General features: G+C 72.3%; 205 protein-coding genes, 3 tRNA genes, 2 pseudogenes and 1 riboswitch (1 of these 211 running past the window's edge). Of the genes and pseudogenes, 125 read left to right on the top strand and 85 right to left on the bottom strand.

Annotated features, from left to right (window positions below):
* Window positions 1-204: 204 nt before the first annotated feature.
* Window positions 205-1,164, bottom strand: a complete 960-nt coding sequence (locus OO54_RS07715; RefSeq protein WP_033202242.1) for a helix-turn-helix transcriptional regulator — start codon at window positions 1,162-1,164, stop codon at window positions 205-207.
* Between the two features lie 62 nt (window positions 1,165-1,226).
* Between OO54_RS07715 and OO54_RS07720 the strand changes: the two genes are divergently transcribed.
* Window positions 1,227-2,759, top strand: a complete 1,533-nt coding sequence (locus OO54_RS07720; protein ID WP_033202103.1) for an MFS transporter — start codon at window positions 1,227-1,229, stop codon at window positions 2,757-2,759.
* Window positions 2,760-2,849: 90 nt separating this feature from the next.
* Here the strand turns inward: OO54_RS07720 and OO54_RS07725 are convergent, their stop codons facing one another.
* The 3 genes from OO54_RS07725 to OO54_RS07735 form a co-directional block, all read right to left on the bottom strand.
* Window positions 2,850-3,692, bottom strand: a complete 843-nt coding sequence (locus tag OO54_RS07725; protein WP_234439625.1) for a DUF6227 family protein — start codon at window positions 3,690-3,692, stop codon at window positions 2,850-2,852.
* A 72-nt stretch (window positions 3,693-3,764) separates the two neighbouring features.
* The gene (locus OO54_RS07730) at window positions 3,765-4,859 is read right to left on the bottom strand and encodes a P1 family peptidase (protein ID WP_051786774.1); all 1,095 of its coding nucleotides are present in this window, start codon (window positions 4,857-4,859) and stop codon (window positions 3,765-3,767) included.
* 66 nt (window positions 4,860-4,925) lie between these two features.
* Window positions 4,926-6,104: a low temperature requirement protein A gene (locus OO54_RS07735; protein ID WP_033202104.1), complete on the bottom strand. Its 1,179-nt coding sequence runs from the start codon at window positions 6,102-6,104 to the stop codon at window positions 4,926-4,928.
* A gap of 50 nt (window positions 6,105-6,154) precedes the next feature.
* On the opposite strand from OO54_RS07735, the gene OO54_RS07740 reads away from it, so the two are divergent.
* From OO54_RS07740 to OO54_RS07785, 10 genes are all read left to right on the top strand, one after another.
* Window positions 6,155-7,780, top strand: coding sequence for a nitrite reductase (NAD(P)H) small subunit (locus tag OO54_RS07740; RefSeq protein ID WP_418953291.1), 1,626 nt, complete (start codon window positions 6,155-6,157; stop codon window positions 7,778-7,780).
* A 147-nt stretch (window positions 7,781-7,927) separates the two neighbouring features.
* Entirely contained in the window at window positions 7,928-9,349 is a 1,422-nt protein-coding gene (locus OO54_RS07745) for an MFS transporter (protein WP_033202105.1), read from the top strand.
* A 158-nt stretch (window positions 9,350-9,507) separates the two neighbouring features.
* The gene (gene pflB, locus OO54_RS07750) at window positions 9,508-11,787 is read left to right on the top strand and encodes a formate C-acetyltransferase (protein WP_106969989.1); all 2,280 of its coding nucleotides are present in this window, start codon (window positions 9,508-9,510) and stop codon (window positions 11,785-11,787) included.
* 103 nt (window positions 11,788-11,890) lie between these two features.
* Window positions 11,891-12,691, top strand: coding sequence for a pyruvate formate-lyase-activating protein (gene pflA, locus OO54_RS07755; protein WP_033202107.1), 801 nt, complete (start codon window positions 11,891-11,893; stop codon window positions 12,689-12,691).
* A gap of 198 nt (window positions 12,692-12,889) precedes the next feature.
* A complete protein-coding gene (locus tag OO54_RS07760) occupies window positions 12,890-13,909 on the top strand; it encodes a protein translocase subunit SecD/SecF (RefSeq protein ID WP_033202246.1) in 1,020 nt (339 codons plus the stop codon).
* Entirely contained in the window at window positions 13,906-16,230 is a 2,325-nt protein-coding gene (locus OO54_RS07765) for a molybdopterin oxidoreductase family protein (protein ID WP_033202108.1), read from the top strand. The genes OO54_RS07760 and OO54_RS07765 overlap by 4 nt, the downstream gene beginning before the upstream one ends.
* Window positions 16,231-16,237: 7 nt before the next feature.
* A complete protein-coding gene (locus OO54_RS07770; protein WP_033202109.1) occupies window positions 16,238-16,837 on the top strand; it encodes a 4Fe-4S dicluster domain-containing protein in 600 nt (199 codons plus the stop codon).
* Complete coding sequence (locus tag OO54_RS07775) at window positions 16,834-17,484, top strand: QcrA and Rieske domain-containing protein (RefSeq protein ID WP_033202110.1); 651 nt, start codon at window positions 16,834-16,836, stop codon at window positions 17,482-17,484. Before OO54_RS07770 ends, OO54_RS07775 begins: the two co-directional genes overlap by 4 nt.
* On the top strand, window positions 17,481-17,912 hold the full coding sequence (locus tag OO54_RS07780; protein WP_033202111.1) for a hypothetical protein: 432 nt from the start codon (window positions 17,481-17,483) through the stop codon (window positions 17,910-17,912). The genes OO54_RS07775 and OO54_RS07780 overlap by 4 nt, the downstream gene beginning before the upstream one ends.
* A 148-nt stretch (window positions 17,913-18,060) precedes the next feature.
* Window positions 18,061-18,282 carry a hypothetical protein gene (locus tag OO54_RS07785; protein WP_033202112.1) on the top strand — a complete coding sequence of 74 codons (222 nt, stop codon included), beginning with the start codon at window positions 18,061-18,063 and terminating at the stop codon, window positions 18,280-18,282.
* 19 nt (window positions 18,283-18,301) lie between these two features.
* On the opposite strand, the gene mscL is transcribed toward OO54_RS07785, so the two are convergent.
* The 6 genes from mscL to OO54_RS07815 all read right to left on the bottom strand — a co-directional run bounded on the left by mscL (window position 18,302) and on the right by OO54_RS07815 (window position 24,116).
* Window positions 18,302-18,832 (bottom strand): large conductance mechanosensitive channel protein MscL, encoded by a 531-nt coding sequence (mscL, locus tag OO54_RS07790; RefSeq protein WP_051786777.1) that lies wholly within the window; start codon window positions 18,830-18,832, stop codon window positions 18,302-18,304.
* A gap of 126 nt (window positions 18,833-18,958) precedes the next feature.
* Entirely contained in the window at window positions 18,959-19,555 is a 597-nt protein-coding gene (locus tag OO54_RS47205; protein ID WP_234439626.1) for a hypothetical protein, read from the bottom strand.
* Between the two features lie 156 nt (window positions 19,556-19,711).
* Window positions 19,712-20,557: an S-methyl-5'-thioadenosine phosphorylase gene (locus tag OO54_RS07800; RefSeq protein WP_017241087.1), complete on the bottom strand. Its 846-nt coding sequence runs from the start codon at window positions 20,555-20,557 to the stop codon at window positions 19,712-19,714.
* Window positions 20,558-20,665: 108 nt separating this feature from the next.
* Window positions 20,666-21,001, bottom strand: a complete 336-nt coding sequence (locus OO54_RS43360; protein ID WP_078905091.1) for an FmdB family zinc ribbon protein — start codon at window positions 20,999-21,001, stop codon at window positions 20,666-20,668.
* A 68-nt stretch (window positions 21,002-21,069) separates the two neighbouring features.
* The gene (locus OO54_RS07810) at window positions 21,070-22,341 is read right to left on the bottom strand and encodes an MFS transporter (protein ID WP_033202113.1); all 1,272 of its coding nucleotides are present in this window, start codon (window positions 22,339-22,341) and stop codon (window positions 21,070-21,072) included.
* Between the two features lie 251 nt (window positions 22,342-22,592).
* Window positions 22,593-24,116: a potassium/proton antiporter gene (locus OO54_RS07815; protein WP_033202114.1), complete on the bottom strand. Its 1,524-nt coding sequence runs from the start codon at window positions 24,114-24,116 to the stop codon at window positions 22,593-22,595.
* A 259-nt stretch (window positions 24,117-24,375) separates the two neighbouring features.
* Here OO54_RS07815 and OO54_RS07820 point away from each other — a divergent pair, with 259 nt between their 5' ends.
* The gene (locus tag OO54_RS07820; protein WP_033202115.1) at window positions 24,376-27,117 is read left to right on the top strand and encodes a penicillin acylase family protein; all 2,742 of its coding nucleotides are present in this window, start codon (window positions 24,376-24,378) and stop codon (window positions 27,115-27,117) included.
* On the opposite strand, the gene OO54_RS07825 is transcribed toward OO54_RS07820, so the two are convergent.
* Window positions 27,118-27,711 (bottom strand): 5-formyltetrahydrofolate cyclo-ligase, encoded by a 594-nt coding sequence (locus tag OO54_RS07825; protein ID WP_033202116.1) that lies wholly within the window; start codon window positions 27,709-27,711, stop codon window positions 27,118-27,120.
* Window positions 27,712-27,814: 103 nt separating this feature from the next.
* On the opposite strand from OO54_RS07825, the gene galU reads away from it, so the two are divergent.
* From galU to OO54_RS07860, 7 genes are all read left to right on the top strand, one after another.
* A complete protein-coding gene (galU, locus tag OO54_RS07830) occupies window positions 27,815-28,726 on the top strand; it encodes a UTP--glucose-1-phosphate uridylyltransferase GalU (RefSeq protein WP_033202117.1) in 912 nt (303 codons plus the stop codon).
* 4 nt (window positions 28,727-28,730) lie between these two features.
* Entirely contained in the window at window positions 28,731-30,095 is a 1,365-nt protein-coding gene (glp, locus tag OO54_RS07835; RefSeq protein ID WP_418953292.1) for a molybdotransferase-like divisome protein Glp, read from the top strand.
* A 58-nt stretch (window positions 30,096-30,153) separates the two neighbouring features.
* Window positions 30,154-30,639, top strand: a complete 486-nt coding sequence (gene moaC, locus OO54_RS07840; RefSeq protein WP_017241095.1) for a cyclic pyranopterin monophosphate synthase MoaC — start codon at window positions 30,154-30,156, stop codon at window positions 30,637-30,639.
* A 116-nt stretch (window positions 30,640-30,755) separates the two neighbouring features.
* Window positions 30,756-31,247, top strand: coding sequence for a MogA/MoaB family molybdenum cofactor biosynthesis protein (locus OO54_RS07845; RefSeq protein WP_033202251.1), 492 nt, complete (start codon window positions 30,756-30,758; stop codon window positions 31,245-31,247).
* Between the two features lie 14 nt (window positions 31,248-31,261).
* Window positions 31,262-31,855 carry a GNAT family N-acetyltransferase gene (locus OO54_RS07850; protein ID WP_026058545.1) on the top strand — a complete coding sequence of 198 codons (594 nt, stop codon included), beginning with the start codon at window positions 31,262-31,264 and terminating at the stop codon, window positions 31,853-31,855.
* A gap of 137 nt (window positions 31,856-31,992) precedes the next feature.
* Window positions 31,993-33,054 (top strand): divisome protein SepX/GlpR, encoded by a 1,062-nt coding sequence (gene sepX / locus OO54_RS07855; RefSeq protein ID WP_033202118.1) that lies wholly within the window; start codon window positions 31,993-31,995, stop codon window positions 33,052-33,054.
* A 96-nt stretch (window positions 33,055-33,150) separates the two neighbouring features.
* Window positions 33,151-33,224, top strand: a tRNA-Ala gene (locus OO54_RS07860).
* 135 nt (window positions 33,225-33,359) lie between these two features.
* On the opposite strand, the gene OO54_RS07865 is transcribed toward OO54_RS07860, so the two are convergent.
* Window positions 33,360-33,836 (bottom strand): GNAT family N-acetyltransferase, encoded by a 477-nt coding sequence (locus tag OO54_RS07865; RefSeq protein WP_033202119.1) that lies wholly within the window; start codon window positions 33,834-33,836, stop codon window positions 33,360-33,362.
* A gap of 50 nt (window positions 33,837-33,886) precedes the next feature.
* Here OO54_RS07865 and OO54_RS07870 point away from each other — a divergent pair, with 50 nt between their 5' ends.
* The 3 genes from OO54_RS07870 to OO54_RS07880 are packed head-to-tail and all read left to right on the top strand — an operon-like array spanning window position 33,887 to window position 37,118.
* Entirely contained in the window at window positions 33,887-34,690 is an 804-nt protein-coding gene (locus tag OO54_RS07870; protein ID WP_033202120.1) for an exodeoxyribonuclease III, read from the top strand.
* A gap of 56 nt (window positions 34,691-34,746) precedes the next feature.
* Complete coding sequence (locus tag OO54_RS07875) at window positions 34,747-35,451, top strand: response regulator transcription factor (RefSeq protein ID WP_026058546.1); 705 nt, start codon at window positions 34,747-34,749, stop codon at window positions 35,449-35,451.
* Complete coding sequence (locus tag OO54_RS07880) at window positions 35,448-37,118, top strand: sensor histidine kinase (RefSeq protein WP_033202121.1); 1,671 nt, start codon at window positions 35,448-35,450, stop codon at window positions 37,116-37,118. Before OO54_RS07875 ends, OO54_RS07880 begins: the two co-directional genes overlap by 4 nt.
* Window positions 37,119-37,374: 256 nt before the next feature.
* Here OO54_RS07880 and OO54_RS07885 read toward each other — a convergent pair whose 3' ends face one another.
* From OO54_RS07885 to OO54_RS07905, 5 genes are all read right to left on the bottom strand, one after another.
* Window positions 37,375-38,616: an ABC transporter permease gene (locus OO54_RS07885; RefSeq protein WP_051786778.1), complete on the bottom strand. Its 1,242-nt coding sequence runs from the start codon at window positions 38,614-38,616 to the stop codon at window positions 37,375-37,377.
* Window positions 38,613-39,329, bottom strand: coding sequence for an ABC transporter ATP-binding protein (locus OO54_RS07890; RefSeq protein ID WP_017241104.1), 717 nt, complete (start codon window positions 39,327-39,329; stop codon window positions 38,613-38,615). The genes OO54_RS07885 and OO54_RS07890 overlap by 4 nt, the downstream gene beginning before the upstream one ends.
* Window positions 39,326-40,795: a peptidoglycan-binding protein gene (locus OO54_RS07895; protein WP_234439627.1), complete on the bottom strand. Its 1,470-nt coding sequence runs from the start codon at window positions 40,793-40,795 to the stop codon at window positions 39,326-39,328. The genes OO54_RS07890 and OO54_RS07895 overlap by 4 nt, the downstream gene beginning before the upstream one ends.
* Before the next feature lie 3 nt (window positions 40,796-40,798).
* A complete protein-coding gene (locus OO54_RS07900) occupies window positions 40,799-41,383 on the bottom strand; it encodes a hypothetical protein (RefSeq protein WP_033202122.1) in 585 nt (194 codons plus the stop codon).
* Window positions 41,384-41,499: 116 nt separating this feature from the next.
* Window positions 41,500-42,120 (bottom strand): MerR family transcriptional regulator, encoded by a 621-nt coding sequence (locus OO54_RS07905; protein ID WP_033202254.1) that lies wholly within the window; start codon window positions 42,118-42,120, stop codon window positions 41,500-41,502.
* A gap of 188 nt (window positions 42,121-42,308) precedes the next feature.
* On the opposite strand from OO54_RS07905, the gene OO54_RS07910 reads away from it, so the two are divergent.
* From OO54_RS07910 to OO54_RS07925, 4 genes are all read left to right on the top strand, one after another.
* Window positions 42,309-43,835, top strand: a complete 1,527-nt coding sequence (locus tag OO54_RS07910; RefSeq protein ID WP_033202123.1) for a flavin-containing monooxygenase — start codon at window positions 42,309-42,311, stop codon at window positions 43,833-43,835.
* Window positions 43,832-44,746, top strand: coding sequence for an alpha/beta fold hydrolase (locus OO54_RS07915; protein WP_051786779.1), 915 nt, complete (start codon window positions 43,832-43,834; stop codon window positions 44,744-44,746). Before OO54_RS07910 ends, OO54_RS07915 begins: the two co-directional genes overlap by 4 nt.
* On the top strand, window positions 44,743-45,633 hold the full coding sequence (locus tag OO54_RS07920) for an SDR family oxidoreductase (protein ID WP_033202124.1): 891 nt from the start codon (window positions 44,743-44,745) through the stop codon (window positions 45,631-45,633). The genes OO54_RS07915 and OO54_RS07920 overlap by 4 nt, the downstream gene beginning before the upstream one ends.
* A gap of 109 nt (window positions 45,634-45,742) precedes the next feature.
* Window positions 45,743-45,928: a hypothetical protein gene (locus tag OO54_RS07925; protein ID WP_033202125.1), complete on the top strand. Its 186-nt coding sequence runs from the start codon at window positions 45,743-45,745 to the stop codon at window positions 45,926-45,928.
* Window positions 45,929-45,997: 69 nt separating this feature from the next.
* On the opposite strand, the gene OO54_RS07930 is transcribed toward OO54_RS07925, so the two are convergent.
* Window positions 45,998-48,148 carry an FG-GAP-like repeat-containing protein gene (locus tag OO54_RS07930; RefSeq protein WP_051786780.1) on the bottom strand — a complete coding sequence of 717 codons (2,151 nt, stop codon included), beginning with the start codon at window positions 48,146-48,148 and terminating at the stop codon, window positions 45,998-46,000.
* A gap of 218 nt (window positions 48,149-48,366) precedes the next feature.
* Here OO54_RS07930 and OO54_RS07935 point away from each other — a divergent pair, with 218 nt between their 5' ends.
* Window positions 48,367-48,855 carry a GNAT family N-acetyltransferase gene (locus OO54_RS07935; RefSeq protein WP_033202126.1) on the top strand — a complete coding sequence of 163 codons (489 nt, stop codon included), beginning with the start codon at window positions 48,367-48,369 and terminating at the stop codon, window positions 48,853-48,855.
* On the opposite strand, the gene OO54_RS07940 is transcribed toward OO54_RS07935, so the two are convergent.
* Entirely contained in the window at window positions 48,852-52,169 is a 3,318-nt protein-coding gene (locus OO54_RS07940) for a S41 family peptidase (RefSeq protein ID WP_033202127.1), read from the bottom strand. The two genes, OO54_RS07935 and OO54_RS07940, sit on opposite strands and share 4 nt — an antisense overlap.
* Window positions 52,170-52,449: 280 nt before the next feature.
* Here OO54_RS07940 and OO54_RS07945 point away from each other — a divergent pair, with 280 nt between their 5' ends.
* Together OO54_RS07945 and OO54_RS07950 are read left to right on the top strand one after the other, a co-directional pair.
* A complete protein-coding gene (locus tag OO54_RS07945) occupies window positions 52,450-53,022 on the top strand; it encodes a TetR/AcrR family transcriptional regulator (protein WP_033202128.1) in 573 nt (190 codons plus the stop codon).
* A gap of 156 nt (window positions 53,023-53,178) precedes the next feature.
* On the top strand, window positions 53,179-55,338 hold the full coding sequence (locus tag OO54_RS07950) for an MMPL family transporter (RefSeq protein WP_033202129.1): 2,160 nt from the start codon (window positions 53,179-53,181) through the stop codon (window positions 55,336-55,338).
* 99 nt (window positions 55,339-55,437) lie between these two features.
* Here the strand turns inward: OO54_RS07950 and OO54_RS07955 are convergent, their stop codons facing one another.
* Window positions 55,438-55,797 (bottom strand): SsgA family sporulation/cell division regulator, encoded by a 360-nt coding sequence (locus OO54_RS07955; protein WP_033202130.1) that lies wholly within the window; start codon window positions 55,795-55,797, stop codon window positions 55,438-55,440.
* 179 nt (window positions 55,798-55,976) lie between these two features.
* Between OO54_RS07955 and OO54_RS07960 the strand changes: the two genes are divergently transcribed.
* The 5 genes from OO54_RS07960 to OO54_RS07980 all read left to right on the top strand — a co-directional run bounded on the left by OO54_RS07960 (window position 55,977) and on the right by OO54_RS07980 (window position 60,361).
* The gene (locus tag OO54_RS07960) at window positions 55,977-57,008 is read left to right on the top strand and encodes an energy-coupling factor ABC transporter permease (RefSeq protein WP_033202131.1); all 1,032 of its coding nucleotides are present in this window, start codon (window positions 55,977-55,979) and stop codon (window positions 57,006-57,008) included.
* 1 nt (window position 57,009) lies between these two features.
* Window positions 57,010-57,771: a cobalt ECF transporter T component CbiQ gene (gene cbiQ, locus OO54_RS07965; protein ID WP_033202132.1), complete on the top strand. Its 762-nt coding sequence runs from the start codon at window positions 57,010-57,012 to the stop codon at window positions 57,769-57,771.
* Window positions 57,768-58,517 (top strand): energy-coupling factor ABC transporter ATP-binding protein, encoded by a 750-nt coding sequence (locus OO54_RS07970; RefSeq protein ID WP_033202133.1) that lies wholly within the window; start codon window positions 57,768-57,770, stop codon window positions 58,515-58,517. Before cbiQ ends, OO54_RS07970 begins: the two co-directional genes overlap by 4 nt.
* 38 nt (window positions 58,518-58,555) lie before the next feature.
* Window positions 58,556-59,773 (top strand): serine hydrolase domain-containing protein, encoded by a 1,218-nt coding sequence (locus OO54_RS07975; RefSeq protein WP_051786781.1) that lies wholly within the window; start codon window positions 58,556-58,558, stop codon window positions 59,771-59,773.
* Window positions 59,774-59,836: 63 nt separating this feature from the next.
* On the top strand, window positions 59,837-60,361 hold the full coding sequence (locus OO54_RS07980; RefSeq protein ID WP_017241116.1) for a YbaK/EbsC family protein: 525 nt from the start codon (window positions 59,837-59,839) through the stop codon (window positions 60,359-60,361).
* A 25-nt stretch (window positions 60,362-60,386) separates the two neighbouring features.
* Here the strand turns inward: OO54_RS07980 and OO54_RS07985 are convergent, their stop codons facing one another.
* Window positions 60,387-61,004: a LysE family translocator gene (locus OO54_RS07985; RefSeq protein WP_017241117.1), complete on the bottom strand. Its 618-nt coding sequence runs from the start codon at window positions 61,002-61,004 to the stop codon at window positions 60,387-60,389.
* Between the two features lie 141 nt (window positions 61,005-61,145).
* Between OO54_RS07985 and OO54_RS07990 the strand changes: the two genes are divergently transcribed.
* The 6 genes from OO54_RS07990 (at window position 61,146) to OO54_RS08015 (ending at window position 64,760) form a co-directional block, all read left to right on the top strand.
* Window positions 61,146-61,928 (top strand): SDR family NAD(P)-dependent oxidoreductase, encoded by a 783-nt coding sequence (locus tag OO54_RS07990; protein ID WP_033202135.1) that lies wholly within the window; start codon window positions 61,146-61,148, stop codon window positions 61,926-61,928.
* A 351-nt stretch (window positions 61,929-62,279) separates the two neighbouring features.
* Window positions 62,280-62,729, top strand: a complete 450-nt coding sequence (locus tag OO54_RS07995; RefSeq protein WP_051786782.1) for a hypothetical protein — start codon at window positions 62,280-62,282, stop codon at window positions 62,727-62,729.
* A 62-nt stretch (window positions 62,730-62,791) separates the two neighbouring features.
* Entirely contained in the window at window positions 62,792-63,418 is a 627-nt protein-coding gene (locus OO54_RS08000; protein WP_033202136.1) for an RNA polymerase sigma factor, read from the top strand.
* The gene (locus OO54_RS08005) at window positions 63,415-63,759 is read left to right on the top strand and encodes a hypothetical protein (protein ID WP_033202137.1); all 345 of its coding nucleotides are present in this window, start codon (window positions 63,415-63,417) and stop codon (window positions 63,757-63,759) included. Before OO54_RS08000 ends, OO54_RS08005 begins: the two co-directional genes overlap by 4 nt.
* A gap of 34 nt (window positions 63,760-63,793) precedes the next feature.
* Window positions 63,794-64,381, top strand: coding sequence for a pyridoxamine 5'-phosphate oxidase family protein (locus OO54_RS08010; protein ID WP_033202138.1), 588 nt, complete (start codon window positions 63,794-63,796; stop codon window positions 64,379-64,381).
* Between the two features lie 133 nt (window positions 64,382-64,514).
* On the top strand, window positions 64,515-64,760 hold the full coding sequence (locus tag OO54_RS08015) for a DUF7848 domain-containing protein (protein WP_033202258.1): 246 nt from the start codon (window positions 64,515-64,517) through the stop codon (window positions 64,758-64,760).
* Window positions 64,761-64,795: 35 nt separating this feature from the next.
* Here OO54_RS08015 and OO54_RS08020 read toward each other — a convergent pair whose 3' ends face one another.
* The 3 genes from OO54_RS08020 to OO54_RS08030 form a co-directional block, all read right to left on the bottom strand.
* Complete coding sequence (locus OO54_RS08020; protein ID WP_033202139.1) at window positions 64,796-65,647, bottom strand: EamA family transporter; 852 nt, start codon at window positions 65,645-65,647, stop codon at window positions 64,796-64,798.
* On the bottom strand, window positions 65,644-66,141 hold the full coding sequence (locus OO54_RS08025) for a YbaK/EbsC family protein (RefSeq protein WP_033202140.1): 498 nt from the start codon (window positions 66,139-66,141) through the stop codon (window positions 65,644-65,646). Before OO54_RS08025 ends, OO54_RS08020 begins: the two co-directional genes overlap by 4 nt.
* 121 nt (window positions 66,142-66,262) lie before the next feature.
* A complete protein-coding gene (locus tag OO54_RS08030; RefSeq protein ID WP_078905095.1) occupies window positions 66,263-67,906 on the bottom strand; it encodes a penicillin-binding transpeptidase domain-containing protein in 1,644 nt (547 codons plus the stop codon).
* 122 nt (window positions 67,907-68,028) lie between these two features.
* Between OO54_RS08030 and OO54_RS08035 the strand changes: the two genes are divergently transcribed.
* Together OO54_RS08035 and OO54_RS08040 are read left to right on the top strand one after the other, a co-directional pair.
* Complete coding sequence (locus OO54_RS08035; RefSeq protein ID WP_033202260.1) at window positions 68,029-68,592, top strand: dihydrofolate reductase family protein; 564 nt, start codon at window positions 68,029-68,031, stop codon at window positions 68,590-68,592.
* Window positions 68,593-68,711: 119 nt separating this feature from the next.
* A complete protein-coding gene (locus OO54_RS08040; protein ID WP_033202141.1) occupies window positions 68,712-70,907 on the top strand; it encodes an FG-GAP-like repeat-containing protein in 2,196 nt (731 codons plus the stop codon).
* Window positions 70,908-70,996: 89 nt separating this feature from the next.
* Here OO54_RS08040 and OO54_RS43370 read toward each other — a convergent pair whose 3' ends face one another.
* From OO54_RS43370 to OO54_RS08050, 3 genes are all read right to left on the bottom strand, one after another.
* Window positions 70,997-71,596, bottom strand: a complete 600-nt coding sequence (locus OO54_RS43370) for an NPCBM/NEW2 domain-containing protein (protein ID WP_157856438.1) — start codon at window positions 71,594-71,596, stop codon at window positions 70,997-70,999.
* 205 nt (window positions 71,597-71,801) lie between these two features.
* Window positions 71,802-72,314, bottom strand: a complete 513-nt coding sequence (locus OO54_RS08045; protein ID WP_053194645.1) for a YcxB family protein — start codon at window positions 72,312-72,314, stop codon at window positions 71,802-71,804.
* A gap of 909 nt (window positions 72,315-73,223) precedes the next feature.
* Window positions 73,224-74,966 (bottom strand): dolichyl-phosphate-mannose--protein mannosyltransferase, encoded by a 1,743-nt coding sequence (locus OO54_RS08050; RefSeq protein WP_033202143.1) that lies wholly within the window; start codon window positions 74,964-74,966, stop codon window positions 73,224-73,226.
* A gap of 52 nt (window positions 74,967-75,018) precedes the next feature.
* Here OO54_RS08050 and rsmI point away from each other — a divergent pair, with 52 nt between their 5' ends.
* The 6 genes from rsmI to OO54_RS08080 all read left to right on the top strand — a co-directional run bounded on the left by rsmI (window position 75,019) and on the right by OO54_RS08080 (window position 80,692).
* Window positions 75,019-75,906 carry a 16S rRNA (cytidine(1402)-2'-O)-methyltransferase gene (rsmI, locus tag OO54_RS08055; protein WP_200146787.1) on the top strand — a complete coding sequence of 296 codons (888 nt, stop codon included), beginning with the start codon at window positions 75,019-75,021 and terminating at the stop codon, window positions 75,904-75,906.
* Window positions 75,907-76,043: 137 nt separating this feature from the next.
* A complete protein-coding gene (locus tag OO54_RS08060; RefSeq protein ID WP_017241129.1) occupies window positions 76,044-76,463 on the top strand; it encodes a hypothetical protein in 420 nt (139 codons plus the stop codon).
* A gap of 41 nt (window positions 76,464-76,504) precedes the next feature.
* A complete protein-coding gene (locus OO54_RS08065) occupies window positions 76,505-77,374 on the top strand; it encodes a TatD family hydrolase (protein WP_033202145.1) in 870 nt (289 codons plus the stop codon).
* 72 nt (window positions 77,375-77,446) lie between these two features.
* On the top strand, window positions 77,447-78,835 hold the full coding sequence (locus OO54_RS08070; protein WP_037944316.1) for a resuscitation-promoting factor: 1,389 nt from the start codon (window positions 77,447-77,449) through the stop codon (window positions 78,833-78,835).
* A gap of 31 nt (window positions 78,836-78,866) precedes the next feature.
* Window positions 78,867-79,739 carry a 16S rRNA (adenine(1518)-N(6)/adenine(1519)-N(6))-dimethyltransferase RsmA gene (gene rsmA, locus OO54_RS08075; RefSeq protein ID WP_033202146.1) on the top strand — a complete coding sequence of 291 codons (873 nt, stop codon included), beginning with the start codon at window positions 78,867-78,869 and terminating at the stop codon, window positions 79,737-79,739.
* A 14-nt stretch (window positions 79,740-79,753) separates the two neighbouring features.
* Window positions 79,754-80,692 carry a 4-(cytidine 5'-diphospho)-2-C-methyl-D-erythritol kinase gene (locus OO54_RS08080; protein ID WP_051786794.1) on the top strand — a complete coding sequence of 313 codons (939 nt, stop codon included), beginning with the start codon at window positions 79,754-79,756 and terminating at the stop codon, window positions 80,690-80,692.
* Here the strand turns inward: OO54_RS08080 and OO54_RS08085 are convergent.
* Complete coding sequence (locus OO54_RS08085; RefSeq protein ID WP_033202147.1) at window positions 80,689-81,663, bottom strand: NHL repeat-containing protein; 975 nt, start codon at window positions 81,661-81,663, stop codon at window positions 80,689-80,691. The genes OO54_RS08080 and OO54_RS08085 overlap by 4 nt on opposite strands.
* Before the next feature lie 239 nt (window positions 81,664-81,902).
* On the opposite strand from OO54_RS08085, the gene OO54_RS08090 reads away from it, so the two are divergent.
* Window positions 81,903-83,195 (top strand): acyltransferase family protein, encoded by a 1,293-nt coding sequence (locus tag OO54_RS08090; protein WP_033202148.1) that lies wholly within the window; start codon window positions 81,903-81,905, stop codon window positions 83,193-83,195.
* Here the strand turns inward: OO54_RS08090 and OO54_RS08095 are convergent.
* Both OO54_RS08095 and OO54_RS08100 read right to left on the bottom strand, forming a co-directional pair.
* Complete coding sequence (locus OO54_RS08095) at window positions 83,182-83,601, bottom strand: PIN domain-containing protein (protein ID WP_033202149.1); 420 nt, start codon at window positions 83,599-83,601, stop codon at window positions 83,182-83,184. The genes OO54_RS08090 and OO54_RS08095 overlap by 14 nt on opposite strands.
* Window positions 83,598-83,870 (bottom strand): hypothetical protein, encoded by a 273-nt coding sequence (locus tag OO54_RS08100; protein WP_033202150.1) that lies wholly within the window; start codon window positions 83,868-83,870, stop codon window positions 83,598-83,600. Before OO54_RS08100 ends, OO54_RS08095 begins: the two co-directional genes overlap by 4 nt.
* A gap of 93 nt (window positions 83,871-83,963) precedes the next feature.
* On the opposite strand from OO54_RS08100, the gene OO54_RS08105 reads away from it, so the two are divergent.
* From OO54_RS08105 to OO54_RS08140, 8 genes are all read left to right on the top strand, one after another.
* Window positions 83,964-85,769 carry an ABC-F family ATP-binding cassette domain-containing protein gene (locus OO54_RS08105; RefSeq protein WP_033202151.1) on the top strand — a complete coding sequence of 602 codons (1,806 nt, stop codon included), beginning with the start codon at window positions 83,964-83,966 and terminating at the stop codon, window positions 85,767-85,769.
* Between the two features lie 112 nt (window positions 85,770-85,881).
* Window positions 85,882-87,735: an outer membrane protein assembly factor BamB family protein gene (locus OO54_RS08110; RefSeq protein WP_033202152.1), complete on the top strand. Its 1,854-nt coding sequence runs from the start codon at window positions 85,882-85,884 to the stop codon at window positions 87,733-87,735.
* Between the two features lie 13 nt (window positions 87,736-87,748).
* Window positions 87,749-89,614 (top strand): outer membrane protein assembly factor BamB family protein, encoded by a 1,866-nt coding sequence (locus OO54_RS08115; RefSeq protein ID WP_033202153.1) that lies wholly within the window; start codon window positions 87,749-87,751, stop codon window positions 89,612-89,614.
* A gap of 161 nt (window positions 89,615-89,775) precedes the next feature.
* Window positions 89,776-90,459 (top strand): helix-turn-helix transcriptional regulator, encoded by a 684-nt coding sequence (locus OO54_RS08120; protein ID WP_017241140.1) that lies wholly within the window; start codon window positions 89,776-89,778, stop codon window positions 90,457-90,459.
* Between the two features lie 134 nt (window positions 90,460-90,593).
* On the top strand, window positions 90,594-91,637 hold the full coding sequence (gene galT / locus OO54_RS08125; RefSeq protein ID WP_033202154.1) for a galactose-1-phosphate uridylyltransferase: 1,044 nt from the start codon (window positions 90,594-90,596) through the stop codon (window positions 91,635-91,637).
* Window positions 91,634-92,629, top strand: coding sequence for a UDP-glucose 4-epimerase GalE (gene galE / locus OO54_RS08130; RefSeq protein ID WP_033202155.1), 996 nt, complete (start codon window positions 91,634-91,636; stop codon window positions 92,627-92,629). Before galT ends, galE begins: the two co-directional genes overlap by 4 nt.
* Window positions 92,626-93,765, top strand: a complete 1,140-nt coding sequence (gene galK, locus OO54_RS08135; RefSeq protein ID WP_017241143.1) for a galactokinase — start codon at window positions 92,626-92,628, stop codon at window positions 93,763-93,765. The genes galE and galK overlap by 4 nt, the downstream gene beginning before the upstream one ends.
* A 226-nt stretch (window positions 93,766-93,991) precedes the next feature.
* A complete protein-coding gene (locus OO54_RS08140; protein WP_078905097.1) occupies window positions 93,992-94,783 on the top strand; it encodes a response regulator transcription factor in 792 nt (263 codons plus the stop codon).
* Here OO54_RS08140 and OO54_RS08145 read toward each other — a convergent pair.
* Window positions 94,742-95,239: a MarR family winged helix-turn-helix transcriptional regulator gene (locus tag OO54_RS08145; RefSeq protein ID WP_024754861.1), complete on the bottom strand. Its 498-nt coding sequence runs from the start codon at window positions 95,237-95,239 to the stop codon at window positions 94,742-94,744. The two genes, OO54_RS08140 and OO54_RS08145, sit on opposite strands and share 42 nt — an antisense overlap.
* A 163-nt stretch (window positions 95,240-95,402) precedes the next feature.
* Here OO54_RS08145 and OO54_RS08150 point away from each other — a divergent pair, with 163 nt between their 5' ends.
* On the top strand, window positions 95,403-96,236 hold the full coding sequence (locus OO54_RS08150) for a trans-aconitate 2-methyltransferase (protein ID WP_033202156.1): 834 nt from the start codon (window positions 95,403-95,405) through the stop codon (window positions 96,234-96,236).
* A gap of 69 nt (window positions 96,237-96,305) precedes the next feature.
* On the opposite strand, the gene OO54_RS08155 is transcribed toward OO54_RS08150, so the two are convergent.
* From OO54_RS08155 to OO54_RS08165, 3 genes are all read right to left on the bottom strand, one after another.
* A complete protein-coding gene (locus OO54_RS08155; protein ID WP_033202157.1) occupies window positions 96,306-98,021 on the bottom strand; it encodes an FG-GAP repeat domain-containing protein in 1,716 nt (571 codons plus the stop codon).
* Window positions 98,022-98,210: 189 nt separating this feature from the next.
* On the bottom strand, window positions 98,211-98,903 hold the full coding sequence (locus OO54_RS08160; protein WP_033202158.1) for a TetR/AcrR family transcriptional regulator: 693 nt from the start codon (window positions 98,901-98,903) through the stop codon (window positions 98,211-98,213).
* A complete protein-coding gene (locus OO54_RS08165) occupies window positions 98,900-99,877 on the bottom strand; it encodes an acyl-CoA desaturase (protein ID WP_399523002.1) in 978 nt (325 codons plus the stop codon). Before OO54_RS08165 ends, OO54_RS08160 begins: the two co-directional genes overlap by 4 nt.
* A 258-nt stretch (window positions 99,878-100,135) precedes the next feature.
* On the opposite strand from OO54_RS08165, the gene ppc reads away from it, so the two are divergent.
* Window positions 100,136-102,865, top strand: a complete 2,730-nt coding sequence (gene ppc, locus OO54_RS08170) for a phosphoenolpyruvate carboxylase (RefSeq protein WP_033202160.1) — start codon at window positions 100,136-100,138, stop codon at window positions 102,863-102,865.
* A 71-nt stretch (window positions 102,866-102,936) separates the two neighbouring features.
* Here ppc and OO54_RS46735 read toward each other — a convergent pair whose 3' ends face one another.
* From OO54_RS46735 to OO54_RS08210, 8 genes are all read right to left on the bottom strand, one after another.
* Window positions 102,937-103,773, bottom strand: coding sequence for an LPXTG cell wall anchor domain-containing protein (locus OO54_RS46735; protein WP_033202161.1), 837 nt, complete (start codon window positions 103,771-103,773; stop codon window positions 102,937-102,939).
* A 126-nt stretch (window positions 103,774-103,899) separates the two neighbouring features.
* Window positions 103,900-104,343 carry a hypothetical protein gene (locus OO54_RS08180; protein ID WP_033202162.1) on the bottom strand — a complete coding sequence of 148 codons (444 nt, stop codon included), beginning with the start codon at window positions 104,341-104,343 and terminating at the stop codon, window positions 103,900-103,902.
* Between the two features lie 165 nt (window positions 104,344-104,508).
* The gene (pth, locus tag OO54_RS08185; RefSeq protein ID WP_017241152.1) at window positions 104,509-105,105 is read right to left on the bottom strand and encodes an aminoacyl-tRNA hydrolase; all 597 of its coding nucleotides are present in this window, start codon (window positions 105,103-105,105) and stop codon (window positions 104,509-104,511) included.
* 114 nt (window positions 105,106-105,219) lie between these two features.
* Window positions 105,220-105,807 (bottom strand): 50S ribosomal protein L25/general stress protein Ctc, encoded by a 588-nt coding sequence (locus tag OO54_RS08190; RefSeq protein WP_033202163.1) that lies wholly within the window; start codon window positions 105,805-105,807, stop codon window positions 105,220-105,222.
* Between the two features lie 256 nt (window positions 105,808-106,063).
* Complete coding sequence (locus tag OO54_RS08195) at window positions 106,064-107,038, bottom strand: ribose-phosphate diphosphokinase (RefSeq protein ID WP_017241154.1); 975 nt, start codon at window positions 107,036-107,038, stop codon at window positions 106,064-106,066.
* A gap of 121 nt (window positions 107,039-107,159) precedes the next feature.
* Window positions 107,160-108,605, bottom strand: a complete 1,446-nt coding sequence (gene glmU, locus OO54_RS08200; RefSeq protein ID WP_033202164.1) for a bifunctional UDP-N-acetylglucosamine diphosphorylase/glucosamine-1-phosphate N-acetyltransferase GlmU — start codon at window positions 108,603-108,605, stop codon at window positions 107,160-107,162.
* Between the two features lie 106 nt (window positions 108,606-108,711).
* A tRNA-Gln gene (locus OO54_RS08205) sits at window positions 108,712-108,785 on the bottom strand.
* 11 nt (window positions 108,786-108,796) lie between these two features.
* Window positions 108,797-109,669 (bottom strand): hypothetical protein, encoded by an 873-nt coding sequence (locus OO54_RS08210; protein ID WP_033202165.1) that lies wholly within the window; start codon window positions 109,667-109,669, stop codon window positions 108,797-108,799.
* A gap of 129 nt (window positions 109,670-109,798) precedes the next feature.
* On the opposite strand from OO54_RS08210, the gene OO54_RS08215 reads away from it, so the two are divergent.
* A complete protein-coding gene (locus tag OO54_RS08215) occupies window positions 109,799-111,130 on the top strand; it encodes a sensor histidine kinase (protein WP_033202264.1) in 1,332 nt (443 codons plus the stop codon).
* Between the two features lie 102 nt (window positions 111,131-111,232).
* On the opposite strand, the gene OO54_RS08220 is transcribed toward OO54_RS08215, so the two are convergent.
* Window positions 111,233-111,724 carry an SUKH-3 domain-containing protein gene (locus OO54_RS08220; protein ID WP_033202166.1) on the bottom strand — a complete coding sequence of 164 codons (492 nt, stop codon included), beginning with the start codon at window positions 111,722-111,724 and terminating at the stop codon, window positions 111,233-111,235.
* Between the two features lie 8 nt (window positions 111,725-111,732).
* On the bottom strand, window positions 111,733-112,245 hold the full coding sequence (locus OO54_RS08225; RefSeq protein WP_033202167.1) for a YwqJ-related putative deaminase: 513 nt from the start codon (window positions 112,243-112,245) through the stop codon (window positions 111,733-111,735).
* Window positions 112,246-112,491: 246 nt separating this feature from the next.
* Between OO54_RS08225 and OO54_RS08230 the strand changes: the two genes are divergently transcribed.
* The 5 genes from OO54_RS08230 to OO54_RS08250 all read left to right on the top strand — a co-directional run bounded on the left by OO54_RS08230 (window position 112,492) and on the right by OO54_RS08250 (window position 120,167).
* Complete coding sequence (locus OO54_RS08230) at window positions 112,492-113,484, top strand: SMI1/KNR4 family protein (protein WP_051786783.1); 993 nt, start codon at window positions 112,492-112,494, stop codon at window positions 113,482-113,484.
* 7 nt (window positions 113,485-113,491) lie between these two features.
* Window positions 113,492-116,191, top strand: a complete 2,700-nt coding sequence (locus OO54_RS08235; RefSeq protein ID WP_033202169.1) for an SUKH-4 family immunity protein — start codon at window positions 113,492-113,494, stop codon at window positions 116,189-116,191.
* 117 nt (window positions 116,192-116,308) lie between these two features.
* Window positions 116,309-117,220, top strand: coding sequence for a coiled-coil domain-containing protein (locus tag OO54_RS08240; protein WP_033202170.1), 912 nt, complete (start codon window positions 116,309-116,311; stop codon window positions 117,218-117,220).
* 137 nt (window positions 117,221-117,357) lie between these two features.
* Complete coding sequence (locus OO54_RS08245; RefSeq protein ID WP_033202171.1) at window positions 117,358-117,735, top strand: VOC family protein; 378 nt, start codon at window positions 117,358-117,360, stop codon at window positions 117,733-117,735.
* 158 nt (window positions 117,736-117,893) lie between these two features.
* A complete protein-coding gene (locus OO54_RS08250; RefSeq protein ID WP_033202172.1) occupies window positions 117,894-120,167 on the top strand; it encodes an FG-GAP repeat domain-containing protein in 2,274 nt (757 codons plus the stop codon).
* Window positions 120,168-120,191: 24 nt separating this feature from the next.
* Here OO54_RS08250 and OO54_RS08255 read toward each other — a convergent pair whose 3' ends face one another.
* Window positions 120,192-121,742, bottom strand: a complete 1,551-nt coding sequence (locus tag OO54_RS08255; protein ID WP_033202173.1) for an MFS transporter — start codon at window positions 121,740-121,742, stop codon at window positions 120,192-120,194.
* A gap of 194 nt (window positions 121,743-121,936) precedes the next feature.
* On the opposite strand from OO54_RS08255, the gene OO54_RS08260 reads away from it, so the two are divergent.
* From OO54_RS08260 to mfd, 3 genes are all read left to right on the top strand, one after another.
* Window positions 121,937-122,725 carry an ABC transporter ATP-binding protein gene (locus tag OO54_RS08260; protein WP_017241165.1) on the top strand — a complete coding sequence of 263 codons (789 nt, stop codon included), beginning with the start codon at window positions 121,937-121,939 and terminating at the stop codon, window positions 122,723-122,725.
* Window positions 122,722-125,295, top strand: a complete 2,574-nt coding sequence (locus OO54_RS08265) for an ABC transporter permease (protein WP_033202174.1) — start codon at window positions 122,722-122,724, stop codon at window positions 125,293-125,295. The genes OO54_RS08260 and OO54_RS08265 overlap by 4 nt, the downstream gene beginning before the upstream one ends.
* A 165-nt stretch (window positions 125,296-125,460) precedes the next feature.
* Window positions 125,461-128,991 (top strand): transcription-repair coupling factor, encoded by a 3,531-nt coding sequence (mfd, locus tag OO54_RS08270; protein ID WP_033202265.1) that lies wholly within the window; start codon window positions 125,461-125,463, stop codon window positions 128,989-128,991.
* Window positions 128,992-129,052: 61 nt separating this feature from the next.
* Here mfd and OO54_RS08275 read toward each other — a convergent pair whose 3' ends face one another.
* Entirely contained in the window at window positions 129,053-130,414 is a 1,362-nt protein-coding gene (locus OO54_RS08275) for an SGNH/GDSL hydrolase family protein (protein ID WP_078905098.1), read from the bottom strand.
* Window positions 130,411-131,001 carry a TetR/AcrR family transcriptional regulator gene (locus OO54_RS08280; RefSeq protein WP_051786784.1) on the bottom strand — a complete coding sequence of 197 codons (591 nt, stop codon included), beginning with the start codon at window positions 130,999-131,001 and terminating at the stop codon, window positions 130,411-130,413. Before OO54_RS08280 ends, OO54_RS08275 begins: the two co-directional genes overlap by 4 nt.
* Window positions 131,002-131,206: 205 nt before the next feature.
* Between OO54_RS08280 and OO54_RS08285 the strand changes: the two genes are divergently transcribed.
* The 4 genes from OO54_RS08285 (at window position 131,207) to OO54_RS48275 (ending at window position 134,665) form a co-directional block, all read left to right on the top strand.
* Complete coding sequence (locus OO54_RS08285) at window positions 131,207-132,055, top strand: SCO6745 family protein (RefSeq protein ID WP_051786796.1); 849 nt, start codon at window positions 131,207-131,209, stop codon at window positions 132,053-132,055.
* 101 nt (window positions 132,056-132,156) lie between these two features.
* A complete protein-coding gene (locus OO54_RS08290) occupies window positions 132,157-132,501 on the top strand; it encodes a hypothetical protein (RefSeq protein WP_399522991.1) in 345 nt (114 codons plus the stop codon).
* Window positions 132,502-132,508: 7 nt separating this feature from the next.
* On the top strand, window positions 132,509-133,282 hold the full coding sequence (locus tag OO54_RS08295; protein ID WP_051786785.1) for an HNH endonuclease family protein: 774 nt from the start codon (window positions 132,509-132,511) through the stop codon (window positions 133,280-133,282).
* Window positions 133,283-133,315: 33 nt separating this feature from the next.
* Entirely contained in the window at window positions 133,316-134,665 is a 1,350-nt protein-coding gene (locus OO54_RS48275; RefSeq protein WP_033202175.1) for a tetratricopeptide repeat protein, read from the top strand.
* Window positions 134,666-134,757: 92 nt separating this feature from the next.
* Here the strand turns inward: OO54_RS48275 and OO54_RS08305 are convergent, their stop codons facing one another.
* The 3 genes from OO54_RS08305 to OO54_RS08315 form a co-directional block, all read right to left on the bottom strand.
* Entirely contained in the window at window positions 134,758-135,357 is a 600-nt protein-coding gene (locus OO54_RS08305) for a DUF6262 family protein (RefSeq protein ID WP_051786786.1), read from the bottom strand.
* Window positions 135,354-137,195: a tyrosine-type recombinase/integrase gene (locus OO54_RS42300; RefSeq protein WP_159391572.1), complete on the bottom strand. Its 1,842-nt coding sequence runs from the start codon at window positions 137,193-137,195 to the stop codon at window positions 135,354-135,356. The genes OO54_RS08305 and OO54_RS42300 overlap by 4 nt, the downstream gene beginning before the upstream one ends.
* 359 nt (window positions 137,196-137,554) lie before the next feature.
* On the bottom strand, window positions 137,555-138,685 hold the full coding sequence (locus OO54_RS08315; RefSeq protein WP_051786788.1) for a tyrosine-type recombinase/integrase: 1,131 nt from the start codon (window positions 138,683-138,685) through the stop codon (window positions 137,555-137,557).
* 123 nt (window positions 138,686-138,808) lie between these two features.
* Between OO54_RS08315 and OO54_RS08320 the strand changes: the two are divergent.
* A pseudogene (locus OO54_RS08320) lies at window positions 138,809-139,249 on the top strand (HNH endonuclease family protein); the annotation flags it as partial.
* 82 nt (window positions 139,250-139,331) lie between these two features.
* Complete coding sequence (locus OO54_RS08325; RefSeq protein WP_033202176.1) at window positions 139,332-140,078, top strand: hypothetical protein; 747 nt, start codon at window positions 139,332-139,334, stop codon at window positions 140,076-140,078.
* A gap of 65 nt (window positions 140,079-140,143) precedes the next feature.
* On the opposite strand, the gene OO54_RS08330 is transcribed toward OO54_RS08325, so the two are convergent.
* Both OO54_RS08330 and OO54_RS08335 read right to left on the bottom strand, forming a co-directional pair.
* On the bottom strand, window positions 140,144-140,908 hold the full coding sequence (locus OO54_RS08330) for a hypothetical protein (protein ID WP_033202177.1): 765 nt from the start codon (window positions 140,906-140,908) through the stop codon (window positions 140,144-140,146).
* 97 nt (window positions 140,909-141,005) lie between these two features.
* Window positions 141,006-141,821 carry a DUF4190 domain-containing protein gene (locus OO54_RS08335; RefSeq protein ID WP_033202178.1) on the bottom strand — a complete coding sequence of 272 codons (816 nt, stop codon included), beginning with the start codon at window positions 141,819-141,821 and terminating at the stop codon, window positions 141,006-141,008.
* Window positions 141,822-142,130: 309 nt separating this feature from the next.
* Here OO54_RS08335 and OO54_RS08340 point away from each other — a divergent pair, with 309 nt between their 5' ends.
* From OO54_RS08340 to OO54_RS08360, 5 genes are all read left to right on the top strand, one after another.
* Window positions 142,131-144,293, top strand: coding sequence for an N-6 DNA methylase (locus OO54_RS08340; RefSeq protein ID WP_037944335.1), 2,163 nt, complete (start codon window positions 142,131-142,133; stop codon window positions 144,291-144,293).
* A 126-nt stretch (window positions 144,294-144,419) separates the two neighbouring features.
* Entirely contained in the window at window positions 144,420-145,010 is a 591-nt protein-coding gene (locus tag OO54_RS08345) for a hypothetical protein (RefSeq protein ID WP_033202179.1), read from the top strand.
* Window positions 145,007-146,635, top strand: coding sequence for a serine/threonine-protein kinase (locus tag OO54_RS08350; RefSeq protein ID WP_033202180.1), 1,629 nt, complete (start codon window positions 145,007-145,009; stop codon window positions 146,633-146,635). The genes OO54_RS08345 and OO54_RS08350 overlap by 4 nt, the downstream gene beginning before the upstream one ends.
* Before the next feature lie 165 nt (window positions 146,636-146,800).
* A complete protein-coding gene (locus tag OO54_RS08355) occupies window positions 146,801-147,190 on the top strand; it encodes an LppU/SCO3897 family protein (RefSeq protein WP_033202181.1) in 390 nt (129 codons plus the stop codon).
* A 351-nt stretch (window positions 147,191-147,541) separates the two neighbouring features.
* Window positions 147,542-148,606, top strand: a complete 1,065-nt coding sequence (locus tag OO54_RS08360; protein WP_051786789.1) for a DNA-binding protein — start codon at window positions 147,542-147,544, stop codon at window positions 148,604-148,606.
* Window positions 148,607-148,633: 27 nt separating this feature from the next.
* Here the strand turns inward: OO54_RS08360 and OO54_RS08365 are convergent, their stop codons facing one another.
* Both OO54_RS08365 and OO54_RS08370 read right to left on the bottom strand, forming a co-directional pair.
* Window positions 148,634-148,840 (bottom strand): DUF397 domain-containing protein, encoded by a 207-nt coding sequence (locus OO54_RS08365; RefSeq protein WP_033202182.1) that lies wholly within the window; start codon window positions 148,838-148,840, stop codon window positions 148,634-148,636.
* Window positions 148,822-149,667: a helix-turn-helix domain-containing protein gene (locus OO54_RS08370; RefSeq protein WP_033202183.1), complete on the bottom strand. Its 846-nt coding sequence runs from the start codon at window positions 149,665-149,667 to the stop codon at window positions 148,822-148,824. The genes OO54_RS08365 and OO54_RS08370 overlap by 19 nt, the downstream gene beginning before the upstream one ends.
* Window positions 149,668-149,812: 145 nt before the next feature.
* Between OO54_RS08370 and OO54_RS08375 the strand changes: the two genes are divergently transcribed.
* On the top strand, window positions 149,813-150,187 hold the full coding sequence (locus OO54_RS08375; protein ID WP_033202184.1) for a hypothetical protein: 375 nt from the start codon (window positions 149,813-149,815) through the stop codon (window positions 150,185-150,187).
* A 78-nt stretch (window positions 150,188-150,265) separates the two neighbouring features.
* Here OO54_RS08375 and OO54_RS08380 read toward each other — a convergent pair whose 3' ends face one another.
* Window positions 150,266-151,024: a TetR/AcrR family transcriptional regulator gene (locus OO54_RS08380; RefSeq protein ID WP_078905100.1), complete on the bottom strand. Its 759-nt coding sequence runs from the start codon at window positions 151,022-151,024 to the stop codon at window positions 150,266-150,268.
* Between the two features lie 95 nt (window positions 151,025-151,119).
* Between OO54_RS08380 and OO54_RS08385 the strand changes: the two genes are divergently transcribed.
* Window positions 151,120-152,211, top strand: coding sequence for an alpha/beta fold hydrolase (locus tag OO54_RS08385; RefSeq protein WP_033202185.1), 1,092 nt, complete (start codon window positions 151,120-151,122; stop codon window positions 152,209-152,211).
* A 41-nt stretch (window positions 152,212-152,252) separates the two neighbouring features.
* A complete protein-coding gene (locus OO54_RS08390; RefSeq protein ID WP_157856439.1) occupies window positions 152,253-152,876 on the top strand; it encodes a hypothetical protein in 624 nt (207 codons plus the stop codon).
* 6 nt (window positions 152,877-152,882) lie between these two features.
* Here OO54_RS08390 and OO54_RS08395 read toward each other — a convergent pair whose 3' ends face one another.
* The 3 genes from OO54_RS08395 to OO54_RS08405 are packed head-to-tail and all read right to left on the bottom strand — an operon-like array spanning window position 152,883 to window position 154,512.
* Entirely contained in the window at window positions 152,883-153,491 is a 609-nt protein-coding gene (locus OO54_RS08395) for a GNAT family N-acetyltransferase (protein ID WP_033202187.1), read from the bottom strand.
* Window positions 153,492-153,550: 59 nt separating this feature from the next.
* Window positions 153,551-154,144: an HAAS signaling domain-containing protein gene (locus tag OO54_RS42305; RefSeq protein WP_051786790.1), complete on the bottom strand. Its 594-nt coding sequence runs from the start codon at window positions 154,142-154,144 to the stop codon at window positions 153,551-153,553.
* On the bottom strand, window positions 154,141-154,512 hold the full coding sequence (locus OO54_RS08405; protein WP_017241188.1) for a PadR family transcriptional regulator: 372 nt from the start codon (window positions 154,510-154,512) through the stop codon (window positions 154,141-154,143). The genes OO54_RS42305 and OO54_RS08405 overlap by 4 nt, the downstream gene beginning before the upstream one ends.
* Window positions 154,513-154,575: 63 nt before the next feature.
* Here OO54_RS08405 and OO54_RS08410 point away from each other — a divergent pair, with 63 nt between their 5' ends.
* The gene (locus OO54_RS08410; protein ID WP_033202188.1) at window positions 154,576-155,313 is read left to right on the top strand and encodes a DUF2625 domain-containing protein; all 738 of its coding nucleotides are present in this window, start codon (window positions 154,576-154,578) and stop codon (window positions 155,311-155,313) included.
* A gap of 116 nt (window positions 155,314-155,429) precedes the next feature.
* On the opposite strand, the gene OO54_RS08415 is transcribed toward OO54_RS08410, so the two are convergent.
* A complete protein-coding gene (locus OO54_RS08415) occupies window positions 155,430-157,709 on the bottom strand; it encodes an MMPL family transporter (protein ID WP_033202279.1) in 2,280 nt (759 codons plus the stop codon).
* A 175-nt stretch (window positions 157,710-157,884) separates the two neighbouring features.
* Between OO54_RS08415 and OO54_RS08420 the strand changes: the two genes are divergently transcribed.
* Window positions 157,885-159,057 (top strand): sensor histidine kinase, encoded by a 1,173-nt coding sequence (locus OO54_RS08420; RefSeq protein WP_033202189.1) that lies wholly within the window; start codon window positions 157,885-157,887, stop codon window positions 159,055-159,057.
* Entirely contained in the window at window positions 159,032-159,694 is a 663-nt protein-coding gene (locus OO54_RS08425; RefSeq protein ID WP_033202190.1) for a response regulator, read from the top strand. Before OO54_RS08420 ends, OO54_RS08425 begins: the two co-directional genes overlap by 26 nt.
* Window positions 159,695-159,707: 13 nt before the next feature.
* Here OO54_RS08425 and OO54_RS08430 read toward each other — a convergent pair whose 3' ends face one another.
* On the bottom strand, window positions 159,708-160,610 hold the full coding sequence (locus OO54_RS08430) for a hypothetical protein (protein WP_033202191.1): 903 nt from the start codon (window positions 160,608-160,610) through the stop codon (window positions 159,708-159,710).
* 4 nt (window positions 160,611-160,614) lie between these two features.
* Window positions 160,615-160,986: a peptidase inhibitor family I36 protein gene (locus OO54_RS08435; protein ID WP_033202192.1), complete on the bottom strand. Its 372-nt coding sequence runs from the start codon at window positions 160,984-160,986 to the stop codon at window positions 160,615-160,617.
* A gap of 247 nt (window positions 160,987-161,233) precedes the next feature.
* Between OO54_RS08435 and OO54_RS08440 the strand changes: the two genes are divergently transcribed.
* Together OO54_RS08440 and OO54_RS08445 are read left to right on the top strand one after the other, a co-directional pair.
* Window positions 161,234-162,247, top strand: a complete 1,014-nt coding sequence (locus tag OO54_RS08440; RefSeq protein WP_033202193.1) for an AraC family transcriptional regulator — start codon at window positions 161,234-161,236, stop codon at window positions 162,245-162,247.
* A 158-nt stretch (window positions 162,248-162,405) separates the two neighbouring features.
* Window positions 162,406-162,930, top strand: a complete 525-nt coding sequence (locus OO54_RS08445; RefSeq protein WP_051786797.1) for a GNAT family N-acetyltransferase — start codon at window positions 162,406-162,408, stop codon at window positions 162,928-162,930.
* Between the two features lie 67 nt (window positions 162,931-162,997).
* Here the strand turns inward: OO54_RS08445 and OO54_RS08450 are convergent, their stop codons facing one another.
* Complete coding sequence (locus tag OO54_RS08450; RefSeq protein WP_033202194.1) at window positions 162,998-165,334, bottom strand: YfhO family protein; 2,337 nt, start codon at window positions 165,332-165,334, stop codon at window positions 162,998-163,000.
* A 126-nt stretch (window positions 165,335-165,460) separates the two neighbouring features.
* On the opposite strand from OO54_RS08450, the gene OO54_RS08455 reads away from it, so the two are divergent.
* The 4 genes from OO54_RS08455 to OO54_RS45755 all read left to right on the top strand — a co-directional run bounded on the left by OO54_RS08455 (window position 165,461) and on the right by OO54_RS45755 (window position 168,397).
* Window positions 165,461-166,444, top strand: coding sequence for a glycosyltransferase family 2 protein (locus OO54_RS08455; RefSeq protein ID WP_033202281.1), 984 nt, complete (start codon window positions 165,461-165,463; stop codon window positions 166,442-166,444).
* A gap of 81 nt (window positions 166,445-166,525) precedes the next feature.
* Entirely contained in the window at window positions 166,526-167,167 is a 642-nt protein-coding gene (locus OO54_RS08460; protein WP_033202195.1) for a SurA N-terminal domain-containing protein, read from the top strand.
* A 19-nt stretch (window positions 167,168-167,186) separates the two neighbouring features.
* Window positions 167,187-168,146: a nucleoside triphosphate pyrophosphohydrolase gene (locus OO54_RS08465; RefSeq protein WP_033202196.1), complete on the top strand. Its 960-nt coding sequence runs from the start codon at window positions 167,187-167,189 to the stop codon at window positions 168,144-168,146.
* Window positions 168,147-168,241: 95 nt separating this feature from the next.
* Complete coding sequence (locus OO54_RS45755) at window positions 168,242-168,397, top strand: hypothetical protein (RefSeq protein WP_157856440.1); 156 nt, start codon at window positions 168,242-168,244, stop codon at window positions 168,395-168,397.
* A 9-nt stretch (window positions 168,398-168,406) separates the two neighbouring features.
* Here OO54_RS45755 and OO54_RS08470 read toward each other — a convergent pair whose 3' ends face one another.
* Window positions 168,407-169,618, bottom strand: a complete 1,212-nt coding sequence (locus OO54_RS08470; RefSeq protein WP_051786791.1) for a globin domain-containing protein — start codon at window positions 169,616-169,618, stop codon at window positions 168,407-168,409.
* Window positions 169,619-169,706: 88 nt separating this feature from the next.
* Here OO54_RS08470 and OO54_RS08475 point away from each other — a divergent pair, with 88 nt between their 5' ends.
* The 9 genes from OO54_RS08475 to OO54_RS08515 all read left to right on the top strand — a co-directional run bounded on the left by OO54_RS08475 (window position 169,707) and on the right by OO54_RS08515 (window position 180,238).
* Window positions 169,707-170,966, top strand: a complete 1,260-nt coding sequence (locus OO54_RS08475) for a cytochrome P450 family protein (RefSeq protein ID WP_051786792.1) — start codon at window positions 169,707-169,709, stop codon at window positions 170,964-170,966.
* Between the two features lie 118 nt (window positions 170,967-171,084).
* On the top strand, window positions 171,085-172,140 hold the full coding sequence (locus OO54_RS08480; RefSeq protein ID WP_033202197.1) for a LysM peptidoglycan-binding domain-containing protein: 1,056 nt from the start codon (window positions 171,085-171,087) through the stop codon (window positions 172,138-172,140).
* Window positions 172,141-172,398: 258 nt separating this feature from the next.
* A riboswitch (cyclic di-AMP (ydaO/yuaA leader) is annotated at window positions 172,399-172,572 on the top strand.
* 3 nt (window positions 172,573-172,575) lie between these two features.
* A complete protein-coding gene (locus OO54_RS08485; protein ID WP_033202198.1) occupies window positions 172,576-173,277 on the top strand; it encodes a LysM peptidoglycan-binding domain-containing protein in 702 nt (233 codons plus the stop codon).
* A gap of 298 nt (window positions 173,278-173,575) precedes the next feature.
* Window positions 173,576-174,862, top strand: a complete 1,287-nt coding sequence (gene eno / locus OO54_RS08490; RefSeq protein ID WP_033202199.1) for a phosphopyruvate hydratase — start codon at window positions 173,576-173,578, stop codon at window positions 174,860-174,862.
* Window positions 174,863-175,020: 158 nt separating this feature from the next.
* On the top strand, window positions 175,021-175,491 hold the full coding sequence (locus OO54_RS08495) for an FtsB family cell division protein (protein WP_017241203.1): 471 nt from the start codon (window positions 175,021-175,023) through the stop codon (window positions 175,489-175,491).
* Window positions 175,492-175,521: 30 nt separating this feature from the next.
* Window positions 175,522-176,067: a DUF501 domain-containing protein gene (locus OO54_RS08500; protein WP_033202200.1), complete on the top strand. Its 546-nt coding sequence runs from the start codon at window positions 175,522-175,524 to the stop codon at window positions 176,065-176,067.
* The gene (locus OO54_RS08505) at window positions 176,064-176,978 is read left to right on the top strand and encodes a Ppx/GppA phosphatase family protein (protein WP_033202201.1); all 915 of its coding nucleotides are present in this window, start codon (window positions 176,064-176,066) and stop codon (window positions 176,976-176,978) included. Before OO54_RS08500 ends, OO54_RS08505 begins: the two co-directional genes overlap by 4 nt.
* A gap of 369 nt (window positions 176,979-177,347) precedes the next feature.
* The gene (locus tag OO54_RS08510) at window positions 177,348-178,733 is read left to right on the top strand and encodes an NAD(P)/FAD-dependent oxidoreductase (RefSeq protein ID WP_017241206.1); all 1,386 of its coding nucleotides are present in this window, start codon (window positions 177,348-177,350) and stop codon (window positions 178,731-178,733) included.
* 206 nt (window positions 178,734-178,939) lie between these two features.
* Window positions 178,940-180,238, top strand: coding sequence for an SAM-dependent methyltransferase (locus OO54_RS08515; protein WP_033202202.1), 1,299 nt, complete (start codon window positions 178,940-178,942; stop codon window positions 180,236-180,238).
* A gap of 63 nt (window positions 180,239-180,301) precedes the next feature.
* Here OO54_RS08515 and OO54_RS08520 read toward each other — a convergent pair whose 3' ends face one another.
* Entirely contained in the window at window positions 180,302-182,833 is a 2,532-nt protein-coding gene (locus OO54_RS08520) for an ABC transporter permease (RefSeq protein WP_033202203.1), read from the bottom strand.
* Window positions 182,834-182,920: 87 nt separating this feature from the next.
* Window positions 182,921-183,691 (bottom strand): ABC transporter ATP-binding protein, encoded by a 771-nt coding sequence (locus OO54_RS08525; protein WP_017241209.1) that lies wholly within the window; start codon window positions 183,689-183,691, stop codon window positions 182,921-182,923.
* A gap of 378 nt (window positions 183,692-184,069) precedes the next feature.
* On the opposite strand from OO54_RS08525, the gene OO54_RS08530 reads away from it, so the two are divergent.
* Window positions 184,070-184,154, top strand: a tRNA-Leu gene (locus tag OO54_RS08530).
* 263 nt (window positions 184,155-184,417) lie between these two features.
* Window positions 184,418-185,317 (top strand): Bax inhibitor-1/YccA family protein, encoded by a 900-nt coding sequence (locus OO54_RS08535; protein ID WP_033202204.1) that lies wholly within the window; start codon window positions 184,418-184,420, stop codon window positions 185,315-185,317.
* A gap of 105 nt (window positions 185,318-185,422) precedes the next feature.
* Here the strand turns inward: OO54_RS08535 and OO54_RS08540 are convergent, their stop codons facing one another.
* Window positions 185,423-185,983: a TetR/AcrR family transcriptional regulator gene (locus OO54_RS08540; RefSeq protein ID WP_033202205.1), complete on the bottom strand. Its 561-nt coding sequence runs from the start codon at window positions 185,981-185,983 to the stop codon at window positions 185,423-185,425.
* Between the two features lie 102 nt (window positions 185,984-186,085).
* Between OO54_RS08540 and OO54_RS08545 the strand changes: the two genes are divergently transcribed.
* Entirely contained in the window at window positions 186,086-186,958 is an 873-nt protein-coding gene (locus tag OO54_RS08545) for an alpha/beta fold hydrolase (RefSeq protein ID WP_033202206.1), read from the top strand.
* A 37-nt stretch (window positions 186,959-186,995) separates the two neighbouring features.
* On the opposite strand, the gene OO54_RS08550 is transcribed toward OO54_RS08545, so the two are convergent.
* On the bottom strand, window positions 186,996-187,226 hold the full coding sequence (locus OO54_RS08550) for a DUF4287 domain-containing protein (protein ID WP_017241213.1): 231 nt from the start codon (window positions 187,224-187,226) through the stop codon (window positions 186,996-186,998).
* Window positions 187,227-187,334: 108 nt separating this feature from the next.
* On the opposite strand from OO54_RS08550, the gene OO54_RS08555 reads away from it, so the two are divergent.
* The gene (locus OO54_RS08555) at window positions 187,335-187,664 is read left to right on the top strand and encodes a hypothetical protein (RefSeq protein ID WP_033202207.1); all 330 of its coding nucleotides are present in this window, start codon (window positions 187,335-187,337) and stop codon (window positions 187,662-187,664) included.
* 13 nt (window positions 187,665-187,677) lie between these two features.
* Here the strand turns inward: OO54_RS08555 and OO54_RS08560 are convergent, their stop codons facing one another.
* The 3 genes and pseudogenes from OO54_RS08560 to OO54_RS08570 all read right to left on the bottom strand — a co-directional run bounded on the left by OO54_RS08560 (window position 187,678) and on the right by OO54_RS08570 (window position 191,098).
* On the bottom strand, window positions 187,678-188,505 hold the full coding sequence (locus tag OO54_RS08560; RefSeq protein WP_033202208.1) for a hypothetical protein: 828 nt from the start codon (window positions 188,503-188,505) through the stop codon (window positions 187,678-187,680).
* 338 nt (window positions 188,506-188,843) lie between these two features.
* Window positions 188,844-189,968: pseudogene (locus OO54_RS08565) on the bottom strand (acetyl-CoA C-acetyltransferase); the annotation flags it as partial.
* A gap of 128 nt (window positions 189,969-190,096) precedes the next feature.
* A complete protein-coding gene (locus OO54_RS08570; protein WP_200146617.1) occupies window positions 190,097-191,098 on the bottom strand; it encodes an SGNH/GDSL hydrolase family protein in 1,002 nt (333 codons plus the stop codon).
* A gap of 103 nt (window positions 191,099-191,201) precedes the next feature.
* Here OO54_RS08570 and OO54_RS08575 point away from each other — a divergent pair, with 103 nt between their 5' ends.
* Window positions 191,202-192,590 (top strand): cystathionine beta-synthase, encoded by a 1,389-nt coding sequence (locus OO54_RS08575; protein WP_033202210.1) that lies wholly within the window; start codon window positions 191,202-191,204, stop codon window positions 192,588-192,590.
* Window positions 192,591-192,918: 328 nt separating this feature from the next.
* The gene (locus tag OO54_RS08580) at window positions 192,919-193,758 is read left to right on the top strand and encodes a MurR/RpiR family transcriptional regulator (protein ID WP_033202211.1); all 840 of its coding nucleotides are present in this window, start codon (window positions 192,919-192,921) and stop codon (window positions 193,756-193,758) included.
* A gap of 19 nt (window positions 193,759-193,777) precedes the next feature.
* Here the strand turns inward: OO54_RS08580 and OO54_RS08585 are convergent, their stop codons facing one another.
* The 6 genes from OO54_RS08585 to OO54_RS08610 all read right to left on the bottom strand — a co-directional run bounded on the left by OO54_RS08585 (window position 193,778) and on the right by OO54_RS08610 (window position 197,822).
* Window positions 193,778-194,149: a hypothetical protein gene (locus OO54_RS08585; RefSeq protein ID WP_033202212.1), complete on the bottom strand. Its 372-nt coding sequence runs from the start codon at window positions 194,147-194,149 to the stop codon at window positions 193,778-193,780.
* Between the two features lie 39 nt (window positions 194,150-194,188).
* Complete coding sequence (locus OO54_RS08590; RefSeq protein ID WP_026058568.1) at window positions 194,189-194,581, bottom strand: roadblock/LC7 domain-containing protein; 393 nt, start codon at window positions 194,579-194,581, stop codon at window positions 194,189-194,191.
* A gap of 41 nt (window positions 194,582-194,622) precedes the next feature.
* Entirely contained in the window at window positions 194,623-195,405 is a 783-nt protein-coding gene (locus tag OO54_RS08595; protein WP_017241222.1) for a hypothetical protein, read from the bottom strand.
* The gene (locus tag OO54_RS08600) at window positions 195,402-195,806 is read right to left on the bottom strand and encodes a roadblock/LC7 domain-containing protein (protein WP_033202213.1); all 405 of its coding nucleotides are present in this window, start codon (window positions 195,804-195,806) and stop codon (window positions 195,402-195,404) included. The genes OO54_RS08595 and OO54_RS08600 overlap by 4 nt, the downstream gene beginning before the upstream one ends.
* A 178-nt stretch (window positions 195,807-195,984) precedes the next feature.
* Window positions 195,985-196,464 (bottom strand): SRPBCC family protein, encoded by a 480-nt coding sequence (locus OO54_RS08605; RefSeq protein ID WP_033202214.1) that lies wholly within the window; start codon window positions 196,462-196,464, stop codon window positions 195,985-195,987.
* A 32-nt stretch (window positions 196,465-196,496) separates the two neighbouring features.
* Complete coding sequence (locus OO54_RS08610) at window positions 196,497-197,822, bottom strand: type III PLP-dependent enzyme domain-containing protein (RefSeq protein WP_033202215.1); 1,326 nt, start codon at window positions 197,820-197,822, stop codon at window positions 196,497-196,499.
* 105 nt (window positions 197,823-197,927) lie between these two features.
* On the opposite strand from OO54_RS08610, the gene hutU reads away from it, so the two are divergent.
* From hutU to OO54_RS08635, 5 genes are all read left to right on the top strand, one after another.
* Complete coding sequence (gene hutU / locus OO54_RS08615; RefSeq protein WP_033202216.1) at window positions 197,928-199,592, top strand: urocanate hydratase; 1,665 nt, start codon at window positions 197,928-197,930, stop codon at window positions 199,590-199,592.
* Window positions 199,593-199,681: 89 nt separating this feature from the next.
* Entirely contained in the window at window positions 199,682-200,878 is a 1,197-nt protein-coding gene (locus OO54_RS08620) for an allantoate amidohydrolase (protein WP_033202285.1), read from the top strand.
* Window positions 200,869-202,227, top strand: coding sequence for a formimidoylglutamate deiminase (locus tag OO54_RS08625; protein WP_033202217.1), 1,359 nt, complete (start codon window positions 200,869-200,871; stop codon window positions 202,225-202,227). The genes OO54_RS08620 and OO54_RS08625 overlap by 10 nt, the downstream gene beginning before the upstream one ends.
* A 26-nt stretch (window positions 202,228-202,253) precedes the next feature.
* Window positions 202,254-203,501: an imidazolonepropionase gene (gene hutI / locus OO54_RS08630; protein WP_033202218.1), complete on the top strand. Its 1,248-nt coding sequence runs from the start codon at window positions 202,254-202,256 to the stop codon at window positions 203,499-203,501.
* Between the two features lie 100 nt (window positions 203,502-203,601).
* Window positions 203,602-204,336, top strand: a complete 735-nt coding sequence (locus OO54_RS08635) for a hypothetical protein (RefSeq protein ID WP_033202219.1) — start codon at window positions 203,602-203,604, stop codon at window positions 204,334-204,336.
* A 3-nt stretch (window positions 204,337-204,339) separates the two neighbouring features.
* Here OO54_RS08635 and OO54_RS08640 read toward each other — a convergent pair whose 3' ends face one another.
* The 5 genes from OO54_RS08640 to OO54_RS44955 form a co-directional block, all read right to left on the bottom strand.
* Window positions 204,340-204,972 carry a phosphotransferase gene (locus OO54_RS08640; RefSeq protein ID WP_033202220.1) on the bottom strand — a complete coding sequence of 211 codons (633 nt, stop codon included), beginning with the start codon at window positions 204,970-204,972 and terminating at the stop codon, window positions 204,340-204,342.
* Between the two features lie 207 nt (window positions 204,973-205,179).
* A complete protein-coding gene (locus OO54_RS08645) occupies window positions 205,180-205,614 on the bottom strand; it encodes a Cif family virulence factor (protein ID WP_157856441.1) in 435 nt (144 codons plus the stop codon).
* 18 nt (window positions 205,615-205,632) lie between these two features.
* On the bottom strand, window positions 205,633-206,718 hold the full coding sequence (locus OO54_RS08650; protein WP_157856442.1) for an amidase domain-containing protein: 1,086 nt from the start codon (window positions 206,716-206,718) through the stop codon (window positions 205,633-205,635).
* Window positions 206,719-206,992: 274 nt separating this feature from the next.
* The gene (locus OO54_RS47215) at window positions 206,993-207,556 is read right to left on the bottom strand and encodes a proprotein convertase P-domain-containing protein (protein ID WP_159391571.1); all 564 of its coding nucleotides are present in this window, start codon (window positions 207,554-207,556) and stop codon (window positions 206,993-206,995) included.
* Entirely contained in the window at window positions 207,501-207,959 is a 459-nt protein-coding gene (locus OO54_RS44955; RefSeq protein ID WP_106969990.1) for a S8 family serine peptidase, read from the bottom strand. Before OO54_RS44955 ends, OO54_RS47215 begins: the two co-directional genes overlap by 56 nt.
* A gap of 53 nt (window positions 207,960-208,012) precedes the next feature.
* Here OO54_RS44955 and OO54_RS44960 point away from each other — a divergent pair, with 53 nt between their 5' ends.
* From OO54_RS44960 to OO54_RS08690, 7 genes are all read left to right on the top strand, one after another.
* Window positions 208,013-208,231: a hypothetical protein gene (locus OO54_RS44960; protein ID WP_157856444.1), complete on the top strand. Its 219-nt coding sequence runs from the start codon at window positions 208,013-208,015 to the stop codon at window positions 208,229-208,231.
* Window positions 208,232-208,789: 558 nt separating this feature from the next.
* On the top strand, window positions 208,790-209,881 hold the full coding sequence (locus OO54_RS08665; protein ID WP_033202225.1) for a GNAT family N-acetyltransferase: 1,092 nt from the start codon (window positions 208,790-208,792) through the stop codon (window positions 209,879-209,881).
* A 118-nt stretch (window positions 209,882-209,999) separates the two neighbouring features.
* Complete coding sequence (locus OO54_RS08670) at window positions 210,000-211,328, top strand: glycosyltransferase family 2 protein (protein WP_033202226.1); 1,329 nt, start codon at window positions 210,000-210,002, stop codon at window positions 211,326-211,328.
* Window positions 211,325-212,134, top strand: coding sequence for a polysaccharide deacetylase family protein (locus tag OO54_RS08675; protein WP_033202227.1), 810 nt, complete (start codon window positions 211,325-211,327; stop codon window positions 212,132-212,134). The genes OO54_RS08670 and OO54_RS08675 overlap by 4 nt, the downstream gene beginning before the upstream one ends.
* The gene (locus tag OO54_RS08680; protein ID WP_078905102.1) at window positions 212,131-214,047 is read left to right on the top strand and encodes a hypothetical protein; all 1,917 of its coding nucleotides are present in this window, start codon (window positions 212,131-212,133) and stop codon (window positions 214,045-214,047) included. The genes OO54_RS08675 and OO54_RS08680 overlap by 4 nt, the downstream gene beginning before the upstream one ends.
* The gene (locus OO54_RS08685) at window positions 214,044-214,466 is read left to right on the top strand and encodes a hypothetical protein (RefSeq protein ID WP_033202228.1); all 423 of its coding nucleotides are present in this window, start codon (window positions 214,044-214,046) and stop codon (window positions 214,464-214,466) included. The genes OO54_RS08680 and OO54_RS08685 overlap by 4 nt, the downstream gene beginning before the upstream one ends.
* Complete coding sequence (locus tag OO54_RS08690; protein WP_200146616.1) at window positions 214,463-215,524, top strand: glycoside hydrolase family 26 protein; 1,062 nt, start codon at window positions 214,463-214,465, stop codon at window positions 215,522-215,524. The genes OO54_RS08685 and OO54_RS08690 overlap by 4 nt, the downstream gene beginning before the upstream one ends.
* A 16-nt stretch (window positions 215,525-215,540) precedes the next feature.
* Here OO54_RS08690 and OO54_RS08695 read toward each other — a convergent pair whose 3' ends face one another.
* From OO54_RS08695 to OO54_RS08705, 3 genes are all read right to left on the bottom strand, one after another.
* Complete coding sequence (locus OO54_RS08695; RefSeq protein ID WP_033202229.1) at window positions 215,541-217,688, bottom strand: lipopolysaccharide biosynthesis protein; 2,148 nt, start codon at window positions 217,686-217,688, stop codon at window positions 215,541-215,543.
* Window positions 217,685-218,845 (bottom strand): DegT/DnrJ/EryC1/StrS family aminotransferase, encoded by a 1,161-nt coding sequence (locus OO54_RS08700; RefSeq protein WP_033202288.1) that lies wholly within the window; start codon window positions 218,843-218,845, stop codon window positions 217,685-217,687. Before OO54_RS08700 ends, OO54_RS08695 begins: the two co-directional genes overlap by 4 nt.
* 224 nt (window positions 218,846-219,069) lie before the next feature.
* Window positions 219,070-219,948, bottom strand: a complete 879-nt coding sequence (locus tag OO54_RS08705; protein ID WP_033202230.1) for an RNA polymerase sigma factor SigF — start codon at window positions 219,946-219,948, stop codon at window positions 219,070-219,072.
* A gap of 223 nt (window positions 219,949-220,171) precedes the next feature.
* On the opposite strand from OO54_RS08705, the gene OO54_RS08710 reads away from it, so the two are divergent.
* From OO54_RS08710 to OO54_RS08735, 6 genes are all read left to right on the top strand, one after another.
* Entirely contained in the window at window positions 220,172-220,543 is a 372-nt protein-coding gene (locus OO54_RS08710; protein WP_033202231.1) for an STAS domain-containing protein, read from the top strand.
* 93 nt (window positions 220,544-220,636) lie between these two features.
* Window positions 220,637-221,056 carry an ATP-binding protein gene (locus tag OO54_RS08715; RefSeq protein WP_033202232.1) on the top strand — a complete coding sequence of 140 codons (420 nt, stop codon included), beginning with the start codon at window positions 220,637-220,639 and terminating at the stop codon, window positions 221,054-221,056.
* Between the two features lie 155 nt (window positions 221,057-221,211).
* A complete protein-coding gene (locus OO54_RS08720; protein ID WP_033202289.1) occupies window positions 221,212-221,892 on the top strand; it encodes a hypothetical protein in 681 nt (226 codons plus the stop codon).
* A complete protein-coding gene (locus tag OO54_RS08725) occupies window positions 221,892-222,737 on the top strand; it encodes a COG1361 family protein (RefSeq protein WP_033202233.1) in 846 nt (281 codons plus the stop codon). The genes OO54_RS08720 and OO54_RS08725 overlap by 1 nt, the downstream gene beginning before the upstream one ends.
* Window positions 222,734-223,795, top strand: a complete 1,062-nt coding sequence (locus OO54_RS08730; protein ID WP_033202234.1) for a hypothetical protein — start codon at window positions 222,734-222,736, stop codon at window positions 223,793-223,795. The genes OO54_RS08725 and OO54_RS08730 overlap by 4 nt, the downstream gene beginning before the upstream one ends.
* Window positions 223,796-223,809: 14 nt before the next feature.
* Window positions 223,810-225,309 carry a hypothetical protein gene (locus OO54_RS08735; protein ID WP_033202235.1) on the top strand — a complete coding sequence of 500 codons (1,500 nt, stop codon included), beginning with the start codon at window positions 223,810-223,812 and terminating at the stop codon, window positions 225,307-225,309.
* 84 nt (window positions 225,310-225,393) lie between these two features.
* Here the strand turns inward: OO54_RS08735 and OO54_RS08740 are convergent, their stop codons facing one another.
* The gene (locus tag OO54_RS08740; RefSeq protein WP_033202236.1) at window positions 225,394-226,914 is read right to left on the bottom strand and encodes a peptide MFS transporter; all 1,521 of its coding nucleotides are present in this window, start codon (window positions 226,912-226,914) and stop codon (window positions 225,394-225,396) included.
* Window positions 226,915-227,343: 429 nt separating this feature from the next.
* Here OO54_RS08740 and OO54_RS08745 point away from each other — a divergent pair, with 429 nt between their 5' ends.
* Window positions 227,344-227,534, top strand: the 5' portion of a protein-coding gene (locus tag OO54_RS08745; RefSeq protein ID WP_026058575.1) for a response regulator transcription factor. Its footprint extends 487 nt past the window's final position; only the first 191 of its 678 coding nucleotides appear in the window; it begins with the start codon at window positions 227,344-227,346; its stop codon lies beyond the right edge, outside the window.

The following is a 227,534-nucleotide window of genomic DNA, read 5'->3' on the forward strand; positions in this document are numbered from 1 at the left end:
GCACCGGGTGCGGGTTCAGGCGCGGAAGCCTGGGCCCGGCAAGGGGCGCCGTCCGTTGTGCCCACCCGTTCCGCCCCAGCGGAACGATTGCCCACAACGAGGCGGGGCGCAGGAGCGGGGGTGGGCACCGCCACAGCGGAACGAATGCCCACAAGGCGGGGGCGTGGGCTCACAGCGCGGGGCGCGGGCCCACCGCGTGGGGCGTTAGGGGGAGGTGGCGGTGGAGAGGCGGGTGGAGAGGGTTTGGATGTAGGTGATGAGGGGCGGGGGGCCGTGGACGGTGAAGTCGACGTCGAGGAGGGCGAGGCGGAGGGCGAGCCAGTCGACGGAGTCGGGGACACGCGCGCGCAGCCGGCAGCGTTCGGGACCGGCGGCCGTCGGCACGAGGTGCGCGGGAAGGCGGGCGGCCACGACCTCGGCCGGGGCGGCGAACTCGACGTCCAGGTCGACCTCGCCGTGCGCCCGGGCCATCGACCGGGCCATGTAGGTGGCGGCGTCGCCTGCGGGCAGCTCGCGCGGGGTGAAGCGCGCGCCGGTGGCGAACGGCTCGCTCACCCGGTCGACGCGGAAGGTCCGCCAGTCCTCGCGCCCGAGGTCGTAGGCGACGAGGTACCAGCGGCGCCCGGTGGAGACGAGCCGGTACGGCTCGACGAGGCGTTTCGTCTCGGTGCCGTCCCCGGCCCGGTAGCCGAACCGCAGCCGCTCGTGGCCGGTCACGGTGCCCGCGAGGGTGGTGAGGGTGGCGGGTGTGACGGTGACGCCGTCGCCCCTGACCAGGGGGATCGTCGCGTTCTGGAGGGTGGAGACGCGGTGCCGGAGCCGGGTGGGCAGGACCTGTTCCAGCTTCGCCAGGGCCCGTACGGAGGCCTCCTCGACGCCTTCGATGGCGTGCCCGGCTCCGGCCCGCAGGCCGACGGCGATCGCGACTGCCTCCTCGTCGTCGAGGAGCAGCGGCGGCATGGCCGTACCGGCGACGAGACGGTAGCCGCCGACCGCGCCGAGGGTCGCTTCGACGGGGTAGCCGAGGTCACGGAGGCGGTCGATGTCCCGGCGGATGGTGCGCGGGGAGACCGAGAGCCGTTCGGCGAGTTCGCTTCCGGGCCACTCGCGCGGGGTCTGGAGGAGCGAGAGCAGATTCAGGAGTCGTACCGGGGTGTCCGTCATGTCTTCCAGGATGCGGCTCATCTAGGACATCATTTGACCTAGATGGCTTCTATCTTCTTCCTATGAGTTCACACGACGCCGTCACGGATGCGGCCCCCACCGACACGGGTGACAAGCGGCGCTGGATAGCGCTCGCCATCGTCATGACAGCCGCCTTCATGGATCTGGTCGACGCCACGATCGTCAACATCGCGATCCCCAGCATCGAGCGGGACCTCGGCGCCACCTTCGGGGCCATCCAGTGGATCACCGCCGGGTACGCGCTCGCCTTCGCGGCCGGTCTGATCACCGGCGGCCGGCTCGGCGACATCTTCGGCCGCAAGCGCCTCTTCCTCCTCGGCACCGCCGGCTTCACGCTCGCCTCGGCGCTCTGCGGTTTCGCGGCCAACCAGGAGATGCTGGTCGGCTCCCGCCTCCTCCAGGGCGCGGCGGCCGCGATGATGGTGCCGCAGGTCCTGTCGATCATCCACGTCACGTTCCCGGCGCACGAGCGCGGCAAGGTCTTCGGGATGTTCGGCGCGATCATCGGTCTCGGCGCGGTCTCCGGCCCGCTGCTCGGCGCGCTGCTCACCCAGTGGAACATCGCGGGCCTGGAGTGGCGGCCGATCTTCCTGATCAACCTGCCGGTCGGCATCGCCGGCCTGCTCCTCGGCCGGAAGTTCATCACCGAGTCGAAGGCGCCGAAGGCGCTCCGGCTGGACATCGTCGGCATGCTCCTGGTGACGGCGGCGCTGCTCATGCTGATCTACCCGCTGACGCGCGGCCGTGAGCTGGACTGGCCGCTGTGGGGCCACCTGATGATGGCCGGCAGCCTGGCCGTCTTCGCGGCCTTCGTCGCGTACGAGAAGTACAAGACGAAGAAGGACGGCTCGCCGCTCGTCGAGCTGTCGCTGTTCAAGGTGAAGAGCTTCGCCGCCGGCATCGCGGTGCAGCTGACCTTCGGTGTCGTGCTCGGCATCTTCTTCCTGGTCTGGACGCTGTACATGCAGATCGGGCTCGGCTGGAGCCCGCTGAAGGCGGGCCTGACCGGGGTGCCGTTCTCCATCGCCGTCTCGACGGCCGCCGGGCTCTCGGTGCAGAAGCTGGTGCCGCGCTTCGGCCGCAAGGTCCTCCAGGCCGGCGCGCTGACGATGATCGCGGGCATCCTGCTCTACTTCTTCGAGGCGGGCCGGTACGGGACCGGGATCCACTCCTGGCAGATGATCGCCCCGCTGGTGGTCATGGGCCTCGGCATGGGCCTGATCGTGGCCCCGCTGACGGACGCCGTGCTCTCCGAGGTGCCGCGCGAGCACGCCGGCTCGGCCTCGGGCCTGATCAACACGACCGGCCAGATGGGCAACGCCCTCGGACTCGGCCTCGTCTCGGTCGTCTTCTTCGGTGTGGTCGACGACCATCACATCCAGGCCCCGACCGAGGTGGGCGCGGCCTTCACGGACGCCTTCCAGAACTCCCTCGGCTGGGCGGCCGGCGTACTCGCCGCGATCTTCCTCGTGATGTTCGCGCTCCCCGCGAAGCCCAAGCAGCACCTTGAGGGCGGCGACGGGGACGAGGACGCCCCCGAATCCGTCGAGAAGGAGCCGGCGCTCACGCACTGAGCCCTCGGTCTGCGATGGAGAGGCCCCGGCCCCGGGATTCGTCCCGGGGCCGGGGCCTCCCTCTGTGTGCGAGCGGCCGGCGGTGCCGGGTCAGCGGACGCGGGAGCGGTGCCGCATCGCTTCGCGGGCCGCGTCCTCGGAGTCGTACACCTCGCACATGTGGCGGCCGTCGGGGGTCGCGGTGTGCTCGACCTCCCAGAGGCTGACCTCGCTGCCGTCGAGCAGCAGGAACTGGTGCTCGTAGAGGGTGAAGCCGGCGTCTCGGCCGCCCTCGATCGGGCAGTGGCGTCCGAAGGCCTGGGTGATGTGGTGGGCGAAGGCCAGGCGGAGACGGCGGACCGTGGGCTCGCCCGGCCGGTCCGCGTTCTCCGCGCGCCGCAGGACGCGGCGCGCGTGGTCGGCGGAGTTGTCCGGCACGTACATCCGGGGCTGGGCCGGTATCGGGCGGGCGAGCAGGGCGCTCAGCAGCTCCAGGTCGTCGTCATCGTCGAGGGCGCGGCCGTTTGAGCGCTCGACGGTCCAGCCGGGCAGCGGTCCGGTCGGCAGCCGGGACGCGGCGAGCCGGGCCTCCGCCTCCTCCGCGTACAGCTCGTGCTGGAAGGCGCCGTCCCGGCCGGTGTTGTGCACGAGCTCCCAGAGGCTGAGCGCGCTTCCGTCGGGCAGCAGATACGTGTGGCGGTGGGTGGTGCGGTGCAGCGACGCGCTGTGGTGCGAGGAGTGCAGCGCGCTGGAGTGCGCGAGCGCCGAACCGAGGCGCTCGACGGTCGAGTCGGGCAGGTCGAAGGAGTTGAGCGCCCGGCCGAGGAGGCGCTCAAGGTGCGTCTCGGTCGTCTCGAAGGGATCGTGAGGATCCTGCGGATCGTTCAAGAGGGTCTCCAGGCCGTCGCCGCATGTCACTTGGTGCTTGCTTAACGTAGTCCCTGGGTCTGACATCGTGTCCGGGGTTCGGGAAAACGAAGGGCCCGCCCGGGAAGTTCCCGCCCGTCCTCCTCAACTCCCTTGGGCTTACCGGAAGTACGCGTCTGTGTCAGGTCCGTACAGCTCGCGGTACGACGGGAAGTCGCCGCCCGGCCCGCGCAGCCCGCCCGGGGCGGCGAGGACGGCGCGGACGATCGCCCGGGTCACCAGGTCCGCGCCCGCGGCCAGGATCTCGTTCAGGGCGAGCGGACCCGGCGCCTCCGGCAGCTCCCGCGCCCCGGTCGCGACCGCGAAGACCGTGTCCCCGTCGTTCATCAGGTGCACCGGACGCACCGCGCGCGCGATCCCGTCGTGCGCCGTGCCCGCGACCTTCCGCGCCTGGGCCCGGGTCAGCACCGCGTCCGTCGCGACGACGGCGAGCGTGGTGTTCAGCGGCGGCGGCGCGGACGCCTTCCGCGCCTCCGCGAGCCGCCGCCCGGCCGCCTCGTGGACCGAGGTCTCCGGGAAGACGAGCGGGCCCGCCGCGAAGTAGGCGCCGTAGGGGACGCCGTTCGTCGGGTCGACCGCCGCACCCACCGCGTTCACCACCACCAGCGCGCCCACCGTGATCCCCGACTCCAGGACCGCGCTCGCCGTCCCCACCCCGCCCCGCAGGCCGCCGACCACGACCCCGGTGCCCGCGCCGACCGCGCCCGTCTCCACGCGCGCGTGGTCCCCGCTCGCGTCGGCCGCCTCCACCGCCGCCCGGCCCGTCGCCGCGTCCGGCCGGGCCGCGAAGTCGCCGCCACGCCCCAGGTCGAAGACGCACGCCGCCGGCACCACCGGCACCACGTGCGCCGGGTCTGGTCCCACCCGCACCCCGCGGTGCCGCTCCTCCAGCCAGGCCATCACCCCGGCCGCGGAGTCGAGCCCGTACGCGCTCCCGCCCGTGAGCACCACCGCGTCGATCCGCTGCACCACGTTCCGGGGGTCCAGCGCGTCCGTCTCCCGCGTGCCGGGGCCCCCGCCCCGTACGTCCACGGCCGCGACCATCCCGCCCGCCGGCGCGAGCACCACCGTCGTACCGCTCAGCGCCCCGGGCCCGGCCACGCGCGCGTGGCCCACCCGCAGACCGCTCACATCCGTGATCGCGTCCTGCCGGGACGTTCCTTCGGGACGGGACGCTCCTTCGGGATCTGTCATGTCCCCTACCTACCACGCGCTGTGCGCGGGCGCGGCCCGAAGGCGGCGGGCCCCGCCCGTCGGCCCTCAGCCGGCAGGCGTCGCCCGGGTCGCCGGGTTGCGGGCCGTCAGGGTCACGCCGATCGCGACCGTCGCAGCGGCGACGAGTCCGGCGCAGAGGACCGCCCAGCGGCCGGCGAACGAGCACATGAGGACGGCGAACGCCGACACCGGGAGGACCAGCTGCTGGGCGATGCCGACCTTGAAGTAGCGGGCGTGGAGGAGCCACACGGACAGCAGGAACACGGCCGACGGGATGGTGACCGAGGCCGAGGCGGCGAGCGTGGAGATGTGCGCCTTGCCCACGGACTGCTCGACGGCGATCTCGAGGCCCGCGCCGACGGCTGCGGCCGAGGTGAAGATCACGTAGTGGCCGTAGCCCCAGAGGAAGCCCTGGCGGCTGGAGGTCAGCCGGGAGTGGGCGGGCACGACGAAGTAGATCCACCAGGCGGCGAAGACGAGCAGCAGACCGCCGGCGGCGATCGGCAGCAGCTCGCCGAGCGCGTCGTTCTCGACGACGCCCGACTTCACGGCCACGGTCGCCGCGGCGACGGTCTCGCCGAGCACGATGATGGTGAACAGGCCGTACCGCTCGGCGATGTGGTGCGGGTGCCAGGTGCTGGGGGCGTCCTTCTCCGCGTACACGGGCACGGCCATCTCGACGAGCGCCATGGCCAGGAAGACCCACGGCCGGGCCGGCTCCGGCGCGAGGACCAGGGCGAGCCAGCCCACCTGGCAGGCGAGGACCCCGCCCGCGTACCGCCGGCACATCGTCCGCTCGGCGGGGTCCACGGCGTGGTGCGCCGCACGCAGCCACTGCGACGCCAGCGCCACGCGCATGACCAGGTAGCCGAGGTACACGATGAGGAAGTCGTGCTCCTCCGCGGCGCGGGAGATCCCCGCGGCGAGCACGAGCACACCGGCGATCTGGACCAGCGTCACGACGCGGTACAGCACGTCGTCGTTGTCGTACGCCGACGCGAACCACGTGAAGTTCATCCACGCCCACCAGATCGCGAAGAACACCATCGCGTAGTTGGCGATCCCCTCGCCCGCGTGGCCCTCGGCGACCGCGTGCACGAGCTCCGCCCCCGCCTGCGCGACGGCGACGACGAAGCACAGGTCGAAGAACAGCTCCAGGGGCGTGGCGGCCCGATGGGACTCCTCACGGGAGCGCGCGGTGAGAGGCAGAAACGGTTGTGTCATGCGCCCCAGCACAGCAGAGCGGGCCGCCCGCCCGCTCGCATGCCACGCGGGTGCGGGGTGGCGGGGCCGCCTCCGCGTACCGAGCGGCGACCAGGCCCGCCAGGCGCGGGCTCGTCGCGCCCGGCTACCGGAGGGCGGAGACGGTCGCGGATCGGCTCGCGGGCTCGGGCGCCACGGTGTTCACGGGCGCCGACACGTCCACGAAGCTGAAGCTGCTCGGCGCGGACGTGGCGTCGTTCGGCGACCCGTTCGGGGAGGGACGGCAGGCCACCGAGATCGTGTTCTCGGACGGGCGGGAGGGCGTCTACAAGAAGCTGCCGCTCGGTCCGGAGGGGCGGCTCCTCGGCGGCATCCTGGTCGGCGACGCCGAGGCGTACGGCTCCCTCAGGCCGCACGCGGGACGGCCGCTCCCGGCGCCTCCCGAGTCGTTCCTGCTGCCGGCGAGCGGTGGTGCCGAGCCGCCGGGTGCGGATGCGCCGCCGGACGACGCCGTCGTCTGCTCCCGCCGCAACGTGACGAAGGGCGCGGTGGCCGGGGCGATCGCGGAGCACGGCCTGACCGACGTCGGCGGGATCAAGCGCCGCACGAAGGCGGGCACGGGCCGCGGCGGCTGTGTGAACACCCTCCAGGCCGTCCTGGACTCGGCGGGCGTGGAGCGGGCGCACGGCCTGTGCGGGCACTTCCCCGACCTGTCCCGGCCCGAGGTCTACGCCCTGGTCAAGGCCGAACGGATCCGCTCCTTCACCGAGTTGGCGGAGCGGTACGGCTCCGGCGGATCCGGCGGCACCGGCTGCACCGGCGGCTTCGGTGGCACCGTCTGCAAGCCGGTCGTCGCGAACGTCCTGGGCACCCTCGCGCCCGAGCTCGGCCTCCGGCACGTACTGGAGGGCGAGCAGGCCGCGCTCCAGGACTCCAACGACCTCTTCCTGGCCAACCTCCGGAAGGACGGCACCTATTCGGTGGTGCCGCGCGTGCCGGGCGGTGAGACCACCGCCGAGCAGCTGATCGTGATCGGCGAGGTGGCCAGGGACCACGGCCTCTACAGCAAGATCACCGGCGGTCGGCGGATCGACCTGTTCGGCGCGCGGAAGGAGGAACTGCCGGTCATCTGGCGGCGGCTGACCGACGCGGGCATCGACCGCTTCCTCATGTACTACGTACGGACCGGGGAGCGGCTCGAACGCACCTCGGCGTGGCTGGAGCGGCTCGACGGTGGCCTCGGCCACCTGCGCGAGGTCCTGACCGACGACTCCCCCGGGATCTGCGCCGAGCTCGAAGCGCAGAGGGAGCGGCACGTCTCCGCCTATCGGGACGAGTGGCGGGCCGTCCTCGACGACCCGGCGGCCCTGGCCCGCTTCGAGCCGCACGTGGCGGGCGTGGAGTTCCTGGAGCCGGGGCGTGGGCGGGCCGCCGTCCTCGACGACGGCACCGAGGCGGCGCTGTTCCGGGACGGGGACGGCGGGGTGTACGCGGTGGGCAACCGGGACCCGTTCTCCGGCGCCGACGTCATCGCGAACGGGATCATGGGCACCCGGGACGGGGTGCCGGTGGTGGCGTCCCCCATGCACAAGCAGGAGTTCGACCTGCGGACCGGGGTCTGCCTCGACGACCCCGAGGTGTCCCTGCCGGTGCTCCCGGTGCTCCCGGTGCTCCCGGTCCCTCCGGCACGCCGCTGACGGGACCTACGCCCCCTCCGACGGGCCGACCTACGCCCGCCCGTCCGGCGACCATCGGCACTCACGTACCCCTTGTGCCGCGGCGCAGCCTGGAAGGGCAAGGAAAGCCCCGCAGAGTCAGGGCCCCCGAAACATCAGGGAAGCGCCATGAGTTCCGTAGCCCAGGACAGCAGAACGGCCGGCCGGCCACCCGCCTCGTACGACACGGAGCAGTACCGCCCCGGCAAGCCGATCACCGACTGGGAGCCCGAGAACGAGCTCTTCTGGAAGTCCATCGGCAGGAAGGTCGCCACCCGCAACCTGTGGATCGCGGTGCCGGCGCTGCTGGTGGCCTTCGTGGTCTGGCAGGTGTGGTCGGTCACCGCGACCAACCTGAAGGACGTCGGCTTCGGCTTCTCCACCTCCCAGCTGTTCTGGCTGACGGCCATTCCCGGCCTGACCGGCGGCACGGCCCGGATCCTCTACACGTTCCTCGGCCCGATGGTCGGCCAGCGCCGCTTCACCGCCCTGTCGACCGCGGTGCTGGTCGTGCCGCTGATCTGGCTCGGCATCGCGATCCAGGACCCGACGACGCCGTACGCGGTGATGGTCGCCATCGCTGCCCTCTGCGGCATCGGCGGCGCGAACTTCGCGTCCTCCCTCGCCAACATCGGCTTCTTCTTCCCCAAGGCGAAGAAGGGCAGCGCGACCGGCATCAACGGCGGTCTCGGCAACCTGGGCGTCTCCGTCGTCCAGCTGCTGACCCCGATCGTCATCACCTGGTCGACCATCGCGATCGGCTCGGCCCAGCACAAGGCCGACGGCACCCCCGTCCACCTGCAGAACGCCGCCTTCCTCTGGGTCCCGGTGCTGCTGGTCCTCGCCGCGGTCGCCTGGTTCGGCCAGAACGACCTGAAGGTCGCCTCCACCCCGTTCAGCCGGCAGAAGATCATCTTCAAGCGCAAGCACAACTGGCTGATGACCTGGCTGTACGTCGGCACCTTCGGCTCCTTCATCGGCTTCGCGGCCGCCCTGCCGATGCTGATCAAGACCACGTTCCCGGACTACTCGATCGCCACCTACGCCTGGATGGGCCCCGCCGTGGGCGCCCTGGCACGCTGGGGCGGCGGCTGGATCGCCGACAAGTGGGGCGGCGCGCGGGTCACGATCCTGTCCTTCGTGGGCATGGCCGTCGCGATCGTCGGCGTGATCGATTTCCTGCCCTCCGGCGGCGACGGCGGTTCCTTCCACGGCTTCTTCTTCTGCTTCCTCGCCGCGTTCTTCTTCTCCGGAATCGGCAACGGCTCGACCTTCCGCCAGATCCCCGTCATCTTCCGCGGCACCCACCTCAAGGGGCTCCGGGAAGGCACCCCGGAGCACGCGAAGGCGCTGAAGCAGGCGGAGATGGAGTCCGGCGCCGTCACCGGCTTCACCTCGGCCATCGCGGCCTACGGCTTCTTCTTCATCCCGGCCCTCTTCGGCTCGGTGGCCGTGACCAGCGCGATGTGGGGATTCGTCGCCTTCTACGTCAGCTGCATGGTCGTGACCTGGTGGTTCTACGCCCGCAAGAACGCCGAGGCACCCAGCTGAACCGACCCCCGAGCAAAGGCCCCGCCACGGCGGGGCCTTTCCGCATGCCCGGAGCGGGACCTTGGGCCATCGACCGGTGACCAATGCCGACCGAGACGATCGATCAAAAGGAGTGAGATGGAGGGGCAACGACGCGATCGAATGATTCGAAGAAGGCGGTGCGGGCAGTGACTGCGACCCCTGCTGAAGCAACGGTGAACGGGCGGGCCTGGGAGGGCTTCAAGGGCGGGCTGTGGCGCGACGCCATCGACGTCCGCGACTTCATCCAGCAGAACTACACGCCGTACGAGGGCGACGACTCCTTCCTTGCCGGCCCCACCGAGCGGACCACCGCCGTGTGGAAGGCGATCACGGACAAGTTCCCCGAGGAGCGCGCCAAGGGCGTCCACGACGTCGCGTACGACGTCCCCTCGACCATCACCGCCCACGCCCCCGGCTACATCGACCGCGACAAGGACCTCATCGTCGGCCTGCAGACCGACGCCCCGCTGAAGCGCGCGATCATGCCGTACGGCGGCTGGCGGATGGTCGCCGGCGCCCTGGAGACCTACGGCTACCCGGTCTCCTCGGACCTCGAGAAGGTCTTCACCGAGTACCGCAAGACCCACAACGCCGGCGTCTTCGACGCGTACACCCCCGAGATCCGCGCCGCCCGCAAGGCCGGCGTCGTCACCGGCCTCCCCGACGCCTACGGCCGCGGCCGCATCATCGGCGACTACCGCCGCGTCGCCCTCTACGGCGTCGACCGGCTCGTCGAGGTGAAGAAGGAGGAGAAGGCGGAGCTGGACGCCCTCCCCGCCGGGAACCGCTCCCTGGAGGAGACCATCCGCCTGCGCGAGGAGCTCTCCGAGCAGATCCGCGCCCTAGGCGAACTCAAGGCGATGGCCGCCTCCTACGGCCACGACGTCTCCGGCCCCGCCGCCACCGGCCGCGAGGCGATCCAGTGGCTGTACTTCGCCTACCTCGCCGCCGTGAAGGAGCAGAACGGCGCCGCGATGTCCCTCGGCCGCACCTCCACCTTCCTCGACGTCTACCTCCAGCGCGACATCGAGGCCGGACTCCTCACCGAGGAGCAGGCCCAGGAGCTCGTCGACGACTTCATCATCAAGCTCCGCATCGTCCGCTTCCTGCGCACCCCCGAGTACGACGAGCTGTTCTCCGGGGACCCCACCTGGGTCACCGAGTCCATCGCCGGCATGGGCGAGGACGGCCGCCCGCTCGTCACGAAGACCTCCTTCCGCTACCTCCAGACCCTCTACGACCTCGGCCCGGCCCCCGAGCCGAACATGACGGTCTTCTGGTCGCCGCGGCTGCCCCAGGGCTTCAAGGAGTTCTGCGCCCGGGTCTCCATCGACACCTCCTCCGTGCAGTACGAGTCGGACGAGCTGATGCGCCCCCGCTTCGGCGACGACACCGCCATCGCCTGCTGCGTCTCCGCGATGCCCGTCGGCAAGCAGATGCAGTTCTTCGGCGCCCGCGTGAACCTCGCCAAGACCCTCCTCTACGCGATCAACGGCGGCCGCGACGAGAAGTCCGGCGCCCAGGTCGGCCCGGCCACCGGAGCCCTGACCTCCGAGGTCCTCGACTACGACGAGGTCATGGCCCGGTTCGACGAGCAGATGGAATGGCTCGCGAGCGTCTACGTCCACGCCCTGAACGTCATCCACTACATGCACGACCGGTACGCCTACGAGCGCGTCGAGATGGCGCTCCACGACCGCGACGTGCGCCGCACCATGGCCTGCGGCATCGCCGGCCTCTCCGTCGCCGCCGACTCCCTCTCCGCCGTCAAGTACGCCAAGGTCACCCCGGTCCGGGACGAGACCGGCCTCGCCACCGACTACGTCGTCGAGGGCGACTACCCGGCGTACGGCAACAACGACGAGCGGGTCGACGAGATCGCCGTCCGGCTGGTCGAGGAGTTCATGCGCAAGGTCCGCAGGCACCCCACCTACCGGAACGCCGAGCACACCCAGTCCGTCCTGACCATCACCTCCAACGTCGTCTACGGCAAGAAGACCGGCAACACCCCCGACGGGCGCCGCGCCGGCGAGCCCTTCTCGCCGGGCGCCAACCCGATGAACGGACGCGACACCCACGGCTACGTCGCCTCGGCGCTCTCGGTCGCCAAGCTCCCGTACGAGGACGCCGAGGACGGCATCTCGCTGACCAACACCGTCACCCCCGACGGCCTGGGCCGCACCCCCGAGGAGCGGATCAGGAACCTCGCGGGCGTCCTCGACGGCTACATGGCGAGCGACGGCTTCCACATGAACGTCAACGTCCTCAACCGCGACGTCCTCATGGACGCCATGGAGCACCCGGAGAACCACCCGCAGCTGACCATCCGGGTCTCCGGATACGCGGTCAACTTCGTCCGGCTCACCCGCGAACAGCAGCTCGACGTCCTCAACCGGACGTTCCACGGCTCCCTCTGAGCCCCTGACCCGCGCGGCCCCGGGCCCTTGCCTCTTCCACCCTCACCGGGGCACCGGGGCCGCGCGCCCCCTCTCTCCCCACTCCTTGCCGGGAGGCGCTGACATGACCACACTCCTCGGACCCGACGTCCCGGTCCGGCCCGCCACCCCGGCCGCGGCGGCGACCCGGCGGCCCTCCGAGGGCTCGGTCCACTCCTGGGACCTGTCCACCGGCGTCGACGGCCCCGGCACCCGCTTCGTCACCTTCCTCTCCGGCTGCCCCCTCACCTGTCTCTACTGCCACAACCCCGACACCTGGAAGATGCGCAACGGCAAGCGGACCTCCGCAGACGACGTGATCGCCGAAGCGGCCAAGTACGTGCGCTTCATCTCCGCCTCCGGCGGCGGCGCCACGATCTCCGGCGGCGAACCGCTCCTCCAGCCCGTCTTCACCGGCGAGCTCCTGCACCGGATGAAGCACGAACTCGGCCTCCACACGGCCCTCGACACCTCGGGCTTCCTGGGCGTCCGCGCCACCGACGCCCTGCTGCGCGACACCGACCTGGTCCTTCTCGACATCAAGTCCTGGGACCCGGACACGTACAAGAAGGTCACCGGCCGGCCACTGCCGCCGACCCTGGACTTCGCCCGCCGCCTCGCCGGCCTCGGCCAGGAGGTCCACGTCCGCTTCGTGCTCGTCCCGGGCCTCACCGACGACCCCGCCGACGTCGAGGGAGTCGCCGCCTTCGCCGCCGGTCTCGGCAACGTCTCCCGCGTGGACATCCTCCCCTTCCACAAGCTCGGCGAAGCGAAGTGGCAGGCACTCGCCATGCCGTTCACCCTGCACGACACCCCGTCCCCCACCCCCGAGCAGGTCGCCGCGGCCCGCGAGGTCTTCCAGGCCCACGGCCTGCACGCCGTCTGAACGACGCCCTCACCCGGTAACCACCCAAAACAGGAAAAAGGGTCCGTACGGTCTTACCGTGGCCGCGTGACCGAGCCACCGCAGACAGTCGAGCCGACACCCGGACCGGGCGATCCGGCCGCCGGCGCCCTCGCCACGGACGGCCCCGCCCCCGGGGAACCACCGGCCGCCGGCCCAACGCCGCAGACCCCCGCCGCCGTGCGCCGCCGCGCGAGCCTCGCGGGGGCCGTCGTCTCCGCGCTCCTCGTCATCGCGATCGTCTTCGGCAGCCGGCTGCTCCGCGACTTCGACTCGGCCCTCCTGCCCTACGCCGTCGCGACCGTCTTCCTCGCCTTCGGCGTCGCCTACCGCTACACCGTGTGGGTCTCCGCCCCCGGCGCCCGCCGCCTGTTCAAGCAGGGCCGGCGGTCCTTCTTCTCCGCCGCGAACTTCCGCAAGGCGCCCACCGCCCTGCCGAAGATGATCGCCACCTATCTCGGCTTCCAGAAGTTCCTCGGCGCCCGCTCACACGCCCGCTGGGCGGCCCACCAGCTCGTCTTCTGGGGCTGTCTGCTCGCCGCCGCGATCACCTTCCCCCTCACCTGGGGCTGGTTCACCTTCACCTCGTCGACCGGCTCGGGGCCCGGCTACGAGATGCGGATCTGGGGCTTCAAGGTCCTCGGCTTCGACTCGCTGAGCTTCTTCGGCTGGATCATGTTCCACGGCCTGGACATCGCCGCCGTCCTCGTCATCGCGGGCGCCTCCTACTTCCTCTGGCGCCGCATGAAGGACCGCGGAGCCATCACGGGCCAGCGCTTCGCCTACGACCTGGTGCCCCTCATCTGCCTCGTCGTCATCTCGGTGACCGGGCTCCTGCTGACCTTCTCGTCGATCTTCCTGCACGGCGGCGGCTACGAGTTCCTCGCCGTCCTGCACATGGTCTCCGTCGTCTTCACCCTCATCTACATCCCGTTCGGGAAGTTCTTCCACATCGTGCAGCGGCCCGCCGCCGTCGGCATGCAGCTCTTCAAGTACACCTCCCGCCGCAAGGACGAGGCGGTGCTCGCCTGCCGCCGCTGCCACGAGCCCATCGACACCGCCCCCTACGTCGAGAACCTCCAGGGCACCATGCGCGACCTCGACCTCCGCTTCGACACCTGGGCCGAGTACTGCCCCCGCTGCAAGCGCGTCCTCCGCGGCACCGCCTACCTCGACCACGTGAAGAAAGGCTTCAAGTGACCGCGACCGACCCCGCGAGCACCCCCGGCCGGCCGCTGCCTCTCGACCCCTCACTGGCCCCGCCCGGCACCCGCCAGTTCCGGGACGCCGGCGGAATCCCCGCCGACCGCTGGCACGCGGACCAGAACGGGGAGACCCTCGTCCCGACCCACTGCTGCTTCTGCGGCGTCCAGTGCGGCATGTACCTCCGCGTCGACCGCGGCGGCAAGGTCTTCGGCGTCGAACCCCGCAACCACGACATCAACCGCATGCGGCTCTGCCCCAAGGGCATCAACGCCTATCAGCAGGTCAACCACCCCGACCGGCTCACCGCGCCCCTCATGCGCGGCAACCGCGACGAGGAGTTCCGGGAGGTCAGCTGGGACGAGGCGCTCGACCACACCGTCGCCGAGATCCGCCGCATCCAGGGCGAGTACGGCAACGACGCCTTCGGGCTGCTCGGCGGCGCCAGCCTCTTCTCCGAGAAGACCTACCTCGTCGGCAAGTTCGCCCGCATCGCCCTCAAGTCCCGGCACGTCGACTACAACGGCCGCCTCTGCATGGTCTCCGCCGCCGGAGCCAACAAGCTCGCCTTCGGAATCGACCGCGCCGGCAACCCCTTCTCCGACATCCTCCTCACCGACTGCCTGCTCATCGCGGGCTCCAACGTCGGCGAGTGCTTCCCCGTCATGACCCAGTACCTGTGGGGGGCCCGCGACCGGGGCGCCACCCTCATCGTCGTCGACCCGCGCGAGACCGCCGTCGCCCGCACCGCCGACGTCCACGTCGCCCTCAAGCCCGGCACCGACTCCGCCTTCTTCAACGCCGTCCTGAACGTCGTCATCGCCGAAGGCCTCACCGACGAGGCCTACCTCGCCGCCCACACCACCGGCTGGGACGAGGTGAAGAAGACCGTCGCCGACTACCCGCCCTCCCGCTCGGCCGAGATCTGCGGCGTCCCCGAGGAACAGATCGTCCAGGTCGCCCGCATGTTCGCCGGCGCCGGCAAGGCCATGGCCTGGCACGCCCGCGGCGTCGAACACCACTCCCAGGGCGTCGAGAACTGCCTCACCATCATCAACCTGTGCGTCGCCACCGGGAACATCGGCAAGCCCGGCGCCGGCTACGGCACCATCACCGGCCAGGGCAACGGCCAGGGCGGCCGCGAACACGGCCAGAAGTCCGACCTGCTGCCCGGCGGCCGCTCCATCACGAACCCCGAGCACCGCCGCCAGATCTGCGAGATCTGGGGCATCGACGAAGCGGAACTCCCGCTCGCCGGCACCTCCATGATGGAGATGGTCTGGCAGATGCAGCGCAAGGAGATCCGCGGCCTCGTCGGCATCTGCAACAACCCCTTCGTGTCCCTGCCGAACTACGCCACCGTCAAGGACGGCTACGACACCCTCGAGTTCCACGCCCAGTTCGACTTCTTCCTCTCCGAGACCGCCGCCAACGCGCACGTGGTCTTCCCCGTCACCGTCTGGGCCGAGGACGAGGGGGTCATGGCCAACGCCGAGGCCCGGGTCGTCAAGCACAACAAGGCCCAGGAACCCCCCGCCGGCGTCCGCACCGACACCTGGGTCATGTGCGAACTCGCCCGGCGCCTCGGCGCCGGCGACAAGTTCGACTTCCCCGACTCGCGCGCCGTCTTCGAGGAACTCCGGATCGCCTCCGCCGGAACCGTCAACGACTACTACGGCATCACCTACGAACGCCTGGAGGAGACCGGCGGCATCGCCTGGCCCTGCCCGACCACCGAGCACCCCGGCACCCCCCGCCTCTTCGAGGACGGCCGCACCTACCACCCCGACGGCAAGATCCACATGCAGGTCGTCGAATGGCACCCGCCGATGGACCCGTACAGCGAGGAGTACCCCCTCTCGCTCACCACCGGCCGCACCGTCGCCCACTTCCTCTCCGGCAACCAGACCCGCCGGCTCGGCGCCCTCGTCGAACAGACCCCGCGCCCCTGGGTCGAGGTCCACCCCTCCCATGGCTTCCGCAACGGCGACCCCGTCCGCGTCGTCACCCGCCGCGGCAGCGAGGTCTTCCCCGCCCTCGTCACCGAGGCCATCCGCCCCGACACCGTCTTCGTCCCCTACCACTGGCCCGTCCCCACCGCGGCGAACGCCCTCACCATCGACGCCCTCGACCCCCGCTCCAAGATCCCGGAGTACAAGGTCTGCGCCGCCCGCATCGAGCCCGCCGAACGCGTCGACGAGGTCCCCGCGCCGCCCACCGCCCCCGGACACCAGGCCTACCCGGAGACCCAGGTCTCCCGCCTCGACCCGCTGCCCCCCACCTCACCCCAGGGCCGCGGCACCGCGGAGAGGAGCTGACCCGCACATGATGGGCCGCACGATCTTCATCGACCCGGGCCGCTGCATCGGCTGCCAGGCCTGCGTCTCGGCCTGCCGCGAATGCGACTCCCACCGCGGCAAGTCGATGATCCACCTCGACTACCCCGACGAGGGCCACTCCGTCGCCTCCCTCCCCACCGTCTGCATGCACTGCGAGGACCCCGTCGCCCCCTGCGCCGAGGTCTGCCCCGCCGACGCGATCCTCGTGACCGCCGACGGCGTCGTGCAGCAGGCCGACACCACCCGCTGCATCGGCTGCGCCAACTGCGTCAACGCCTGCCCCTTCGGCGTACCCAAGATCGACCTCCAGGCGAAGCTCCAGATGAAGTGCAACCTCTGCTACGACCGCACCGCCTACGGCCTCGCCCCGATGTGCGCCACCGTCTGCCCCACCGGCGCCCTCTTCTACGGGACCCTCGACGAGCTCCGGGCGGAACGCCCCGGCGTCCAGGTCGCCGACTCCTTCACCTTCGGCAGCACCACCGTCGCCACCGGCGTGGCGATGGTCGTCCCCGCCGACAAGGTCCAGTGGCCGGTACCCGGCGGGCTCCCCGTCGTCGAGATCAATGGAAGGGATGTCCGTTGAGCGTCACCGATCCCCAGCCGCCGGCACCGGACGCCCCTGGCGACGCGGCACAGGAGGCGCTCCGCGACCGGATCGCCGCCGACTCGCTCACCACCCGCCGCGACTACCTGCGGATCGTCGCCACCGTCTCCGGCGGCCTGGCCGTCGGCGGCGTCGCCGTCGCCTCCGGCATCCTGCACCGGCACGGCGACAGCGAAGGCGCCCCCGAGGTCAAGAAGATCGCCGACCGGATCGAGCGGGGGGAGTCGCTCGCCTTCCGCTACCCCGGCGAAGAGGACCGGGCGATCGCCGTCCGCATGGAGGACGGCACCCTCGCCGGCTACTCCGCCGTCTGCACCCACCTCGCCTGCGCCGTGCTGTGGCGCAACGACCGGGGCAGCGAGGGCGAGCTGTACTGCCCCTGCCACGAGGGGATCTTCGACGCCCGTACGGGAGAGGTCACCGCCGGGCCGCCGCCCCGGGGCCTGCCCAAGGTGATCCTCGTCGAGCAGGTCGACGGCAGCGTCTGGGCGATCGGCACGGCCCGCTCCGGCGAGAGCGCGCTGGAGGGCTTCTGCCGCCAGAACGGCGACGACCGACCGGGCTGCCCGGGGTTCGGCGCCGGCGGCCCGGGCCTCAAGGCCACGGAGAGGAGCGAGCGGACATGAGCGAGAGCACGTTCCCCCCCGACCCGGAGGCCCCGCGCCCCTCGACGCCGCCCGCCGGTGGCATGGACCCCGAGCCCCCGCGTCCCCCCGCGTACACGCCGGGCAGCGCGCAGCCGCGGCTGAACCGGCCGGTGCACGAGCGCTATCCGCAGATCCGTCCCACCAGCGGTTACGGCGACCCCCGCATCCGGCACACCGGGCCGGGACCGGGGGCGGGCACGGAGCAGGAGCCCGAGCGCTCCTCGAAGCTCTCCGCCCGTCTCGCCCTGGCGCTCACGGTCGTCATCGGTCAGCTCTGGGGGCTGACGATCGTGGTGGACGAGTGGATGGCGGGCGACACCGGCACCGCCTGGTGGGGCACCGGCTTCCTCGTCCTGTCGTTCCTCGTGGTGCTCGGCCTCTGGGCGATCGACCCGAAGGACCGCTGAACCGGGCACCGTTCGGCCGGGGCTCGCGGAGGCGGAGCTCCTGGGGCCGGAGGTCGTTCGGCCGGGGCTCGCGGGGCCGGAGGACCGCCGAGCCGGAGTTCGCAGATCAGGCGGGTGCGGGGCGGGAGAGCAGGCGTACCCTGAGGATATGAGCACCGCCCCCGCCCACGGACCGCGAGACGCGAAGCGGCCCGGCACCGCATCCAGCGCAGAGAACACCTCGAAGCCGGTACTCGTCTTCGACGATCCGCTGGACCAGCAATCCGCGGACGACACGGACCGCGGGTGGGGCGAGCGGCCTCCCGCAGGCGGCGACAGCGCCGCCGACCTCGCGCGCTTCCTCGACGAGAAGCCGCCGCACCACCTCTGAGAACCGGCTGCCGCGCCGGTCAGGAGGTGGAGTGCGCCCCCGCGCCGCCTGCGGTGCCGCCGCCCGTGACCCCGGAGACCGGCGTCGTGTTGTTCAGGGACGGGCCGCGCTGGGCGACGAGGTGGTCGCGGATCTCCTTGAGCACCTCGAGCTCGCTGATCTCCATGGTCTCCGCGACGCCTTCCTTCGCCTTCTCGTGCGCGGCGCGCTTGGCGAGGATCTTGGCCATCGGCAGGACCATCAGGAAGTAGACGACGGCCGCGGTGATCACGAAGCTCAGCACCGCGCTGAGGACCAGGCCCCACTGGAGCTGGATGCCCTGCATCTCGCCGCCGACCACCACGCAGGGGCTCTTGAGGCAGGACGCGTAGCTCTCCAGGTCCTTGGTGCCGAAGGCGCCGACGACCGGGTTGATGATGCCCTTGACAACCGAGTTCACGATGTTCGTGAACGCGGCACCGATGACGACCGCCACTGCCAGGTCGATCACGTTGCCGCGCATCAGGAAGGCCTTGAAGCCTCCCAGCAGACTTTCCTTCTTCTCGGCCACCGAGGTGCCTTTCGTCGCGTGTGATGCCGCGTGTACCGCTGCGTGCGGAGCCATTAGGCCGTGAACGGCGCAGACGAGTCCAATCCGTACACACGGGACGGTGACTTGACAGGCAGTCAGTACGAATCAGCACAGTGTCACCACCAGTTGGGAGGTGACACCGGCACCTGCCAGCGCGGTCGCCGTCGGTCGTGGCACGGACAGGACGACGAGCGCCCCTCCGTCCGAACGAGTCTCGCCCGGTCGCGGGACTTCGGCCACTCGGGCGCCCGTCGCGACCACCCGGGCCTCGCCCCCTTCGCCGAGGCCCGAGTTGGGTGCGGCGATCACGTCGACGCGGTCGCCGGGCCGCAGCAGCCGCACGGTCGCGGCGTCGGCGATCCGCACCGGGGCGGACACCAGGGGCGGGGCCGCCGACGGTCGCGCCCGTGCGGTCGCGGCGGGCCGTGGCGCCTCCGCACCGGAACCCCGGGCCGGTCCGGAACTCCAGCCCGCGCCGGATCCTCCGCCCGGTGCGGGCCCTCCGCCCGATCCGTATCCGCTCGCGACGGCCAGCGCGGCCGCCGCCAGTGCCAGGAGCAGCGCGGGAGCGGGTCGCCCCCGGCGCAGTGCCCTTCGCAGCCGGTGCCGCGTGCCCCGGACCCGTAGCGGCTCGAAGGGCGGCACCGGACACGGCGCGGGGACGGGGGAGGGGGTGGTGGATGTGGTGGAGGTGGTGGCCATGGGGATGGGGTCCGCCTGTTCAAGTGGGGAGCTTCAAGGGGGGAACTTCAGGTGGGGAACGGTTTGCGCCCCCACTCTCCCGGCCCCGCCGCCACCCCGCTCCGGCCTGTGGATCACCCTGCGGCTGTGGACAACCCCCTCACCCGCGCGAGGGGTTCAGGGCAGCTCGATCCCCAGGTCCCACCCGTCGTGCGCGTGGGTGCACAGGCAGTCGCGGTCCACCGTCGCGGGCAGTGCGCCCACCGCGTCGAACAGCACGTCCCGCAGCCGTCCGACGTTCTCGCCGAACACCCGCAGCACCTCCGTGTGGGAGACGCCCTCGCCGGTCTCGGCGCCCGCGTCGAGGTCGGTGACGAGCGCGAGGGAGGTGTAGCAGAGGCCCAGCTCGCGGGCGAGGACGGCCTCGGGGTGGCCGGTCATGCCGACGACGGACCAGCCGGCGGCGGCGTGCCACCGGGACTCGGCGCGGGTGGAGAAGCGGGGGCCCTCGACCACGACCATGGTGCCGCCGTCGACCGGTTCCCAGCCCCGTCCCCGGGCGGCCTTGACCGCGACCCGCCGCCCGTCGGGGCAGTACGGGTCGGCGAAGGTGACGTGGACGACGCGCGGCACGGCCCCGTCGGCCCGCGGCTCCCCGTCGAAGTAGGTCTGCGCCCGGCTCTTCGTACGGTCGACGAGCTGGTCCGGTACGACGAGGGTGCCGGGGCCGTACTCCTCGCGCAGTCCGCCGACCGCGCAGGGTCCGAGGACCTGCCGTACGCCCACGGAGCGCAGCGCCCAGAGGTTGGCCCGGTAGTTGATGCGGTGGGGCGGGACGGTGTGGCCGCGGCCGTGCCGGGGGAGGAAGGCGACCCGCCGGCCGGCGATCTCGCCGAGGAAGAGGGAGTCGCTGGGGCTGCCGTAGGGGGTGTCGACGGACACCTCGGTGACGTCCTCCAGGAAGGAGTAGAAGCCGGAGCCGCCGATCACGCCGATGTCCGCGTACACGTCATGGTTCGCCATGGCGGTCAGCCTAGGGGCGGTCCCGAGGGGTGAGGGATGTGGTGCGGTCTCCGGATGTGCCGAGGGGCCCCGTCGCGCGTGGCGACGGGGCCCCTCGGGGAAGTGAACTCAGGCGGCCGAGCTTCCGGTGCTCGACGAGGACGTCGAGGAGGCGGAAGAGGACGACGACGTCGACGCGGCCGGCTTGGCGTCCGTCGTCGAGGACGAAGAGGACGAAGACGACGGGGTCGAGGACTTCGACGAGGCCGGCGAGCTGCTGGACGACGAGCCGCGGCTGTCGTTCCGGTAGAAGCCGGAGCCCTTGAAGACGATGCCGACGGCCGAGAACACCTTCTTCAGGCGTCCCCTGCAGCTGGGGCACTCGGTCAGCGCGTCATCGGTGAACTTCTGCACCGCCTCGAGGCCTTCGCCGCACTCGGTGCACTGGTACTGGTAGGTCGGCACTTGACTTCCTCCTGGCACTCACACTCATCGAGTGCTAACGACGATCCATAGTGACGTATTCCGTGGGTTCAGTCCACCGCCACCGGCACGCGGTGACCGATGCCACGCGCGGCGACCCGGCTCGACTCGCGCGGCTTCAGCCGCGAGCGGAGGGCGAGGAGCGTGGCCAGGGCGAGCACCGTGCCCGCCATCGGCACCAGGAAACCGCTGCTCGCGCCGTGTGCGTCGGCGAGGCGGCCGGCGACCGTGACGGCCGCGGCCTGGCCGAGCGCGACGGCGCCGGTGAGCCAGGTGAAGGCCTCGGTACGGGCGGAGGCCGGGATCAGGGTCTCGACGATGGTGTAGCCGGTGATGAGGGCCGGGGCGATGCACAGGCCCACGACCAGGCCCAGGGCGCCGAGGAGCAGCACCGAGTGCGCGGTCCACAGCAGGGACGCGGCGACGGTGAGGCCGGCGTAGCCGAGGATCAGGCGGCGGCGGGGGCCGGTCTTCCAGGCGACGGCGCCCATGGCGATGCCCGCGAGCATGTTGCCGGCGGCGAAGATCCCGTACAGCAGGCCGTTGGCACCGGGGTTGCCGATCTCCTCGGTGAAGGCGGTGAGGGAGACCTGCATGCCGCCGAAGACGGAACCGATGCCGAGGAAGGCGACGATCAGGACCCGGACGCCGGGGATGGAGAGGGCGGAGCGGTGCGGCTCGGCGGAGACGGCCGCGGAGACGCCGTACGCGGGCTGGGTGGCGCGCTGGGCGGCGAAGAACAGGCCGCCGACGAGGGTGAGGGCGGCCTCGGCGATCAGGCCGGCGGCCGGGTGGATGCCGGTGCACAGGGCGGTGGCGAGGACGGGGCCGACGACGAAGGTGAACTCGTCCGTGACGGACTCGAAGGCCGCGGCCGTCGGCATCAGCGGGGTGCCGTCGAGCTTGGCGGCCCAGCGGGCCCTGACCATCGGGCCGACCTGGGGCACGGAGGCGCCGGCGGGCACGGCGGCCAGGAACAGCGCCCAGAGCGGGGCGCCGGCCAGGGCGAGGGCCACGAGCAGGGAGACCGAGGCGGTGTGGACGAGGACGCCGGGGACCAGGACGGCGCGCTGGCCGAAGCGGTCGGCGAGCTTGCCGCTCTGCGGCGCGAAGAGCGCCATGGAGACGCCGGTCACGGCGGCGACCGCGCCGGCGCTGCCGAAGGATCCGGTGGTGTGCTGGACGAGCAGGACGATGCCGATGGTCAGCATCGCGAAGGGCTGCCGTGCGGCGAAGCCGGGGAGCAGGAAGGACAGCGCACCGGGAGTGCGCAGGAGCTGCCCGTAGCCGGGCCGCTTGTCCGAGATGACCGTGGACGCCACGGTCCTGGCCTTTCTGCCGCCTGGTAGCGCGCCCCCGCACGGTGGTGCGGGTGTCGCCGAGAGCTGTCCTCATGCGCGTTACTGCGGTAGATACCGGGCCGGCCCCACTGCGGAGGGGCGCCACGGCCGCCATACGGTCGCGCCAGCTCTGCGTCAGGCAGAGTTGGTTCGATCAGGTGTGCCTTCATGGTACAGGGAGGAGCGTCTTCCCGCCTGGGAAAACGCTCCCGCACCTGAATTAATGCCTGGGATTAACCGGGGGTACCGGGGGATTTCCCCTGTGGTCGGTGGAATCGCGTCGCCGTGCCCGCCGGGGTGCCGATCGCCGTCGCGCCGCCCGTGCCGAGCCAGCCGGCGAGTTTGCCGCCCTGGCCGACGGCCCGCAGGCGCCGCTCGGTGGCGTCCCGCACCGGGTCGGTGGTGACGACGAGGAGCTCGTCGTGGCGCCGCAGGACGGTCGCGGGTCCGGGGACGAAGCTCGCCCCGTCCCGTACGACGAGGGTGACGGCGGCTCCGGCCGGAAGGCGCAGTTCGGCGACCTCGACGCCGTGCATCCGGGAGTGCTTCGGGATGGCGACGGAGAGCAGGTGGCCGCGGAGCCGCTCCAGGGGCGCGGACTCGACGCCGAGGTCGGCGGCCTCCGAGGAGTCGCCGAGCTTCAGGGCCTTCGCGAGCCAGGGCAGCGTCGGGCCCTGGACGAGGGTGTAGACGACGACGAGGACGAAGACGATGTTGAAGATCCGCTCGCTGCCCTCGATCTGCGACACCATCGGGATGGTGGCGAGGATGATGGGGACGGCTCCGCGCAGGCCGGCCCAGGACATGAGGGCCTGCTCCTGCCAGGGGATGCGGAACGGCAGCAGGCTGACCAGGACTTCCATGGGCCGCGCGACCACCGTCAGGACCAGGCCGATGACGACGGCGGGCCAGAAGTCGTGGATGAGCTCGTGCGGGGTGACGAGCAGGCCGAGCAGGACGAACATGCCGATCTGGGCGATCCAGCCGAGGCCCTCGGCGAAGCCGCGGTTCGCGGGCGCGTGGGGGAGCTTGGCGTTGCCGAGGACCATGGCGGCCAGGTAGACGGCGAGGAAGCCGGAGCCGTGGGCCAGGGCGCCCGCCGCGTAGGCGACGACGGCGATGGCCATGACGGCGATCGGGTAGAGGCCGGAGGCGGGCAGGGCCACGTGGCGCAGGCCGAAGGAGCCGAGGAAGCCGACGGTCAGGCCGACGGCGACGCCGATGGCGAGTTCCAGGGCGATCGTGCCGACGAGCACGTACCAGTGGTCGACCGGTCCCGCGGTGGAGAAGGCGACGACGAGGATGACGACGGGGGCGTCGTTGAAGCCGGACTCGGCTTCCAGGACGCCGGTGACCCGTGAGGGCAGCGGCACCTTGCGCAGCACGGAGAAGACGGCGGCGGCGTCGGTGGAGGAGACGACGGCGCCGATGATCAGTGCCTGCCGCCAGTCGAGGCCGACGAGGTAGTGCGCGCCGGCGGCGGTGATGCCGACGCTGACGGCGACGCCGACGGTGGAGAGGACGACCGCGGCGGGCAGGGCCGGCTTGATCTCCTTCCACTTCGTGCCGAGGCCACCCTCGGCGAGGATCACGACGAGGGCCGCGTAGCCGATCACCTGGGTCAGCTCGGCGTTGTCGAAGGCGACGTTGCCGATGCCGTCCTGTCCTATGGCGACGCCGATGCCGAGGTAGAGCAGGAGGCTGGGGAGGCCGCTGCGGGACGAGATCCGGACGGCCGCCACCGCGATCAGCAACACGAGCGAGCAGATGAGCAGGAGTTCGTTGAGCTGGTGGACAGTCAGTGGCCGTTCCTTCCCCTCGCGTGCAGCTGGATCGTTCCTCCAGCGGACGACACTTCGTTACCTTACCTAATCTTTAACGTTTTCTTGACGCCCTCTTTGCGCCTCCTCGTTCATCTGTACGGTTCTCTTCCTGACACCGCGTCCGGGCCCCCCGGACGCTGCGCCTAAGGTTGCTCCCGTACTCCAGGACCACCCTGCCCCTCGAAGGACAGCGATGCCCTCCAACACGACCGCGCCCCCCGCCAAGAAGAAAGGGCGGCGTGCCCGCCTGCTCCTCCTCGTCCTGGTCCTCGCACTGGTCGCGGGCATCGGGTTCGGCGGCTACTGGGGCGTCAGCACCGTCCGGGCCTCGTTCCCGCAGACCACCGGCGAGATCCGGCTCGACAAGCTCTCCGGCGAGGTCGAGGTCAAGCGCGACGCGAACGGCGTCCCGCAGATCTACGCGGACAACGAGACGGACCTCTTCCGCGCCCAGGGCTACGTCCAGGCGCAGGACCGGTTCTACGAGATGGACGTCCGCCGGCACGTGACCGCGGGCCGGCTCTCCGAGATGTTCGGCGAGAGCCAGGTCGACACCGACGCCTTCCTGCGCACGCTGGGCTGGCGCCGGGTCGCGCAGCAGGAGTACGACGAGGTCCTGTCGCCGGAGACGAAGAAGTACCTCCAGGCGTACGCGGAAGGCGTCAACGCCTATCTGAAGGACCGCGAGAAGCCCGCGGACATCTCGGTCGAGTACGCGGCCCTGGCCCTGACCAACGACTACGTGATCGAGCCGTGGACCCCGGTCGACTCGGTGGCCTGGCTCAAGGCGATGGCCTGGGACCTGCGCGGCAACATGCAGGACGAGATCGACCGCTCCCTGCTGACCAGCCGGCTGAGCGCGAGCGAGATCAAGCAGCTGTACCCGGAGTACCCGTACGCGCTCCACCAGCCGATCGTCGGCCAGGGCGCCGTCGACGACTCCACCGGGAAGTTCGACCCGAAGGCCGAGGCCGGCGAGGCCGACGGCGCGACCACCGGCGAGACCCCGGGCACGGGCCCCGGCGGCTCCGGCTCCGGTACGCAGTCCCAGCTCGGGGCGCTCTCCGAGGTCCTCGACAGCGTCCCCGCCCTGCTCGGCCCGAACGGCAACGGCATCGGCTCGAACTCCTGGGTCGTCTCCGGGGACCTGACGACCTCCGGCAAGCCGCTGCTCGCCAACGACCCGCACCTCGCGCCCCAGCTGCCGTCCCTCTGGTACCAGATGGGCCTGCACTGCCGCTCGGTCTCGGCGACCTGCCGCTACGACGTCTCGGGCTACACCTTCTCCGGCATGCCCGGTGTGATCATCGGACACAACGACAAGATTGCCTGGGGTCTCACCAACCTCGGCGCCGACGTCACCGACCTCTACCTGGAGAAGATCGGCCCCGACGGCTACCTCGTCGACGGCAAGGTCAAGCCCTTCACCACCCGCGAGGAGACCATCAAGGTCGCCGGCGGCGACGACCGCAAGATCACCGTCCGCTCCACCGAACACGGCCCGCTCGTCTCCGACCGCTCCACCGAACTGGAGACGGTCGGCCAGACCGCCCCCGTCGGCAACTCCGCCCCCGACCGCGGCACCGGCTACGGCGTCTCCCTCCAGTGGACCGCCCTCCAGCCCGGCAGGTCCATGGACGCGATCTTCGCGATCGACCGCGCCAAGGACTTCGACGCCTTCCGGGACGCCGCGAAGAACTTCGAGGTCCCCTCCCAGAACCTGATCTACGCCGACACCGACGGCCACATCGGCTACCAGTCGCCCGGCAAGATCCCGCGCCGCGGCAAGGGCGACGGCACCATCCCGGCGCCGGGCTGGGACTCCTCGTACCGGTGGAAGGGCTACATCCCCTTCGACCAGCTGCCCTACGAGTACGACCCGAAGCGCGGCTACATCGTCACCGCCAACCAGGCCGTCATCGACCAGAAGACCTACCCCGACCTGCTCACCAAGGACTGGGGCTACGGCTCGCGCAGCCAGCGGATCAACGACCTCATCGAGTCGAAGACCAAGGACGGCGGCAAGATCTCGCCGGACGACATGCGGACCATGCAGACCGACAACCGCAGCGAGATCGCGACCCTGCTCAACCCGCTGCTGCTGAAGATCGACATCTCCGACCCGTACGTCCGCGAGGCGCAGAAGCTCCTCGAAGGCTGGGACTACACCCAGGAGCCCGACTCGGCCGCCGCCGCCTACTTCAACGCGGTCTGGCGCAACGTCCTCAAGCTCGCCTTCGGGAACAAGCTGCCCAAGGAGCTGCGCGCCGAGGGCGACTGCATCAACGTCCGCCCGGTCGACGCCACCGGCCCGGTCGACGAGCAGAACAAGCTCGTCCGCGAGTGCGGCGAGCGCGACCCCGACTCGGCGCAGCCGGACGGCGGCGACCGCTGGTACGAGGTGGTCCGCCCGCTCCTCAAGAAGGAGAAGAGCGACTGGTGGGTCACCCCGGGCAACCGCACCGACCAGGCCACCGAGACCCGTGACCAGCTGCTCGCCCGGGCCATGAAGGACGCCCGCTGGGAGCTGACCGCCAAGCTCGGCAAGGACGTCACCACCTGGAGCTGGGGCCGGCTGCACCAGCTGACCCTGCAGAACCAGACCCTCGGCACCGCCGGACCCGGCGTCGTGCAGCAGCTCCTCAACCGCGGCCCGTGGAACCTGGGCGGCGGCGAGGCGGCGGTCGACGCCACCGGCTGGAACGCGGCCGGCGGCTACGAGGTGATCTGGGTGCCGTCGATGCGGATGGTGGTCAACGTCGGCGACTGGGACAAGTCCCGGTGGATCAACCTGACCGGCGCCTCCGGTCACGCCTTCCACTCGAACTACACCGACCAGACGGACGCCTGGGCCAGGGGCGAGCTCCTCGACTGGGCCTACGGCGGTGCGGCGGTCGACGCGGCGACGAAGGACAGGCTGGTCCTCAAGCCCTGATCAGGGCCTGAAGCGGGTGACCCCGGCCGGGGTCACCACCGCGTGGACGGGGTGGTCGTGCGGTTCCTCCGGGACCCGGGCGACCACCTCGTTCGCGTACAGGAGGACCACCAGGGCGGGGTCCTTGCCCGCCCTTGCCAGCCGCGCGAGAACCCGGTCGTACGAGCCGCCGCCCCGCCCGAGCCGCATCCCGCGCGCATCGACCGCGAGGCCCGGCAGCAGGACGGCGTCGGCGGCGCACACGGCCTCGGGGCCGAGTCGGGGCCCGGTCGGCTCCAGGAGGCCGCGGCCGGCCTTGGCCAACGCCTCCCGCCCCTCGTACGCCGCCCAGTCCAGATCGTTGTCCGGGAGCAGGACGGGCAGCAGGACCCGGACCCCGCGCGAGTGGAGCGCGTCGAGCAGCGCGCGCGTGCCCGGCTCGCGGCCCACCGACACGTACGCGGCGACGGTGGACGCCTCCGCGAGTTCGGCCAGTTCCACACCCCGGCGAGCGAGGGATTCGGTCGCGTCCGCAAGGGAATCGGTGCTCAGAGCGGCCCGCTCGGCCAGAAGTCGACTGCGCAGCAGGGTCTTTTCGGACATCTCAGGTGTCATGACGGCCTCATGTGAATGCATGAACTTCTCGTAACTGTCTTTATGTGGAGGAAGTTAACCGAAGCCACATCTTCCTCTCATTCCGAACGACTAAAGTGCACACATGAATCAGTCGCTCCCCAGGCTCGGCCGGATCAGCAAGGCTGTCATCCCCGCCGCGGGCCTCGGCACCCGCTTCCTCCCGGCGACGAAGGCGACGCCCAAGGAGATGCTGCCGGTCGTCGACAAGCCGGCCATCCAGTACGTCGTCGAGGAGGCCGTCGCGGCCGGTCTCTCCGACGTCCTGATGATCACCGGCCGGAACAAGAGGCCCCTGGAGGACCACTTCGACCGGAACTACGAGCTGGAGGAAGCCCTGAGCCGGAAGGGCGACGACGAGCGCCTCTCCAAGGTCCAGGAGTCCAGCGACCTCGCCACCATGCACTACGTGCGCCAGGGCGCCCCGCGCGGCCTCGGCCACGCCGTGCTGTGCGCCGCCCCGCACGTCGGCGACCAGCCCTTCGCCGTCCTCCTCGGCGACGACCTGATCGACCCGCGCGACCCGCTCCTCGCCCGCATGGTCGAGATCCAGGAGCGCGAGGGCGGCAGCGTGATCGCCCTCATGGAGGTCGAGCCCTCGCAGATCCACCTGTACGGCTGCGCCGCGGTCGAGGCCACCGTCGACGCGGACGTGGTGCGGGTGACGGACCTCGTCGAGAAGCCGGAGCCGTCGGAGGCGCCGAGCAACTACGCGATCATCGGCCGCTACGTGCTCGACCCGGCCGTCTTCGAGACGCTGCGGGACACCGAGCCGGGCCGTGGCGGCGAGATCCAGCTGACCGACGCCCTGCAGAAACTCGCCGCCGACGAGAAGATCGGCGGCCCGGTCCACGGCGTCGTGTTCAAGGGGCGCCGCTATGACACCGGTGACCGCGGGGACTATCTGCGTGCCATTGTCAGACTCGCGTGCGAACGTGAAGATCTGGGACCGGACTTCCGGGCCTGGCTCCGGAGATACGTCAGCGAGGAGATGTAGCACCTTGAGCAGCAGCACGGCACCGTCGCCGACCCCCGACGACAGCGCCCACGGTCACGAGGACACGGCGCCGGACCCCTGCGCGGGCCCGGCCCGCGACCTGTGGTCGGTGGACGAGCACCTGGCCGACATCCTCGCGACCGTCGGCCCGCTCGAACCCATCGAGCTGCAACTCCTCGACGCCCAGGGCTGCGTCCTCGTCGAGGACGTCACGGTGCCGGTCGCGCTGCCCCCCTTCGACAACAGCTCCATGGACGGGTACGCGGTCCGGGTCGCCGATGTCACCGGCGCCACCGAGGAGTTCCCCGCCGTCCTCACGGTCGTCGGCGACGTCGCGGCCGGCGACGGCGGACTGCCCACCGTCGGCCCCGGCCAGGCCGCCCGGATCATGACCGGAGCCCCGCTGCCGCCCGGCGCCGAAGCCGTCGTCCCCGTCGAGTGGACCGACGGCGGCACGGGCGGGGGCGCGGCCACCGGCATGCGCGCCGCGAGCGCCGCACCCGAGGGCGCCGCGGGCGAGGTCCGGGTCCACCGGTCCGCCGAGGCCGGCGCCCACGTCCGCAGGGCGGGCAGCGACGTGAAGGCCGGGGAGCTCGCCCTCGCGGCCGGCACCGTCCTGGGGCCGCCGCAGATCGGCCTGCTCGCCGCGATCGGCCGGGGCACCGTGAAGGTCCGCCCCCGCCCCCGGGTCGTCGTCCTCTCCACCGGCAGCGAGCTGGTCCAGCCCGGCGAGCCGCTGGGCGAGGGCCAGATCCACGACTCCAACAGCTTCGCGCTCGCCGCGGCCGCCCGGGACGCCGGCGCGCTCGCCTACCGGGTCGGCGCCGTCGCCGACGACGCCGAATCCCTGCGCGCCACCATCGAGGACCAGCTCATCCGGGCCGACCTCATCGTGACCACGGGCGGGGTGAGCGTCGGCGCGTACGACGTGGTGAAGGAGGCGCTGACCGCCGACGGCCAGGTCGACTTCCGCAAGCTGGCCATGCAGCCCGGCAAGCCGCAGGGCTTCGGCGCGATCGGCACCGAGCAGATCCCGCTCCTCGCCCTGCCGGGCAACCCGGTCTCCTCGTACGTCTCCTTCGAGCTGTTCGTCCGCCCCGCGATCCGCGCCCTGATGGGCGTCGAGGACCTCCACCGGCCCCGCGTCCAAGCCGTCCTCGCCACCGACAAGGCCCTCTCGTCGCCGCCCGGCCGCCGCCAGTTCCTGCGCGGCACCTACGACCCGGCAGCCGGCACCGTCACCCCCGTGGGCGGCGCCGGCTCCCACCTCATCGCCGCCCTCGCCCACGCCGACTGCCTCCTCGTCGTCCCGGAAGGGACGACCGACGTCGAACCGGGCAGCACCCTGGAAGTGGTCCTCCTCGGCTGAGGGGGCGAGGGTGGGGGTACGGTGTCGTCCCCATACAGCGACCGGGAGTGTCACGGCCATGAGCACGCAGCAAGGTCTCACCCACATCGACGAGGCGGGTGCGGCCCGCATGGTCGACGTCTCCGCGAAGGACGTCACGGCCCGCACCGCGCGGGCCAGCGGGAGGGTCCTCGTATCGCCGCGCGTGATCGAGCTGCTGCGGGGCGAGGGCGTTCCGAAGGGGGACGCGCTCGCGACCGCCCGGATCGCCGGGATCATGGGGGCGAAGAAGACCCCCGACCTCATCCCGCTGTGCCACCCGCTCGCGGTCTCCGGCGTGACCCTGGACCTGGCGGTCACCGACGAGGCGGTGGAGATCCTCGCGACGGTGAAGACCACGGACCGCACCGGCGTCGAGATGGAGGCCCTGACGGCGGTCTCGGTGGCCGCTCTGACGGTCGTCGACATGATCAAGGCGGTCGACAAGGGCGCGGTCATCTCCGACGTACGGGTGGAGGAGAAGACGGGCGGCAAGTCGGGCCACTGGACACGGAGCACCTCGTGACGCGCGGGGGCCGGGTGGCGGGCTCGGACGAGAACGGCCACGGCCACGAGCACGGCCATCAGGAGCAGGCGGCCGCGTCGGTTCCGTCCGCGCTCGGCGAGGGGGCCGGCGCCGCTCTGTCCGCGCCCTACTCGGCGCTGGTCGTCACCGCGTCCAATCGGGCGTCCGCCGGGGTCTACGAGGACAAGGGCGGTCCGCTGATCGTCGAGGGCCTGACCGCCATGGGCTTCGCCGTGGACGGTCCGCGGGTCGTCCCGGACGGGGCGCCCGTCGAGGCGGCGCTGCGGGCGGCGGTGGCGGCCGGGTACGACGTGGTCGTCACCACCGGCGGCACGGGCATCTCGCCCACCGACGAGACCCCGGAGGTCACCCGCGGGATCCTCGACCGCGAGATCCCCGGCATCCCGGAGGCGATCCGGGCGTACGGGCGGGAGAAGGTGCCCACGGCGGCGCTCTCGCGCGGTCTCGCCGGGGTCGCGGGCGGCACGCTGATCGTGAATCTGCCGGGGTCCCCGGGGGGCGTGCGGGACGGCCTGGCCGTCCTGGAGCCGCTGCTCCGGCACGCCGTCGACCAGATCCGCGGCGGCGACCACCCGAGACCGTCGTGATCCCGACGTGGCCGGTGATCCTCGTGGACGGGGACGTCGCGCTCCGGCCGATAAGGATGCGCGACCAGCGGGCCTGGCGTGAGGTGAACCGGCGCAACCGGGAGTGGCTGCGGCCCTGGGAGGCGACGGTTCCGCCGCCGCCTCCGGGCGGTCCGGTCGCGCAGCGCCCGACGTACCGTCAGATGGTGCGCCATCTGCGGTCGGAGGCGAACGCGGGCCGGATGCTGCCGTTCGTCATCGAGTATCAGGGGCGGCTCGTCGGGCAGTTGACGGTGGCCGGCATCGCCTGGGGCTCGATGTGCTCCGGGCACGTGGGGTATTGGGTGGACAGCGAGGTGGCCGGGCGCGGGGTGATGCCGACGGCGGTCGCGCTCGCCGTCGACCACTGCTTCCGCGTGGTCGGGCTGCACCGGATGGAGGTGTGCATCCGCCCGGAGAACGGGCCGTCGCGCCGGGTGGTGGAGAAGCTCGGGTTCCGCGAGGAGGGGCTGCGGCCGCGTTATCTCCACATCGACGGTGCCTGGCGCGATCATCTGGTCTTCGCGCTGACGGCGGAGGAGGTGCCGGAGGGGCTGTTGAGGCGCTGGCACCAGGCAAGAATAAAATAAGTGTTCGAATTCAATCGGTAGTTGGCATGCAAACGATCTGAACAATCACAAAAAAGTTCAGTGATATCAGCCAGATCGTGCGACACACCGGGCCAATTGGCCGATGGCCCCGCGCGAACCCCTCTACCGTGTGATGCGTGAGCAGCAGCGGCCTCATCTACGCAGTCATCGTCGGGGCCTGGGCCGCCTACTTGGTGCCGATGTGGCTCCGCAGGCAGGACGAGCTGAACGAAGCCCGTCCGACGGAACGCTTCAGCACCGCCATCCGGCTGCTGTCCGGACGGGCGGGCATGGAGCGCCGGTACGCCAAGGAGCTCAAGGAGCGGGACCGTACGGCGGAGGGCCCGACGCCCGACGTGGACCCGGACGTGGCGACCGAGCATCTGAGCTCGGTCGACGTCCGGGCCTTCTCCGCGCCCGCGGCCAGAACCGAGGCGCGCCTGGAACTCCCGGAGCCCGAACCGGAACCCGCCCCGGCCCCCGGCCCCGTCGCGGGCGCCGCTCAGGCGTCCGCCGCGGCCCGCCCCGCCGCGGGCGCCGCGGGGGCCGCCGCCGAGCGCGCCCGCCGGGGCAAGGTCCTCGCCAGGCGCCGGCGCACCACGACGCTCCTCTTCGCCGCCTTCACGCTCGGCGCGGTCGTCGCGGCCGTCGGCGGCGTCACCTTCCTGTGGGCGCCCGCGGTCCCCGCGCTGCTCCTGAGCGCGTACATCGTGCACCTGCGGGTCCAGGAGCGGCGGCGCTTCGTGTACGTCATGGACCGCCGCCGTGCCGAGGCCGCGGCCGCCCGGCTCAGGGAGAGCCGTCGCCCGGCCCCGACGCCGGAACCCGTTCCCGACCCGGCGCCGTCCCCGCAGGAGGCCGACCGCCGGGCCCTCGTCGAGCAGACCGACCACGCGGAGTGGGTCGACCAGCAGCGCGAGCGCGGGCCCGCCCGCGGCGACAGCTGGGACCCCGTCCCGGTGCCGCTCCCCACCTACGTCACCGCCCCGGTCGCCCCGCGCGCCACCAGCGGCATCGACATCACGGACCCGGAGACCTGGAGCGCCGCCCGCTCCTCCACGGCCGCCGACCCGACCCCCGCCCCCTCCCCGGCCCCCCGCCAGCGCGCCAACCCGTCGCGCCGCACCCGCGACCACGGCCGCACCCCCCTCTTCGACCAGTACGCCGACGACGACCGCCCCCGCGCCGCCAACGAATGACCCCCGCCCGGGGGCCCGCGGCGGCCCCCGGCTGACCTGCGCGGGAACCGATTTTTGTCTCAGCCGGTCGGGATGCTAATGTTTCACACGTCGCAAGGGCCTGTGGCGCAGTCTGGTAGCGCACCTCGTTCGCATCGAGGGGGTCTGGGGTTCAAATCCCCACAGGTCCACAGACACTGAGGATCCCGTCCGATCGCAAGATCGGGCGGGATCCTCTTCGTTGTGGCGCCGGGTGGCGCCCGCGGTGAAAGGGCGGGACGTTCTCGGACGTCCCGCCCTTTCGCGTGCGGTGGGGTGAGGCCGGCTCAGAGGGGCTTCGCGTAGCAACGGCTGTTGGGGTAGTGGCGGTAGTGGCCGAACTTGGGGGCGGGGACGTAGCCGCTGGAGAGGTAGAGGGAGATGGCCTCGGGTTGGGCGGTGCCGGTTTCGAGGACCATGCGGGTGCGGCCGGCGGCGCGGGCGTCGGATTCGAGGGCGGCGAGGATGCGGCGGGCGAGGCCGAGGCCGCGGGCTTCGGGGACGACGTACATGCGCTTGAGCTCGGCGTCGCCGTCGGAGTAGTTCTCGGGGTTGGCGTCCTGGGTGCGCCAGCCGCCGGAGGCGAGGGGGGTGCCGTCCTCGTCGTAGGCGAGGAGGTAGAGGCCGTGGGGCGGGGTGAACATCGCCGCGTCCAGGGGTGTGACATCGCCCTCGTCGCCGTAGCGGACGGCGTACTCGGCCTGGACGGCGTCCTGGAGTTTGACGGCGTCCGGGTGGTCATAGGGCGTGGGCTGGATGTTCATGCGGAATATCGTACATGTATGCACCAGGCGGGTGTCGGTATTCTCCCGGGATGCTCACTGTCACGACCGCGAATGTCAATGGTCTCCGTGCCGCCGCCAAGAAGGGCTTCGTCGAGTGGCTGGCCGGCACCTCGGCCGATGCCGTCTGCCTCCAGGAGGTGCGCGCCGAGGAGGCGCAGCTGCCCGCCGAGGTGCGGGCGCCCGAGGGATGGTTCACCGTCCACGCGCCGGCCGCGGCCAAGGGGCGCGCCGGGGTCTCCCTGTACACACGGCGCGAGCCCGACCGGGTCCGCGTCGGCTTCGGGTCGGAGGAGTTCGACGGCAGCGGCCGCTACGTCGAGGCCGACCTGCCCGGCGTGACCGTCGCCAGCCTCTACCTGCCGTCGGGCGAGGTCGGCACCGAGCGCCAGGACGAGAAGTACCGGTTCATGGGCGAGTTCCTGCCCTACCTCAAGGAGCTCAGGGGGCGGGCCGCCGCCGACGGGCGCGAGGTCGTCGTCTGCGGCGACTGGAACATCGCCCACCGCGAGGCCGACCTCAAGAACTGGAAGTCCAACAAGAAGAACGCCGGCTTCCTGCCCGAGGAGCGGGAGTGGCTGGGGCGGGTCCTCGAGGAGGGCGAGGGCGGTTACGTCGACGTCGTCCGCGCCCTGCACCCCGAGCAGGAGGGCCCCTACTCCTGGTGGTCCTACCGCGGCCGTGCCTTCGACAACGACAGCGGCTGGCGCATCGACTACCAGATCGCCACGCCCGGTCTCGCTGCCAAGGCCGTGAAGGCGTACGTCGAGCGCGCCGCCACCCACGAGGAGCGCTGGAGCGACCACGCACCCGTGACCGCCGTCTACGACCTGTAGCGCCTTTCCGCGCGGTACCGTGCCGGTAAAGGGGCGGAACCGGGTGGGGAGAGTCGTTGAGTGCGCGCATTCTGATCGCCGAGGACGACGAAAAGCAGTCGCGGCTGATTCGGATCTATCTGGAACGAGAAGGAAATACCGTCCAGGTCGTCGCCGATGGGCGGTCCGCATTGGAAAAGGTGCGTTCCGTACGGCCGGATCTCGTCGTCCTCGACGTGATGCTGCCCTTCGTCGACGGCCTCGACGTGTGCCGCATCCTGCGCTCCGAGGGATCGGACGTGCCGATCCTCCTGCTGACCGCGCGCAGCACCGAGGAGGACATGCTCCTCGGCCTCGACCTCGGCGCCGACGACTACCTCACCAAGCCCTACAGTCCGCGCGAACTGACCGCCCGGGTCCGCGCGCTCCTGCGCCGGTCCCGGGCGACCGGCGCCGCCACCCGCGACGCACTGCTGCGGGTCGGCGCCGTGGAGCTCGACACGGCCCGCTTCGAGGTCCGCGTCGCCGGCCGGCCCGTCGCCCTCACCTCCAAGGAGTTCTCCCTCCTGGAGGCCCTCGCCCGCGAACCCGGCCGGGTCTTCTCCCGCGCCCAGATCATCGAGCGGGTCTTCGGCTTCGACAGCGACGTCCTGGAACGCACGGTCGACGCCCATGTGCGCAACCTCCGGCTGAAGCTGGAGCCCGACCCGGCCCGCCCCCGCCACCTGGAGACCGTGTACGGACGCGGCTACCGCCTCTCGGACGGCGGGGCACGGGCGTGAGCTTCCGCCTCCGCGTCCTCGCCCTCGTCCTGCTCGTCGCCGTCGCCGCCACTTCCGCCACCGCCTGGCTCACCCTGCGCCAGGCCGGCAGCCAGGTCCGCGAGTCCGCCGCGGCCGACCGCCAGTCCCTCGCCGCCATCACCGAACAGCTCCGCGCCTACGGCGCGGGCCACGGCACCTGGGACGGCGTCGCCGCCACCGTGCGCGCCCTCGCCGAGAAGACCGGGCAGCGCATCCGGATCGGCACCGACCGGCAGGGCCAGATCGCCGACTCCGACACCCTCCTCGGCCGCGACCCGCGACCCGGCGGCACCGCGCCCGCGCTCCTCGTCGACCCGAGGCACCGCCTGGAGTTCCCCGCGGCCTGGGAGGAGGGATCCATGCGCAAGGTGACGGCCCCCGTGATCGCCCGCTACAACGCCAACGTCACCTACGCCGCCTGCCTCACCCGGGTCGGTCACCGGGTCACCGTCCTGCCCGGCAAGTTCGGCATCCCGCTCTTCCAGGACGGCGGGAAGGCCCCGGGCGGCGTGCCGGGGGCGGCACCGTGCACCGATGCCGCCCCGGGTGCCCCGCGCCCCGCCGACGTCCTCGCGGCCGACGGCTGCCGCGCCCCCCACAAGGCCGACACCCTCGCCTGTCTGCGCCGCGTCTTCACCGAACGGACCGCCGCCGTCGCCCCCCAGCCGCTCACCGTCCGCCTCGGCGCCGTCGACGACGCCGGGCAGAGCCTCGCGGTCGGCCCCGCGATCGGCGTCGCCGCCGGGGTCACCGCCGCCGCCATCGCCTGCGCCCTGCTGCTCAGCCGGACCGTGCTCCGTCCCGTACGCGCCCTCACGGCGGCCTCGCGGGGGCTCGGCGAGGGCGACCTCGGGCGCAGGGTGCCGGCGTCGGGCCGGGACGAGATCGCCGAGCTGGGCCGGTCCTTCAACCGGATGGCCGGCTCCCTCCAGGACAGCGAGGAGCGGCAGCGCCGGCTCGTCGGCGACATCGCCCACGAGCTGCGGACCCCCCTCGCCAATCTGCGCGGCTACCTGGAGGCCCTGCGCGACGGGGTCCTCCAGGCCGACGCCGAGCTGCTCGACTCGCTCCACGAGGAGGTGCTGCTCCAGCAGCGGATCGTGGACGACCTCCAGGACCTCGCGCTCGCCGAGGCGGGCGCCCTCACGTACCACCGCAGGCCCCTGGACGCCCGGGAGCTCGTCGAGGCCTGCCGGACCGCGCACAGTGCCCGGGCGGCGGCCGCCGGGGTGGCCCTCGACGTGGTGGGCGCGGGCCCCGGCACCGTACGGCTGCACGGGGACCCCGACCGGCTGCGGCAGGCGCTGGGCAACCTGGTCGGCAACGCGGTGCGGCACACGGCGCCCGGAGGCGGGGTGCGGCTAGAACTCGCCGAGCGGGACGAGATGGTGCGGATCGCCGTCCGGGACACCGGCGGCGGGATCCCGGCCGCCGATCTGCCCCGGCTCTTCGACCGGTTCTGGCGGGCGGACGCGGCCCGCGGCCGGGCCACCGGTGGCAGCGGCCTCGGCCTCTCGATCGCCCGCCAGATCGTCGCCGACCACCACGGGGCCGTCGAGGTGGCGAGCGAGGTGGGCATCGGCTCGGTCTTCACGATCGTGCTGCCGTCCCCGCGGAATCCGGGGAGTTCCGGGAAAACCGAATAACTCCCGGGGAATCGCCGAGAAGTGTGAATTCGGCAGCATCGCGGAGACGGGCGGATAGCGGATAGCGGATAGCGGATGGCGGGGGAGGGGGAATTCCCGCGGAGCCGGGACAAGGCGCCGGGAAAGGGTCGGAGTAAGGGGTCGGAATAAGGGGCCGGAGTAAGGGCTGGGATACGAGCCGGGAAAGGGTGCCGGGGAATCTGCTTCCGGTGGCGCCGGATTGGCCGGAGTCGGCGCCGCCGGGGCGGGAGGGGCGTCAGGTGCCGGCCAGGGCGACGGTCGGGGCCAGGCGGCTGGCGCGTACTGCTGGATAGAGGCCGGCGAGCATGCCGATGAGGAGGGTGGCGCCCACTCCGGTGGCGGTGGCCCATACCGGGACGACCGTGGGCCAGACCCTGCTGAGGGCGTAGGCCGCGGTGATGAGGGTGCCGAGGACGGTGCCGCCGAGGCCGCCGATGACGGAGAGCAGCAGGGACTCGGTGACGAACTGGGCGCGGATCTGGCCCCGGGTGGCGCCGAGGGCACGGCGGAGCCCGATCTCGGGGCGGCGTTCCAGGACGGAGATCACCATGGTGTTGCCGACCCCGACGCCGCCGACGAGGAGTGCGACCCCGCCGAGGCCGAGCAGCAGACCGGTGAGGGCCGACTCGGTGGCTTCGCGGGCGGCGAGCGCGTCCGAGGGGCGGGAGACCTGGACCTCGGAGGGGCTCTCCGGGTCGGCGGTGGCCGGGAGCACCGCCCGTACCGCCGCGACGGCGCTGTCGTCGGTGCGGACGTACACCGTCGAGGGGTGACCGTCGAACCGCAGGTACGTGCGGGCCGCGGGCCAGCCGACGAGCGCGGCACCGTCCAGTTCGGGAGCGAGCGGTACGGGGTCGAGGACGCCGATCAGGGAGAACCAGTGGTCCCCGATCCGGACCCGGGTCCCCGGGGCGTACACGTCGAGCCGCTGGGCGGCGGTCGCGCCGAGGACGACCGCCGGGTAGCGCGCGGTCGCCGCGTCCAGCCAGCGGCCGCGGTGGAGGCGGCCGCCGACGGCGGGGAGCAGGCCGTCGTCGGCCGCGAGGACGGCGAGGGAGCCGGTCCGGCCGACGGCGATCCGCTCGTTGCGGTAGACGTGGGCCTCGACGGCCCCGGTGGCGGCGACCTCGCGGACCGGCGGCACGCGGCCGATCATGCGGACCGCGTCGGCCGGCAGTTTCGTCTGCTCCCCGCCGAGGGCGGAGCCGGGGGCGACCCGGAGCAGGTTGGTGCCGAGTGCGTCGAGTCGGCGGTCGACCTCCGCCCGGCCCGAGCCGGAGATGCCGACCACCGCGATCATGGCGGCGACGCCGATCGCGATGCCGAGGGCGGAGAGGAAGACGCGCAGCGGGCGGGTGCGCAGGCCGGTGCCGCCGAGCCGGATCACGTCGGCGGGGCGGAGCCGGGCCGGGCGGAGCGGTCCGTCGTCCCGGGCGCCGCGCCTGCCGTGCCTTCCCCTTCGGGGGGCGGGGATCATCCGAGCGCTCCGATCGGGGGTTCGGCGGCGGTGTCGGCGACCACCCGGCCGTCCCGCATCTCGATGCGGCGGGGCAGCGCGGCCGCGATCTCGCGGTCGTGGGTGATGACCACGACGGTGGTGCCCGCCGCGTTCAGCTCGCGCAGGAGCGCCAGGACCGCGGCGCCGGACGCGGAGTCCAGGTTTCCGGTCGGTTCGTCGGCGAGCAGCACCGCCGGTTCGCCGACCACCGCCCGGGCCACCGCGACCCGTTGGCGTTCGCCGCCGGACAGCTGGTGCGGGAGGTGGTGGAGGCGGTGGCCGAGGCCGACGCGGGCCAGGGCCGCGGCCGCGCGGGAGCGGCGGCGGCGCAGCGGGACCCCGGCGTACAGCAGGCCGTCCGCGACCGCGTCGAGGACCGGGACGCCGACCGCCAGGTGGAACTGCTGGAAGACGAAGCCGATCCGCCCGGCCCGCAGCGCGGAGACCTCCCGGTCCGTGAGGGCGGCCACGTCGTGCCCGTCGACCAGGACCGAGCCGGCGGAGGGCCGGTCGAGGCTGCCCATCAGGTTCAGCATGCTGGACTTCCCCGAGCCCGACGGGCCGACGATCGCGACGAGTTCGCCCCGCCGGACCCGCAGCGTCACGTCCCGGACCGCCGGGACCCCGCCGGGGTACGTCTTCGAGACCGCCCGGAACTCGACGACCGGAGTCCCGTTGCCGGTGTCGCTCACTGCGGGATCCTCGCCTTCATGCCCTCGCGGAGAGCCGGGCCGCTCACCTCGACCATGCCGTCGGCGAAGAGGCCCGTCCGGGCGGCGACGAAGCGGCCGTCCGGGGTCTCCAGGCCGTGCCCGCCCTCGGCGAGCGCCACCAGGGCCGCGACCGGGACGGTCAGGACGTTCTCGCGGCGCCTGCCCGTGTACTCGACGGTGACGGGGCCGCTCTCCAGGCGGCCGAGGGCCCCCTGGTCGGGGACGGTGATCGTGACCGGGAGCGTCGGGGGCGTGTTCCCCGCGCCTCCCTCGGGTGCGGTCGCCTGCCTGCCCACCGAGGCGACCTCGCCCCGTACGGGGTTTCCGTCGGGCAGGATGACGGTGACGCCGGTGCCGCGCACGGCCCAGGAGGCCTCCTGCGCCGACGCGTTGACGACGACCTTGCGGGTGGTGCCGGTGTAGGTCAGGGCGTTGTCGCCGGCGGCCGCGCCGAGCCGGACGCCGGGTTGGCCGATGCGGATCCGGCCGGAGGCGTAGACGACGTCGCCGAGGCCGATCCGGCCGGTCTCGGGCACGCCGAGGGCCTTCTGCCAGCGTTTGACGGCCCGTTCGGTGCCGGACGTGAAGTTCTCGTCGACGGTGAAGCCGGTGTAGCCGAGCGCGGCGAGGTTGGACTCGAACTGGAGGACGTCCATGCCCCGGAGCGGCTCCGGGGTGGCGGCCGGGGCGCCGGAGGACGGGGGCGGGGTGGTGTCCGTGCCCGTGCCCGTGCCCGTGCCCGTGTCCATGCCCTTGCCCGTACGCGGGTCCGTGGCGCCGTCCGTGCTCCCGCCCGCCGCGCCGCCGTCCGTGTTTCCTCCGGTGCCGCCCTTGCCGTCTGTGGTGCCCGGGCTCGGGGGTGCCGGGGAGCCGGCCTCCGGGGTGGTGGTGCTCGTCGTCAGGCCCAGTTCGCGGTACATCGGGAGGGTGCCGTAGAGCAGCACCACCGGGCGGTCGTCCACCCGGAGCAGGGTGTCGCCGCGTTCGGCGGTGGCGCCGGCCTCCGGGAGCCAGGTGACGGTGCCGGTGGCCTTCACCGGTGCCGGTATCTCGGCCCCGTACCCCAACGTGCCCTCGACCTTGGTTCGTTCGACCAGGGTGGTGCGGGTGACGGTGATCGTGGAGCCCGTCCGGGGCGGGGCGGTGGGGGCCTCGCCGCCGCCGCCGAGGCCGAGCGCGCCGACGGCGGCGACCGCCGTGACCGCCACGAGGGCGGCGGCGAGGAGGGCCGTACGGCTCCGCCGGCGACCGGGCGCGCGCGGGGGAGCCGTCCCCTCCGGTGGCGGCTCCGCCTCGGCGCCCGCTCCCGGGCCCGGCTGCGGGCCTGCCTTCGTGCTCGCAGCCGGGCCCGCTCCCGTACCCGGCTGCGGGCTCGCCTCCGTGCCCGCTCCCGTGCCCGGATCCGGGGGTGGTGTCGTGCCGGTGTCCGTGAACATCCCGCTCATCGCTCAGCCCTTGCCCGGGCCCTGGTCGACCGGCTGGCCGATGATCGGGGCGCAGGTGCGGGCGGCCTGTTTGGCGGCGGCGGTGGTCGAGTCCCACTGGACGTCGCCGTAGACGTTGCCGTCGGGTGCGGGGTCGGGGAAGTCGGGGGCGCCGTTCTTCTGCATGCAGTCGGCGAAGGCGAACTGCGTCTTGATCTGCTCGGGGGTGAGCTTGGGGGCGAGCCTGCGCTCGATCTCCTCGGGTACCGGAGGGCTGAGCGGGGCACACTTCTCCGAGGCCGTGCGGAAGGTCGGGTTCTTCTTGAGGGCCACGCCGTCGCCGAGGTCGACCTGACCGTTCGCGTCGGGGTCGGGGGCGTCGATGCCGTTCTCGCGCAGGCACTTCACGTAGGCCCTGCGGCCTTCGACGTACGCGGCGACCTCGTCCTTCCCGCTGCCGGACGCCTGGCCGGCGGTCGTGCCGCCGGACGTCGCGCCGTCGCCGGCCGTCGGGATCCTTCCGGCCTCGCCGCCGCCGTCCCCGCAGCCGGTCAGCGCGAACGCCACGACGGCGGCGGCCGCGGCGAGCAGCACCCGGTTGGTCCTCATCGGTTCTCCCGTTCCTCCGGTGGGGCCCGGCCGCGAGTGCGGGGGGCGGACCGACCGTAGGGCGGAGGTCATGAAGAACTTTCGAAGAACCTGTCAGGCGGTCATGAGGCCCGGGATCAGGGGGTGTCGCGCAGGTGGCGGTCGAGGGCCATGGAGAGTTCGGCCTCGACGACGCTCTTGGCGAGCGGGCGGAGCCGCCGGACGTCCTCCTCGCCGGCGTGCGCGCGCAGCAGCTCGGTGAAGAGCTGCGCGAGGGCGTCGGCGTGCTCGCGGACGCGGGCGCCCGCCTTGAGGACCTCGGCGAGGGGGACGCCCTCGCGGACGAGGGCGGCGGAGACGTCGAGGAGGCGGCGGCTGATGTGGATGATCTCCTCGCCGTCGGTGACGAGGTAGCCGAGGTCGAGGGCGGCGGCCAGGTTCTCGGGGGTGACCTCGCCGGCGAAGTGGTCGGCGAGCTCCTCCGGGGTGAGGCGGACGGGCTCCTCCTCGCTGGGGGCGCCGAGGGCGAGGACCTCGCGGACGTTGCGGCCGCTCTCGAAGGCGGTGGTGAGGTCGGCGATGCCGTTGAGGGTGTGGCCGCGCTCCAGGAGGGCGGCGATGGTGCGGAGCCTGGCCAGGTGCTGCTCGTCGTACCAGGCGATGCGGCCTTCGCGGCGGGGCGGCGGGATCAGGCCGCGTTCGCGGTAGAAGCGCAGGGTGCGCACGGTGATGCCGGCGGCGCTCGCCAGCTCCGCCATGCGGTACTCGCGCACGCCGGAGTCCGGGTGCGCGCTGTCGGGTCCTGATCCTTCTGCCACGTCGCCAGCCTATGTTGTACCGCCGGTAACTTTCCCTCGCCGTACCCCTACCGCTCGGTATGCAGCTGCTCTACAGTCCCGATTGTGCCAGTGATTGCTGGCGGAGTGGGCCGGGCGCGGGAGGCGGCATGGCGAAGCACGAGCACGTACGGGTGGCGGTGATCGGATCGGGGTTCGGCGGCCTGGGCGCGGCCGTCCGGCTGCGCCGCGAGGGAATCACCGACTTCGTGGTCCTGGAACGGGCCGACTCCGTGGGCGGCACATGGCGGGACAACAGCTACCCCGGCTGCGCCTGCGACGTACCGTCCCACCTCTACTCCTTCTCCTTCGCACCCAACCCCGACTGGCCCCGGACCTTCTCCGGACAGCGGCACATCCGGGCGTACCTGGAGCACGTCACGGACACCTTCGGCATCCGCCCCCACCTGCGGCTCGGCCACGAGGTGCTCCGGATGGAGTGGGACACCGAGGCGCTGCGCTGGGAGATCGAGACCAGCCGGGGCGCCTTCAGCGCCGACGTCGTCGTCTCCGCCACCGGACCGCTCTCCGACCCCAAGATCCCCGACATCCCGGGGCTCGCCGACTTCCCCGGCAAGGTCTTCCACTCCGCCCAGTGGGACCACGACTACGACCTCACCGGCAAGCGCGTCGCCATGATCGGCACCGGCGCCTCCGCCATCCAGATCGTGCCCGCGATCCAGCCGAAGGTCGGGAAGCTGACCCTCTTCCAGCGCACGCCCCCCTGGGTCATGCGCCGCATGGACCGGGCCATCACCGGACCCGAGCGCTGGCTCCACCGCACCCTGCCCGTCACCGGCACCCTCCGCCGCGGCCTGCTCTGGGGCATCCGCGAACTCCAGGTCGGCGCCTTCACCAAGCACCCCAACGAGCTCGGACTGGTCGAGAAGCTCGCCAAGGCCAACATCGCCAAGTCCGTCAAGGACCCCGTGCTGCGGGCCAAGCTGACCCCCTCGTACCGCATCGGCTGCAAGCGGATCCTGCTCTCCAACACGTACTACCCGGCGGTCGCGCAGCCCAACGTCGACGTCGTCGCCTCCGGCCTCCGCGAGGTCCGCGGCTCGACCCTCGTCGGCGCGGACGGCACCGAGACCGAGGTCGACGCCATCGTCTTCGGCACCGGGTTCCACGTCACCGACATGCCCATCGCCGAGCGGGTCGTCGGCGCCGAGGGACGCACCCTCGCCGAGACGTGGAAGGGCGGCATGGAGGCGCTGCGCGGCGCCACCGCCGCCGGCTTCCCCAACTTCATGACGGTCATCGGCCCCAACACGGGCCTCGGGAACTCCTCGATGATCCTCATGATCGAGTCCCAGCTGAACTACATGGCCGACTACCTGCGCCAGCTGAACGTCCTCGGCGGCCGCGCCGCCCTCGCCGTCCGGCCCTCCGCCGTCGGCGCCTGGAACCGCAAGGTGCAGGCCCGCATGGAGCGGACCGTCTGGAAGTCCGGCGGCTGCGAGAGCTGGTACCTCGACGCCAACGGACGCAACACCACCCTGTGGCCGGGCACCACGGGCGAGTTCCGGCGCGAGACCCGGCAGGTCGACCTCTCCGAGTACGAGGTCATCCGCGCCCCCAGGACCGCACCCGCCGCCAAGGCCCGCACCCCGCGCAAGAAGGAGGCCGCCCAGTGAGCCGCCACCTGACCCCGCTGCCGGAGTCCCGCGCACTCACCGCCGTCTCCGCCGACGGCTCCCGCGTCCACGTCGAGGTGTACGGCCCCGAGGGCGCGCCCGCCGTCGTCCTCGCCCACGGCTGGACCTGCTCGATCGCCTTCTGGGCCGAGCAGATACGGTCCCTCGCCGCCGACCACCGGGTCATCGCCTACGACCAGCGCGGCCACGGCAGGTCCCCCGCGCCCGGTCCCGGCGGCTACTCCACGACGGCGCTCGCCGACGACCTGGAGGCGGTGCTCGCGGCCACCCTCGGCCCCGGCGAGCGGGCCGTCCTCGCGGGCCACTCCATGGGCGGCATGACGATCATGGCCGCAGCCGGGCGCCCCGGCCTCCGGCAGCACGCCGCCGCGGCCCTCCTCTGCTCCACCGGGCCCTCGCGGCTGACCGCCGAGGCCACCGTCGTCCCGCTCGGGCCGGGCGCGCTGCGCAGCCGGCTGACCGCGGCCGTCCTCGGCGCGAAGGCGCCGCTCGGCCCGGTCAACGCCGTCTCGAAGAAGGTCCTCAAGTACGCGACGATGGGACCGGGAGCGGCGCCCGACCGCGTCGAGGCCTGCGCCCGGATCGTCCACGCCTGCCCCCGCGGCGCCCGCCACGGCTGGTCGCAGGTCCTCGCCGGCCTCGACCTGGAACCGGGCGTGCGAGAGCTGCGGCTGCCGGTCGCCGTCCTCGTCGGCACCGCCGACCGGCTCACCCCGGCCGTCCACTCCCGCGCCATGGCCGAGGCACTCCCGCACTGCACGGGCCTCGTCGAACTCCCCGGCATGGGCCACATGACCCCGGTGGAGGCCCCGGAGGCCGTCACCGCACAGATCCGCGAACTGACCCTGACGTACCTGGGCGTCAAGGAGACCGAGGAGGCAGAGGCATGAGCAGGGTGAGCCTGGAAGGACAGGTCGCGGTCGTCACCGGAGGCGCGCGTGGCGTCGGCGAACTCCTCGCCCGCAAGCTCTCCGCGCGCGGCGCGAAGATCGCGCTGGTCGGCCTGGAGCCGGAGCAGCTCAAGGAGGTCGCCGGACGGCTGCACACCGAGGCCGACTGGTGGCACGCCGACGTCACCGACCACGAGGCGATGGCGAAGGTCGCCGCCGAGGTGAAGGAGCGGTTCGGGAAGGTCGACATCGTCGTCGCCAACGCCGGTGTCGCGGCGGGCGGTCCGTTCGTCGAGTCCGACCCGGGCGCCTGGCGGCGGGTCATCGAGGTCAACCTCATCGGCGGCGCCGTCACGGGCCGGGCGTTCCTGCCCGTCCTCATGGAGTCCCGGGGGTACTTCCTCCAGATCGCCTCGCTCGCCGCGCTCACCCCGGCCCCGATGATGACGGCGTACTGCGCCTCCAAGTCGGGCGTGGAGGCCTTCGCGCACAGCCTGCGCGCCGAGGTCGCGTACAAGGGCGTGAAGGTCGGCGTCGGCTACCTCTCCTGGACCGACACGGACATGGTGCGGGGCGCCGACCAGGACGACGTCATGAAGGAGCTGCGGCAGCGGCTGCCGTGGCCGGCGAACCGCACGTACCCGCTCGGCCCGGCCGTCGACCGGATCGTCGCGGGCATCGAGCGGCGCTCCGCCCATGTGTACGCGCAGTGGTGGCTGCGCGGGATGCAGTCGGTACGCGGCTACCTGCCCGGCATGATCGCGACCGTCGGACAGCGCGAGATGCGCCGCTTCGAGCCGCGGCTCGGCTCGGTCTCCAAGGGGCTCGTGGGCGCCGGGGGCGCGGCCGACGAGCAGGAGCGGACGGAGGGGACCGCCGCGCGGTAGCCGTGCGTGACTGATCGAAATGCGTGGAATGTTTGCCCGTGCAAGGCTGGTCGAGGCCGGAGAGGCATACCGCCCCGGCCGTCCCTCACCCGTCTAGGAGTGAATTTCCATGGGTATGCAGGACCAGTTCAAGGACAAGGCGCAGAAGCTCAGCGAGCAGGCCAAGCAGGCCGCGGGCAAGGCGAAGGACCAGGCCTCCCAGCGCGCCTCCCAGGGTCGCGACCGCTCCGAGGAGGAGCCCCGTCGCGCCCAGCAGGAGGCCCAGGACCGCATGGACCAGGACTACGACGCCTGACGTCGCCCGTCCTTGAAGAAGGCGCACCCGGCATCACCGGGTGCGCCTTCGCGTGTGCGTACGGCCTGGTCAGGCGACGCTGTTGTACGGGCCGCCGCCGAAGGTCAGGCCCGCGAGCTGCGCGCCGGACAGCGGGCTCGACCAGTTGCCCGTGCCGCGGTAGAGGTAGGCCTCCGTCGCCTTGAAGCCGACCAGGTCGGGGCGCCCGTCCCGGTTCGCGTCGCCGACGCCGACGAGGTGCTGGTACGCGTTCCAGCCGCCGCCCACCTTCGTGCGGGCGGCGAAGGTGCCGTCGCCCTTGCCGAGGTACTGCCAGAGGACGCCCGTCGTGTCACGGGCGTACAGGTCGCCGGCCGCTCCGCCCGCGACGTTCCCGACGGCGGTCAGCTGGTTGTAGACGCCCCAGCCGTTGCCGATCTTCTTCCGGGGGCCGAAGGGCGCGGTGGCGGAGCCCGTACCCGGGTAGAGGTACAGGTCGCCCGCCTTGTCGGTGGCGACCAGGTCGGCCCGCCCGTCCCCGGTCAGGTCGCTTCCGCCGGCGATCTGGTGGAAGGCCTGCCAGCCGGTGCCGATCTTCGTACGGCCGCCGAAACCGCCGCGTCCGTTGCCCTGGTACAGCCACAGCGCGCCGGACGGCTCCCGCGCGATGACGTCGCCGACGTTCGAGCCCGCGATGTCGCCGGTGGCCTCGATCCGGTCGTAGACCTGCCAGCCCGTGCCGATCAGCTGGTACGGGTCGGCCCACAGCTGCTGGTCGTACCCCGTGTCGGCCCGCCACAGGCGGCCAGAGCCGTCGCGGAGGAGCACGTCGGGGGCGCCGTTGTCGTCGAAGTCGTGCGGCTTGGGCGTGCGGGTCGCCGTGAAGCCGCCGGAGGCGGTGGCGGCCGGGCCGATGCCGTTGAGCGGACGGGCGGTCAGCTGCCAGGTGTAGTCGCCGTTGTACTCGCCCCGCCAGTCGAAGGTCGTGCTCGGCTTGCCCTGCGGGTAGTCGTAGACCGTGTGGGTCTGGCCGGTCCGTGTGTGCCGCATGGTGAGCGTGACCTCGGTCCTGCTCTGCGACAGGTTCCAGGTGAAGAACGCCGTCCCGGCGTTCTTGTCGAGGTCGACCGTGGCGGGGATGTCGTTGCCCGTGATCTCCAGCCGGGTGGGCTCGCCCGTGATCGCCTCCAGGGTGACGACCGGAGTGTCGTTCTCCGTCGCGGTGATCTTGTACATGCCCTCGCCCTGGTCGACGCTGCCGCCGCGCACGTGGAGGCTGCCGTCACCGGCGGTGGCGGACGAGGTCAGGTGGTCGAGCAGCTTCACCGACTTCGTCTCGGCGTCCGGGTTGTACGCGGTGAGGGCGTACTGCGGGCCCGGACCGTAGGAGAAACCACCGGCCTCGCCGTACACGACCCAACCGCCGACCAGGCTCACCTTGAGGTCGTTCGACGGCGCGTCGGCGACCGGGATCTCCTCGACGGCGTCCGTGGCGCGGTTCAGGCGGAAGATCGAGGGTGTGGAGGTGCCGACGCCCGTGGTCCAGGCGACGTGCGTCGCGGAGACGGCCTTGATCTCGGCACCCGCCGGGTGTTCGTGGATCTCCTTGACCTCGTCGGTGGCGAGGTTCAGCAGACCCCACTTCCTCACGCCGTCCACGGTGAACCGGATCAGGGCGTCGTCGGCGGTGCCGGGCGAGACCGTGATCAAGGTGGCGCCGGTGGGCAGGCCGGCGACGGGGACGGTGCCGCCCGCCTTGCTGTGCTTGCGCAGATCGGGGCCCACGGTGGTGAACAGGGCGTCCGCGGCCGAGCCGACGAAGACGGTCGGGGTGGCGGCCAGCGGGTCCCAACCGATCTGGTAGCTCGACATGGTCGTCAGGTCCCGGACGGTGACCATGTTCGTGCCCTTGAGGATCAGGTAGTCGTTGGTCCGGGTCGACCGCAGGTAGGTCGGGCCGGTGTAGCCCTGCCCGCTGTCCTGCCCGTACCAGGCGAAGCGCTTGATGTTGCTGCCGACGGTCTGGGTGAGGAAGCCCTTCACCCCGGCGTCGAGCAGCGTGGAGTTCTTGGGGTACGCGAAGGGGGTCGCGGTGGTCGCCGCCGCGTCGGCAGACTGCGCGGCGGGGGACGCGGGGGCGGCGGTCGCCGGGACGGTCAGCGCGCCCGCGCCGAGGGTGACGGCGAGGACGGTGGTGACGGCGGCGGCGAGGCGCCGCCGGGTCGAGCGGGCGTGAGGCACGTTCGGTTTCCTCCCAGAGCACTGGCGCACCGTGCGCCACACCGGTTCTGACTCACCAGGTGACGAAAAGTTGTGCGAGTGAGTGACTGATTTTCGAGATCGTCCGTGACGGCTGTAGCCCCGGCACCGGTCGTGACCGCCTCGTGGCGTGGTCGCGCCGGGAATCGTGGCGCGTAACTCCCGCGCGTCCGGCGCCGGATCTTCGTACCGTGAGCGCCATGGCCGTACTTGAGCGACTCCGACCCGACCACGCGCCCGCCCTGCTCGCCTTCGAGCGGGAGAACCGGGGGTACTTCGCCGCGTCCGTGCCCGACCGGGGGGACGCGTACTTCGCCGAGTTCGAGGACCGGCACCGGGCGCTGCTCGACGAGCAGGAGACCGGCACGATCCACTTCCACGTCCTCGTGGGGGAGGGCGGGGCGATCCTCGGGCGTTTCAACCTGGTCGACGTCGCCGACGGAGGTGCCGAACTGGGCTACCGGGTGGCCGAGCAGGCCGCCGGGCGCGGTCTCGCGACGGCCGGGGTGCGGGAGGTGTGCCGGCTGGCGCGCGAGGAGTACGGGCTCAGCCGGCTGACCGCCGTCACGACCCTCGACAACGCGGGGTCGAGGGCCGTGCTCGGGCGGGTCGGCTTCGGCGCGGTGGGCAGTGTGACGCTCGCCGGACAGGCCGGTGCCGCCTACGAGCTGGACCTCCTGTCGGTCTAGGCCTCCGGCCGCGGCGGCAGTTTCGGGCGGGAACGGTCGGGGAGGCCCTCGTAGCCGGGAGGACTGGCGGCGGGGGTCTCGTCGAGCAGGGCGAGGGCGACGTGGACGGCGTCGTCGAGCTGGGCGTGCCGGCCCTCGGCCCAGTCGAGGGGGGTGCGGAGGACGGCGAGGTCGGGTTCGACGCCGTGGTTCTCCAGGGACCAGCCGTACTCGGGGAACCAGGCCGCGTTCATCGGGACGGTGATCTGGGTGCCGTCGCCGAGCCGGTGACGGCCGGTCATGCCGACCACCCCGCCCCAGGTGCGCTGCCCGACGACGGGTCCGAGGCCGAGCAGCTTGAACGCGGCGGTGATCATGTCGCCGTCGGACGAGGTGGCCTCGTCGGCGAGGGCGACGACGGGGCCGCGCGGGGCGTTGGAGGCGTACGCGACGGGCTGGGCGTTGCGGGTGAGGTCCCAGCCGAGGATCTTGCGGGTGAGCTTCTCGACGACGAGCTCGCTGATGTTGCCGCCGGCGTTGCCCCGCACGTCGACGATGAGCGCGGGCCGGGAGACCTCCATGCGCAGGTCGCGGTTGAACTGCGCCCAGCCGGAGCCGCCCATGTCGGGGATGTGGAGGTAGCCGCAGCGGCCGCCGCTGACCTTCCTGACGACGGCCCGGCGTTTGGCGACCCAGTCCTGGTAGCGGAGCGGGCGTTCGTCGACGAGCGGGACGACGGCTACGCGGCGGGCCCTGCCCTCGCCCTCGGGGGTGAAGGTGAGCTCGACGGTGGTGCCGCCGGTGCCGGAGAGCAGCGGGTAGGGGCCGGCGACCGGGTCGACGGGCCGGCCGTCGACGTGGGTGAGGACGGCGCCCTCGCGGATGCCGGTGCCGGCCAGCGGGGAGCGGGCCTTGGAGTCGGAGGACTCGCCGGGCAGGATCCGCTTCACCGTCCAGCCGGCCTCGCGGGGCACGAGGTTGGCGCCGAGGAGGCCCATCGGCCGCTGGTAGTGCGGGGGTCCCTCGTTGCGGCGGGCGGGGGTGACGTAGGCGTGCGAGGTGCCGAGTTCGCCCATGACCTCGCGCAGCAGGTCGGCGAACTCGTCGGGGGAGGAGACCCGTTCGACGAGCGGCCGGTACTGGTCGAGGACGGCCTCCCAGTCGACGCCGCCCATTTCGGGCTCCCAGAAGTAGGCGCGGACGATCCGGCCGGCCTCGTCGAAGGCCTGCCGCCACTCGGCGCCGGGGACGACCTCGTGGAGGATGCGCCGCAGGTCCAGGTAGACGGTGGAGTCGCCGTCCCCGGACTCGGTGGCGGGGACCGCCCGCAGCTCGCCCTCGTCGGCGACGACGAGCCGGGTGCCGTCGCCGCTGACCGCGAACCAGTCGAGGTCCTTGGCGAGTTCCGTCTTGCGGGCCTTGGTGATGGTGAAGTGCTCGAGGGTGGGGCGGCCCGAGGTGTCGGCCGGGTTGGCGAAGGTCTCGCCGAGCGCGCCGGAGATGGGCCAGCGCAGCCAGACCAGGCCGCCGCCGTTGACCGGGTGCAGGGCGGAGTACTTGGAGGCGGCGACCGGGAACGGGGTGACGCGGTCGGGGAGTCCCTCGATCTCGACGGTGACCGTGCCGTCCCCGGTGTCCGTCTCGTCGTCGGCGGGGTCGAGGCCGCCGGCCGCCGGCCGCCCGTCGGGGAGCAGCGCGAACGGCGAGGGCGTGGCGGAGGAGAGCGGGACGAGGTAGGGGCGGCAGCCGAGCGGGAACGACAGGTCGCCGGTGTGCACGTCGTACACCGGGTCGAAGCCGCGCCAGGACAGGAAGGCGAGGTAGCGGCCGTCGCGGGTGAAGACCGGGTTCTCGTCCTCGAAGCGTCCGTTGGTGACGTCGACGACGGTACGGGCGCCGGGGCCGGAGATGCGGGCCATCTTGATGGAGCGCAGGGAGCGGCCGATGCCGGGGTGGGACCAGGTGAGCCAGTCGCCGTCGGGGGAGAAGGCGAGGTCGCGTACGGGGCCGTTGACGGACCTGATCAGTTCGGTGACCTCGCCGTTGGACTCCTCGGTGGCGTCGAGGAGGAGGAGCCGGCCGTCGTGGGAGGCGATGGCGAGCCGCTCGCCGTCCGGGTCGGCGATCAGTTCCTCGACCCGGCCGAGATCGCCCGAGGCGAGCCGGCGCGGCGGCCGGTCGCCGCTGGCGCGGGGCAGGTAGGCGACCTCGACGGCGTCCTCGCCCTCGGCGTCGGTGACGTACGCGACCTGGCCGCCGCTGCCGAGCATCTCGGGCAGCCGGACGCGCACGCCCGGCTCGTCGATGATCGTGCGGGCCGGGCCGTCGCGGTGGGTGAGCCAGTACAGGCTGCCGCGTACGGAGACGGCGCTGGCCCGGCCGGTCTCGTCGACGGAGAGCGCGTCGATGTGGTGGGCGGCCGGCACCTGGTAGGCGCGGCGGCCGACGCGCTGGCCGCCGAGCCGGACCTCCAGCTTCCGGGGCCGGGAGTCGGCGGTGAGGGCGTCGACGATCCACAGCTCGCCGGCGCACTGGTAGACGACCCGGCGGCCGTCGCTGGAGGCGTGCCGGGCGTAGAACTCGTCGTGGTCGGTGTGGCGGCGCAGGTCGGTGCCGTCGGGCAGGCAGGAGTAGAGGTTGCCGATGCCCTCGTGGTCGGAGAGGAAGGCGATCCGTCCGTCGACGGCCATGGGGCAGTCGAGGTGGCCGTCGATGTCGGCGAGCAGCCGCTCGCCGTGCAGCCAGAGGCGTCCGGTGGCGCCGCCCAGGTACCGCTTCCAGGCGGCGGGTTCGTGCGGCGGCTTGCCGGTGAGCAGGAGGGTGCGGCGCTCGGCGCCGTTGCCGGCGGCGTCGGTGTGGCCGCAGACGACGGGGTCGTCGGTGACGGCGATGTCGGAGACCGGGCCCCAGGGCATGCGGAGGCCGGGGGAGCCGTCGGTGGGGACGGTGTAGGCCCAGGAGTAGTACGAGAACGGCTGCCCGTGCGAGGAGACGGCGAGGATGTCGGACCGGCCGTCCTTGTCGGGGGGCGTCCAGCCGCAGACCCGGGTGTCCGTCGAGCCCCAGTAGCCGAGCCGCCGGGCGGGCCCGCCGTCGACCGGCACGAGGTGGATCTCGGGGTCGAGGCTGCGCCAGTTCGTGTACGCGATGTGGCGGCCGTCCGGCGAGAAGCGTGGATGGCCGACCCGCGTGCGGTCGACGGTGAGGCGCCAGGCCCGGCCGGGGCGGTCGCCCTCGGGGACGAGCGGGGCGATCCAGAGGTCGTCCTCGGCGACGAAGCACAGCAGGTCGTCGTGGAGGTGCGGAAAACGGAGATACGCGACGTCGTCACTCACCTCCTCATGCTTTCCGCGCTGAGGGGGTCAGGCAACTCGTACGTGTATGCGGGCGTCTTCACCGGGGGGTGTTCGCGTGCAGATCGGGGTGGTTCGCGTGGGGGTCGGGGCGGTCCGGGGGTGGTCCGGTGGGCTCGTGCCGGGCTCGCGGGTGGGTCGGGGGTGGCTCGGATGTGGCTCGGATGTGGTCCAGGACACGTACGAAACGGTTTCGTTTCGCTGACGGGGTGGGTATCTTCGTACTGTACGAAACCGTTTCGTTCGCATCGGAGGCCGTTCCATGGCACGCAGCAGACTCACTCCCGAGCGGGAGTCCGAGCTGTACGCGGCCGTGCTCGACCTCCTCCGCGAGGTCGGCTACGACGCCCTCACCATGGACGCCGTCGCCGCCCGCACCCACTCCAGCAAGGCCACCCTCTACCGCCAGTGGGGGAGCAAGCCCGAGCTGGTCGCCAGGGCGCTCCGCGCCAACAAGCCGGCCGACCTCTCCGAGATCGACACCGGCTCGCTGCGCGGCGACTTCCAGGAGATGGTGGCGCGGACCGACGACTGCCAGATGGAGAAGGACTCCGCGCTGATGCGGGGCCTGGCCCATGCCGTCCACACCAACCCCGAACTGCACCGGGCACTGCGCGAGCTGCTCATCGAACCCGAGATGACCGGCTTCGACGAAGTGCTGAACCGAGCGGTCCGCAGGGGAGAGGTCGACGCCGACAACCCGGCGCTCAAGCTCATCCCGCACATGCTGATCGGTGCGTTCATCGCCCGGCCGCTGATCGACGACCTGCCGGTCGACCACGCGTTCCTCAGTGCGTACGTCGACGCCGTCGTGCTCCCCTCACTCGGCGTCTGATCCACCTTCCCCAGGTGGACCGCACGACCAGCACCACCGGCACCACAGGCACCACCTGCCCCAAAGGCACCACCCGCACCACCTGACATCGCACCGCTCACGACGTCGGGCCGGCTCCCCATGTCCTGTCCCGCCCCACAATGGGAGTACGCCCCCGTGGCAACGTTCCTGTACAAGCTCGGCCGTTCCGCCTTCCGGCGCCGACGGCTCGTCGCCCTCCTCTGGGTGGCCCTGCTCGCGATCGCCGGCGTCGGTGCCGCCACCGCGCCCGCACCCACCTCAGGCTCCTTCTCGATCCCCGGCACCGAGGCCCAGCGCGCCTTCGACCTGCTCGAAGAGCGCTTCCCGGGCGCCGGAGCCGACGGGGCCACCGCCCGTATCGTCTTCAAGGCGCCGGCCGGCCAGAAGGTGACCGACCCGGCCCACAAGGCCGTCGTCGAGGAGACCGTCGCCGCGCTGAAGTCCGGCTCGGACCAGATCGTCTCGGTCGCCGACCCGTACACCGCGCACGCCGTCTCGCAGAACGGCTCCACCGCCTACGTCTCGGTCACCTACAAGGTCAACGCCATGGAGCTGACCAAGGAGACCCGGGAGGCCCTCAAGGCCACCGGCCACAGCGCGCAGGGCAAGGGCCTGACCGTCGAGATCGGCGGCGACGCGCTCCAGAGCCCGCCCGAGCAGGGCGCGAGCGAGGCCATCGGCATCGTCCTCGCGGGCGTCGTGCTCGTCATCACCTTCGGCTCGCTCGTCGCGGCCGGGCTTCCGCTGCTCACCGCGATCATCGGCGTCGGCATCGGCGTCTCGACGGTCAGCGCGCTCGCGAGCGTCCTGGACCTCGGCAGCACCACCTCCATCCTCGCGTCGATGATCGGCCTCGCCGTCGGCATCGACTACGCCCTCTTCATCGTGTCCCGCTACCGCGCGGAGCTCGCCGAGGGCAGGGACAACGAGGAGGCCGCGGGCCGCGCGGTCGGCACGGCCGGCTCCGCCGTCGTCTTCGCCGGACTCACCGTCGTCATCGCCCTGGTCGGCCTGTCCGTCGTCAACATCCCGATGCTGACGAAGATGGGCCTCGCCGCCGCCGGCACGGTCGTGATCGCCGTACTGATCGCGCTCACCCTGATCCCCGCCCTGCTCGGCTTCGCCGGGAACAAGGTCGTCGGCCGCAAGCAGCGCAAGGGCCTGAAGAAGGACGAGGACAAGCCGAACGGGGGCACCCGCTGGGCCCGGTTCGTCATCCGCCGCCCCCTGATGGTGCTGCTCGTCGGCGTCCTCGGCCTCGGCGCGATCGCGCTGCCCGCCTCCTCCCTGGAGATGGGCCTCCCGGACGACGGCGTGAAGCCGACCTCCGCCACCGAGCGCCGGGCGTACGACGCGCTGTCCGACGGCTTCGGCCCCGGCTTCAACGGCCCGCTGCTCGTCGTCGTGGACGGCGACAAGGCCGCCGCGGACAAGGCGGTCTCCACCATCAAGGGCCTGGAGGGTTGGGCCGCGGTCACCCCGCCGACGCCGAACAAGGCCGGCGACGCCGCGATGATCACGGTGGTCCCGAAGGACCGGCCGTCCTCCACCGAGACCGAGAGCCTGGTGCACGACATCCGGGAGGCCACCGGCGACGACGTCCTCGTCACCGGCGCCACCGCGATGAACATCGACTTCTCGCAGAAGATGAACGACGCCCTGGTGCCGTACCTGGCCCTCGTCGTCGGCCTCGCCTTCGTCCTGCTGACGCTGGTCTTCCGCTCGGTCCTCGTCCCGCTGAAGGCGGCCCTCGGCTTCCTGCTCTCGGTGGTCGCGGCCCTCGGCGCGGTCGTCGCGGTCTTCCAGTGGGGCTGGCTCGGCAGCCTCTTCGGGGTCGAGCAGACCGGCCCGATCATGTCGATGATGCCGATCTTCATGGTGGGTGTCGTCTTCGGTCTCGCGATGGACTACGAGGTCTTCCTCGTGACCCGGATGCGCGAGGCGTACGTGCACGGCGAGCGGCCCGGCGAGGCGATCGTGACCGGCTTCCGGCACAGCGCCCGGGTGGTCGTCGCCGCCGCGGTGATCATGATCGCGGTCTTCTCCGGCTTCATCGGCATGGACGACCAGATGGTCAAGATGATCGGCTTCGGCCTGGCCGCCGCCGTCCTCTTCGACGCCTTCGTGGTCCGCATGGCGATCGTCCCGGCCGTCCTGGCGCTCCTCGGCCACAAGGCCTGGTGGCTGCCGAAGTGGCTGGACCGGATCCTGCCGAACGTGGACGTGGAGGGCGAGGGCCTCGCCAGGGCGACCGGCGAGGACGCGGGCGCGAAGCCCGACCTCGTGAAGGTCTGAGGTCCTCGAAGGCCCGAGGCTCGTGAAGGGCTGACGCCAGTGAAGCTCTGACCCCGGGCCTCCGGGCCTCCGGGCCTCCGGATCGAACCCCGTACGCCGTCAGCGTGTCGTCATCGACGCGCCGGCGGCGTACGTGTGCCGGAGGAAGCGCAGCAGGGCCGTGGTGTCGAACTGGACGACGGTGACGCCGTCTTCGGTGTGGAGCTCGACGACCGTCTGGACGCGGCCGCAGGGCCAGACCCCGATGTCGCCGCGGCGGGTCGGGGCGCGCAGGCCGGTCTCCAGGAGGGCGCGGGGGAAGGACCACTCGACGGGGCCGGGGAAGCAGAAGCGGACCGTCGCGGGGGTGAAGGCGGGGTCGTAACGGAGGGACACCGGGACGGGGCGGGAGAGCGGGGCGTCGCTGATGATGCGTCCCTTGGCGTGGTCGTCGACTTCACGGTCGTGCGCGGCGGCCATCGGAGGCTCCTCACGTTTTGTCCTCTTATCGACTAACTGTCCCACTCCTTCCCGAGGGCCGCGCGGGACATGCGTGAACGGCGACAGGTGTGCGCGGGGTCACGTGCGTCCGTACGCCGTCGTTCTGTGACCGATGCGCTCTTGCAAGCTCTTCGCAGGAGCGCTCTATCATTCGGGACGTGCATGTACCTGACGGATTCATCAACGCCCCCGTATCGGCCGCGGCCGGTGTCGTCGCCGCCGGCGCCGTAGCGGTCAGCCTGCGCGGGGCGCGACGGGAACTGGACGAGCGGACCGCGCCGCTCGCCGGCCTCGTCGCGGCCTTCATCTTCGCCGTGCAGATGCTGAACTTCCCGGTCGCGGCCGGGACCAGCGGACACCTGCTCGGCGGCGCGCTCGCCGCGATCCTCGTCGGGCCCTGGACCGGCGTCCTGTGCATAGCCGTCGTCCTGCTGATGCAGGGCATCCTCTTCGCCGACGGCGGCCTCACCGCCCTCGGCGTGAACATCACCGTCATGGGCGTCGTCACCGTCGTCGTCGCCTACGCGCTCTTCCGCGGCCTCGTCCTCGTGCTGCCGCGCACCCGGCGCTCGGTCACCGTGGCGTCCTTCGCCGCCGCGCTCGTCTCCGTACCGGCCGCGGCCGCCGCCTTCACGCTGCTCTACGCCGTCGGCGGCACCACCGACGTACCGCTCTCCAAGGTCCTCACCGCGATGGTCGGCGTCCACGTCCTCATCGGCATCGGCGAGGCCGTCATCACCATGCTGACCGTCGGCGCCGTCGTCGCCGTCCGCCCCGACCTCGTGTACGGCGCCCGCGGCCTCACCGCCCCGCTCAAGCTCCGCGTCGGCGGCGAACTGGTCGACGCCGCACCCGCCGCCCCGGCGACCGCCCCAGCCGGCTCCCCGAAGAAGCTGTGGATCGGCGGCCTGGTCACCGCCCTCGTCCTCGCCGGCTTCGTCTCCTTCTACGCCTCCGCCAGCCCCGACGGCCTGGAGAAGGTCGCCGCCGACAAGGGCATCGACAGCAAGGTCGAGGACCACGCGGCCGCCGACTCCCCGCTCGCCGACTACGGCGTCAAGGGCGTCGAGGCACCCCGCCTCTCCGGCGGACTGGCCGGCGTGATCGGCGTGGGCGCCACCCTCGCCGTCGGCACCGGCGCCTTCTGGGTCGTCCGCCGCCGCCGCACGCACTCCGAAACCGCGGCCTGACATGGGAGCGGGGCACGCCCACAAGCTCTACCGGCACGCGCACTCGCCGGTCCACGAGCTGCCCCCGCACACCAAGCTCGCCGCCGTCCTCGGCTTCGTCGTGGTCGTCGTCTCCACCCCCCGCGAGGCCGTCTGGGCCTTCGGCCTCTACGCCGTGCTCCTCGCGGCCGTGGCGGCGAAGGCCCGCGTCCCGGCCGGCTTCCTGCTGAAGCGGCTGCTCATCGAGATCCCGTTCGTCGCGTTCGCGCTGCTCATGCCGTTCGTCGTGCCCGGCCAGCAGACGACCGTCCTCGGGGTGTCGCTGAGCGTCCCCGGCCTCTGGGGCGCCTGGAACGTCCTCGCCAAGGGCACCCTCGGCGTCGCCGCCTCCGTGCTCCTCGCCTCCACCACCGAACTGCGCGCCCTGCTCCTCGGCCTCCAGCGCCTCAAGCTCCCGCCGCTGCTCGTCCAGATCGCCTCGTTCATGATCCGGTACGGAGACGTCATCACCGACGAGATGCGCCGCATGTCCGTCGCCCGCCGCTCGCGCGGCTTCGAGGCGAAGGGCGTCCGCCACTGGGGCGTCCTCGCCAAGTCCGCCGGCGCCCTCTTCATCCGCTCGTACGAGCGCGGCGAACGCGTCCACCTCGCCATGGTCAGCCGCGGCTACGCGGGCACCATGCCGGTCATCGACGAGGTCACCGCCACCCGCGCCCAGTGGGCCCGAGCCGCCGCGCTCCCGCTCACCGCACTCCTGATCTGCCTCCTCGGACGGACGCTATGACGACCCCTCCCCCCTCCCTCGAAGTCCACGGCCTCGCGTACGCGTACCCCGACGGCCACCAGGCCCTCTTCGGGGTCGACCTGACCGTCGGGCGCGGCGAGCGGGTCGCCCTCCTCGGCCCCAACGGCGCCGGCAAGACCACCCTCGTCCTCCACCTCAACGGCATCCTCACCGGCGGCGCGGGCGGCGTCACCGTCGCCGGACTGCCGGTCGGGAAGAAGCACCTCGCCGAGATCCGGCGCAAGGTCGGCATCGTCTTCCAGGACCCCGACGACCAGCTCTTCATGCCGACCGTCCGCGAGGACGTGGCCTTCGGCCCGGCCGCCGCCGGCGTCCGGGGCGCCGAGCTCGAAGCCGTCGTCCGCAAGGCCCTCGACCGGGTCGGCATGGGCGCGTACGCGGACCGGCCGCCGCACCACCTCTCCTTCGGTCAGCGCCGCCGGGTCGCCGTCGCTACCGTCCTCGCCATGGAGCCGGAGATCCTCGTCCTCGACGAGCCGTCCTCCAACCTGGACCCGGCCTCGCGCCGCGAGCTCGCAGACATCCTCCGCTCCCTCGACGTGACCGTCCTCATGGTCACGCACGACCTGCCGTACGCCCTGGAGCTCTGCCCGCGCGCGGTCGTCCTCAGCGAGGGCGTCATCGCGGCCGACGGCCGCACCGGCGACATCCTCGGCGACGAGGAGCTGATGGCCCGGCACCGCCTGGAGCTGCCGTTCGGCTTCGTGCCCGGCTCCGTCGCCTGACACCCCCGGAATCGGACCTCCGCCTCCCACGTTGCACCATGGGAGCCGGTCGTACGAGAGGAAGAGTGAGTCGGGTGGACGTCCAGGGCACGGTGGCGGCGGGCTGGGAGCCCGTCAGGGACGCCTTCCTGCGCAACTTCGCACAACGCGGCGAGCGCGGCGCGGCCGTCGCCGTCCACCGCGACGGCGTCAAGGTCGTCGACCTGTGGGCCGGGACCAGGGACGCCGACGGCGAGGAGGGCGACGGCCGGGACCCGTGGTCCGAGGACACCGCCCAGGTCGTCCGCTCGGCCACCAAGGGCGTCGCCGCCGCCGTGCCCCTGCTCCTGCACCAGCGCGGCCTGCTCGACCTGGACGCGCCCGTCGCCGCGTACTGGCCCGAGTTCAAGGCGGCCGGCAAGGACCGCGTGACCGTACGGCAGCTGCTCGCGCACCGGGCCGGCGTCCCGGTCGTCGACCACCCGCTCACCCTCGCCGAGGCCATCGACCTCCCGACGGCCACCGCCGCCATCGCCGCCCAGGCCCCCGTCTGGGAGCCCGGCACCGCCCACGGCTACCACGCCCACACCTTCAGCTGGCTGCTCTCCGGCCTCGTCCACCGGGTCACCGGCCGCACCATCGGCCGCTGGGTCGCCGAGGAGATCACCGGCCCCCTCGGCCTCGACCTGTGGATCGGCCTTCCGGAGGCGGAGGCCCACCGGGTCGGCCGCCTCGGCCCCGTCGAGGAGATCGAACCGGCCGACAGCGGCGCCCTCAGGCTCCGCCCCAAGCGCTCCGTCTCCGCGGCGTACAAGGACCCCGGCTCCCTCACCCGGCGCGCCTTCGGCGTCATCGAGCCCGCGCCCGACGAGAACGACCCCGTCTACCGGGCCGCCGAACTCCCCGGATCGGCGGGCGTCGCCACCGCCCGCGCGCTCTCCCGCTTCTACGCCGCCGCCCTCGGCCCCGTCGACGGCGCCGACCGCCTCTTCGCACCGGCCACCCTCACCCTCGCCCGCACCGAGGAGTCCGCCGGCCCGGACGAGGTGCTGCTGGTCTCCACCCGCTTCGGCCTCGGCCACATGCTGCACGGCCCGGCCTGCCCGCTGCTCGGCCCGACCTCCTTCGGCCACCCCGGCCGCGGCGGCTCCCTCGGCTTCGCCGACCCCGACTCCGGGATCGCCTTCGGCTACGTCACCAACGGCATGCGCAAGACGGTCACGGCCGACCCGCGCGCCCAGGCCCTGGTGCGGGCGGTCCGGGCCGCGGCCTCCTGACCCGCCGCGGCGAGTAGGGTCGAGCGCCGGAGCACCACACAAGTCGCAAGGGGAGCAAGGCGCATGACCGCGGACTCGGTGAACACCACGCACGCCACACCCGACACGCACGCCACCTACGAGAAGCTGCTCGCCCTGCTCGACGAGCACGGCGCCGCCTACCGGGTGATCGAGCACGCCCCCGAGGGCGCCACCGAGGCGGTCAGCGCGCTGCGCGGCCACGCGCCCGCCGAGGCGGCCAAGTGCATCATCGCCATGGTGAAGATCGGCAAGAAGGAGAAGCGCTTCGCGCTCGTCGTCGTACCCGGCGACAAGCGCATCGACCTCGCGGCCGTGAAGGCGCTGTACGGCGGCACGTACGTGTCCTTCGCCTCCCCGGAGATCGCCGAGGAGCTCGCGGGCTCCCCGAGCGGCACCATCCTGCCCTTCTCCTTCGACGAGCGCCTCGACCTGTTCGTCGACCCGGACCTGCTGGTCCACGAGGAGTTCTACTTCAACGCGGCACGGCTCGACCGCTCCCTCGCCCTCTCCGCGAAGGACTACCGGGCGATCGCGGAGCCGCGCGTCGAGCGCGTGTCCACCGACTGACCCGGGCCGCGCACCCGTACCGGGATCAGGCGACGGCCGGCGTGAGCGCGAGCACCATGCCGAGCCCGACGAGCACCGTGCCGATCACCTTGTTCAGCACGGCCTGCTTCCGCAACAGCCGCGCCCGCAGGCCCTGGTGGGAGAAGAAGACCGCGGCGAGACCGAACCACACCAGGTGCGCGAACGACATGAACAGGCCGTAGCCGACCTGCTGGAAGACGGGGGTGTCGGCGCTGACGACCTGCGTGTACGTGCTCAGGACGAAGAGCATCGTCTTGGGATTGAGCGCGTTCGTCAGGAAGCCGGTGCGCAGCGCCCCCGCCTTCGACAGGCCGCCGTCGTCCGAAAGGTCGATGTCCACCTCGGACTTGGCGACGAAGGTCTTGTAGCCGATGTACACCAGGTACGCCGCGCCGATCAGCTTCATCGCCGTGAACAGCATCGGCGACCGGCTCACCAGCAGGCCCACGCCCAGCATCGTGTACGTGACGTGGACGAGCACGCCCAGGGCGATCCCGACGGCCGCGAGCACGCCCGCCGTCCGCCCGTACAGATAGCTGTTGCGGACCGTCATGGCGAAGTCCGCGCCGGGGCTGATGACCGCCAGCACCGTGATGACCGCTACGGCGATCAGCTGCCCCATGTTCCCCGTCCCCCCATCCGTCCGCACCCCCGACCGGAGCGGACCCGTGACGCTAGTCGATCACCGGCCCACCGCGCGAGGCCGAGGTGACAGAGTCACGCCCTCTGGTGCGAGCGGCGCGTCCGGTGCTGAGATCGCCCCATGGAGCTCACACGGCGGTTCGAGGGGTACGCGGCACTGGTCACCGGCGCGGCGCGCGGCATCGGCGCGGCCACCGCGCGACGGCTCGCGGCGGAGGGTGCCCGGGTCCTGGTCACGGACCTCGACGAGGAGGAGGCCGTCAGGACGGCCGCGGACGTCCCCGGCGCGGTGGCCGTGCGCTGCGACGTCGGCGACCGGTCGTCGGTGGAGGCGGCCGTCGCGTACGCCGTGGAGACCTTCGGCGGCCTCGACGTCCTCGTCAACAACGCCTTCGCCCCCGTCGTCCCCGACTCCGCCCGCTTCGAGGACGATCCCGACGACGGCTGGGCCGGTCAGCTCGACGTCACGCTCCTCGGTGCCGTCCGCTGCTCCCGCGCCGCCCTCCCGTACCTCGCGGCGGCCGGCGGGCGCGGCGCCGTCGTCACCATCGGATCCGTCAACGCCGAGGCGGACTTCGGCAACCACGCCTACAGCGCCGCCAAGGCCGGCCTCGCCTCCTTCACCCGCACCCTGGCTGGGGACGCCGCCCCGCGCGGTGTGCGCGTCAACCAGATCAACCCGGGCACGATCGCGACCACCGGCTGGGCCGGAAGGGAGGCCGAACTCGCCGCCCTCGCCGACCGCGTCTACCCCCTCGGCCGCGTCGGCGCCCCGGAGGACGTGGCCGCCGCCGTCGCCTTCCTCGCCTCCCGCGACGCCTCCTGGATCACCGGCACGGTCCTCCGCGTCGACGGCGGACTCCTCGCGGTGAACACCCACTTCGCGGAGGTGCTGGGCGACTGAGGCCTCCGGGGCGACCGGGGTCACCTGGGCGACTGAGGCCTCCGGGGGCGACCGGGGTCACCTGGGCGACTGAGGCCTCCGGGGGCGACCGGGGTCACCTGGGCGACTGAGGCCTCCGGGGCGACCGGGGTCACCTGGGCGACTGAGGCCTCCGGGGGCGACCGGGGTCCGAGGGCGGGCGCGGTCTGCGGGCGGGCGCGGTCCTGGGCACCCGGGGACCTCGTCGGCAGCGCCGCCGAAAGAATCCCGTACCGAGGCGCAACCTCGGGAGGTGCCGCACGTCTGGTGGGTTGAAGGCGCCCTTCACCGCACGACCCAGACCGTGTTCCCTCACCACCTCGGGAGAGTCCCATGTCCACCCGCGCCCGGATGAACCTCCGCGCCCGCCCCCGGGTACTCGGCGCCGTCGCCGCCGCCGCCCTCCTCCTCGGCGGCGCCTTCACCGCCCAGGCCGTCGCCGACTCCGCCCCGAAGCCGGCTCCGGCCGCGCCGAAGGCCGTGACGGCTCCCACGCCCGCGACGAGCCCGGCCCGGCCGACCCCGGCCCCGGTCCCGCCGTCGGTCCGGCCGGCCCCGGCCCCGACCAGGCCTTCGGTCGAGCCGGCTTCGACTCCGGCCCCGGTCCCGGCTCCGGCCCGGCCTTCGATCGAGGCGACCCCGGCCCCGGTCCCGCCGTCGGTCCGGCCCACCCCGGAGCCGACCGACCCGCCGGGCCTGCCGACCCCCGCCCCCGTCCCGGCCGGGCCGTCCCGGGAGGCCGCCCCCAAGGTGATCCACCCGGGCGCCGGAAACGCGAAGTAGCAGCACGCGAGGGGCGGGCGGGCGATCCGCCCGCCCGCCCCCGATCCCCTGGAACGAGGCCCATGCAGTACGCGATACCCGCAGCGCCCCCGTCGTGGTGGTCCCGCCTGCTCGCCCGCGTGTCGGGAGCCGAGGACGTGCCGGTGGTCCGGCCGGGCCGGCACCTGCGCGTGCTGCCGGCGGTGCACGAGGACGAACGGCCCCCCACGCTGACCGAGTTGTACCGGGCACGGCGGGTGGACATGGTGCGGCTCGCGCTGTTCCTGGTGGACGACCTGCACACGGCGGAGGACGTCGTCCAGGACGCCTTCGCCTCCGTCTGCCGTACGTACGGGACGTCGCTCGCGGGCCTCGACGACCCCGGGGCGTACCTGCACACCGCCGTCGTCAACGCGGCCCGTTCCGTCCTGCGCCGCCGGCGGACCGCCCGCGCGTACACCCCGCCGCACCAGGGCGCCGGCCCGCCCGTCGACGAGGCCCTGCTGCTCGCCGAGGAGCACCGCCACGTCCTCGACGCGCTGGCCCGGCTCACCCACCGGCAGCGCGAGGTCCTCGTCCTGCGCTACTGGTCCGAACTGACCGAGGTCCAGATCGCCCAGACGCTCGGCCTCTCCCGGGGCACCGTCAAGTCCACCGCGAGCCGCGCCCTCGACGCGCTGGAGAGACTGCTGGAGGCGACGTCACGATGACCGACCACCCCACCACCGAGGCCCGCCTCCGGGCCGCCTTCGTCGCCCGCGCGTCCCTCGTCACGCCCCACGACCTCCGTCCCGCCGCCCCTCCCCGGGGCCGCGCCTGGGGCACCCGCCGGGTGTACGGCCTGGTCCTCGCGACCCTCGGCACGGCCGCCGCCGCGGCGGCGGCCGTCTACTTCCTCGCCCTGACCCCGGGCACCCCCGTGCACCCGGTGCCCGTCCCGCCGGCCCGCACCCCGGCCGTCGGCGAACCCCGACCGGCGACCCCGCCCCCGGGTCCGGCGACCCCTTCGGTCACGCCCCAGGCCGGGGGACCACCGCCGGAAAGTCGTTAGACAGGCGAAGGTTTTGCTTACATAATCCTTAGACATGGGAAAGACTTACGAGCGCATAGACGGCCGGCTGCGCACCTTCATCGAAGAGCAGCCGATTTTCTTCACCGCGACCGCCCCGCTGGACGGCGACGGCACGGTCAATCTCTCCCCCAAGGGGCTCAAGGGCTCCTTCGCGGTGCTCGACGAGCACCGGATCGCCTACCTCGACTTCGCCGGCAGCACCGCGGAGACCGTCGCCCACCTGCGGGAGAACGGCCGGATCACGGTGATGTGGTGCGCCTTCCAGGGACCGCCCAACATCGTCCGCGTGCACGGCCGGGGCGAGCCCGTCTTCCGCGACGACCCGCGCTTCAAGGAACTGCTCGGGCACTTCCCGGACATCGACCCGTCCCTGCACGGCCTGCGCGCGATCATCGTGGTCACGGCCGAACTCGTCCGCGACTCCTGCGGATACGGGGTCCCCTTCATGTCGTACGACGAGGACCGCGACCTGCACGGCAAGCGCTTCGCGCGCGAGGACGACGCCTCCCTCAGCGCCTACTTCGCCAAGAAGGAGCACATCGCCCAGAGCATCGACGGCCTCCCCGGCCTGCCGCTCCCCCTGCCGCCAAGCGACTTCTGAACGACCTCCCCCAGCGCGAAGTGGGGTGTCTGCGGGCGGCTCCCGGCGGGAAAGCTGGTGGGGGCGGAGCTTGCCGTGGAGGGGGAGTCGGATGGGGCATGAGGGGACGGCGGCGACTCGGGTGGCCGGGGTCGTGCCGAGAGGCGGTCGGCGGCCGAAGCTCTGGGCGCTGCGGAGCGACCGTTCCGGCAGCGGGCCGATCACCGAGGCGGAGTGCACCACGTGCCTGGACGGCTCCGGCCCGGCGGACGACGGACGCGGCCCCGCCTTATGGTGCCTGGCCCACGCGCAGGAGACCGGCCATACGGGCTTCCGTCGCATCCGCACCGACTTCTTCCGCGCCTCGTGCGACGGCACGGCGGCCGAGGCCGGCGGCTGACGGGCGGGACCGGCCCACGTCGGCGGCGCGGCGGGTCAGCCCGCGCGCAGCATCAGGCTGATGCCCACCACCATCAGGCCCGCGGCCGCGATCCGAGGGCCGCCGAAGCGCTCCTTGAAGAAGAGGGCGCCGATGGCGGCGCCCACGATGATGGAGGACTCGCGCAGCGCGGCGATCGGGGCGAGCGGGGCCTTCGTCTGGGCCCAGAGGATCAGGCCGTACGCCGCGACGGACAGGGCGGCGCCGAGCAGGCCCCGGGCCGCGTACGGGCGGAGCTGCGGCACCAGGGCGGCGCGGCGGGTCCAGAGGGCGTACGCCGGGATCGCCAGGCCCTCCATGATCATCAGCCAGGCGACGTAGCCGAGCGGGGTGCCGGAGGCGCGGACGCCGACGCCGTCGACGACCGTGTAGAGGGCGATCGACAGACCCGTGGCGCCCGCGGCGAGGAGGGCCGGCCAGTGCGGGCGGGTGTCCTTGCCGCGGATGCCCCAGAGGGCGAGGCCGGTCAGGCCCGCGCAGGCCACGGCCACGCCGAGGAGCTGCCAGCCGCCGGGGACCTCGTCGAGGAACAGGGCCGCCAGGGCGGTCACGACGAGCGGGGCCGACCCGCGCGCGATCGGGTACATCTGGCCGAAGTCGCCCAGCGTGAACGAGCGCATCAACAGGGCGTAGTAGCCGACGTGCAGGAGCGCGGAGGCGATCAGGAACGGCCAGGCGCCGGCCGCCGGCAGCGGCGCGAAGAAGGCCGCGGCCACGCCGATCAGCGCGCCGCCGCCTGAGATCAGCGTGAAGGAGAGCAGCTGGTCCTTGATGCCGTGGGCGATCGCGTTCCAGCTGGCGTGGGTGACGGCGGCGACGAGGACGGCGAGGGTGACGAGCGGGGTCACGCCGAGGGCTCGCGGACGTCGACCAGGGTGCCGCCGGCGTGGGCCACCAGCGTCTTCGGGTCGAGCGCGAAGACCGTGTGCGGGGTGCCCGCCGCCGCCCACACCACGTCGTGTTCGAGGATGCCCCGGTCGGCGAGGACCCGGGTCCGCGTCCGGTGGCCGAAGGGCGGCACGCCCCCGATCGCGTACCCGGTGGTCTCGCGCACCACCTTGGCGTCGGCCCGGGTGACCTTCCCGGCGCCCAGCTCCTCCCGCACCCGCTCGACGTCGACCCGCGACGCCCCGTCCATCAGGACGAGCACCGGCACCCCGTCGGCCGCGAAGATCAGCGACTTCACGATCTCGGCGGCCCGGCAGCCGATGGCGTCGGCGGCCTGCTGGGCGGTGCGGGTCTCGTCCGGGAACCGGCGGATCTCGACGTCGAGGTCCAATTCCCTCAGGGCTGCGGCGAACTGCGGATGCGCGAGGGCGGTGGCGTCGTCAGCGGTCGTCATAACGGCACGCTAGCGGTCGGTGTACGGGGCACGCGACCTGGTTCCGCGTTCCGGACGCCGACCCGCGCCCCCCGCCAACCCGCCTGCCCACCGCCCCGCCCGGCCCGTCGACCGTCGCGGGTCAGCCCGCCTTCAGGACCCGGGCGACCACCGGCCCGGCCGCGTCGCCGCCGTGGCCGCCGGCCTCGACGACCGCGGCGGCCGCGAGGTCGCCGGAGTAGCCGGTGAACCAGCTGTTGGAGGTGGCCTGGTCGCCGACCTCGGCGGAGCCGGTCTTGGCGCCCTTGGGAGAGGGGACGCCGGCCATCACCCCGGTCGCGGTGCCGCGCGGGCTCGTCGCGGCCGCCTTCATCATCCGGAGCAGGCCCGAGGCGACCTCGGGGGAGAGCCGCTCGGCCTTGGCGAACTCGCGGTCGTCGAGCTCCCGCGCCACCAGGTAGGGCTGGAGGAAGCCGCCGTTCTTGACGGTCGCGGAGAGCGAGGCGACGTTCAGGGCGTTCATCGTGATCTTGCCCTGGCCGATGTACGAGGCGGCCGTCTCCACGCCCTGCGACTCCGGCACGCTGCCGTCCGTCGTCGGGATGCCGATCTTCCAGTTCAGGCCGATGCCGAAGGAGCGGCGGGCGGTCTCGCCCAGCGCGGTGTTCTCCTCGTCCTTCTCGCTGAGCGGCTTGACCGCCTTGATGAAGGCGGTGTTGCAGGAGCGGGCGAAGGCGTCGGTCAGCGTGCCGCCGGTGATCTCGAAGTCGTCGAGGTTGTGGAAGGTGTAGCCGTACCAGGGGACGGTGGACGGACACTCGACCCGGCTGCCGGGCCCCGCCAGGCCCCGCTGCATCATCATCGCCGCCGTGACGATCTTCATCGTCGAGCCCGGCGCCTGCTTGCCCCGGAAGGCCGTGTTGAAGCCGCCGGCCGGGCTGTTGGCGACGGCCCGTATCGCGCCGGTGGACGGCTCGATCGCGGCCACCGCCGCCGTGCCGTACGCCTTGACCGCCTTCTCGGCGGCCGCCTGCACGTCGGCGTCGATGGTCGTCTCCAGGACGCCCGGCCTGCCCTTGGTCAGCACCAGGAGGGTGGTGTCGGGAACGGTCGAGCTGCCGGAGTCGATCCAGGTCTCGACGCCGGACGTGCCGCCGGCCTTCGCCCCGTACCGCTCGCGCAGTTCGTCGAGGACCGGCCCGAGCGAGGGGTACTTCTCCGCCGTCAGCTCCTTGCCGTCGCGGTCGACGGCCTTGACGGAGGCGGTCGACGCGACGCCGGTGCGCAGGGTGCCGTCGGTGGTGAGCTTCGGGTGCAGCACCGACGGCAGCCACCTGACCAGCGGCCGGCCAGTGGTCTCGCCGCGGACGACGGTCAGCTCGGACGCGTACGACCAGGGCTTGGAGACGCCCTCGAAGGTGACCGTCGCCGCCACCGTGAACGGCACCTTCGACCCGACCGGCGTCCCCGGCGTGATGGTGGCCTCGGAGACGCTCGCGCCCTCCCGGAAGCCGAGGACGGCGGGGCCCACCGCGACCGGGTCGTTCGTCAGCTGCGCCGCCCGGTCCGACTCGCCGGCCGCCCAGGCCGCCAGGAAGTCCCGCGCGGTCGACGTCACCTCGTCGGCCGTCACCGGTCCCGTCCTCGGTGCGGCGTCGGCCCTCGTACCGATGTCCGATCCGCCGCCCGTGAGGCCGTTCCAGAGGTTGTAGCCCCCGTAACCGACCCCGCTCGCCACCACCGCGAACACGCCTCCGACGATCGCGACCTTGGCCCCACTGCGCATGGCTGCGCCTCCCCTCCCCAGGTGGCCGTCCAGTCAAGCGTGTCCCTTCCGATGTGTCGAGCAACTATCGCCATTCCCGTCACACTTGCCTCAGGGAGCACACCACGGGACGGGTGAACGGCATGAGCGAGACGCGCACCGGCAGCGGCAAGGTGGTCGTGAACAGGGCGATGTCACTGGACGGCTTCGTCGCCGGTCCCGACGACGACATGGACTGGATCATCGACGCCGTGCCGCCCGACGAGCTCGCGGCGAACGCGGCGGCCACCGGCGCCATGCTCGTCGGCCGCCGGACCTACGACGTGGGCGCGCGCATGAAGGCCGAACGCCCCGACAGCACCGACTACCCCTTCGCCGGACCCCTCTTCCTCCTCACCCACCGGCCGCCGGATCCGCCCGACCCGGCGGTCACCGTCCTCACCGGCGACATCGCCCGGGCGGTCGCCACGGCGCGCGCCGCCGCGGGCGGCAAGGACCTGGAGATCCTCGGCTCCGACGTCGCCGCCCAGTGCCTGCGCCGCGGCCTCGTCGACGAACTCCTCGTGTACGTCCTGCCGGTCCTCCTCGGCGACGGCGTCCGCCTCCTGCCCCCGGGCCTCCCCGGCACCGACCTGGAACCGCTCTCCTCCACGCGCTCGGGCGCCGTCACGGTCCTCCGCTTCCGCGTCCGCCGCACAGCGCCCTAAGGCCTGTCGCCGAGCGGCACTTGGGAACACCCGACCCCGAGCCGCACAACCTTTCGCCCTCCAGGAAGTCTTACCCATGAGGCGCATGGTGCGCCTGATGCCTCCGGGAGGAATGACACGTGCCCCTGGCCCGTCCGCCCCGACGCCGGCTCGCCGCCGCCGTCACCACCGTCCTCGCCGTCACCCTCGGCGCGAGCGCGCTGACCGCCCCCGCGCACGCCGTTCCGGTGGCGAGCGGGGTCCTCACGGCGACCCCGGCGACCACCACCGCCGACCCGATCCCGTACCCCGTGAACGGCCGGCTGATGGGAGCCGGGGTGTCCGGCTTCCTCACGGCCGCTCCCGACAACACCCTGACGTGGCGTCGGTACGCGGACGGTTCCGGGCAGACGTACGCGTACCACGCCACCCTGCGGTCGACGAGGACCACCGACTACCTCGTCCGGCGGGAGACGAACAAGATCACGCAGACGAACCTGAGCACGAACGACTCCATGGGGGTCTTCGTCGGGGCGGCGACGACGGACGGTGCGAAGTACGTCGGCTCGGCGGCCGACGCCGTCTTCACGACCGTCGTGACCGAGACGGGCACGGTGCTCCGCAAGCACAGCAGGGCGGTCCCCAGCGCGACGGTGACCGGCCTCCCCTCGGACGCGATCTCCGTCGAGGTCACGCCGGCCACTCCCGAGCACGCCAAGGTCGGCTTCCTCCAGGGCTCGGTGGCCAAGTGGGCCCTGATCGATCTCGCTACCGGCACCGTCGGCGACATCCGCGAGCGGACGTTCGGCTTCGAGGCGGTGTCCGACACGCACACCGCCTGGGCCGTGGGCGAGGCGACGGACCGGCCGCCGCAGGTCTTCGTCGCGGACCTCGCCACCGGCGCCGTCCAGGAGGTCCCGGTCGCCCAAGTGCCCTCGTCGGGCTACTTCCACGTCGCCCTGGTCGGTGACTGGGTCGTGTACGGGCAGATGGGAGGCATGTCCTTCAGCCAGCCCAGCGTGCACGTCCCCCTCACCGCCTACAACTTCGTCACCAAGAAGTCGGTGAAGCTGCTCGACCACGCATGGGGGCTCGCGCCCGCTCCCGACGGCAGCCTCTACGCGCGCGGCGGCATCATCGGGCAGGGCGAGGGCTTGTACCGGGTCGCGGACACGGGCGGCGAGACCCCGGGCGTCGAGAAGGTCGCGACGACCGGCGAGCCCACCGAGCTCGTCGTCACGAACGTCGCCGTTCCCCCGGCGGTCCTCGACCTCGACACGAACGACGGGTTCACCTTCCGGTGGAGCCTGTCCCGGGAGATGGGGAACGCGACGGTCACCGTGCGCCACGTACGCACCGGGAAGACCCAGACCTCCACCCCGTGCTGCGGGACCACGGAGGCGGTGTTCGGCTGGCAGGACAACAACTGGGACGAAGAGGTCCACAACGGCGACTTCACCTGGGAGATCGTCGCCCGTCCGGACAACGGCATCGGACCGGACGCCGTCAGCAAGGGCACCTTCAAGGTCGTCCGCAAGACCGCGCCGCACGACTTCAACGACAACGGCACCCCGGACCTGCTCACCCGGGACTCCGCCGGCCGCCTGTGGCGCACCGACCTCTTCTACCGCCCGATCAACGAGCAGGCGGGCGTCCACGAGGGCGAGCCCAAGGCGCTCCTCGGTTCCGGCTGGAACATCTACGACCGCATCGAGGCCACCGGCGACCTCGGCGGCTCCCCGGCCGGCGACATCCTGGCCCGCGAGAAGACCGGCGTGCTCTGGCTGTACCCGGGCAACGGCGTGGGCTCCTTCGGCACCCGCGTCAAGGTCGGCACCGGCTGGCAGATCTACGACAGGATCGCGGTCGGCAGCGACCTCACCAACGACGGCCGCCCCGACGCCGTCGCCACCGACAGGTCCGGCGGCCTCTGGCTCTACCCCGGCACCGGCAACGCCAACGCCCCCTTCGGAGCCCGCAAGCAGATCGGCACCGGCTGGGGCGTCTACAACGAGCTCGCCGCCGTCGGCAACATCGCCGGCGGCACCGCCGGCGACCTCGTCGCCCGCGACAAGGACGGCGTCCTCTGGCAGTACCTCGGCAAGGGCGACGGCACCTTCGCCCCCCGCACCCGCATCGGCGCCGGCTGGAACGCCTTCGGCGCGCTCATCGGCTCCGGCGACACCGACGGCGACGGCCGCCCCGACCTCATCGGCATCGGCGCGGCCTACTACTCCTCGACCCTCTACAAGGGCACCGGCGACTGGAAGGCCGCCTTCCGCCCCGCCGAGGCGACGTACCTCGAACCGGTCACCTCCTCGGACCTCGTGTTCTGATCCCCCCCCCGCACGACAGAGGGCGCGACCGCCGGTCGCGCCCTCTTCGCTGCCCTGCTGGTTGATGGCGCGGGGCAATTAATTTCGAATTACCTGGTGAGTCTGGCGTCTCCCCAAGCTCCATAAGAATAGTCATTGTAGTACTCACCTGCGGTGAATCGCACTTTCAACTTCAAAGTCTGCATTCCCGACACTTCGAGGTGGACCTTGGCGGGGCTCCCCTTGGCTAGCTCGACTTTACGCAAAGTGCGACCGTCGCCGAGAACTTCAAATGTCAGGCGCCCTCCCGTAGGGGAAGTGTCGGTGACACCGATGGTTGCATCAAAGATTTCCCATTGGCCGCCAAGATTGTACTCGGCCTCATTGGCTGGGAGAGAATTCTTGTCGACTCGGAGGGAAATGCTTTGAGGTAGCGTCTCGCCGCGCAGCTCCACGGATCCCGAGTCCACGCCGTAGGTGGTGCTCAACGGCTCCATGTCGACCAGATATTTCGTCTCCCGCGCTGCCGAAGAGGGCGGGGTTGTGGCTGGTGAGACGGGGTTTGATTCCGTCGACGGAGGGGTTTCGGTGACGGGGTTGGCCTTTGTAGTCGTACCCGGCCCCGGCCCCGGCCCCGGGTCGCACGACCGGAGACCGATGATAATACCCACGATTCCGCCGATGATGGTTACAACGGCGGCAGTCGTCATCAGCCACGAGTGCAGCCGTTGATTCCTTGCCATTCGATAAGTATCTGGGATTTCTTTTGGTTGGCGGGGGACGCAAATGTGCGGGTGTGTCGAAGGTCTGTAGGTCGCGGGCCCCGGGGTTGACCAGGGCTCGCGCCTGAGCGTGCTAGCTACTCCTGTGAGTTGTTGTGAGTATCAGCCAAGTTGTAAATAGCGTCCGCCAGGTCTAGTGGCGGCGACCTACCTGGTTGCTGAGGAAGGTGCTGAAGAGCTCACTCTCATCGGGCCGACCGAACAGACGCTTGGGCACCACCAGCAGGCACGCCTTCCTGCCCCTGCGCCCGACGAGCACATGGAGCCGAGTCGTCTCGCGATAGCGGCTGAGCTCGCGCCACGCCATCTGCCGAGTCTCGTCACTCCGGGACACGGTGATGCCGGTGTCGTCCGCTGTGGTCTGCTTCTCCTCCGAGGCGTGGCCGGCTCGGTAGTACCGAGTGGTCAGCACCCGCACGATCCCCAGCCAGACAGCTATGAAGACCACTGCGACACCAAGAGGCACAGGGCGCACAGAGCCGCCGTCTGCTGAGAGTGACACGCTCTGGAAAGCGATCAATGCCGAACCGACGAAGACGATGAGCCACATCCGTCGAAACAATCCAACGGCTTTGACAGCTTCGTTGAACTCATCGCGGGTCAGTGCACCGGACACGGTGAAGGAGGTCTGGCGTATGTCGCTCACGAGCGCGGAGCCTACCCGTCCGCTCCTGAGCAGCGGGACGTAACGATGGTCTGAGGGCACACTGCGCAGAGTCGCTGTTGCGTCAGGCGCGGGCGGCCGACGCGGTGCGGCTTGTCGCTTGTCTTGTTGTCCGGGCCTTTAGGTGGCACCCGAACGCGCCAACAGGGCCGCTGACCAGGGATGCGACAAGCGACAAGGCAAGCAATCTGACCAGCGCGTTGGGCAGTAGGCAGTAGGCAGTTCCCGTGATGTCGCCGAACCATCCGAGCAACACTGGACAGAGGCGCCTGAGAGTCGTCCGCTGAAGGCGGCCCTTCTAGCTACTCGGTCTCTGCGGCTCGGAGGTCTTCCTGCAGCCGGCCCAGAATCCGCTCCTGCAGGGCTCGTTCCTCCGGAGGCGAGTTGGGGTCAGCGAGCTTCCTTTGAACGTTCTCGATCGCCCGCCGGAACACTGCCGGGTCCCGGCGAGGCATCGGAGCCGATGGCTGCTCGCGGAGGCGGTGCCGTTGGGCGAGCTGTTCGCGGGTGATGTGCCCCTCGCGGAAAGCCTGCTCCCACGTTGCTTCAACGTGATCCTCGTTCGGGTCTTCTTCCCGGAAGTCGAGTTCCCATGAGTCGGGATCGTCGATGGGGCCCGGCGGAGCAAAGGGGTCAGGCTCGTAGGAGAGCCCGTAGTCATAGCTGTGTGGGCCGTAATCGTCCTCGCGCTACCTGTCCATGCCCCGCCCTCCTCGTCATGACAGTCGGGTCGGATCGTACCGGTGGGGTGGCGATGAGACGGCGGTATCGGAGGCCAGGGCGCGGGGCCGTCTGTGGGCCGTCGAGGGGTCGCCAGAGCCCACTCACAGCCATCGACAACAACCAAGAGGGCGCGACCGCCGGTCGCGCCCTCTCGCTGTAATTCCCCCGCTAAACCCAGGTGTCGAGCCACATCCGGTTTCTCCACTGGTCCAGTGGAATGGGGGTGCCGGTGTAGATGGGCCAGAAGTAGATGAAATTCCAGACGATGAGCAGGACGAGGCAGCCGGCGGCCACCGCGCCGAATGTGCGGCGTCTTTCGGATGAGCCTCGGGGGCCGACGAGGGCGCCGATCATCATGGCGACGGCGAGACAGAGGAAGGGCACGAAGACGACGGCGTAGAAATAGAAGATGGTGCGTTCCTGGTAGAGGAACCAGGGGAGCCAGCCGGCCGCGATGCCGCAGGCGATGGCCCCCGCGCGCCAGTCGCGGCGGAAGGCCCAGCGCCAGAGGATGTAGAGGACGGCGAAGCCGGCGGCCCACCAGAGGAGCGGGGTGCCGAGGGCGAGCACCTCCTGGGCGCACTTCTCCTTCGCGGTGACGGGGCAGCCGTTGGTGCCGGGCGCGGGGGACTCGTAGAAGTACGAGACGGGGCGGCCGAGCACGATCCAGGACCAGGGGTTCGACTGGTAGGTGTGCGGCGAGGTCAGGCCGACGTGGAAGGTGTACACCTCGGACTCGTAGTGCCAGAGGCTGCGCAGCCAGTCCGGCAGCCAGCCCCAAATACCGCCGCCCGTCAGCTTGTCGTGGTCGGTGGCCCAGTGGCGGAAGTACCCCTTGTCGGAGGCGAGCCAGCCGCTCCAGGTCGCCAGGTAGGTGGCGAGGGCCACCGGGACGACCGACACGAACGCCGGGACCAGGTCCTTCTTCAGGACGGCGAGGTGCGGGCGGACGGCGCCGGCGGTGCGGCGGCCCGCGACGTCCCACAGGACGGTCATCAGACCGAAGGCGACCATCACGTACAGGCCGTTCCACTTGGTCGCGGCCGCCAGGCCGAGGGAGACGCCCGCCGCGACGCGCCACGGCCGCCAGCCCAGGCGCAGGGACTCCGCGATCTCCGCGTCCGGGCGTAGCACGCCCTCCTCGTCCTCCGGGAGCGCGCCGGCGAGCCGCGACCGGGTCCGGTCGCGGTCCAGGACGAGACAGCCGAAGGCCGCGAGGACGAAGAACATCAGCACCTGGTCGAGGAGCGCGGTGCGGCTCATCACGAAGTGCAGCCCGTCGACGGCCAGCAGCAGGCCGGCCAGGCAGCCCAGGAACGTCGAGCGGAACAGCCGGCGGCCGATCCGGCACAGCATCAGCACCGACAGCGTGCCCAGCAGCGCCACCATGAAGCGCCAGCCGAACGGCTCGAAGCCGAACAGCTTCTCGCCGACGCCGATCACCCACTTGCCCATCGGCGGGTGGACGACGTACCCGGGATCGGTCGGGACGAGGACCGCGCCCGGGTCGGTCAGGATCGTCTTGTCGATGTCCTTCGGCCAGGCGCCCTCGTACCCCTGGTTGATCAGGGCCCAGGAGTCCTTGGCGTAGTACGTCTCGTCGAATATCACCGCGTGCGGCTTGCCCAGGTTCCAGAACCGCAGCAGGCCGGCGACCGCCGTGACCAGCAGCGGACCGCCCCAGGCCATCAGCCGCCAGAGCCGCTCGGCCGGCCCCGGGCCGAGGCCGAGCAGCGACCACACGCGCTCGGAGGGGCGGGTGTACGACGGGACGAGCCGCTCCCGCAGCCCGATGGGTGCGGTGCTTCCGGCGGGCGGCACGTAGCCGAAACGCCGCAGCCGCTGCTGCCACGAAGAGGGCTCTGCCACGGCGTGCCGGCCCTCCAGGGTCTCGGGTGCGGTACTGGTCACCGCGCCATCGTAGGGAACGCGCCTGTGCGCGTCGCCTGTCCGGGCTGGGAGGATGGTGCGTGTGACAGGAACGCTGGTACTCGCAGGGACCCCCATCGGTGACATCGCGGACGCTCCGCCCCGACTCGCCACCGAACTGGAGAACGCGGACATCGTGGCCGCCGAGGACACCCGGAGGCTGCGCGGACTGACCCGGGCGCTGGGCATCCACACCTCGGGCCGGGTCGTCTCCTACTTCGAGGGGAACGAGTCCGCCCGTACGCCGGAGCTGGTCGAGGCGCTGGTCGGCGGCGCCCGCGTGCTCCTCGTGACCGACGCCGGCATGCCGTCCGTCTCGGACCCCGGCTACCGGCTCGTCGCCGCCGCCGTCGAGCAGGACATCAAGGTGACGGCCGTCCCCGGCCCGTCCGCCGTCCTCACCGCGCTCGCCCTCTCCGGTCTGCCCGTCGACCGCTTCTGCTTCGAGGGCTTCCTCCCCCGCAAGGCGGGCGAGCGCCTCGGGCGGCTCCGAGAGGTCGCCGACGAACGCCGCACCCTCGTCTACTTCGAGGCCCCGCACCGGCTCGACGACACCCTCGCCGCCATGGCCGAGGTCTTCGGCGCCGAGCGCCGCGCCGCCGTCTGCCGCGAGCTGACCAAGACCTACGAGGAGGTCAAGCGCGGCCCCCTCGCCGAACTCGCCGCCTGGGCCGCCGAAGGCGTCCGCGGCGAGATCACCGTCGTCGTCGAAGGCGCCCCGGAGACCGGGCCCGCCGAGCTCGACGCCGAGGAGCTGGTGCGCAGGGTGCGGGTGCGCGAGGAGGCGGGGGAGCGCCGCAAGGAGGCCATCGCCGCCGTCGCGGCCGACGCGGGACTTCCCAAGCGGGAGGTGTTCGATGCGGTGGTCGCGGCAAAGAACGCGGACGGGTCGGGCCCCGGAAAAGGTAAAGGACTAATCTGAAAGGCAAAGCCGAACCCGGCGCCGGGACGTTTCCTTGGGCGCTTGGCAAGGGAAGAGCCAAAAGCCTTCCATGGTTCGTCCCGCGCTGATGCGCTCCGGCCCGAAAAGGCGTCCACTGTCAGTGGAGAGGAGCTGGCATGAGCGAGATCACCGGCACCGGCATATCCGTCGCCCATGAGGCGTACGCCTTCGCCTGCATGCGCTGTGGATACGGCTGGGAGCAGGCGTACGACATCGAGCACCACGTCGACGCCGCCGGCCACGAGTTCGTCGTCTACAAGGCCGACGGGGAGCGGGTTCCGTCACCGCTGTCCAGTCCCACGTGCATGAACTGCGGCGGCCACGTCGTCCGGATCATGCGTGCGGGGCAGGTGTCGTCGGTGCTCGACCTGATCGCCGCGACCGAGAGGCACCAGCACGGGGCGCGGGCGACGAAGCCCGTCTCGCCGGCGGGGCCGATCGGGCAGGAACTGACCGAGGACGTCCCCGAGAAGCCGCCGGTGCCGCACCACTGGCACCTGTCGGACCTGCTGCATCCTTTCCGCCACAACAAGTAGCGCCTTGGCGGTGGTGCTCATGGCCCTCGTACGATCGGGCCATGAGTGCCAAGGACGCCCCGCCGCCGCTGCCCGAACCCCTCCTCGTGGAGGTCGCGGACTCGCACACCCACCTGGACATGCAGTCGGGGACCGTCGAGGAGGCGCTGGTGAAGGCCGCCGCCGTCGGCGTGACGACGGTCGTGCAGGTCGGCTGCGACGTGAAGGGCTCCCAGTGGGCCGCGGAGACGGCCGCCGCCCACGAGAACGTGCACGCGGCCGTGGCCCTGCACCCCAACGAGGCGCCCAGGATCGTCCTCGGGGACCCCGACGGCTGGTCGCGGCAGGGTGCCCGTGAGGGCGGCGGCGACGCGGCCCTCGACGACGCGCTCGCCGAGATCGACCGCCTCGCCGCGCTGCCGTACGTGCGCGGCGTCGGCGAGACCGGCCTCGACTTCTTCCGTACGGGACCGGACGGCATCGCCGCGCAGGAGCGTTCCTTCCGCGCCCACATCGAGATCGCCAAGCGGCACGGCAAGGCGCTGGTGATCCACGACCGGGAGGCGCACGCCGACGTGCTGCGTGTCCTGGACGAGGAGGGCGCCCCGGAGCGGACCGTCTTCCACTGCTACTCCGGCGACGCGGCCATGGCCGAGATCTGCGCCGCCAAGGGCTACTACATGTCCTTCGCCGGGAACGTCACCTTCAAGAACGCCCAGCCGCTGCGCGACGCGCTCGCCGTCGCCCCGCTGGAGCTCGTCCTCGTCGAGACCGACGCCCCCTTCCTGACCCCGGCGCCCTTCCGCGGCCGGCCGAACGCCCCCTATCTGATCCCCGTCACCGTCCGGGCGATGGCCCGGGTGCGGGGGATCGGCGAGAACGAGCTCGCGGAGGCGATCGCCGTGAACACGGCCCGCGCCTTCGATTACTGATCCATAACGGTTACGTGTCGTAGTCGGGTCGTTCGGGAGAGTGACGAAGGTCGGGGCTAGGGTCCGGGCCTCGTGAGTACTTCCCAGGGCAGTCACCGAGCCGGGCGGCGGGGCGCGACCCTGTCCGTGCACGAGCAGCCGACCCAGGCGGCACCCCTCGTCATGCCGGAGGCACGGCCGGAGAGCGGCCCGGAGAGCGGGCGCGGGCCCTGGCCCGCGGCGGGTGCGGCGGCCCGTCCGGCGGCCGGTCCCGCGGCGGGTGCGGCGGCCGGTGCGGCGGCAGGGCCCGTGCCCGGCGCCGTCCCGGGGCAGGGCTCCCGGGCCGGTTCCCGGCGGGCGGCCCGGCGCCGCAAGGCGTCCGGGGGAGCCGGTGACGGCCTGCGACGGCTGGTCCCGCAGGCCCTCGTCGTCGCGTTCCTCGCCGGCGGCACCAGCGCCTTCGTCGCCGACGACAAGGCGGTCCGGCTCTCCGTCGACGGCGTTCCGCGCACCCTCCACACCTTCGCGGACGAGGTCGACGAGCTCCTCGCGGACGAGGGCCTGAGCGTCGGACCGCACGACATCGTGGCCCCCGCGCCCGGCGAGGCGCTCGCCAGCGGCGACGAGATCGTCGTCCGGTACGGCCGCCCGGTCGCCCTCACCCTCGACGGGCAGCGCCGCCAGGTATGGACGACCGCGCGGACCGTCGAGGGGGCGCTGCGGCAGCTCGGGGTCCGCGCGGAGGGCGCGTACCTCTCCGTGTCCCGCGCGGCGCCGATCTCCCGGCAGGGCCTGGCCCTCGACGTGCGGACCGAGCGGACGATCACGTTCCTCGCCGACGGGCGCGAGCGGACCGTCCGGACGAACGCCGCCACCGTCCGGGAGGCGCTCGTCGAGGCCGGGATCACCCTGTCGGGCCAGGACACGACGTCCGTGGCGCCCGGCGCGTTCCCGCGCGACGGCCAGACGGTCAACGTGCTGCGGATCACCGGCTCCCGGCAGGTGCGGGAGGAGGCGATCCCGTACGCCGTCGAGCGGGTCCGCGACCCGGAGCTCTTCGCCGGCACCGAGACCGTCGAGCGGCAGGGCGTCCCGGGCGTCCGCCGCGTCACGTACAGCCTCCGCACGGTCAACGGCGTGAGGCAGAGGCCGCGCAGGACCGGCGAGGAGATCGTCCGCGAGCCGGTCAGCCGCAAGGTGCGGATCGGCACCCGGTCGCTGCCCACGTCCGTCGCCGGCGCCGACGGGCTCGACTGGGGCGCGCTCGCCGCCTGCGAGTCCGGCGGTCGCCCGAACGCCGTCGACCCCTCGGGAACGTACGGCGGCCTCTACCAGTTCGACCCCGGCACCTGGCGCTCCCTCGGCGGCAGCGGAGTCGCCCAGAACGCGCCCGCCGCCGAGCAGACGTTCCGGGCGAAGAAGCTCTACGTGTCCCGGGGCGCGAGCCCCTGGCCCCACTGCGGCCGACGGCTGTACCGGTGAGCCGGGTCCACTCCTGGCCTAGGCTGTACCGGTGAGCACCACCACCGGCCCCGAAAGCCCCGACGCCCTCCTCGGCCCCGCCGACATCCGTGAGCTGGCCGCCGCCCTCGGCGTGCGCCCCACGAAGCAGAAGGGCCAGAACTTCGTCATCGACGCCAACACCGTCCGGCGGATCGTCCGCACGGCCGAGGTGCGGCCCGACGACGTGGTCGTGGAGGTGGGTCCCGGACTCGGCTCCCTCACCCTGGCGCTCCTGGAGGCCGCGGACCGGGTGACGGCCGTCGAGATCGACGACGTGCTCGCCGCCGCGCTGCCCGCCACGATCCGGGCCCGCATGCCGGCCCGCGCCGACCGCTTCGCGCTCGTCCACTCCGACGCGATGCACGTCCAGGAGCTGCCGGGCCCGGCGCCGACCGCGCTCGTCGCCAACCTGCCGTACAACGTGGCCGTGCCGGTCCTGCTCCACATGCTGGAGCGGTTCCCGACCATCGAGCGGACCCTCGTCATGGTCCAGGCCGAGGTCGCCGACCGGCTCGCCGCGAAGCCGGGCAACAAGGTGTACGGCGTCCCGTCGGTCAAGGCGAACTGGTACGCCGAGGTGAAGCGGGCCGGCTCCATCGGCCGCAACGTCTTCTGGCCCGCGCCCAACGTCGACTCCGGCCTCGTGTCCCTCGTCCGCCGCACCGAGCCGCTGGCCACCACCGCCTCCCGCCAGGAGGTCTTCGCGGTCGTCGACGCGGCCTTCGCCCAGCGCCGCAAGACCCTCCGCGCCGCCCTCGCCACCTGGGCGGGCTCGCCCGCCGCGGCCGAGGAGGCCCTCGTGAAGGCCGGCATCTCGCCGCAGGCGCGCGGCGAGTCGCTGACGGTCGAGGAGTTCGCCCGGATCGCCGAGGCCAAGGCGTGAGCGGCGGTACGGGCGTGAGCGGCGGTACGGAGGCCGGTCGCGGTACGGAGGCGAGCGGCGGCCCCGTCACCGTGCGCGTCCCCGCCAAGGTGAACGCGCAGCTGGCGGTCGGGGCGGCACGGCCCGACGGCTTCCACGACCTGGCCAACGTCTTCCTCGCCGTCTCGCTGTTCGACGAGGTGACCGCGACGCCCGCCGCCGCGCTGACGATCACGTGCGAGGGCCCGGACGCCGACAAGGTGCCGCTGGACCGCACGAACCTGGCCGCGCGGGCCGCCGAGCTGCTCGCGGCCCGGCACGGCATCTCGCCGGACGTGCACCTGCACATCGCCAAGGACATCCCGGTCGCCGGCGGCATGGCCGGCGGCAGCGCCGACGGCGCGGGCGCGCTGCTCGCGTGCGACGCCCTCTGGGGCCTCGGTTCCTCGCGCGAGGAGCTCCTGGAGATCTGCGCGGAGCTGGGCTCCGACGTGCCGTTCAGCCTCGTGGGCGGGGCGGCGCTCGGCACGGGCCGGGGGGAGAAGCTGACGGAGCTGCCGGTCGGCGGGACGTTCCACTGGGTGTTCGCGGTCGCCGACGGCGGCCTTTCGACGCCGACGGTGTTCCGCGAGTTCGACCGGCTCGCGGAGGGCGTGGAGATCCCCGAGCCGACCGCGTCCCCGGTGCTCCTGGACGCCCTGCGCACCGGCGACACCACCGCCCTCGCGGGCGCCCTCGCCAACGACCTCCAGGCCCCGGCGCTCTCGCTGCGCCCCTCGCTCGCCGCGACCCTCGCGGCCGGCACCGAGGCGGGCGCCCTCGCCGCGCTGGTCTCCGGCTCCGGCCCGACGACCGCCTTCCTCGTGAAGGACGCGGAGGCCGCCGAGACCGTCGCCGCCGCCCTGATCGCCTCGGGCACCTGCCGCACGGCGCGCCCGGCGACCTCCCCGGCACCGGGCGCGTCGGTCCTCTAGCGCTTGTTCTTGGAGATCTTGGCCAGGAGCAGGTTCGGGTCGGGGTCCTCCGTGTTGAAGAAGGCCGCGCTGTTCACGTAGACGGTCTTGGCGCGCACCGCGATCGAGGTCGGGTTGTCGAGCCCGTCCGCCTGGGTGAGCACGGTCTTGTGGGTGCCGTCGGGCCGTACGAGCTCCACCTTGTCGTCCATGATCAGCGCGGCGAGGACCGTGTCGCCGTGTCCGGTGAAGGCGAAGTCGTCGATGAACGTGAGCCCGGTCGCCCGGGTCTCGATCGGGCCGGCGGCGTGGTCGGGACCGTGGCCGATCGGGATGCGCAGCAGCGTGGCCCGGGCGGTGTTGGAGACCCAGACGGCACCGTTGTGGACCTTGAGGCCGTTGGCGCCGAAGGGGATCTCAGCGGTGGGTTCGAGTGCGGCCCCGGTCGCCCAGACGGTGGGCGTGCCGCCGGTCACGGGGAGGCTCCACACCCTGCCGAGGCGCGTGTCGGCGGTGTAGAGGGTGCCGCACTTCTCGTCGAGGGCGAGCCCGTTGGGGAAGGCGTCCGCGGGGAAGAACCCGATCTGCTCCGGCTCGCCGCCGCCGGGTGCGATGCGCCAGACGCCCGTCTCCGCCTTGCCGGTGGTGTAGGTGACGTACAGGGTGCCGTCGTGGGCGCGGGCGATGCCGAGGAGGACGGGCCCGCCGACGGGTGTCTGACCGTCCGGCACCTCGGGCAGGGTGGCGAGGATCGTCGTGTCGCCGTCCTTGGTGACGCGGGCGACCTGGTGGGAGTTGGCGAAGGTGATGTCGGCGGAGCCGTCGGGTTCGAGGGCGATGTTCTCCGCGGTCTGGCCGGCGGCGAAGTCGAAGTGGGCGACGACGCGCGGATCGGACACGGTCGGGTCGCCGCCCGAGGCGGGGCCCGCGGCGATCAGGGCGAGGGCGACGGTTGCGGTGGCGACGGCGACGAGGCGTGGGCGTCTCTTCATGGTCTCTCCTCGGGTGGGGGGTGTGAGAAGAACATGGCGGGCCGTCGGTTCGGGGTGGGGGCAGCCCCGGCCGGGAGGTCGCCCGCGTGGCCGACGGCATGGGCCCGGTTGGCAGCGCGGGGCGCCCGGCCCCGCGGCCCGCGCGCGGTGTCCGGTCGTCGGCCCGGGCCGGTACTCATCCGCCGGGTTGAGTATCCGCGCCCTGACGGGGGACCGGGCGGGCGCGGGACCGTGCGGGCATGGGAATGAGTGCGCGTGAACTCGCGGCCGCGACGCCTGCGACGCGGGACCGGTACGTCGATCTGCTGCGGGTCGCCTCGCTGGGGGTGGTGGTGCTCGGGCACTGGCTGATGGCGGCGGTCACCGGTGACGGGCAGGTGGGGAACCTGCTCGCGGTCGTGCCGGAACTCCAGGTGGTGACCTGGGTGTTCCAGGTGATGCCGGTGTTCTTCTTCGTCGGCGGCTTCTCGCACGCCCTGGCCCACCGGTCGCGTCCGCGGTACGCGGAGTTCCTGCGCGCCCGGCTCCAGCGGCTGCTGCGGCCGACGATGGTGTTCGTCGGGGTGTGGGGGGCCGCCGCGCTCGTGCTCCAGCTCGCCGGGGCCGACGGCGGGCTCGCGGGGGTGGCGCTGCGGCTGGTCACGCAGCCGCTGTGGTTCATCGGGATCTACCTGGCGATGGTGGCGTTCACCCCGCCGCTGCTGCGGGCGCACGAGCGGTGGGGCTGGGGCGCGTTCGGCGCGCTCGCGGGCGGCGCGGTCCTCGTGGACGTGTTGCGGTTCGCGGCGGACGTGCCGTTCGTGGAGTTCCTGAACTTCGCGTTCGTGTGGCTGGCCGTGCACCAGCTCGGCTTCCTGCGCGCCGACGGGATGATCCGCCGCCCGGCGCTCCTCGCGGGTGCGGGCCTGGTCGGGGCCACGGCGCTGGTGGCCCTGGGACCGTATCCGCTGTCGATGGTGGGGATGCCCGGCGAGAAGGTGTCGAACATGGCGCCTCCGACGCTCGCCCTGCTCTGCCACGGCCTGTGGCTGGTCGGCGCGGTCGAGCTCCTGAAGGGGCCGGGGGCGCGGTTCGTCGCGCGGGCCGGGGTGTGGCGGACGGTGGTCGCGGCCAACGGGATCGCGATGACGGCGTTCCTGTGGCACCTGACGGCGATGCTCGGGGTGTACGGGGCGATGCTCGGGCTCGGTGTCGGCCTTCCGGTCCCGGCCTCGGGCGCCTGGTGGGCGCAGGTCCCGCTGCGGTTCGCGGTGGCGGCCCTGCTGACGGCGCTGCTCGTCGCGGTCTTCCGCCGCTTCGAGGCGCCCGCCCCGGCCGCCCCGGCGACCGACGAGGGCGGCCCGCTCGCGGCCCTCGGCATCACCCTCGCGCTCTTCGGCGTCCTGGGCCTGTCCCTGACGGGCTTCGCGGGACTCCTGGAGGGGCACGCGGCGACCCTGATCGCCGTCCCCGTCACGGCGCCGGCGGCCGTGGGTCTCGCGCTCGTGGGGTGGCTGCTGGTGGAGCGGGCCGGGCGGCTCAGATCGCGATGACGGTCGCGCGGCCCCGACAGAGGGCCAGAAGATCCTCCGGGTCCGAGGTCAGCACGGTGACGGGGCCGGGCGCCCCGATGGCCGTCGCGGCGACCATCGCGTCGATCGCGTACTTGTTGCCGTGCAGACCCGCCTCGGCGAGCAGCGCCGCCGCCTGACGGGCGACGGCGTCGGTCACGGGTTCGACGACGAGGCGGGACAGCGTCCACTCCAGGGCGGCCCGGTTGATCCGGGGGTGCATCACCTCCACCAGGGTGGCCGCGCTCGTCACGACCCGCAGGTCTTCGGCGCGGGCCACCGCGAGCCAGTCCGTGACCTGGCGGTCGCGCAGAGCGGCCTTGGCGAGTCCTTCGCCGTCGAGCACCAGGGTCCCGCCGGGGGCGGCCTCGGGACGGGGCGGTGTCACGCCGCACTCGCCTCGCCGGATGCCGCGGTGCCCTGTTCCTCACGTGCACGCCGCAGCTGCTCGCGCTTCGCCTGGATGTCCTCGTCCGTGACCGGCCCGTGCTCGGCCTCGGCGACGGCGATGAGCTCGTTGAGGTTGTCCCGCTCGATCTGGCGGGCGACCGCCGCGGCGACGTACGCCGAAAGACCGGAAGGACCGCCGCGCGCGCGTGCCGCCTCCGCGACGTCCTGCGGCATGCTGATCGAGTACTTCCGAGTGGGCTCGCTCATGCTCCTCATGCTACTGCTGATGCTACCCGTCGGGTGGGGAGAGCCCGGCGACGTACCCTGGGACGTCGATCGATCCCCCGTACAGGAGTCAACGTGGCCGTCAACCTGGTCAATGTCGAGGCAGTCAGCAAGGTGTACGGCACCCGTGCCCTGCTCGACGGCGTCTCGCTCGGCGTCTCCGAAGGGGACCGGATCGGGGTCGTGGGCCGCAACGGCGACGGCAAGACCACCCTCATCCGGATGCTGGCGAAGCTGGAGGAGGCCGACACCGGCCGGATCACCCACAGCGGCGGGCTCCGCCTCGGCGTCCTCACCCAGCACGACTCGCTCGACCCGAAGGCCACCATCCGGCACGAGGTCATCGGCGTCATGGCCGACCACGAGTGGGCCGGCAGCGCCAAGATCCGCGACGTGCTCACCGGGCTCTTCGGCGGCCTGGACCTGCCCGGCTTCGAGAACGGGCTCGACACCGTCATCGGCCCGCTCTCCGGCGGCGAGCGGCGGCGCATCGCGCTCGCCAGGCTCCTCATCGAGGACCAGGACCTCATCGTCCTCGACGAGCCCACCAACCACCTCGACGTCGAGGGCATCTCCTGGCTCGCCCAGCACCTCCAGACGCGCCGCTCGGCGCTCGTCTGCGTCACCCACGACCGCTGGTTCCTCGACCAGGTCTGCACCCGCATGTGGGACGTGCAGCGCGGTGACGTCCACGAGTACGAGGGCGGCTACTCCGACTACGTCTTCGCCCGCGCCGAGCGCGAGCGCCGCGCCGCCACGGAGGAGACCAAGCGGCAGAACCTGATGCGCAAGGAGCTGGCCTGGCTGCGGCGCGGCGCCCCCGCCCGCACCTCCAAGCCGCGCTACCGCATCGAGGCGGCCAACGAGCTGATCGCCGACGTGCCGCCGCCGCGCGACACCAGCGAGCTGATGAAGTTCGCGAACGCCCGCCTCGGCAAGACGGTCTTCGACCTGGAGGACGTGAGCGTCACCGCCGGTCCCAAGGAGCTGCTCAAGCACCTCACCTGGCAGCTCGGCCCCGGCGACCGCGTCGGCCTCGTCGGCGTCAACGGCGCGGGCAAGACCTCACTCCTGCGCGCGCTCGCCGACGCGGCCGTCAGCGAGGGCGAGAAGCAGCCCGCCGCCGGGAGGGTCATCGTCGGCAAGACCGTCCGGCTCGCCTATCTCTCCCAGGACGTCACCGAACTCCCGGGCACCCTGCGCGTCCTGGAGGCCGTGCAGCAGATCCGCGACCGCGTCGACCTGGGCAAGGGCCGCGAGATGACGGCCGGGCAGCTGTGCGAGCAGTTCGGCTTCTCCAAGGAGAAGCAGTGGACGCCGGTCGGCGACCTCTCCGGTGGCGAGCGCCGCCGCCTCCAGCTGCTGCGCCTGCTGATGGACGAGCCCAACGTCCTCTTCCTCGACGAGCCCACCAACGACCTCGACATCGAGACCCTCACCCAGCTGGAGGACCTCCTCGACGGCTGGCCGGGCTCCATGGTCGTCATCTCCCACGACCGGTTCTTCATCGAGCGCACCACCGACAAGACGTTCGCGCTGCTCGGCGACCAGACCCTGCGGATGCTGCCGCGCGGCATCGACGAGTACCTGGAGCGGCGTCAGCGGATGATCGAGGCGTCCGTCCCGGCGCCCGCCGCCGCGCCCGCGCAGGCGAAGCCCGGTGTCTCCGCCGCGGACGCGCGCGCCGCCAAGAAGGAGCTGCAGAAGGTCGAGCGGCAGCTCGACAAGCTCTCCGAGAAGGAGGCGAAGCTGCACGCGCAGATCGCCGACAACGCCACCGATTTCGAGAGGGTCGCGAAGCTCGACGCGGAGCTTCGGGAACTCGCGGGGGAGCGCGAGGAATTGGAGATGCGCTGGCTCGAACTGGCCGAGGACGCATAACGAGGGCATCACAGGCCGGTCCTCCCTTGGGCACAAGGGGCGGACCGGTCGCTTTTGCGCCATCGCGTGAGTGGTAGAAAGAAAACCCGCTCACGTCAAGGGGGAACCGCTGATGACCCAGCCGCCCAGCAACCAACCGCCGGGGGGCTTCGGAGCCCCTCAGGACCCGGCCCAGGGCCCGAACCCGGCCATGCCGCCGGTGCCGCCGGTCCCGCCGCAGGCACCGTCGGCGCCGCAGACCCCGCCGCCCGCCGCGCCGGGTCCGTACGGCCAGCCGGCCCAGCCGGGGTACGGCTACCCGCAGGCGCCGGGCCAGCAGCCGGGTCAGCCCGCCGCGCCGGGTCCGTACGGCCAGCAGCCGGGTCAGCCCGCCGCGCCGGGTCCGTACGGTCAGCAGCCCGGCCCGTACGGTCAGCAGCAGCCCTACGGCTACCCGCAGCAGGGCCAGTCGCAGAACCCTTACGGCGGCTACCCCACCCAGCCGATGTACCAGGGCGCCCCCACCCCGCCGCCCGCCTCCGGCGGAGGTCTCAAGGGCCGGACCGGTCTCGTCGCGGCCGTGGCCGCCGGCGCCGTCCTGGTCGCCGCCGTCACGACCTGGGCCGTCGTCTCCGGCGGGGACGACGAGGGTCCGATCGCCGGACCGACCACCAGCGCCTCCACGTCGGCCGCTCCCAAGCCCACCGAGTCGGTGGACCAGGGCGACGGCTCCGGCGACGGCCGGGACGGCGGCGACGACCTCAACGCGGACCGCAAGCCCGGCGACGCCAAGGTCAGCTGGCTGCTCAAGAACGACGTCGACCTGCCCCGCAACGGCTCCGACGTGTTCGGCCCGTGGATCGTCGGCGACACCGTCGTCAAGGCCATGTACAAGGGCGTCGACGGTTACTCCCTGAGCGACGGCAAGCGCAAGTGGCACGTCGACCTGCCGTTCGAGCTGTGCGCGGCCCCGCCGCAGCCGGCCGCCGACGGCTCGATGGTGTTCGGGTACGCCGAGAGCGCCAAGGACGGCGCCAAGTGCACCGAGCTCCAGAAGATCGACCTGAAGACCGGCAAGGCCGGCTGGAAGAAGGCGGTGCCCAAGGCCACCGGCTTCTTCGCGTTCTCCGACAACACCCTGGCCATCAGCGGCAACACGGTCACCGCGGCCGGCACCAGCAGCGCGTACGGCTTCTCGCTCGCCGACGGCCGGCAGCTCTTCAAGGGCGCCACCACCGGCTGCAAGCCCTTCGCATACGCGGGCGGCAGCAAGCTGATCGCCGCCATGGACTGCCCGTCCGGCAGCACCGGCAAGAAGCTCCAGGCGGTCGGCCAGGTCGACCCCAACACCGGCAAGCCCAGGTTCACCTTCCAGCTGGAGGCGAACTGGGAGGTCGACAAGGTCTACTCGGTGGACCCGCTCGTCGTCTCCGCCACCCAGCGCGAGCAGAAGAAGTGGACCGTCTTCGCGCTCGACGCCAACGGCAAGCTCCGCTCGCAGATCCAGGGCGGCACGGACAAGTTCGCGCCCGACTGCGGCGGCAGCTTCGTCATCTTCGGCAAGAACCTCCAGGGCTGCACCGGAGTCGCCGCCGACGCGAACACCTTCTACATGGCGACCGAGGGCGGCTACGGCAAGACGAACGAGGTCGTCGCCTTCGACCTGCGGACCGGCAAGGCCAAGTGGCGCTCCAAGGCGCCCGAGGGGCGCTCGGTGAAGCCGCTGCGCATGGAGGGCCCCGACGTCCTGATGTACGTGACCCCCTTGTACGACCAGGGCGGCGCCGTCGCCACCCTCGCTCCGACCGGCGGCGCGCCGAAGATCGTGCTCCAGCACCCGGTCTCGGCTTCCGACGTCGAGGGCAGCTTCTACAGCGCGGGGTACGCCTACGGCAGTGGCACCTTCGTGGTGGCGAGCGGCCGTGTGTCGGCGTCCAACGACAAGGACGAGATGCAGGTCAAGACGATGATGGCCTTCAGCAAGTGAGGTACACGGACCGATGACGCAGCCACCCCCGCCCCCGCCGAACCAACCCCCGGATCCCCAGGGCGGCTTCGGCGCCCCGACGCCGGAGCCCGGTTACGGCCACCCGCAGCAGGCACCGCAGCCGGCGCCCGGTTACGGCTACCCGCAGCAGGCACCGCAGCCGGATCCGGGTTACGGCTACCCGCAGGCTCCACAGCAGCCGCCGCAGCAGCCCGACCCGGGCTACGGCTACCCCACGCAGCCGCAGCAGCCGTACGGCTACCCCACGCAGCCCCAACAGCCTCAGCAGCCCCCGCAGTACGGCGCCTACCAGCAGCCGCAGCAGCCTCCGTACGGCTATCCGACCCAGCCCCAGCAGTCCTACGGCGGCTACCAGCAGCCGGCGCCCGCCCCCTCGGCGCCGGGTGGCAGGAAGCTGTCCGCCCAGCTCCAGATCGTCATCGCGGCGGTCGTCGCCGTCGCGGTGATCATCGGCGTGGGCATCTGGTACGCCGGTTCCGACGGTGACGGCAAGGACGAGGCCAAGGGCACCGGCGGCACCTCGCAGGGCACCGACGGCGGCGGTTCCGGCGACACCAAGGGCATCGGCGGGGGCGGCAAGGAGAAGGCGCCCGCGAACACCCAGGCGAAGACGGCCTTCACCGTGCCCGAGCCGAAGGTCCCGGACGTCACGGACGTGTCCGGCTCCTGGACCACGGACAAGGCGTACGTGAAGACGGGCGTCAACTCGGTCGTCGCGTACGACATCGACAAGGGCACGGTCCTGTGGACGCTGCCGCTGACCGGTCAGGTCTGCGGCGCCTCGCGGCACATGACGGCCGACCACAAGGTGCCGATCCTCTTCGAGGCCAGCAAGCGCGTCGCGCCGCGCTACTACCAGCTGTGCACCGAGGTCGGCATGATCGACCTGAACACCGGCAAGCTGCTGTGGTCGACCTCGGTCACCGGCGGCACCGCGGGCGACCAGAAGGTCCGGTTCAGCGAGGTCACGCTCAGCGGCGCGACCGTCGCGGCCGGCGGCACCGACGGCGGCGCCGCCTTCGACGCGGCCAACGGCAACCCGCGCTGGAAGCCGCAGGCCAACGACGAGAACTGCTACGACCTGGGCTACGGCGGCGGCGAGGGCCTCGTCGCGGTCCGCAAGTGCGGTCCGTACGACAGCCAGTACGTGATGGTCCAGAACCTCGACCCGGTCTCGGGCGCCCCGCTCTCGCAGTACAAGATGCCCACCGGCGTGAAGTACGCGTCGGTCGTCTCCACCAAGCCGCTCGTCGTCGCGGCCGACGTCGGCGAGACCGCCGGCGACGGCAGCGGCATCTCGGACTTCTTCTCCCTCGACGAGAAGACCGGCAAGCTCAAGGCGAAGATCACGGCGGACGCGGACCAGTACGGCGCCCGCTGCCGCTCGACGAAGGTCGAGTCCTGCTCCCAGGCGCTCGTCGGCAACGGCCGGCTCTACGTGCCGACCGAGGAGCACGAGGGCAGCACCGGCGAGTACGGCGACGAGACCAACGAGATCATCGCCTTCGACCTGACCACCGGGCGCACCCTGCCCGACAAGGCGGACGCGGGCGACAAGTACACCCTGGTCCCGCTCCGGATGGACGGCGGCAACCTCATCGCGTACAAGGAGCCGCCCTACGACAAGGGCGGCCGGATCGTCTCGATCGACGGCGGCACGATGAAGGAGACGCTGCTCCTGGAGAACCCGGGGGACAAGACGAGCCGCGACATGGAGGGCGAGTTCTCCGTGGACTACTCGGAGATCCTGTACCGCGACGGACGCCTGTTCATGTCCGCCATGATGATCTCCAAGCCCCGGGCGTCCGCCCCGCCGGACGAGAAGAAGTACGTGGCGGTGTCGTACAGCACCCGCTGAACGCGCTGACGTCGTACGGACGTTCGTGAGACGGGTACAGCCCGGCGTGTCGGTTCACTCCGACGCGCCGGGCTGTTTGCACATCGCGCCGGGTGGCGAAGAATTCGGGGTCGAGCGGGCCGGCCGGGGGACGGCGGGCCCGGAGGATGGGGGATGACCGGATGGGCGTACGCCTCGTGGTGGTCGACGACCACCGCCTGCTGGCGGAGGCGCTCGCCTCGGCGCTGAAGCTGCGCGGGCACCGGGTGCTCGCGGCGGGCGCGCCGGTGGCGGCGGCTGCGGAGCTGGTGGTGGGTCGCGGGCCGGAGGTCTGTCTGCTCGGCACGGCCGCGCCGGCCGCGCCGGGCGCCTTCGACGTGGTCGTACGGATCAAACGGGAGCGGCCGCAGGTGGCCGTGGTGGTGCTCGGTCCGGTGCCGTCGCCGCGCGGGATCGCGGCGGCGTTCGCGGCCGGTGCCTCGGGGTACGTCCGGCACGACGAGCGCATCGAGGGCGTCGAGCGCGCCCTGGTGAAGGCCAGGGCGGGGGAGTCGGCGGTGGCGCCGGCGCTGCTCCAGGGTGCCTTCGCGGAGCTGCTGCACCCGTCGGCTCAGCCGGACGACGAGGCGCAGCGGCTGCTGCGGATGCTCACGCAGCGGGAGGTGGAGGTCCTCGTCCGGGTGGCGGAGGGGGAGGACACCCGGCTGATCGCGGCGGGGATGGGGATCGCGCCGAGCACGGCGCGGACGCACGTGCAGCGGGTCCTGATGAAGCTGGGGGTCGGTTCGCGCCTGGAGGCGGCGGCCCTGGCGGCCCGGACGGGGCTGCTCGACCGGGCGGTGCCGGGGCAGCGCGGCCCCTGCTGAGGCTTCCGCCGAGGCGGCTCGTGAGGTGATGCCGGAGGGTCCCGGGGTACGGGGCCCCGCTTCGCCATTGACGTCGATGTTTGAATGTGATTCTTTGTGCGTGGTTCTGTTTGATCCGCCCGAAGGGCACTGCCGTGAAGAAGACCGTCACCACGCTCGCCGACGGGCGCGAGCTGATCTACTACGACACCCGCGACGACACGGTCCGCACCGCCGTCGACCCGCGGCCCCTCACCCCCGTCGTCTCCCGCTCCGAGATCCGGTACGACGAGCTCACCGGCGACCCCGTCGCCGTCGCCTCGCACCGGCAGGCCCGCACCTACCACCCGCCGGCCGACGCCTGCCCGCTGTGCCCCGCCAAGGACGGCCGCGAGAGCGAGGTCCCGGAGGAGAGCTACGAGGTGGTGGTCTTCGAGAACCGCTTCCCCTCCCTCTCCGGCGGCGTCGGCCGCTGCGAGGTCGTCTGCTTCACCGACGACCACACGGTCTCCTTCGCCGACCTCACCGAGGAGCGGGCCCGGCTCGTCCTCGACGCCTGGACCGACCGGACCGCCGCGCTCTCCGCCCTGCCCGGCGTCGAACAGGTCTACTGCTTCGAGAACCGCGGCCGGGAGATCGGCGTCACCCTGCCCCACGCGCACGGCCAGATCTACGCCTTCCCCTACGTGTCCCCCCGGACGGCCGCCATGCGGCGCCGGACCGACGAGCACCGGGCGGCGACCGGCCGGAACCTCTTCGACGACGTCGTCGCCCGCGAGCGGGCCGACGGCGAGCGGGTGGTCCTGGAGACCGAGCACTGGATCGCCTTCGTGCCGTACGCCGCCCACTGGCCGTACGAGGTGCACCTCTACCCCAAGCGGCGGGTGCCCGACCTGCTCGCCCTCGACGAGGCCGCCCGCACAGAGTGCGCACAGGTCTACCTGGAACTCTTGAGGCGCTTCGACCGGCTCTTCGGCCCGGACGAGCCGCCGACGCCCTACATCGCCGCCTGGCACCAGGCGCCGTTCACGGACGAGCGGCGCGAGGACTTCGGACTCCACCTGGAGCTTTTCAGCGTCCGGCGCGCCTCTGGCAAGCTGAAGTTCCTCGCGGGCACCGAGTCCGGCATGGGCGCGTTCATGAACGACGTACGGCCGGAGGACGCGGCCCGACGACTCCGAGAGGTGGCGACCGCATGACCACGACCGCGAAGAGGTACCTGGTGACGGGAGGCGCCGGCTACGTCGGCAGCGTCGTCGCCGCCCACCTCCTGGAACGGGGCCACCGGGTCACCGTCCTCGACGACCTCTCCACCGGCTTCGCCGAAGGGGTCCCGGACGGCGCCGAGTTCGTCGAGGGCCGCATCCAGGACGCGGCGAAGTGGCTCGACGCCTCCTACGACGGCGTGCTGCACTTCGCCGCCTTCTCGCAGGTCGGCGAGTCCGTCGCCAAGCCCGAGAAGTACTGGGAGAACAACGTCGGCGGCACCATGGCCCTGCTCGCGGCCATGCGCGACGCCGGGGTGCGCCGGCTGGTCTTCTCCTCCACCGCCGCGACCTACGGCGAGCCGGAGACCGTGCCGATCACCGAGACCGCGCCCACCTCGCCCACCAGCCCGTACGGCGCGAGCAAGCTGGCCGTCGACCACATGATCGGCGGCGAGTGCGCCGCCCACGGCCTGGCCGCCGTCTCGCTGCGCTACTTCAACGTCGCCGGCGCGTACGGCTCCCTCGGCGAGCGCCACCACCCCGAGTCCCACCTCGTCCCGCTCGTCCTCCAGGTCGCCCTGGGCGAGCGCGAGGCGATCTCGGTGTACGGCGAGGACTACCCGACCCCGGACGGCACCTGCGTCCGCGACTACATCCACGTCGCCGACCTCGCCGAGGCCCATCTCCTGGCGCTCGACGCCATGACGGCGGACTCCGTGCCGGCCGGCGAGCACCTGGTCTGCAACCTCGGCAACGGCAACGGCTTCTCCGTCCGCCAGGTCGTCGAGACCGCGCGCGAGGTCACCGGCCACCCGATCCCCGAGATCACCGCCGCGCGGCGGCCCGGCGACCCGGCCGTCCTGGTCGCCTCCGCCGACGCCGCCCGCGAGCGGCTCGGCTGGACCCCCTCCCGCCCCGACCTGGCCGCCGTCGTCGCCGACGCGTGGGCGTTCGCCCGGCACCGTCGGGAGGGAGGCGCATGAGCGTCGCCGCCGGCTTCGAGGCGCTGTACGGCGCCGCGCCCGACGGGGTGTGGGCCGCCCCCGGGCGGGTCAACCTCATCGGTGAGTACACCGACTTCAACGACGGCTTCGTGCTGCCGCTCGCGCTGCCGCACACCACCGTCGCCGCCGTCTCCCGCCGTGACGACGGCGTCCTGCGGCTGCACTCCGCCGACATCGACGGCGGGATCGTGCAGCTGGAGGTCGACGCCCTGGAGCCGCTGTCCGGCGGCGGCTGGGCCGCCTACCCGGCCGGCGTCGTCTGGGCGCTGCGGGAGGCCGGGCACCCGGTGGCGGGGGCCGACGTGCACCTCACGTCGACCGTGCCGACCGGCGCCGGGCTCTCCTCGTCGGCGGCCCTGGAGGTCGTCACGGCGCTCGCCCTGAACGACCTGTTCGGCCTCGGGCTCTCGCGCCCCGAGCTCGCCCGGATCGCGCAGCGCGCCGAGAACGCCTTCGTCGGCGTCCCCTGCGGCGTCATGGACCAGATGGCCTCCGCCTGCGCGGAGGAGGGCCACGCCCTCCATCTGGACACCCGGGACCTCTCGTACCGTCAGGTCCCCTTCGACCTGGCCCGCGAGGGGCTGCGGCTGCTCGTCGTCGACACCCGGGTGAAGCACGCGCTCGGGGACGGCGCGTACGCGGAGCGGCGCGCCGGGTGTGAAGCGGGTGCGCGGGCGCTCGGGGTGAAGGCCCTGCGCGACGTGAGCGCCGCGCATCTATCCGAATCCCTCGCACTCCTGGGCGACGAGACGATTCTTCGGTACGTCCGGCACGTCGTCACCGACAACGCCCGGGTGGAGCGCGTGATCGCCCTGCTCGACGCCGGGGACACCCGGGCCGTCGGGCCGGTCCTCACCGAGGGGCACGCCTCCCTCCGCGACGACCTGCGGGTCTCCTGCCCGGAGCTCGACCTCGTGGTCGAGGCGGCGAACGCGGCGGGCGCGCTCGGCGCCCGGATGACCGGCGGCGGTTTCGGCGGCTCGGCCGTCGTCCTCGTCGACGCCGACCGGGCGGAAGCGGTCTCGGCCGCCGTCGTCGAGGCCTTCGCCGCGGCCGGACACGCGGTACCCGGGATCTTCCCGGCGGTGCCCTCGGCGGGTGCGCGCCGGCTCTGAACCCGTCCCCGCATCCGTACGAGTTCGCGCAGTTCCGCCAAACGGCCCCCACCGTGACGCCCCGCCCCTACTCTGTTGGGCAGCGCCGGTGGGGGCCGGTGCTGTTCAGGGGTCGAGACCCGTCGGGTACGGCGCCGGGAGCGGGGTAACAGTCACGCACGGCGGCGGCCGGGCGATCGGCGGACCCGCCTCCGGCGCCGTACCGCGCCGGTCCGTTCCTCGATGCATGGGGGTGTCCGTGGCACGTATCCGGGTCCTGGTGGTGGACGACCACCGCATCTTCGCCGAGTCGCTGGCCGCCGCCCTCGCGGCGGAGCCCGACGTCGACGTCGCCGCCGCCGGCAGCGGCCCGGCCGCACTGCGCTGCCTGGACCGCGGCGCCGCGGAGGGGCGCAGGTTCGACGTGCTCCTCGTCGACGCCGAGCTGGGCGCGGGGCCCGCCGCCGGCGCGGCCGCGGCCCACCCCGCCCCGGCCGACCCGGAGGCCGTCGTCGACGGGATCTCCCTGGTCGCGGGCGTGCGCCGGGCCCAGCCCGCCCTGCGTACGGTCGTCCTGGCGGAGAAGGACGACCCGCACCGGGCCGCGCTCGCCCTCCAGGCCGGGGCCTCCGGCTGGGTCGCCAAGGACTGTTCGCTCCAGCGGCTGCTCGCCGTGGTCCGCGGGGTGCTGCGGGACGAGACGCATCTGCCGCCCGCGCTGCTCACGGGCGTCCTGCGGGAGCTGACGGCGGCCCGCAAGCACCGGACGGACAGTGAGCGGCTCGTGGAGTCGCTGACCCCGCGCGAGCGGGAGGTGCTGCGCTGCATGGTGGCGGGCCTGGGCCGAAAGGCCGTCGCGGAGCGGCTGTTCCTCTCCCCGCACACCGTCCGTACGCACATGCAGAACGTGTTGGGGAAGCTGGGCGTGCACTCGACCCTGGCGGCGGTGGCGCTGGCCCGGCGGGCCGGTGTGGGCCCGGCGGAGCCGGCTGCGGCGCTAGCCGGGGACGTTGTCGAACGGGGCGGTCAGCCGGCGTAGCAGGGCGGCCAGTTCGCCGCGCTGGGCGCGGGAGAGCTGGGCGAGGATGGCGCGCTCCTGGGCGAGCAGCCCGGCGAGCGCCTCGTCGGCGCGGTCGCGGCCCTCGGGGGTGAGCCGGACGAGGACCCCGCGTCGGTCGCTGGGGTCGGGCAGCCGTTCGACCAGACCCTTCTTGGTGAGCCGGTCGATGCGGTTGGTCATGGTGCCGGAGGTGACGAGGGTCTGGGTGAGGAGCTGGCCGGGGGACAGCTGGTAGGGCGCGCCGGCCCGGCGGAGCGAGGTGAGGACGTCGAACTCCCAGGGCTCCAGCTGGTGCTCGGAGAAGGCGAGTCGACGGGCGCGGTCGAGGTGCCGGGCGAGCCGTGAGACGCGGCTGAGCACCTCGAGCGGTTCCACGTCGAGGTCGGGGCGCTCGCGGCGCCATGCAGCGACCAGTCGGTCGACCTCGTCCTCCATGACGATCAGTGTAGAGGGTCTGTTGACATAAAGTCTCTTGGGTTCGAGTTTCTCGATATCGAGTATCTTGAAATCAAGATATATTTCCCTGGACTACGGGGAAGGGACCCGGCCGGAACTTCGTTCCGCTTCGGCAACACGTGCCAGCAAGGGGGCTTCGAACATGCATTCCGTGGAATCCGCCGCACCAACCTGGGATCCGCAGCAGTACCTCCGTCACTCCGGCCACCGCACCCGGCCGTTCCTCGACCTGCTCGCCCGAATACCGCACCTGCCGGCCCAGGACCGGCCCGCCCGCATCGCCGACCTCGGCTGCGGTCCCGGCAACGTGACGGCCCTCCTCGCCGACCGGTGGGCCGACGCGCACATCACCGGCTTCGACCTCTCGCCGGAGATGCTGGAACGCGCCGAGAAGGACTGGGCGGGCACCACCCGCGGCGGCGGCTGGCTCGACTTCCGGCCGGCGGACGCCGCCCACTGGACCCCCACCGAGCCCTACGACCTGATCGTCTCCAACGCGGCCCTCCAGTGGGTGCCCAACCACCCCGAGTCCCTCGCCCCCTGGGTCGACGGACTCCACCCCGGCGGCACCCTCGCCTTCCAGGTCCCCGGCAACTTCACCTCACCCAGCCACGCCCTCCTCGGCGAGCTCTGCGAGACCCCCGAGTGGCGCGACCGCCTCGGCGACCAGGGCCGCCGCTTCGTCCACATCCTCGACCCGGCCGAGTACCTCACCAGGCTCACCGACCTCGGCTGCGAGACGGACGTCTGGGAGACCACGTACAGCCAGCTCCTGCAGGGCGAGGACCCCGTCCTCGACTGGGTGAAGGGCACGGCACTGCGGCCCGTCCTCACCACCCTCGGCGACGACCAGGAGGCGATCGACGCCTTCCTCGCCCAGTACCGCGCCCTGCTGCGCGAGGCCTACCCGGCAGGCCCGCACGGCACCGTCTTCCCCTTCCGGCGCATCTTCGCCGTCGCCCGCAAGCAGGGGTGACCGCACCGACGGGGGGACGCACGGGCGCCCCGCACCGGAGTTCCGGTGCGGGGCGCCCGCGTTCCCCTGCTAGAACACGCCGTTGTACGTCTGGAAGCCCGTCCCGATCCGGAAGCGCGGCCCGAACGTGCCGTTGCCGACGCCCAGGTAGCGCCAGAGCTCGCCCGCCGCGTTCACCGCGAGCAGGTCGCCCTTGCCGTCGCTGTTCAGGTCGCCCGGCGCCACGACCCGGGCGTACGTCCAGCCGCTGCCGATCTGCGTCCGCGCCCCGAACGGAGCGGTGGCGGAGCCGGTGCCCCGGTACAGGAACAGCCTGCCGGAGCCGTCCCGGGCGATCACGTCCGGACGGCCGTCGCCCGAGTAGTCGGCCGCGCCGACGATCGCGTTGTAGCCGGCCCAGCCGGTGCCGACCTTGATCCGGGCGTAGAAGCCGGTGCCCTCGCCGTTGCCCCGGTACAGGTACAGGTTGCCGGCGGCGTCCCGGGCCAGCACGTCGCCCCGGCCGTCGCCGTTCAGGTCACCCGCGCCGACGACCCGGTTGTAGACGTGCCAGCCGCTGCCCAGGATCGTGCCGTCGTCGCCGTACAGGTAGCCCTGGACGGTGACCAGGAGGTCGGCGTCGGTGTCCGGACCGAGGGACGAGGCGAAGGAGAGGTTGTAGCTGTTCCAGCCGTTCTCGTCGCTCGCCTGGTACCGCTTGCCGAGCAGGCCGTTGTTGTCGGCGAAGTACCGGTAGATCAGGCCCTGCTTGTCCCGCGCCAGGATCGCGTTCTTGCCGGATCCGGCGATCGCGCCCGAACCGCTGAACTGGTCGACCTGCCGCGCCCCGCGGTCGTAGCTGACCTGCGCGCGGGGGCCGAGACGGCCGTCGCCCAGGCCCAGGTAGCGCCACAGGGTGCCCTGCTGGTCGCGGGCGAGCAGGTCGGCCCGCCCGTCGCCGTCCTGGTCGTCCACGGGCACGATCTGGTTGTACGTGCCCCAGCCCGTGCCGACGGGCACCCGGCCCTTGAACGGGGCCGCCTTGTCGCCCGTGCTGCCGTAGAAGAACAGCTGCCCGCCCAGGGTGCGGCCGATGACGTCACCGCGGCCGTCGCCGTCGTTGTCGCCGAGACCCACGATCTGGTCGTACAGGCCCCAGCCGGTGCCCACCTTCGCCCGCGGCCCGAACGGCGCCGTGAGCGAACCGGTCGCCAGGTACAGGTACAGGTCGCCGTTGTGCTGGCGGCCCATGAGGTCCGCCTTGCCGTCGCCGTTCACGTCACCCGGCGAGAAGACCTTGTTGTAGATCGTCCAGCCGTTGCCCGTCCACTGGTGCCAGCCTTGCGTCGCCGTGGCGTCGGAGAAGAGCTCCAGCTGGCCGTACTTCGAGACGGTCAGCACCTCGGGGCTGCCGTTGCCGTTCAGGTCGCCGATCGGGACGATCTCGTTCTTCAGGACCGAGGAGCCCCCGTAGCCGGTCCACGCCTCGGTCGGCGACACCGCGGTCGACGGCACCGCGTACAGCTCACCGGTCCACTCGCGGTTGAGCAGGTCCGTACGGCCGTCGCCGTCCACGTCGAACCGGGGCGGCACGACCGCCTCGGCCTGGGCCGTACCGGCCTTGGCCGCGCCCGACAGCGCAGGCCAGTCGAGCTTCAGCGCCGTGTGGTCGCGCTGCGGCGTCTCCACGGCCGGCCGCGGCGCGGGCTCGGCGACGGCCGGGGACGCCAGCAGCATGCCGGCGGACAGGGCGAGCGCGGTGCAGGTCGTGACACGACGCGCGCGCCCGAAGAATGCGGAACGCAAAAGATCCCCCCCTGGGGAACGAGAACAGGGCCCGGGGCAGGGATCCGCGACGCGTCCGCACGGCAGTCGGCACGTGCGGAGGGCGGACACCCCCCTCGGATGTGGACCGGAGTGTACTCCTGTTCGAGTATGGGGAAACCACTGGTTTTCCCCGACCCCGTCAGGTCCCCCGGACCCCGGCCCCACCCGTCAGTTCTTGCGGTGCCCTATCAACCGCGGCTTCTGCTCCAGACCGTCCAGACCGTGCCACGCCAGGTTCACCAGGTGCGCCGCGACCTCCGCCTTCTTCGGCTTGCGGACGTCCAGCCACCACTGACCCGTCAGCGCCACGCTGCCCACCAGCGCCTGCGCGTACAGCGGCGCCAGCTTCGGATCGAAACCGCGGGCCTTGAACTCCAGACCCAGGATGTCCTCCACCTGCGTGGCGATGTCGCTGATCAGTGACGCGAACGTGCCCGTCGACTGCGCCACCGGCGAATCCCGCACGAGGATCCGGAAACCGTCCGTGTAGTTCTCGATGTAGTCGAGGAGCGCGAACGCCGCCTGCTCCAGGAGCTCCCGCGGATGCCCGGCCGTCAGCGCACCGGTCACCCCGTCGAGGAGCTGGCGCATCTCCCGGTCGACGACCACCGCGTACAGCCCCTCCTTGCCGCCGAAGTGCTCGTACACCACCGGCTTCGACACCCCGGCCTTCGCCGCGATCTCCTCCACCGACGTGCCCTCGAAGCCCTTCTCGGCGAAGAGCGTGCGACCGATGTCGAGCAACTGCTCCCGGCGCTGCGCGCCCGTCATCCGCACCCGGCGCCCCCGCCGGGGCTTCTGCTCTCCGCCGCTGCTGCCGGTACCGCCGGTCCTGCCCTCGATCGCCACGTCTTCCATCATGCCGCGTCTGCGGACGCGCTCTGGCGGCGGGCTTCGATGCGGGACTTCGCCGGCCAGCGCACGTCGGACGCCCAGCCCAGCTGCTCGAACCAGCGGATCAGCCGCGCACTCGAGTCGATCTGCCCGCGCAGCACCCCGTGCCGGGCCGACGTCGGGTCCGCGTGGTGCAGGTTGTGCCACGACTCGCCGCAGGACAGCACCGCCAGCCACCACACGTTGCCCGAACGGTCACGCGACTTGAACGGACGCTTGCCCACCGCGTGACAGATCGAGTTGATCGACCACGTCACGTGGTGCAGCAGCGACACCCGCACCAGGGAACCCCAGAAGAACGCCGTGAACGCGCCCCACCACGACCACGTCACCAGACCGCCCACCAGCGGCGGGATCGCCAGCGACACCACCGTCCACAGCACGAACTGGCGCGAGATCGCCCGGATCGCCGGGTCCTTGATCAGATCGGGCGCGTACTTGTGCTGCGGCGTCCGCTCCTCGTCGAACATCCAGCCGATGTGCGCCCACCACAGGCCCTTCATCAGCGCCGGAACCGTCTCGCCGAAACGCCACGGCGAATGCGGGTCGCCCTCCGCGTCCGAGAACTTGTGGTGCTTGCGGTGATCCGCGACCCACCGCACCAGCGGCCCCTCCACCGCCAGCGACCCCATGATCGCCAGCGCGATCCGCAGGGGCCGCTTCGCCTTGAACGCGCCGTGCGTGAAGTACCGGTGGAAACCGATCGTGATGCCGTGGCAGCCGACGAAGTACATGACGACCATCAGCCCCAGATCCAGCCAGCTCACCCCCCAGCCCCACGCCAGCGGCACCGCCGCGAGCAGTGCCACGAACGGCACCGCGATGAAGAGCAGCAGCGCGACCTGCTCGGTCGAACCCTTGCGATCGCCGCCGAGCGTGGCGTAGGGCAGGGCCGCGGTGCCGTCGGACGTCTCGGGCGCCGAGGTCATCTCGGGGCTCATGGTCATGGATGTCCCCTGGGGGTGAGGGTGAGAGTGGGGGAATGTACGAGAAAGTACGGATATACACGGCCGAGGCTACGCCTCCGTAACCTACGGCGTCGTAAGTATGGCAGCGCCGTGGCGCGCGGCAAGAGGGCACAACAGGGCCCTGCCCGCCGCCCACCATGTGGACACCTATCCTGGGGGCGTCGGACAGCGCGGTCCGCAAGCCTCCAGAACCCCTCCAGACGTGCTGAAACACTGCAAGGAGCCGCACCTGTGAGCAGTGCCGACCAGACCCCCACCGCCAGCACCGAGCTGCGCGCCGACATCCGCCGACTGGGCGACCTCCTCGGCGAGACCCTCGTCCGCCAGGAGGGCCACGAGCTCCTCGACCTCGTCGAGAAGGTCCGCAGCCTCACCCGCGAGGACGGCGAGGCCGCGGCCGAGCTGCTCCAGGGCGTCGAGCTGGAGACCGCCGCCAAGCTGGTGCGCGCCTTCTCCACCTACTTCCACCTGGCGAACGTCACCGAGCAGGTCCACCGCGGCCGCGAGATGCGCGAGAAGCGCGCCGCCGAGGGCGGGCTCCTCGCCCGCACCGTCGACATGCTCAAGGACGGCGACCCCGAGCACGTACGCGAGACGGTCAAGAACCTCAACGTACGGCCGGTCTTCACCGCCCACCCCACCGAGGCCGCCCGCCGCTCCGTCCTCAACAAGCTGCGCCGCATCGCGGCCCTCCTGGAGACCCCGGTCATCGACGCCGACCGGCGCCGCCACGACCTGCGGCTCGCCGAGAACATCGACCTCATCTGGCAGACAGACGAGCTCCGGGTGGTCCGCCCCGAGCCTGCCGACGAGGCCCGCAACGCCATCTACTACCTCGACGAGCTGCACGCCAACGCCGTCGGCGACGTCCTGGAGGACCTCGCCGCCGAGCTGGAGCGCGTCGGCGTCGAACTGCCCGCCGGCACCCGCCCGCTGACCTTCGGCACCTGGATCGGCGGCGACCGCGACGGCAACCCCAACGTCACCCCCCAGGTGACCTGGGACGTCCTGATCCTCCAGCACGAGCACGGCATCACCGACGCCCTCGAACTCGTCGACTACCTGCGCGGACTGCTCTCCAACTCCATCCGCTACGCCGGAGCCACCCAGGACCTCCTGGACTCCCTCCAGCGCGACCTGGAACTCCTCCCGGAGATCAGCCCCCGCTACAAGCGCCTCAACGCCGAGGAGCCCTACCGGCTCAAGGCCACCTGCATCCGGCAGAAGCTCGTCAACACCCGCGAGCGCCTCGCCACCGGCACCCCGCACGCCGAGGGCCGCGACTACCTCGGCACCGCCGAGCTGATCCGCGACCTCACCCTCATCCAGACCTCGCTGCGCGAGCACCGCGGAGGCCTCTTCGCCGACGGCCGGATGGACCGCACCATCCGCACCCTCTCCGCCTTCGGCCTCCAGCTCGCCACCATGGACGTCCGCGAGCACGCCGACGCCCACCACCACACCCTCGGGCAGCTCTTCGACCGCCTCGGCGAGGAGTCCTGGCGCTACGCCGACATGCCCCGCGACTACCGGCAGAAGCTCCTCGCCAAGGAACTCCGCTCGCGCCGCCCGCTCGCCCCGACCCCGGCCCCGCTGGACGCCGCCGGCGAGAAGACCCTCGGCGTCTTCCACACCATCAAGGAGGCCTTCGAGCGCTTCGGCCCGGAGGTCATCGAGTCGTACATCATCTCGATGTGCCAGGGCGCCGACGACGTCTTCGCCGCCGCCGTCCTCGCCCGCGAGGCCGGACTCATCGACCTGCACGCCGGCTGGGCCAAGATCGGCATCGTGCCGCTCCTGGAGACCACCGACGAGCTCAAGGCCGCCGACGTCATCCTCAACGACATGCTGGCCGACCCCTCCTACCGGCGCCTCGTCTCGCTCCGCGGCGACGTCCAGGAGGTCATGCTCGGCTACTCGGACTCCTCCAAGTTCGGCGGCATCACCACCTCCCAGTGGGAGATCCACCGCGCCCAGCGCAGGCTCCGCGACGTCGCCCACCGCTACGGCGTCCGCCTGCGCCTCTTCCACGGCCGCGGCGGCACCGTGGGCCGCGGTGGCGGCCCCTCGCACGACGCGATCCTCGCCCAGCCCTGGGGCACCCTGGAGGGCGAGATCAAGGTGACCGAGCAGGGCGAGGTCATCTCCGACAAGTACCTGATCCCCTCCCTCGCGCGGGAGAACCTGGAACTGACGGTCGCCGCCACCCTCCAGGCCTCCGCCCTGCACACCTCGCCGCGCCAGTCCGACGACGCCCTCGCCCGCTGGGACGCGGCCATGGACACCGTCTCCGACGCCGCCCACACCGCGTACCGCAAGCTCGTCGAGGACCCCGACCTCCCCGCGTACTTCTTCGCCGCCACCCCCGTCGACCAGCTGGCCGACCTCCACCTGGGCTCCCGCCCCTCGCGCCGCCCCGACTCCGGTGCCGGCCTCGACGGACTGCGGGCCATCCCGTGGGTGTTCGGCTGGACCCAGTCCCGGCAGATCGTCCCCGGCTGGTTCGGCGTCGGCTCCGGCCTCAAGGCCCTGCGCGAGGCCGGCCTCGACGCGGTCCTCGGCGAGATGTACGAGCGCTGGCACTTCTTCCGCAACTTCCTCGCCAACGTCGAGATGACGCTCGCGAAGACGGACCTGCGGATCGCCCGCCACTACGTCGACACCCTCGTCCCCGACGAACTCAAGCACGTCTTCGCCGACATCGAGGCCGAGCACGCGCTCACCGTCGCCGAGGTCCTCAAGATCACCGGCGGCGAGACGCTCCTCGACTCCAACCCGGTCCTCCAGCAGACGTTCGCCATCCGCGACGCCTACCTCGACCCGATCTCCTACCTCCAGGTCGCCCTCCTCGCCCGCCAGCGCGCGGACGCCGAGCACGGCCGGGAACCGGACCCGCTGCTCGCCCGGGCCCTCCTCCTCACGGTGAACGGCGTCGCGGCGGGCCTCCGCAACACCGGCTGACCCCCACCCCGTTCATGACTGTGCCCCCGTCGGAAACGACGGGGGCACAGGCGTGTCCGGCAACGACGCCGTTACTGCTGCGCCTTGCGACGGCGGGTCACCAGGACCGCGCCGGCGGCCGCGAGGGCCAGGGCCGCGGCGGCGATGATGCCGACGGGAGCGCTCGAACCGGTCTCGGCGAGGTTGCCCTCCTCCGAACCGCCCGCGGCGGAGCCGCCGGTGGTCTCACCGGTCGTCGCGCCACCGGTGGTGGAGCCCGACGTGGTGGTGGTCTCGCCCGTGGCGGAACCGCTGGTCGCGGTCGTCTCACCCGTGGTGGTCTCGCCGGTGGTGGTCTCACCCGTGGCGGTGGTCTCGCCCGTGGTGGTCTCACCCGTGGTGGTCTCGCCGGTGGTGGTCTCACCCGTGGTGGTCTCACCCGTGGTGGTCTCGCCGGTCGTGGTCTCACCGGTGGTGGTCTCGCCCGTGGTGGTCTCACCGGTGGTGCCGGTCTCGGCCACGCAGGCGTGGGACAGGTTGAACCAACCCTGCTTGATCACGCCGTCGACGACGGCCGAGGCCGAGGTCAGCTTCGCACCCGGCGCGGAGGCCACGTACGCGTGCTTGGCGTCCGGCGGACCGAACGAGGTGATCTCGATCGGCGAGCCGTTGTCGAAGGTCACCGTCAGCTTGACGAACTCGACGCCCTTGCCGGGGATGACGAAGTGCCAGCCGTCCTTGTCGGCCGGAACGGGCGGGCAGTCCTCACCCTCCTTGGCGAAGTCGGAGGCGCTGATAGCCGGGTTGGTCGGCTGGTGCAGCGGGTACTCGTACGTCTTGGCGTCCGACGCGAAGGCCGCGGGGGCGAGGGTTACGGAGCCCGCCATGGCCGCGACAAGAGCGGCTGCGGGGATGAGGGAGCGTCGCATGTGCAGTCGTCCATCTGTGGAATGAGGGATGCCGTGGGAGGTGGCTGGGGCAGCCTATCCACCGCTTTAAGTCGCGCTTAACCCAGTGGGTCATAACGATTGCGCCAGGAACCCGGCGCAATCCGGTCAGAGCGCAACGAACGCGGCGACCAACACGGCCCCGCCCGCCCCCGCCAGCGACCACGCCGTCCGCGGGAGGCGCAGACCGCCGCCGATGAGGGGCGCCGCGAGGAGGAACGCGCCGCCCAGCGGGAGCCAGGCGTGCAACCCGCCGCCCCAGCCCGTACGTACGCCCTCGTCCGTGCCCGGCTTCACCACCACCGGGATCGTCTCGCCCTTCTCCGCCGCGACCGACCTCGCGATCGTCAGCGTCCGCCGCGTCGACGACGGGTCCTCCGGGGCGAAGGCGCCGCTGCACGTCTCCTCCGTGCAGCCGGTCACCGTCAGCGTCCCGTGCTCGCGGCCCTTGGCGAGCAGGACGTGCTGGGCCGAGTTCCACGAGGCCCACGCTCCCGCGACGACGAGGAGCAGGGCGACGAGGGCCATGGCGGCGTTACGGACGTGCGTCATGACCCGCGATCGTACAGTCGTACGGCCCGACCGCCAGGGGGCGGTCGTACGGCCCGACCGGAAGGGGGTCTCGGGCCGACCGCAAGGGGGTCACGGGCCGACCGTAAGGGGGTCTCGGGCCGCCCGCAGGACCCGACCGTGGCGGGCGGGGCGCCCGGACAGGCCCTACGCGTTGTACGCGGACTGGGCCCGCTCCAGGCCCTCCGCGACCAGACACTCCACCGAGTCCGCCGCCCGGTCCACGAACCAGTCGAGTTCCTTGCGCTCGGTCGAGGAGAAGTCCTTGAGGACGAAGTCCGCGACCTGCATGCGACCCGGCGGACGCCCGATGCCGCAGCGCACGCGGTGGTAGTCCGGACCCATCGCCTTCGTCATCGACTTCAGACCGTTGTGCCCGTTGTCGCCGCCGCCGAGCTTCAGCCGCAGCGTCGCGTAGTCGATGTCCAGCTCGTCGTGGACCGCGACGACGTGCGCCGTCGGCACCTTGTAGAAGTCCCGCAGCGCCGTCACCGGGCCGCCGGACAGGTTCATGTACGACATCGGCTTCGCCAGGATGACGCGGCGGTTGGCGGGCCCCGGAGGCCCCATCCGGCCCTCGACGACCTGCGCCTGGGCCTTCTGCGCCCGCTTGAACGAACCGCGCATCCGCTCGGCGAGCAGGTCCACGACCATGAAGCCGATGTTGTGGCGGTTGGCCGCGTACTCGGGCCCCGGGTTGCCGAGGCCGACGATCAGCCAGGGGGCGTTGGCGTCGTCCGTCATGTCCGTCAGGTCTCCTCGTATCCGTCCACGCGCGTGCGTACTTCCCCGTACAAGAGAAACGGGGTGACGGGCCGCACGGCCCGTCACCCCGTCACGTCAGGCAGAGCCTACGGCTCAGGCCTCGGCGCCCTCGGTGGCCTCGGCCTCGGCGGCCGGCTCCTCGGCCTGCGCGGCCAGGACCTGCAGGACGACGGCGTCGGCGTCGGTCACCAGCGTGGCGCCCTTGGGGAGGGTGATGTCCTTGGCGAGGACGGAGGCGCCGGCCTCCAGGCCCTCCACGGAGACCGTGACGGCCTCGGGGAGGTGGGTGGCCTCGGCCTCGACGGAGAGGGTGCCGAGCACGTGCTCCAGCAGGTTGCCACCGGCGGCGAGCTCGCCCTCGGCCTGAACCGGGATCTCGACCGTGACCTTCTCGCCGCGCTTGACGAGGAGCAGGTCGACGTGGATCAGGAAGCCCTTGATGGCGTCACGCTGGACGGCCTTCGGGATCGCCAGCTCGTTCTTGCCCTCGATGTCCAGGGAGAGCAGGACGTTCGGCGTACGCAGGGCGAGGCCGAGCTCGTGCGCCGGGAGGGTGATGTGGGCCGGCTCCGAGCCGTGGCCGTAGACGACGGCGGGGACCTGGGAGTCGCGGCGGATGGCGCGGGCGGCGCCCTTGCCGAACTCGGTGCGGACGGCAGCGGCGAGCTTGACCTCGGACATGTGCACTCCTCGTAGAAAGGTGACGAACAACGTGGTCACCCGGCCACGACTGGCGATGGCCTGCTACGAAGAGCGCGTCGATAACGGACCGCCGTGGACCCTGTACGGGTACGGCCTCCCTCGCCGAGCAACTACGGCAGTCTACCGGCCCGCCGCCCCGCCACCCAATTGGATCACCCGGCGGCCACCGGAACACGGCGGAGGGCCGCTCCCCCGAACGGGGGAGCGGCCCTCACGCGTCGGCTCTCGCCGTGGCTCAGTGCTCCTCGAAGAGGCTCGTCACCGAACCGTCCTCGAACACCTCGCGCACCGCGCGCGCGATCGTCGGCGCGATCGACAGCACCGTGATCTTGTCCAGCTCCAGGGCGCCCGGAACCGGCAGCGTGTCCGTGAACACGAACTCGCTGACCTTGGAGTTCTTCAGGCGATCGGCGGCCGGACCCGACAGGATGCCGTGCGTGGCCGTCACGATGACGTCCTCGGCGCCGTGCGCGAACAGGGCGTCCGCGGCGGCGCAGATCGTACCGCCGGTGTCGACCATGTCGTCCACCAGGACACAGACGCGGCCCTTCACGTCACCGACGACCTCGTGGACGGTGACCTGGTTGGCGACGTCCTTGTCGCGGCGCTTGTGCACGATCGCCAGCGGGGCGTCGAGACGGTCGCACCAGCGGTCGGCGACCCGCACGCGGCCGGCGTCCGGGGAGACGATCGTCAGCTTGGAGCGGTCGACCTTCGCGCCCACGTAGTCCGCGAGGACCGGGAGGGCGGACAGGTGGTCCACCGGGCCGTCGAAGAAGCCCTGGATCTGGTCGGTGTGCAGGTCCACGGTCAGGATGCGGTCCGCGCCCGAGGTCTTCAGCAGGTCCGCGACCAGACGGGCCGAGATCGGCTCGCGACCGCGGTGCTTCTTGTCCTGACGGGCGTAGCCGTACGACGGGATGATCACGGTGATGCTCCGGGCCGAGGCCCGCTTCAGAGCATCGATCATGATCAGCTGCTCCATGATCCACTTGTTGATCGGAGCCGTGTGGCTCTGGATCAGGAAGCAGTCCGCGCCGCGGGCCGACTCCTGGAAGCGGACGTAGATCTCACCGTTGGCGAAGTCGAACGCCTTGGTGGGAACGAGGCCGACGCCCAGCTGGTGCGCGACCTCCTCGGCCAGCTCGGGGTGGGCGCGGCCGGAGAAGAGCATCAGCTTCTTCTCGCCGGTCGTCTTGATCCCGGTCACAGCACTGTCTCCTCAGACGTGTTCTCTGGCCGCGATCCCGCGCCTGTCGAGCGCATGTGCGAACCAGCCGAATTTGTGTGCACGTATCACGGTACGCCGAGTTCGACGTACCCGTTTCCGGTCAGCTTTCGCCGGCGGACTCCTCCGAGGTGGCCTGAGCGGCCTGCGCGGCAGCGCTGCCGGGCCGCTTCCGGGCCACCCAACCCTCGATATTCCGCTGCTGGCCCCGGGCCACCGCCAGCGAACCCGCCGGCACGTCCTTCGTGATCACGGACCCCGCAGCGGTGTAGGCGCCGTCCCCGATGGTGATGGGAGCCACAAACATGTTGTCCGAACCCGTACGGCAGTGGGATCCGATCGTGGTGTGGTGCTTCGCCTCGCCGTCGTAGTTCACGAAGACGCTCGCCGCGCCGATGTTCGTGAACTCGCCGATCGTCGCGTCACCCACGTACGACAGGTGGGGGACCTTCGTGCCCTCGCCGATCGTCGCGTTCTTCATCTCGACGTACGTGCCGGCCTTGGACTTCTTGCCGAGGTTCGTCCCCGGACGCAGGTACGCGAACGGGCCCACGGACGCGCTCTCGCCGATCACGGCCGAATAGGCGACCGTGTTGTCCACCCGGGCGCCCTTGCCGACCGTGGTGTCCGTCAGGCGCGTGTTCGGGCCGACCACGGCGTCCTCGGCGATGTGTGTCGCGCCGAGCAGCTGCGTACCCGGCAGGATCACCGCGTCCGGCTCGAACGTCACGGTGACGTCCACGAAGACGGTCGCCGGGTCGACCACGGTCACACCGGCGAGCATCGCCCGCTCGACCAGCCGCCGGTTCAGCAGGGCGCGCGCCTCGGCGAGCTGCACCCGGTTGTTGATCCCCAGGATCTCGCGGTGGTCGCCGGCGACGGAGGCGCCCACGCGGTGGCCGGCCTCGCGCAGGATCGACAGCACGTCGGTGAGGTACTCCTCGCCCTGGCTGTTGTCCGTCCGCACCTGGCCCAGCGCCTCGGCGAGCAGCCGGCCGTCGAACGCGAACACGCCCGAGTTGATCTCCCGGATGGCGCGCTGCTCGTCGGACGCGTCCTTGTGCTCGACGATCTCGGTCACCGCGCCCGAGGCGTCACGGACGATGCGCCCGTAGCCCGTGGAGTCCGGGACCTCGGCGGTCAGCACGGTCACCGCGTTGCCGTCGGCGGCGTGCGTGTCGGCCAGCGCCTTCAGGGTCTCCCCGGACAGCAGCGGAGTGTCGCCGCACACGACCACCACGGTCCCGTCGGGCGCCTTCCCCAGCTCCTCCAGCGCCATCCGCACCGCGTGCCCGGTGCCGTTCTGCTCCTCCTGGACGGCGGTGCGGGTCCCCGCGTAGTGCTCCTCCAGGTGGCCCGTCACCTTCTCCCGGGCGTGCCCGACGACCACCACGAGGTGCTCGGGCTCCAGCTCCCGCGCGGCGGACACGACGTGCCCGACGAGCGACCTCCCCGCGATCTCGTGCAGGACCTTGGGAGTCTTCGACTTCATACGGGTGCCCTCACCCGCTGCGAGGACGACGACGGCTGCCGGGCGATTGGCGCTCACGGGAATGCCCTTCGGCTTTGGGTGGTGGACCCACGCAGGATACCGGGGGGCAAGCCCACCGAAATGAGCGCGGGTCCTGACCGTGACGGTCAGGACCCGCGATGCGTGGCTCCCGGAGAAGGATTCGAACCCTCATTCAATGGACCAAAACCATTTGTCCTGCCCTTAGACGATCCGGGATGGTTCGCCCTCTATGTCCGTTCCTCCGTCGAGGGGATCGGGACGGCCCCTACTATGCCGCACCACGCCCCTTCGATGCGACGGTACAGATCGGCGCTCCCGAGAATTCGGATCACCAGGCAGCCGTGATACCCGGCGTCGACGTTCTTGCGGTTGGTCAGAGGGTTGTGGCGTTTGACGGTGGTCTTCCTGAAGGCCGAGGGGTCGGCGCTGACGAGGTCGGCCCAGTATCGCTCGGCCTTGGCGGCGTCCGCTGTCTCGTGAATCATCACGCAGTACCTCCGCCGCTCGGGTTCGATGCCGAGAAGGTCGAGCCAGGCGGCGAAGACCTGGATCATCCCGGGGTCGCTGTTCACGAATGTCACGCGTTCGCGGCGCGCATGCGGCTTGTCCTTCGTCCCTTCCGCCCAGTAGAGACCTACGCCCAGCAGGAAGAGCTCGCGCTCCGACAGCGGCCCGATCGCGGCGGCCGCCGCGCTCTTGGCGGCTTGGCGCACCTCTTCGCGGCGGCGCATGGTCGGTTCCCAGCCCCGTCGAGCGATCTCCGACGCCTCTTCCCTGCTTCGGTTCCGTTCCGGCTTCGGGAGGTCCCGCACCCACAGCGAGATCGAGCTCTTCGAGCAGCCCAGCTCGACCTGGATCCGGTCGTAGGTCATGCCCTGGAGGCGCAGTTCGCGGGCGCGCTCGCGGAGGTCGTCCTTGGCATTGGGGCGTTTCGTCCAGGCCGGCGGGGGCTCGCCTTCGAGGAGACGGTTGAGGATGTCGTTGTTGCCGACGTGGAGGCGGTCCCGGATCTGGCGGCGGCTGAGACCCTCGCGGCGCAGGGCGACGGCCTGCTCCCGCAGGTATTCGAAGTCGGCGTACCTGCTCGTTTCGACTGTCATGCGAACACCATCGTCCGGAATGCGGACGTCCGGGTCGAAAGTTCTGGCGATTCAATAGTTCGAGGGACTGGTGTGCGTGTGGTTGACGTCGGGCGCTTTCGGGAGAGGGGCGCCCGTAGGGTGGTGGGCATGACCACAACGGGGGCAGACCGGGACGCTGGGGGCGTCGGGAGTTGGTGGTGGTGGGGGAGAGGGCGGAGTGTCGTCCTCGACGTGGGGCTGGCGGTGGTGTCGGCGCTGGAGTGCGGGATCGAGGGGGTGGGGTTCGCCGGGAAGGCGGGCCTGCCGGTGCCCGTGGGGGTGGTGTTCGGGCTGATCGTGGGGTCCGTGCTGCTCGTACGGCGGCGGTGGCCCATCGCGGTCGTGCTCGTGTCGATCGCCGTGGCGCCCGCCGAGATGGGCTTCCTGATGGGGATCGTCGGGCTGTACTCGCTCGCCGCCTCCGAGGTGCCCCGCCGGATCACCGCCGTACTGGCGGGCATGTCGACGCTGGCCGTGTTCGTCGTGACCGTGGTGCGGCTGCGGCAGGACGTCGCCCAGGTCGACGACGGTCCGCAGGACTTCGACCCGAGCGGCTGGTACGTGCCGAGCGTGTCGCTCTTCATGACGCTCGGCCTCAACGCGCCGCCCGTGCTCTTCGGCCTCTACATAGGGGCGCGGCGCCGGCTCATGGAGAGCCTGCGGGAACGGGCGGACAGCCTGGAACAGGAGCTGTCGCTGCTCGCGGACCGGGCGGAGCAGCGGGCGCAGTGGGCGCGGCAGGAGGAGCGCACCCGGATCGCGCGGGAGATGCACGACGTGGTGGCGCACCGGGTGTCGCTGATGGTGGTGCACGCGGCGGCCCTGCAGGCGGTGGCGCTGAAGGACCCGCAGAAGGCGGTGCGGAACGCGGCCCTCGTGGGCGACATGGGCCGCCAGGCCCTGACCGAGCTGCGCGAGATGCTGGGCGTCCTCCGCGAGGGGACCGCGCCCGCCGCCCCCGCCGCGGTGCCGCTCGCCGCCGTGGGCCGGGCCGCTGCCGCCGCCGCCGAGGCCGCCGCCGACGACGGGCCCTGCCTGGACGCCCTGGAGGCGCTGTGCGAGCAGTCCCGGCTCGCGGGGGCCGCCGTGGAGCTGCTGGTGATCGGCGATGCGCGCCCGTACGCCTCCGAGGTGGAGCGGACGGCGTACCGCGTCGTCCAGGAGGCGCTCACGAACGTCCACAAGCACGCGGTGGGTGCCGCGGTCGTGGTGCGGCTCGCGCACCGGGGGGCCGAGGTCGCGATGCAGGTGGAGAACGGCCCCTGTCCGTCGGACGTGTCCGTCGCCGACGTACGCCTCCCGAGTGGTGGGAACGGTCTCGTCGGGATGCGGGAGCGGGTGCTGCGCCTCGGCGGGGTGTTCGTCTCGGGGCCCACGGACGCCGGCGGGTTCCGCGTGTCGGCGGTGCTGCCGGTGGCCGTCGAGGAGCCGGCCGCGTAGCCGTCGCGCCCCACGCGCCCCGGGCGTCGCACCCCGGGCCCTTCGGCGTCGCGCCTCGCCCCCGCCTGGGCCCGCACGTGAGCCGGGGGACGGGGGCGGGCCCTAGGGCGCCGTGAGGCGGGTGGGGTGGGCGCCGGTGACGAGGGTGGCGAGGGCGGCGTCGATGTCCTTGCCGAGGTACCAGTCGCCGGCGTGGTCGAGGCTGTAGACGCGGCCTTCGGCGTCCATCGCGAGGACGGCCTGGTGGTCGCCCTCCTCGCCGAGCGGGGCGAGCTCGGTGTCGAGGGCGCGGCCGAGGTCGGCGAGGGTGCGGGAGAGGTGGAGTCCGGCGAGCGGGTCGAAGCGGACCGTCGCGGGCGCTATCTGCCGGCCGTGGCCGGGCGCGGTGATCCGCAGGCCGCCGAACTCGGCCCAGGCCTCGACGGCGGCGGGGAAGACGCTGTGCCGGTGGCCCGCGGGGGAGACGTGGGCGCGCAGGGCGTCGGCCCACTCCTCGGCGAGCTTGATGTCCCAGCGGCCGGGCTGCCAGCCGGCCTCGCGGAGGGCCGCGTCGACGTTGACGGGGAAGCGGGTGGTGCTGAGGTGGTCGGGCATGGGGGCGGTCAGCCGTTCTCGACAGGCGTGGTGGGGTCGACGGCGCGGACGCCGAAGTGGGCGAGCATCGCCGTACAGGAACGACAGGGTGCGGCGTAGCTGCCGTGGAGCGGGTCGCCGTCCTCCCGGATGCGCCGGGCGGTGAGCTTGGCCTGCTTGAGCGAGCGGCGGGCCTCGCCATGGGTGAGTGCTTTGCGCTGGGCGCGCTTGGAGCGGGCGTTCTCGGTGGCGGTCAGGTGCCGGGAGAGCAGGATCGCCTCCGGACATCGGCCGGTGAAGCGTTCCCGCTGGCTGCTGGTGAGGGTGTCCAGGAAGTCCTGGACGAGGGCGTGCAGGACGGGGGGCCGGTCGCCGCGGCCCGCGGTGCACGTGAGGGTCTCGCCGCGCACGGAGAGGGCGGCGCCGACGGTGGGGAGGATTCCGTCGCGACGGTGACGCAGTATGGGCGCGCGTGTGGCCTCGGCGCTGCTGCTCCAGTTGAGGCGTGGGTCACCCTGTGTGGGCGTTGTTGCTGCGTGCATGGTGCTGGTCTTCCCCTCCTGCAATCCCCCGAGTTGCGTGGACAGCCTGCCAAATAGGGAGCCATATGGGGAAGCTGGGGCGCCGAAACGCCGCTTCGGTGTGTCGGAATCATGGTGCGACTGTCATGGCGTCGTGACACTTGGTCACCGTCGGGCGGGGGCCGTTACGGGTCTTGTGGCAGCGCATAGGCTGTGCGGGATCAGTCGGTAGTAGCAGTCAGCGACGCCATGCAGGGGGCAACCGCCATGACGAGTCGGCTCGGGCACACCGCGCCACCGAACGCGGCCTACGCCGGGCAGGTCGTGCACTTCCCGGACCCGGTCCGCGCCTCCCGTCACCCCCGAGGGGTACGGGTGGACGAGCACGGCCACCCGGACTTCTCGCCGTACGCGCGTGCGGCGGTGGAGATCGCCGACCCGCCGGAGGGTTTCGGCGTCGACGAGCTGCGGCTCACGGACTACGTGTCGGCGAACGCGGCGATGGCGGCGACCGGCCACGAGCTGTGGGACACGATCCCGTCGGTGGCGACGCCGCACGGCTGGACCTGGCACCACGTGGCGCGCAGCCGCCGCATGGAGCTCGTGCCGGTCGAGGTGAAGGCGCTGCTGCGCCACCACGGCGGGGTGGCGACGGCGGCCGTCGACCATGCGAAGCGGGGCACGCGGCCGCTGCAGGAGACCCGGCCGGTCCACTTCGGGCTGCCCAAGGGGTCGGTGTCGGTGTCGGAGCAGCAGCTCCAGGGCGTCGAGGAGGACCTCGGTTACCGGCTGCCGGGCGCGTACCGCACCTTTCTGAAGGCGGCGGGCGGCTGCGCCCCGGTGGGTACGGCGCTCGACGCGGAGCTCGGGCTGCTGGTCGACCAGCCGTTCTTCACGGTGCGGGAGGAGGCCGGTCTCAACGACCTCGTCTACGTCAACAAGTGCCTGCGCGACCACCTGACCAAGGACTATCTGGGCGTCGCCTTCGTCCAGGGCGGTCTGATCGCGGTGAAGGTGCGCGGCCAGGCGGTCGGTTCGGTGTGGTTCTGCGCGTACGACGACGCGCGGGACTCCGGCGAGGTCGCGGCCGGCTGGTCGGTGGCCGAGCGCGTGGAGCGGCTGCTGCTGCCCTGCGGCGCGGACTTCGACGCGTTCCTCCAGCGGCTCGCGGGCAACCCCCCGGAGCTGGAGACGGTGGCGAACCTGATGGTGGACGGTGGCTTCGCGCGTGCCGTGCCCGTGGTCCCGGTAGGGGAGTGAACTGGCTGTGGTGACGTTCGCGCAGGCGCAGGAGCGCGCCGAGGAGTGGATCAACGGCGAGCTGCCGTCGTACCAGCACCGAGAGGTGCGGGTGCGGGAGTTCGAGCTCGGGTTCGTGGTGTGGGCGGAGGACCGCGAGGGCGGTCCGACGTCCGACGGCGGCCGCCAGCGGCTCGTGATCGCCCGGGACAGCGGTGAGGCCACGCTGTGGCCCGGTCTGCCGGTGGGCGAGGTGATCCGCCGGTACGAGGAGGAGTACGGCTCCGCCGACGACGTCCCGGCCCAGGCGGCCGTGCCCGCGGCCCGTATCGACCTCAACCAGACGTCGTTCCTGCTGAGTCCGCCCGAGTGGCTACAGGACGCCGCCGACAAGATCGGCATTCCGGCCGGCCCGAACGCCTCTCAGGAGACCGGCGGTTCGTCGGCCCCGGCGGACGACGTCTCGGAGGCGGTGGGCGCTGGGGACGCGGTGTCCTCGGCGTCGGTGGCGTCGTCGGGCGGGGACGGCAGCGAGGGCGTCGGTGTCGGTGTCGGCGCGAGTGTCGGCGCGAGCGCCGGTCCCGGTGCGGGGTCCGGTGCCGTTGCCGGGGATTCCGGTTCCGAGTACGAGCCGACGGCGATGGACGGGGTGCCGGCGGCCGCGCCTTCGGCCCCTCCGTTCGCGCCTCCGGCCCCCGCGCCTCAGGAAGCGCCGGCTCCGCCGGCCGCCCCTCCGGCTCCGCCTGCCGCCGCCCAGGCTGCTCCCTCCGCCCCCGTTCCCGCGCAGGCTCCCTCCGCTCCCACCCCTGCTCCCGCTCCTGCTCCCGCTCCTGTTCCCGCTCCTGTTCCCGCTCCCGCGCCCCTCCCGGCTTCGCCGTCGTTGAGCGGGCCGTGGGTGGACGCGAACGCGAGCTCCGGGGGTGCGGACGGGGCGGTGCCGTTGCCGGCGACCGTGTTCGCGCCGCCGCTGTCGGGGACGGACGACGAGGACACTCCGCCGCCGTTGGTGGGTGCCGACGCGCCGACCGCGTTGATGAAGGGCGGCAGTGCGCTGCCGCCGACCGCCGTGGCTCCCCGGCTCGACCCGTCCGCGCCGCGGCCGGACGCCGCCGCCCCGGCGAACCCGCCGGCCGCGCCGGCGCCGGGCGCTCCGGTGCCTCCGCAGGGCGGGCCCGGTGTGCCGCCGCCTCCGCCCGCGCCTTCGGCGCCGGGTGCGGGGGACATCGCGGACGCGGCGACCAGCAAGGCGACGGTGCCGCCGAAGGCCGGTGGGCGGGGTCCGACGCCGCCTCCGCCGCCCGGTGTGCCGGGTACGCCGGGAGCGTCGTCGGGTGCGGGGGCGTACATCCCCACGCAGTTGGTCTCGCAGCTCGGGCCCGAGGGGCTCCAGCCGCCCGCGCAGCCGGGTCCGCCCGGTCCGCCGCCCGCTCCGGCGCCGCCCGGTCCGCCGACGCCGCCGCAGCCCGTGCACCACGCCGCGACGATGCTGGCGCATCCGAACCAGGGCGGTCCGGGCGCACCGCCGCCGCCTCCGCCGCCGCCGGGCGTGCCGGGTACGCCTCCGGGCGGCATCGCGCATGCCGCGACGATGCTGGCGCACCCCGGTCCGGCCGGTCCGGGGGTGCCGCCGCCGCCCGCTCCGGCGCCGCCGGTGCACGGTGGGCACACGCCGCCGCCGGCGCCCGGTCCGGTACCGGGAGCGCCCGCGGCCGGGGGGCCCGTACCTCCGGCGTACGGCTATCCGCAGCCGGCGGGGCAGCCGACGGTGGGCCCTGGCTACCAGGCGGTGCTGCGGTACCGGGCGCCGGACGGTTCCGAGGCGCAGATCATCCGGCGTTCGGCGCCGGGCACGCCGCATCCGGAGTGGCAGATCCTGCACGAGCTGCGCGCGATGAACGTGCCGCCGCAGCAGGTGCTCGAACTGCACACGGAGCTGGAGTCCTGTGAGCTGCCCGGTGGTTACTGCGCGCGGATGATCCGGGAGACGTGGCCGCAGGCGCGGATCACCAGCATCGCCCCGTACGGCCGTGATCACGCGGGCCGACAGCAGGGCATGCGGCAACTCCTGACGCATCAGGGCGAGTTGCACCAGGTCGCGGACGGTCCGGCGCGGCCCGCGCCGGTGCGGGCGCCGCTGCCGCAGGTGCAGCCGGCGCCGCCGATTCCGCCGGAGGGGATCGCGCAGGAGCTGGCGGGGGCGTTCGGTCCGGGCATCCTCCGTTTCGACCAGCGTGCGGTGTCCCGTCAGGGCGTGCCGGAGCTGGTGGCGCGGACGCTGGTGTGGGCGGGTCTGCCGGCGGACTTCGGTCCGTTCTTCTGGGCGCAGCCGGCCGTGCCGGTGGTGCCGACGCTCGCGGAGCTCGCGGCGCAGCGGCAGGTCCAGGCGGCGACGGACGCGAGTTCGTACCTGGTGCTGGGTTCGGACTTCGGACGGGCGATCTGCGTCCAGTACGGGACCGCGCACATCGTGGCGGTTCCGGTGGAGGCCGGTCCTGGCGGACAGCCGGTGCCGCCGCAGTTCGTGAACACCGGGCTGCCGGAGTTCACGCGCTCGCTGGCCCTGCTGGGCCGGATGTGGCGGCTGCGGTTCGGGCTCAACCCCGAGCAGGCGGGGCGCTGGACGGTCGACTTCCAGGCGCAGCTGGCGATGCTGGACCCGCAGGCGCTGGCGTCGCCGGAGAACTGGTGGTCGGTGCTCCTGGAGCAGATGTGGGACGGCCTCCTGTAGTCGGAGGCAGGCGGAATGTGACGAAAGGCGCTCGACGTGCGTGCACGTTGGGCGCCTTTTGTCCGTTCTGATGGCGCATCCTTGACGTTTGAGGCCATACGGGAAGGGGCGTCAGGGATGGGATTCGCTGTCGGACGGGGCCGGGGGTACCGCCCCGAGCAGGTCGACCGCCAGGTCGCCGCACTCTCCGAAGAGCGCGACGGCGCCTGGGAACGGGCGGCGCGGCTCACCGTACTCGCGAAGGAGATGGAGGCCGAGGCCGCCCGGCTGCGCGCCGCCGTCGAGGCCCTCGCACCCCAGCGCTACGAATCCCTCGGCGACCGGGCCCGCAAGATACTGGAGATGGCCGAGCAGGAGGACGAGGAGCTCGTCCGCGCCGCCGAGGCCGACGCCCAGGCCCTCGCGGAGGCCGCCGAGGCCGCGGGCGCGGAGGCCGCCGAGGCCGCCCGGGCGTACGCGGAGGGCGTCCGGTCCGCGGCCGAGGCCGCCGCGGGCACCACCCTGGAGGCCGCCCGGAAGCAGGCCGCCGAACTGGCCGCCGAGGCCCGCCGCGACACCGACGAGCAGCGGACCGCCGCCCGCGAGGCCTACGAGGAGACCGAGCGCCGCTCCGCCGACCTCCTTGCCGCCCAGCGCACCGAACAGGCTGCGGTACGCGACGAGGCCGACCACGAGGCCGAAACCCGCGCCGCCGGCCTCGACGCCCGCCACGACGAACTCGTCTCCCGTGCCGAGGCCCGCCTCGCCGAGGCCCAGCGCGCCCTCGCCGAGACCGAGGAACGGGCCCGTCACGGCCAGGAGGACGCCGAGGCCCGCGCGGAGGAGCTCCTCGCCGAGGCCCGCATGAAGGTCGAACGCGTCGAGCGCGACACCGAGCGCCTCCTCCGCGAACACGACGAGTCCCGCGACGAGATCCACTCCCACATGGAGCACATCCGCAACTCCCTCGCCACCCTCACCGGCCGCCCCACCGCCCCCGGCGAACCGACCGCACCGGAACGGCCCGACGAGGACGAGGACTTGACGTAAGGGGACGGCCCCGAGCGCGCCCCCTGGGGCCTGCCCGGAAAGTCCCGCCTGGTTCGCGGGGCCCGGGGCGCACGCTCGCACCAGGACCGGCTCCCTGATCGTGCCCGGTCGACCGGGCACCCCTAGGCTGACCGGCCATGCTCATGAAACTGACGGCGGTCACCCTGGACTGCGCCGACCCGATGGCCCTCGCCGCCTTCTACCACCGCGCCACCGGCATCCCCCTCGCCGACCGCTCCGACGACGAGTTCGCCGGCCTCCGCGGCCCGGACGGCGGCCTCTTCCTCGGCTTCCAGCGCGTCGACGACTACCGCCCCCCGACGTGGCCCACCCAGACCGTCCCCCAGCAACTCCACCTCGACTTCGACGTCGACGACCTCGACGCGGCCACCGCCCGACTCGTCGACTGGGGCGCCACCCTGGCTCCCTCGCAGCCCGAAGCCGACCGCTGGCGCGTCCTGCTCGACCCGGCGGGCCACCCCTTCTGCCTGACGGTTCCGCGCCCGCCCTCCTAGGGCCTGCCCGGCGGATCAGGGCCGGACAGGCCCTAGGGGACGTCCTGCCGGTCATGCCGGGGCCGCGGTGGTGTCGCCGATCTTGGTGGTACCGGGGCGGCGGGAGGCGTGACCGGAGGGCCCGTTAACCTCCTGAGTCCAGGGGAGGGAACCCGTACATGCATCACGCACACACCCGCGGCCGCCGTCTCGCGACCGCCGCCGTCACCATCGTCCTCGCCGCCACGGGCGGCACACTCACCACGCTCCCGGCCGCCGCCGCGCCGGTCGCCGCGCAGGAGGACCCGCAGCAGACCACCGTGACGTTCCCGCTCGACGCGGACGTCGTCGGCGCGGGACCGAGCGGATTCCTGTCGAAGACCCGCGGCACCACCCCCGAGTACCGGTGGACGCGGTACGCGGACGGTTCGTCGACCGTGCTGCCCGGGGCCGCCGCCGCCGGAGGCGGCTCGGACCTCGTCGTCACCGGCAACCGGGCCCTGCTGTCCGTCAGTTCGCTGATCCGGATCCACGACGTGTCGAAACCCGCTGTGACGTCCGTGGAGATCGACCTCGACGCGCTCGGCGACTACTCGTACTCGGGCCTGGCCGGCGACACCCTGCTCCTCGGGAAGTACGAGGGCGGTTACCAGGTGCAGTACGCCGCCACGCTCGACGCCGCCGTGCTCGCCGGCGGCACGCCGAAGCTCCGCAAGCTGGTCGGAGGGGCCCTCGTCGACTGCGACGCCGCCGACGAGGCGTGGACGGACACCGCCTCCGCGCTCTACGACTGCCTGATCGGCGAGACACGGATACCCGCCAAGATCCTCGTCGACCTCGCTTCGGGGGCGGATTCCTGGAACGTCCAGGCCAAGGACGAGTGGGCGTGGCACGGCACGGTGTCCGCCACACACGTGGCCTGGCGTGAGGCTCGACCGGGGGGCGACGGGATCGTCGCCCTCAAGCGCGGCACCACCACGCCGCAGTGGATCCCGGACGACGAAGCCGATACCTCCGCCCCGCTCTACCTGGTCGGCGGCTGGCTCGCGACCGGCCAGAAGGCCCACATCAGCGCGTCCACCTTCCTCGACGGCGCGGCGAACCCGATGATGAGGCCCTTCACCGTCCAGTCGATCCAGACCGGCGAGAAGGACACCCTCCTCACCGCGTTCTCCTCCGCCGTCACCGGCCCCGGCGGCACCCTCCTGGTGCGCGGCGGGACCCCCGAGCAGGGCGAGGGCCTCTACCGGATCTCGCCGCGCGCCGACGGCGGGCGGCCGGACGTCGAACTCGTCGCGTCCACCGGGCAGTCGACGGTCGTGACCCTCACCGGCTCCGACACCCCGAAGGCGCTCACCGGCGAGCAGGCCGAGCGCGGGGTCGACTTCAGCTGGGACCTGTCCCGGGCGGACAGCCGGGTTTGGGTGACCCTGACCCACGTGCGCAGCCGCACGACGGTGCGGGACGGGTGGTCCGTCCCGTACGGGGTCACCCCCGGGACGCCGCGCCGGATCACCTGGCATTGGGACGGAAAGAGCCTGGAGGGCGGCCAGGACCTCGGGACGGCCCCCAACGGCGAGTACGAGTGGCAGCTCATCGCGCGCCCGGACGAGGGAATAGGCCCGGAGCTCAAGGCCACCGGCCGTTTCACCGTGACGCGGCCCGTGGGCGCGCACGACTACAACGACGACGGCACCCCGGACCTGTTCGTCCGCTGGGGGGACGGCGAGCTGCGGCGGGTCGGCACGATGCGGACGCGGGCCGGCGACAACGTGGAGGCCACGGGAGGGCTGCCGGTCGGGACCGGGTGGCAGGTCTACGACCGCATGGAGTCCGTCGGGAACATCGCGGGCACCGCGGTGGCCGACACGATCGCCCGGGACAGGAGCGGCGCGCTGTGGCTCTACCAGGGCACCGGCGTCGGGGAGAAGCCGTTCTCGGGGCGTACGAGGATCGGGACCGGCTGGCAGGTCTACGACCAGGTGGCGGGTGGCAGTGACCTGACGAACGACGGGAAGCCCGACCTCCTGGCGACGGACAAGTCCGGCGGGCTGTGGCTGTACCCCGGCACCGGGAACGCCAACGCCCCGCTCTCCGCGCGGAAGAGGATCGGTACCGGCTGGGGGATCTACAACCAGATCACCGCGACCGGCAACCTCGCCGGTGCGCCCGCCGGCGACCTCGTCGCCCGGGACAAGGCCGGTGTCCTCTGGATGTACCTCGGCCTCGGCAACGGCACCTTCGCGCCGCGGGTCAGGCTGGGCGGCGGCTGGAACGCGTACCGGGACATCGTCGGCATCGGTGACGCCGACGGCGACGGGCGTGCGGACCTGCTCGGGGTGAACGACAGCTCGTACCTCTACAGGGGTACGGGGGACTGGCGGGCGCCCTTCAAGGGCGCGGTGCGCAACGGCCTGGTCGAGCCGGGCAACTGGATCGACGCGGCGTTCTGACGGGCCCCGGGCCCTCGCTCCGCCTCACTCCGCGCCCCGTCGCTCCCCCTCCTCCGGCAGGACGGGGAAGCGGCGGGGGGCGAGGGTGAGCAGGACGAGGAGGGCCAGGGCGGCGGCGCCGGCGGCGCCGAGGTAGACGTAGTCGACGGCGGCGTCGACGGCGCGGCGGAGGTGGTCGGTGGCCTCGGCGGTGAGGGAGGCGGGGGCGTCGAGGGCGCGGGCGAGGGAGTCGAGGTCGCCGTCGCCGCCGAGGCGGGAGGCGAGGACGGAGTTGGCGAGGGCGCCGAAGACGGCGGCGCCGATGCTCTGGCCGACCTGGCGGCAGAAGAGGACGGACGCGGTGGTGGTGCCGCGTTCCTCGTACGGGACGGTGGACTGGACGCCGACGATCAGCGGGAGTTGGAAGAGGCCGAGGGTCGCGCCGAGGAGCAGCATGAGGAGCGCGGGCTGCCAGGGCTCGCCGGGGAAGGGCAGGAGCGGGAAGGCGAGGAGGACGAGGAGGGCGCCGGAGATGCCGAGGACGGCGGTGAGGCGGAAGCCGATGCGGGTGTAGACGCGGTTGGAGAGGGCGGCGGAGATGGGCCAGCTGAGGGTCATCACCGAGAGGACGAATCCGGCGGCGATCGGGCCGAGGCCGAGGACCGACTGGGCGTAGGTCGGCAGGAAGACGGTCGGGGCGACCATGAGGAGGCCGAGGGCGCCGAGGGCGAGGTTGACGGCGGATATCGTGCGGCGGCGCCAGACCCAGCCGGGGATGATCGGTTCGGGGGCGCGTCGTTCGACGGCGACGGTCACGGCGGCGAGGACGGCGGATCCGCCGAGGAGGCCCAGGGAGGGTGCGGAGAGCCAGGGCCAGGCGACGCCGCCCTGGACGAGCGCGGTGAGGAGCAGCGCGCCGGTCGCGAAGATGGCGAGGGCTCCGGCCCAGTCGACGCGTACGCGTTCGCGGGGGGCGGTGCGGGCGGGTTCGACGAGGTGGCGGCCGATCAGCCAGAGGGCGAGGAGGCCGACCGGCAGGTTGACGAGGAAGATCCAGCGCCAGTCGGCGTAGCCGGCGAGGAGGCCGCCGGCGGCGGGTCCCGCGACGGAGGACGCGGCCCAGACGGAGGAGAGCTTCGCCTGGATCTTGGGGCGTTCCTTCAGCGGGTACAGGTCGGCGGCGATGGTCTGGATCGTGCCTTGGAGTGCGCCGCCGCCGAAGCCCTGGATCACGCGGAACGCGATGAGCGACGCCATGTTCCAGGCGGCGGCGCACAGCAGCGAGCCGACGACGAACAGGATCACGCCCGCGACGAGGACCGGCTTGCGGCCGAAGGTGTCGCTGAGCTTCCCGTACACGGGCAGCGTGACGGTCACCGCGAGCAGGTAGCCGGAGAACAGCCAGGAGAACACGGCGAGTCCGCCGATGTCGCCGACGATCTGGGGCACGGCCGTGGACACGATCGTCCCGTCGATGGCGGCCAGCCCCATCGTGATCATGAGCGCGGCGACGACGGGCCCCCGTCGCGCGGCGGCCGGGGCGGAGGGCGCGGGCGTCGCTTCGGCTCCGGCCCGGGTCGTCGACGGTTCCGTCACCGCGCACCCTTCCTTTCTTCATACACCTAAATGTCTGAGGGTCAGGGTCTCACTAGGACCAGGGGTGGAGGAACCCCTAGGGGCTTCTCCCCCATAGGGGCCAGGGGTCGTTCGTACCGGCGGAGGAGGTGCGAGGAGGTGGGGGGTTCTTAACTTGAACTTACAAACCAAGCCACTGCTTCAAGGAGACAACCGTGACTTCGGCTGTGACCATCCCCAGGCACGGGGGTACTGGAGGGCGTACGGCCGTTGCTGCGAGGGCGCGGCAGGTGGTGAAGGCGTACGGCTCGGGGGAGACCCGGGTCGTGGCGCTGGACTCCGTCGACGTGGACATCGCCCGCGGCCGGTTCACCGCGATCATGGGCCCGTCGGGGTCGGGGAAGTCGACCCTGATGCACTGCCTCGCCGGGCTGGACACCGTGACGAGCGGGCAGATCTTCCTGGACGAGACCGAGATCACGGGTCTGAAGGACAAGAAGCTGACGCAGCTGCGGCGGGACCGGATCGGCTTCATCTTCCAGGCGTTCAACCTGCTTCCGACGCTGAGCGCGATCGAGAACATCACGCTGCCGATGGACATCGCGGGCCGCAAGCCGGACGCGGAGTGGCTGCGGCGGGTGGTGGACACGGTGGGCCTGTCCGAGCGGCTGAAGCACCGGCCGAACGAGCTGTCCGGCGGTCAGCAGCAGCGCGTGGCGGTGGCTCGGGCGCTGGCCGCCCGCCCGGAGATCATCTTCGGTGACGAGCCGACCGGAAACCTGGACTCGCGGGCCGGCGCGGAGGTGCTCGGCTTCCTGCGGACGTCGGTGGACGAGCTGGGGCAGACGATCGTGATGGTCACCCACGACCCGGTCGCCGCCTCCTACGCGGACCGGGTGCTGTACCTCGCCGACGGGCGGATCGTGGACGAGATGGAGCGGCCGACGGCCGACGCCGTACTCGACCGGATGAAGGACTTCGACGCGCGCGGGCGGACGTCATGAGCGTCCTCAAGACCTCGATGCGCAACTTCTTCGCGCACAAGGGCCGGATGGCGCTCTCCGCCGTCGCCGTCCTGCTGTCCGTCGCGTTCGTCAGCGGCACCCTCGTGTTCACGGACACCATGAACACGACGTTCGACAAGCTGTTCGCGGTGACCGCGTCCGACGTCACCGTCAGCCCGACGAACTCCGACCCGTCGGACGAGACCCCGGACACCGGCCGCCCCGAGTCCCTTCCGGCCTCCCTCGTCGAGAAGGTGCGGAAGGCCGAGGGCGTCAAGGACGCCCAGGGTTCCGTCGCCTCCCTCGCCGTCACCGTCGTCGACGCGCAGGACAAGAACGTCGGACCGACGAGCGGCGCGCCCACCATCGCCGTCAACTGGAGCCCGTACGAGCTGCGTTCGGTGGAGCTCACCGCCGGTCACGAGCCGCGCGGCCCCACCGACGTGGTCGTCGACCGGGACACCGCCGACAAGCACGGCCTGAAGCTCGGCGACGAGCTCCGGACGATCGCCGCCACCGGCGACTTCACCACCACCATCAGCGGCATCGTCGACTTCAAGGTCACCAACCCCGGCGCCACCGTCGTCTACTTCGAGACGGCCGCGGCCCAGCGTGGACTCCTCGGCAAGGAGGGCCTGTTCACGCAGGTCATGGTCGACGCGGAGCCCGGAGTCACGGACGACGCCCTGAAGGCGAACGTCGCCGCCGCGCTCGGCGACGGCTACGACCTGAAGACCGCCGCCGAGGCCGCCGACGCGGGCCGCGAAGACGTCGCGGGCTTCCTCGACGTCATGAAGTACGCGATGCTCGGCTTCGCCGGGATCGCCTTCCTCGTCGGCATCTTCCTCATCGTCAACACCTTCTCGATGCTGGTCGCCCAGCGCACCCGCGAGATCGGCCTCATGCGGGCCATCGGCTCCAGCCGCAAGCAGGTCAACCGTTCCGTCCTCATCGAGGCCCTGCTCCTCGGCGTCGTCGGCTCCGTCGCCGGTGTCGCCGCAGGCGTCGGCCTCGCCATCGGCCTCATGGAACTGATGTCCTCCATGGGCATGGAGCTGTCCACCGACGACCTCACCGTGAAGTGGACGACCCCGGCCGTCGGCCTCGCCCTCGGTGTCCTCGTCACCGTCCTCGCCGCGTACGTCCCCGCCCGCCGGGCCGGGAAGGTCTCCCCGATGGCCGCCCTCCGCGACGCGGGCACCCCCGCGGACGGGAAGGCCGGCCGGGTGCGGGGCGCGATCGGACTGCTCCTCACGGCCGCCGGCGCGGCCGCGCTGTGGACCGCGACCCGCGCGGCGGAGGCCGGACCCGGCTCCCTCTGGCTCGGCCTCGGCATCGTCCTGTCGCTCCTCGGCTTCGTCGTCGTGGGTCCGCTCCTGGCGGGCGGCGTGGTCCGCGCCCTCGGCGTCGTCGTCCTGCGGGTCTTCGGCCCGGTCGGCCGGATGGCCGAGCGCAACGCCCTGCGCAACCCGCGCCGCACCGGCGCCACCGGCGCCGCCCTGATGATCGGCCTCGCGCTCGTCGCCTGCCTCTCGGTGGTCGGCTCCTCCATGGTCGCCTCGGCCACCGAGGAACTCGACCGGTCCGTCGGCGCCGACTTCATCGTGCAGAACGCCACCGGCCAGCCGGTCGTCCCGCAGGCCCAGGCCGCCGTGGAGAAGGTCCCCGGCCTCGACCACGTCACCGAGTACAAGTGGGTCGACGCCACGATCACCGACCCGAAGGGCGGCACCTTCGAGCACGGCCTCGCCGCGACCGACCCGACGTACCCGCAGGACCTGCGCCGCGAGACCGTCGCGGGCCGCCTGACCGACGCGTGGGGCCCGGGCGCCATGTCCGTCGGCAGCGACTACGCGACCGAGCACGGCGTCAAGGTCGGCGACACCCTCACCGTCGCCTTCGCGCACGGCGAGACCGTGCGGCTGAAGGTCGTCGCGATCACCTCCGACGAGTCCAACGTCGACAAGGGCGCCATGTACACGGCCCTCTCGACCGCCTCCGAGGCACTTCCCGCCGACCGGATGCCGCAGTCCGCGCTGCTCCTCGCCTCCGCGCGGGACGGCCAGGACGCCCAGGCCTACCAGGCCCTCAAGGACGCCCTCGCGCCCTACCCGCAGTACAAGGTGAGCAACCAGGCCGACTACAAGGAGGACCTGAAGGACCAGGTCGGCCAGCTGCTCAACATCGTGTACGGGCTCCTCGCCCTGGCGATCGTCGTGGCCGTCCTCGGCGTCGTGAACACCCTCGCCCTCTCCGTGGTCGAGCGGACCCGGGAGATCGGCCTCATGCGGGCCATCGGCCTCTCGCGCCGCCAGCTGCGCCGCATGATCCGCCTGGAGTCGGTGGTCATCGCCCTCTTCGGCGCACTGCTCGGCCTCGGCCTGGGCATGGGCTGGGGCACGGCCGCCCAGAAGCTCCTCGCCCTGGAGGGCCTCGGCGTCCTGGAGATCCCGTGGCCGACGATCCTCACGGTGTTCGTCGGATCGGCCTTCGTGGGCCTGTTCGCGGCCCTGGTCCCGGCTTTCCGGGCCGGCCGGATGAACGTCCTGAACGCCATCGCGAGCGAGTAGCGGACCCGGCTCGAAGCGGTACGGCCCCGGTGGAGCTCCACCGGGGCCGCCCGTGTTTCGGAAGCGACTGTCGGTGCACCGTCGTACGCTGGACACCCCGGCCCGTACGACGTGTCGGGCTGTTCGCGTTGCCCGCCTCCGGCACCCCTCGGGATGGACACCTTCATGAGCCTGCACGGTCTGCTCGATGTCGTCGTCAAGGACGCGGCTCTCGCCGAGGCGGTGAAGGCCGCCGCCGACGGGAACCGTCCGCACGTGGACCTGGTCGGCCCGGCGGCCGCGCGGCCGTTCGCGCTGGCCGCGCTGGCCCGTGACTCGGGCCGGCCGGTGCTCGCGGTGACCGCGACCGGGCGGGAGGCGGAGGACCTGGCGGCCGCGCTGCGGTCGCTGCTCGACCCGGACACGGTCGTCGAGTACCCCTCGTGGGAGACGCTGCCGCACGAGCGGCTCTCGCCGCGTTCGGACACCGTGGGCCGCCGTCTCGCCGTACTGCGCCGCCTCGCCCATCCGCGGGACGACGACCCGGCGGCCGGCCCGGTCAGCGTGGTCGTCGCGCCGATCCGCTCCGTGCTCCAGCCGCAGGTCAAGGGCCTGGGGGACCTGGAGCCCGTGGCGTTGCGGTCCGGGCAGACGGCCGATCTGAACGAGGTCGTCGAGGGCCTGGCGGCCGCCGCGTACTCCCGGGTGGAGCTGGTCGAGAAGCGCGGTGAGTTCGCCGTGCGCGGCGGCATCCTGGACGTCTTCCCGCCGACCGAGGAGCACCCGCTCCGGATCGAGTTCTGGGGCGACGACGTCGAGGAGATCCGCTACTTCAAGGTCGCCGACCAGCGGTCCCTGGAGGTGGCCGAGCACGGTCTGTGGGCGCCGCCCTGCCGGGAGCTGCTGCTGACGGAGGACGTACGGGAGCGGGCGGCGGTGCTGGCCGAGGCCCACCCGGAGCTGGGCGAGCTCCTGAACAAGATCGCCGAGGGCATCGCGGTCGAGGGCATGGAGTCCCTCGCCCCCGTCCTCGTCGACGACATGGAGCTCCTCCTCGACGTGCTGCCGAAGGGCGCCATGGCCGTGGTCTGCGACCCCGAGCGGGTCCGCACCCGGGCGGCGGACCTGGTGGCGACCTCGCAGGAGTTCCTCCAGGCGTCCTGGGCGGCGACCGCCGGTGGCGGCGAGGCCCCGATCGACGTGGGCGCGGCCTCCCTGTGGGGGATCGCGGACGTACGCGACCGGGCGCGGGAGCTGGACATCGCCTGGTGGTCGGTGTCGCCGTTCGCCGCGGACGCGGCCGACACCGACGGCGACACGCTGACCCTCGGGATGCACGCCCCCGAGTCGTACCGCGGCGACACCGCACGCGCGCTCGCCGACACCAAGGGCTGGCTGGCCGACGGCTGGCGCACGGTCTACGTGACGGAGGCGCACGGCCCGGCGTCCCGCACGGTCGAGGTCCTCGGCGGCGAGGGCATTCCCGCCCGCCTCGACGCCGACCTCGCCGAGATCTCCCCGGCCGTCGTGCACGTCTCCACCGGCTCCATCGACTACGGCTTCGTCGACCCGGCCCTGAGGCTGGCCGTGCTCACCGAGACCGACCTGTCCGGCCAGAAGGCCGCCGGCAAGGACGGCCAGCGGATGCCGGCCAAGCGACGCAAGACGATCGACCCGCTGACCCTGGAGGTCGGCGACTACATCGTGCACGAGCAGCACGGCGTCGGCCGTTACGTGGAGATGGTCCAGCGGACCGTGCAGGGCGCCACCCGCGAGTACCTCCTCGTCGAGTACGCCCCCGCCAAGCGCGGCCAGCCCGGCGACCGGCTGTACATCCCGACCGACCAGCTGGAGCAGGTCACCAAGTACGTGGGCGGCGAGGCGCCGACCCTGCACCGGCTCGGCGGCGCGGACTGGACGAAGACGAAGGCGCGGGCGAAGAAGGCCGTCAAGGAGATCGCGGCCGACCTGATCAAGCTGTACTCGGCCCGGATGGCGGCCCCCGGCCACGCCTTCGGCGCGGACACCCCGTGGCAGCGCGAGCTGGAGGACGCCTTCCCGTACGCGGAGACGCCCGACCAGCTGTCCACCATCGCCGAGGTGAAGGAGGACATGGAGAAGACGGTCCCCATGGACCGTCTGATCTGCGGCGACGTCGGCTACGGCAAGACGGAGATCGCGGTGCGGGCGGCCTTCAAGGCCGTGCAGGACGGCAAGCAGGTCGCGGTCCTCGTGCCGACGACGCTGCTCGTGCAGCAGCACTTCGGCACCTTCAGCGAGCGCTACTCCCAGTTCCCGGTGAAGGTGCGGGCGTTGTCCCGCTTCCAGACCGACACCGAGTCGAAGGCGACTCTGGAGGGCCTGCGGGAGGGCTCCGTCGACGTCGTCATCGGTACCCACCGCCTGTTCTCGTCGGAGACGAAGTTCAAGGACCTGGGCCTGGTCATCGTCGACGAGGAGCAGCGCTTCGGCGTCGAGCACAAGGAGCAGCTGAAGAAGCTCCGGGCCAACGTCGACGTGCTGACGATGTCCGCCACCCCGATCCCGCGGACCCTGGAGATGGCGGTGACCGGCATCCGCGAGATGTCGACGATCACCACCCCGCCGGAGGAGCGGCACCCCGTCCTCACCTTCGTCGGCCCCTACGAGGAGAAGCAGATCGGCGCGGCCGTGCGCCGTGAACTCCTGCGCGAGGGGCAGGTCTTCTACATCCACAACCGGGTCGACTCGATCGACCGGGCGGCGGCCCGCCTCCGGGAGATCGTTCCCGAGGCGCGGATCGCGACCGCGCACGGCCAGATGTCGGAGACGGCGCTCGAACAGGTCGTGGTGGACTTCTGGGAGAAGAAGTTCGACGTGCTCGTCTCCACGACGATCGTGGAGTCCGGCATCGACATCTCCAACGCCAACACCCTCATCGTGGAGCGCGGCGACAACTTCGGCCTCTCGCAGCTCCACCAGCTGCGCGGCCGTGTCGGCCGCGGCCGCGAGCGCGGGTACGCGTACTTCCTGTACCCGCCGGAGAAGCCGCTGACCGAGACCGCGCACGAGCGGCTCGCGACGATCGCCCAGCACACCGAGATGGGCGCCGGCATGTACGTGGCCATGAAGGACCTGGAGATCCGCGGCGCGGGCAACCTCCTCGGCGGCGAGCAGTCCGGTCACATCGCGGGCGTCGGCTTCGACCTGTACGTGCGGATGGTCGGCGAGGCGGTCGCGGACTACCGGGCGCAGATGGAGGGCGGCGTGGAGGAGGAGGCGCCCCTGGAGGTGAAGATCGAGCTCCCGGTCGACGCCCACATGCCGCACGACTACGCGCCCGGGGAGCGGCTGCGGCTCCAGGCCTACCGGTCGATCGCCTCCGCCAACTCGGAGGAGGACATCAGGGCCGTGCGCGAGGAGCTGACCGACCGCTACGGCAAGCTGCCCGAGCCCGTCGAGAACCTGCTCCTGGTGGCGGGCCTGCGGATGCTGGCCCGTGCCTGCGGCGTCGGCGAGATCGTCCTCCAGGGCTCCAACATCCGTTTCGCCCCGGTCGAGTTGCGCGAGTCGCAGGAGCTGCGCCTCAAGCGTCTCCACCCGCGCACGGTCATCAAGCCGGCCGTCCACCAGATCCTCGTCCCGCGCCCGACGACGGGCAAGATCGGCGGGAAGCCGGTGGTGGGCCGTGAACTCCTGTCCTGGACCGGGGAGTTCCTGACGACGATCCTGGCTTAGCGGCGGTGTCGCCCGGCCGGTCCGCCGGGCGGGCCGGCCGGGTGGCGGGGCGGCGGGGCGGTCACAGGATGTCGGGGTCGACGGCCTCGGCCATCGCGCGGTAGCCCGCGTCGCTCGGGTGGAGGTGGTCGCCCGAGTCGAAGGCGGGGCGCATGAGGTCGGGGTCGGCCGGGTCGGCGAGGGCGCGGTCGAAGTCGACGTAGGCGTCGTAGGCGCCCGAGGTGCGGACCCAGTGGTTGAAGGCGTCCCGCTGGGCCTCGTTCTCCGGGGTGTCGAAGACGGACGCCTTGATCGGGGTGAGCGTGGCGCCGACGATCCTGAGGCCCTTGGCGCGGGCCTCGCGGATCAGGGCCCGGTGGCCTTCGACGAGTTCGTCCACGGTGACCTCGGGTGCTTCGGGGGTGCCGGGGCCGCCGATGTCGTTGATGCCGGCGAGGACGAGGACGGTGGTGACGCCCGGTTCGGTGAGGACGTCCCGGGCGAAGCGGTCGACGGCGGGGGCGCCGTGCGGGCCGTTGTCGCGGACGACCTTGTTGCCGCTGATGCCGTGGTTGAGGACGGCGCGGGGGCGGCCCGCGGCGGCGAGGCGTTCGGCGAGGGCGTCGGGGTAGCGGCGGTTCGCGTCCCGCGTCGAGCCGACGCCGTCGGTGATGGAGTCGCCGAAGGTGACGAGGCCGTCGCGGCGGGCCCCGTCCCGGCCGCCGGCGACCTCGATGCCGGAGAGCAGGTACCAGGAATCCCCGGCGTCGGTGAAGGCGCTCGCCCGGGTGTCGGCGAGGCGGTCGCCGTCGGCGCGGCGGCCGGTGGCCGCCGCGAAGCGGTGGATCGTGGCGGGGCCGGTCGGCTCGGCCAGGCGGAGGGTGACGGTGACCGTCTCGAACGCGGTGACGGGGAAGACGGCCGCGTCGGTGCGGACGGAGCCGCCCGGGGGGACGGTGACCGTGGGCGCGCCGTGCCCGAAGGTCACCTGCCGTGCCGAGCCCGGCCGGACCGCGCCGCCGCCTGCCGTGCGGGCGACGGTGGCCCCGGCGATGCGGAGGGGGCGGGTGCCGTAGCGGTGGGTGAGTTCGATCCTGAGGGTGCTGCCGCCGGTGGTGACGCGGACGGACTGGCGCAGGGTCTGGTCGGCGAAGCCGTCCGTCGACCAGTTGTCGGGGCCGGGGGGTTGCGGCGAGGCCGCCCAGGCGCCTCGCCATGCCTCGCCGGGTACGGGGGTGGCGGGAGCGGGTGCGGTCGCCAGGGGCCGGTCCGGGGCGCCGTCGGTGCCGCAGGCGTTCAGGGCCGCGGCGGCGGCCAGGGCGACGAGCGCGGTCGTGGCGGTGCGGCCGGGGTGCCGGGCGGGGGCGCGGGCGGGGGCGCGGGCGGGGGCGGGGGCGCGGCTTCCTGAGCGCCCGGGGGAGCCGGGGGTGTGGTGCGTCGTCATCCGTTCCGCTGTTCCGTCTTCGTGCGCGGGAGGTCCGCGCCGAACATCGAGCCGGTCAACGAGCGGAAGACCTCGCCCGGGTCGCGGCCGCCGACGGGGTCGTCCAGGTTGTGGGTGAGGAGCAGGGTCGCGAAGCCGTGGGCGAGGGACCAGGCGGCGATGCCGGCGGTGCGGGCGTCGGGGACGGAGCCCAGGCCGGTGACGCCGGCGCGGAGTTCGGCGGAGGCGCGGTCCTTGGCGGCGAGGAGGGCCGGGTCGTCGGCGCGCAGCAGCTCCGGCTGGAACATGACGGTGAAGTGGGCGGGGTGGTCGACGGCGAACCGTACGTACCGCACGCCGCGTTCGCTGAGCTCGGGTGCGTCGGCGAGGGCGTCGGCGAGCAGGTCGTACCCCTGGGCGGCGATGGCGGTGAGGAGGCCGGTGCGGTCCTTGAAGTGGTGGGCGGGGGCGGCGTGGGAGACCCCGGCGCGGCGGGCGAGGTCGCGCAGGCTCAGCGCCCCGGGGCCCTCGGCGGCGATCACGTCGAGGGCGGCGGCGAGGACGGCCTGCCGCAGGTCGCCGTGGTGGTAGCTGTTCCGGCTCGTCATGGCAGCAGCCTAGCCCGTATCTAGTCATTGACAAGTTGCGGGGGCGGGGGCAATCTAGTCAGTGACAAGTCGATGGTGCGAGGAGGACGTCATGGAACCCGTGAAGCCCCTGGAGACCCGGCCGGCCAAGGCGGCCGGGTCGGTCGACGAGACCGCCGGAGCCGCGTGGACCGCCGAGGTCGTGGAGCCCGGACGCGTACGTCAGATGTGGCATCTGCTCGAACCCCTGCACGCCCTGCTCTACTACGCCCCCGAGGCCTTCGACGAGGCCGCCGCCCTCGGCTACGACACCACCGAGCGCTGGCCCTCCTACTTCGCCTGGCGGGCCGCGCCCCTCGGCGCCCCCGGGGCGGTCCCGGTGACGTCCGCCTTCTACAGCTTCAGCCCCGCCATGGTCGCCCGGTACGTCCCCGCCGTCTGGGAGACCGCCGCCCCGCCGGAGGTGCTCGCCGCCCGGCTGCGGGCCGTCGACCGCACCTACCGGGCCGTCCTCGGCGACGACGTCGTCGAGGGCCCCGAGCTCGCCGAGGCCGCGGCCCTCGCCCGCCGTGCCGCGGAGGCCGTCCGGCCGCTCGGGCTGGGCGGACGCCCGCTCGCCGCCGCCAACACCGGGCTGCCCTGGCCCGACGCCCCGCACCTCGCCCTCTGGCAGGCCGCGACGGTCCTGCGCGAGCACCGCGGCGACGGACACCTCGCCGCCCTCCTCGCCGCCGGGCTCGACCCGGTCGAGGCGCTCGTCTCCTTCGCGGCGATCGGCGCCGCCCCCGAGCCCGTCTTCGAGAGCCGCGGCTGGTCCGCCGCCGACTGGTCGGCCGCCCGCGCCCGCCTGACCGCCCGCGGTCTCCTCGACCCGGCAGGCGCCGCCACCGAGGCCGGCCGCGCCCTGCGCGCCGAGGTCGAACTGCGCACGGACGTCCTGGCCGCCGCGCCCTGGGCCGCCCTCGGACCCGACGCCACCGCCCGGCTCGCGGACCTCCTCGGCGGCCCGTGGCTCGCGGCCATCGGCTCGGGCCTGCTGCCCGCCGAGAACACCCTCGGCATCGGCAAGGTCTGACGCGCCGGCGGAGCCGGACGGGGCGGGCTGCCGGTTCTCCGGACGTGCCCCGTCGGCCGCCGCCCAGGGGGTGCCGGCGAGACACCCCCTAGGATTCCGGGGTGTTCACACAACGGACGTATCGAACGAATCGAAGGACCGCCGCCGCGGTGGTGCTCGCCGCCACCGCGCTCGTCACCACCGCCTGTTCGCCCGGAGCCGGCACCCCGGACGCGGACGGCGGCTCGGGCGGGACGTCGGCCGCGCGGGGTACGGCCCTGGCGGCCGTGGACACCCTCACGGTCAAGGGCCGGGCCCCGAAGGCCGGGTACGAGCGGGAGAAGTTCGGCCGCGCCTGGGCGGACGTCGACGGCAACGGCTGCGGCACCCGCGTTATCTCTATGCTTCGCCGGGTGGCTGAGGAGTTTGCGCAGCTCACACAGGGGATGGTGAGTTGTGCTTACTGAGAGGCACATGAGTCACAAGAGGGTGGCTGGCGCGCGATTCCTCCGTGCGGTGACGGTGGCCACGACTGCCGTGCTTCTTGTGTCGGGATGCGAGGGCCTCGGCGATGACGGCTCCTCCGCGGGGCCCGGACCGACTCCCGACGGGCGGGCGGTCAGCCCGCTCAAGAACCCGGACGGTACGAAGCCAGGGCTCGCGCCGGTGACGACGGTGGAGGACAGGGCCGAGGCCCGCAAGCTCATCGAGGAACTGTCCACGAAGGGGCGGGGGCCGAAGACGGGCTACGACCGCAACAAGTTCGGCTATGCATGGATGGACACGGCCGACGGGGTGCCGCTCGCGAGGAACGGGTGTGACACTCGAAATGATCTCATTCGCCGTGATGGTCAGAAGCTTCGTTTCCGGGCCGGCTCCGACTGCGTCGTGATCGCCATGACGCTGGACGACCCGTACACCGGGACGACCATCGAGTGGCGTAAGCAGCAGGCGTCCGAGGTACAGATAGACCACGTGGTGCCGCTGTCGTACAGCTGGCAGATGGGTTCGTCGCGCTGGCCGAAGAGCAAGCGCGAGCAGCTCGCCAACGACGTGCTCAATCTGATCCCGGTCCAGGGCCGGGCCAACTCGGCCAAGGGCGATTCCGGACCAGCCGCCTGGCTGCCTCCGCACAAGCAGATCAGGTGCTCCTACGCGATCCGCTTCGCACAAGTGGCACTCAAGTACGACCTTGCGGTGACGACGGCGGACAAGGCGACGATGCTGAAGCAGTGCGAAGACCGATAGCGATGTCGGAGGTGGTGGCTAGGGTGCACTGCCGTGGACGCTGCTGATCTTGACTACCGGGCCCGGACGCTGTCCGGCTGCATCCCTCCGCTCCTGGTCACCCGACTCCTTGAGCTGGGTCACACGGAGGAGGTGGAGTTCCAGGCCGGCCGTGGGGAGTGGTCCTGCGCGCGGGAGTGGGCGCGGCTGCTCGGTGACCAAGGTCGGCAGGCCGAGGCGTTGGAGGTGTTTGCTCCATACGTCGCCACGGGCTGGTGGCCGGCCGCCCAGGCCCAGGCGGAGCTGCTGGAGAGCTGGGGGCGGGCACAGGAGGCGATCGCGCTGGCCCGGCCGTACGCGGAGGTCGGAGGGCTCCCGCTGGAGTTCTTCGCGCGGCTGCTGGCCCGGCACGGACGTATGGACGAGGCGGTCACTCGGCTGAGCGCCGGGATCGAGGACCGGCTCCTCGCCACCGCCCTGGTCGACATCGCCGGGGAAGCGGGCCGGGACGAAGACATCGTCGCGCTGCTGGCCGCCCGGATCCCGGACCAGCACCGGTGCGACAGCCCATGGTGCTGCCGAGGCCTCGCCCCCGACACAGCGATCGGGCTGCTTGCCATGATCCGCGAACGTCAGGGCCGCGTCGACGAAGCGATCGCCCTGCTGCACACCCGGCAGCACATCACCTCCGTCAACAATCACGACCAGTTGGCCGGCCTGCTGGCGAGACACGACCGGATCGAGGAGCTGCGTGTCTATGCGGCGTCCGAGCGCTACGGACACGCCGCACAGTGCCTGGCCGACGTGCTGGAGGAACGCGGCGACGTGGAAGGAGCGATCGCCGCCTACCGGACGTTCGGCGGTTCACCGGAAGGCATGTGGCACGTGGCCGTCCCCCTGACCCGGCTCCTGGTCCGGCGCGGCCGCAGCGACGAGGCGATCGAGGTGATGTACATGCTCGCCGACCAGGTCGGCGCAGAGGACTGGATCGTCGACACGCTGTGCACCCTGTACGCCGACCACGGCCGAGCCCAGGACGGCCTGGCCTACCTCGACGCCCTCAAGGCGTGCCGCGGCGGCGAGGAGGAGTGGGACTTTTTCAGGCTGCGGCTTCGACTCATGGCCGACTGCGGTCTGCTCGACGAAGCGATCGAGCAGGCGCGGAGGCACGCCCAGGGCGACACCTCGTACGCGGCCCGGACCATCTCCGGCCTATTGGCCAAGACTGGTCGGGTCGAGGAGGCCGTCGCGGTTCTCGAACCGCACGCCTTCGCCAACCGCGGTTCTCTGGCCGGGCACCTCATCGACCTGGGCCGCGTCAAGGACGCCGTGATGCTCCTTAAGCAGCGCAAATCGGAGCCGGTCGCACCCGTTTGGCCCGGCTCGTTCTCCAATGAGCCCTGATTCTGATCTGACTCCGCGAGATGTCCCGGCGGCTGTCCGGCAAGACGACCCCCCGAGCCGGACAGCCGCAGGGTGTGGCGGTGGAGCGCGGGTTATGAGGACGGTACGGCCCGCATCGCACGGCGGAGCCCGGCTCGTGCGGCGGTGAGATCGTCTTCCGTCTCACGCAGACGGTCCTCCAGGGTGGCGATCCGATTCCTGGCCTCTGACAGTTCCTCATTCAGGGCGGTGTTCCGCTGCTCCAGTCGTTGCACCCGCTGGATCAGCTCGTTCTGGTTCACTCCGTCCAGCTCGGCACCGAGAGACAGCCGAACCCGGTTCAGGAGCTGGTCGCGTTCCCTCTTGAGATCCTTGATCTCTTCGCGTGCCAGGGCGAGGTCCGTCCGCAGCCCGGCAGGGGACACCTGTTGTGCCACCGGAGCGGTGGAGTCCTGACGTACCCGCTCTCGCTGGGAGGCGATGCCCTCCCGAACCGCTCGGTGCACCTGGGGCTGGTTGTAGACGAACCACGTGGACACCGCCGCGTCCCGCGCCACCTGGCTGACGGTGATACGCCGTCCCGAGCGGAGAAGGCCGTCCAGGGCGTCGAGCGCGCGCGTGGTCTTCTCCTCGCTGTCCTTGGCGCGGCTGGCACGCAGGCGCTCGACCCGCGCGTTCCGGTCATTGCTGCTGGAAGCAGCGGCACTCTTCATTCGGGGCTCCGTGCCGTCAGTGCCTGCAAGGGGACGAATGCTGCTGCGGAGCGGGCCTTGCGCAGCTCGCGTGAGGCGGATTCGACGGCGGCCCGCTCCTCGGCGGGCAGCACGTCGAGTTTCCGCCGCATCTCGTCGGCGGACTTTGAGTAGGCGCGGATCTGGTCGTCGAGATTGCGCACGACCCAGTCGGCGGCCTCCATCGCCAGGGCGGCTTCCTTGTCGGCCCGCAGGTCCGCGATCTGCTGTTCCAGGGCGGGGAGGTAGGAGGGATCGGGTCGGTAGAAGTCGCATCCGGCGCACTGGAAACGGATGCGGCAGTGCCCGCCGCCGGCCTTGACGTTGCTCGGCTCGGTGCAGCCGCCGTAGGGAACCCCGACGCTTTCCACCTCGTAGGCGAGGGGATCGTCGAATCCGCGGGCCGCCCCGTGCCGGTCGACGGCGAGTGCCGCGACCGTGCGCACGGCCTCCTGCTTTCGGCTGAGGGAGACCTTGTAGTAGCCCATGGTCACGTCCAGTGAACGGTGGTCCATGAGTTCCCGCAGGACGTCGGGGCGGGTGCCCGCGTCCGCATGCCGCTGGGCGTACGCGTGGCGGAAGCCGTACGGGACGACCTGAGTGCGGTCGTAGGCGAGCGGGGCACCGTTCTCGTCGAGCTGCTCGTCCACGAGATCCGGAATCAGCTCGTCGATCCAGTCGCGGAAGATTCGGTTGCAGAACTGCGCAGCGTTCAGGTGCCCGCGGCGTGGACGATTGCGCTGTCCTGGCGAGGGAAACAGCCACTGTGCGCAGCCCGGTACGGCTGGCAGTGCATCGAGTTCCTTCTGCCAGGTTTCGACCAGCTGGGCGGTGCTCTCCGAGACAGGCAGGCGGCGGCCGTGCCGCCGCCGCTTGTGGTTGTCGTAGATCAGCGTCGGTTTGCCGTCGACGCGCTCCAGGCAGTCGCGGTGCAGGCTGGTGACCTCACCTGGACGGCGTCCGGTGTCCCTGAGGACCGCGTAGACCACCTGGTACATCCGCGCGAAGTCGGCGGCCGTCCAGCCGCCGCTCGCGTATCCCGTCGATGTGCCCAGCAGTCCGAGGTGCGCGTCGAGCTGGGCGATGACGTGCTCGGGGATCGCGCGCCCGAGGTCGTCCTCGGTCACTTCCACGGCGGCGATGCGGTGGAAGCGGGGGTTGAGCGCGAACCCGCCGGGCACGTGGTCCATCATCCCGGCCTGACGGGCGTATTCCAGGAACGTGCGCCAGTGGCGGAGCAGGGCCCTGCGGTGGCTGCTGGAGTAGTCGTGACCGTCCTCGGGACGCTTGGTGATTCGGAACACGTCCACTACGGCGTTCATGTCAGCCATGGCGAGGAGCCTCGGCTCATCCCCGTGGGGGCGGCCTGCCAGCGCGGAGGACGCGATGGTCGCCGCGTAGACGGTCTGCCGTAGGTCCATGACGTTGGGGCGTGCCGTGCGGCCGTACTCCTTGACCAGTTCCCGCAGCCAACGCTGCCGTACCGGACGGAAGTCGATGTCGCCGTGGACAGCGGCATACCTGCGACCGCGCCCTGCCGTCAGCCCGATGAGGGCGCACTCCCATACGTCGCCCGAGGTCGGATCGGTGCCCTCGAACTCGACGCGTGCGCGTCGGACGTGCAGGAGAACACCGTTCAGGATGCCGGAGGCCGCAGCCGGAAGCCCGGAGGGGAAGGAGGGGTCCAGGTCGAGGAGCGAGCCGAGTCCTGCGGGGAGACCGGCCACGATGCGGCGTACCCGCTGGGGGACCAGGCTGATCCCGGCGTCGTCGCGCTGCTGGAGCCCGTACAGGAGCTCCTGGCGGACTGCAGGACTCACATTCGCGAGCGAGAACTGGGAGACGCCCGGCATCGCCCCGTTTGCGGAGGTGTTGGGTCTGCGGCGGGATGAGTCCGGGGTGTGCGTGGTGTCGAAGTCCGTGGGGTTCCCCAGGAGATGTCGGGCTTTCTGGCAGGCGACGCAGCGGGATCCGTTACTCGCCACATGGGTGGCACAAGCGGTCACCGAACAGACGAACACGCTGGTTGTCGGGTTGCCGGGATCGGCAGTGAACAGGGCCTGAACTGGATCCCATTCATCTGTGCGCCAGCCTGAGGGGAAACGTGCCGCGAGCCACGACCGCCACTCCGGACCAACGCGGACGAGGGGAGCGGCAGTGGATCGAACGGGTGCGATGGTCATCGCGGCAACTCCGGCGCGAGGCTTTCAACCGCCGCGACGGCTGCGCGGAGCTCCTCGTCCTGGGCGTGCAGGTACACGGCGGTGCTCGCCGAGGAGGCATGACCCAGAAGGGTCTGTACGACGTCCGGAGCGACTCCGTTACGGATCCAGCGGGTGGCGGCTGTGTGCCGCATCATGTGCGGTCGGGCGGTCAGACCGCAGCGCCTCCCGATCCGTTCGATTACCTGCTTGGTGTTGGAGTACGAGAGGGGGCGTCCCGCGTGGACGCCGACAAGGTTGACGAAGACGTAGTCACAGTCGGCGGAGCCGGCCACCTGTTCACGCTCGGCGAGATGATCGCGATATCGATGCACCCCTTCCGGCGTGAGCGGAACCATGCGAGGGCGCCCGGCCTTGGCCCGCGCCCCGTTGATGTTGTCCTGCCGGGGCCTGACGTGCAGGTGCGCGCCAATGGTCCGGCAGCCGAGGTGCGTGGAATCGGGGAGAAGATGCATGTCCTCACGCCGCAGTCCGAGGGCTTCGCCGATGCGGAGGCCCGCTTCCACAAGGACGGTCAGTAGCAGCCGGTCACGCGCGGTGCGAGCGGCGTCGAGGACTTGATCCATCTGGGTGCCGGTGAGCGTCTGTGGTGCCCGCTCGATCTCCGAGGCCTTCAGGACGCGGGCTTTGACCATCAGATGCTGGCCGCCCTCGCCGGGATCAAAGCCGGCCGGGGCGTGGGCGAGGAAGCGCGGCTCGCTGAGACGCGCGGCGATTTCGTGATCCACGTGCCCCTGGACGGCGCAGAAGCGGAGGAACTCGCACACGGCAGTGAGCGTGGCGTTGACCGTCTTGCCGGATGGAGGCCGCCCATACCGGGTCGGTGTCCGCTCGACGTGGAACTTGAACAGACTCATGTCCCCAAGCCGGACGGTCTTCCAGGCGGTGCCTCGCTCTGCACACCAATTGAGGAAGCGACCGATTCTGGGGACGTACGCGCGCTGTGTCTGCGGTGACCGCCCGGCTCCGCGCAGATACAGGGAGAACTCGCGGGCCTCGGGATGAGGGGCGTAGGTCCCTTCGTCGACCAGGAGCCAGGTGATCTCGCCGGTGGCGGGTGATACAGCCTTCTCTGTGCGTAACGTCACGGGATCTGCGTCCTGTCTCCAATGTCACTCATGTACCTCATGGCATGACTGATAACGGCGAGGGACAGGAAGGGGTTACGGCTGTGCCTCATGTGCATCGCAGTCAGCAGGGGGGTAGAGATAACCCGCGACGACATACTCAAGCGCGACCTGAGCGGCGTCCGCTTCACGGACGGCCGCTGCAAGGTCGCCTCCGGCACGCTCGCCGACGACCCGTACACGGGCGGCACCGTCTCCTATGTCCGGGGCCGCAGCAAGGTCGACATCGACCACGTCGTCGCACTCTCCGACGCCTGGCAGAAGGGCGCGCAGAAGTGGGACGGGGAGACCAGGCGGCGGTTCGCCAACGACCCGCTCAACCTCCTCGCCGTCGACGCCTCCGCCAACCGCCGCAAGTCCGACGGCGACGCGGCCACCTGGCTGCCGCCGAACAAGGCCTACCGCTGCAGGTACGTGGCCCGTCAGGTCGCGGTGAAGAAGAAGTACGGGGTGTGGGTGACGCGGGGGGAGCGGGACGCGATGAAGCGGGTTCTCGACGGCTGCCCGCAGCAGGAACTCCCGTAGAGCGGGGCCCTGTCGGGAAAACCTCGCCAAACAGACTGGAAAGTCGGTTGGTGTAGGAGCCAGTGATCTCTACTCTGGTCGTATGGACCTCAACATATCGACCCTCGCCGAACGCCCCGAGCTCGAAGGGGCGATGTGGTCCATGAAGGACCTGTGGCCCGAGTTCATGATGTACGACCCGGTGGGCTGGGCCAACATGGGCCGGATCGTCCGGGAGTTCCCGGAGTACGTGCTCGTCGCCACCGACACGAAGGGCGCGGTCGTCGCCCGTGGCTTCAGCGTGCCCTTCCGGCTCGACGCGGAGGGCCGCCGCGAGCTGCCCGCCCGCGGCTGGGACGAGGTCCTCAACTGGGCCTTCTCCGACCTGAGGCACGGCCGGGAGGTCGACACCGTCAGCGCGATCGAGATCACCGTTGACCTCGGCTACCTCGGCAAGGGCATCTCGCACCGGATGCTCGCCGCCATGCGGGCCAACGTCGGCCGGCTCGGCTTCGCCGAACTGGTCGCCCCGGTCCGCCCGAACGGCAAGCACCTGGAGGCCGCGACCTCCATCCACGAGTACGCCTTCCGCACCCGCGAGGCCGACGGCCTGCCGCACGACCCGTGGCTCCGCGTGCACGTGCGCGCGGGCGGCGAGATCGAGGCGGTGGCCGCCGCCTCGATGACCGTCTCCGGCTCCGTCGAGCAGTGGCGCGAGTGGACCGGTCTCCCCTTCGACACGGACGGCCCGGTCGAGGTCGAGGGCGCGCTGGTGCCGGTCCACTGTCAGGTCACGCGCGGCTACGCGGTCTATGTCGAGCCCAACGTCTGGGTGCGCCACCGCATCTGACGCACGCGCGGGGCGGGGCCGCTCCCCAGTGGCGGCCCCGCCCCGCGCGTTCCGTTCCGCCCGGTTCAGTCGGTGACGACGACGTCCTTGGCCGCCGGGACCTTGGCCGCGACGGGCCGCCCGTAGTGGGAGAACGTGATCGTCCCGGGCTCCTCGCCGCCCTTCGTGACGATCTTCAGGATGTACGGGGTCCCTTCCGTGGCCACGTAGACCGTGCTCGTCTCGCCGGCGTCGCCCGGCTCCTTCAGCGCCAGTGCCCGGTGGCCGTCGACGGTGGTCTCGTCGCCCTTCGCGATGCCGGTCGCGCCCTGCTCGAACCCGTCGAGCAGCTCGTCCAGGTCGCAGAGCGCCAGCATCCCGTCGGCGTCGGCCTCCTTCGCGGACGACTTCAGCCAGCGGCCCTTGAGCTCCTTGACCATGGCGTCCTGCGCCTCGGGGCCGTCCTCCTTGACCTGCTCCCGCAGGAAGGCCTCGTCGAAGCGCAGGTAGACGTCCTTGTCGTCGGCCTTGATCAGTTCGGCCGTGTTGGTCGCGCCCATGGTCAGCGTGCCGGCGCACTTCCCCTGGGTGTCGAGCGACAGATAGGCCTTCACCGGTTCGACGGGGGACCGGACGTCGACGTCGACGGTCAGCGACTTCGCCGACTTCGTCGCCGCGAACGCCTTGTCGACGACCTCCGACCCCGTCAGCTCCGCGAAGGGCCCCGTCGGCTCCGGGTCGGCCATGAGGTGGCCGCAGGCGGTGGCGCCGGCCGCGACCGCGGCGCACAGGAGTGCGGCGACGGCGGTACGGGCGGTGCGGTGGGTCCGGGGGCGGGTGAGGGCGCGCATGGGGGTGTCTCCGAGGGGTCGTACGGCGGTGGGGGCCCCTGAGGGCCCCCGGTCCTGGTCGTGCGGGCGGTGCCTGGTCGTGTCCGGTCCGGGCCGGTCAGCCGACCTTCAGCTCCCACTGCGAGGCGTCGTAGGTGAAGCCGGGGTTGACCTCGACGGTCAGGTTCTCGGCGTCCTTGGGGGCGTCGAAGGCGACGGTGATGGTGGCCTTCTTGCCGGGCATGATGGTGCCCTCGAAGCCCGCGCCGATCTTGTCGTCGAAGATCCGCTCGGCGGCGACGCCGTCCTTGCCGGCCGTGGCGCTCAGGGACACCAGGGTGGCGTCGAACTTCTCCTTGCCGCCGTTCTCGATGACGACGGTGACCTTGTAGGCCGTGTTGCCCTTGGTGTGGCCGATCGCGTACTCACCCGGGGTGTACGCCTTCGGGTCCGAGACCGTGACCTTGACGTCGTCGTCGTAGACCGAGGTGTCGCCGTCGGCGAGGCCCGCGCCCTTGTCCTTCTTGCCGGCGTCGCCGGCCGGGGCCTTGGAGGCGGAGTCGGCCGGGGCCTTGGGCGACGCGGACGGGTCCTTCGGCGCCGAGTCCTTGACGGCCTTGTCGATCTCGTCGACCGCGTCGCTGACGGCCGTGACCGTGATGACCAGGCCGACGACCGAGAGGACCAGGGCCGCGAGGCCCAGGATCGCGCCGGTGAGGGCCACTCCCTTGTTGTTCGCCTCGCGGCGCTTCACGCGGCCCCTGGCGACGAGGCCCAGGATCAGGGCGATCAGGCCGAGGATGCCCGCCAGCCAGAAGAAGAGCGGGATGAGACCGGAGAGCGTGCCGATGATGCCGAGGATCAGGGCCGCGGTGCCGAGCCCGTTGCGCATGACCTGCGGAGCGGCAGGCGGGACCTGGGTGTCGTACGACATGGGTGTGTCCTCCCGGACGGTGAAGATGTCTGGCGCGATGGGTCAATCACAGCAGAGGCTGTGAACCGAGTCAACACGGTTCACGAAAAACGAGTCCGCTCACGCTGTGAAGTGGTGCAGCCGACGTTCGTCGTTAGGATTGGTGTCACACAAGGACGAGCAGGACGTACAAGCGGCGAACCAGGGGAGATGGGTCACGTGCCGGAGCGCGCAGCGGACGTAGGCGGCGGAGACACGGGCGGCGCGGAGGTGAGCGGCGCGGAGGTGAGCGGGGCAGAGGTGAGCGGCGCGGAGGTGAGCGGCGCGGAGGTGACCGCCGCCGGCATCGCCCGGCTCGCGGGGGTCGGCCGGGCCGCCGTCAGCAACTGGCGCCGTCGCCACCCCGACTTCCCCAAGCCCGTCGGCGGCACGGAGGCGAGCCCGTCCTTCGCCCTCGCCGACGTCGAGCAGTGGCTCCGCGACCAGGGCAAGCTGGCCGAGGTCCCGCTCCGCGAGCGGGTCTGGCAGCAGATCGCCGGCCACCCCGCGGGCGCCGTCACCGCCCTCGTCCACGCCGGCTGCGCCCTCCTCCTCGTACGGGAGCGGTCCGCGGCCTGGCCCTCCCTCGCCGAACTCCCCGACGAGCGGCTCGTCGAGGTGCTGCCCGTCGCCCTGGAGGAGACGCTCGGCGAGCGCCTCGGCCACGCGCGGCCCGTGCCCACCCCCACCAGTTCCGCGCTCGCGGCCTCCGTCCCCCTCCTGCGCGGCGCCGCCGAGCTCGCGGCCGAGACCGGGGTCCGCCCGGCGTTCGAGTTCCTGCTCGGCCGTCACCTCGACGCCAACCCCCGGCAGTACACGCTGACCCCGTCCGGCCCCGCCGCCCTCATGGCGGCGCTCGCCGTCGGCACGGACACCAGCGTGGGCGAGGGCGCAACCACAGGCGCGGGTACGGGCACGAGTACGGCCACAGGCGCGGGTACGGGCACGAGTACGGCCACAGGCGCAGGCACGGTCGACGAAGCCGGCGGCGCCCCCGTCACCGTCCTCGACCCCGCCTGCGGCACCGGCAGCCTGCTCACCGCGGTCGAGCGGCCCGGCGCGTTCTGCGGCCAGGACGCCGACCCCGACCTCGCCGCGCTCACCGCCCTGCGCCTTGCGCTCGCCACCGACGCCGACATCCGCGTCCGGTCCGGCGACAGCCTGCGCGCCGACGCCTTCCCGTCGCTCGCCGCGGACGCCGTCCTCTGCCATCCGCCGTTCAACGAACGCAACTGGGGTCACGACGAACTGGCCTACGACCCGCGCTTCGAGTACGGCTTCCCGGCCCGCACCGAGTCCGAACTCGCCTGGGTCCAGCACGCCCTGGCCCGCCTCCGCCCCGGCGGCACCGCCGTCCTCCTCATGCCGCCCGCCGCCGCCTCCCGCCGCTCGGGCCGCCGGATCCGCGCCGACCTGCTGCGCCGGGGCGCCCTGCGCGCGGTCGTCGCCCTCCCGGCCGGCGCCGCGCCCCCGTACGGCATCCCGCTGCACCTCTGGGTGCTGCGCCGGCCCGTCCCGGGCGAGCGGTCCCCCGCGGAACTCCTCCTCGTCGACACCGCGTCCGAGCACGCGGGCCCCGCGCGGGACGCCCGCGACCGGATCGACTGGCCGTCCGTCCAGACCGCCGTACTGGAGGCGTGGACGCCCTTCGACCGGGACGGGAGCATCGCAGGGACCCCGGGGGCGAGCCGTTCCGTCCCCGTCATCGAGCTCCTCGACGACGACGTCGACCTCGCGCCCGCCCGCCACCTGCCGCCGCCGGCCGCCGCCGAGGGCGCGGCGCAGCTGGCCGGGGTGCGCGAGCGCCTGACGGAGACCCTGCGCCGGACCAGGGAACTGACCCCGCCGCCCGTGACGGACCCGGCCACCGCCGGCGGCGGACCGGTCGGCCGCCCGACGACCACCGTCGGCGAACTGGCCAGGGCCGGGGCCCTGGCCCTGCGCGCCGGCGGCGTGGGCACGACCCCCGCCGCGTCCCCGGTCGCCGTCCTCACCGACCACGACGTCCTGGCCGCCCAGCCGCCGTCGGGCACGCTCCCCGACGGCCCGCCCGAGGAGCCGGTCCTGCTCGCCGCCGGCGACGTCGTCGTCCCCGTCCTGGGCGGCGGCGCGGCCGTCCGGGTCGTCGACGCCTCGGCGGAGGGCGCCGCGCTCGGCCGCAACCTCCAGCTGCTGCGCCCCGACCCGGCGGCCCTCGACCCCTGGTTCCTGGCCGGGTTCCTCCGGGCCACCGCCAACAACCGGCAGGCCAGCAGCTACGCCTCCACCGCGACCCGGCTCGACGTCCGCCGCCTCCAGCTGCCGCGGCTGCCGCTGGCCGAACAGCGCCGGTTCGGGGCCCGGTTCAGGGCCCTCGCCGAGTTCGAGGAGGAGCTGCGGCAGGCGTCCCGGCTGGGCGACCAGCTCGTGCAGGGCCTTTACGACGGCCTGGCGGACGGCACGGTCGCGCCCTGACCCTCCCCTGAGGGGCCGCTTCTCCCGCTCACTTCGACAACGGTTCCGGGATGACCGGAACCGTTGTCCGCATCGGTGTATACGCTCGTCTCCGCACCCCGATCCGTCCGAGCAGGAGCAGCCGAGATGTACGGCCCCCCGCAGGCCCCGCAGCCGCCGAAGAGCCCCGCCTCCGGCGGCCTGATCGCCCTGCGCGTGCTCTTCGCCGCGCTCCCGCTGCTCAGCTGCGGCTTCCTGGCCTGGGCGCCGCTGCTGCGACTCGCGATCGTCACCCGCCGGACACTGGACTGGGTGCTGTGCGGCCTGGCGTTCGTGGCGGGGGCGGCCCTCTTTGCGTACGCCGCGGCCACCGGCGACGAGGAGGGCAGCACTCTGGAGGCCTTCGTCGGCGTCGGCACGATCACGGTCCTCGCGGCCGGCTCGGTCACGTACTACCTGGTCGCCGAGATCCGCCACTTCGAGCGCCGCCGCACGTCCCCGGAGCAGGGGCCCCCGCCGTACCGGCCGCTCGGCCACGTCTACGGCGCCGACGGCTCGGCCGTCACGGTCCCGAGCCCGCTCGGCAGCCCCAACCCGTACACCTGCGCCCCGCCCGAGCCCCCGGTCCAGACCCCCCAGCCGCCCGCCGCGCCGCGGATCGAGCAGGTCCGCGCCGAGCTCGACGAGCTGAGCGACCTGCTCCGCAAGAACGCACCGGAAGGTGAAGACCGCAGGTGAACGGGCGCGTCATCGGAGGGCGTTACGAGCTCGCCACCGTCATCGGCCAGGGCGGCATGGGCCAGGTCTGGACGGCGTACGACGGGCGGCTCGACCGCCGGGTCGCGGTGAAGCTGCTCCGGCCGGCGACGATGACCGGCCCCGCCACGGCGGCCGAGGAACTGCGGCGCCGGTTCGTCCGCGAGTGCCGGGTCACCGCCCACGTCGACCACCCCGGCCTGGTGACCGTGCACGACGCGGGCAGCGACGGCGACGACCTCTACCTCGTCATGCAGTACGTGGAGGGCGCCGACCTCTCCGACCACCTCGCCGAACACGACCCCTACCCGTGGGAGTGGGCCGTCTGCGTCGCCGCGCAGCTGTGCGCGGTGCTCGCCGCCGTGCACGCGGTGCCGATCGTGCACCGCGACCTCAAGCCGCGGAACGTGATGATCCGCCCCGACGGCTCCGTCACCGTCCTCGACCTCGGCGTCGCCTCCGTCCTCGACACGGACACCACCCGTCTCACCCAGACCGGCTCGCCGATCGGCAGCCCGGCCTACATGGCGCCGGAGCAGGCCATGGGCGGCGCCGTCGGCCCGTCCACCGACCTGTACGCGCTCGGCGTCCTGCTCCACGAACTCCTCAGCGGCGACGTGCCGTTCGCCGGCTCCACCGCGCTCGGCGTCCTGCACCGCCACCTGTACGAGCCCCCCGTGCCGATCCGGCAGATCCGCCCCGAGGTCCCCGAGCCCCTCGAAGCCCTCGTCCTTCGCCTCCTCGCCAAGGACCCGCAGGCCCGCCCGTCCGGCGCCCACGAGGTGTACGAGCACCTGCTCCCGCTCCTCCCCGCGCGCGGCGCCCCCACGGGCCCCATGGACCCCACCCGTCCCTTCCTCCGCCCGCACGCCCCTTGGCCGGCCCGCCCGGCGACCGTGCCGGCACCGCCGACCGTGCCCGTGCCGGTCCTCCCGCCCGTCCCCGTACAGGCGCCGACGCCGCCCCCGACCGCACCTCCGGCCGCACCGGCGGACCCCCGCGCCGACCCCCGTCACGACCCCCGGGTCCCGCTCGGCACCGCCACCGCCCCGCGCACGGACCTCGCCGCCGCCGTGGACGAGGTCAAGCGGCTGCTCGGCGAGGGTTCGCTCACCCAGGCGGTGGACCTCCTCGGCGGCATCCTGCCCGCGGCGGCCGCCGAGCACGGCGAGCGCTCGCCCGTCGTCCACATCCTGCGCAAGCAGTACGCCTCGACGCTGATGGACGACGGCCAGTACCGCCGTGCCCTCCCGGAACTCCGCCGGCTCGCGGAGGACCGCGACGCGGAGGCCGGGCCCGCGGACCCCGGGACCCTCCAGTTCCGGTACGACGCCGCCCTGTGCCTGGAGCAGCTGGGCGAGACGGCCGCCGCGCTCGCGGAGTTCCGCGCCGTCCTCCCGTACTACGAGCACGACCTCGCCCGCGCCTTCGACATCCGCCGCCGCGTCGGCCTGCTCCTCCTGGCGACCGGCGAGCACACGGCCGGCCAGGACCAGCTCCAGCGCCTCCTCTTCGACGCCGAGCGCTCCTACGGCCCCTATCACCCGCTTCCGGTCGACTTGCGCCGTGCCCTCGACCACCAGCGGCAGCTGGGACCCCGCCCCTGACGGTCACCCAGTGGCCCCCTGCCGGTCTCCGCAGGGCCTCCTGACGCCCCGCCAGGATCACGACTCCACAACTGATCGGCAAGTGGATCTTCATGATCCTTTTTGCCTGTTTTGGTGCATGTAACGTTCGCGTCTGATCACGCCAACGTCCCCAAGGAATCCCTCATGACGACGCCGTCCGCGCCCCTCACCCCCGAGCAGCAGCCCGCCGCTCCCGCCCCGGCCAAGAAGGGCAGCGCCATCCTCAAGAAGGTCGGCGGCGTCCTCGTCGCGATCGTCGTCGCCCTCGCCGTCAAGTTCGGCCTGCCCTACGTCACGGGCGACGCCCCGGTCCACGCCAAGGCCGGCGAGTGCGTCACCGTGACCGGTGCCGACAACGACCCCAAGGTCGACACGGCGGACTGCTCCTCCGGCAAGGCCGACCTCTTCAAGGTCGTCAAGGTCTACGACGACACCTTCGACCTCGACAAGTGCGGCCAGGAGCTCTCCGCCCTCGCCCAGCAGCTCGAGTCGGACAAGTTCGTCCTCTGCCTCGAAGAGGTCGTCAAGAAGTAACCCCCGCACTCCCGAGAGGGCCGGAACCGACAGGTTCCGGCCCTCTCGCGTTACCCGGACCGGGCCGCGCTCCACCGGGCCGCGCTCCACCGGGTCGCGCGCGGCCGCGACGCGGTCCGCCCGGACGTCTCTTTAAGCACCCAGGGCAAGTACCAAACCCCACCCCACCTGCTGTAAGAGGACACGCTGAGGGGGCGTCACCCACACGAGCGAACTATCCCAACTCGGCTGGATTTCGGGGTGGTTGCCTGGCATATGCTCGCGGCGACTTGAACGGGAAATAGTTCGGCCCCCGCCCGGGACTCGCAATCCCGACGAGGGCCTGACCAACGAGGAAGCAGGAACTTCCCCATGGGTAAGCACAACCTTAGCGCGGCCACGCCCCGCGCGGGCGTCATCCACGCCAACGTCGCCCACACCGCGCACTACACGGTCGTCGGCAACCACCTCGCGCAGCACGAGCACCTCTCGCTCACCGCGATCGGCCTCGCCACCCACATCCAGTCCCTCCCCGCCGGCTCCCCCATCGGCATCAAGCACCTCGCCGACCGCTTCCCCGAGGGCGAGGTCCGCATCGCCTCCGCCCTCCGCGAGCTGGAGTCCCACGGCTACCTCCACCGCCTCCGCGAGCGCCTCCCGAGCGGCCGGATCGTGACGCGGACGATCTCCTGCAACAGGCCGGGGGCGGGAGGGGACTTGAGGGCAGGGCAGGATCAGGGACAGGGCGCGGCCCCGCAGGTGGTGCAGGGCGAGGCCCGGCGCGGGACGCAGGGTGCGGTCCCGCGCGCGGTGCGAGGCCCGATCCCGTACTTGGCGCAGGGTTCGGTGCCGTCCCTGGCCCAAGACCCGGCGGACCGAACCCCCGCCGCTGCCCCATTCGCTGCCGAGGACCCCGCTGCCTCCGTCGTCCCGGACGCGGCCGACGCCCCCGCCGTCCCGTTCGCGGCCGCCGCCCCCGCCGTCCCGTTCGCGGCCGACGCCCCGTCCGTGCAGCCCGTACGCCGAGAGGCGGACCGGCTCCCGGAAGGCCCGGCCGCCGAGTTGCTGCTCGACCTGCGTCGCCATGACCCCCGCATGCTGCTCTCCGCACGGGACGTCCGGTACCTGGCCCCCGCCGTCGACGAGTGGTTCGCGCGGGGCGTGACGCCGGACGCCGTCCGCCGCACCCTCCTCGCCGAGCTTCCCGACCCCCTCAGGCACCCGGCGGGCATCCTCTCCCACCGCCTCGCCCACCTGCTCCCGCCGCCCCTCCCCACACCGGCCCCGGCTCAGGGCACGCGCCCGATCCAGCTCTGCGTCACCTGCGAGAACGTCGCCTTCCGTGCCTGGGAGCCCGGTCAGTGCCCGGACTGCCGCGCGGACGCGGAAGCGGACGCGGCGGCGGTCAGGGAAGCGGGGGACAGCGTCGCCGCGTGACGTCCCGGAATGCCCTGAGCTGATGCCTCAGGCGCCGAGCCGCCCGCCCTTGACTCCGGCGACGAAGGAGGACCAGGCGGCGGGCCCGAAGACGAGCGCGGGGCCGGCGGGGGTCTTGCTGTCGCGGACGGGGACGACGGGGAGGTGGTCGGCGACCTCGACGCACTGGCCGCCGTCCTCGTTGCTGTGGGAGCTCTTGCGCCAGGTGAAGGTGCTCAGATCGACGGCTCGCACGATGCTTCCTCCAACGTCCTCAGGATGAACTTCCGTGAATCCGCCGGGGAAAGGGCCAGATCACGGACGAGATCGTATCGGTGCTGAAGTCGATCGACGGCGGCCGTTTCCTCGACGAACTCGCCGGAGTAGGAGGTCTCGATCCATGCCACCGTTCGGCCGTCCGTCGGCTTCAGGAACATCACATCAGTGTTTGCGAGGCCGTACAGCCCGGCCGCGTGGGGGACCACTTGAACGGCGACGTTTCGGCGGTCACTGATGGTCAGTAGCCACTCCAGTTGCTTCTGCCACTGCGCTCGCACCGGCAGCGGAGTGCGGAGCACCGTCTCAGAGAGGATCGTGCGGAACACGGGAGCGTTCTCCCCTTCCAGCAGGGCTCGTCGTCCGGAGCGTGCCTCGACCTGCCGGGTCAGTTCGTCGCCTTCGAAGCCGCCGCCCCATCCCATCAGGGTGCGCGCGTACGCGTCGGTCTGGAGGAGGCCTGGCAACAAGTAGGGCGCGAAGTGCCACAGGCTGATCGCCTCCGCCTCCAGCGTCATGTACCGCCGGTACCGCTCCTTGAACTGCGTCGGGTCCCCCACCGCCAGCTCCCACAGCGCCAGCAGCATCGTCGCCGTCCCGTAGTACTGGTCCAGTGCCTGGACCACCTCCGGTCCGCCGACCGTCTCGCCCTTCTCCATCTTGGAGAACAGAGACCAGTCCCACCCCAGCGCCTCGCCGAGCTTCCGGAGGCTGAGGCCCCGGTCGGTGCGGAGGAGTTTCAGCTCTTCCGCGAACCTCTTCCTGGGCTCCTGGCTGCGGCCCGTCACCACGCGTCTCGTCGGCATCGCGCGTACTCCCTTGTGGAAGATGTGGAACTACCCGCGCGACCTGGGGAAGTACGGTCCGCCACCGCTCCGGGTTCCCTGTGCCCCGGTCCATTCTCGTAGTGCCGGGATCACAGAGGGTAGTCCACGGAGGGGAGCGGAATCCATGGAACGCGGGGCTTGGGTCTACGACCAAGTGGCGGGTGTGGTCGGTGAGTTCAAGGGAGACGTGGGGCCCTATGTGATGCTGCGGCCGGTCGGGGGCGGCCGTGAGTGGCAGGCTGACCCGGCCGACGTGCGGCCGGCCACGCCGGCCGAGCGGCTGAGCGCCGGGGTGCGCGCCGCCAATGACAGAGCTCGCGTCGGCTGCTCCCCGCAGACGGCGCCGGACCTGAGCCGTCCGCCGGAGCCCGTGGAGCACTGTGTGGCGTGTGCGCTGCTGGTGCGGGAGCGGGCCGAGGCTCGGCGCCGGTTCGACCACAGTGCGGTGACGGATGCCAACGTGCTGCTCAGGCGGCACTTGTGGCAGGACCACCGCTGAAGGGCGTCCCGAGAAGGCCCGGAAGCGTCACGATCGCGTGGCCGGTGCGTGCCTGACTGACGGCTACGGAGCAGCTCGCTAGGGGATCAGGGCCGCCACTCCGTCCAGGATCCGCTCCAGGCCGAAGTCCAGCGGGTCCCCGCCCCGTGGTGCGAAGGCGCCCTCCGCGATGGCCGACGTGAGTGCGGGGAAGCGGTCCGCGTGGCGCTCCAGGACGTCGGCTGTGAGTCGTGCCCACTCTGCGTTCGCCGCCTCGTCGTGGTCCACGTGCTGCTGGGCGATGTTGCGGACATGGCCTACGAGCAGCAGGAACGTGTCGTGCTGCTGGGCGGCCGACAGGCCGGTGCCGGCCATCGCGGCCAATGCCGTCTCCAGCCAACCGAGTTGATGGGGGCCCATGATCTGACGGCGCATGCCGGTGGCCGCAAGGATCCACGGGTGGCGGCTGTACGTGGCCGAGCACTGCCGGGCCCACTCGGTCAGCTGTGGGCGCCAGCCGCCGGGGATGCCCGCGATAGGGGTCGGGGGGCCGATCGCGAGGTCGACCATCAGGTCGAGGAGTTCCGCCTTGCCGGGAACGTACCGGTAGAGCGCCATCGCGGTGACGCCGAACTCCTTGGCGACCCGCGCCAGTGAGACCGCGTCCAGGCCTTCCTCGTCGGCGATGCCCATGGCCGCCTCGGCGATCCGGCCCGCGGTGAGCGAGGGCTTCGGGCCCCGGCTCGGCGGCTCCTGCTCGCCCCAGAGCAGCGCGAAGCTCGCCTTCGCGCCGGGCTGCTTCTCGGTCGGCTTGGTCGACTCCCGCCCGTTCGCCGGCCCGGGCTTCTTCGCGGCCATCCTCGTCTCCCTCGCGTCGCCTGTTGACGACCAACCCTAACTGTTTATAGCGTATAGCCAACTGCTTACGTCATATACAGTTTCGAGGAGTAGTCGTGATCGCCACCATCGTCGCCACCTCTGCCGCCGCACTCCTCGCGGCGCCCACGGCCGGGCTCCTCGGCCACCGGGCCCTGAGGCGCTCCCGCAACGCCTCCCTGATGAAGATCGGCACCCCGAACGGCATCGACGAGCAGGGCTTCGTCCCCATCGGTGGCATCGACCAGTGGATCTCGGTCCGAGGCGAGGACCTGGCCAACCCGGTCGTCCTGGAGCTGCACGGCGGCCCCGGAGCCTCGACCGCGATCTTCGGGCCGCGCACCAGGTCTTGGGAGAAGCACTTCACGATCGTCCGCTGGGACATGCGCGGCTCCCTCAAGACCTTCGGCCGCGGCGGCCCTGAGGGGCAGGGCGAGATGACCTTCGACCGGATCTACGCGGACGCGATCGAGGTCACCGACCACATACGCACCCGCCTGGGCGTCGACAAGGTCGTCCTGCTCGGCCACTCCTACGGCAGCGCCTTCGGCCTGCGACTCGCCCGCGAGTTCCCCGAGCGCTACTCCGCCTACGTCGGCACCGACCAGAACATCCACGACGCCGGCCGCGACGACTCCGTGCACCGGGCCCTGCTCGGCCGGCTGCGTACGACCGGAAAACTCAAGGAACTGGCGGCAGTCGAGGCGCTCGACCCCGATGGGCACCAGTGGACCGCCCGCGAGCGCGCGATGCACGCCAAGCTGCTGGCCACCAGCGACCCGCTGACCCTGGACACGATGAAGAAGGTCGTCATGGGGTCCCTGTGGCTCTCGCCGCTGCACTCGCTGCGCGAGCTGGGGAGCTTCCTCAAGGGCATGACTTTCTCGGAGCGGATCACCGCGGGCACGTCCGGGTTCGACGACTGGGCGGACGGCACGGAGTTCGAGATCCCGTTCTTCCTCTTCCAAGGCGAGAAGGACGTCCTTACGTCGCCGGAGCTCGCCCGTCGCTTCTTCGACGACGTCCAGGCGCCCACCAAGGGCTTCGCGCTGATCGAGGACTGCAGCCATTTCGCGGCGTTCCGGCGGCCGGAACGCTTCCTGGGGCTGCTGCTGGCGCATGTGCGGCCGGTGATCGCCGGCAGGTCGGATGCTGCGGCGGGCATCTAATTCGGAGGAACGGGTGGGTGGGGGCGTGTCAGTGTCGGGGCATGTCCAATGACGTTGCGTATCCGGTATTTCGTAGTGCCGACCGTGGGGAAGCCCTGCGGGTGGCCAGGCAGTTCGTGGAGTACGGCCAGGAGTCGTTCAGTGAGGTGAGGGTGGAGGCCGAGGTGCACACCGTGGACGAGCTGAAACGGCTGGGCGGGGAGCTGCCGGAGGCGTGGGTGATGTGCTGGGACGACAGGAGGGCGCCGGACGTGCCGCCGCCGGGGCTGCCGGACCTGACGCATCCGATCCGGGCCCGGGAGCTGCCCGAGGACCTGAGGGGTGCGGAAGCGTATCTGCCGCTGAGCCTGGAGATCGAGGAGGAGCCCGTCGGCAGCCTTGAGGACGGCTTCGTGGCGGCGGTCGGTGCGTCGCCGGGTGCGGTCAACTGGGAGAGCCTCGAGTGGCCGGAGGTGCCGGAGCGGGACTTCTGCGGGGAGTTCAAGCACGCCGAGGTCACGCTCGTCCTGAACAGCGACTCGCGTGAACTCGACGTGCCGGCCGACACGCACCTGGTCCTCGTGCACGTCCGCCGCCGCAATGGGGACGGTTACGAGGAGGAGCGGGTCCAGTGGCTGGCCGAGCGGTTCGGCCACGGGGTCATCGGCCCGCCGCAGCACGTGTGAAGGGCGTCAGGCCGACCGGGGGTCGCGCTTCATGGCCCACAGGGTCGGGCCGCCGCCCGGGAGGGCGAACTCGTCGACGACGGTGAAGCCGAAGTGCTCGTAGACCGGGAGGTTGTCGGGCTTGGAGGACTCCAGGTAGACGGGCATGCCCGCCGCGTCGGCCTTGGCGAGGCCGGAGCGGAGGAGGGCGGAGCCGTGGCCCTGGCCGCGGGCGGCGGGGTCGGCGCCGATGACGGCGAGGTACCAGTGGGGTTCGGTGGGGCCGTGTTCCGCGGCGGCCATGACGGCCTCGCGGAAGACGGGGGCGCGGTCGCCGAGGATGGCGACGAGTTCCCGGATGGTCTCGTCGTCGGGGACGGCCTTGTCGGCGCCTTCGGGCGAGACCCAGAAGGCGGCGGCCGACTCGGTTCGCTCGCAGACGCCGTGGAGGCCGTACTGGCGGGTGAAGAGGGTGGTGAAGTAGCGGCCGAGGCTCGACTCGCGGGTGGCGGCGTCGGGGAAGAACCACTGCATCATCGGGTCGTCGCCGAAGGCGGAGGCCAGGGTCTGGCCGACCATGCGAGCGTCGTCGATCGTGGCCGTCTTCGGTGTGTTTGCTATGGGCATACGGGTCATTCTGCACCCGTGATGATCTTGGTCGGGGCGGGGGGTGGACCTCCGCGTTCCGGGCCTGGTCAGGCGGCCTGGGGTCGGGCGCGGAGCAGGCGTACGGCCGCCGTGGCCGGAAGGGCGACGGCCAGGGCGAGGATGACGAGCAGTTCCGTCGGGCCGAGGCGGGCCGCCAGGAGGAACGCGCCGAGGAGGGCCACGACCGGCGTCGCGAGGGCGAGCGCGGTCGCCAGGACCTTGGTGCGCCGGTCCCACACGGCGGACGTCCACAGCAGGCCGAGGCCGACGGCGAGGGCGACCAGGCCGGCGAAGTCGAAGGAGAGGATGGCGACCCCGCTGACGCCGAGCAGAACGGCGGTGGCGACGGTCCGCGACGACCGGGACTGCGCCTCGGGTGCGGCGGGGACGGCGGGCGCGGCGGGCGTCACGAGGGTCTCGGGCTCCTCCGCGCGGGCGGCGGCGACGATGGCGGAGGGGCTGCCGAGCCGTTCGAGGGCGGCGCGGACGGTCTCGGGGTCGGGCTCGTCGCCGACGGCGACGGCGAGGTGTTCGCGCAGGTCGGCGAGGAGTTCCTCGCGGCGCCCCGCGGGCAGGAAGGACGCCTCGCGCTCGATCGTGGTCAGGTAGTCGGTCACGAGGGGGTGTTCGGTGCGGGTCATGCGGAGCCTCCGTGGGGTGCGGTCAGGAAGTGGTCGACGCCGTCGCGGAAGCGCGGCCAGCTCTCGGCGAACTCGGTGAGCGCGGTCCTGCCGGGCGCGGTGAGGGTGTAGTAGCGGCGGGCGGGGCCGGTGGCGGACTCGCGCAGCTCGGTGTCGACGAGTCCGTCGCGGCGCAGCCGGGACAGCAGGGGGTAGATCGTCCCCTGGCTGGTGGTCATGACGCTGACGGCGGCCAGTTCGTCGAGGATCTCGACCCCGTAGCGCGGGCCGTCGCGCAACAGGGCGAGTACGCAGTACTCCAGTACGCCCTTGCGCAGCTGACTGGCGACCTTCCCGGTCGCCTCGTTTCTTGCTTCGCCAGGAACCATGTAATGCAAGATACCCCCGACGGTGCCGCCGATCAACGGAGAACCGCGTGGGACGATGCCTGTGTGCGAGAACCGCGTGGACTGAACGAACTGACCGAGGTCGACGAGCCGGCGTGGCCGCTGCTCGAAGCGGAGCTGCGGGCGGCGAAGGTGCCCGTCGAGGTCCTGGACGCCGACCCCGCGAACGCGGCCGCCACGCTCCTCCGGACGCAGGTCACCGTCCGCTCGTACCTCGGCGCGGTCGTGTTCCGCACCGGCGGACTGCTCGTCGACGACGGCTGGATCCGGGTGTACGGCAGCCCCGCCGCCCACAACGACCGGCGCCTGCCCGGCCTCGCCCGCGTCAACGGGTACCCCGCCGACCCCGACGCCGACTGGCGCCCCGCCGGCGGGCTCGTCGTCGCGCACGACGTCCTCGGCGGCACCTTCGTCGTCCAGGGCGGCACGGAGGAGGAGACCGGACTGCCCGGCCGTCCCGGCGAGATGGTCTACTTCGCGCCCGACTCCCTGCGCTGGGACGCGATCGGCGCCGGGTACGGCGCCTGGCTGTCGTGGCTGCTCGACGGCGGCACCGAGGAGTTCTACGAAGGCCTCCGCTGGCCCGGCTGGCGCGACGAGGCCCCCTACCTGACCGGCGGCGAGGGGCTCACCCTCTATCCGCCGCTCTGGTCCGCCGAAGCGCACCAGGACCTGGCCGGGACCAGCCGCGCGGTCGTCCCCCTGGGGGAACTGCTGGGCGTCGCCAAGGAGACGAGCCTGCAACTGGACGGGACCGACCCCGGCTTCCTGGGGGAGCCGTAGTCCCCCAGTGCCTGCCTGTCCGGCGGATCAGGGCCGGGTCCGCGGCGCCTGATCCGCCGGACAGGCCCTAGGCGACGCGCCGAGGTGCCGGACGCCAAGGGCGGGCAGGAGTCGAGTCAACGGTCGACCGGCAGTGGACGCGGGGCCTCACCCGTGGATTCCGCGTCGGTGTCGTCGGTGTCGTCGGTGCCGACCGGGCCGCGGGGAAGCATCCGGTCCAGCCACTTCGGCAGCCACCAGTTGGTCCGGCCGAGGAGCGTCATGGTCGCCGGTACCAGCACCATGCGTACGACCGTGGCGTCGATGAAGATCGCGGTGGCCAGGCCGAGCCCGAACATTTTGGCGGAGGGGTCGTCGGCGACGGCGAAGGACAGGAAGACCGCCACCATGATGAGGGCGGCCGAGGTGATGATCCGGGCGGTGCGCGAGACGCCCTCGACGATCGCCGTGCGGTTGTCGCCGGTGCGCAGGTACTCCTCGCGTACGCGGGAGAGGAGGAACACCTCGTAGTCCATCGACAGGCCGAACAGGATGGCGAAGAGGAACATCGGGATGAACGACACGATCGGAACCGTCGCTTCCAGCCCGATGAGCGCGCCTCCCCAGCCCCACTGGAAGACCGCGACCATGATGCCGTAGGCCGCGCCGATGCTCAGCAGATTCAGCAGTACCGCCTTGAGCGGTACGAGTACCGAGCGGAAGACCAGCATCAGCAGCAGGAACGACATCGCCAGCACGGCGGCGACGAACGCCGGCAGTCGTTGGCTGGTGCGTTGGCCCACATCGGACAGGCTCGCGGCGGCGCCGCCGACGTGGGCCCTGGCCGGGCCGTGCCCGATCGCCGTGGGCAGCACGTCGGCGCGCAGCCGGGCGATGGTGTCGGCCGTGGCCTTGTCCTGAGGGCTGGTGGTCGGGAACACCACGAGGGTCGCGATGCCGGTGGCCCGATCGACGTGCGTCGGCGCGACGGATGCGATGCCCGGATCCGCCGCGACCGCCCCGACGAGCCGGTCCAGCACTCCCGGATCACCGGTGGGGTCCGCGGCGATGACGAGGGGACCGTTGGTGCCCGGGCCGAACCCCTCGGCGACGAGGTCGTAGGCCCGGCGCTCGGTACGGCTCTGGGGCAGTGAGCCGTCGTCGGGCAGGCCGACGCGCAGGCCGAGCACGGGCAGCGTCGCGGTCAGCAGCAGCCCCGCCGCGCCGACCGCGTACGGCACCGGGTGCCGGCTGACGTGCCCGATCCAGCGACGCCACCCGGCGGCGTGGGCGGCGCCTGCCGCCGGGTCCCGCCGCCGTGCGAGTCGGCCCGGCTTCCCGGTCTGCAGAGCCCGGCCGATCCGGCCGGCCCGGGCCAGGCGCGGGCCGGCGGCGCCGAGGAAGGCCGGCAGCAGCGTCACCGACGCGACCACCATGATCAGAACGACGATCGAGACGGCGAGCCCGCCCACCGTCATGAACGGCACGTTCGCGACCGCCAGGCCGAGGATCGACACGACGACGGTTCCGCCGGCGAAGACCACCGGCCGCCCCGCCGTGGCCACCGCTCGTCCGGCCGCCTCGTGCGGATCGAGCCCGCGCGCGAGGTACTCCCGGTGTCTGGCGAGCACGAACAGCGCGTAGTCGATGCCCACTCCGAGCCCGACCATGCTGCCCAGGACCGGTGCGAAGGCGGGGACGTCCGTGACCCCCGCCAGTACCGTCATCGTGGCGACCCCGACGGTCAGTCCGAAGAGCGCCATGCCGATCGGCAGCGCGGCGGCGACGAGCGAACCGAACGCCAGGAACAGGATCGCGGCCGCGGCGACGAGGCCGATCAACTCGCTCACGCCGCCGTCGGGGTCGGAGAAGGCGTAGAAGAGGCTCCCGCCCATCTCGACGCGCAGGGGCAGTTCGGCGCGCAGCCGGTCGCCGAGATCGACGAGGGCGTCGAGGTCTTCGGCCGACAGCCGGCTCTGGTCGGGGTACTGCACCCGGACGACCGCGATCCGCCCGTCGGCCGAGACGAGGCCGCCGCGCACGGCGGTGTCCCCGCCCGCGGCGAGCGCCCCCGCCGGGTCGCTCGTGCCGAGCACGTGCGGCAGCCCCTTCACCTCGGTCTGCAGCCGCGTGAGAGCGGTGCGCGCGCCGTCGTGGTCGAAGAACGTCGCAGCGCCGTCGAGAGGGGTGACGACCACTTGGGCGGTCATCCCCTCCTGGCCGGTGCCGGCCCGCTCGATCAGCTCCGCGGCCCGCTGGGAGTCCAGTCCCGGGGCGGTCATCGAATCCGCGCTCCGCCCGCCGAAGGCGATCGCGGCGAGGACGGCGAGCGTGGCGGCGACCAGCCATGCCGCGATCACCCGCCAGGGATGGCGGGCGGCGCTTGCGCCCAGGCGCAACAGGGCTTTCGAGAGCATCGGGTCCTCCAACCACCTCGTCGGCCGTCCTTGTACGGCCGCCGATGCCGAGGCTCCTCGCCACGGCGCTCCGCGGCATCGGCCCGCGGGCCGCGGATCCGTCGGCCCCGGGGCGGAGCGACACCCCGTACTTTCGGCCGATGCGCGGCACGGCGCCGCGCCTAGGCTGAGAACCGTGCTGCGAGACGATGCGCGAACCCTGTGGACCGAACCCCGGCCGCCCGGCGCGCCCGCCCGGGTGTGGCGGGACTGGGCGCTGCTCGCCGTGGGCCTGGGCAGTGTGCTGCTGGAGGCCGTACTGCGCGAGAACGTCGTGTGGCGGCCGGTGGCGGTGGTGTTCGCCGTATGGCTGTGCCTGCTGTCCTTGTGGCGCCGGACCCGCCCACTGGCGATGGTCACGCTGGCGTTCGGCTCGGTGATCCTGCTCCAGGTGGCCTCGCTCGTCGCTGAGCCGCGCGAGCCGGTCGGCCTGGTCACCGGCCTGGTCGTGCTCGTGCTGGTGTACGCGCTGCTCCGGTGGGGATCGGGACGGGAGATCGTCCTCGGCGGTGCGCTGATCCTCGCGGCCTCCACCCTGGCGACCGTCACGGACGACACACCGGTCGTCGAAAAGGTCGCGGGCTTCGTCTTCCTGCTGCTGCCCGGCGTGGTCGGGACTGCCGTGCGGTTCCGCGTGACTGCTCGCGAGCGGCAGCTGGACCAGGTGCGCTCCCGCGAGCGCGAGCAGCTCGCCCGGGAACTGCACGACACGGTGGCCCACCACGTATCGGCCATGGTGATCATCGCCCAGGCGGGCCGGGTGCTCGCGGCCACCGACCCGACCGCCGCCGTCGAGGCGCTGGACGGAGTCGAGGAGGAAGGGGCGCGCACACTGGAGGAAATGCGCGCCATGGTCGCCGCGCTGCGCGACCGCGGGGTCGGCGCCGAGCTGGCGCCCCCCGCCGGAGTCGCGGATCTGGAGCGCCTGGTACGCACCCCGGGCGGCCGCCTCAGAGTGGACCTGGGACTCGACGGCGAGCTGGACGCGCTGCCCCCGGCCGTGGACGCGGCCGTCTACCGCATCGTGCAGGAGTCGGTGACCAACGCGATGCGCCATGCGGTCGACGCGACCGAGCTCGTCGTCCGGGTCGCCGCGGAACGGCATACCGTACGGGTGAGCGTGCGCGACAACGGCCAACGCACCGGCCGGGGCCGCGACGGATACGGACTTACCGGACTGCGCGAACGCGCGACCCTGCTCGGCGGCACACTACGAGCCGGCCCCGGCGCCGACCAGGGCTGGCATGTCGAAGCCGAGCTGCCCAGAGGGAGGACCGAGAACGGTGCCCATCCGCGTCCTCGTCGCTGACGACCAGACCATCATCCGCACCGGGCTGCGGATCATACTGAACGCCCAGCCCGGCATCGAGGTGATCGGCGAGGCCGCCGACGGAGAGGAATCGGTACACCTGGCCCGCGAACTGCGCCCAGACGTCTGCCTGTTCGACATCCGCATGCCCGTGATCGACGGGCTCGAAGCCACCCGGCTGCTCGCCGGCCCGGGCGTCGCCGACCCGCTGGCCGTGGTCGTCATCACCACGTTCGACCTCGACGAGTACGTCTACGGCGCGCTGCGTGCAGGCGCCCGCGGATTCCTCCTCAAGGACACGGGACCGGACCTCCTGGCGCAGGCCGTACGGTCGGCGTCCGACGGTGAGGCGCTCATCGCGCCCAGCGTCACCGTCCGTCTGCTCCAGGCATTCGCGGACCTGCCCGCCGGCCGGCCCGTGGCCCAGCCGGTCTCCCCCGTCACCGCCCGCGAGGAGCAGGTGCTCCTCGCCGTCGCCCGCGGGCTGACCAACACCGAGATCGCCGACGCGCTGCACATCAGCCTCAGCACGGTGAAGACGCATCTGGCCAGCCTGATGGCCAAACTCGGCGCCCGCAACCGGGTCGAGATCGCGATGTGGGCCTACGAAACGCGCCGTATCCTCCCCGGAACCTGAGCTCGATACGCGCCTAGGACCTGGCCGCCGTGGCGAGTGCCTTCTCCCGCAGGGTGCGCAGCGCGGCGAGCTCGTCCGCGTAGCCCGCGCCGAGGGTCTTCTCGGCGTCGGTCTGGGCCGCCGAGACGACGGCGGTGAGGCCGGTGGCGGCCTGGCAGTCCGCGTCCGCTCGGGAGAGCTTCAGCTCGACGCCGGCGACGGCGTGCAGCTCGGCCTGGTCCTGGCCGGCCTGCCTGAGCCGGCGGTCGACCGTCGCCTGGGGATCGCCGAAGGCCTTCGCGGGGGACCCGGCGTCCTTCATGCAGGCGCTCCAGGAGTCCTGTGCGGCGAGGTACCGGCGGTCGGTCCTGACCCTCTGGACGACCGCGTCGCCCAGGACCTGGAAGGTGTTGAAGAGCCTGTAGTACTCCGGTCCGTAGAGGCGGGACATGGCGTCGCTGACGCAGGAGTCCGCCTGGTGGAAGAACTCCCGCTTCATGGGCATGGCCAGGTTCACCCGGTGGGCGGGGGTGCCGAGCAGGGCGTCCTTCCAGCGCGTGTCCGCCGCCTCGGCGGCGTTGACGTCGACCGGCGGCCGCATGGAGAGCGTGGTGCTCGTGATGCCGTAGCCGTCGTTCACCGCCTGCGCGACGGTGAGCAGTCCGTACGGGTTGGTGTCGGCCAGGTGGTTCCCGGTGGGCAGGGGCTGCGGGCGGTAGGTGAACCCGCGCCGCTTCATGCAGGCGGCGACGAGGTCTTCCTCCGCCGCGTGGAGGGCCGTGAGCTGCGGCCCGGGGTAGTGGGTGACGCCCTGGAAGGGGCGGGGTGCGGGGAGCGGCGCGGGGCCGGGTGCGGCGGTGCCGCCGGACGTCGAGCATCCGGCGGCACCGAGACCCAGAAGCAGCGCCACGGCTGCGGTGCGTCTCCTGGAGGTCATCGACTCAGACCGTGCACCACTCGTTGGAGCCGATGGTGCTCAGGTTGTCGCCGATCCGGTTCCAGCCGGTGCCCCGGTACAGGATCCAGCCCTGGCCCTGGTAGTCGGTCTCCTTGTAGAGCACGACGTTGCAGCTGTTGCCGTTGTTGAAGGCCGCGCCGTTCAGGGCGTACTTGAAGTTCGTGTACCCGGTCAGGTCACGGTTGTCCTGGTAGACCGTCTGCACGGCGCCCTGGTAGTCGGCCTGCCAGTACACGCACAGACCACCGCTGGCACAGCCCGCCGGGGCCGCGTTGGCGGCCGGGGCGACGGCCGCCGCGCCGAGGGCGACGCCGGCCGCCATGCCGAGGGCCGCGAGGGATCGCTTGAAGTTCACGAGGTGCTCTCCGTTTCTCCTGGACCGGGTTCCCGGTACGGCACGAAGCTGTCAGGGGCGGTCAACGGAACCTCAAGTGCCGCTCAACGGTCGCTCAACGCAGGGCTGTTGAAGCGCAGGTCCGGGCCGTTCCGAGGGGGGCGCGGCCGGGTTCGCCGGCGCGCCACGCCGTCCGTGGAAACCGGCGACAAACGCGTTCGCGCCGCTGCATCCTGGCCGCCGACACCAAGATCGACGGGGGCGCGCGATGTGGTCAGTGGTCTCGGCAGGGGAGTTGCCGGCACGGGAACGGTTCGACTGGTTCGAGGACCTGGTCACGCGGGAGGTGATGCCCACCGCGCTCAGCGTCGAGCGGCCCGCCGACTTCCAGGCCGAGGCGGCGGTGCTGGACCTCCGGGACGTCCGCGTCGCACGGTTCGCCTTCTCGCCCCTGCGGTCGCGCCGTACGCCCGCGCTGATCCGGCGCGGCGATCCGGAGCAGTACCAGCTGGGGCTGATCAGGCAGGGCGTCACCGTCCTGTCCCAGCACCGGAACGACTGCAGTGCCGGGGCGGGGGACCTGCTCTTCTGGGACACCTCGCGGCCCTCGGCCGCGGACATGCCCACCGCGTCGGGTCCCGTGCGGCTGACCCTGCTGCAACTCCCGCGTGACGTACTGCCGCTGCGGCCCCAGCGGGTCGACCGGCTGCTGGGCAGCCGGATTCCCGGAGGGCACGGGGTCGGGGCGGTCCTCGCCGCTTTCCTCGACTCCCTCGAAGGGCATGCCGGCCAGTGCGCGCCCGACGACCTGCCCCGGCTCGGCTCCGTCGTCGTCGACCTCGTCGCCGCCTGCCTCGCCCAGAACCTCGACGCCGACGACCAGCTCCCCGCCGAGGCGAGGGCACGGGCGCTGATCCAGCGGATCCACGACTTCGTCGAGACCCATCTCGGCGACCCCGACCTCACCCCGGCCGCCGTCGCCGCCGGCCACCACGTCTCCGTACGCACCCTCCACCAGCTCTTCCGGGCGTACGGCGACGGCGAGACCGTCCAGGCCCGCATCCGGCGCCGCCGCCTGGAGCGGTGCCGCGACGACCTCGCCCGCCCCGAACTCCTCGGCCGTCCCGTGCAGGCCGTCGCCGCGCGGTGGGGCTTCAGCGGCCCGGCGGTCTTCAGCCGCACCTTCCGGGCGGCGTACGGCCTCAGCCCCACCGAGTTCCGCGCGCTGAGCGTCAAGGACGTCCGCGCCGAGCGCACAGCGGGACGGGCGGCGCGTTCCTAGGCTCGTGGCTGTCAGCACGTGCTTCGGGAAGGCGGGGGAGGGACGACAATGACCAGGTACGACGGCCAAGGGGTCTGGGACTTCGACGCGTGAGCCCGGAGGCGGGCGGCGCGCGAGCACGGAACGGGGGACGCGTGAGCACGGAGGAAGGGCGCGGCGTGAGCACGGAGCAGCACGGCATCGGCGCCGTCACGGTGGCGACCGGACGTCTCGACCTCGTCCCCCTCGCCGTCGAGCACGCCGGCGAGATGGCCCGGGTCCTCGCCGACCCCGCGCTGCACGCCTTCATCGGGGGCGACCCGCTGTCCGAGCCCGAGCTGCGCGCCCGGTACGAACGGCTGGTCGCGGGGTCACCCGACCCGGCGGTCGTCTGGTGCAACTGGGTCGTACGGCTCCGCGCCGAGGACCGGTTCGCCGGGACCGTGCAGGCGACGGTCACCGACGGCGGGCGGACCGCCGAGGTCGCATGGGTGACGGGGACGGAGTGGCAGGGGCGCGGGATCGCCCGGGAAGCGGCCGAGGCGCTCGTCGGGCTGCTCCTGGAGCGGGGCGTCCGTACGGTCGTCGCCCACGTCCACCCCGACCACGCGGCCTCCGCCGCCGTCGCCCGCGCGGCCGGCCTCGCGCGGACGGACGAGGTGGACGACGGCGAGATCCGGTGGGAGCTGCGCAACGCTCCCTGAGGGGGGCGCGGTCAGGGCCCCGAGGACCGGGCCGCCCGGGACCGCCCGCCGGTGGAGGTGACCGGCCTCAAGGGCAGCGAGGAGCTGTTCGGGATCGAGGCGCTCGGCGGGTCCTGACCAGCCGGGGGCCGACGACCACGCCCAGGAGCAGCAGCGCCGCCAGCGCCCCCGCCGCGAGGCCCGCCCGCAGGCCCGGGGGCCGGAAGGCGCAGGAGAGGTCGGTGCGGCCGTCGTGGAGGGGGACGGCGAGGAGGCCGCCGTACGAGACGGGGCCGGCGCCCTCGCAGTGCCAGCCCGCGATGCGCGGGACCGCGACGACCGCCGTGCCCGTGGAGCCCGGCGGGAAAGTGGCGCGTATGCCGTCCGGGGTGACGTGGATCGGGGTCGCGGCGCGGGCGCGGAGGGCCGTGACCGCCGTGCGGAGGCGTTCGTGGTCCAGGCAGCCGAGCTCGCCGGGGCCCGGCAGGACCGGCTTCAGGCCGGGGACCCGCTGCACGCCGAGGGAGGTGAGGGCGGCGCGGCGTTTCGGGCCGCCGCCGAGGAGGTGGACCGGCGGCCGGTCGCCGAGGCGGGCCGGGCCCGTGGCGTCGGGGGACCAGAGGAAGACCTCCGTGCCGACCCGGCACGCGCCCGCGTGCGGAGCCTCGTACACCCGGGCGCCGAGCAGGAGTTCCTGGTTGCGGAACGGCGACGGGCCGTAGGCCGGGGGCGGGCCCGGCGGCCGTACCGTCACCAGCGGCAGGCGGACGTCCGTACGGACGACGGCGCCGTCCCGCCAGCGCGCGCCCACGCCGAACAGCGCGTCGGTCACCGGGTTGTCCAGGCTCTGCAGGTTCCGGCCGCGCGAGGTCCAGCCGCCGCCCAGGGCGGCCAGGGTCTCCGTCAGGACGGCGGGGGTGTGGCTGCTGTAGTAGGCGGCGCCCTGGCCGCCCAGGAGCAGCGGGTCGTTGCCCGCGACGCGCGGGAGGCCGGAGTCGGTGCGGTACGCGGGCCAGCCGTCGGCCGCCGCCAGGGCCGCCGCCCGCCGCTCGTGCCCGGGGCCCCACGGCGGATAGTCGTCGAGCCGGACGAGCCGCTCCCGGTCCGCGTACGCCGTCGTGGCCGCCGCCTGGCCCAGCAGGGTGCCGGTCACGAGGAGCGCGGCGAGGAGCCCGTACCGGCCCCGGCGGGGCAGCAGGAGCGCGCCCGCGACCGCCGCCAGACCCGCGCCCGCGAGGAGCAGCGACCAGGAGGTGACGAGAGGGCTCGGCAGCGCCCCCGCCGTGAGCGCGAGGACCACCGCCGCCCCACCGAGGAGCGCGCGCCGGTCCGGGAGGCCGTGGGCGAGACCCGTCCAGGCGGCGAGGACGAGGACCCCGGACAGGACGAAGGTCTGGCGGTACGGGCTGCCGTTCGGGGTGGCGAACACGTGCCAGACGAGATGGGTCGGGCCCCACTGCATCGACAGGGCCACCGCCGCGCACAGGGCTCCCCACGCCCACCGCTCCCGGCCCGGCGCGTCCCGGCGGAAGAGCAGCGCTGCGGCGAGCAGCGGCACCGCCGTGCACACGAAGGCCGCGGGGGTCGCGAAGCCGTACGTCACCGGGAGCAGGCGGGCCAGCACGTCCGTGCCGTCCGCCGCGACGAAGTCCCGGACGACACCCGGGTGGGCGTGCCGGGAGCCCAGGAAGACGGGCACGAGGACGGGGGCGGCGAGGCCGATCCCCAGCCCGGTCGTGAGCGCCGCCCGGCCGAGGGTCCGCACCCGCGGGGAGTCCGTCACCGCGAGGCGGACGAGGAGGACGAGGCCCGCGCCCAGGGTCGCCATGTAGGCCGTGTAGAAGTTCGCGAACCAGCAGGCGGCCACCACCAGGGGGCCGAGGAGGGGGCGGCGGGCCTCCCGGCTCCACTCGCCGACCAGGCAGAGCAGCGGGAAGGCGATCAGGCCGTCCAGCCACATCGGGTTGTACGTGCCCTCGGCGAGCGACCATCCGCACAGCGCGTACGAGGCGCCGAGGACGGACGCCCACCACCAGGCGCCCGGCCCGAGGCGGCGCAGCAGGAACGCCATCGCGGCCGCCGCGGTCGCCGTCTTCAGGACGGTGATCGCGTACACCGCGTACTCGATGTCGGCGCGCGGGAACAGCGCCACCAGCGGGGCGAAGGGGCTCGACAGGTAGGTGCCGTAGTCGGGGAGGAAGCTCGTGCCCCAGCCCGCCTGCCAGTCGAGCAGCGGCCCGCCGTCCGCCCGGCCGTGCAGGAGGTCCCACAGGTGTGCGTGGAACGGCACGAACTGGTTGGCGAGGTCGTTGACGGCCCGGTGGCGCGGGCCGAAGGGGAAGACCCGGGCGACCGCGTCCCCGCCGCAGACGGCGACGGCGGCGAGGAGGGCGGCGAGCGGGCAGGGGCGCTTGGCGTTCGGCATGACAGGTCGAATATGTCAGCGTCCCCGGCGGAAGAGCCGGGGTCGGAGGGCCAGTTCACGCGATGGTCGTCTGCAGGCCACGCACGTGGACCGGCCGGGACACCGCGGTCCGTTGTCGTGGTCCGTGTGCTGCTCTCGATCGTCGTCCCGTGCTTCAACGAGGAGGACGTCCTCGCCCGCTTCCACGACCACGTGACCGTCGAACTCGCCAGACTGGAAGGCGAGTTCGAGATCGTGTACGTGGACGACGGAAGCCGGGACGGGACCCTCCCGCTCCTCCGGGAGCTCGCAGCGGGCGATCCGCGCCGGGTCCGTTACGTCTCCTTCAGCCGCAACTTCGGCAAGGAGGCCGCGATGCTCGCCGGCCTCCGTCACGCGGCCGGCGACGCCGTCGTGATCATGGACGCCGACCTCCAGCACCCACCCGAGCTGGTGCACCGCATGGTCGCCCTCCACGCGGAGGGGTACGACCAGGTCGTCGCCCGCCGCACCCGCGACGGCGACCGCGTCACCCGGACCCTGACCGCCCGCCTCTACTACCGGGCGATCAACCGGCTCGTCGACGTCGAGCTGGTCGACGGCGTCGGCGACTTCCGGCTGCTGTCCCGCCGAACCGTCGACGCGGTCCTCGACCTCGGCGAGTACAACCGCTTCAGCAAGGGGCTGTTCTCCTGGGTCGGCTTCCGCACCACGACCTTCGCGTACGAGAACGCCGTCCGCGAGCAGGGCCGCTCCAAGTGGACCTTCGGCAAGCTCCTCAACTACGGGCTCGACGGCCTCCTCTCCTTCAACAACAAGCCGCTCAGGGCAGCCGTCCACCTCGGGCTCCTCCTCCTCGTCGTCGCCCTCGGCTACGCGGCCTGGATCGTCGGCGACGCCCTCGCCCACGGCGTCGACACCCCCGGCTACGTCACCCTGCTCGTCGCCGTCACCGCCCTCGCCGGCGTCCAGATGGTCATGGTCGGACTGATCGGCGAGTACGTCGGCCGCATCTACTACGAGGTGAAGCGAAGGCCGCACTACCTCCTGAAGGAGACGAGCGGCGACGGGGAACCGGCCGACACCCGGGTGACGGGTGAGTCGTTGTGGGAAACAGTCGCACCGAAGTAGTGGCTCCGGCCCCGGCGACTCCCTACCATCGATCACCGCAAGGTCGTTCAACGTGACGCACGACCAGCCCGGGAGGCTCCTTTGCACCGCCGCACTGCGCTCACCGTCTCCGCCGCGCTCCTCGCCGCGGCCCCACTGCTCACCGCCTGCGGCAGTGACGCCCACCCAGGAGCGGCGGCCGTCGTCGGCGGCGAACGGATCGAGGTCTCCAGCCTCCAGGCGCAGGTGAAGGACGTGCGCGCCGCGCAGGCCTCCTCCGAGCAGTCCGCCGAACTGCTCAAGGCCACCGGCGACCTCGGCCGGCAGAAGCTCAACGCCATGATCATCGACCGGATCATCGAGAAGGTCGCCCGGGACAACGGCGTCACCGCCAGCCGCGCCGAGATCCAGCAGACCCGCACCGCCTACACCCGCGAGAACGGCGGCGAGGAGCGGTTCGAGGCCATCCTGCTCCAGCAGCGGGGCGTGGCGCCCGACCAGATCGACGACTTCGTCCGCCACGAGGTCCTCATGCTCAAGATCGCCGACAAGCTGGGCTTCACCGACACCGCCGAGGGCCAGAAGAAGCGGACCGAGGTCTACTCGGCCGCCTCCAAGGCCCTCGCCATCGACGTGAACCCGCGCTACGGCGCCTGGGACTCCGAGCGCGGCGGGCTGACCGCCGCCACCACGCCCTGGCTCCGGAAGATCAGCCAGGACCCGGCCGTCCAGGCCGGCGCCTGACGTTAGGTAGGTTCGAGGGGTGACTTCTGAGAGCCCCGGCCGCATCGTCCTGCTCACCGCCAGCCACCGCGTGGCGCCCGGAATCCTCTCCTGGCCCGCCTGGCAGGCGCTGCACGGTGCCGACCGGGTGCTCTGCCCCGACGAGGACCACCCCCAGCTGCCGTACCTGCGGGAGGCCGGCGTCGCCGTCGAGCACGTCCGGCCGACCGCCGAGGAGCTCGTGGCGGCCTGCGCCGGGGGCCGGACGGTCCTGCTGCTGCCGTCCGGCGAGGGCGACCGCGCGCTCACCGACGGCCTCGCCCGGCTGGCCGGCTCCGGCCGCCACGCGATGCCCGACCTGGAGCTGCTGCCCGGCTCGTACGACCTGCCCGGCGCCCGCCTCCTCGACCTCGTGCAGATCATGGACCGCATCCGGCGGGCCTGCCCGTGGTCCTCGCAGCAGACCCACAAGGGGCTCGCCAAGTACGGCATCGAGGAGGCGTACGAACTCGTCGAGGCGATCGAGGACGGCGACCGGGACGAACTGCGCGAGGAGCTCGGCGACGTCCTCCTCCAGGTCGTCTTCCACGCCCGGATCGCCGAGGAGGACCCGGAGGAGCCGTTCTCCGTGGACGACGTCGCCGCGACGCTCGTCGAGAAGCTGATCCACCGCCACCCGCACGTCTTCGGGGACGCGACCGCCGAGACGCCCGAGGAGGTCAAGGCGCACTGGCTGCGCACCAAGGCGATCGAGAAGCAGCGCGAGTCCGTCACCGACGGCGTCCCCCTCGGCCAGCCGGGCCTCGCGCTCGCCGCCAAGCTGGCGAGCCGGGTGCGGACGGCCGGCCTCGCCGTGGAGCTCCCGGCGGGCGAGGGCATCGGGTACGAGCTGCTCGCCCTCGCCGCCCGGGCCGAGGCGTCCGGCGTCGACCCGGAGGCCGCGCTGCGGGCGGCGGCGCGGACGTACCGCGAGGCGATCCGCGCGGCCGAGGGGCTGTGACCGGGTCGCCGCGCCGCCGGAGGCCGAGCGCGGCCGAGGGGCTGTGACGGGGGCGACGGCGCCGCCGGAAGCCGGGTGCCGCCGAGGCGCCGGGCGTGACGGCCCTGATGCTGCTGTTCTTCGGGTGGGAGGCCGCGAGTAGGGGCACCCCCGGGTGGCTGCGGATCGACTTCGCGCTGCTCACGCTGCTGATGGCCGTGGAACCGGCGCGGTTCGCCGTGTGGCGCCGGCGCACGCGCGCCCTGCGCTGAGGCCCGGTTTCAGAGGTCGCGAGGGGCGCGGGCGTCCGGGTTGTGCCAGAGGGGGGCGGGCGGGCCCAGGAGGCGTTCGGCGGCGGTGTTGGGGCGGGTGGTGAAGCGGCCCACGGACGGCAGGGTGTCGTGGTGGGTGCGGGCCGGGTCGGTGCCGAGCTCTTCCAGCACCTCGGAGACCTCGGTCACGAAGGCGGGCGGGCCGGCGAGGTACACGTCGTGGGCCGGCCAGTGGACGCAGGCCCGCAGGGCCTGGAGCAGCCGCTCGGTCGCCTGGTCGCGGCGCTGGCGGGGTGCGGCCGCGATGTAGGTGACGCTCAGTCCGGGGAGGCGTTCCTTGAGGAGTTCGGCCTCCCCGCGCGCGTAGAGGTACTCCTTGGCGCGGGCCACGACGAACAGCCGGCCTTCGAGTTCCGGCTCGCCGACGGCGGCCTCCTCCAGGAGGGCCTTCACCGGCGCCCAGCCCGTACCGGCGCATATGTAGGTGCGCAGCCCGCCCGGCGCCGTCCGGGCGGTGAGGCCGCCGCCGGGGGCGCTGAGCCGCAGGACCTCGCCGGGGCCGGTCTCCGTGACGAGCGCCGTGCTCATCGCGCCGCCGGGGATGCGGCTCACGTGCAGGTCGACCGTGCCGTCCGGGCGGGGCGCGTTGCCGAGGGAGTAGGTGCGCCAGACGCGGGGGACGCGCAGCGAGCTGACGCTGACGTACTGGCCGGGCAGGTACGGGAGGGGCCGGCGGGGGCGGAGGGTGAGGACGGCCAGGTCGTCGCCGTACCGCTCGTGGCGGACGACGTCCGCGTCCCACCAGGACGGCTCGCCGGCCGCGGCCGCCTCGTCGGCGCCGGCCAGCATCAGCTCGGAGACCAGGCCGTACGCCTCGGACCAGGCCTTCTCGGCGTCCACCGTCCAGGCGGAACCGGCGGCGTGCGCGAAGGCGGCGAGGAGGCTCTCGCCGACGGCGGCGTACAGCGCGGGCGAGGCGAGGAACTTGCGGTGGTCGCGGCCCAGCTGCCCCAGGTAGGGACCGAGGCCGGGGTCCTCCAGGTGCGTCACCACGTGGGTGAGCGCGGCGAAGAGCCGGTCGCGCTGCGGGAGCATGTCCTGGGGGAACAGCTCGCGCACACCTGGGTTGTTCCAGAACAGGTGCGAATAGAAGAAGGTGACGGCTTGTTCGGCCCGTCTCTCGACGACGGCGAACGTAGCTCTGAGCAGCTGGGGATCCACTGGCAAGAATCTAGGGCACGACCTGTACCCCTTGATCACAGGTTCTCCACGAAAGTTCCTTCCCGGGGTCGCCCTGTACGGTCGTGCCGTGAGTACGCCCCCCGGCCCCGCCCCCGCCCCCGAGCTCTTCACCTGGGAGTTCGCCAGCGATCCGTACCCCGCCTACGCCTGGCTGCGGGAGCACGCGCCCGTGCACCGGACGACGCTGCCCAGCGGGGTCGAGGCCTGGCTCGTGACCCGGTACGCCGACGCCCGGCAGGCCCTCGCCGACCAGCGGCTCTCCAAGAACCCGGCGCACCACGACGAGTCCCCGCACGCGAAGGGGAAGACGGGCATCCCGGGCGAGCGCAAGGCCGAGCTGATGACCCACCTGCTGAACATCGACCCGCCGGACCACACCCGGCTGCGGCGGCTGGTGTCGAAGGCCTTCACCCCGCGCCGGGTCGCCGAGTTCGCGCCGCGCGTGCAGGAGCTGACCGACCGGCTCATCGACTCGTTCGCGGAGAAGGGGTCGGCCGACCTCATCCACGAGTTCGCGTTCCCGCTGCCCATCTACGCGATCTGCGACCTGCTCGGCGTCCCGCCGGAGGACCAGGACGACTTCCGGGACTGGGCGGGGATGATGATCCGCCACGGCGGCGGGCCGCGCGGCGGGGTCGCGCGGTCGGTGAAGAAGATGCGCGGCTACCTGGCGGAGCTGATCCACCGCAAGCGCGAGGAGTCCGGCGAGGACCTCATCTCGGGGCTCATCAAGGCCTCCGACCACGGCGAGCACCTCACCGAGAACGAGGCCGCCGCCATGGCCTTCATCATTCTCTTCGCCGGCTTCGAGACCACCGTGAACCTCATCGGCAACGGGGTCTACCAGCTGCTGCGGCACCCCGGGCAGCGCGAGCGGCTCCAGGGCTCGATCGCGGCGGGGGAGACGGGGCTCCTGGAGACGGGAGTGGAGGAACTGCTGCGGTTCGACGGGCCGGTGGAGATGGCGACCTGGCGGTACGCGACCCGGGCGCTGACCATCGGCGGGCAGGAGATCCCGGCGGGCGACCCGGTGCTCGTCGTGCTCGCCGCCGCGAACCGGGACCCGGAGCGTTTCACGGGGCCGGACGTGCTGGACCTCGCCCGGCGCGACAACCAGCACCTGGGGTACGGGCACGGCATCCACTACTGCCTGGGCGCGCCGCTCGCCCGGCTGGAGGGGCAGACCGCGCTGGCGACCCTGCTGACGCGCCTGCCGGACCTGCGACTTGCCGTCGATCCGGACGAACTCCGGTGGCGCGGTGGGCTCATCATGCGGGGATTGCGCACGCTTCCGGTGGAATTCACCCCTTCCGTACCCCCACAGTGAACTGACGGATCGTCAAAATTGTGATCTTCGCGTGATCGGGGGTCCATCGACTTGTGACGAGCGTTCGAATAGGGCTACCTTCGCCGCAGTCTTCAGCCGTCACGCGAAAGGCGCTTCTATGCGTTCCGGGAACGGACGACACCGTCGCCCCCGTCAGGCCCCCGCCCTCGTCGTCGCCGCCGGTGTCACCGGCTCCGCCATGGCGCTGCCGCTGCTCGCCACGGGATCCGCCTCCGCCGCCGACGCCTCCACCTGGGACCGGGTCGCCGAGTGCGAGTCCGGCGGTCAGTGGAGCGCCAACTTCGGCAACGGGATGTACGGCGGGCTCCAGTTCACCCAGGACAGCTGGGAGCGGAACGGCGGCCTGGCGTACGCGCCCAGCCCCGACCTCGCCAGCCGCGCCCAGCAGATCGCGGTGGCCGAGAAGGCCCTTGCCAAGGGCAGCACCGAGTGGGCCACCTGCGCGCCGATCGCCGGCCTGACGAACGACGGCAAGAGCACCGGCGTCGACCCGGGCCCGACGGCCGTGCCGACGACCCCCACGGGGCCCGTCGCCGAGTCGAACCGGACCGACGGCCTGCCGTCGGCCTCCGCGGGCGCCTTCCGGCCCGCCGGGACGCCGGGAACGGCCACGGCCGCCCCGAGGTCCACGGCGCCCGCCACGCCCTCCGCGCCGGAGACCCCGGACGCCTCCGTCACCCCGGGCACGCCCACCACGCCGGGTACGCCGACGACCCCCGGCGCGCCCGACACGTCCGTTACGCCTGGTGTGCCCGTTTCTCCCGGGGCGACCGAGGGTGACGGGCCGTCGGCCACACCCGGCTCCGGCAAGCACCGGGGCGAGGCCGCTCCGGAGGAAACCGGCAAGCCGGGCAATTCATCGGAATCGGGTCGACACGCGTCGTCCACGGACAAGCCGGTCGACAGCTCCACCGTGACGCCGTCGACTGATGGCGCAAAGGATTCGGGCACAACGGACAGTCAGGGCACTTCGGACGAGTACACCGTGCAGCCCGGCGACAGCCTGTCCGACATCGCGCAGTCGAACGAACTGCCCGGAGGCTGGACGGCGCTCTACGACGCCAACAGACAGACGGTGGGCGCCGATCCGAACCTGATCCTGCCTGGTCAGAGCCTTGAACTGACGGCGGATCCGACGACCGCGGCCGGGTAGTTCGGGGCTGTATGTCCGGTTACGGGCAAGTGAGACATGGGTCTCTTCGCCTCAACTGGCGTGTCCTGTCCGTAACCTTTGCCTCCGTCACCTCTCACCTGCGCAAACGCCCCCCACCGGAGGGCAAGTAGGGGCGATATTTCCGCAATGGGCCTCTTTGAACTTCCGGTGGGTCTGTGTCTACGGTCTTAACCGCTCGCCACCGCGGGCCCCGTCGACCGAAACGCCGAATCCTGCCGTCGGTCGATGGGAACAGTCGTCGCGTAAGCGCCGAAGGCAGGAGTGGGGGACCCAAGGTAAGTGCCGGTCCCGGCCGTTGAGACAGACGGCCGACGACCGGCTTGGGGTGAAGCCGCGTGCAAGGACACGCGGCCGGGCAACTTTCCGGCCCGAACCCGACAGCTCACCTCACAGGCGTCGGTGAGGAGAATCTCCATGCTGTTTTCCGGTAAGGGCAAACACCGTCGTCCCTCCAAGGCCACCCAGGTCGCCACGCTCGTCGGCGTCACCGGTGTCGCCGTCGCCGCCCCGCTGATGACCGCGGGCACCGCGTCGGCCGCCACGGCCTCCGAGTGGGACCGCGTCGCCCAGTGCGAGTCCGGCGGCAACTGGTCCATCAACACCGGCAACGGCTACTACGGCGGCCTGCAGTTCTCGGCCTCCACCTGGGCCGCGTACGGCGGCACCGCCTACGCCCCGACCGCCAACCAGGCGTCGAAGTCCCAGCAGATCACCATCGCCGAGAAGGTCCTCGCGGGCCAGGGCAAGGGCGCGTGGCCGAGCTGCGGCGTGGGCCTCTCCAACACCGCCTACACCGGCGGCACCGAGGCTCCCAAGCGCACGGCCACCGAGCCGACCACCCGCAGCGAGCAGCGCCAGGCCCCGAAGAAGGCCACGGCCACGAAGAAGGCCACCTCCGCCAAGAAGGCCACGGCCCAGAAGACCGTCACCACCCCGGCCGGCGCGAAGGTCAAGAAGGGTGACGGCGAGTACCGCGTCAAGGCCGGCGACACGCTCGGCACCATCGCCCAGGCGCACGGCGTCCAGGGTGGCTGGGAGACGCTCTACGACCTGAACAAGGACGTCGTCGCCGACGCCGACCTCATCTACGTCGGCCAGCAGCTCCACCTCAAGTGAGCCTGACGACCCTCCCGCGGTGACCACCCCGCTCCGGCGCGCCCTCCCCCGTGCGCGCCGGAGCGGGGTTCGTCGTAGAGAGGTCCCGCCCCGCGGAGCCCGTAGAAGGGGCACCCAGCGGTTACTGTCCAGTAGATCTGGGGCCATTCATCCCGAGATGCATGCCCTTGGGTCCTTTTTCGTCCCAGGGTGCGGGCGCCCGGCCGGTCTGAGCCCCCGGGGCGGTTAGGCTCTTGTCGCAAGGCCAAGCGACCTGCATCGACCTTGCGTCACATCCAGCGTCACATCCCAGAAGGAGATGCTCGTGCCGTCCATCGACGTCGTCGTAGCCCGGGAAATCCTGGACTCCCGAGGCAACCCCACGGTCGAGGTCGAGGTCGGCCTCGACGACGGCAGCACCGGCCGTGCTGCTGTTCCGTCCGGCGCCTCCACCGGTGCCTTCGAGGCCATCGAGCTCCGCGACGGTGACCCGAACCGCTACCTCGGCAAGGGTGTCGAGAAGGCCGTCCTCGCCGTCATCGAGCAGATCGGCCCGGAGCTCGTCGGCTACGACGCCACCGAGCAGCGCCTCATCGACCAGGCCATGTTCGACCTGGACGCCACGGAGAACAAGGGTTCGCTCGGCGCCAACGCCATCCTCGGCGTCTCCCTCGCCGTCGCGCACGCCGCCTCCGAGGCCAGCGACCTCCCGCTCTTCCGCTACCTCGGCGGCCCGAACGCGCACCTGCTGCCCGTTCCGATGATGAACATCCTCAACGGTGGGTCGCACGCCGACTCCAACGTGGACATCCAGGAGTTCATGATCGCCCCGATCGGCGCGGAGTCCTTCTCCGAGGCCCTTCGCTGGGGTGCGGAGATCTACCACACGCTCAAGGGCGTGCTGAAGCGCAAGGGCCTCTCCACCGGCCTCGGCGACGAGGGCGGCTTCGCCCCGAACCTCGAGTCGAACCGCGCCGCCCTCGACCTCATCGTCGAGGCCATCAAGGAGGCCGGCTACACCCCGGGCTCCGACGTCGCGCTCGCGCTCGACGTCGCCGCGTCCGAGTTCTACAAGGACGGCAAGTACGAGTTCGAGGGCAAGTCCCGCTCGGCCGCCGAGATGACCGAGTACTACGAGGAGCTCGTCTCCGCGTACCCGATGGTCTCCATCGAGGACCCGCTGTTCGAGGACGACTGGGCCGGCTGGAAGGTCCTCACCGACAAGCTGGGCACCAAGGTCCAGATCGTCGGCGACGACCTCTTCGTCACCAACCCGGAGCGCCTCGCCCGCGGCATCGAGGAGGGCACCGCGAACGCCCTCCTGGTCAAGGTCAACCAGATCGGCTCGCTGACCGAGACCCTGGACGCCGTCGAGCTCGCCCAGCGCAACGGCTTCAAGTGCATGATGTCCCACCGCTCCGGCGAGACCGAGGACGTCACCATCGCCGACCTCGCCGTCGCCGTGAACTGCGGCCAGATCAAGACCGGCGCCCCGGCCCGCTCGGACCGCGTCGCCAAGTACAACCAGCTGCTGCGCATCGAGGAGATCCTCGACGACGCCGCGGTCTACGCCGGCCGCAGCGCCTTCCCGCGCTTCAAGGGCTGACGAGACCCCAGGGGCTGACACCGGCCCCGCAGGGCAGCTTCCGGGCTTTGCATCCGGAGAATTGAACAGGGAGCAAAGGCGTAGCGAAGCGAAGCGTCCCCGCACTCGGTCCCGTACCGTGTGCGGGGACGTACGCATGAACAGGGGAGGCGACAGGCATGGCCGCGAAGGACCGGGACCGGTTCTCGACCGCGACCCGGATCAGGCTGCTCGGCGAGCAGACCGCCGCCCGTGTCTACCGCTCCCAGACCCGCCGTCAGGCCCGCCGCTCCCGGCTCACCGGCCGCGCGGCCTTCCTCGCCCTCGTCGTCTGCTCCCTCGTCGTGGCCCTCGCCTATCCCATGCGGAGCTACGTCTCCCAGCAGGGCGAGATCGCCGATCAGGAGCGCAAGGCCGCCGAGGCCGCCCGACGGGTCGAGGAACTCCGGGACGAGAAGGCCCGCCTCCAGGACCCGGCCTACGTCCGCCGCCTCGCCCGCGAGCACCTGCACTACGTGCTGCCCGGCGAGACCGGCTTCACCGTGAACGACCCCGACGCGGAGCAGCGGCCCCGCGCCGACCAGGGAGCGGCGGACCGCCCCTGGTACGACAACCTCTGGGACGGCGTCGACCACGCCGACCGTCCCTGACCCCTCCTCCGCGACACGAGCAAGGCAGACATGGAAACGCCCCCTCCGCAGACCGAACGCACCGAGCCCACCGAGCGGGACATCGCCGCCTTCGAGCTCCAGCTCGGCCGGCCGCCCCGCGGCCTGCGCGCCATCGCGCACCACTGCCCGTGCGGCAACCCGGACGTCGTCGAGACCGCGCCCCGGCTCCCCGACGGCACCCCGTTCCCGACGACGTACTACCTGACCTGCCCCCGGGCGGCCTCGGCCATCGGCACCCTGGAGGCCAACGGGGTCATGAAGGAGATGCAGGCCCGGCTCGCCACCGACCCGGAGCTCGCCGCCGCCTACCGGGCCGCGCACGAGGACTACATCGCCCGCCGGGACGCCATCGAGGTCCTGGAGGGCTTCCCCAGCGCCGGCGGCATGCCGGACCGGGTCAAGTGCCTGCACGTCCTCGTCGGTCACTCGCTGGCCGCGGGACCGGGCGTGAACCCGTTCGGCGACGAGGCCCTCGCGATGCTGCCCGAGTGGTGGGCCAAGGGCCCCTGCGTGACCCCGTGTGCCGACAAGGACGAGAAGGAGTCGGCGGAATGACCCGGGTCGCCGGAATCGACTGCGGTACGAACTCCATCCGCCTCCTCGTCGCCGACGTCGACCCGGCGACGGGCGACCTCGTCGAGCTGGACCGGCGGATGAAGGTCGTCCGGCTCGGGCAGGGCGTCGACAAGACGGGCCGACTCGCCCCGGAGGCCCTGGAGCGCACCTTCGCGGCCTGCCGCGAGTACGCCGAGGTCATCAGGGGACTGGGTGCCGAGCGGCTCCGCTTCGTCGCCACCTCCGCCTCCCGCGACGCCGAGAACCGCCACGAGTTCGTGAACGGAGTCGTGGAGATCCTGGGCGTGGAGCCCGAGGTGATCACCGGAGACCAGGAGGCCGCGTTCTCCTTCACCGGCGCGACCGGAGAGCTGCACGGCTCGGAGAAGTACCTCGTCTTCGACCTCGGGGGCGGCTCCACCGAGTTCGTCCTCGGCAACAAGACGGTCGAGGCCGCCCGCTCGGTCGACATCGGCTGCGTCCGGCTCACGGAGCGGCACGTCCGCCACGACCCGCCGACCGCCGAGGAGGTCGAGGCGATCCGCGCCGACGTGCGGGCCGCGCTCGACCTGGCCGCCGAGACCGTGCCGATCGACACGGCCGAGGTCCTCGTCGGGCTCGCCGGCACCGTCACCACGGTCGCCGGGATCGTGCACGGGCACACCGAGTACGACTCGGCGAAGATCCACCACGCCCGGATCTCCGCCGAGCAGATCGCCGAGGTGACCGACCGGCTCCTCGCCTCCACCCACGACGAGCGGGCCGCGATCCCCGTCATGCACCCCGGTCGCGTCGACGTGATCATCGCCGGGACCCTCGTCCTGAGGGAGATCGTCGAGCGCGTCGGAGCCCACGAGGTCGTCGTCAGCGAGCACGACATCCTCGATGGGATCGCCCTATCCGTCGCATAGCGGGCACCTATCGAGCCTTCCGGTGACATCTCGTCGGGAAAGTTCGTGAAGTTCTTCACAAGGAAAAGGGTCCTGATGGCGCCCGAGGGGGGTCTTTAGCCCCTCCGAGGGGCGCCTCGGGGCCCTTTCGCAGGTCCGGGGGCTACTTCGCTCGCTGTTTCCATCGTGTGAACGCACCCGGTGGTTCAGCGTTAACGGGCCCTCTCCAGGCCAGTTCACAAGGGGTGAACAACGTTCGCCCTTGCACCTCGGTTCCTTTGCAGCACCATGACATGGATCACGTGGGCGGCGGAGTGTAGCAGAGGTATGCCGAGACCTTGTGAAGGGGCGCACGAGCACCCCCCTCGGAGGGGGTGGATACTCGATGCCATGAGCACCACGGAGCGTCCCAGGATCCTCGTAGTAGGCGGCGGGTACGTAGGCCTGTACGCAGCTCGGCGCATCCTCAAGAAGATGCGCTATGCGGAGGCGACCGTCACGGTCGTCGACCCGCGGTCGTACATGACCTACCAGCCCTTCCTCCCCGAAGCCGCCGCCGGCAGCATCTCGCCGCGTCACGTCGTCGTCCCGTTGCGACGCGTCGTCCGCGGAGCCGAGGTGCTCACCGGCCGGGTCACCACCATCGACCAGGACCGCAAGGTCGCCACGATCGCGCCGCTCGTCGGCGAGGCGTACGAGCTGCCGTTCGACTTCCTGGTCATCGCCATGGGCGCGGTCTCCCGCACCTTCCCGATCCCCGGCCTCGCCGAGCAGGGCATCGGCATGAAGGGCATCGAGGAGGCCATCGGCCTGCGCAACCACGTCCTCGAGCAGCTCGACAAGGCCGACTCGACCACCGACGAGGAGGTCCGCCGCAAGGCGCTGACCTTCGTCTTCGTCGGCGGTGGCTTCGCCGGCGCCGAGACGATCGGCGAGGTCGAGGACATGGCCCGCGACGCCGCGAAGTACTACCAGAACGTGTCGCGCGAGGACATGCGCTTCGTCCTGGTCGACGCGGCCGACAAGATCCTTCCCGAGGTGGGCCCGAAGCTCGGCCTGTACGGCAAGGAGCACCTGGAGTCCCGCGGGATCGAGATCTACCTCGAGACCTCCATGGACTCCTGCGTCGACGGCCACGTCGTGCTGAAGAACGGCCTCGAGGTCGACTCCAACACGATCGTCTGGACCGCCGGCGTGAAGCCGAACCCGGCGCTCTCCCGCTTCGGTCTGCCGCTCGGCCCCCGCGGCCACGTGGACTGCAACGAGAAGCTCCAGATCAACGGCCTCGACTACGCGTGGGCCGCGGGCGACAACGCCCAGGTCCCGGACCTGGCCGCGGTCAAGGCCGGCGTCCCGGTCGAGCGCGCCTGGTGCCCGCCGAACGCCCAGCACGCCCTGCGCCAGGCCAAGGTCCTCGGCGACAACGTCGTGGCCGGCATGCGCGGCTTCCCGCAGAAGGAGTACAGCCACGCCAACAAGGGCGCGGTGGCCGGACTCGGTCTGCACAAGGGCGTCGCCATGATCGTCATGGGCAAGATGAAGATCAAGGTCAAGGGCCGTCTCGCCTGGTACATGCACCGTGGCTACCACGGCATGGCGATGCCGACCTGGAACCGCAAGATCCGCGTCTTCGCCGACTGGACCCTCGGCATGTTCCTCAAGCGCGAGGTCGTCTCGCTCGGCGCCATGGAGACGCCGCGCGAGGAGTTCTACGAGGCCGCCAAGCCCGCCCCCGCGCCGGCCGCCCCGGCCCAGGAGAAGGCCAAGGCCTCGTAAGACCCGCAGCACCGGCAGTACCCGCAGGACCCGCAGGACCAGCAGTACACGCAAGGCCGTAAAAGGGCCGTCCGCCATCCGTGGTGCGGACGGCCCTTCGCGTGTTTTGCCGACTTCTTGCGCTGCGGCGGGACTGCAAACGCCTACGGAGGGTGTTCCCTTGGTGACGAGCATTTCTGGGGCACGAGATCACGGAGGTGTGCACCATGGCCGACGCCGCGTCGCGGCTGACGACCCTCGCCGAGGAACTCCTCGGAGGACCGCTCCCGGTCCGACTGCGAGCCTGGGACGGCAGCGAGGCCGGCCCTGCCGGCGGCCCCGTCCTGATCGTCCGCGACCGCCGCGCCCTGCGGAGAATGATCTGGAAGCCCGGCGAACTGGGCCTGGCCCGCGCCTGGGTGGCCGGGGACCTCGACGTCGAGGGCGACCTGTACGAGGCCCTGGACCGCCTCTCGGGCCTCCTGTGGGAGCGCCCGGAGGAGACCAGGAGCCTGCTCGACTCCGTACGCGATCCCAAGCTGCGTGCCGCCGCCCGCTCCCTCCTGCGGCTCGCCGGCCCGCTGCCGCCGCCGCGGCCCCCGGCCGAGGAGGTGCGCGGACGCAGCGGCAACCGGCACACCCGGCGCCGTGACAAGCAGGCGATCAGCCACCACTACGACGTGGGCAACGACTTCTACGCGCTGGTCCTCGGCCCCTCGATGGTCTACTCGTGCGCCTACTGGACCGAGGGCGGCACCCTGGAGGACGCCCAGCGCGACAAGCTGGACCTCATCGCCCGCAAGCTGAACCTCAAGGAGGGCGACCGGCTCCTCGACGTCGGCTGCGGCTGGGGTTCCATGGCCCTGCACGCCGCCCGCGAGTACGGCGCCCGGGTCGTCGGCGTCACCCTCTCCCGCGAACAGGCCGCCTTCGCCCGCAAGCGGATCGCCGACGAGGGTCTCACCGACCGCGTCGAGATCCGCGTCCAGGACTACCGGGACGTGCCCGACGGCCCGTACGACGCGATCTCCTCGATCGGCATGGCGGAGCACGTCGGCGAGGTGCGGTACCGGGAGTACGCCGACACGCTGTACGGGCTCCTCAGACCCGGCGGGCGGCTCCTCAACCACCAGATCTCCCGCCGCCCCGAACCCGACGAGGCGACCTACGAGATCGACCCCTTCATCGACGCGTACGTCTTCCCCGACGGCGAACTCGCGCCCATGGGCCGCACCCTGTCCACGCTGGAGGACGCCGGCTTCGAGGTCCGGGACGTCGAGGCGATCCGCGAGCACTACGCGCTCACCCTCCGCCGCTGGGTGGCCAACCTGGAGCGCGACTGGCACCGCGCGGTCGGCCTCACCTCGCCCGGCCGGGCGCGCATCTGGCGGCTCTACATGGCCGCCTCGGCCGTCTCCTTCGAACGCAACCGGATCGGCGTCAACCAGTTCCTCGCGGTGAGGACACCGGTCTCCGGGAAGAGCGACACGGCGCTGCGGCCGCGGGTCTGGAACGAGCGGACCTGACGCGGGTACGCGAAAGGGCCGGCCTCCCGGGGTGGGGAGACCGGCCCTTCGCATCGGGTCCGGCTACTCGGCCTTGATGGCGGAGAGCATGTTCAGCTTCGCCGCGCTGCGGGCCGGCCACAGGGAGGCGAGGACGCCGACCAGGGCCGCCAGGACCAGGAAGAGCCCGATCCGGTCCCAGGGCAGGACCAGGGCGTAGCCCGGCAGGCTGTTCTTGAAGGTCTCGCCGATCGCCCAGCCGAGGAAGCTGCCGAGGCCGATGCCGACGACCGCGCCGAACACCGAGATGACCACGGCCTCCAGACGGACCATCCGCTTCACACGGCGCCGGTCGAGACCGATCGCCCGCAGCATGCCGATCTCCTGCTGGCGCTCGAAGACGGACATCGCGAGGGTGTTGACGACACCGAGGACGGCGATGATCAGGGCCATGCCGAGCAGGCCGTACATGATGTTCAGCAGCATGTTGATCGGGCCGCCGAAGGTGTCCCGGATCTCCTTGTGGTCCATGACCTCGATCGCCGGGTTGTCGCCCATGGCCTTCGACAGGGCCTGCTCGTGGGCCGCGCTCGCGCCGCCGTCGGTCGAGACGAAGATCTGGCGGATGTCGGCCTGCTCCTCGTGCGCGGTGACGAGCTCCTTGTCCGCGAGGACCGGCGAGACGAACTCGTTGGACTCGTAGACCGCGCCGACGGTCAGCTTGCCCTTCTGCTTGTCGAGGTACTCGACCGGGACGGTGTCGCCGACCTTCAGGCCGCGCTTCTGGGCGACGCCGTCGTCGATGGCGATCGTGTTCCCGCCGAGGGAGGACAGCGAGCCGTTCACGACGTCCAGCTTGAGGACCTTCTCGATGTCGCCGGGGGTGACACCGGAGACCGAGACGTACGAGCCCTTCAGGTCGAAGGCGCCGGCCTGCTGCGGGGAGACGGCGGTGACGCCGGGAGCCTTCTCCAGGGCGGTGAGCGCCTCCTGGCTCAGGCCGTTGCCGCTGGCCATGGAGACCATGTAGTCGGCCTTGATCTGGTCGGTCGTGACCTTGTCGAGGGCCGTGCCGACGGTGGCGCCGAGCACCGAGAGGCCGGTGACGAGGGTCAGGCCGATGGCGAGCGCGGAGGCGGTGGCGCCGGTGCGGCGCGGGTTGCGGACCGCGTTGAGGCCGGCCAGCTTGCCGGAGACCCCGAAGACGCTCACGAACAGCGGGCGGATCAGGGCGATCACGGGCCGGGACAGCATCGGGATCAGCACGATCACGCCGATGAGGGTGAGGAACGCGCCGCCCGCGATGTACATGCGGCCGTCGTCGCCGCCCTGGTTCGCGCCGAGCACGATCAGCACGACACCGAGCGCGGTGAGCAGGGCGCCGATGGAGTTCCGTACGACGAGCGACTTGGTGCTCGCGGTGGCGTGGACGCTGCTCATGGCGGCGACCGGCGGGATCTTCGCGGCGCGGCGGCCGGGCAGCCAGGCGGCGAACATCGTGATCAGGACGCCGACGGCGAAGGCACTGAGGGCCGGGGTGGCGCCGAGGACCAGGTCGCCGGCCGGGACCTTCATGTCGAAGGCGCTCATGGCCGAGCGGAGCGCGACGGCCAGGCCGATGCCGAGGACGTAGCCGACGGCGGAGGCGACCAGACCGACCAGACCGGCCTCGGCGAGGACGGAGCGGGTGATCTGCTTGCGCGAGGCGCCGACCGCGCGCATCAGGGCCAGTTCCTTGGTGCGCTGCGCGACCAGCATGGTGAAGGTGTTGGAGATCAGGAAGATCCCGACGAAGAGCGCGATGCCCGCGAAGCCCAGGAGGACCTGGTTGAGGGCGCCGAGGCCGGCCTCGATGTCCTTGGCCTGCTGGTCGGCGAGGGCCTGGCCGGTCTGCGCGGAGGCCGCCTTCGGGACGACCTTGAGGACCTCGTCGAGGAGCTTGCCGTCGTCCGCGCCGGGCGCGGCGGTGACGGTCATGCTCCGGAAGAAGCCGGGCTTGAGGTAGAGCTTCTGGGCGACGGAGGTGTCGAAGACGACCAGGCTGCCGCCCGCGTTGACGGCGCCGTCCTCGGTGGTGAAGACACCGGAGAGGGTGTACTCCTTCACCGGGCCGTTGGTGGCGACGCGGACGGTGTCGCCGACCTTGTAGCCGCCCTTGTCGGCGGTGTCCTTGTCGAGCGCGACCTGACCGGCGTCGGCGGGGCCGTTGCCGGTGGTGAAGGCGTACGCGCGGTCCTTGCCGTCCTTGCCGGGGGCGAAGTTGGTGCCCTTGTTCGACCAGCCGCTGCCGATCAGCTTGCCGTTCTTGTCGGGCACGCCCGCGAAGCCGTCGACGCGGGGGGTGACGGAGGCGACCCCGTCGAGCTTCGCGACCTTGTCGACGTCCCGCTGGGAGAGGCCGGGGGCCTTCCGGGCCTCCTCGGGGTTCGGGTACATCTCGACGGCCACGGCGACGTCGTCGTAGCTCTTCGCGGACTGGTTGCGGAAGGCCTGGGAGAGGGTGTCGGTGAAGACGAGGGTGCCGGAGACGAAGGCCACGCCGAGCATCACGGCGAGGACGGTCATCAGCAGCCGCGCCTTGTGCGCGAGGACGTTGCGCAGGGCGGTACGGAACATGGGTGTGTCCTGAACGGAAGGTGGGACGGAGGACGGGGCGGTGGGACGCGCGCCGTACCGGTTCGTGTCCGGTCGCGGCGCCTCGCGTCAGCTCGTACGGCCCTTGGCGTCGAAGGCCTTCATGCGGTCGAGTACGCCGTCCGCCGTCGGGCGCAGCATCTCGTCGACGATCCGGCCGTCCGCGAGGAAGATCACGCGGTCCGCGTAGGAGGCGGCCACCGCGTCGTGGGTGACCATGACGACGGTCTGGCCCAGTTCGCGGACCGAGTTGCGCAGGAAGCCGAGGACCTCGGCGCCGGAGCGGGAGTCCAGGTTTCCGGTCGGCTCGTCGCCGAAGATGATCTCGGGGCGGGAGGCGAGGGCGCGGGCCACGGCCACTCGCTGCTGCTGGCCGCCGGAGAGCTCGCTGGGCCGGTGGCTGAGCCGGGCGGAGAGTCCGAGCATGTCGATGACCTGCTGGACCCACTGCTTGTCGGCCTTGCGGCCCGCGATGTCCATCGGCAGCGTGATGTTCTCCAGGGCCGTCAGCGTCGGCAGCAGGTTGAAGGCCTGGAAGATGAAGCCGATCTTGTCCCGGCGCAGCTGGGTGAGCTGCTTGTCCTTCAGGGTGGACAGTTCCGTCTCGCCGATCCGCACCGAGCCGGAGGAGAAGGAGTCCAGGCCGGCGACGCAGTGCATCAGCGTCGACTTGCCGGAGCCCGAGGGGCCCATGATCGCGGTGAACTCGCCTTGCCGGAAGTCCACGGTGACGTGGTCGAGCGCGACGACCTGGGTCTCGCCCTGGCCGTAGACCTTCGAGAGGTCCATGGCGCGGGCGGCCACCGCGGTGGCGCGGGACACGGTGGGAGAGGTGGTCACGGGGGACTCCTGTCACTGCGGGGGTCGATTCGGGAACCCCTCCATCGTGTCGAGCGTTATGGCGCCGGGCGTCCGCCCACGTGCCCGTTCTCGGGGGCGACTCGAGTCTGACCGGAGGGCCGCTCCGTCCTCCTGAGGTATGACTGCGGCCCTGAGGGGGCCGTTCACGCCGACGTGACAGAAGTGCGGCGACTTTTCGTCATTCCGGGGGGTGCGGCTTTGCGCCTGCGACTCCCGTCACAGTTCGGGGAAAAGGCTCCCACCTGCACTGACGCACCCTCAGACGTCAATAAAATAAGACAACATCGGGCCGATGTTCCGCTGAACGGGGGAAGCGTCCCGATAGGCTCCTGTGCCAACGCGGAGCTTCGCGTGTACGCCCGGATGGTGGAACGCAGACACGGCGAGCTTAAACCTCGCTGGCCTTCGGGCCGTACCGGTTCGAGTCCGGTTCCGGGCACCACCGGGCCCAGGCGGGTGCCTGCGGCCCGGCGGTGTTCTCTCCCGCCGAACCGAGCGCCCTCCTCCCGGCGGTGGAGCGCCTTCCTCCCGCCGGACCGAGTGCCCTCCTACCCCCGGACCGAGCGCCCTCCTCCCGTCGGTCGAGGCCGAACGAGATTCAGGAGTGGCGGAAAAAGATCCTCCCCGAGCACTAGGGAGTTTCTTTTGCCTACGCATTACTCTTGACGCAAGGCCGCGCCGTGCGGTCCGCCATGGAGGAGTGAGATGAGGAGCAGCAACCCGGTCTTCTCGCGACGGGGGTTCAGCCGCGACAACGGCACCGCGGGCTACGGCCAGCAGCCGCAGGCCGGGGGCCCCGCCGTAGGAACCAACCCGTACGCCACCGGTAACCCGTATGCCGAGGGCGCGACGAACCCGTACGCGACCAACCCGTACGCGCCGCAGGACACCCAGTTGGGTGCTCCGCAGCAGACGCGCGGCAACGTGATGACGATCGACGACGTCGTGAGCCGTACGGCCATGACGCTCGGCACGGTCGTGCTCACCGCCGTCCTGTCCTGGCTGCTGCTGCCGGTCGACCCGGCGAACCTCGGCAAGTCGTACGGCATCGCCATCGGCGCCGCCCTGGTGGCGCTCGTGCTGTCGCTCGTGCAGTCGTTCAAGCGCAAGCCGTCGCCGGCGCTGATCCTGGGCTACGCGGCCTTCGAGGGCGTCTTCCTCGGCGTGATCTCCGCCGCCGTCTCGACGTACATCGCCGACGGCGTGGTCATCCAGGCGGTCCTGGGCACGATGGCGGTCTTCGCCGGTGTGCTCATCGCCTACAAGATGGGCTGGATCCGCGTCACCCGCCGCTTCTACGGCTTCGTGATGGCCGCCGCGATGGGCTTCATGCTGCTCATGGTGGCCAACCTGCTGTTCGCCGTCTTCGCCGGCGGTGACGGCCTCGGCTTCCGCAGCGGTGGCCTCGGCATCCTCTTCGGTGTCATCGGCATCATCCTCGGTGCCTGCTTCCTCGCCCTCGACTTCAAGCAGGTCGAGGACGGCGTGACCTACGGTGCGCCGCGCGAGGAGGCCTGGCTGGCCGCCTTCGGTCTCACCATGACCCTGGTGTGGATCTACCTGGAGATGCTGCGTCTGCTGTCGATCCTCCAGGGCGACGACTGACGCACCCCCTGACTCGGGGGAGGGGCCCGTCCGGCATCACGCCGGGCGGGCCCTTCTGCGTGCCCGGAGGCGCTTTCAGGGGCGGGGCACCCCCTGGGGCCTGTCCTACGGGCGGGCGGCGTCGAGGAGGACGCGGGCCGCGGCCTTGGCCTGGGCGGCGGGCTCGGGGGAGCCGGTGATGCCGGCGACGGCCATGGCGCCGTTGGCGAGCAGGGCCAGCTGGTCGGCGAGGACGGGCGGGGCGCCGAGGGCGTCCGTCTGCTCGGCGAGATAGGCCCGCAGGGACTCCTTGTGGTCCCGGGCGATGGTGGCGACCGCCGGGGCGACCCCGCCCAGCTCCCCGAAGGTGTTGATGAACGCGCACCCCCGGAACTCGGGCTCGGCGAACCAGCCGGCCAGCCAGTCGAAGACCGCGAGCGCCCGCTCGTACGGCCCGTCGGCGACCCGGGCGCCGTGCGCGGTCAGGGCGGCGCGGACGGTCTCGTCGCGGCGCCGCAGGACGGCCTCGACCAGGAGGTCCTTGGACGGGAAGACCTGATAGAGCCGCTTGAGCGAGACCCCGGACGCGGTGCGGATGGCGTCCATGCCGACGGACTGCACCCCGCGTTCGTCGAAGAGCCGTTCCGCGGTGTCGAGCAGCTTCAGTTCGGCGGCTTCCGCGTCCATCGTCCCTCACCCCTTGCATGGAGAACCATCGTTCTCGTAGTCTACAGGGCATCGGGAGAACGACCGTTCTCCCGATCGGAGACCGGAAACGGGGAGTCAGTCATGTCCGCTTTCGCCCAGCGCGCCCACACCGTCACCGTCGACGGGCTCGACGTCTTCTACCGGGAGGCCGGCGACCCGGCCAACCCCACCCTCGTCCTGCTGCACGGCTTCCCGTCCAGCTCGCACATGTACCGGGGGCTGCTCGCCGAGCTCGCCGACTCGTACCACCTGATCGCCCCCGACCACATCGGCTTCGGCGCCTCCGCCGCACCGGCCGTCGAGGACTTCGCGTACGGCTTCGAGAAGCTCACCGAGATCACGCTCGGACTCCTCGACGAGCTGGGCGTGGAACGGTTCGCGCTGTACATCCAGGACTACGGGGCCCCGATCGGCCTGCGGATCGCCTCCCGGCACCCCGAACGCGTGACCGCCATCGTCAGCCAGAGCGGCAACGCCTACCTGGAGGGCTTCACCCCCTTCTGGGACGTGCTCTTCGCACACGCTCAGGACCGCGCGGCGAACGAGGCCGGGGTGCGCGAGCTGCTGACCGCCGAGGCCACCCGCTGGCAGTACACCCACGGCGTGCCCGCCGACCGGCTCGACCGGATCGCCCCCGAGACCTGGACCCTGGACCAGGCCGGCCTCGACCGGCCCGGCAACAAGGAGATCCAGCTCCAGCTGTTCTGGGACTACCAGTTCAACCTGGACGGCTACCCGGCCTTCCAGGAGTACTTCCGCACCCACCGGCCGCCGCTGCTCGCGGCCTGGGGGCGCGGCGACGAGATCTTCGGACCGGCCGGTGCGGAGGCCTTCGCCCGCGACCTGCCGGACGCCGAGATCCACCTCCTGGACGCCGGGCACTTCGCCCTGGAGACGCACGGCGAGGAGATCGCCGGACTCGTCCGCGACTTCCTCGGCCGGCACGTGAAGTGAGCCGGCCGACCGGCCGGTGCGGTGCGTGGCGCGCGGCTCAGAGCAGTCTGCGCGCCGCCCGCCGCAGGTCGTACTCGTGAAGGATCGCCTTGGCGTGGCCGTACGCGAGGTCGTGCGCCCCGCGGAGCCAGTTCACCCGCTCCTCGAAGCGGAGGAGGGACGGGCCCTCCTCGACCGTGCGCATCCAGTCGGCGATCTCACGACCGGTGCGGCGGGGGATGCGGGCCAGCATGTTGCGGTGGGTCTCTGCGGAGAAAGTCTGGGACATCGGCGCCTCCGGACGCGTCGTACCGTGTGCTCCTCGTGCTCTTCCCGTCACCGTGCCGAAGCCCGAGCCCGTTGGCAAGGGGCCCGGGACGGCGCGTAGGGTCGCGGGGTGCGCGATACGAGTGAACTGACCGCCGCCGTCGAACGCTTCGCCGACCGGCTGCGGGCCGCCCCGCAGAGCCGTCTCCAGCGCGGCGCGGCCGCCGAGGGACTGGCCCTGGCCAGGGAGTTGGCCGTGCGCGCCCAGCGCGCCGAGGAGCCCGGCCGCGAACCGCGCGTCATGCCCGACGCGGGCGTCTTCACCGTCGCCGACCAGCTCGTCGTCGCCGGACACGACCTGGCCGAGATCATGCGAACGGCCCCGGCCGGCTCCCCCGGAGGGGAACTGGACGAGGCCGTGGCGCGGGTCCGGGAGGCGACGGAGCGCGCGGGGCTCTAGAGCCCCGCGGTCGTCAGAGGGAGGCGATGACGCGGTCGGCGAGGATGTAGACGTTCTCCTCGTCGGCGTCGCCGTACGAGAAGGTGAGGGCGAAGGCGCCCGAGACGCCCGAGCCGCCGAGCAGGACGGGGGTCCGGCCGGAGCGCAGGGCCTCGGCGAGGAGCTCCGCGGTCTCCCGGTGGCCGGGGGTCATACAGAGCGTGGTGCCGTCGGCGAAGACGTACACGTCCAGGGTGCCGAGCGGGCCGGGGCGCACGTCGGTCAGCGCCGTGCGGGTGTCGGCGAGCTCCTCCAGGCGGGCCACCGTCCGCTCGTGGTCGGTGACGACCGGCGTCTGCACCGGCACGAAGTCCGGGTGCGAGGGGTGCCGGCGGCGGGCCGCGGCCAGCTCCGCCGAGTCCTCGGGGTACTCGTCCAGCGCGTCCGTGCCGTCGAGCGCGGCGGCCTCCGCCTCCATGGCCTCCAGGGCCATCGCCTCCAGGCCGGCGAAGTCGGCCTGGCGCGGCACGAAGAAGGCGCCGTCGTCCATCGGGCCGCCGAAGCCGCCGAGCAGCGACGGGGCGTCGGCCGCGTCACGGGCTTCCTGCGCGGCCCAGAAGGCGCGCGCCTCGGCGAGCTCGCGCTCGCGCTCCTCGGCCAGCGCCTCCGCGACCGCGGCCCGTATCTCGGCCACGGGTGAGGCGGCACGGGCGGCGGGCACCGTGATCCCGTGGCCGGCGGCCAGCTCGCCCCGGAGGGCGGTGACCTCCTTCCGGAGACCGCGGACGGCGTGCAGGGCAGCAGCGCCCACGGCCGTGGCAGCGGCCGTGGTCAGCAGCAGGGCAAGAGGCATGGCGCTCACTGACGTACTCCCGATTCCGAGTCGATCCCCCGACTTCCTACATCAGCTTGTCCTGGGGTGGGGCACGCTGTCAGTGCATTACGTCACGAATTGGACAGGTATTTCTGCCAGGCGTTTAGTCCCGAAACGGCTCTGACCTGGGAAAACGAACTCCCCCGGGATGTAGGTCACATCCTGGGGGAGATTCGGTCACGGCTCGGACGCGGTGCGGTTGACCCGCTCGGCCCGTGGGGAGGGGGGGGGGTGCCCCCCCCCCCTCCACGGCCGGAGCGGGTCACCCGCCCGGCTTCCGAGCCGTGACCGAATCTCCCCCAGGATGTGACCTACATCCCGGGGGTGATGAGGGTGCCGGTGATGCGGGCGCCGGTCATGCCGAAGGGGTGGCCGACGGCGATGGCGCCGCCGTTGACGTTGACCTTGTCCAGGTCGAGGCCCAGGTCCTGGTAGGACGGGATGACCTGGGCGGCGAAGGCCTCGTTGATCTCGGCGAGGTCGATGTCGCCGATGGTCAGGCCGGCGCGCTTGAGGGCCTGCTTCGAGGCCTCGACCGGGCCGAGGCCCATGATCTCGGGGGAGAGGCCGGAGACGCCGGTGGAGACGATCCGGGCCAGCGGGGTCAGGCCGAGCTCGGCGGCCTTGGTGTCCGACATGATCACGAGGGCGGCGGCGCCGTCGTTCAGCGGGCAGCAGTTGGCGGCGGTGACCAGACCGTCGGGGCGGAAGACCGGCTTGAGGCCCTGCACGCCCTCCAGGGTGACGCCGGCGCGCGGGCCGTCGTCCGTCGAGACGACGGTGCCGTCCGGCAGCGTCACGGGGGTGATCTCGCGCTCCCAGAAGCCGTTCTTGATGGCCTGCTCGGCGAGGTTCTGCGACCGGACGCCGAACTCGTCCATCTCCTGGCGGCTGATGCCCTTCAGGCGGGCCAGGTTCTCGGCGGTCTGACCCATCGCGATGTAAGCGTCCGGGACGATGCCGTCCTCGCGCGGGTCGTGCCAGGTGGAGCCCTCGGAGGCGGCGACCTCGGCGGTGCGGGCCTCGGCCTCCGCGAAGAAGGGGTTGTGCGTGTCGGGCAGGGAGTCCGAGTTGCCCTTCACGAAGCGCGACACCATCTCGACGCCGGCCGAGATGAAGACGTCGCCCTCGCCGGCCTTGATCGCGTGCAGCGCCATGCGGGAGGTCTGCAGCGAGGAGGAGCAGTAGCGGGTGATCGTGCAGCCCGGGAGGTGGTCCATGCCCATCCGCACGGACACGATCCGGCCCAGGTTGTTGCCCTGCTCGCCGCCCGGCAGGCCGCAGCCCAGCATCAGGTCGTCGATGTCGCGGGGGTCAAGCTCGGGCACCTTCGCCAGCGCGGCCTGGACGATGGTCGCCGTCAGGTCGTCCGGGCGCAGGTCCTTCAGGGAGCCCTTGAAGGCCCGGCCGATGGGCGAGCGGGCGGTCGAGACGATCACGGCTTCGGGCATCACGGCTCCATGAGGGTGCGGTGGGCGGACTCAAGGGAAGTTACCCGTACGTACCGCACGGGTCACCGCCCTGACGGTGTGACGCGGACCTCTTTTCTAAGCGCCCGCTCAGCCCGCCGCTCCGCGCGTCAGGCCTGGGCGTCCTCCGGAGTGGATTCGGCTTCGGAGGGGAGGGGGAGGCGACGGCGGCGGCGGTGCTTGAGGAGGGCCCAGGGCGCGCGCGCCCCGGTGACCTCGGTGCCTGCCTCCTGGACGGCCTCGGCCGCCGCCTTGGCGACCGGCAGGATGTTCTCGCGGCGGGCGGGTTCGAGGAGGTCCGCCTCGGGCCAGACGCCGAGGACGGCGCAGAGCGTGGGCAGGACGGCCATCGCCGCGGTGGCGTACCCCTCGGCCGACGGGTGGAAGTTGTCGACGCCGAACATCTCGCGGGGGTTCGCCGCGAACTCGGGCCCGAGCAGGTCGCCCAGCGAGACCGTGCGGCCGCCCTGCTCCACGACGACGATGGTCTGCGCGGCCGCCAGCTGCCGGGAGGCCCGCCGGGCCAGCCAGCGCAGCGGCTGGTAGACCGGCTCGATGGTGCCGAGGTCCGGGCAGGTCCCGACCACGACCTCCGCCCCGGCCGTCCGCAGCCGCCGGACCGCCGCCGCCAGGAGCCGTACCGACTCGGTGGGCGGCATCCGGTGGGTCACGTCGTTCGCACCGATCATGATCACGCAGACGTCGGGCGGGCCCAGCGACTGGGCGAGCAGCAGCGACACCTGGCGCTCCAGGTCGTCCGAGCGCGCCCCGGAGAGCGCCACGTTCCGCAGCACCACGGGCCGCTCCGCCACCGCCGCGAGACCGGAGGCCAGCAGCGCGCCCGGTGTCTGACCCGTGCGGCGCACTCCCTGGCCGGCGGCCGTGGAATCACCCAGAAGGGCCAGCCGCAGGGGGTCCTCCGTACCGAAGGCGCGGCCGTAGAGTCCGTCCGCTCCGGGAGGCAGTGGCGCGACTCCGCCCCCCACCGTCCGCTTCGCGAGCTGCATCTCGGCCAGCAGGACCCCCACCGCCGCGACTCCGAGCAGCCCGATGCTGCCGCCGCCGTACGCCGCACCCGCCGCGATCCGCCGCGCCACCCTCGCCCTCGACATGGGGCCGTCACCTCCTTCAAGCCGTTCCAGGTCTAAGTGCCCCGTAACCCGCTCCGACTACGCATACGCTGGCCACACCATTACGGAGACCCCGGAGATTACGGTGCAATTCCACGACTCGATGATCAGCCTCGTCGGCAACACCCCGCTGGTGAAGCTCAACAACGTCACAGCGGGCATTCAGGCGACCGTCCTGGCCAAGGTCGAGTACTTCAACCCCGGCGGCTCGGTCAAGGACCGGATCGCCGTGCGGATGATCGAGGCGGCAGAGCAGAGCGGCGAACTCAAGCCCGGCGGCACCATCGTCGAGCCCACGTCGGGCAACACCGGCGTCGGCCTGGCGATCGTGGCCCAGCAGAAGGGCTACAAGTGCATCTTCGTCTGCCCCGACAAGGTGTCCCTGGACAAGATCAACGTGCTGCGGGCGTACGGCGCCGAGGTCGTGGTCTGCCCCACGGCCGTCGACCCCGAGCACCCCGACTCGTACTACAACGTGTCGGACCGCCTGGTCCGTGAGACCCCCGGCGCGTGGAAGCCCGACCAGTACTCCAACCCGAACAACCCGCGCTCCCACTACGAGACCACCGGTCCCGAGCTCTGGGAGCAGACGGAGGGGAAGATCACCCACTTCGTGGCGGGCGTCGGCACCGGCGGCACGATCTCCGGCACCGGCAACTACCTCAAGGAGGCCAGCGGCGGGGCCGTCAAGGTCATCGGCGCCGACCCCGAGGGCTCGGTCTACTCCGGCGGCTCGGGCCGCCCGTACCTGGTCGAGGGCGTCGGTGAGGACTTCTGGCCGACCGCGTACGACCGGAACGTGACCGACCGGATCGTCGCGGTGTCCGACAAGGACTCCTTCCAGATGACCCGCCGCCTCGCCAAGGAGGAGGGCCTCCTCGTCGGCGGCTCCTGCGGCATGGCGGTCGTCGCCGCCCTGGAGGTCGCCAAGGAGCTCGGCCCCGACGACGTCGTGGTCGTCCTGCTGCCGGACTCCGGCCGCGGCTACATGTCGAAGATCTTCAGCGACGAGTGGATGGCCGGCCACGGCTTCCTGGAGGACACCTCCACCGCCACCGTCGCCGACGTGCTGCGGCACAAGGAGGGCGTCATGCCCTCCCTGGTCCACATGCACCCGGACGAGACCGTCGGCCAGGCCATCGAGGTGCTGCGCGAGTACGGCGTCTCCCAGATGCCCATCGTGAAGCCCGGCGCCGGCCACCCCGACGTCATGGCCGCCGAGGTCGTCGGCTCGGTCGTCGAGAAGGAGCTGCTCGACGCCCTCTTCACCCAGCGCGCCTCCCTGGAGGACCCGCTGGAGCGCCACATGAGCGCGCCGCTGCCGCAGGTCGGCTCGGGCGAGCCGGTCGCCGCCCTCATGTCCGTCCTGGGCGACGCCGCCGACGCGGCGATCGTGCTGGTCGAGGGCAAGCCGACCGGCGTCGTCAGCCGTCAGGACCTGCTGGCCTTCCTGGCGGGCGGCGGCGCGAAGTAGTTCGCGAGGGTGCGCGGTGGTACGTGAAACTGGTTCTTCGTACAACCGGTACGAGCGTGACACGTACCCGCAGCACCCGCTTAACACGCGTCCGGCACATTGGTGTCCGTCGGCGTCAAGGACTTCCGGAGCGGCTCCCGGGTCTCCATGGACGCCGCGGACGCGGAGACCGGCCCTGACCCGGGCCCGTGTCCCTCGCGGGGACCGCCGTCGTCCCGCCCCCCTTCACCGGGGGTGCGGCGGTCCCCGCGCCACTCCTTTCCCTCCCGTCACCCGCCTGCATATCCTTATGCAGAGTCATTGGTGGGTGAATGGACGAGGGGGCGGCATGAGCGACAGCCCGGCCGGTCGGCTGCAGGCGCTCTTCGAAGGGCAACGGCTGACGCCCACGCAGCGGCGGATCGCGCACTGCATGGTGCGCCGCGCCGGTGACGTGCCGTTCCTGTCCAGCGTCGAGCTCGCGGAGCTCGCCGGGGTCAGCCAGCCATCCGTCACCCGGTTCGCCGTCGCCCTCGGCTTCGACGGTTACCCGGCGCTCCGCCGCCACCTGCGGGAGGTCGCGCCCCCCGAGCCCGGCGGCGCCGAGGACGAGCAGGGCAACGAGTACCAGCAGGCCGTGCTCGCCGAGATCGAGAACCTCAAGCACCTCGCCGGACTGCTCGCCGACCCCGCGCCCGTCGAGCGGGCCGGCCGGCTGCTCGCCGGCTCCCGCCCGCTGCCCGTGGTCGGACTGCGGGCCGCCTCCTCGCAGGCGCGCGGCTTCGCCTACTTCGCCGGCAAGGTGCACCCCGACGTCCGCCTCCTCGACGAGGGCGGCTCGATGCTCACGGACCGCGTCGACGCGGCCGTACGGGCGGGCGCCACGGCCCTGCTGTGCTTCGCGCTGCCCCGGCACCCCCGGGAGGTCGTGGAGGCCCTGGAGTACGCCCGGGCGGCCGGGCTCGCGGTCGTGACCGTCGCCGAGTCCGCGTTCGCGCCCGTCGCCGCCCACAGCGACCTGCTCATCCCGGCCGCCGTCGGCACCGGGCTCGCCTTCGACACCGCGTGCGCGCCGATGATGCTCGGCCGGGTCCTCCTGGAGGCCATGGCGGACGAGCTCCCCGACGCGCAGGCGCGCCTGGAGGAGTTCGACGCGAAGGCGGCGGCCCGGGGCCTGTTCGTCGAGTAGGCCCGGGCCGGGCCGTGACTCAGACGTCCAGCTCGTTCTCGATCTTCTTGAGCTGGTGGCGGGCCATCGCCAGGTTGGCCCGGCCCTTGTCGAGGGCCAGGTAGAGGAAGAGACCGTTGGCGCCGCGGCTCTTGAGCAGCCGGATCAGGTGGTACTGGGTACTGAGGGTGATGAGGATGTCCTCGATGTCCTCGTTGAGCCCCAGCAGCTCCATCGCGCGGACCTTGGCCCGGACCACGTCGGTGTTCGCCGCCGCCGCCACGTTCAGGTCGAGTTCCTTGCCGCCGCCGATCGTGCCGAGCGCCATGCCGCTGGTGTAGTCGACGAGGGCAGCGCCGATGGCGCCCTCGATGGAGGCCGCTTCCTTGAGGGAGGTCTCGGTGTTCGCCATGGTGTCGTACTTCCTTCTCGAGTGTGCTGTTCGGACGTGTCAGTTCAGGTCTTTGCGTTCCAGTGCGCCGTCGACGAGCTGCCCTATCCGGGCGCTGGACCTGCGGGCCTCCAGATGGAGCCGGCCGACGTTGATCCGGGGCTCGGCGAGCAGGGTCAGGACGGCGGCGCCGCCCGCCGCGTACGTCGCCACGTAGCCGGCCTCGCCGCGGACGAGCAGCTCACGGAACCGGCCCTGGCCGGTGGAGTCGGTCAGCCGCTGCCCGACGCCGAGCGCCGCCGCCGTCAGCGCGGCCACGCTCTCCGCCTCGCCGTCCACCGTGTCGTGGGCCAGGACGAGTCCGTCGGCGCTGGCCGCGAGCGCTCCCGTCAACTGCGGCAGCCGGGCCCGCAGTCGTCTGAGCTCGCCGAGGACCTCGGCTTCTGCCGTCATGAGCTGTTTCCTTTCGGCGCGCAGGCGCAGGGCACGCCTCATCACAGGTGTGCCTCCAGGGCGTCACGGAGCCGGCGCAGCAGGGCGATGTCAGGGTCCGTGACCGGTGGGGCCGGGAAGAGCGCCGGTGCCGGCGGTACGGATTCGGGTTCGGGTTCGGGTTCGAGCGGTGTCCTGACGAGGCCGGCGGCGGCGAGCCGCCGGACGTCGAGAAGGGTGTGGAAGGCGGGGCGGCCGAGCAGCCGCGCCAGCTCCGCCGGGGTCCGCCTCCCGTCGGCGGCGGCGAGCAGGGCGCGCTGGCGCACCCCGACGCTCTGGCCGGGCGCGGCGGGGCGCGGCACGACGGGGGCGGTGTCGACGGAGGCGTACGGCCAGACGGCGTCGAGGAGTTCGCGGCGGCGGACGGTCTCGCGCTCGACCGCCTCGGCGGAGACCGGCCGCACGGTGCCGAACCAGTGCCCCACCCCGTACCGGAAGCGGGTCGGCCCGCTGGTGGGGGAGAGGGCGAAGAAGGCCGCGTCGAAGACGGCGCCGAGGTGGCAGATCTCCAGCTCGCCGTCGTGGAGCCGGCCGCTGTCGACGAGGAAGCGGCCGACGGCCCGGTGGGCCCCGGCCCGGTCGACGGCCTCGTCCCAGCCCTCGCGGGGCAGCCGGCCGCCGGTGGTCAGGAGGACGTCGACGCCGGGGGCGGCGGGGCTCTCGGCGTGCACGACCCGGCCGTCGACGAGGTAGAGCGTGCCGTGGTCGCGGAGCAGGGCGCCGGTGGCCTTCTCGGCGGCGAGCCGGACCAGCATCGGGGAGACCGGGGTGGCGACCGCGCTCATCCGAGGACCAGTCTCTCGGCGAGGTCGCGCAGCCGGAGGCGGGCGAGGGCGAGGTTGCCGCTGTCGCGGTCGAGCCAGAGGTGGAGGAAGACGCTGCTGTCGAAGGACGTCTGGACGAAGCGCAGGACGTGGAAGCCGGCGCGGGTGGTCACGATAAGGTCTTCGACGGGCGGGCTGTCGCCGGGTATCGCCCCGGATGTCTCCCCCGTCGTGGTGAAGGAGTCGAACTCAGCCGCCGCTCGAGCGAGTTCGGCGGTCTCGGCGGCTGTGGTCTCGTGGTCGCCGGTCGGTGAATCACCCGCCGTCCCGAGGGCGAGCCCGCTGGTCCAGTCGACCAGGGAGGCTCCGCGAGCGCCTGGCAGGGCCATGGCCTCCAGAAGGCACTCGTCGATTCCGGGCACGCGGATTCCCCTCCCGATGCGGCGTGCGAACGTGCGGCAGTGACGGTGACGCTACTGAACGTTCCGGCCTCGGGGAGGCGTTCTGGCATTTTCCATCGGAACATGCCTCTGTCTGACGGAAATTGATCTGCAGGGCGTCGATCCGGATGGTCGGGTCCGGATGGTCGGGTCCGGACGGTCAGAACCGGGACTCGACGGCGTTCGCGATGTCGGACAGGTCCTTCGCCAGCGCCTTGGCGACCGCCTTCGCGCCGAAGCGGGCGAGCAGCCGGGCGACGGGCCCGGGGGTGCGGCCGCGGGCGGGGCGGGCGGAGAAGGTCATCCGCAGGGTGGTGCCGCCGCTCCCGTCGGACGTCAGGGTGAGCTCGGAGACGTAGTGCATGCCGTGCGAGTCGGCCACCGTGACGTACCGGTCGGGTGCCTCGCACACCGTCACGGTCATCTCCTCCGTGGCCTCCTTGCCCAGCATCCGGCGCGTCTCGCGCCAGCGCGTGCCGACGCCGAACCCGCCCTCGGTGAGCACCTCCACCCGCTCGACGCCCGACAGGACCCGCGGCATGTCCCGGAGGTCGGTGATCGCCTCCCAGACCCGGCCGGGGGAGGCGGCGACCCGGCGCTCGACGACGACGGAGGTGGTGTCCGTACCCGCTGCAGTCATGTCCTCATCGAAACCGGGCCGCCGCACTCCCGCTACCGGACGAGCGCGTCCGCCAGCGCGCCGCCCGCCTCGGCGACGATCTCGTCGGGCGTCTGCGGCTTCCGCACGGTCGTGAACGTCACGGCGCCCCCGTCGTCCACCGTGAAGCCGTGGATCCCGGGCCTGGGCAGGCTGTTGTACGCGTAGTGGTGGGCGAAGTAGTACGCGCCGGTGTCCGGGACGGCCACGATGTCGCCCGGGTGCAGCGGCGGCAGCGCCCGCCCGGTGGCGATCAGGTCCCCGGCGAAGCAGGCCGGGCCGGCCACGTCCTGGACGACGGCCTCGCCCGTGCGGGGGCGGCCCTCGGCGTCGTACGGCAGGACGCGCAGCGGCCAGGAGTCGGGGGCGTAGACCGTGCGGGTGGCGAGCTGTACGCCCGCGTGGGTGACGGCGATGGGCCGGCCGCCGGAGGTCTTCGTGTACTCGACGCGGGCGAGGACCGTGCCGTGCTTGGCGAGCAGGGAGCGGCCGAACTCGGTGACGAGGCGGTAGCGCCCGTCGAAGAGCCCGGGGGCCGTGTCGGCGAGCAGCCGGGCGTACTCCGCGTACGTCGGCGTCTCCTCGTCGGTGGTGAAGTTCACCGGCAGCCCGCCGCCGATGTCGAGGGTGTCGATCTGCTGCCGGCCGGCCGCCCGGTTGATCTCCTCGGCCAGTGCGTACGCCTCGCCGACGCCCTCCGCCATGAGGGCGAGCGGGATGCCCTGGGAGCCGGTGTGGGTGTGCAGCCGGGTCAGCCAGGGCCGCTCCAGGAAGGCCTGGACGACGGTCTTGCGGGCGCCCTCGTCGCGGAGCGCCACGCCGAACTTGGAGGTGGCGGTCGCGGTCGAGAGCGCGTCGATGGAACCGGCTCCGACCTGCGGGTTCACCCGGAGTCCGAGGGGCGAGGCGGTGGGCGCGGAGGCGACGAGCGCGTCGAGCCTGGCCAGCTCCTGGAAGTTGTCGGCGTTGACGGCGATCCCGAGCGCGAGGGCCTGCCGGAGCTCGGCCGGGGTCTTCGCGGGCGAGTCGAGCACGGTGTGGCCGGGCGGGATCCCGGCGGCGCGGGCGAGGGCCAGCTCGCCGGGGCTGGCGACCTCGACGCCGAGCCCCGCCTCGTACAGGAGGCGCAGGACGGGGACGAGCGGGGTGGCCTTCACGGCGAAGGCGTGCAGCACGTGCGCGTCCGTGACGGCGGCGAAAGCGCTGGTCAGGGCGGCGGCGGAGGCGCGGATGCCGGCGGTGTCGAGAAGGGCGACGACCGGTTCGGCGGGGGAGAGGAGTCCTTGGTCGACGGAGGCTCGGACGGCGAGATCTCGGCGGTAGGAGGCCATGCCGCCCATCCTCCTCCCTCCCTTCACCGGTACGGGTGAGCACGGCCCTGTTGACTACAACTATTCAGCAAGTCAGGATGTGAATATCTGAACGACATTCGAGGAGGCACCCCCATGTCAGGACCCCGCCCCGTACGAGCAGCCCGCGGTACGGAACTGAGCGCCCTGGGATGGCAGCAGGAAGCCGCCCTCCGGATGCTCCAGAACAACCTCGACCCCGAGGTCGCCGAGCACCCCGACAAGCTCGTCGTCTACGGCGGCACCGGCAAGGCCGCCCGCGACTGGCGCTCCTTCGACGCCATGGTCCGCACCCTGCGCACCCTCAAGCAGGACGAGACCATGCTCGTCCAGTCCGGCCGCCCCGTCGGCGTCATGCAGACCCACGAGTGGGCCCCCCGCGTCCTCCTCGCCAACTCCAACCTGGTCGGCGACTGGGCGAACTGGGAGGAGTTCCGCCGCCTGGAGCACCTCGGCCTCACCATGTACGGCCAGATGACCGCCGGCTCCTGGATCTACATCGGCACCCAGGGCATCCTCCAGGGCACCTACGAGACCTTCGCCGCCGTCGCCGCGAAGAAGTTCAACGGCACCCTGGCCGGCACGATCACCCTCACCGCCGGCCTCGGCGGCATGGGCGGCGCCCAGCCCCTCGCCGTGACGATGAACGACGGCGTCGCGATCTGCATCGACGTCGACCCGCGCGCCATCGAGCGCCGCATCGAGCACCGCTACCTGGACGTCAAGGCCGACAACCTCGCCCACGCCCTCCAGCTGGCGACCGAGGCCCGCGACGCCCGCCGCCCGCTCTCCATCGGCCTCCTCGGCAACGCCGCCGAGCTGCTCCCTCAGATGCTCGCCGAGGGCGCCCCGATCGACATCGTGACGGACCAGACCTCCGCCCACGACCCGCTCTCCTACCTCCCCGTCGGCGTCGCCTTCGACGACATGGCCGACGCGGCGGCGAAGGACCCGGCCGGCTTCACCCAGCGCTCGCGCGAGTCCATGGCCAAGCACGTCGAGGCCATGGTCGGCTTCATGGACGCCGGCGCCGAGGTCTTCGACTACGGCAACTCGATCCGCGGCGAGGCGCAGCTCGCCGGCTACGACCGTGCCTTCGCCTTCCCCGGCTTCGTCCCCGCCTACATCCGCCCGCTGTTCTGCGAGGGCAAGGGCCCGTTCCGCTGGGCCGCCCTCTCCGGCGAGGCCTCGGACATCCACAAGACGGACAAGGCGATCCTCGACCTCTTCCCGGAGAACGAGTCCCTGCACCGCTGGATCAAGATGGCCGGCGAGCGCGTCCACTTCCAGGGCCTGCCCGCCCGCATCTGCTGGCTCGGCCAGGGCGAGCGCGACAAGGCCGGCGACATGTTCAACGACATGGTCGGCAACGGCACGCTCGCCGCACCCCTCGCGATCGGGCGCGACCACCTCGACTGCGGCTCCGTGGCCTCCCCGTACCGCGAGACCGAGGCCATGCTCGACGGCTCCGACGCCATCGCCGACTGGCCGCTGCTCAACGCCATGGTGAACGTCGCCTCCGGCGCCTCCTGGGTCTCCATCCACCACGGCGGCGGCGTCGGCATGGGCCGCTCCATCCACGCCGGCCAGGTCTCGGTCGCCGACGGCACCAAGCTCGCCGGCGAGAAGATCCGCCGCGTCCTGACCAACGACCCCGGCATGGGCGTCATCCGCCACGTCGACGCGGGCTACGACATCGCCGAGCGCGTCGCCGACGAGAAGGGCGTCCGCGTCCCGATGCGCGAGGGTGACTCCGCGTGACCTCGTCCCACGACGCCGCCGAGGCGCCCCGCTCCGCCGGGGCCGCCTCGGCGGCGGCCGGGCGGACCGACTCCCCGTCGTTCCACGCGATGTGGCGCAGCCTCGCCCCCATCGGCCGCAACGCGGCCACCGGCGGCTACCGCCGCCACGCCTGGACCCAGGCCGACGCCGACTGCCGCCTCTGGTTCCGCATGCAGGCCGAGGCCCGCCGCCTCGACGTCGAGACCGACCGCAACGGCAACCAGTGGGCCTGGCTCGGCGACCCCACGGCCGGCGACGCCGTCGTCACCGGCTCCCACCTGGACTCCGTCCCCGACGGCGGCGCCTTCGACGGCCCCCTCGGCGTCGTCTCCTCCTTCGCCGCCCTCGACGAACTCCGCTCCCGCGGCGTCTCGTTCAAGCGCCCCCTCGCCATCGTCAACTTCGGCGACGAGGAAGGCGCCCGCTTCGGCCTCGCCTGCGTCGGCTCCCGCCTCACCGCCGGCCGGCTGACGAAGGAACAGGCGTACGAGCTCCGCGACGCCGACGGGATCTCCCTCCCGCAGGCCATGGAGGCGGCCGGACACGACCCCTCGGCGATCGGACCGGACCCCGAGCGGCTCGCCCGCATCGGCGCCTTCGTCGAGCTGCACGTCGAACAGGGCCGGGCCCTCGACCTCTCCGGGGACTCCGTCGGCATCGCCTCCGCCATCTGGCCGCACGGCCGCTGGCGGTACGACTTCGCCGGCGAGGCCAACCACGCCGGCACCACCCGGCTCGTCGACCGACGCGACCCCATGCTCACCTACGCGGAGACGGTCCTCGCCGCCCGCCGCGAGGCCGAAGTCGCGGGCGCCGTCGCCACCTTCGGCAAGATCGCGGTCGAGCCGAACGGCGTCAACGCCATCCCGTCGATGGTCCGCGGCTGGCTCGACGCCCGCGCCGCCGACCAGGGCTCCCTCGACAAGGTCGTCACCGGCATCGAGGCGGAGGCCCGCGCCTACGCCGAACGCCACGGCATCGACCTCACCGTCGTCCGGGAGTCCTTCACCCCCGTCGTGGACTTCTCGCACACCCTGCGCGACGAGCTCTCCCGGATCCTGGGCGCCTCGGGAACGGTGCCGGTCCTCGGCACCGGCGCGGGACACGACGCGGGCATCCTGTCCGAGTCGATCCCGACCGCCATGATGTTCGTACGGAACCCCACCGGCGTCTCGCACTCCCCGGCCGAATTCGCGGCCGAGGACGACTGTGTGGCCGGTGTCCTCGCACTCGCCGACGTACTGGAGGAGCTGGCGTGCCGCTGACGACGTACTGGCTGGAACACGCCTGGCTCGACACCCACGTCGAGCCGGGGGTGGTCCTGACCGTGTCCGGCGGCGACGCCGGCTCCTCGGAAGGCCGCATCGAGGCCGTGCGCACGGGGGTGGCGACCCCGCCCCCCGGCGCGGTCGCGCTCCACGGCCTCACGATCCCGGGCCTCTCCAACGCCCACTCGCACGCCTTCCACCGTGCCCTGCGCGGCACCGTCCAGGTCGGCTCCGGCACGTTCTGGACCTGGCGCGAGGTCATGTACACCGTCGCCCAGCGCCTCACCCCCGACAGCTACTTCGCGCTCGCCCGCGCCGTGTACGCGGAGATGGCGCTCGCCGGCATCACCTCCGTCGGCGAGTTCCACTACCTCCACCACGCGCCCGGCGGCACGCCGTACGCCGACCCCAACGCCATGGGCGAGGCCCTGATCGCCGCCGCCGCCGAGGCGGGCATCCGCATCACCCTCCTCGACACCGCCTACCTCTCCTCCGGCTTCGGCGCCGCGCCCGAGCAGCACCAGCTCCGCTTCACCGACGGCACGGCGGACGCCTGGGCCGAGCGCGTCACGCAGCTGAAGGAACGGGACGGCGTACGGATCGGAGCGGCGATCCACTCCGTACGGGCGGTCCCGGCGGACCAGCTCGCCACCGTGGCCCGATGGGCGCAGGACAGGGAGGCCCCCCTCCACGTCCACCTGTCGGAGCAGACCGCCGAGAACGACGCCTGCCTCGCGGCGCACGGCCTCACCCCGACCCAGCTCCTCGCCGAGCACGGCGTCCTCGGCCCCCGGACGACGGGCGTCCACAACACCCACCTGACGGACGGCGACATCGGCCTCCTCGGCTCCTCGACCACCGGCACCTGCATGTGCCCGACGACCGAACGCGACCTCGCGGACGGCATCGGCCCGGCGGTCGCCCTCCAGCGCGCCGGCTCACCGCTCTCCCTGGGCAGCGACAGCCACGCGGTCATCGACCTCCTGGAGGAGGCGCGGGCCATGGAGCTGAACGAGCGCCTGCGCACCCGCACCCGCGGTCACTGGACGGCGGCTGCGCTCCTGCGCGCGGCCACGGCCGACGGCCACGCGGCCCTCGGCTGGCCGGACGCGGGCACCCTGGAGGCCGGCGCCCTCGCCGACTTCACGACGATCGCCCTGGACACGGTCAGGACAGCGGGACCGGTACCGCGTCTGGCAGCCGAGACGGCGGTATTCGCCGCGTCGGCCGCGGACGTCCGTCACACGGTCGTGGCCGGCCGTCACGTCGTACGGGACGGGGTCCACCACTCCGTACCGGACGTGGGCGCCGCCCTCGCGGACTCGATCGCCGCCCTGCGCGGCTGAAACGGCTGAAGGAGACACCCCTCACCATGAACACCGGCCCCGCGGCGACGAACAACCCGGCGGCGAGCTCCGCCCCCACGAGCGCGAACAGCGCCGTGGCGACGGCCGCCACCGCCATCGTCAACATCGCCAGTCTCGTCACCAACGATCCCTCCCTCGGTGATGGCAGTGCCCTGGGTCTGATCCAGGACGCGGCCGTCGTCATCGAGGGCGACCGTGTCGTCTGGGTCGGTGAATCAAGCAGAACACCCGCCACTGACAACAGGGTCGACGCCGCCGGCCGGGCCGTCCTCCCCGGCTTCGTCGACTCCCACTCCCACCTCGTCTTCGCGGGCGACCGCACCGCCGAGTTCAACGCCCGCATGTCCGGGCAGGCGTACGCGGCGGGCGGCATCCGCACGACGGTCGCCGCGACGAGGGCCGCCTCCGACGCGGACCTCTCCGCGAACGTGGCCCGCTTCATGCGGGAAGCACTCCGCCAGGGCACGACCACCTTCGAGACGAAGTCCGGCTACGGCCTGACGGTCGAGGACGAGGCCCGCGCCCTGCGGATCGCGGCCGAGCACACCGACGAGGTGACCTACCTCGGCGCGCACATCGTCTCCCCGGACTACGCGGACGACCCGGCGGCCTACGTGGAGCTGGTGACGGGCGAGATGCTCGACGCCTGCGCCCCGTACGCCCGTTGGGTCGACGTCTTCTGCGAGAAGGGCGCCTTCGACGGCGACCAGGCCCGCGCGATCCTCACCGCCGGCAAGGCGAAGGGCCTGCACCCCCGGGTGCACGCCAACCAGCTGACGTACGGCCCCGGCGTGCAGCTGGCGGTGGAGCTGGACGCGGCGAGCGCGGACCACTGCACGCACCTGACGGACGCGGACGTGGACGCACTGGCGAACGGGTCGACGGTCGCGACTCTCCTCCCCGGCGCCGAGTTCTCCACCCGCGCCGAGTGGCCGAACGCCCGCCGCCTCCTGGACGCGGGCGTGACCGTCGCCCTCTCCACGGACTGCAACCCGGGCTCGTCCTTCACGTCCTCCGTCCCCTTCTGCGTCGCCCTCGCGGTACGGGACATGGGCATGACCCCCGACGAGGCCGTCTGGTCCGCCACGGCCGGCGGTGCCGCCGCCCTCCGCCGCACGGACGTCGGCCGCCTGACGGCCGGCAGCCGGGCCGACCTGACCTTCCTGGACGCCCCGTCCCACGTCCACCTGGCGTACCGCCCGGGTGTCCCGCTGGTGACGGAGGTCTGGCGCGCGGGCGTCCGCGTGTCCTGACGCATAGGTAGAACCGTTGGTCAGCCCTCCAGTTGATCACGGGTTCTGTTGAGTACCGGTACTCATGTGGGCGGTCGGCGCCCGCCCGCATGATTCCCGCATGAGAACACGCACCCGGTTCGTGAAGATCGTCATGGTGGCCGCGCTCGGCGGCATGGCCCTGTCCGCCTGCGGTACCGAGGGCTCCGCGGGCAAGCCCCCCGCCAAGGCGTCGGCCATCGCCGCCACCGCCCCGGCGAAGCCGAAGCCGACCCCGGCGCGGTCGCTCCCCTCGGACGAACTGGCGACCAACGCCGACCCGGAGGCGCGGTTCATGGCGCTGTTCATGCGCGTCCTGGACGGCTGCGTCCCGGGCGGTCTGCCCCAGCCGCCCGCCGTCCCGGAGGCGGAGGAGGAGCCGACCCGGGGCGCCGGAGCACCTCCGACTCCTTCGGATGCGGACCTCCCCGTGTCGCCGCTCCCCCCGGAGCCGGTCCCGACCAGGGCCGGACCCGTCGACGAGGTGCCCCTGACCGCCAGCGACAAGTGCGCCGGTGACGCGCACGCCCAGCGCATCCGTGCGGCGTTCGACGGCGCGGGCCCGGCCGACCAGATGGACCTGCGGAAGGAGCTGGCGGCCCTGGACTACCCGCCGACGCGCATCCACCCCATGCCCGACCACGGGGGCTCGCCCCGGGCCCGGATCGACCTCCGCTTCATGGGCAACAACCTGGTCCTGGAGGTCACCGGCACCGGCCGCGGGGTCGTCGTCGAAGCCTTCGGGGCGCCGGAGACGGAGGACGTGGACATCACCAAGGTGAAGCGGAAGCCCGCCCTGGACGCCCCCACGGCCTGACCGTCAGACGGCCGCCAGGGACCGCACGAGCGACTCCGCCTCACCCAGAGCCGCCACCTCCCCGTCCGTCAGGTTCGGGTCCGCCGCCCGGCGCCTGCGGGCCGTCGCGAGGTGAGGGAGGAGCGGCGTGCGGGTGGCCGCGAGGAGCGCGGTGAGGCCCGCGCGGGCTCCGGGGGCGTACGGGGCGGGGGAGACCGCCACCTCCGCGAGGATCAGCGCGGACATGGCGCAGTCCAGACCGGGCGGGCCCTCCTCGGCGGTCTGCCAGTCGATGACGACGGGACCCGCGGAGGCCGTGAGCACCACGTTCCCCGGGTGCAGGTCCAGATGCAGGAGGCGGGAGCCCGGCAGGCCGTGCAGGCGGGTGAGGAGCTCCGCTATCAGTTCGCCCGCCGGTTCCGGCTCATACGTACCGTCCAGGAGCGCTTCCAGGAGCGACGGTCCGGCGAGGCGCTCCATCACCAGGTCGGGCCCCTCGGCGCGTATCACCGCCGGAACCGGATAGCCGTGGTCCGCCAGCCGTGTCATCACCCCCGCCTCCCGCGTCGCGTCGTCGCCGTCCCGGTACCGCCGCAGCACCCGAGCCTCGTCGAGCGCGTAGACGTCCGCGGTCCTGCCCTGCCCGATGATCTTCAACTACCCTGCCCCATCCGCCTCTTGTCCACCTTCGCCGCCACGTGGCCGCTGCTTCGCGGTGCGGCCACGGAACGGCTGAGTATGCCTGGCGAGGATGGGGAACAACGAGGTCCCAGGTCCGCCGCAGGCCCACCTTCTGAAGCCCCTGGGGGGCGGGGCCTGCTGCGTTCCCGGGACCTGTCCAGCACTCGCACCGGATCGCGGACGCTAGTCCGGCGACTCCGTGGCCGCCGGGCTGACGCCGGGCTTTCCGGCACCGGGAGCGTGGCCGAGGACCACGACCCAGGTGCCGTCGTGACGGAACATCGGCACGTAGGTGGCGAAGGGCTTGCCGGCCTGGTCCGTGGCGACCACATGGGCGCTCGCCACGTCGGCACCGAACTCGTGCGACACCTTGACGCTGTCGATCTCCAGCCCCTTGCCGCCGTCGGCGGCAACGGCCTTGCGGGCGTCCGCCTCGACCTCTTCGTAGCCCGGGGGCCCCAGCGTCGCGAGCGCCTCCACATCACGACTGTTCAGCGCCTGAACATAGGCCTCGGCGGTCTGCCGTTCCGTACGGCCCTGGGGAGCGGGCTCCTGAGTGCATCCCACCAGCAGCGCACAGGCGAAGACGGCCAGCATGTGAGACTTTCGCAATGTCATGCGTCCCTCATCAATCGATCAGGTCCGGTGGGCGTACCACCAGGCACGGGGGTACTGCGCCACGATCGTGCTGAGCTTCTTGTTGTGCGTACTGGGCGTGTGGTATGTGAGGTAGGTCTCGTTCGACGTCCGGCTCGTGACGATCATGCTGTGGTCGATGATGCCGTCGCGCTTCCAGTCGGCCTGCAGGACGTCGGCCTTGCCCATGTGCCACACGTTGCTGAGCATCCTGGTGCGCTTGGAGTGCTTGTTCGCGAACCAGTACCAGTTCTCGGCGCCGGCCCAGGTGTAGCTGGTGGTCCATGTGAAGCTGCCGTAGAACCACTTGTTGTTGTCCTTGCGGCTCATCGCACTGCCCGACGTCGCCCCCCACCCGCCGGCGCGCATCGCCTGCGAGATGAAGTTCGTGCAGTCGTTTCCGTAGACGCGGTAGTCGGAGTTCCCCCGCTTCCAGTGCCTGTCCGCGTACGACGCCATGCTGCCGTAGTTGTAGCCGCTGGTCGGGTCCGGCTCCTCAGTCGGCGGGTCGAGGCCGTCGTTCACCGTCCCTGCGGCCGCCGCCTTGTCGCCCTCGGGCTCGGAGTCGGGGGCCGGCACGTCGACCGGCTGGGTGAGCTGGGTCGTCGGGGCGGGCCCGGTCCAGTCGACCCGTGCCTGGTCGTTCGTGAGGTCCCAGGTCCCGTCGACCGCCTTCGTGTAGGTCAGCGTGTGCGGGAGCGAGTACTCCTCGTAGGCCGGCTCGCCGGGCTGCGGGTCCGGGTAGTGGAGCTTGGTGTCCTCGGTCACCTCTACGGTCGCGGTGTTGCCGCTGACCGTCGCCTGGTCGACCAGGAGGTCGACCTCCGCGCTGCTGTAGCCCCCGTTGACGCCTTCGAGCACACGGCCCTGTTCTGCCAGGGCGGCGAAGTCGGCCTCCAGCAATTCCGCCAGGTCGGGCGAGACGTCCGCCGGCGTGCTGGGCGGGAGCTCGGCGCTGAGGGCCGTGACCGCCTCGGCCCGCTTCTGGAGGTACGCCTCGGCGATGCCGGCGAACTGGGCCGTGTCCTCGGCCGAAGCCGGCGTGCCCGGCTCGTCCGCCTGGGCGGTGGGAGCTGTCGCGCCCACCACGGCAAAGGCCAGTAGAGCGGCGGAGACGGTTCTCCATACCTGCGCGTTCCCACGCAAAGTTGCCCCCCCCGATTCTTCGTGATCACGAACTGTTCTATGGGGGCCTCACCCCCTGTACAGGCCCGTAGGGCGCACTGACCGGCTCACGCGGGCCAATGGCGGGATGAAGGTCGGGAACCCGGGATTCCACCCCCGAGTGCCCGGTACCCCTCCCGCCCTTCGGGCCATAGGGGGCGCGCTCGACGAGCGCGCCCCCTATGACCCGATGCCGTCAGAGCGTCAGCATCCAGCCGCTGATCGATCCACTGTTCCCTTGCGCGGTGTCCTTGGCCCGAAGCTTCCAGGTGCCCTTCGGCAAAGAGGCGCGCGCGTCCACGACGTAGTTCTCGTGGATCGTGTCGCCGGAATCCTTGGCCGCCGCTGCCCGCAGGGGGTACACGCGGCCGTCGGGGGCGATCAGGTCCAGCTGGAGATCGCCGCGCCATGAGTGGTGGATGTCGACATAGACCCGCGTCGCCTGCGGGGCGTTGCCCGTGCGCGCGCTGCCGACGACCACCGGAGACTCGGCGGTGCCCAGATCGGGAATCTGCGTTTCCGTCCAGTTGTCGAACCACGGGAAGCGAAGGTCCCAGCCGCTGATCGAGCCGCCTGTGCCGATCGAGGTGACACGGAGCTTCCAGGTGCCGTTCGACTGCTCGCTGCTCGCGTCCACCTGGTACAACTCGTGGATCTCCGCGGTCCCGTCGCCCCGGGCCTGCTGGAGGGGGTAGACGGAACCGTCAGGGGCGACGAGGTCGATGTTCAGATCGCCGGGCCCAGTGCGGTGGACATCCACGTACACCTGCAGGGAGGACGGCGCGAGCCTGTTCTGATCGACTGCGGGCGTCGGTGAAGCACGCGCTGGTCCAGCGGCCGCTGCCCAGACTCATGTTCGCCGCGACGATGTCGGTTCCGGCCCGCTTCAGTGCGAGTACCTTCTCCAGCGCCTTGACCTGGGAGCTGGTGAAGCTGAGCACGCACGGGCTCTTGCCGACGCCTCCGCAGCGGTCGTCGGAGGTGAACTTGGAGAAGACCTGGATGGCGAGGACGTCCGCGTCGGGGGCGACGCCGCGCTTGGGGGCACCGTCGACGCCGATTCCGTCTCCGGCGACGATCCCGGCGACGTGGGTTCCGTGGGAGCAGACGGCGCCCATGGTGGCGCACGGGCCTGTCTCGACGTCCGCGCTGCCGGGGCCCACCTGCTCCCCGGTGCCGTCGGGGGCACAGACTGGTGGAGCCGACGCTCGCGTCGGTGACCGAGAAGCACGCCTCACCCGTGACGCGACCCGAGAGGAACGGGTGGTCGACGGCGACGCCGGTGTCGAGGACGGCGACCGTTGTGCCGGCGCCGGTCTTCCCGGCCGCGAAGGTCCCGGCGCTGCCTATCGTGAGGGCGGATTCGTCCAGGGTGGGTGCGACCGGTACGTCCTCGGAGACGCTGACGACGTTCGGATCGGTGTTCAGCTGCTGAAGGCCCGCCTCGTCCACGCGGAGGGTGACGAAGGGCAGTGAGTCGTAGGAGACGAGTGTCTCGCCTGCCTCGGAGGCGGAGTCCAAGGCCGCGCGGTTGCGGGTGACGACGTTGACACGGACGGTGCCGCCGTCCGCGGTCGTGTCGAGCAGAGGCGGGTCGACTGGGTCGGACTCCGTCGAGGCGGCCGGAACGGCGTCGGGCTGGGGGACGGCGTTCGCCGGGACGGCGGTATGACGGTCGCCGCGGTTAACACGGTTCTCCGCACGTCGTACCTCTTCTCCGAGCCGGCCGGTGATCGACGATCATGGACACTAAGAGTGCTGATGTGACTGCGCAAGGCATCTGAGTCGACGTCAGGAGTACTGCGTCAACTCGGAGTTGGTGGCGTTCAGCAGGAACGAAGTGCTCCGTGCCTGGTGCTGGCGGATCGGCTTCGTCCCGGCCACCCTCGCCCCCTCCGTGACCCAAAGGGCGAGTATGCCTGCCGAGGAGGGGTTCGGGCCGGTACCTTCCTGTCCTGGCAGCACTCAGGGGGTAGACCGGGGGGTCGGCAGGGTGAGCGCATTCCGTGTGCGGATCGTGAGGCCGGGGGAGCTGAGCGGGCGCGAGATCGAGGCGTGGCGGACACTGCGTGCGGCGTCCGGCGCCCCCGCGAACCCCTTCATGGAACCGGAGTTCACCCGGGCCGTCGCCGAGGTGAGGCCCCGGTCGCGGGTCGCCGTGTGGTGGGAGGGGGACGAGCCGGTCGGCTTCTTCCCGTACGAGAAAGGCCCGTTGGGCCAGGGCCGGGCCATCGGCTTCGGCGTCTCCGACAGCCAGGGCGCCGTCCTGCGGCCCGGACTGCGGCCGGCCGCGCGGGCGGTCTCGCGGGCCTGTGGGATCGCGATGTGGGAGTTCGACAACCTGGAGGACGGCCAGCTCGTCTTCGCCGGCGCCGCCACCGAGTCCTTCGCCTCGCCCGTGATCGACGTCGGCGAGGGGTACGCGGCCTACGAGGCGCTGCTGCGCGTCCAGTCGCCCAAGTTCCTGAAGACCACCCTCGCCAAGGAGCGCAAGCTCGGCCGCCAGGCGGACGGCGAGGTGCGCTTCGTCTTCGACGAGCGAGACCCGGCCGCCCTGCGCACGCTCATGGAGTGGAAGTCCGCCCAGTACCGGCGGACCGGGCGCGGCGACCGCTTCGCCAAGCAGTGGATCACCACCCTCGTCCGGCGCCTCCACGAGCAGCGCACGCCCGGCTGCTCCGGCGTCCTGTCCGTGCTGTACGTGGGGGAGCGGCCCATCGCCGCCCACTTCGGACTGCGCTCCGGGACGGTGCTGTCCTGCTGGTTCCCTTCGTACGACCCCGAGTTCGCGAAGTACTCGCCCGGCCTCGTCCTGCACCTGCGGATGGCCGAGGCCGCCGCGGCCGCCGGGATCGGGCTGCTCGACCTGGGGCGCGGCGACGCCGAGTACAAGGACGCGCTGAAGACGGGCGAACTGACGGTGTACGAGGGGGCCGTGTTCGTCCCGGGAGCCCGAGCCGCCCTCCACTGGCTCGGGCGCGAGCCCGCCCGCCGGGCCCACAGCTTCGTCCGCAGCAGGCCCGCGCTCGCGGCCCGGGCCCGGACCACTCTCAACGGGGTCGCCCGGCTGCGGGGAAACCGTTAGCCGCGGCCTGCCGGTGACGCCGTCCGTGGTGGTTCCGGCGTTATCGGCGCGGCCGTGCCCGCCGCATCCGTAGTCGTCGAGCCCGTGCCCGCCGCCGTACCTCCCTAGGGGATCCCCGTTGAGCAGCCGACCACCCCACCCCCAGTCCCTCCCCCCAGCCCTCTCCGTCGCCGAGCTCGATCTCGCCGCGCCCGACGGTCCCGCCCTGTCCCTCCGTCCCGCGCCCGGCGGGCCCGCCCTCGTGCCCGGAGACGTCTACGCGCTCGTCCGGGTCGAGGGGCGCCCCGCCGCCACCGTCCTGGGCACGGTCGCGGAAGGCGACGACCCCGCCGAGGTGCTCACCGCCCTCGCCCGCGAGCGGCTCGCGGCGACCGGGCCCCGCGCCGACGCCGAGCGCCTCGCCGCCGTCCGGCCGCTCGCCCGGCCCGATGTCCTCGCCCGGAACCGGAAGGGGCTCACCCCGCCCCGTACGGCCGTGATCGTCGCCACCCGCGAGCGCCCCGAGCAGCTCGCCCGCGCCCTCGACTCGCTCCTCGCCCAGGACCACCCCGACCACGAGCTGATCGTCGTCGACAACGCGCCCCGCACCACCGACACCCACGACCTGGTCACCAAGGAGTACGCCGGCCGCGTCCGGTACGTCCGCGAGGACACTCCCGGCCTCGCCGTCGCCCACAACACCGGCGCGGCGGCCACCGACGCCACCGTCCTCGCCTTCACCGACGACGACGTGATCGCCGACCCGCACTGGCTGACCGCCCTCACCGAGCCCTTCGCAGCCGACCCCGGGCTCGGCTGCGTCACCGGCCTGATCCTGCCCGCCCGGCTGAGCACCCCCGCCCAGATCCTCCTCGAATCGCACGGCGGCTTCGCCAAGGGCTTCGCGCCCCGCCTGTACGACCCAGCCGAACCGCCCGCCGATGAACCGCTCTTCCCCTTCACCGCGGGCAGCTTCGGATCCGGCGCCAACATGGCCTTCCGGGCCGCAGCCCTCCGCCGGGCCGGCGGCTTCGACCCGGCGACCGGCACCGGGACCCCGGCCAGGGGCGGCGACGACCTGTACGCCTTCGTCGCCGTCCTCTCCGCCGGCTTCCGCCTCCGCTACACCCCCGAGGCGCTCGTCTGGCACCACCACCGAGAGACCTGGCAGGACGTGCGGAACCAGGCGTACGGCTACGGCGCCGGTCTCACCGCCTACCTCACCGCGACCCTCGTCCGCCGCCCCCGCATGCTGCCCGCGCTCCTCACCCGGCTGCCGCGCGGCCTCGCGCACGCCCGCACGATGACCGCCCAGCGCGGCGGCGGGCACGAGGGGCAGGGCGTCCCCGGCGAGCACGGCACCCACCACCACCCCTGGCCCCGCAGCCTCTCCCGGCTGGAGCGGCGCGGCATGCTCTACGGCCCGATCGGCTACCTGAAGGCCCGCACCCAGGGAGGGAAGCGATGACCGGTGTGCCCGTCCACACCCGGATACCCGTCCTCCTCTATCACGCCGTGATGGAGGACCCGCCCGACTGGATCGCCGAATTCACCGTCTCGCCCAGGGAGTTCGCCTCCCAGCTCGACGCGATCGTCGCCAGCGGCCGCACCGCGATCACCGTCGGCGCCCTCGCCGCGCACCTCGCCGCCGGGGCCCCGCTGCCGCCCCGCCCCGTCGTCCTCACCTTCGACGACGGCTTCGCCGACCTCGTCGGGCCGACGGCCGAGGCGCTCGCCGCCCGCGAGCTGCCGTCCACCGCGTACCTGACCACCGGGGCCATCACCCCGGGACGGCCGTGTCTGCTGCCGCCCGCGCCGATGATGACCCTCGACCAGGCGCCGCGCCTGGAGAGGTACGGGATGGAGGTCGGCGCGCACACCGCCACCCACGCGCAGCTCGACACATTGGCCCCGGCCGCGCTCCGGCGCGAACTGCGGGAGTCCAAGGCGGTTCTGGAGGACGCGCTCGGCCACGAGGTCCGGCACCTCGCCTATCCGCACGGCTACAACAGCCCGGCCGTCCGGCGGGCCGCCGCGGCCGCCGGCTACACCTCGGCCGTCGCCGTCCGGCACGCGCTGAGCTCCGGGAACGACCAGATCTACCGCATCGCCCGGCTCATCGTGCGCCGCACCCACACCGTCGCCGACGTCGAGGGCTGGATGGAGGGCCGCGGCGCCAGGACGGCGCCGTACCCGGACTCGCTGTCCACCATCGGCTGGCGGATGTACCGGCGGACACGCGCGCTGGTGCGCGGAGCGGAGTTCGCGGGATGACGAACCACCTCTCTCCCCCGACGCCGACCGGAGACGTGCGGCCGGCGCCCGCCGGGGACCACGGCGCCGCGTCCGAGGCGCGGACGCGCCGCGCCGCGCTGCCCGACCTCGCCCTGCTGCCCCCCGTCCTCCTGGTGTTCGGCCTCGGCCTGTGGGCGCTCGCCCTGCCCGGCATCGACTTCCGGACCATGGACGACTTCGGGCTCCTGGACCGGCTGCCCGCCGCGTTCTACGCCTCCCTGCTCGTCCTCACCGCCGGGTTCCTGGTCGCGCTGCGCCGCGCCGGGACCTCGCCGGGCTGGCCACTCGCCTACTGCGTCGCGCTGATCGTCGCGCTCAAGGCGGCCCCGGCCGTGCTGTACGACTCCGTGCGCTACCCGTGGGCGTCCAAGCACGACGCCGTGGTCGACGCGGTCCTCGCGGCCGGCGAACTGCGGCCGAACGCCGGCCTGTCCGGGAACATGTCCGCCTACGAGCAGTGGCCGGGCTTCTTCACCCTGAACGCGGCGCTCGTCCGCGCCTTCGGCGTCGAGTCCACGGCCGTCTACCTCAACTGGGCGCCGATCGTCCTCGGCCTGATCGCCCTGCCCCTGCTGGTGCTGATCTACCGGACCTTCGCCGAGGACTGGCGGCTGGTGTGGACCGCCGTCTGGATCTTCCAGCTCGCCAACTGGGTGGGGCAGGACTACCTGGCGCCGCAGGGCCTCGCGTACCTGCTGCACCTGACCGTGCTCGCCGTCGTGCTGCGGCACTTCGTGCGGCCCGGCTCGGCGGGACGGCTGCGCGACCGCGCGTACCTCGACCCGGCCGCGACCGCCGTGCCGCCGCCCACGGGGGTGCGCCAGCGCGCGATCTGCGTGCTGATCCTGTCCCCGGTGATCTTCGCGATCAACGCCGTCCACCAGCTCACGCCGGTCATGCTCTGCGCCGCCCTGTTCGTCCTCGCGCTCACCCGCCGGTACCGCAACTACGGCCTGCTCGTCGTCGCCGGGCTGCTGATGCTGACCTGGAACCTCACCATGGGCCGGCCGCTGTTCCTGGAGACCCTCGGCACGCTGCGCCAGTCGCTCGGCGAGCTCACCGAGAACTCCCGCGCCGGATACGCCGGACAGCTCACCGGCCCCGGACCCGAGCTGGCCGGACGGGCGAGCATCGCCATGGCCCTCGCCGTCGTCGTGCTCGCCGGGATCGCGGTGCTCTGGCGCCGCCGGCTGACCCGCAGCGCCCTGCCGCTGCTGCTCGTCTCGGTCGCCCCGGTGCCGCTGTTCGTCGTGAACGACTACGGCGGCGAAATGCTCTTCCGGGTCTATCTGTTCGGACTGCCCGGCGCCGCGTTCTTCGCCGCGGCCGCGCTGGTGCCCGCCACCGCGGGCACCCATCGCAGTCGCGCGAGCGTCGCCCGGCGCCGCACCGCGGCCGTCGCCCTGCCGGTCGCCCTGCTCGCCCTGACGGCCGGCTTCCTGCCCGCGTACTACGGCAAGGAGGCGATGTACTACACCCCGCCCGCCGAGACGGAGCTGGTCACCCGCGCCATCGACCGGCTGCCCGACGGGGGTCTGCTCCTCGCCACCTCCGGGTCCTTCCCGCAGGCGCTGCACCGCTACGACCACGTCGAGCACTGGTTCTTCGCCGAGCAGGAACTGCCCGAGAACGAGCGGATGCTCGCCGACCCGGCCCGCTACCTCGCCGACGGGATCCCGCCGGGCGTCACCGCCCACGTCGTCCTCACCCGGACCCAGGACGTCTACACGGCCGGCGAGGGACTGCTGCCGCCCGGAGGCTTCGAGACCCTGCGCAGCCGGCTGAAGGCGTCCCCGCTCTTCAGGACCGTCGAGGAACGCCCGTACGGAATCGTCCTCGCCTACACCCCGGCCCCGAAGGGGGCCCCGGCCAGCACAGGCGGTGCACCGTGAACACGACCCGGAACCGGATCAGAGGGGTCGTCGCCGTCTCCGGTTGGCTGGCCCTCGCGGCGAGCCTGCTGCCCGGCGGCTCACCCCTGCGCTGGCTGCCCGTGCTGCTCTTCGTCTGCCTCGGGCCGGGCCTCGCCCTGCTCCATCCGCAGCCGAGCGGACTGCGGCCCGGCGCCCGTCTGGAGGCGTTCGCCCTGGCCGCGCCGATCAGCCTCTCCCTCGCCTCGCTGACCGCCACCCTCCTCTTCCTGGTCGAAGGGTTCTCCGTGACCGCGTTCCTCGTCCCGCTCGCCGCGTTCACCACCGCCGTCGCGCTGCTCCCCGGTCTGCCGCTGCCCGCCGCCACCCGCGGCGCGGTCGAGCCCGAGGGCACCGCGTCCTTCCGGTTCCGCAAACGAGGGCCCGGTGACGGCCGATGACCGCGCGGCACGCCGGGGGCGGGGCCGCCGGGCGGCTCGCGGTGGCGCTCGCCGCCGTCGGCGCGCTGACCGCCGGCATCGGGGTGTGGGCGACCGTGGCCGAGGGAGACGACGGGTGCGCGGTCGACTCCCGGCTCGTCGCCCCGTGCGGGGCCTGGTGGGGCGCGTACATCCCGTACGACGAGGACAGTTCGCTGGTCCGCCCGGTGCACGCCTTCGAGAAGAAGATCGGCCGCCGCCTCGATCTCGTCTACACGTACCACGACATGTCCGGCAACGAGCTCGACGGGACGCTCCTCACTCCCGACGAGCGGGCCCTCGGCCGGGACCGCATGCTGATGCTCGCCTGGGAGTCCACGGTGTGGAAGGAGCCCCACCACGCCGGCTACACCGAGACCCAGCTCGGCTGGCGGAACATCGCCTCGGGGCGGTACGACACCGAGGTCATCGACCCGCAGATCCGCCGCGTCAAGGCCTACGGGAAGCGGGTCTTCCTCGCCTTCGACCAGGAGGCCGACGCCCGGATCAAGGAGGGGGCGGGCACCCCCGCCGAGTACGTCGCCGCCTACCGCCACCTCCGCGACCGGTTCGAGCGGCTCGGCGCCGACAACGTGGTCTGGGTGTGGACGGTCTCCGGCTACCTCGGCAGCGCGGACGCGATGAAACGGCTCTACCCCGGCGACGACTACGTCGACTGGATCGGCATGGACCAGTACAACTACTACCTCTGCCACGGCACGGAGGACTGGCGGGACTTCGACGAGAGCCAGCGCCCCGCCTACGACTGGCTCCGGGAGAACGTCTCCGCGGACAAGCCCGTCATGCTCTCCGAGTTCTCCACCGCCCCCGACCCCCGGCGGCCCGAGCGGCAGCGCGACTGGTACACCGCGATCCCGGAGGTGGCGCCGACGCTGCCCGGGGTGAAGGCGTACGTGCACTGGAACCGGGCCGTGCCCGGGCCCGGCTGCGACCTGACGGTCGACTCGGGCCCGGGCCTCGACGGGTACCGGATCGCCGGGCGCGACCCCTACTTCCGGCAGGACGTGCCGGGCCGCTGAACCGTCGGGGGGCGGCTCAGCGGCGGCCCGCCGCCAGACCGCGGACGGCGCAGACCGCCATGGTGGCCCCGGTCAGGCCGAGGAAGAGCGGCAGCGGGGCGGCGGCGAAGGCCTGCTGGCCCGCCCAGCCGGCCCAGACGAGAACCCACACGACCCCTACCGTGACCCGGTCGGCCGTACCGAGGACGCGCAGGAGCAGGGCCACGAGCAGCAGGCTCAGCGCCTGGAGCGCGACCGGGGTCACCGCGGCGGCGAGCCCGCCGGCGTCCCCGAGGAGCCCCGCGCCGGGGCCGCCCGCGGGGGCGGGCCGCAGCCCCAGGAGGGGAGGGGCGGTGTGGAGGGCGAGGAAGGTGGCGAGGAGGACCGCTCCGGCGAAGAAAGGCCGGAAGGCCCTCAGGCCGACGGCGGCGCCCTGGAGGGCGACGAGCAGCAGCCCGGCGACGAGCGTGCCGGGCGGGAGCGCCGTCAGCAGGCCGGTGCCGGAGAGCCGGTCCACGGCCGCCTCGCCGGAGCGGGCGAGCGGCAGCCAGAAGAGCCCCGCCGCGAGGCCGAGCAGCAGCCACGACCCGGCCGCCCACCGGTCCGGGCCGGCCGTCGCCTCGACGGAAGCCGGCCGGGCCGGCGGGGACGCGGACGGCGTCGGGCGAGGGTTCCCCACCGGCCCGTCGGCGTCCCGGGGGACGTACACGGGGATGCCGAACGCCGGCGTCACCGAGTCGTGCGCACCGCGCAGATAGGCGCTCTCCCGCGCCCAGTTGGTGCCGTAGCCGTCCTCCGCGCGCTCCTTCGTCCGCGTGACGTCCCGGGGCCGCTCGGCCGGCACCCGGCCCTTGAGCGCGGCCCGCAGGCCGGGGACGCAGGCCACCGCCATCAGGGTCATCGAGCCGAGGACGGCGTATCCAGCGCCGGAGATGCCGAGGGGCCCGAGGAGGACGACGGCGCTGCCGAGGACCAGGGCGCACATGGCGCCCTGGAGGACGGCGAGGACGCCCGTACGGCCCTGGACGCGCAGCACCCCGATGTACAGCTCGACGGCGACCCGGGGCAGCGCGGCGGCGGCGAGGAGCCGGAGCACGGTCGTGCCGTTCTCGGCGTAGTCCGCGCCGAAGGGGGTGAGGAGGAGCGGGGCGAGGACGACGAGGAAGAGCACGACCGGGACGAGCAGCAGCACCATGCGGCGCAGCGCGCCCCGCACGCCCTCGGCGAGGGACTCGGGGCTGTGCGAGGCGTGCGCGGTGAGCGAGGAGGCCATGTTGATGGCCATGAACTCCATGGTGCCGCCGACGGTGTACGCCGTGTAGAAGAACGCGTTGTGGGCGGCGTCGAAGCGGACGGCGACCATCACCGGCAGCAGGTTGATCATGGCGAGGCTGAACAGCGCGCCGACGGAGTCCCCGGCCATGAAGCGGCCGATCTCGCGCAGGCCGGGCGGCTCGCGGTCCCGGTCGGCGCGGGCCTGCCGGGGGATGAGGCGCCGGAAGACGAGCCAGCCGAGCGGCACCACGGACAGGGCGATCGCCGCCGACCAGGAGACGAAGACGCCGAGGACGGGCAGGCCGGCGGCGAGGACGACGAGCAGGACGAGCTTGCCGAGCGAGAAGACCGCGTTGCCGACCGGGACCCAGATCGCCCGTCTGAGGCCGGTGAGGACGCCGTCCTGGAGGGTGAGCAGCGCCCAGCCGACGCAGGAGGCGGTGAAGAAGAGACCGGCGGACAGGGTGCCGAGTGGGGCGTACGAGGGCCCCCACCGGTCCAGGGTGAGCAGGAAGACACCGCAGGCCAGCGCGACGACGACGGTGCTGACCAGGTACATCCGCAGCACGAGGGGCCCGGTGGCGCGGCCGGCGCGGGGCACGTAGCGGACGACCGCGCCGATCATCGTGGTCGCCGTCAGCGAGGCCAGCATCCGCTGGGCGGCGATGGCTGCGGAGCCCTGCCCGACGGCCTCCTCCGAGTAGTAGCGGGCCGCTACCAGCCAGAAGCCGAGGCCGAGGGCCGCCGAGACGCCGGTGGAGAGCATGAGGGCGTAGGCGTTGCGGAACATCGAGCCCTCGCCCGAGCCGTCCTCGTCGGCGCCGCCGGCCGGGGGCGGCGGGGTGGCCGGGGGGTCCTCGGACGCCGGCCGGTCCGCCCCCCGGGGCCGTACCGTCTCCGTCTCCGTCACAGGGCGCCGCCGGGGACCGCCGAGGGGTGGTGGGCGGGGCGGATGCCGGCGGCGCGCAGCACGGCGAGGGCCTGCCGGGCGTGGCGCGGGTCGACGGGCAGGGCGTGCCGGGCGAACCAGGCGGCGGGGCCGGGCGCGGGAGAGGGGTCGGTGAACGTCTCGCCGGCGTAGCTGTCGAGCGGCGGGTCGTAGAGGTAGCCGGTGGTGATCCGGTGCCGGGCGAGGGCGGCGGCCGCGGCGTCCCGGTCGTCGACGAGCAGCGGCACGCGGAAGAGCGGCTGCGCGGGCTCGTCGGAGGCCGTCCCGTACTCGCCGGCCTGGAGGAGGGCGGTGCCCTCGCGGTGGGCGGCGAGGACGGTGTCGAGGCGCTCCAGCCTGCGGGCGGTGCGGCGGAGCCGGCCGGGGCCCGGCCTGAGCCGGTAGTCGTGCATGTCGACCCGGACCCAGGAGTGGAAGGGGTCGAGGGCGGGCGCGGCCGGCAGGGCGCGGGCCAGTTCGTCGGCGCGCAGCGGCATCCGGATCTCCTCCCGTTCCTCAAGGCCGAGCAGCCGCATGGTCGTCCGCGCGGCCTTGACCAGGCGCAGTCCGCGCACGGTTGCCTCGGCGTACGGCCTTACGAGGTAGGCGAGTTCGGCGGTGGCGCGGGTCGGCCGGAGCAACGCGTCGCGGGCGGCGGCGAGTTCCTCGCGCAGCGCCGGGTCGGCGAGGGTGAGGAAGCCGCCGGTCTTGGCGGCGGTGTGCTTCGAGAGGCTGAAGACGGACGCCTCGCCGTACGTGCCGACCGGGCGTCCGCCGACGGTGGAGCCGATCGCGTGGGCCGCGTCCTCGATCAGCGGGATGCCGAGCCGGTCGCAGTGGGCGCGCAGTTCGGGTGCCGGGTCCGGGTTCCCGTACAGGTTGGTGGTGAGGACGGCGGAGAGCCCCTGCCAGACGGACTCGGGGATCGCCGCCGTGTCGACCGACCCGTCGCGGGGATCGAGCGGCGCCTGCACCGGGCGGAGGCCGGCGGCGAGGGCGACGAAGAAGATGACGTCGTCGTTGACGGGTGACATCAGCACCCGGCCGCCGGGTTCGCACCACCGGCGCAGTGCGAGATAGAGACCGAAGCGGCACGACGGCACGTAGAGGCATTCCCTGCCCCCGAGCCGGCCGCGCATGCGTTCTTCCAGTTCCGCGTACGCAGACATCCTGTGATTCCCCCCTGAACCCCGGGCTCAATGTCGCCCAATTCGGACGGCACGTCAACAAGACCCCGTGGTGCCGTGGCCGGCGGGGTCCGCCGCGGTGCGACCGGTCGTGCGGAAGGGCCCGTCCGTGGTCGGCAGACCGTGAACGGGCCCTTTCCGGGGCCATTTTGGCGGCTCGGGGGAGCCGGTGGGGGTCATTCCTCCAGAGTGAGGCCCCGGCGCAGCCGGGCGAGGGTGCGGGAGAGCAGCCGGGACACGTGCATCTGGGAGATGCCGAGCTCGTCGCCGATCTCCGACTGGGTCAGTCCGGAGACGAAGCGGAGGGAGAGGATCTGCCGTTCGCGTTCGGGAAGCGAGGCGATCATCGGCTTGAGGGAGGCGATGTACTCGATCCCGGTCAGGCCGTGGTCCTCGTAGCCGAGCCGGTCGGCGAGCGCGGCCTCGCCGCCTCCGCCGTCCTCCTCGTCGGGCTGGGCGTCGAGCGAGGTCGCGGTGTACGCGTTGCTCGCCGTCATGCCCTCGACGACCTCCTCGGGGGAGATGCCGAGCGCCTCGGCGAGTTCGGCCGGCGTCGGGGCGCGGTCGAGGCGTTGGGCGAGCTCGTCGCCGACCCTGGCGAGGTCGAGCCGGAGCTCCTGGAGCCGGCGGGGTACGTGGACGGACCACGAGGTGTCGCGGAAGAAGCGCTTGATCTCGCCGATGATGGTCGGCATCGCGAAGGTGGGGAACTCGACGCCGCGGGCCAGTTCGAAGCGGTCGATCGCCTTGATGAGGCCGATGGTGCCGACCTGGACGATGTCCTCCATCGGTTCGCTGCGGGTGCCGTAGCGGGCGGCGGCGAACCTGACGAGGGCCAGGTTGAGTTCGACGAGCGTGTTGCGGACGTACGCGTGGTCGTGGGTGCCCTCCTCGAGCTCCGCGAGCCGGGCGAAGAGCTGCTTCGACAGGGCGCGCGAGTCGACCGGGCCGATCCGGTCGAGGGGGACGTCGGCGGGTACGTCGAGGGGCAGGGGGCGGGTGAGCGCTGCCGACGGCGCGTCGGGGGTACGCGGGGCGTCGAGCCGGGGTGACATGGGTCTCCTTCGTCGGGGTGTCTGCTGCGGTTTGCGGCGCCTCCGAAGCCGGTCGTGTCGGGTGTTCTCTTCTAGCCCTACCTGCTCGAAGGTGATCGTTGCAAGTGCCAATAATCCGTTTCGTACCGATATGTGTGAGCCCATGTGTGCAAGGAAGGCCACCCCGCTTGTAGGGTTCGACGCACGTCAGTCGGCATCCGCGAGAGCGAGAAGAGGCACGGGCATGGACCGCCAGCACATCGGCAGCGCGCAGCCCGCACGGCTGCGGGTCGAGGCCCGGACCGTGGACGCCGCGAGCGAACTCTTCACCCCTGTGGGTGAACTCGACCACCACACCGCCGAACTGCTGCGTGCTCCGCTCGACGACGCGCTCGACGCGGGCCGCTCCCGGCTCGTCGTCGACTGCTCGGGTCTGGAGTTCTGCGACTCGACCGGGCTCAACGTGCTGCTCGGCGCCCGGCTGCGGGCCGAAGCGGCCGGTGGCGGGGTCCATCTGGTGGCGATGCGGCCCCCGGTGGCCAGGGTGTTCCACATCACGGGCGCGGAAGCCGTCTTCACCGTCCACGAGACGCTCGCCACGGCGCTCCCCGGCTGAGGCCCGCGTCACCCCGGCACCTCCGGCGCCACCCGCACGTCCCGCCCCTCTGTCTCGTCCCTCTGTCTCGTCAATCGGTGAGGTGAAGCGCTGATGGACCACGATTCCGACGTCCGTACGCTCGCCCTCGGCGAGACCAGCGGCACCGTGCCGCTCGCCCGGGACTTCACGCGGACGGCCCTCCAGGAGTGGGGCTGGCTGCCCGCGGCCACCGCCGACCGCAGGGCCGCGGCCGAGGACGTCCTGCTGGTCGTCTCCGAACTCGTCACCAACGCCTGCCTGCACGCCGAAGGGCCCGAGCGGCTCCGCGTCCTGCGCCTGGCCACCGCCCTGCGCCTCGAGGTCACCGACCGGGGCGCCGGACAGCCCGCGCCGCGCACCCCGCACCGCTCCGGCCGGCCCGGCGGCCACGGCATGTTCATCGTGCAGCGGCTCTGCCTCGACTGGGGCATCGACCGGACCCCCGGCTCCCCCGGCAAGACCGTCTGGGCCGAACTCGCCGCACCCGCATAGGGCCCGCCCCGCGGGCCGGGTGGGAGCCCCCCCGGGACTTTCACCTTCTCTCTTCCTTCGCGCTTCTTCCCTCCGTACGGCCTCAGGCGTACCTTGACGCCCAATCTGAAAGACCGTCAGCTATGTTGCGGTGAGGGGTGCTCGGGGTGTCCAAGGTGCCGAACCGGAGGAGAACGACCGCCGCGCTCACCGCGGCGGCCGCGATGACGGGCGCGGCCGTACTGGCCTACGCCCCCGCCGCCCAGGCGGCCGTCGTCGACGTCGACTACGCGTGTGAGACGAAGATCGGGCCGAAGAGCGCCGTCTCGCCCGTCGACATCAAGGCCGTCAAGAGCGGCAACGGCTACACGATCACCATGTCGTTCGAGAAGGGCGTCTCCGACAGCCCGATCGAACTCCCCAAGGGAGTCATGACCCCCCGCGCCGAACTCGTCCTCGGCGGCGACGCGACCGGCACGGTCAAGGTCAAGGGCACCCCGAACACCGCCGCCATCCCGCCCGACACCCCCATCGGCATCGGCACCCTCACCGGCACCTTCACACCGAAGAAGAACGGCAAGGTCACCTTCACCGCCGGCACGCTGATCGTGCACGCGCTCGGCATGGACGCGGCCACCTGCACCCCCAAGAACAACCCCAAGCCGTCGCTCGAACTCCAGGTCACCGGAGTCTCCGGCGGCACCGACACCCCGCCGCCCGCCGACGATGGCTCCGGGGACGAGCTGCCCAGGACCGGCCCGCTCGACTCCGCCATGGCCCTCGGCACCCTCGGCGGCACCGTCCTGCTGACCGGCGCCGCCGGAGTCCTCTGGCTCACGCGGCGCACGGCACGCTGATGCGGGCGGCGGCGCGCTCCGGGCTCGTCGCCGCCGCGACCGCCCTCGTCGGCGTGGTCGCGGCGGCGCCCCCCGTGGCCCAGGGCTGGACGGCGGCGCCCCCCGCGGCCCAGGGCTGGACGGCGGCGCCCGCCGCCGGACGGCCGTACGCCTATCTGGAAGGCCCCGCGGGCAGCGTCCTCCAGGACACCCTGTCGGTGACCAACCCGGGCGCACGGCCGCTCACCGTCCGCCTCGCCGGGCAGGGCGCGCCGGTCGCCTTCGCCGCGCGGACCGTGACCGTGCCGGCCAGGACCAGGGCGGACGTGCCGTTCGCCGTGACCGTCACCGCCGACACCCCGCCCGGCGAACACCGCGGGACCGTGCGCGCCACGGCCGCCGGACGGGAGGTGCGGGTGGACCTGCGACTGCGGGTGAACGGCCCCAGGCTCGCCGCGCTCACCGTCGAGGACGTCCGCGTCGACGCCGGAACCCTCCACTACACCCTGGTCAACCGGGGCACCACGGTCCTCGCCCCGACCCTCGCGGTCCGCGCCGAAGGCCTCCTCGGCACGGTCCTCGACCGGCCGGACCGCCCCCTGCGGCTCACCCTCAGGCCCGGCGAGCGGGCCGCCCGCACCGAACCCTGGCCCGACCCGCCCGCCCTCGACTCCGTCACCGTCCGGCTGACCGCCACCGCCCCGGGCGCGGCCCCCGCCACGGCACGCGCCGAAGCGGCCTTCGCCTCGGGCCCCGCGCTCGCCGCCGTGGCCGGCGTGCTCCTCGGCGCGGGCGGCGGCGCGTGGACCGTACGGCGGCGACGGCGGTCCCGTACCGAGCGAGCCCCGCAGGGAGCGACACCATGAGGACGATCCGAACGGCCGCCGCCCTGCTGGCGGTCCTCGCCCTGGCACTGCTGCCCGCGGCCCCCGCGGGCGCCGCCCCCGGGCCGGCCGTCGAGCTCTCGCAGCCGGAGGGCGGCAAGGGCGGCGAGATCACCGTCAGCGGCAGCGGCTGGAAACCCGGCGCGCTGCTCATGCTCCTGATCTGCGGCCAGGCCGCCCCCGGCAAGGGCGTCATCGGCGGCACCAACTCCTGCGCCAACACCGACGGCCGGGCCGCCACCGTCGACGCCCGGGGCGCGTTCAGCGCGAAACTCCCGGTCGCCGAACCGCCCAAGCCCTGCCCCTGCGTGGTGCACGTCGCCGGCGTCACCGGACAACAGGACGCCGTCGACCGGGAGTTCACCGTCGCCGGACACCCGACCGCGCCGCTCCCCGAGGCCTCGGGCGACGGCCGGCTCGCCGTCCTCGCCGCCGCCCGCCTCGACGGCTCCAGCGGCCTCCTCGTCTGGTTCGGCGCGCCCCCGCACCGGGAGGTCGTCTTCACCGTCGGCAACCTCGGCTCCGCCCCCGTCCGCGACCCCGTCTTCGAAGTCGGCACGAGCCACGGCGTGTTCGCCCCGCAGTACGAGGAACGCCAGTGGCGCGGCACGATCGCGCCCGGCCGGAAGGCCGTCGTACGCCTCCCGGCCGAACTGACGGCCGGCGCCCACGGCGACTACCAGGTCTCCGTGCGGTACGCGGGCAAGGTCCTGGTCGAGCAGCCCTGGGGGGTCGGCCGGCCCTGGGGCGTGACGCTCTTCTGGGCGCTGCTCGCCGTCGTCGTACCGGCGGCGCTGTTCCGGATCGGGATGGCCGTGGTGGACAGGGTCCGCCCGGCGGCCCGCCCCGCCGGGACGCCCGCCCGCCCCCGCCGGACCCGGCCCCGACCGAGGATCCGGCCCCGTACCCCCGTCCCCGCCGCCCCCGCACCGGGCACCCCGGGAGACGACGAACCGACCACGGTCCTGCCGTGGTTCAGCCCTGACTCCGCACCGTCAGCGCCAGAGAGCAGCAGCCCGACGACGAAGGGACAGGTGTGAGTACGCAACGGAGGATGAGCGCGGCCGGGGTCGCGCTGATGCTCGGCGGCGCGGGGATTCTGTATGCCGCCGGCCCCGCCCAGGCCGCCGAGATCTCGTACAAGACGGAGTGCATCCCGCCCTCCATCTCCGGACTCCCGCCCGTGCAGGGCACCACGAAGGTGCTCATCACCGCACCGGCGGAGGCCAAGGTCGGCGACGAGGTCGAGATCGTCTGGAAGACGGTCCAGGCCGCGTCGAAGAACCCCGACGTGCTCGACCTCGGCCAGGACACGGTCAAACCGACCGGCGTCCTCACCGTCGGCGGCGCGGCGACCGGCACCGTCGCCGTGGAGGGACCGCGGCAGAACCCGCCGATTCCCAAGAACAGCCCGATGGTGCTGCCCGACATGAAGGGCAAGCTGAAGCTCGACAAGGCCGGCGACATCACCCTCACCCCCGGCAAATACACGATCAACGTCTCCAAGCCCCTCTCGACGGACACCAAGTGCTCGCCGAAGGAAGCGGTGCCGGTCGGCGCGACGATCAAGGTCACGGACGGAAGCGGCACGACGTCCGGCGGCACCACGACGTCCGGCGGCACCACGTCGGGCGGTACGACCACGACAGCGGGCGGTACGACCACCACGTCGGGCGGTACGACGACGTCGGGCGGTACGACCACCACCGGCGGCACGAGCACGACCGGCGGCACGACCACGACCGGCGGCACGAGCGACGCCGGCGGCACCGCGACCTCCGGCGGCACGAGCACCACCGGAGGGGAATCCAACAACACCGGCGGCTCCGCAGTGACCGCCGGCGGCGGTACGGGCGGCTCGACGTCCTCCTCCGGCGGAGGCTCCGGCGGGGGCGGCGGACAGACCGACTTCCCCGGCAAGGAGGTGAAGGTCGCCTTCGCCTGCCAGTCCCCCGGGCCGCCGGCCATCGACTCCAAGGTGACGATCAACGCCAGGAAGAACGGCGAGGTCTACGACCTCACCGTCAAGACGGCCAAGGGCGTCATGAAGAGCCCGGCCGCCCTCCCCAAGGGCGCCCTCACGCCCTCCATGTCCGTCAGGATCGGCGGAGCCGACAGCGGCACGGTGAAGGTCACCGGCGCGCCCAACCCCACCGACCTCGCCAAGGACGCCCCGGTGAGCCTGGAGGACATGAAGGGCACGTACCGGCCCGGCGCCACCGGGAAGTCGACGCTCAGCCCCGGCACGCTCACCATCAAGGTCACCCTCGGCGCGGCCGTGCTGGAGATCCCCTGCCAGGTCAAGGGCGCCGTGGCGGCCTCCCTCGAACTGGACACCAGCAAGCAGGCGGGCGGCGCCTCCGGCGGCTCGGACGGCGGAGCCGGGACCGACACCGGCGGCGCGGGCACCGGCGGCTCCTCCGGCGGGAACCTCGCCGAGACGGGCGCCGAGCACGACGGCGCGCTGCGCGCCCTCGCCCTGGTCGCGGGCACGGTCATCCTGCTCGGCGGCGCGGTGTTCACCTTCACCCCCTGGGCGCGGCTCAGGAGGTGAGGCGGCGGCGCAGGCCGCACCGCACACGGCGAAGGCCGCCGCACCGAACCGGTGCGGCGGCCTTCGGCCGTACGAGGGGAGGGGTCAGTGGACGCTGCCCATGAGCCCCTGGACCTTCTTGCGGTACATGAAGATCGCGAATCCGGCCGCGACGGCGAGTGCCGCCTGCAAGGCGATGATCCCCGTCCCGTTGAGGTCGACGCCCGCGATGGAGAGCAGACCCGTGGTGCAGTCACCGGCGGTGACGGCGAGGAACCAGACACCCATCATCTGGGAGGCGTACTTCTGCGGCGCCATCTTCGTGGTGACGGAGAGGCCGACGGGGGAGAGGCACAGCTCACCGATGGTCTGGATCATGTAGATCGAGACGAGCCACATCGGGGAGACCTTGGTGCCGTCGCCCGCCATGTTCATCGGGACGATGAAGACGAAGAAGGACGCGCCGACCAGGACGAGGCCCATCGCGAACTTCACGATGGTGTTCGGCTCCTGGTTCTTGCGGGCCAGCCACAGCCACAGCCAGGCGAAGACCGGGGCCAGCGCCATGACGAACAGCGGGTTCAGCGACTGGTACCAGGTGGCGGGGAAGCCGAGGCCGAAGATGGTGTCCGCGGTCTTGTCGTCGGCGAACAGGGAGAGCGTCGAGCCACCCTGGTCGTAGATCATCCAGAAGATCGCGGCGGCGACGAAGAACCAGATGTAGCCGGTCACGCGGGACTTCTCGCCCGTGGTCAGGTCCTTGTCGCGCTTGATGCGGGCCAGGACGGCGACCGGGATGATCAGACCCGCGAGGGTGATCGGGACCATCGCCCAGTTCAGGGTGTACATGCCCAGGGCGACGACGGCGCCGTAGAAGACGGCGATCACGACGGCCACGACGGCGACCTTGGTGATGACGGCCTTGCGCTCGGCGGCGGACAGCGGGTTCGGGACCTCGCTGCTCTTCGGGTTCAGCGTCTTGCCGAAGGCCAGGAAGACGGCCAGGCCGAGGCCCATGCCGACGGCGGCGAGGGCGAAGCCCAGGTGCCAGTTGACCTTCTCGCCGACGGTGCCGATGACCAGCGGAGCGAAGAACGCGCCCAGGTTGATGCCGATGTAGAAGAGCGTGAAGCCACCGTCACGACGCGGGTCGTCCGCGCCCTTGTAGAGGTGGCCGACCATCGTCGAGATGTTGGCCTTCAGCAGACCGGAGCCGACCGCGACGAGCGCGAGGCCGACGAAGAACATCGCCTGGCCGGGGATGGCCAGCGAGACGTGGCCGAGCATGATCACGGAGGCCGCGATCGCGACGGTCTTGCGGGCGCCCCAGACACGGTCGCCGAACCAGCCGCCGGGCATGGCCATGAGGTAGACCATCGAGACGTAGACGGAGTAGATCGCCGTCGCCGTCGCCGCGGTCATCGCGAGGCCGCCGCCCTGGCTGCCCGTAGCGGCGTCCACGCCGCCGGAGACCAGGTACAGAACGAGAAGGGCCCTCATGCCGTAGTAGGAGAAGCGCTCCCACATCTCGGTCATGAAGAGGGTGGCCAGACCACGGGGGTGGCCGAGGAAGGTCTTCTCGTAGCCGAGGGGTTCGGCCGAGTCCTTCGTCAGGCTGGACGCCATGTCGATCCTTGCTCTGTCGGGACGCACGCCTTGTGAGCGTGATGCGCCCGGTGGGGGAGGCCGGCACCGGCGGAGTCGGTCAGGACTCAGCCGGGATCCACGCTCCGGGAGGTGCGTCTTCGCTTCCCGGAACCCGGCCCACAGGTCATTCGCCGTCATCGAGGGTGGCAGTGCCCACCTCTACGCAGAAAGAGGACCTCGGCGCGCGAAGCTGGCCAAAGGTCCCCGAATACCGCTACTGACGTCTCGCCACCATACGACACGACAGTGCCGGATATGGAAGGACTTGAGAGATGGATCACAGGTCGGGGCGCAACCGCACAAGGCCATTCGAAGGTCATGTGCAAGATACCCACAAGATCCCCAGGGGTCGCCCCGGCCGAGCGGATCCCGCCCCGGCCCGGCACCCGTGCGGACTACCATCACCCCATGACCCGTGTACTGCTCGCCGAGGACGACGCATCCATCTCGGAACCGCTGGCCCGCGCCCTGCGGAGAGAGGGGTACGAGGTCGAGGTCCGCGAGGACGGCCCCACCGCCCTCGACGCCGGACTCCAGGGCGGGATCGACCTGGTCGTGCTGGACCTGGGCCTGCCCGGCATGGACGGCCTGGAGGTCGC

Source organism: Streptomyces wedmorensis (genome assembly GCF_000716445.1).
GTDB lineage: Bacteria > Actinomycetota > Actinomycetes > Streptomycetales > Streptomycetaceae > Streptomyces > Streptomyces wedmorensis.

Bases quoted from the DNA above. Each gene is read 5' to 3' on its own strand.
- hutU (WP_033202216.1), top strand. From the start codon at position 197,928: ATGTCAGGACCCCGCCCCGTACGAGCAGCCCGCGGTACGGAACTGAGC.
- OO54_RS08010 (WP_033202138.1), top strand. From the start codon at position 63,794: ATGGGAAAGACTTACGAGCGCATAGACGGCCGGCTGCGCACCTTCATC.
- OO54_RS08190 (WP_033202163.1), bottom strand. From the start codon at position 105,807: ATGTCCGAGGTCAAGCTCGCCGCTGCCGTCCGCACCGAGTTCGGCAAG.
- OO54_RS08505 (WP_033202201.1), top strand. From the start codon at position 176,064: ATGACCCGGGTCGCCGGAATCGACTGCGGTACGAACTCCATCCGCCTC.
- OO54_RS07780 (WP_033202111.1), top strand. From the start codon at position 17,481: ATGAGCGAGAGCACGTTCCCCCCCGACCCGGAGGCCCCGCGCCCCTCG.
- OO54_RS07825 (WP_033202116.1), bottom strand. From the start codon at position 27,711: ATGACACCTGAGATGTCCGAAAAGACCCTGCTGCGCAGTCGACTTCTG.
- OO54_RS08690 (WP_200146616.1), top strand. From the start codon at position 214,463: ATGACCGCGCGGCACGCCGGGGGCGGGGCCGCCGGGCGGCTCGCGGTG.
- OO54_RS08335 (WP_033202178.1), bottom strand. From the start codon at position 141,821: ATGTCGTACGACACCCAGGTCCCGCCTGCCGCTCCGCAGGTCATGCGC.
- OO54_RS08035 (WP_033202260.1), top strand. From the start codon at position 68,029: ATGAGCGAGACGCGCACCGGCAGCGGCAAGGTGGTCGTGAACAGGGCG.
- OO54_RS07770 (WP_033202109.1), top strand. From the start codon at position 16,238: ATGATGGGCCGCACGATCTTCATCGACCCGGGCCGCTGCATCGGCTGC.
- OO54_RS08730 (WP_033202234.1), top strand. From the start codon at position 222,734: ATGAGGACGATCCGAACGGCCGCCGCCCTGCTGGCGGTCCTCGCCCTG.
- OO54_RS07785 (WP_033202112.1), top strand. From the start codon at position 18,061: ATGAGCACCGCCCCCGCCCACGGACCGCGAGACGCGAAGCGGCCCGGC.
- OO54_RS08215 (WP_033202264.1), top strand. From the start codon at position 109,799: ATGACCACAACGGGGGCAGACCGGGACGCTGGGGGCGTCGGGAGTTGG.
- OO54_RS08120 (WP_017241140.1), top strand. From the start codon at position 89,776: ATGGGCGTACGCCTCGTGGTGGTCGACGACCACCGCCTGCTGGCGGAG.
- OO54_RS08405 (WP_017241188.1), bottom strand. From the start codon at position 154,512: ATGGTTCCTGGCGAAGCAAGAAACGAGGCGACCGGGAAGGTCGCCAGT.
- OO54_RS07995 (WP_051786782.1), top strand. From the start codon at position 62,280: ATGTCCACCCGCGCCCGGATGAACCTCCGCGCCCGCCCCCGGGTACTC.
- OO54_RS07900 (WP_033202122.1), bottom strand. From the start codon at position 41,383: ATGAGGACCAACCGGGTGCTGCTCGCCGCGGCCGCCGCCGTCGTGGCG.
- OO54_RS46735 (WP_033202161.1), bottom strand. From the start codon at position 103,773: ATGCGACGCTCCCTCATCCCCGCAGCCGCTCTTGTCGCGGCCATGGCG.
- OO54_RS08605 (WP_033202214.1), bottom strand. From the start codon at position 196,464: ATGACTGCAGCGGGTACGGACACCACCTCCGTCGTCGTCGAGCGCCGG.
- OO54_RS08485 (WP_033202198.1), top strand. From the start codon at position 172,576: ATGCTGTTTTCCGGTAAGGGCAAACACCGTCGTCCCTCCAAGGCCACC.
- OO54_RS08165 (WP_399523002.1), bottom strand. From the start codon at position 99,877: ATGAGCCCCGAGATGACCTCGGCGCCCGAGACGTCCGACGGCACCGCG.
- OO54_RS08415 (WP_033202279.1), bottom strand. From the start codon at position 157,709: ATGCTCTCGAAAGCCCTGTTGCGCCTGGGCGCAAGCGCCGCCCGCCAT.
- OO54_RS08375 (WP_033202184.1), top strand. From the start codon at position 149,813: ATGGAACGCGGGGCTTGGGTCTACGACCAAGTGGCGGGTGTGGTCGGT.
- OO54_RS08715 (WP_033202232.1), top strand. From the start codon at position 220,637: ATGGACCACGATTCCGACGTCCGTACGCTCGCCCTCGGCGAGACCAGC.
- pflA (WP_033202107.1), top strand. From the start codon at position 11,891: ATGACCACACTCCTCGGACCCGACGTCCCGGTCCGGCCCGCCACCCCG.
- OO54_RS08285 (WP_051786796.1), top strand. From the start codon at position 131,207: ATGTGGCATCTGCTCGAACCCCTGCACGCCCTGCTCTACTACGCCCCC.
- OO54_RS08160 (WP_033202158.1), bottom strand. From the start codon at position 98,903: ATGATGGAAGACGTGGCGATCGAGGGCAGGACCGGCGGTACCGGCAGC.
- OO54_RS07725 (WP_234439625.1), bottom strand. From the start codon at position 3,692: ATGTCAGACCCAGGGACTACGTTAAGCAAGCACCAAGTGACATGCGGC.
- OO54_RS08060 (WP_017241129.1), top strand. From the start codon at position 76,044: ATGAGCGAGATCACCGGCACCGGCATATCCGTCGCCCATGAGGCGTAC.
- OO54_RS08280 (WP_051786784.1), bottom strand. From the start codon at position 131,001: ATGACGAGCCGGAACAGCTACCACCACGGCGACCTGCGGCAGGCCGTC.
- OO54_RS08250 (WP_033202172.1), top strand. From the start codon at position 117,894: ATGCATCACGCACACACCCGCGGCCGCCGTCTCGCGACCGCCGCCGTC.
- OO54_RS08355 (WP_033202181.1), top strand. From the start codon at position 146,801: ATGACGACGCCGTCCGCGCCCCTCACCCCCGAGCAGCAGCCCGCCGCT.
- OO54_RS08305 (WP_051786786.1), bottom strand. From the start codon at position 135,357: ATGAAGAGTGCCGCTGCTTCCAGCAGCAATGACCGGAACGCGCGGGTC.
- OO54_RS08520 (WP_033202203.1), bottom strand. From the start codon at position 182,833: ATGTTCCGTACCGCCCTGCGCAACGTCCTCGCGCACAAGGCGCGGCTG.
- OO54_RS08065 (WP_033202145.1), top strand. From the start codon at position 76,505: ATGAGTGCCAAGGACGCCCCGCCGCCGCTGCCCGAACCCCTCCTCGTG.
- galK (WP_017241143.1), top strand. From the start codon at position 92,626: ATGAGCGTCGCCGCCGGCTTCGAGGCGCTGTACGGCGCCGCGCCCGAC.
- OO54_RS08590 (WP_026058568.1), bottom strand. From the start codon at position 194,581: ATGACGGCAGAAGCCGAGGTCCTCGGCGAGCTCAGACGACTGCGGGCC.
- OO54_RS07715 (WP_033202242.1), bottom strand. From the start codon at position 1,164: ATGACGGACACCCCGGTACGACTCCTGAATCTGCTCTCGCTCCTCCAG.
- OO54_RS07985 (WP_017241117.1), bottom strand. From the start codon at position 61,004: ATGGGGCAGCTGATCGCCGTAGCGGTCATCACGGTGCTGGCGGTCATC.
- OO54_RS08150 (WP_033202156.1), top strand. From the start codon at position 95,403: ATGCATTCCGTGGAATCCGCCGCACCAACCTGGGATCCGCAGCAGTAC.
- OO54_RS08550 (WP_017241213.1), bottom strand. From the start codon at position 187,226: ATGTCCCAGACTTTCTCCGCAGAGACCCACCGCAACATGCTGGCCCGC.
- OO54_RS07745 (WP_033202105.1), top strand. From the start codon at position 7,928: ATGAGTTCCGTAGCCCAGGACAGCAGAACGGCCGGCCGGCCACCCGCC.
- OO54_RS08140 (WP_078905097.1), top strand. From the start codon at position 93,992: ATGGGGGTGTCCGTGGCACGTATCCGGGTCCTGGTGGTGGACGACCAC.
- OO54_RS08710 (WP_033202231.1), top strand. From the start codon at position 220,172: ATGGACCGCCAGCACATCGGCAGCGCGCAGCCCGCACGGCTGCGGGTC.
- OO54_RS07925 (WP_033202125.1), top strand. From the start codon at position 45,743: ATGGGTATGCAGGACCAGTTCAAGGACAAGGCGCAGAAGCTCAGCGAG.
- OO54_RS47205 (WP_234439626.1), bottom strand. From the start codon at position 19,555: ATGGCCACCACCTCCACCACATCCACCACCCCCTCCCCCGTCCCCGCG.
- hutI (WP_033202218.1), top strand. From the start codon at position 202,254: ATGAACACCGGCCCCGCGGCGACGAACAACCCGGCGGCGAGCTCCGCC.
- galE (WP_033202155.1), top strand. From the start codon at position 91,634: ATGACCACGACCGCGAAGAGGTACCTGGTGACGGGAGGCGCCGGCTAC.
- OO54_RS07945 (WP_033202128.1), top strand. From the start codon at position 52,450: ATGGCACGCAGCAGACTCACTCCCGAGCGGGAGTCCGAGCTGTACGCG.
- OO54_RS08620 (WP_033202285.1), top strand. From the start codon at position 199,682: ATGTGGCGCAGCCTCGCCCCCATCGGCCGCAACGCGGCCACCGGCGGC.
- OO54_RS08395 (WP_033202187.1), bottom strand. From the start codon at position 153,491: ATGACCCGTATGCCCATAGCAAACACACCGAAGACGGCCACGATCGAC.
- OO54_RS08370 (WP_033202183.1), bottom strand. From the start codon at position 149,667: ATGCCGACGAGACGCGTGGTGACGGGCCGCAGCCAGGAGCCCAGGAAG.
- OO54_RS43370 (WP_157856438.1), bottom strand. From the start codon at position 71,596: ATGACGACTGCCGCCGTTGTAACCATCATCGGCGGAATCGTGGGTATT.
- OO54_RS08500 (WP_033202200.1), top strand. From the start codon at position 175,522: ATGGAAACGCCCCCTCCGCAGACCGAACGCACCGAGCCCACCGAGCGG.
- OO54_RS08030 (WP_078905095.1), bottom strand. From the start codon at position 67,906: ATGCGCAGTGGGGCCAAGGTCGCGATCGTCGGAGGCGTGTTCGCGGTG.
- OO54_RS08585 (WP_033202212.1), bottom strand. From the start codon at position 194,149: ATGGCGAACACCGAGACCTCCCTCAAGGAAGCGGCCTCCATCGAGGGC.
- OO54_RS07955 (WP_033202130.1), bottom strand. From the start codon at position 55,797: ATGGCCGCCGCGCACGACCGTGAAGTCGACGACCACGCCAAGGGACGC.
- OO54_RS07980 (WP_017241116.1), top strand. From the start codon at position 59,837: ATGACCGCGGACTCGGTGAACACCACGCACGCCACACCCGACACGCAC.
- OO54_RS07895 (WP_234439627.1), bottom strand. From the start codon at position 40,795: ATGAGCGGGATGTTCACGGACACCGGCACGACACCACCCCCGGATCCG.
- OO54_RS08495 (WP_017241203.1), top strand. From the start codon at position 175,021: ATGGCCGCGAAGGACCGGGACCGGTTCTCGACCGCGACCCGGATCAGG.
- OO54_RS08100 (WP_033202150.1), bottom strand. From the start codon at position 83,870: ATGAGCGAGCCCACTCGGAAGTACTCGATCAGCATGCCGCAGGACGTC.
- OO54_RS08380 (WP_078905100.1), bottom strand. From the start codon at position 151,024: ATGGCCGCGAAGAAGCCCGGGCCGGCGAACGGGCGGGAGTCGACCAAG.
- OO54_RS07885 (WP_051786778.1), bottom strand. From the start codon at position 38,616: ATGATCCCCGCCCCCCGAAGGGGAAGGCACGGCAGGCGCGGCGCCCGG.
- OO54_RS07870 (WP_033202120.1), top strand. From the start codon at position 33,887: ATGCTCACTGTCACGACCGCGAATGTCAATGGTCTCCGTGCCGCCGCC.
- OO54_RS08210 (WP_033202165.1), bottom strand. From the start codon at position 109,669: ATGACAGTCGAAACGAGCAGGTACGCCGACTTCGAATACCTGCGGGAG.
- OO54_RS08440 (WP_033202193.1), top strand. From the start codon at position 161,234: ATGTGGTCAGTGGTCTCGGCAGGGGAGTTGCCGGCACGGGAACGGTTC.
- OO54_RS08680 (WP_078905102.1), top strand. From the start codon at position 212,131: ATGACGAACCACCTCTCTCCCCCGACGCCGACCGGAGACGTGCGGCCG.
- cbiQ (WP_033202132.1), top strand. From the start codon at position 57,010: ATGGGAGCGGGGCACGCCCACAAGCTCTACCGGCACGCGCACTCGCCG.
- OO54_RS07720 (WP_033202103.1), top strand. From the start codon at position 1,227: ATGAGTTCACACGACGCCGTCACGGATGCGGCCCCCACCGACACGGGT.
- eno (WP_033202199.1), top strand. From the start codon at position 173,576: ATGCTCGTGCCGTCCATCGACGTCGTCGTAGCCCGGGAAATCCTGGAC.
- galU (WP_033202117.1), top strand. From the start codon at position 27,815: ATGAATCAGTCGCTCCCCAGGCTCGGCCGGATCAGCAAGGCTGTCATC.
- mfd (WP_033202265.1), top strand. From the start codon at position 125,461: ATGAGCCTGCACGGTCTGCTCGATGTCGTCGTCAAGGACGCGGCTCTC.
- OO54_RS08580 (WP_033202211.1), top strand. From the start codon at position 192,919: ATGAGCGACAGCCCGGCCGGTCGGCTGCAGGCGCTCTTCGAAGGGCAA.
- OO54_RS07865 (WP_033202119.1), bottom strand. From the start codon at position 33,836: ATGAACATCCAGCCCACGCCCTATGACCACCCGGACGCCGTCAAACTC.
- OO54_RS08645 (WP_157856441.1), bottom strand. From the start codon at position 205,614: ATGACATTGCGAAAGTCTCACATGCTGGCCGTCTTCGCCTGTGCGCTG.
- moaC (WP_017241095.1), top strand. From the start codon at position 30,154: ATGAGCACGCAGCAAGGTCTCACCCACATCGACGAGGCGGGTGCGGCC.
- OO54_RS07975 (WP_051786781.1), top strand. From the start codon at position 58,556: ATGGGAGCCGGTCGTACGAGAGGAAGAGTGAGTCGGGTGGACGTCCAG.
- OO54_RS42305 (WP_051786790.1), bottom strand. From the start codon at position 154,144: ATGACCCGCACCGAACACCCCCTCGTGACCGACTACCTGACCACGATC.
- OO54_RS08545 (WP_033202206.1), top strand. From the start codon at position 186,086: ATGTCCGCTTTCGCCCAGCGCGCCCACACCGTCACCGTCGACGGGCTC.
- OO54_RS08000 (WP_033202136.1), top strand. From the start codon at position 62,792: ATGCAGTACGCGATACCCGCAGCGCCCCCGTCGTGGTGGTCCCGCCTG.
- OO54_RS07910 (WP_033202123.1), top strand. From the start codon at position 42,309: ATGGCGAAGCACGAGCACGTACGGGTGGCGGTGATCGGATCGGGGTTC.
- OO54_RS08450 (WP_033202194.1), bottom strand. From the start codon at position 165,334: ATGCCGAACGCCAAGCGCCCCTGCCCGCTCGCCGCCCTCCTCGCCGCC.
- OO54_RS08085 (WP_033202147.1), bottom strand. From the start codon at position 81,663: ATGAAGAGACGCCCACGCCTCGTCGCCGTCGCCACCGCAACCGTCGCC.
- OO54_RS08225 (WP_033202167.1), bottom strand. From the start codon at position 112,245: ATGCACGCAGCAACAACGCCCACACAGGGTGACCCACGCCTCAACTGG.
- OO54_RS08220 (WP_033202166.1), bottom strand. From the start codon at position 111,724: ATGCCCGACCACCTCAGCACCACCCGCTTCCCCGTCAACGTCGACGCG.
- OO54_RS07735 (WP_033202104.1), bottom strand. From the start codon at position 6,104: ATGACACAACCGTTTCTGCCTCTCACCGCGCGCTCCCGTGAGGAGTCC.
- OO54_RS08360 (WP_051786789.1), top strand. From the start codon at position 147,542: ATGGGTAAGCACAACCTTAGCGCGGCCACGCCCCGCGCGGGCGTCATC.
- OO54_RS08180 (WP_033202162.1), bottom strand. From the start codon at position 104,343: ATGACGCACGTCCGTAACGCCGCCATGGCCCTCGTCGCCCTGCTCCTC.
- OO54_RS08430 (WP_033202191.1), bottom strand. From the start codon at position 160,610: ATGACCTCCAGGAGACGCACCGCAGCCGTGGCGCTGCTTCTGGGTCTC.
- OO54_RS08705 (WP_033202230.1), bottom strand. From the start codon at position 219,948: ATGTCACCCCGGCTCGACGCCCCGCGTACCCCCGACGCGCCGTCGGCA.
- OO54_RS08635 (WP_033202219.1), top strand. From the start codon at position 203,602: ATGAGAACACGCACCCGGTTCGTGAAGATCGTCATGGTGGCCGCGCTC.
- OO54_RS08595 (WP_017241222.1), bottom strand. From the start codon at position 195,405: ATGAGCGCGGTCGCCACCCCGGTCTCCCCGATGCTGGTCCGGCTCGCC.
- OO54_RS08700 (WP_033202288.1), bottom strand. From the start codon at position 218,845: ATGCGCGGCCGGCTCGGGGGCAGGGAATGCCTCTACGTGCCGTCGTGC.
- OO54_RS07905 (WP_033202254.1), bottom strand. From the start codon at position 42,120: ATGGCGGAGCTGGCGAGCGCCGCCGGCATCACCGTGCGCACCCTGCGC.
- OO54_RS08240 (WP_033202170.1), top strand. From the start codon at position 116,309: ATGGGATTCGCTGTCGGACGGGGCCGGGGGTACCGCCCCGAGCAGGTC.
- OO54_RS08115 (WP_033202153.1), top strand. From the start codon at position 87,749: ATGACGCAGCCACCCCCGCCCCCGCCGAACCAACCCCCGGATCCCCAG.
- OO54_RS08005 (WP_033202137.1), top strand. From the start codon at position 63,415: ATGACCGACCACCCCACCACCGAGGCCCGCCTCCGGGCCGCCTTCGTC.
- OO54_RS08535 (WP_033202204.1), top strand. From the start codon at position 184,418: ATGAGGAGCAGCAACCCGGTCTTCTCGCGACGGGGGTTCAGCCGCGAC.
- OO54_RS08345 (WP_033202179.1), top strand. From the start codon at position 144,420: ATGTACGGCCCCCCGCAGGCCCCGCAGCCGCCGAAGAGCCCCGCCTCC.
- OO54_RS08110 (WP_033202152.1), top strand. From the start codon at position 85,882: ATGACCCAGCCGCCCAGCAACCAACCGCCGGGGGGCTTCGGAGCCCCT.
- OO54_RS07970 (WP_033202133.1), top strand. From the start codon at position 57,768: ATGACGACCCCTCCCCCCTCCCTCGAAGTCCACGGCCTCGCGTACGCG.
- OO54_RS08090 (WP_033202148.1), top strand. From the start codon at position 81,903: ATGGGAATGAGTGCGCGTGAACTCGCGGCCGCGACGCCTGCGACGCGG.
- OO54_RS08390 (WP_157856439.1), top strand. From the start codon at position 152,253: ATGTCCAATGACGTTGCGTATCCGGTATTTCGTAGTGCCGACCGTGGG.
- OO54_RS08735 (WP_033202235.1), top strand. From the start codon at position 223,810: ATGAGCGCGGCCGGGGTCGCGCTGATGCTCGGCGGCGCGGGGATTCTG.
- pth (WP_017241152.1), bottom strand. From the start codon at position 105,105: ATGACGGACGACGCCAACGCCCCCTGGCTGATCGTCGGCCTCGGCAAC.
- OO54_RS08330 (WP_033202177.1), bottom strand. From the start codon at position 140,908: ATGCGCGCCCTCACCCGCCCCCGGACCCACCGCACCGCCCGTACCGCC.
- OO54_RS08740 (WP_033202236.1), bottom strand. From the start codon at position 226,914: ATGGCGTCCAGCCTGACGAAGGACTCGGCCGAACCCCTCGGCTACGAG.
- OO54_RS07935 (WP_033202126.1), top strand. From the start codon at position 48,367: ATGGCCGTACTTGAGCGACTCCGACCCGACCACGCGCCCGCCCTGCTC.
- OO54_RS08510 (WP_017241206.1), top strand. From the start codon at position 177,348: ATGAGCACCACGGAGCGTCCCAGGATCCTCGTAGTAGGCGGCGGGTAC.
- rsmI (WP_200146787.1), top strand. From the start codon at position 75,019: ATGGTGCGTGTGACAGGAACGCTGGTACTCGCAGGGACCCCCATCGGT.
- OO54_RS08515 (WP_033202202.1), top strand. From the start codon at position 178,940: ATGGCCGACGCCGCGTCGCGGCTGACGACCCTCGCCGAGGAACTCCTC.
- OO54_RS07730 (WP_051786774.1), bottom strand. From the start codon at position 4,859: ATGACAGATCCCGAAGGAGCGTCCCGTCCCGAAGGAACGTCCCGGCAG.
- OO54_RS08275 (WP_078905098.1), bottom strand. From the start codon at position 130,414: ATGACGACGCACCACACCCCCGGCTCCCCCGGGCGCTCAGGAAGCCGC.
- OO54_RS07920 (WP_033202124.1), top strand. From the start codon at position 44,743: ATGAGCAGGGTGAGCCTGGAAGGACAGGTCGCGGTCGTCACCGGAGGC.
- OO54_RS08230 (WP_051786783.1), top strand. From the start codon at position 112,492: ATGACGAGTCGGCTCGGGCACACCGCGCCACCGAACGCGGCCTACGCC.
- OO54_RS08025 (WP_033202140.1), bottom strand. From the start codon at position 66,141: ATGACGACCGCTGACGACGCCACCGCCCTCGCGCATCCGCAGTTCGCC.
- OO54_RS07990 (WP_033202135.1), top strand. From the start codon at position 61,146: ATGGAGCTCACACGGCGGTTCGAGGGGTACGCGGCACTGGTCACCGGC.
- OO54_RS08145 (WP_024754861.1), bottom strand. From the start codon at position 95,239: ATGGAGGACGAGGTCGACCGACTGGTCGCTGCATGGCGCCGCGAGCGC.
- OO54_RS08610 (WP_033202215.1), bottom strand. From the start codon at position 197,822: ATGGGCGGCATGGCCTCCTACCGCCGAGATCTCGCCGTCCGAGCCTCC.
- OO54_RS08245 (WP_033202171.1), top strand. From the start codon at position 117,358: ATGCTCATGAAACTGACGGCGGTCACCCTGGACTGCGCCGACCCGATG.
- OO54_RS07800 (WP_017241087.1), bottom strand. From the start codon at position 20,557: ATGGCGAACCATGACGTGTACGCGGACATCGGCGTGATCGGCGGCTCC.
- OO54_RS08725 (WP_033202233.1), top strand. From the start codon at position 221,892: ATGCGGGCGGCGGCGCGCTCCGGGCTCGTCGCCGCCGCGACCGCCCTC.
- OO54_RS07820 (WP_033202115.1), top strand. From the start codon at position 24,376: ATGCCCTCCAACACGACCGCGCCCCCCGCCAAGAAGAAAGGGCGGCGT.
- OO54_RS08540 (WP_033202205.1), bottom strand. From the start codon at position 185,983: ATGGACGCGGAAGCCGCCGAACTGAAGCTGCTCGACACCGCGGAACGG.
- OO54_RS08675 (WP_033202227.1), top strand. From the start codon at position 211,325: ATGACCGGTGTGCCCGTCCACACCCGGATACCCGTCCTCCTCTATCAC.
- OO54_RS08325 (WP_033202176.1), top strand. From the start codon at position 139,332: ATGGACCTCAACATATCGACCCTCGCCGAACGCCCCGAGCTCGAAGGG.
- OO54_RS08480 (WP_033202197.1), top strand. From the start codon at position 171,085: ATGCGTTCCGGGAACGGACGACACCGTCGCCCCCGTCAGGCCCCCGCC.
- OO54_RS08265 (WP_033202174.1), top strand. From the start codon at position 122,722: ATGAGCGTCCTCAAGACCTCGATGCGCAACTTCTTCGCGCACAAGGGC.
- OO54_RS08295 (WP_051786785.1), top strand. From the start codon at position 132,509: ATGAGTCACAAGAGGGTGGCTGGCGCGCGATTCCTCCGTGCGGTGACG.
- OO54_RS08570 (WP_200146617.1), bottom strand. From the start codon at position 191,098: ATGTCGAGGGCGAGGGTGGCGCGGCGGATCGCGGCGGGTGCGGCGTAC.